The following is a 204,780-nucleotide window of genomic DNA, read 5'->3' as shown; positions in this document are numbered from 1 at the left end:
TTGTACTCAGAGCGGGACTTGAACCCGCACGAACATTGCTGTTCACTGGATTTTAAGTCCAGCGTGTCTACCAATTTCACCATCCGAGCATGATGTAGTGTTAGAGCGAAAAACGGGGCTCGAACCCGCGACCTCGACCTTGGCAAGGTCGCGCTCTACCAACTGAGCTATTTTCGCATTTCATATTCTTAAAGAACCACAACAATTGTTTGTCATTGCGGTTGCAAATGTAACACAAATATTCAATAATACAAGCCTTTTTTATAAAAAAATTTAAGCCGAAATGATAACTTTTTGATAACCCAGCGGTTATCAAAAAAATTATTTTCGACTGAGCATTCGTTTTATTTCATTGAGCTTCATCAAGGCTTCCATTGGTGTGATGGCATTAATATCCAATTGCAAAATTTCTTCTTTAATTTCTTCCAACAAGGGATCATCTAGATTAAAAAAACTCATTTGCATCTCATCTTTTGCCGCTTTGATTCCATTTAAAGCGTCACCTGAATGGTCTTTTTCTAATTTTTTTAATATTTTCTGTGCTTTCAAAATCACCAACTGCGGCATTCCAGCCATTTTGGCTACGTGAATCCCAAAACTATGTGCAGAACCTCCTTTTATTAGTTTTCGAATAAAAAGCACGTTATCTTTTAATTCTTTTACAGCGACATTATAATTTTGTATGCGCTTCAACGCATCGCTCATTTCATTCAATTCGTGATAATGCGTAGCAAAAAGGGTTTTGGGTTGCGATGGATGCTCATGTAAAAACTCCGCAATAGCCCACGCAATAGAAATTCCATCATAGGTACTTGTCCCACGGCCAATTTCATCCAACAACACCAAACTTCTGTCCGAAATATTATTCAAAATAGAAGCCGTCTCGTTCATTTCGACCATAAAAGTAGATTCACCCATCGAAATATTATCGGAAGCTCCTACCCTAGTAAAAATTTTATCCACGATACCCATTCTAACGCTATCTGCTGGAACAAAACTTCCCATTTGAGCCAAGAGCACAATCAAGGCCGTTTGTCTCAAAATAGCCGACTTACCCGACATATTTGGTCCAGTAATCATAATCAACTGCTGTGTATCTCTATCTAGGAAAACATCATTGGCGATGTAAGGCACACCAACAGGCAATTGTTTTTCAATTACTGGATGACGACCGTTTTTAATATCCAATTCAAAAGTTTCATCCAATTCAGGACAAACATATTGGTTTTCGATAGCCAATTGTGTAAACGAACACAAACAATCCAACTGCGCCACCAAATTGGCATTCATTTGAACTGGCTTGATATACGTTGAAATCCATTGCACTAATTGTTCAAAAATCTCTCCTTCAATTTTATGAATTTTCTCCTCGGCACCTAAAATTTTGGTTTCGTATTCTTTTAGCTCTTCGGTAATATAACGTTCCGCATTCACTAAAGTTTGCTTACGAATCCATTCGCTTGGCACTTTATCTTTATGCGTATTTCGAACTTCGATATAATATCCAAAAACATTATTAAAAGAAATTTTCAAAGAAGAAATTCCTGTACGCTCTGATTCTCGTTTCTCGATTCCTTCTAAAAATTCTTTTCCAGAAGTTGAAATCGCGCGTAACTCATCCAATTCTGAATGTACGCCAACTGCAATCGCATTTCCTTTGGCAATGGCAACTGGCGCATCTTGATTTAAGGTGGTTTTTATTTTTTCACGAAGTAAATCGCAACTATGTAAACTATCACCAATTACTTTTACGGCTTCTTGCGGACTTTGCAAAGCTATCGTTTTAATCGGCAGAATAGCATCTAAGGATTCTTTCAAATACACCACTTCACGAGGCGATACTTTGCCTGCAGCGATTTTCGAAATCAAACGTTCCAAATCAGAAATCTGCTTGATTTGATATTGTATTTGTTTTAAAACTTCTTGGTTTTCTTTTAAATACCCTACTACTTGATGACGACTCTGAATTTTGACCGCATCTTTCAAAGGCAAAGCCAACCAACGCTTCAATAATCGCCCACCCATAGGCGAAAGTGTTCGGTCGATTACATCTAGCAAGGTCACCGCATTAGGATTATAACTATGGTATAACTCTAGATTTCGAATGGTAAAACGATCCATCCAAACATAAGCATCTTCTGCGATACGTTGTATGGCCGTAATATGCTGTACCCTATTGTGCTGTGTTTCTGATAAATAATACAAAATAGCACCCGAAGCCACGATTCCTTCTTTCAATTCTTCAACACCAAAACCTTTTAAAGAAGTGGTTTGAAAATGCTTCGTTAAACTCTCAAAAGCATAATCTTCTTTGTAAATCCAATCTTCGAGATAAAAACTATGGTAATCGTCTCCGAATGTTTCTCGGAACGTATTTTTGTTGTTTTTTGGCACTAAGACCTCACTAGGATTGAAATTTTGCAACAGCTTATCGATGTATTCTGCATTTCCTTGTGCGGTTAGAAATTCTCCAGTAGAAACATCTAAAAATGAAATTCCAATACTTTTATTGGTAAAATATACCGAAGCCAAAAAATTATTGGTTTTGGACTGCAACACCTCATCGTTCATAGAAACCCCAGGAGTAACCAATTCAGTTACTCCACGTTTCACAATCGTTTTGGTCATTTTGGGATCTTCTAGCTGATCACAAATCGCCACACGAAGACCCGCTTTAACTAACTTGGGCAAATACGTATTAATGGAATGATGCGGAAAACCAGCCAAAGCCGTTTCAGTTTCTGAACCCGCCCCTCTTTTGGTTAACGTAATTCCGAGTATTTTGGAGGCACGAATGGCATCATCACCAAAGGTTTCATAAAAATCGCCTACTCGAAACAACAAACACGCATCTGGATATTTTCGCTTAATTTCATTATACTGTTTCATTAACGGCGTTTCCTTAACGCCTTTATCTTTTGCTGCCAAATTGGGTGAGTATTAAATTCAATAAAATATGTCAGCGAATTTATAGATTTATAGTGAATAAAGGCGGTTCAAAAAACAAAATTTTAAACTGTAATTGTGTTACATTTTCTAATTTTTACCTAGATTTGCGATACTTTAAATTAAATCTTATGAAAAAAATAATCACTCTTTTATTAGTTTTCGGTTTTGGAATTGCTACTACTTCAGCACAAGAAACTGCTAAAAAATTAAAAAAAGCCAAAACAACTACAGCAAAAGTTCAGGGTGCAGGTTTAGTATTTAAAACTGAAACGCTTGATTATGGCACTATTGCACGTGGTTCAGATGGAAAACGTGAATTTACTTTTACCAATAATGGAAACGCTCCATTAATTATCAGTAATGCACAAGGATCTTGCGGATGTACTGTTCCAAGTATTCCAAGAGAGCCTATTTTACCAGGAAAAAGCAGTAGTATTGGCGTAAGTTATGACACCAATCGTGTGGGTGCTTTTACAAAAACCGTAACCGTAACTTCTAACGCTGCAGGACAACCTTCAAAAGTTTTGACGATTAAAGGAACTGTAACTGCTGAGGGCGTAAAAAGCTAAAAAATAAAAAACACATTTAAAGAGCTTCCTTTGACTAGGAAGCTTTTTTTTTAAGATCTTGACTTATGAGAAAATTAGAGAATAGCGAACTGGACAGAAAATCAATAGAAGGATTTAAAAAATCCGAAAAAACCCCGCTAATTCTGGTTCTTGATGATGTGAGAAGCCTTCACAATATCGGTTCTGTATTTAGAACTGCCGATGCGTTTTTGGTAGAAAAAATTATACTCTGTGGCATTACTGCGACACCTCCCAACAAAGAAATACATAAAACTGCTTTGGGTGCAACAGAAACAGTAGCTTGGGAACATTACGACGATGTTTTAGAAGCCATTACCGCTTTAAAAAATGACAACGTGGTAACTCTGGCTATCGAACAAGTAGAAAGCGCTGTTTTTTTACAAGATTTCAAAGTAGATCCTTTACAAAAATATGCTTTAGTTTTTGGCAATGAAGTACATGGTGTAGCACAAGAAGCAGTAGCTCTTTGTGACGGATGCATCGAAATTCCGCAATTGGGCACTAAACATTCTTTAAATATTTCGGTGAGCGCAGGTATTGTCGTTTGGGATTTATTTAAAAAATTTAACTATTAGTAGCACATTTATAGCAAGTCTAGTTATTTCTTTGATTTAACTCCAAAAACTACCCTAAGACTAGTTATTCTAGAGAATTAACGATATTTTTATCTAATGAAAATATCAGTTATATATCGATCGCTTTTAATTCTTGCTCTTTTTTTTTCAAATTTAGCATTTGCGATTGATCCACCTAAAATAACAGCCTCAGGCAATCAAGTTTATTGCCCAGGAACTGCATTAAAAATCATCCAAACCATCTCCATCACACATGATGTTGCTGAACCAGATGCAGAGGCGATGTACGTTCAAATAGCAGCGGGATACAACCGAAACTTAGATCTATTACGACTGGAAAACCCTGCTGCTCACCCCAAAATAGTAAGTAGCTGGGATGCTGCTGCTGGAAAGCTAAAACTATATAGCCCAACCAGTGTACGAATTTTGTATACCGACTTTGTGGCCGCCCTAAAAGATATTAGCTATTCTAATGCTGATGCTTCTCCCTCTGGCAACCGAACATTTTCTATTACCCTTGGTCAAGCCAACTATCTCCCTTCTACCGGTCATTACTATCAATACGTATCCAACACAGGCATTACTTGGACAGCTGCAAAAGCACAAGCCGAAAGCCTGCGCTATTATGGCCTAAAAGGTTATTTAGCCACACTATTATCCTTAGAAGAAGCAAAGCTTTGTGGCGAACAAGCCAATGGCGCAGGATGGGTTGGCGGCACAGATGAAAACACAGAAGGCGTATGGAAGTGGGTCACTGGCCCAGAAGGACTAGCCAATAGTGGCAATGGTATTGTTTTTTGGAACGGACTAACCAACGGCTCGAGTCCTAACTTTGCCTATTGGAATATCAACGAACCAAACCAACTAGGCAACGAAGACTACGCACACATCACAGCGCCTGGAGTTGGTATCGCTGGCTCATGGAATGACTTGTCCAACACAGGTGAAGCTTCAGGAAATTATCAACCCAAAGGATTTATTGTAGAATATGGAGGAATGCCTGGAGATCCTATTTTAGAACTTTCGGCGAGTACCTCAATAACCATAGCACAATTAAACTTTACACCTCCAAATAGCATTTGTGCTGGACAATCCATGAGCATTGCAGTGTCTTCCTCCTCTAGCAATGTGAATTGGTTTGATGCCGCCAACGGTGGAAATTTATTGTATTCTGGAACCAGCTATACTACGCCCGCGTTAAACAATACGACGACCTATTATGTAGATTATGGCTGTAGCTCCCGAAAAGCAATCACGGTTCCTGTAGAACCTTTACCGGTTGCACATCCTGTTTCCATAGCCAGGCAATGCGATGACAATCAGGACGGTATTTATACCTTTGACACCAGCGCACTTGAAAGTACTTTACTGCAAGGACAACTCAACTGTAAAGTCACCTATTTTGATGCAAGCAATACTCCTCTAAAAGACGAAAACGGAATAGCAATAGTAAGCCCATTTCCTTCAAGATTTACTACAAAATCTCAAACTATACGAGCTATTGTAACCAATAACTCCTCTTTGCAATGCGCTAGTCAAACAAACATAATTTTTACGGTAGACAATTTACCACAAGCATTTGAAGTTCCTAAAACCTTAACAACTGCCTGCGATGACGAACCCATTTCATCTACTCAAGATGGAAACTATGCCTTTGACACGTCAAGCATCCAAGCCATTCTTTTAGGCGGTCAAACAGGCATGACGGTAAGTTACTCGGATGCCCTTGGTAATCTGTTACCGAGCCCATTACCCAATCCCTTTTTGACTAGCACCCAAAAGATAACTGTTAGGATCGAAAACATTACTAACCCCAGTTGTATAGCGACTACTACTTTGGATTTTGTAGTACATCCTCGTCCGGTGGTCAACGAAGTCAGTATAATTCAATGCGACACAGATTTGGTAGTCGATGGCAAAACTTTTTTCAACTTAACCGTTAACAACGCTACTATTTCAAGCAATTATACCAACGAAACTTTTACATATTACACTACTTTAAATGGTGCCAATACTGCAATAACGACCGACCTGATTACTAATCCGCTGATGTTTGAAAATAGCATTCCAACACTTATGCCGGTTTGGGCGAGAATTACCAACCCATTGACAACTTGTGCTAGTGTTGCTAAAATCACGTTAAAAGTACCCGCAACCAATATCCCGCCTACCTACAAAATTCCTTTCGCCCCCGTTTGTGACGATTTTTTTGATTCCAACGGCAACAATACTCCCAATAACAACAATCGAGATGGCATCAGCACTTTTGATTTATTGCCGACAAAAGCAACTATATTAGCACTCCTTCCCACAAACCAAACATACAGTATCAACTACTACCGAAACGAAGCTGATGCCTTGGCGGAATTGAATGCTATTTCTAATCTTTCTAATTACAGAAACATAGGCTACCCGAACACGCAAGATATTTGGATTCGAATTGATAGCGACTTGGACAATGCTTGTTACGGATTAGGCCCCTATTTAACCTTAACTGTAGAAAGCCCCCCTATTGCACATGCGGTGCAAATTCCAAGACAATGTGACGACACTTCGGATGGGATATTTCCATTTGACACCGCTGCACTCGAGACTACTTTGCTGCAGGGCCAAACCAATGTAAGTATTCGTTATTTCGACCAAGCTAATCAACCATTAATAGATGCCAATGGCAATACAATTACTAGTCCTTTTCCAGCGATTTTTGCCTCAACATCACAAACCATCAAGGCCGTTGTTACCAACACCACTGCGCAACAATGTTCGGATGAAACACTAATCACCTTTACTGTGGATGAAGCCCCAAGAGCCTTTACTGTTGCTTCGAGTTTAACCACAGCTTGCGATGACGAAATAGAACCAACACAGCAAGATGGCACATTTGCTTTCGACACTTCTGCTTTTGACAGTATTATTAGAGGAGGTCAAACCGGCATGGTGATTCAATATTATGATCAAAACAACACCCTTTTACCCAACCCTTTGCCGAACCCCTTTATAACGAGTTCACAAACAGTTACCGCAATAGTTAGCAACCCTATAAACACCATTTGTACGGCTAGCACCGCTTTGTGTTTTACGGTTCATCCTGTTCCGAACATTAGCTTAAATCTGGATGGTTCAGAAAATGAGTTGGTATGTTCGAACCTAGCTACTTTTTTTGTTACGCTAGATGCAGGGATTTTGGACACCACACCGACCACAGACTACGAGTATTCATGGAAGAAAGACGGCACTACTATTGGCACCAACGCGCCTACTTTGGACGTCAACACTGAGGGTGTATATACCGTTGACGTTACAAACGCTGCAGGCTGTAGTCGCACGAGAACCTTGACAGTAACCGCTTCTAATGTTGCAACCATTGAAGCTATAGACATTGTTGAATTAAGTGATGTTAATACAGTAACCGTTCAAGTAAGTGGGCCTGGTGACTACCAATACAGCTTGGACGAACCTAGTGGTTTTTGGCAGGATTCGAATGCTTTTTACAATGTATCCTCGGGAATACATACCGTATATGTGAACGACAAAAACGGATGCGGTAGTGTTAGCAAAGCGATTGCTGTAGTAGGCATTCCTAAATTTTTCACACCTAATGGTGATGGATTTAATGACGTTTGGAATATTAAAGGCATTTCAAAATACCCCAACACTACGGTGCATATTTTTGATCGTTTTGGCAAACTCATCACCATTCTTAATGCTACGAATACCAGTTGGAATGGTACTTTTAACGGAACGCCATTGGCGGCTAACGATTATTGGTATGTGATAAACTTTAGTAATGGAACACCCGAAATTAAAGGTCATTTTTCTTTGAAAAGATAACACCTTGTCCATTTTTAACTTTCAAGCCTATTGCTACTCTTTAGTCCCGATCGTAGTGGCATCCTTTGTGTATGCGGTAGCCTACACAAAGATATAGCGGAGAGCGGGAACCATTGTAGCTAAAAAAGCGTATTGACGGACTTCAAAAAAAAGAAAAAGAAAACTTATTTTTTCGACTGAATTTTCTTTTGAATTTCGTTTAAAACAAAAAGATAATCGGCTTGGTTTTTAACGAAATCTAAATCGGATACATCGATAATTAGAACATTCAAATCTTGCTGCGATTTGATGTAATCTAGATAACCGGTGTTGATTTTATCCAAGTAGTCTGCTTCGATGTTTTGCTCGTAACCACGTCCTCTTTTTTTGATGTTTTGCAACAAACGCTGGGTATTTTGATACAAATAAACGTACAAATCGGGCTTGGGCATTTCTTTGTAAATGATGGTAAACAGATTGCGATATAGGCGATACTCGTCTTCGGCCAAGGTGATTTTGGCAAAAATGAGCGATTTGAAAATATGATAATCGGCCACTACAAAATCTTTGAAGAGATCAAATTGTGCCAAATCATCGGATAATTGCTGGTACCGATCGGCCAAGAATGACATTTCGAGCGGAAAAGCATAACGGTTTTGATCTTTGTAAAACTTGGGCAAAAAGGGATTGTCAGCAAAACGTTCCAAAACCATTTTCGCATTAAAATCTTGTGCAATTTTATGTGTCAAGGTTGTTTTTCCGGCGCCAATATTGCCTTCAAAAGCAATATAATTGAACTGCTCCAGCGGAATTTTACTCAAAGGCGCAGCAATATTTGCAACAATGGTACAGTTACTTGTATCACTGCATTGGGCGATCAATTCGGAAACATTTTTTTTGAGAATTGGATGCTCCCAATCTGAAGTTAGCTCTTGAAAAGGCAACAAAACAAAGTTTCGCTCTTGCAATAAAGGATGCGGAATTTGGAGTCTGTCGGTGGCAACCACCTCTTCGTCATAGGCAATAATATCGATATCAATGGTGCGCGCTTGATAGCCAACAGCAGCATTTCGGGTGCGTCCGAGACTTTTTTCAATTTTCAAAATCTGATTGAGCACGCGAACAGGCGTAAAATCGGTATGCAACACCAAGGCACAATTATAAAAAGACTCGCTCTCAAAACCCCAAGCGGGTGTTTCGAAAACAGACGAAATTTTGATGACCGTTCCTACTTCTTGATGCAACAAATCAATGCAATGCTCCAAGATTTCCAGCCGATTGCCCTGATTACTTCCTAACGATAAAAAGACTTGATGTTGTGATTTCATATGGACTACAAAATAACTAAAAGAAAATTAGATTCGCTATTTATAGCGGTACGGATTGCTTTGAAAAACGAAAATTACGGCTACATTTGTAACATTCAAATGAGAAGTGAGACTTACTTATTTTAAACAATTAATTATGAGATTTTTAGACAATGTATTGGCTACCGTAATTGGTATTTTTGTATTTATGATGCTTTCTTTCTTCGGAATTATCTTGCTAGGAGTGATTTTTGGCGGTGATTCAGAAACAGTAGAAGTTAAAAAAGACTCAGTTATTGAGTTGAATTTAGAGAGCCTATCCCTTGATTATTCTGGGAAATTTACAGATCCCTGGGTCGCTGCGTTTTCAGAACGCAAGAAAACAGGTTTGATCGATGTGATCAATGCGCTTGAAATTGCAGCAACCGATCCTGACATCAAAGGAATTTCTATTTTGAATACCACCTCTAATTTAGGAATGGCGCAAAGTAAAGAATTGCGTGATGCCTTAGATCGTTTTAAAAAATCAGGAAAATTCATTTACTCGTATTCCAATAGTTATTCACAAAAAGAATATTATTTGAACTCTGTAGCCGATCAAATTTTCTTGAATCCGGTTGGGGAATTGGATTTTAAAGGATTGTCAACCGAAGTGATGTTTTTCAAAGATTTCCAAGACAAATCAGGATTAAAAATGGAAGTGATTCGTCACGGCAAATACAAAAGTGCCGTTGAACCATTTCTCGAAAATAAAATGAGCGATGCCAATAGAGAACAAACTACAGCATTACTCCAATCCGTTTGGGCCAACCTTGTGGAGGACATTTCAAAAAGCCGAAATATTCCTGTGGCTAAACTCAATGAAATTGCCAATGGATTATTGGCGCGCACTCCAGAAATGGCAAAAGCAGAAAAATTAATTGATAAAATAGCTTATGAAGATGTGTATCATGATGCCATTAGAAAAATTTTAAAAGTAGCCAAAGACGAAGATTACAATACCGTATCCATTACAGATTACACTCAGAAAACCGCCACCACTTCAATCAACATGGAAACCAATGATGCCATTGCCATTATTTATGCACAAGGCGAAATTGGAAGTGGCGAAGGCGATGTGAATGAAATTGGTGAAGGAGCTATGCGTCGTTCTCTTCAAGAAGCGAGAAAAAATGAAGACGTAAAGGCAATAGTCTTGCGCGTGAACAGTCCGGGTGGAAGCGCCTTAACCTCTGATTTAATTTGGAGAGAAATTGAATTGACCAAAAAAACAAAACCTATTGTGGTTTCTATGGGGAATTATGCAGCATCTGGTGGATATTATATTGCTTGTAATGCCAACACGATTTTTGCCGAAAAAAATACCATTACAGGCTCCATTGGAGTTTTTGGGGTTTTACCAAACTTTTCAATAGCTGCCAACCGTTATGGCATTCATTCTGAACAAGTACGCACACACGAAAATGCATCAAACTACAGTCCATTTGTACCTATTGACGACAAATTTAAAGCCGTTACATTGGAAGGCGTAGAGCAAGTGTACTCCACTTTTATCGGGCACGTTGCACAAGGTCGAAAAATGACACCCGCCCAAGTAGATGCTATTGCCCAAGGCCGAGTATGGTCCGGTAGCGAAGCCATAAAACTTGGTTTGGTGGATAAAATTGGCGGCATGCGCGAAGCATTGGCAGAAGCCGCACGATTAGCCAAAATCAAATCGTACAGCACTATAAACTATCCTGAATTCAAGAAAGACTTTGAAGAATTGTTTGCAAATTTCCCTTTTGCAAAATCAAAAGCAACATTTGTAAAAGAAGAAATTGGCGAAGAAAATTACCGCCTTTTACAAGAAGTAAAACGCTTTCAAAATCGCAAGGGAGTACAAGCCCTTATGCCTTTTGAGATTACCATTCAGTAGTCCAAAAACATCCTCCCTTTTGGAGCTAAATTTACAACCAGACACAAAATGCCACGGATACATTCGTGGCATTTGAGTTCATAAGATAAACTTTCGATTTATCGCCAAGAAGTAAGCCCATATCTAAAAAACAAAAAACTTAACCTACCTCAAAAAAATCATGGTAAAAAAAATAGCAAAAATTTCTGGAATCGTATTGCTCGTATTGATAATCGTTGCATTTAGTATTCCGTATTTATTCAAAGATCAAATTAAAACAAAAATAAGCCAAACCATTAACGAAGGTGTCAATGCCAACGTGAAATTCAACGATGCCGATTTGAGTTTGTTTAAAAATTTTCCAAATGCCAACATTACTATTCAAAAATTGGCCATCATCAACAAAGCACCCTTCGCAGGAGACACTTTGGTGGCAATGGAAGAATTGGATTTAAAAATGTCAATAATGGAGCTTTTTAACGGAGAAAACGAGCCGATGCAAATCAGCGAAATTGCTACAAAAAACGCTTTAATCCATGTGATCATCAACAAAGAAGGCATAGGTAATTATGACATTGCTTTGAAAAACAAAGAAACGAAGGAAGATAGTAAAAGTAAACCATTGGCGCTTCAACTAAAAGGATACGAGGTGGAGAATTTAAAATTTAAATTCACTGATGAAGGGGCAAAAATAAAAATGGTTCTCGACAGTATTTATCATAGGGGAACAGGAGATTTTACCAATGATCTACTAGATTTAGATACGAAAACGACCACTAAGGTTTCTTTAACTATGGACAAAATGAACTACATCAATAACGTAGTTCTTTCCTTGGATGCCGTACTAGCTATTGACTTAAAAAACAGCAAATACACCTTCAAAGAAAACAAAGCCAAAATCAACGATTTACCGCTTGAATTTGATGGTTTTATTCAATTAGTAAACGCAGGACAACAATTTGATTTAAAATTCAAAACACCTACTTCTTCGTTCAAAAACTTTTTAGGACTTATTCCTGCTGCTTACAGAAGCAGTATTGACAACGTAAAAACCTCAGGAGAATTTACGGTAAGTGGTTTTGCAAAAGGATTAAAATCGGCAACAAGTATTCCTAAATTCAACATTGCTATTGCTTCCAACAATGCTTCTTTTCAATATCCAGACTTACCGAAATCTGTCAAAAACATTATTATTGATACTAAAATAATTAATGAGACTGGGCTTCTTGACGATACTTTCGTGAATTTGGACCAACTTTCATTTACGATCGATCAAGATGTATTTAGTACCAAAGCCCATATCAAAAATGTAGCAACAAATGCATTGATTGATGCCTCATTGAAAGGGACCATCAATCTAGGTAATCTTTCGAAAGCGTATCCGATACAACTAGAAAAACCGCTTGCAGGTATTTTAAAAGCCGATGTCACTACAAAATTCGATATGGCTTCGGTAGAAAAAAGTCAATACCAAAACATTCAGAATGCCGGTAATGCGAGCCTTACTAGATTCAAATATACCGACGAGAATGGCAAAAGCATGAACATCAACAGTGCCAAAATTCAATTCAATCCTAGTCGTGTGAATCTACAAGAATTCAAAGCTACAACTGGAAAAAGTGACCTTAGCGTTACTGGTGTTTTGGATAATTTTTATGGCTTTGCTTTTAGAAACCAAGAACTAAAAGGGAACTTTGCCTTGAGTTCTAATCAAATTGCAGTGGCTGATTTCATGACCACTAGCGCACCAACCAAAACAGAAAGTAAGGCAACTCCCGAAGCGCTAAAAATACCAGCTTTTTTAAATTGTAGCCTTACTGCAAAAGCGAATACTGTACTTTATGACAACCTAACATTGAAAGATTGTTCTGGAAAATTAATCATTAAAGACCAAGCTGTTACTTTACAAAATGTTACAACAAATATTTTTGGAGGGCAAATCGGCTTGAATGGAATGGTGTCAACAAAAGAGAAAACTCCAAAATTCAACATGGATTTAGGTCTTAATAAAGTTGATATTGCCCAAACCTTTACGCAGCTCGATATGCTAAAGAAAATTGCCCCAATCGCAGGTGCAATAAGTGGCAAGCTCAATTCTACCATTAAATTATCTGGTAACCTTAATACCAATGAAATGACTCCTGATTTAAAAACAATATCAGGTGATCTACTAGGGCAATTACTTTCGACTACAGTCAATTCTGGCAACTCTACAGTATTGAATGCTTTAGACAACAATATCAAATTTATTGACCTTAAAAAAGTAAATCTAAACGACTTAAAAGCGGCATTAACCTTTAAAGATGGTAAAGTAACCGTTAAACCATTTGATATTAAATACCAAGATATCAAAGCCACTATTGGCGGTACTCACGGCTTTGACCAAGCCATGAATTACAACATTAAATTAGATGTTCCTGCAAAATATTTAGGATCAGAAGCCACTGCTTTACTTACTAAACTTTCCGCTGCTGATGCTTCAAAACTAGAAAACATACCAATCAACGCCTTACTTAGCGGAAGTTTTGCTGCTCCAAAAATCAGTACAGACATGAAAAGTGCAGTGGTCAATTTTACCCAACAATTAGCAAATCAACAAAAAGAAAAACTTAAAAAACAAGGCTCCGCTGCTTTGACCGATTTGATCAACAAAAACACAAAATCGTCGGATACCTCCAAAACGGAAACAACCAAAGATCAAAAAACAGAAGCCATAAAAGCACAAGCTGGCAAACTAATCAATGGCCTTTTTGGCAAAAAGAAAGAATAACAACCACACTATTTCCTAAAAGAACAAGCCTCAAAATGATTTTTTGAGGCTTGTTCTTTTTTATACTGTTATTTGAACAACATAACCTTCGTTGCTTCGTACATTAAAAACAGTGCCGTCAGCAAACAACAAATATTGTCCTTTGATTCCTATTAGCTGTCCTTTAAAATGTGGGGTTTTATCCAAATTCAAACTGTTTACTTTGGCTGGATAGTTGACTACAGGATAATTCATTTGGGTGATTTCATTTTTTTCTGGAGAAAAATACTCTTGCACTTCGTCGGGAAGCCAAGCTTGTACTTTTGCCTTCTCTTGTACCAAATCAACCGCTTCAAAATTGTTCGTCAACATTTTACGCCAATTGGTTTTATCCGCAAAATGATTTTTCAATGCTACCTCGGTAATTCCTGCCAAGTATCGATTGGGAACCTCAACCACTACAATGGCTTTTTCGGCGCCTTGATCAATCCAACGAGTAGGCATTTGCGTTTTGCGCGTTACTCCTACTTTGACTTCGCTGGACAAGGCCAAATACACAATATGCGGTTGTAACTGCACTTTTTGTTCATAAGCCAAATCACGATCTTCAATACCTAAATGAGCAGTACTCAATTCGGGTTTCATGATCCAATCGCCAACCGACGCGCTAGAATAAAAACAATCGTAACAAAACCCTTGACGAAATATTTTTTTCTTTTTCCCACAATTCAAGCATTGATACCCTACAAATTGGATACTTATTTCTTTATGTAACAACTGATTGAGATTTAGAAAACTGGATTCGAAAACCAAATAATATTGAATAGGATTTCCGAGTTCGGTGGGCATTTTAGAGAGTACTCCTTCGTATATCATTTTAGAGTGGTGGGATTATGTTATTGCTTACTTCCATTTAACCTAACTTTGGCAATAGAATATTCCAACAAATTGAACATTTTTTTACAAAAAACACTATTTTTGGGATTACTGCAAAGTTAGCATTTGTGCTGATACTTTCAAATCTAAAAACTGCAGTCTAATTCCTAAAACAAAGCACCTTCATGCCGCTATCTATAATTAACTCTATTGCTTCTTGGTTCTTAAAACAACGTATTCATCAAATTGAATTATTCATAAAATATCCCAATGAGGTTCAGGAAGAAGTACTAATGAATTTACTTCGTTCCTCAGAAAACACCCTTATAGGAAAAAAATATGAGTACAGTTCCATAAAATCCTATGCTGAATTTGCAGATCGTATTCCTGTTTCAAGTTATGAAGATTTAGAGCCTTTGATCGAAAAAACACGCCAAGGCGAGCAAAATATTCTTTGGGAAACTCCCATAAAATGGTTTGCCAAATCGAGTGGTACCACCAATGCCAAAAGTAAATTTATCCCCGTGAGTCCGGAATCGTTAGAAGATTGTCATTACAAAGGTGGTAAAGATTTATTGTGCTTGTACCTCAACAACAATGAGGATTCCGAAATGTTCGTAGGTAAAAGTCTTCGCTTAGGTGGAAGTTCACAGATTTACGAAAACAACAATACCTTTTTTGGAGATTTGTCGGCTATTTTGATTGAAAACATGCCAATTTGGGCGGAATTTAGCAGTACGCCCAGCAACAAAATATCATTAATGAGCGAGTGGGAAACCAAGATGAGCGCCATTGTCAAAGAAACCATACAAGAGAACGTTACAAGCTTTGCTGGTGTACCATCGTGGATGTTGGTGTTGATGAATAAAGTGCTGGAAGAAACAGGCAAATCTAATTTGGTCGAATTATGGCCCAACCTGGAAGTCTACTTTCATGGTGGCGTGAGTTTTGATCCATACCGTGAACAATACCATAAAATTTTACCAAAAAACGACTTTAAATATTATGAAATTTACAATGCCTCCGAAGGTTTTTTTGCCATACAAGACTTAAATTATTCGAGTGATTTGTTGTTGATGTTGGATTACGGAATTTTTTACGAATTCATCCCAATGGATACTTATGGTACGCCTAACCAAAAAGTAGTCCGTTTAGCCGAGGTGGAATTATTTAAAAACTATGCTATGGTTATCACCACCAATGGCGGGTTATGGCGTTATTTGATAGGCGATACCGTTCGATTTACCTCGCTAAGCCCTTATAGAATACGAGTTACCGGAAGAACCAAACATCATATTAATGTTTTTGGCGAAGAGTTAATGGTGGAAAACACCGATCAAGCACTAGCCAAAGCGTGCGCAGCGACCCAAGCAGAAATTGTAGACTATACTGTGGCCCCCATTTTTATGGAAGGCAAGCAAAAAGGCGCTCACGAATGGATGATTGAGTTCAAAACACCTCCCAAAGATTTGAATCATTTTCATCAAATGTTAGACACCACCCTGCAATCGCTAAATTCAGATTATGAGGCCAAACGCTACAACAACATGACCTTAAACCCTTTGATCATTAATGTTGCGCGAGAAAATCTATTTTATGACTGGCTCAAACAAAGAAATAAGGTAGGCGGGCAAAACAAAATTCCGCGTCTTTCTAATCAAAGAGAGTATTTAGAGCAATTGAAAGAATTGCAAAACTAATCCATTTAGACTAAAAAAAACCGTTTAAAAATTTTGCTGTTTTTACTATTAATAGTAATTTCGGCCCCTCTCGGGATGTAGCGCAGCCAGGTAGCGTACTAGCATGGGGTGCTAGGGGTCGCTGGTTCGAATCCAGTCATCCCGACTTCTTTTAAAACTAAAAATCCCATTTACACTTGGTAAATGGGATTTTGTTTTTCTATAAATAGATTAGAATTTACTGTAACCTTTTTTTATCGTTTTGTCAAATCGAGCGCAGTGGAGATTGATTGTTCTCGACCGCGCTACCATTGACGTTTTTGTTTAAGAAGGGTTTCGACTGCGCTCAACCTGACAATGCAAATGTCATTTTATATCGCTTTTTTTAGAATAAAAATTAAACCTCTAACTGACAAAAATAAGATTGTTTTGCAGACACTATTCTTGCATCATATCAATGTGTCGGTCGTGATAACCTAATAAATACAAGACACCATCCAATCCTAAACTCGAAATGGAAGTAGAAGCACTTTCTTTTACTTTTGGTTTAGCGTGAAAAGCTATTCCAAGTCCCGCTAAATTCAACATAGGTAAATCATTGGCACCGTCTCCTACTGCTATGGTTTGGTTAATATGAATGCCTTCTTTTTCAGCAATCGCTTTTAGATATTCGGCTTTCTTTTGACCATCAACGATTTCTCCTAAATAATTGCCCGTTAACTTTCCGTCTTTAATTTCTAATTGATTGGCATACACATAATCGATACCCAATTCTTTTTGCAAATATTCTCCAAAATAAGTAAACCCTCCCGATAGAATGGCTGTTTTGTATCCATAATACTTCAAGGCTTTCATCAAGCGATGAGCGCCTTTGGTAATTGGAAGATTGATGGCTACATTTTGCAAAACTTCTTCGCTCAAGCCTTCTAAAAGCGCCATACGTTTTTTGAAACTTTCACTAAAGTCAATTTCGCCATTCATTGCCGACTCGGTAATGGCTCTAACCTCTTCCCCTACTCCAGCCAACTCCGCCAATTCATCGATTACTTCGGTTTGAATTAATGTCGAATCCATATCAAAACAAACCAAACGACGATTACGACGGTACATATTATCTTCTTGAAAAGAAATATCCACATTCAAATCGCGAGACACGTCCATAAAACTTGACGTCATTGCGGTTTTGTCCAATAAACTTCCTGTTACGGATAATTGAATACAAGAACGAGGATATTCTTCTTTTTCGACCACGGAGGCTCTTCCTGTTAATCGTATGATTGAATCGATGTTTAGTTTATTATTGGATAAAATTTGAGTCACTGCAGATAATTGAACCGCAGTTAATTCTTCCCCTAAAACATTGATAATATAGCGTTGTTTACGTTGCGCTTTTACCCAATTTTCATAGTCTTCAATGGTAACAGGAGTAAACTTTACTTTGATGCCCAATTCGTAGGCTTTGAATAACAAATCCTTCAACACTGGACCAGAATTGGATCCCTTTTCAATTTCGAATAGAATACCTAAAGACAATGTATCATGTATATCGGCTTGACCAATATCTAAAATAGTAGCCCCATAAGTAGCCAAAATAGAAGTTAAGCCAGCGGTTACTCCTAATTTATCCTGACCTGAAACCTTTAACAAAATTATTTCTTTATCTTCTACTGTCATTTTTTGCAAAATTTAATGAGTGCCAAAAATCGGGATTCTTACGCTGAAAAGAAAGGACTTTCGTGTTTTTATCAAAAGTGGAAAGAATGTTTTAAACCATCTGCGTTTATGAATAAATCCGAAACAAATAACCTCTTTTAAGATCAAATCATTAACGAATAAAGCTCAAAAACATTCGTTTTTGAGCTTTATTTTACTTTTCATTGCGCTTGAAATTCCTTAAGAAGCAATCTCCAATCGTTTCAATAAGTTTTTATTCAAGGTTTCTTGAGCATAGTCTTTATCAATGGCTAAGACCTTATCATCTGAACTTGGTAATTCATACATCGCATCAGTTAACACGGCTTCGCATAAGGAACGTAATCCACGAGCTCCTAACTTGTATTCTAAAGCTTTATCCACAATAAAATCTAGTGCTTCATCAGTGATACTAAAAGCTACCTCGTCCATCAAGAATAACTTTTCATATTGTTTGATTAAGGCATTTTTAGGTTGCGTCAAAATCGCTCTCAATGTAGCTCTATCTAAAGGATCCATGTGTGTTAGCACTGGCAAACGTCCAATGATTTCAGGAATTAACCCAAAATCTTTGATGTCCTTTGGAATAATGTATTGTAACAAATTGTCTTTATCGATATTATCCTCGTTTTTAGAGGTAGAATACCCTACTGCCTGACGGTTTAAACGTTTTGAAATAATTCTTTCGATTCCGTCAAAAGCACCACCAGCAATAAACAAAATGTTTTGAGTATTCACTTCAACAAACTTTTGGTCAGGGTGTTTACGTCCACCTTTTGGCGGCACATTCACCACAGTTCCTTCTAACAATTTCAATAACGCTTGTTGCACTCCCTCACCAGAAACATCACGAGTGATGGAAGGGTTATCGCTTTTACGAGCAATTTTATCAATCTCGTCAATAAATACAATTCCACGTTCTGCTTTAGCAACATCATAATCTGCCGCTTGCAACAAACGCGTCAATATACTCTCCACATCTTCCCCAACATAACCTGCTTCTGTCAACACCGTAGCATCAACAATCGCAAGAGGCACATCTAGCATTTTGGCAATACTTTTGGCGACCAAAGTCTTTCCTGTACCTGTTTGCCCCACCATGATAATGTTACTTTTTTCAATTTCTACTTCATCGTCTAATTGCTGTTGCATCAAACGTTTGTAGTGATTGTATACGGCAACGGACATCACCTTTTTGGTTTGTTCTTGACCAATAACATATTGATCCAAAAACGCTCTAATTTCTTTTGGTTTTTTCAAAATCAAATCGCCCAACAATTTCGAGCTGCCATTTGATTTGATTTCTTCGAGAACAATGCCATGCGCTTGCTCGATACATTTGTCGCAAATATGCGCATCAATACCAGCAATCAGTAGACTTGTCTCCGATTTTTTCCTTCCGCAGAAAGAACATTGTAACTGTTGTTTTGCCATTATATAGTAATTAGTAAAAAGTGAATAGTAACTAGCTAATTACTATTCACTAATAACTTAAATTTATCTTCTTAAAACTTCATCAATCATTCCGTATTCTTTGGCTTCATCAGAGATCATCCAATAATCGCGCTCGCTATCTGCATATACTTTGTCAAAAGGTTGCCCTGAATGGTGTGAAATGATTTTATACAATTCATCTTTCAATTTCAACATTTCGCGTAAGTTGATTTCCATATCCGAAGCGACACCTTGTGCTCCTCCTGATGGCTGGTGAATCATTACACGTGAATGCGGTAAAGCCGAACGTTTTCCGGCAGCACCTGCACATAACAAAACCGCTCCCATAGAAGCAGCCATACCTGTACAAATAGTAGCTACATCCGGTTTGATATACTGCATCGTATCATAAATTCCTAAACCTGCATAAACACTTCCCCCTGGAGAATTCAAGTAAATTTGAATGTCTTTGGAAGCATCAGCACTTTCTAAAAACAACAATTGTGCTTGCACGATATTAGCAATTTGATCGTCGATTCCTGTTCCTAAAAAAATAATTCTGTCCATCATCAATCTAGAAAAAACGTCTAACTGCGAAATATTCAACTGACGCTCCTCGATAATATAAGGCGTCATGTTCGTAGGATTCATTGCTGCTACGATTTTATCATAATATAAAGCATTAACTCCTTGGTGCTTTGTAGCAAATTTTTTAAATTCTTTACCGTAGTTCATTTTTTTAAAGTTTAAAAGTTTAAAGTTTAAAAGTTTAAGGCATACTTATGAATCCTTACTATTTAAACAAAAGAGCGTCAAAAAAATATTCTTTTGACGCTCAAATATAACTATTTTTTATCGTTTAGGTTTTCAAATGAAATCATAAAGTTCTTATTTTCTTTTCAGCAATAAAAACTTCTAACTTCTACTTTCAAACCTCAAACTTTACTTTATTCTCCGTAAGAAGCAGCGATAAACTCTTCGTAAGTAACTTCTTTAGTTGTTGGATTCGCTTTTTCTTTGAACAATTCCAATAATTTAGCCGCTACCACTTGATCAGAAAGTCTTTTCACTTCTTCTTGATTAGACAATACTCTTGCTACAATTCCTTGTACTTCTTCGTCTGAAGCATTTGCTTGTCCAAATTGTGCCATTTGTTGTTTGATAGCGTTGGTTGTGAACGTTTTCAAATCTTCAAAAGTAATTTGAATATTGCTTTGCGCCATAGCACGACCTTCGATTAATTGAAAACGCAATCCTTTTTCTGAACGTGCATATTCAACTTCAGCTTCTTCAGGAGTTAATTTCTTTTCTCCAACAGTTTGCAACCATTTTTTCAAGAATTCAGCTGGCAAATCGAATTTAGTATTGTCAATCAAAAAGTTTTGAACATCAGCTAATAATTTTTGATCCGCTTGTTGAGCGAATTGCGCTTCAGCATCTTCTTTGATTTTTGCTTTCAAATCTTCTAAAGAAGCCACATTTCCTTCTCCGAATAATTTATCAAACAATTCTTGGTTCAATTCTGCTGGCTCAGAAGCATTGATTGCTTCGATTGTAAAGTCAACATCAACCGCTAAATCGTGTACATTATCATGACCTACTTTTAGGTAGTCCATCAATTGGTGATCGTCTTCAAATAAACCTTTAGTGTTTACTGTCACAACGTCTCCCACTTTTTTACCAATAAATAAGTCTTGAGTCGCTTTATCTTTGAAAGTATCCAAAGAAATAGATGTAGGATTGTTGATTCCGTTTGCTTCGCTAGCAAAAACTCCAGTTAAATCATTACCTGCAGCTACTACTTCTTGAGGAATTGCTTTTCCGAATTGTTTTTGAATACGAGCTACTTGACCGTCAATTAATTTATCATCAGCAGTAACGATGTATTTTACGATGTCGTTTTTAGCTTCTAAATCCAATTCGAAATTAGGCACTAAACCAATTTCGAACTCAAAAGTCAATTCTTCAGCAGACCAATCTCTGTTTTCATCTTCTTTTGCAAGAGGAGTACCTAATAAGTTTAATCTTTCAGACTGAATGTAACGCTCCAAAGCTAAGTCAATTACCTTCTTAACTTCTTCTATTTTTATTTGTTTTCCGTATTGTTTTTCAACCAAATCTTTAGGCACAGCCCCTTTTCTAAATCCTTTAACTTGTGCCAAAGGCATTTTCTCGTTGATTCTTTTGGCTACTTGACCTTTGTAATCCATGTGTACCACAGTCATCACAATCGTTTCAGTCACAGCATCTATAGCTACTCTTTTGATATCCATCTTCTTCTTTGATTTACATAATAAAATTGGGTGGCAAAATTATAAAATTTTCAGCACCCATACAAGCTTTTTATTCTCAACCTTTTGGATTGAAAAACAAGAACTTAATTTGTTTAAAATTATGTTATAATCTATCAAAAACAAGAACCAAAAGTTGATTTATGCTTAATTTTACTATCAAAACACAAAAAATCATGAACAAACAACTCATCGTTATTACAGGAGCTAGCTCGGGTTTTGGACTTGAAATGGCTAAGGAATTTTCAAAAAGCGGTTATCCGCTATTGCTTTTGGCCAGAAGAGTAGAAAAAATGGAAGCCCTTAACCTTCCTAATACAATTTGCAGAAAAGTTGATGTTACTGATAAAAATGGCTTTGAAAACGCAATTAGAGAAGCAGAAGCAGTGTACGGAAAAACCGATTTACTAATTAACAATGCTGGAATCATGCTTTTAGGCGATATTGCCACCCAAGATCCTGCAGAATGGAAAGCAATGCTAGACCTCAATATTATTGGAGTAATGAATGGAATGCAAATTGTAATGAACGATATGAAAGCCAGACAATGTGGCACGATTATCAACGTTTCTTCGATAGCTGGAATGCAACCTTTTGGCAATCACGCCGCGTATTGCGCTTCAAAATATGGTGTACGAGGCCTTACCCAAACGGCTAGAATGGAAATGAGCGCACACAACGTTCGTGTTATTGTAGTGGAGCCCGGAGCCGTAACCACTGAACTTTTAGGACACACCACCGACAAAAAAATCATTGAAGGGTACAACCAATGGAAAGAAACCGTTGGTGCGGTGAACATTACCGCAAAAGATGTAGCCACTACTATCAAATTTGCTTACGAATTGCCACAAGGCGTGCTACTAAGAGAAATTGTGATTACAGACACCAAACAAGATGCCTAAATAAAATGCGTTTAATACTACAATAAAACAGCATTTTTCACCTCTCAACAGTTGGGCGTTACCACAAGGGTCGGCTTTACGTTACAATCTTTTTGAGGCCGAAAAAGCCTCAAAAAGGATTTTCACTGCAAACGAAGTTCACTGAACTCTTATGAAAATAGTATAAGTGAAGTAATCCCTAACGCAAAAAGTAGTACAAAATAGAAGTAAGTCATAAAACAGCACTTAATCATTCGCTAGTGTTCAATGTTTTTATTTAAAGCAAGGAACACTAGCTTATTTTTGGGTTTGCCCCAATTCCTATTTACGAACCACAACAGTTACCGCATCTCCCAAAAAAAGGACTCCAGCCCCCGCACCAATGGCATTTTGACCAAAAATAACCGAATTACCTTGAAGGCGATATTTAGCAAGCGTCTTTAGTGGCTCTTTTCCAGAAACCACTCCTTTTGTTGGATCCACGGTAGTCATAACACAGCGCCCGCAGGGTTTTACGCCATAGAAAGTAACAGCACCTATCGTAAATTCAGACCATGTTTCTTCCTCATAAGGTTCACCTCCTGTAAACACAAAATTGGGGCGAAAGCGATTCATTGAGATCGGTTTTTTTAACCTATTATTTAAATCCTCAAGCGATGATTGTCCGATGATCAAAAATGGATACGCATCCGAAAATGAAGTGATGTCGTTCGGGCTGATGGCATACTTTGATTCTACTTTCCGATGGCTTTGGTCGGGCATGTACACCAAGCGAGCCGAAAAGCCCAACAACTGACTAAACCAAGTCGATACTGCCGGATCTACCTCAAAAGCTTGTACACTATCTTCCCAAACGGTGACCGTAAAAAGGCTTTGATGATCTTCATAACGCAAAGGTATTTCAACAGAAGTTGCTGTTTTTTGAAAACTAACAACCATGACATCTCCATCAAAACTAGGTTGAAACAGCGCCAACTTGGGATGCTCGCGTTGCGACAAAAACATACCGTTTTCATCCACCAACAACCACCTGCGATCGTGTGCTAATCCGCGGTCGGTGACTTGTGCTTGTGTTAATGAAATGCCTCCTAATGATTTGATGGGATAAATCCAGAGTTCTGAAAGTTGCAACATGGTTTTGAAGGATTGACGGTTAGTTAAGGCGTTCTTAGGACGAAAGAAATATACTACTACTCCCTTTTTTGTGAGTTAAAAAGCCCATTGTAACTCCCTAGCCCCGGTAGTAGCGGCATCCTTTAGGGTCGGGGTTCGACCCTAAAGATAGAGCGGATAACGGGACTTTTCTCCTAAAAATGCCAATTGTTTTTGCTCCAAAAAAAGCAAGAACTCCACCTCATTTCTATTATGATGATGAATAATGCTTCTTATTCTTTGATGATCAGTTTGTAAACCACAGATTGTGAAAAGGAAAGCACCAAACTAAAAATTAGCGCAGATAAAAAGGAATCGACTACAAAACCTCCGACAATTTTGGTGCATAAAATAATCACCAAACCATTGATTACTAATAGAAATAATCCAAAAGTAATAAGGGTAAATGGCAAAGTTAATACCACCATAATGGGCTTGATAAAGATATTGATGATACCCAAAACGAAAGCCACGATTAATGAAGTGGTGAAATTTTCAACATGAACACCTGAAATGAGGTGAGAAAGTAACAATACCAGACCTGCGGTAATAAAAAGACGCAATAACATGTTCATAGTGTATGGTTTTTTGGTGATTAGTTTTTATTGAAGGAAATCGATGCAAAATTGATAAAATAAGACGGGATTTTCGGCATGCAACCAATGGCCTGCATTGGGAATGGTTTGCAATTGCATGTTGGGAAAATGATGCTGAATTTTTTCTAGATCTTCATCTAAAATATAGCTAGAATTGCCTCCTCGAATGAAAAGCGTTGGTGCTGTAAAGACGTTTTGCTCTGGCAATGCTTTTCCGATTTCGGTTATTTTTTGGTTAAAAACAGCCAAGTTAAATCGGAACGCCAATTGCCCTGGCTCTTGCCAATACAAACTTTTGAGCAGAAATTGTCGAGTACCAAAATCTGGGATATGCGCAGTTAGAATAGCGTCGACTTCATTTCTACTGGGTTGGGTAGAAAAATCAACCGCATTTAAACCCGCCAAAATTTCTTGATGATGTGGTGCATAATATTTGGGTCCAATATCAGCTACAATTAATTTTTGTATCAAATCAGGATAGCTCGTAGCCAACAACATGGCTACTTTTCCGCCCATGGAATGTCCGATGGTATTGATTTTTTGCAAATGATTGGCTTGGCAGTATTCATACACGTCTTGCGCCATTAACTCGTAACTAAAATCATCTGAATGAAAACTGCGTCCGTGATTGCGCAAATCCAAAAGATGCACCTGATATCCATTGGCCGCAAATTGAGTAGCTAAGGTTTTCCAATTATCAGACATGCCCAGAAAACCATGAAGAATCACTAAAGGTTGACCTATACCTTCTATTTTTGAGTGTAACATTGTTTAAATTTAAATCGACACAAATATAAACAATCTCCCTCATTAAAATTATGTGCAAAATTGAGTCAATATCACTAAAAGTAGGTATTGTAAGAAATATAATAAACCCTACTTTTGTGCAAGATTTTTATAACAAAAATTACTCAAATCATTTATTAACCATTACAAATTATTACTATGATCAAAAAGATCTTTTTATTATCTGTTGTTGTTGCCCAACTTACAGTTTCGTGTACAAACGATGAACCAAAAACTCCAGAGTCTGAAAAAAGCCTTACAGAACAAATTGCAGAAATCGTTAAGCAACCTTATTCTAAATTAACACCAGAGCAACAAAAGGTTAAACTAGAAGCAGAAGCCAATGAAATGTTAGTTCAAATGGACAAATCAAAAAGCTCGGGTGCGATTGAAGCCTTACAAAACTTAGCTAGATTACTAGATGTTAGCTCGGTTGATGTTTTTAGCGGAAAAAATGACAATTCAGTAGAAGACATCATCAATACTGCAGGAGTTTACGGAATTTATACTTGGAATGCTTCAAAAAACACTTGGACAAAAACTTCTTCTACAAGTGAATTAAAATTTATTTTTCCTGCTAAAGAATCTTTAACTACCAACAATGCAACTTTTTCTACTAAAGGAACAGCTTCTGATGTGAAAGTAAAAATTCAAGACAGCTACAATTGGCAGACTGGTGTAGAGGTTAATGATTACATCTTTTTACCGACAGCCGCAGATGCTGTTTTAACCATTGACAATGTATCAGCAGCTACATTTACACAAACCGCCAAATATGCTAACGGAAAAGAAGTTCCGAATGAATTTGCATACAAAATGGCTCTTAACGATGGTTACGCTTGGGAAATGAGTGGAACAAAAGCAACAGAAAACACTTCAAAAGCTGCCTTTACTTTCAATGGGAAAAATTTAGTTTCTTTTAATGCTGGAAGTACTGCAAGTATTGACAAATTGATCGAGGATGACAATTTAACTCAATACAGAGGAAAAGCTAATGGATTGGTTCAAATCATGGATAATTTTGTGATTGTTGCTAACATGGATTTAGCGACTGAAGCGACTGATGAATTGGCCTTAGAAAAAAGCTTACCAACTGTTGATTTTCAAACAAAAACTTATTTTACAGATATAAATGCTTATCAAATAAAATTCGCTGAAGGTAATGCTACAAACTTTAACAAGAACTTCAAACTAACTTTAGTTTCTAAAAAAGATGGCACAAAAATAGCTGAATTAGTAAAACGTGCCGTTAAAGGATCTACTTATAAAATGATGGCTGATCTTTGGGTAGTTGACAAATCATATACCAATGGTGGATATTGGGACTACAATCCAAACGGTGGTACTATCATTCAATATTATGATGAAGAATTATACTTGAAATTCAATGACAATACCGAAGTAGCCATGAGCACTTATTTCTCAGAAGGATTTGAAAAATTAGAGACGAAATTTGAAGATTTCATCAAAGCTTTTGACAAATAAAAAGAAGTATTAAAACTGTAAAGCCGATTTGAATTGCTCAAATCGGCTTTATTTTTTTGGTGGCGTTTTCACTTCCAAAGTACTTTGACCATAACCTGCCCAAATTCCAATACCTCCTTTAATATTTGATTTTAAACTCGTATTAGAAGGATAAATTGGGTTTCTACTGTTTACAATTTCATTTTGCCAACTGTTCCAAAAATCAAGCGCTTCTTTGTTTTGAGTTCTTAACTTCACAAAAATAAGATCTCCGTCTGCAAAATAAGGAGTGAATTTAGTTTTAGGAAAAAGCAAAACACCTCTATTAATTTGTAGAGCGATAGCTGAAGTTTGAAAATTTTTATCATCTAAATTACCATAAAATGAAGGTACAAAAATGGGCTCTTCCATATCAATCCTTGTGGCAATTTGATAATAGTTTTTTTCATTTAAAGGATCTTCAAATTTCACAAAAACATAGCCTGTAGTATCAGTAATTTTATTCTTAATATACTCAGCCGAATTGAGCTTAACACTTTTGGGTATCGTTGTAACCGCCTCAACAATCCGGTTTAAATATTCAATTTTTAATGAGTATTCTTTACCAGCTTCTCCTTTTAAAGTTGTACCATAATACACAAATGGAGGCACTCTATCCTTATCATTCTTCACCCTCAAAACTTCTGAATTAACCCCGTCTGAAACCGTAATTTTAGCCGACCTTATAACATGATTCAAAACATTTGTAGAATCAATAACTTCAGAAACAGGAATGCTACTAGATAACAATACCTGAGCAAAATCTCCTTCCTCAATCCATCCTTCTACTACAATTTTTGATTCAGCTTTCACTGTCGCATTAAAATCATCTTTAGAACAATGAACTAATAGTAGAGCCAAAAGAAATAACAAACATTTTTTCATTGATTAAAATTTAAATCTCCAACTAATTGAGGGTAGGATTCGGTACAACACCTTTTTCTCTTGTTTCACAATTACACTTTTTCTATCATCATTCACCTGAATATTCAAAACCACATAAATGGGATTATCAATATTAAAAGTATTATATATTGAAAAATTCAATGCACTCTCTTTTGTATTAGTTTTCATAAAAAAGTAATTCACAGAAAGATCTGTTCTGATATAATTGGGCATCTGTGCATTATTATATGCTGAATATTCTTTGACTGGATTATTATTAATAAAATACCACGACGTTGGCATTGTAAAACGGTTTCCAGAACTAAAGACTTGCGTCAATCCAAAATTCCACTTTGGATTTAAATCATACATACCAACCAATGAAAGATTATGTCGCCTATCGTATTTTGCGAAATAAGTATTGCCGTTATTCAATTCATCAAAATTCCGATCTGACCAACTCAGTGTATAACTAAGCCAACCATTGAACTTGCCGTTATTTTTCCGAAGCATCAATTCAAAACCGTAGGCTTTTCCTTTTCCAACAAGTAAGTCGTTTTTAAGTGATGTCGTTTCATTAAACTGCGTGACACCATAGGGATATTCTAATAAATCTTTCATCGAGCGATAAAACCCTCCAAACGTTGAGACTAGGTTTTTTGCAACATTCAAACTAGAACCTACTGAAAATTCATCTGATGCCTGTGGCTTAATTCCATCAGAACTTGCTATCCAAAAATCAGTAGGAATACCAACACTTGAGGTCGTTATCATACTCAAATACTGATATTGTTTGTTATATGAAGCATAAAAAGATGTGCGGTTAGTAGCGTAATTCAACAAAATACGGGGCTGAAAATGAAGGTAGGAATCTGTGTTTGCTCCAGAAAAATAATAATTAATGCGAAGGCCTAGTTCTGCATTCAAATGATCTGTAATCTTTGGTTTAATTGTTGTAAAAACCGCAGCCTCACTTGAATTGATTTTACTGTCTTGAAAAGCATTACTGGAATCATTTAAATTTTTAATGCTAATTTTTTGTGGCTGCAAATTATGTATAACGCACTGAAAGCCAGATTCAATAGGTGTGTTTTTGATAAAATATTTTAAGAAGTTATTAAATCCAAAGTCTTTGACATAAGAAGAAACTCCAAACTGAATGGTAGCCTGATCCATACGCAAATCATTAGAATATTGGCTAAAATAAAAAGCATTTGACATAGATACTTTTGAGGAAAAGGTGGTCCACAAAGTTGGAGAAACAATAAAATTACTCCATTTTAGACTGGTTTTCAAAGCTAAATTACCATCTTTGACTTGCAATGCATCAGCACTTACAAAAGCATCAATAGTTAACAGATTTCTCTTTGATAGTTGAGATAAAAAAGTAAAATTACCGTCCGAAAACCCATAATTCATACCATTTACATCATTACTCTCTGAACCGTTTTTTAGCAACGGCCCCACCACTTCGTCAATGTATGTTTTTCTTCCCGAAATATAAAAACCGGTTTTACTGTTTATAGGAGCAGCTAACGTTACTTGAGAAGCCAAAATCCCAATATTTCCTTGAATAGAAAAATCGGATGGTAAGATTTTATTGGGCAACAATTGGGTTGTTGAACTTAATCTTCCACCATACTTTGAGTTCGAACTAGATTTGTCAAACTCAACTTCTTTGATATGATCTGTATTATAAAAAGGAAAAATGCCTAATAAATGTGACATTCCATATACGAGAGTTCCGCTGTATAAAATTGCATTGTGCCCAGGATCGCCGCCTCGCACATACAAATACCCATTAGCATCACCTGAATTTTGAACCCCTGGAGTAAGTTGTAAAATTTTAATTATATCTGTAGTACCCAAAACAGTTGGCACATTGACTAACTCCTTTAGACTAAAAGACAGCTTACCTCCTGACAAATTAGTAATTCCTGCTTTTTTAGTATTGGTAATTATAACTTCATTTAAAACCGAACGCTCCTTTTCTAAACTAATCGAAATCAATGTATCCTTCGATAAATCAAAATAAAAATGCTTTTCTACATAATCTTGATGTTTTACCGCAACGTTAATCTTTCCCAAAGGAATCTTCTTTGAAAAAAAACCAATACTATCAGTTAGTACATAATAATCGATATTGTTTACCGTAAAAGAAATTGCAGCACCAAATAAATTTTCATTTTCAGAAGACTTTATAGTACCTGATACCACAGCTTTTGTTTGAGCAAATACTCCGTAAAAACAAAACAAGAAAAAGAGAAGAATTGATTTCAATACTTAATTTTAATAAGAAAAATGCGAAATTAAGCAATTACACCCCAATTCTCTCTAATCATAATTATTTAATTTTCTAATTACTTTAACTTTTGCAAATACATATTCACCACATTGTCTAGCCCAAGATAAAGTGCTTCGGCAATTAAAGCATGACCAATAGAAACTTCTAGCAAACCAGGAATATTTTGTTTGAAAAATTGAATATTATCCAAACTTAAATCATGACCTGCGTTTATTCCAAGACCTAATTCGTTGGCCAATTCGGCTGCTTTTACATAAGGCTCGATACCTTTTTCGTCTCCTAAACTGTATTCGTGCGCAAAGGCTTCGGTATATAATTCTATTCTATCGGTTCCTGTTTTTTTTGCGCCTTCAATCATGGCCGAAATTGGATCGACAAAAATAGAAGTTCGAATGCCGTGACGCTGAAATTCTTGAATCACCTCGGTCAAATAAGATTGGTTAGCAACGGTATCCCAACCTGCGGAAGAGGTAATAGCACCAATAGCATCTGGAACCAAAGTCACTTGAGTTGGTTTACATTCTAATACCAAATCAATAAAATTATGTTGCGGATTCCCTTCGATATTATATTCTGTATATACGATTGGTTTTAAATCACGAGCATCTTGATAGCGAATATGACGCTCATCTGGGCGAGGATGAATGGTAATCCCTTGTCCTCCAAATTTTTGAATATCACTGGCTACCTGTAGTAAATTGGGAACATTTCCGCCTCTTGCATTACGTAAAGTAGCTATTTTATTGATGTTTACACTTAATTTTGTCATATTGAATCGAATACTATTTTCAAACATTGCATTAATGCCACAAAAATACAAAGTAAAACCTAGGACTTTTTGCCTTTTTTTGATTATTTTGCATAAAATATTTCGGAAAGAATAATGACAGAGATTTCAAACTATATCACCAACGACTACAAAGCCATTGATAGCCAAGAAACCATTGTAGCTACTCAAGAGGATTTATTTGAAATTCCATTTTCACATTTCCCTGTAGTTGAGGACGGCATTTATATTGGATGCCTCATTAAAGATGATCTTGAAACTTTTGATGGAGACAAAAAAGTAGCCGATTATCGCTTTGCACTAGAACCTTTTTTCGCAAGAACACAGATGATTTGGTTAGATGTTTTGGAAGTTTTTGCCAAAAACCACACCAATCTTGTCCCCGTCCTAGACGAAAACAACACCTACGTAGGTTATTACGAAATAGAAGATATCATCAAGTTTTTTCATGAAACCCCTTTTTTAAAAGAGCAAGGAGGCATTCTCGTGGTTCAGAAAGGAATACTAGAATACTCTATGAGTCAAATTACTCAGATTGTAGAAAGCAATAACGGTAAACTTCTAGGCCTTTTTGTTTCGGAAGCTAATACAGAATCTGTTCAAATTACCATTAAAATAAGTTTAGGCGCGATGAACGATATCATTCAAACCTTTCGTCGCTACAACTACGAAATCATTTCGGAACATCAAGAAGACAATTATATCAACAATCTGAAAGAACGATCCGATTATTTGGATAAATACCTTAACATCTAGTTTATCTCTCCATCGAACACTCAAAACTCATGAAAGTAGCTTTATACGGACAATATTATTTGGTTAGCACAGAACCCATCATCAAAGACATTTTTGTTTTTTTTAATAAAAACAATGTAGAAATGGTGATCGAAGCTACGTTTCTCAACATGCTCTACGAAAAAAAAATTGTCAGTAAAGAATACAAAACCTTTAGCTCACACACCGAACTCGACAGTAGTTTTGACATGCTAATCAGTATTGGTGGTGATGGTACAATGCTTAGAGCCGTTACTTTAGTTAGCAATTCTGGAGTACCGCTGTTAGGCATCAACGCAGGCAGACTGGGCTTTTTAGCTAATGTTCAAAAAGAAAATATTGCTGCTTTTATGCAATTGGTTTTAGATAAAAAATACACTTTATCACAGAGAACCCTTCTTAGCTTAACCTGCTCACCAGAAAACGAAACCATACTTGCCTTAGATTTTGCGTTAAATGAAGTTTCAGTTAGCCGAAAAGATTCCACTTCAATGATTACGATAGAAACCTACTTAAATGGCGAATTTTTAAACTCCTATTGGGCAGACGGCTTAATCATTGCCACACCAACAGGCACCACGGGATATTCATTGAGTTGTGGCGGCCCCATATTAACTCCAGATGTAAAGAGCTTAGTGATCACCCCAATTGCACCACACAATTTGAACGCTAGACCCTTGGTAATTTCAGACGATACCGAAATTGTACTTCGGGTAACGGGACGTGAGGATCAATACTTAGTCTCACTCGATTCACGAATTACCTCAATTCAAAACGAATCGGTATTGACCATTAAAAAAACACCTTTTAAAATCAACATGGTTGAAATACAAGAGGAAACATTCTTGAAAACACTTCGAAATAAATTACTTTGGGGTGAAGACCGAAGAAATTAAATTCTTTTTAGTAAAAGTATACTATACCTAACTTTTTTTTCGTTTTAAGAACTTTATCAACGCTTTTTTTTTGAAAAAGAATATCTTTTCAAAAAAAACACACATTTATGAGCAAGAATACTAATTGGTATTGAATATTATTATATTTGCATGCGATTTATTACCTATGAACAAATTCGTTTACTTACTTTTAATCCTCTTTTCCAGCAGCATTTCATACTCTCAAATCCACGAGATAGGAATTTTTGCAGGAGGAAGTAATTATGTAGGCGACATTGGGCCTACCACTTACATTGCACCCAACAAAATGGCGTATGGTATTTTGTACAAATGGAATAAGAGTCCTAGACACGCCTACCGCTTTTCTTACACACAGTCCCAACTCTACTCTAATGATGCTGACTCCAAAGAAAACAGTAGATTACAACGTGGCTACTCCTTTAAAAACAACATCAAAGAACTTTCTGGCGGTCTTGAATTCAACTTTTTTGATTTCAATTTACATGAATCAAAAGTAAAAGTAACACCTTATGTCTTTTCGGGTTTAAATTTCTTTTTTCATGATGAGTTGTATATTGACAGCATTGGCGACACCTACAAAGACAAAACAAGTAATTCAATAGCCATCCCGATGGCAATAGGCATTAAGTCTAATTTTAGTCGTCGCTTTGTTATTGGACTAGAAGTAGGAGCAAGATACACCTTTACAGACAATATAGACGGAAACAATCCGAGTGCTGAAAATTTACAAAATTTACGATTTGGAAACATCAACAACACGGACTGGTATGTGTTTTCTGGCATTACATTAACTTATACTTTTGGCGAGAAACCTTGTTATTGCGCCTACTAATATGGATTTACTACAAAAAATCGACCTTACAAGACTTCCCCAACACCTAGCTATTATTATGGATGGCAACGGACGATGGGCAAAAAAGCAAGGCTTCTTGAGAGCCATTGGTCACGAAAACGGAACAAAATCAGTCAAAAAAATCATTCAATCTTGTACTGAATTAGGCATAGACTACTTAACTTTATATGCTTTTTCAACCGAAAATTGGAAACGACCTAAATTAGAAGTAGATACTTTAATGAAAGTGCTCATCAATGCGCTCAAAAAAGAAGTAGACACCTTACAAAAAAACAACATCAGATTGAATGCTATTGGCAATTTAGAGTTGTTACCAAAAAATGCTCAAAAACAACTTTTGGAAGTAATTGAGCTCACCAAAGACAATACATTAATGACACTAACCCTAGCACTTAGCTACGGATCTAGAGAAGAATTAACAAATGCAGTAAGAATAATAAGCGAAAAAGTTAAAAATAATATAATTTCAATTGACAGTATTGACGATTCAATTATAAATCAGCATCTTTACACGCACAACTTACCTGATGTCGATTTAGTAATTCGAACAAGTGGAGAGCACAGAATAAGCAATTTTTTGCTTTGGCAAATCGCCTATGCTGAGCTATATTTTACAGCAGTTTTGTGGCCTGATTTTAAAGAAGATGATTTATATGAGGCCATCCTCAGTTATCAAAACAGAGAACGTAGATTTGGAAAAACAAGTGAACAAATTAAATAAAAGTTTAGTGTTACATAAAAGTATAAAAACAGCCCTTACCTTACTCCTTTTTGGAAGTTTTTCACAAATAATAGCGCAAGAGCGTATTCCGTTTGATCAAGGCAAAAAATACACTCTAGCTAAAGTAGATGTAACCGGAAAAATAAGTTTTAACGAACAAACAGTAATTACCTTTTCAGGGCTTGAAAAAGGTCAAGAAATTACTGTCCCTGGTGAAGAAATTAGTAGCGCTATCAAAAAACTAGGTAAACTAGGATTATTTGATGAAATCAATTTTTATGTAAACAAAATTGTTAACGATAGCGTATATTTAGAGTTGAATATTCAAGAATTACCCAAACTAAAAGAGGTAAAATTCAACGGTGTTAAGAAAAATAAAATCGAAGGATTAATCAAAGACAATAGCCTGCAAAAAGGGAAAATTGTTAATGAAAACCTTATCACTACAACGAAAAATTACATCGAAAACAAATATAAAAAAGAAGGCTATTACAATACAAAGGTTGTAATAAACAACACACCTGCTGATTCTGTAACTAGCAATCAAGTCAACATGCTCATCAATGTAGACACAGGTGACAAAGTCAAAATAGCATCGATCGATTTTATTGGAAATGAAAAAGTGTCCGACAAAACCTTAAAGGCAGCGATGAAGGACACCAAACAAAAGAAAATAACTCGCGTATTTAAAAAATCGAAATTCATAAAATCAAAATATAAAGAAGACTTAGACAAAGTAATTGCTTCCTATAAAGAAAAAGGGTATCGTGATGCCAGAATCGTTTCGGATTCTGTGTCGTATGACAAAGAAAAAAACGCACTTGCTATAAAAATCAATATAGAAGAAGGTAATAAATATTATTTTGGAAACATCAAATTTCTTGGAAACACAGTGTATCCAGACAACGGTCTTTTACAAGTTTTAGGTATTCAAAAAGGAGACACCTACAATGGTGTATTACTTGAAAAGCGTATTGCTGACAAAACAAAACCTGACGGAGAAGACATCACCAATTTGTACCAAAACAATGGTTATTTATTCTCAAACATTAATGCCGTTGAAGTAAAAACCGCCAATGACACAATTGATTTCGAGATAAGAGTAACCGAAGGTCCAATTGCTTATTTTAATAAAATAACCGTAGTTGGAAATGACAAAACGAACGACAGAGTTATTTATCGTGAACTTAGAACCAAACCAGGAGAAAAATACAGTAAAGACGAATTGGTTCGTACCATCCGTGAAATTGGTCAGTTAGGATTTTTTGATCCAGAAGCTATTGATCCAAAATTTAGAAATGTTGATGCTGCAGCTGGAACTGTAGACATTGAATACAATTTAGTTGAAAAAGGAGCAAGCCAAATCGAACTACAAGGTGGTTATGGCGGTGGAGGTTTCATCGGTACTTTGGGATTATCTTTCAACAACTTCTCGGCTAGAAACATGTTTAACAAGGAATCCTACAAACCTTTACCAATGGGTGATGGTCAAAAAGTTTCCTTACGTCTTCAAGCAAGTACCTTTTTTCAAACGTATAGTGTATCCTTCTCAGAACCATGGTTTGGTGGTAAAAAACCAGTTTCTTTTAGTAGCTCATTATCCTACAGTAAACAATTCTTAAATAATTTTACTACAGGTAGAGCAGATAGAAGCAAAAGCTTTAACATCCTTTCTCTTTCATTAGGAATATCCAAACGTTTGAGCGAACCAGATGATTTTACTTATTTATCACATGCTATAAGTTTTCAAAGCTATGACTTGAACAATTATTTTACAGGACTATTTAGTTTTGGAAATGGATTCTCAAACAACTTAGCGTACACCATCGGAATCACTCACTCTAACAAAGGGATTAATCCAATATTCCCAACCTATGGATCTGAGTTTACTTTTTCTGCTAAATTCTCACCTCCTTATTCTTTATTCAATAAAGTGGATTACAAAAACCTAGAGAATTTAAAGGAAAACAAATACAAATATGATGGTAGCCTTGGAGATTCTTATGTTGGAGATAATGGTATTATTGTAAACAAAGGCGACTATGTTGAAGCAATTCCAACACAAAATACAAGACCTAATAGTGTAACAGACTATAAAGATGCCGCAGCTGATCCTGCCAAAGTTGACCAACAAAAATTCAACTGGTTAGAATATTATAAAATTAAATTTAAAGCCGATTGGTATACTAAAGTATATGGAAAACTCGTTTTAAGAACATTGGGAGAATTTGGTTTCTTAGGAGCCTACAACCAAGACCGAGGTTTAATTCCATTCGAACGTTTCTTTTTAGGAGGTGACGGTATGCCTAACTTTGCAATGGACGGTAGAGAAACCATACAACTTAGAGGATATCCGAATAACTCTTTAACGCCATTAGTTAACGGTTCTCAAGACGGAGCTACAGTTTATAACAAATTCTCTATGGAGTTACGTTATCCAATAACCTTAAAAGCATCGGCTTCCATTTATGCACTAGCATTTTTAGAAGCAGGGTCATCGTATACCAACTTTAAAAACTACAATCCTTTTGACTTAAGTCGTTCCGCTGGATTTGGTTTGCGTGTATTTATGCCTGCCTTTGGTTTACTTGGAATCGACTTTGGACATGGTTTTGATGCCTTACCAGGACAAACCAAAGCCAACGGATGGGAAACACACTTTATCATAGGACAGCAATTCTAATTTTTTTGATTCAACTATAATCAAGTCTAAAAGTTATGAGAAAACATATTTTATTTATATTTTTATCCCTTTTTATAGTTGAAAACAACATTGCTCAATCTCGTGGCCCAAAAATAGGTTACATCGACATGGAATTCATTTTACAAAATGTAAACGGATACATCGAAGCAACCAATCAATTAGAGATAAAAGCTCAAAATTGGAAACAAGAAATTGAAGTTAAAAAAAGTGATATCAAGAAACTAAAAGAAACACTTTCAATTGAAAAAGCGTTACTCACTAGAGCACTGATAGACGAAAGAGAAACAGAAATCAATTTTTTAGAAGCAGAATTAGTTTCTTTTCAACAAAAACGATTTGGACCTAATGGAGATTATATGGTACAAAAAAGTTCTTTGTCAAAACCGGTACAAGATCAAGTTTTTACAGTAGTACAAGATATTGCCGAAAAACAAAAATTTGATTTTATTTTCGATAAAACGTCCGATTTTACTATGTTATTTGCCGCAAAGCGATATGACATCAGTGATCAAGTTTTAAGAAAACTAAACAATTCTGAAAAAAGAGAACAATTAAGCAAAAAGCAACTCGAAGCCCAATTAGTTAAAGAGAAAATCCAAGAAGCTTTGGATGAAAACCCAGAACTAAACGAGCGTCAATTAGAATTAGATGCTAAAAAAGCCGCAAAAGAAAAACTACTTCAAGATCGAATACAACTTCAAGAACAAAAAAGAAAAGAATTTGAAGAAAATAGACGAAAAATAAAAGAAGAAAGAGAAGCGAAAAGAAATGGCACAATTTCTGCAACAGTAGAAAAAGAAACTACTAATTCAACAACAGCAACTCAAGCAACTTCAACATCAAAAGAAGCAGCGCCTGCAACGAAAACAGCTACAGAAGTAGAACGAGAAAAAATAACCGCTGAAAGAACAGCAGCAGCAGAGGCTAAAAAGCAAGAGATTGCCAATCGTAAGAAAGAATTAGAAGAGAAAAGAAAGAAAATATTAGAAGAACGAGAAGCACAGCGAAAAGCAAAAGAAGAAGAATTAAAACTAAAAACAAAAGTAAATTAATATTAAATTTTTTAAAACAATGAAACAAATTAAAACTTTATTAATCGCAGCAATGGTAGTATTGGGAGCAAACACAATGACTGCTCAAGCAAAGGTAGCACATGTAAACATTGCTGAAATTATGACAAAAATGCCTGCTATGCTAGATGCTCAAAAACAACTAGAAAAGCTAAGCACTACATATGATGCTGAATACAAAAAAATGGTTACTGAATACCAAGACTTACTAAAAAAATACGAAGCAGAAGCAAAAACGGTTACAGATGCAGTAAATGAAACTCGTGGAAAAGAAGTTCAAGACATGCAACAACGTATTGTAGCTTACAGAGACAACGCACAAAAAGAATTACAACAAAAAGAGTCTGATATCACTAAACCATTATATGACAAAGTGAGAACTTCAATCCAAAAAATTGGAAAAGCAAAAGGAATGCAATACATTTTAGATGGTGCTTCTTTACTATTAGCTGATGGTCCAGATTTGACTGCTGATGTTAAAAAAGACTTAGGATTCTAAGAAAATTTTACACTAATATTAACTGCTCCTTCACTTGAATGGAGCAGTTTTTTTTTGAACAAAGTTGATAATTGAGTAATTTTGTTTTTATGAACAACAATCAACCCATCGGCATTTTTGATTCAGGTATTGGAGGAACTTCTATTTGGAAAGCCATCCATGAATTACTTCCTAATGAACAAACCATTTACTTGGCCGACAGTAAAAATGCGCCTTACGGCCAAAAAACCAAGGCTGAGATCATTGCCTTGAGTATGAAAAACACGGAATACTTGTTGACTTTAGGATGCAAACTAATTGTAGTAGCTTGCAACACCGCAACCACAAATGCGATCAAAGAATTAAGAGAAAAATACAAAATACCTTTTATTGGCATAGAACCTGCTATAAAACCTGCCGCCCTTCACTCCAAAACGCAAACCATCGGTATTTTGGCCACTCAAGGAACTTTAAATAGCGAGTTATTCAATAAAACGGTGGAAATGTACCATGATACCAAAATCATAGAACAAATTGGACATGGTTTGGTACAGTTAATTGAAAGTGGCAACATGAACTCACCCGAAATGACCCAATTGTTAAACGAATACCTACAACCCATGATCAATGCCAACATTGATTATTTGGTTTTAGGTTGCAGTCATTATCCGTATTTAATTCCACAAATAAAAAAAATACTACCTTCCCATATTCAAATCATTGATTCTGGAGAGGCAGTTGCGAAACAAACGCAAAATGTTTTAAATGAAAAAGTAGGCCTTTCGAATTTGGAGAAAAGCTTCCCTATTTTTTATACCAATACCGATCCAAAAGTGCTGGACGATATTTTAGAAAATCGCTATGGAATAATTCAGACAGCGTTTTAAATATTATTCCTCCTCTTTAAACCAACTTGAGTACATTACGTAGTTATTAGAAATACGCTCAATTTCGCCTGCAAAGTCAGATTGATCAATGTCTTTTACTTTTTTTGCAGGAACTCCTGCAAAAATTGTCCCTGAAGGAACAACGGTGTTTTGAGTAATTACAGATCCTGCCGCAACAATTGAGTTACTCTCAATTACGCAATTGTCCATCACAATGGCTCCCATACCAATTAAAACGTTGTCATGAATCGTACATCCGTGTACAATAGCATTGTGACCTATTGAAACATTATTCCCAATAACTGTGGGATGTTTTTGATAGGTACAATGTATCACTGCACCATCTTGAATGTTCACTTTATTGCCAATGGTTATTGAATTGACATCACCACGTAGTACTGCATTGAACCAAATACTACAATTTTCACCAATATACACTTCGCCAACTATAGTGGCATTCTCCGCTATATAACAATCCTCAGGGATTTGAGGAGATTTACCCTTTACCGATTTAATTAACATAAATAAAAATTATTACTACAATTAGTTAATTGCTGGACATTCGCAATCATACTTTTGAGGTTTACAAAACAAATTCAATCCCAACGTAATTTGATGATACCCTCCATTATCAAAACGAACAGCACCTGCCACTTGAGAATAGGTATAAGCCATCATAAAATTCTTGTAATTCACCCCAACAATTGGACTAAAAAACTGTAAATTTTGTTTTTCAACACTGTTATTATTAAGATATTCTGCTCCATCAAAACTTCTTCTATAAGACAAACCTGCCCATAGACTTCCAAAATCAAGATTTTTATAAGCTTTTAAGTTGATATCAATAGCTTTTTCTTTGGTTCGTTCTGTTAATTGAAACAATAACGAAGGCTCCCACAAGATCTTGTCTCTATTACCAAAAAGATAACCGGCACTCAATAAATATTTTCTCAAATTATCACTCTCGTACACTGTATAAATATCTCTTCTGGTTTCTACAACATTTTTGACCGTAGCATGTGCATAAAAATTCAGGAAATTATAAGAAGCTCCAATATCAAAATTAAAATAAGAATCGCGCTGTACTATTGTTCCATCAATAATCGGATCAAAATCACCAGACTGTATAAACTCGGTTTCATTCAATTGACTTTGAATAAATCCAGCGCTTAATCCAAAAGAAAGTTGATTCAAATCAACCTCATCACGAGAAAAAAGTAAATGATAAGCATAAGTAGCTTTCACACCTTTTTGAGAATGATATCCATTTTTATCATTAAAAACAATTACCCCAGCGCCTGCCCTATCACTCACTTTACCATTGTAACTTAATGTTTGTAATTGTGGAGCGTCATCTTGCCCAAACCACTGTTTTCTTGCGGTAAGTCTAACTTTTGCACAATTAGCAGCTCCTGCCATTGATGGGTGAATTAAGTAATAATTATCAGATAGATAATCCGAATAAACGGGCAGTCCCTCTTGAGCTTTGAGCAAAAAAGTTGAAAGAAAGGTAACTAACAAAAAGAAACAATTTTTAAGCATTAAATTTAAAATTAAGATCAATGAAATCAATCCTATAAAAGTACTATTTATTAGTCAATTATAATATAAATTATACAAATTAGGTTTAAGTAGAAAATAACTTTAGTAATTTTGCAAAAAATTAAAGTCATGACACAAGTAACAATAAAAGAAACACAAAATCCAACCATATTAAAATTTGAGTTCCCAGATTTCATCACACAAAATGAAAGTTATGAATTCAAAAACATAGACGAGACCAAGAGCTCGCCTTTAGCACAACAATTATTTTATTTACCATTTGTTAAAACGGTTTATATCTCAGGAAATTTTGTAGCTATTGAACGTTTTAGCATTGTTGAGTGGACTGACGTTCAAGAAGCAGTAGCTGAACAAATTGAAAAATTCGTGAACGATGGCGGTACCATTATCAACATTGAGGATAACAAAACCAAAAAGCAACCGGTTACCGTTTATGGTGAAACTACACCCAACCCAGCTGCGCTAAAATTTGTAGTGAGCAAAATGCTAACTAAAACTCCAATAGAGTATAAAAATATTGACCAAGCCAAATCATCGCCATTGGTACAGGAATTATTTAAATTTCCCTATGTAAAAGAAGTTTTCATCGACGAGAATTATGTCTCTGTAACCAAATACGAAATCAACGATTGGCAAGAAATCACCTTAGAATTGAGAACTTTTATCAAGCAATTTATTGAAAACGGAGGAACGGTTATCGATGAATCATTGTTGGATATTTCATTGAAAGATGAAAAAACAAAAGACGACAATTTTGACAGTCTAGATGAAACTTCTCAAAAAATCATCAACATCTTAGAGGAATATGTTAAACCAGCTGTAGCTGCGGATGGTGGGAATATTGTTTTCCACTCCTATGACAAACAAACAGATACTGTAAAAGTGATGATGCAAGGAGCCTGTAATGGTTGTCCATCTTCAACATTTACTTTAAAAAGTGGTATTGAAAACATGCTAAAAAGCATGTTGAATAACGAAAATATAAAAGTCGAAGCAGTATAATTTCTGCCCACATTAAATCAAGCGTCTCAAGTGAGGCGCTTTTTTCATTCCAAAAACACCTAAACAATTAATTTTCAGCTATTTTAAAATTAATAAAGAAAGATTTCCACGATAAATTGATTACTATTGTAGCCTAATCTTTAAACTATCAAATACCATGGGAGTAACATCATTTTTTAAAAATCTTTTTGGAACGGCAAAAGAAACTGCATCAGAATTAGCTAAAGAAGCAGAATCCACTTTTGAAGAAGTAAAAGAAGCGGCCGCCCCACACCTAGACCAAACGATCAAGCTTGCTGAAGATACCTTTGAAAAAGTAAAAGAAACAGCAACTCCTTATTTAGAGCAAGCGGAAAAAATGGCGGAAGAAACCTTAGAAAAGGTAACTGCAGCGGCAAGCCCTGTAATTGAAAAAACTAAGGAAACTATCAACGAATACGCAGATAAAGCAGAAACGGCACTTGGCGATTTGGTAGCACAAGTAAAAGAAAAAGCCAATGATACAACAACAAAAACAGTTGATACCGTTCAAGAAACTATAGAAGAGACAGGCAAAGACGTTAACGATCTAACAAAATAGCTTTTAAAATACAAAAATTAAGTATTTTTGTCTTGTAAACCTTCTCAAAAGAGAAGGTTTTTTAATTAAAAAAACAAATCAATGGAAATATCACCAAATCAGCTTTCTAATTATGCATCCTTATTGTGGAATGCCGTAATTGAATATTCGCCTAAAATAATTTCAGCGTTTATCATTTTAATCATTGGAATTTATGCCATTAGATTAATTTCTAGAATCATCAAAAAAATAATGGTAAAAAGAGAATTAGATCCTACGCTAACTAAATTCTTAGCAGATATCTTAATTTGGGCTTTGCGAATTCTGTTGTTTATTGCTTTTATCTCAAAACTAGGCATTGAAACATCCTCTTTTGTGGCTATTTTGGGTGCTATGGGTTTAGCTGTAGGTTTGTCATTACAGGGATCTTTATCCAACTTTGCGGGCGGCATGCTGATCATTTTATTCAAACCATTTAAAGTTGGTGACACGATCGAGGCACAGGGACAAATTGCTTCGGTGCTAGAAATTCAAATTTTTGTAACAAAATTACTAACGGCCAACAATCAAACTATTTTTATTCCCAACGGAATTCTTTCGAATGGTACGATTATCAATTATTCTATGCAGGGTCAAAGAAGAGCCGATTTGACCATTGCTATTTCCTATGCAACGGATATTAAAAAAGCTAAAGACATAATTACAGAAGTCCTTAGAAAAAATCCAAAAATACTACAGCAACCTGCAGCCGACGTAAGCGTAAAAAACCTAACCGATAATGCTATCCAACTAGCGGTTCGTCCGTGGGCGAAAAACGAAGATTTTTGGGCTGTTTATTCAGACACTCTTGAACAATGCAAAGAAGCTTTTGATGCAGCAGGAATTGTGATACAACCTTATGTTAGAGAATCTTCATTAAAAAATTAAAGCGCCTTTTTGGTTGTGATCATAAAATCTTTTAAATAAAAAGGCTCAAAATAAGCGACATCAACGGTGTCGCTTTTTTGGTATTTATCAAAACTCAAAGCACTCATTTCTTTGGCAGAAGGATATTGAATTCCTTCTAAAAAAACAAAATTAGGCGCTGAAAGTACCGTTTTGCATTTCTCGTTGCAATCCCCAATAAAATAAATGGTTTCTTTAATTGCTGCAAACGAATTTTCGGTAATCACTTCGGCTTGTGTTTCCCTAACAGCTTCATAATTTGATGTAAAAATAGCGCTATAGACTTCCATTCTTCTAGCATCTATCATGGGAACAATATAACCCTCAACTTGTTGTACTTGTTGTGCTAGTGTTTGCATTGTATCAATGGCTATCAACGGAATTCCCAAGGCATAGCATAATCCTTTGGCCGCTGAAACCCCAATTCGTAAACCGGTGTAAGAACCTGGGCCTTGACTAACGGCAATTGCCTTTAAATCGGCAAAAGCAATTCCCGCTTCCTTTATAATTGCTTCAATAAATACGTGCAAAAACTCAGCATGAGAATACCCTTCCTCAGCCAATTCTTTACAAATTAATGTACTTCCATTTTTTGCTAATGCTACAGAACAATTCTTAGTAGCAGTTTCGATGTTGAGTATGTAGGCCAAAACTTAAATGATATAAACTCGAAAATCACAATCTAAACTTTAGATTGTGATTTTCGAGTTGAATTTATACTAAACTATTTTTTTTCCTCTTTGTCTTTGTCTGTTTTTAACGAGACTTTATCTCCTGAATTTAAATCCTTGGAAACTGTGGTATAAGGACCTGTAATTACTACATCGCCTTTTTTAAGGCCAGATAACACTTCAATATTGGTATCATCTTGAATCCCTGTTTTGATCACTCTGATTTTGGCTTTGGTTCCGACTTTTACAAAAACACATTCGAATTTTTTATCGCTTTTCGGTTTTGGTTTGTCCTCATTCGGATCTTCCACTTTAATTTCTTGTACTGCTGCCGTATCCGATTTTACCACTACTGAACTAATTGGCACAGTCAAAATATTCGTTTTGGTATTCGTAATAATATCTACTGTAGCTGTCATTCCCGGTCTAAACGGAGAATAAGTTGCTGGCTTTCCTTGCAATAAATCTTGATAAGAATCTTTTAAAATTCTCACTTTTACTTTAAAATTCGTCACCTGATCCGCCGTTAGCGCAGAACTCGCTGAATTCGAAATACTGGTCACTACCCCTTTGAATTGCTTTTTCAAATAAGCGTCTACTTCTACGTTTGCTTCATCACCTACTTTAATTTTTACAATATCATTTTCATTCACATCTACTTCTACTTCCATATTGTTCAAATTAGCCACTCGTAAAATCTCAGTTCCAGCCATTTGTTGTGTTCCTAAAACGCGTTCACCAAGTTCAACATTTAGCACTGAGATCGTTCCGTCTGCTGGAGCATAAATCGTGGTTCTTCCCAAGTTATCTTTGGCCTCCAAAACAGTTGCAGAAGCACTTTGCACGTTGTAATACGCATTTTGCTTATTCGCTTTAGCAACTTCGAAAGAAGCAATCGCTTTGTCCCAATCGGCTCTAGATATAATGCCTTTATCGTACAAAGATTTGTTACGATCGTAATTGGCTTTGGCTTCTTTAAATGAAGCTTCTGATTGATTTAACACGGCTTTACTTCCTGATAAATTCGAGACCGTTCTGTTGTATCCAGAGGTATACAAATCGGGATTTATTTTTACCAACAAATCGCCTTTTTTTACCACTTGTCCTTCTTTGACATTCAAAGCGATGATTTCTCCAGACACTTCAGAAGATATTTTTACTTCAATTTCGGGTTGAATTTTTCCGGTGGCAGAAACAGTTTCAACGATGGTCGATGCGCTAACATTAGCAATTTCAACTTCGGTTCCTTGATCTTTATTTCCGAAAACACCTGATTTGGAAAGTCCTACTAAGGTTCCTATTAAGACAACGGCAACGGCTAAAAGTATATAAATGGTTTTCTTAGACATAATGAATTAGTTTTTTAAGATTGGAATTCCAAAATAGAATTCGAGTATTTTAATTTTAAAAATATAGTCGTATTTGGTTCGAATTACTTCAGATTGCGCGTTGGTCAACAAGGTTTGTGCTTGATTGAAATCGAAGGAATTCATCATGCCCACCGCATAACGTTCTTTAGCATAATTGAAAGCTTCTTGTCTGGATTCTAAAGCAACAATAGCTGATTCATGGGTTTTTAAAGCACCTTTGGCGTCCGTGAAAGCAGTATACACATTTCTTTGCAAGTCTAATTCTTGTTGTTCCAAAGCTATTTTAGATTTCTCCAAATTGACTTTGTTACGATCTACATTGTTTTTTACTGACCATCCGTTAAAAATTGGAACAGATAATTGTAAACCAAAAGCCTGTCCTTTATTATCACGAAATTGATCCCAAAAAGGCGGAGCCGATACCGTTACGGTTTGATCGTTCAGTTTAAATGTTTGATCCGCATAAGCAATTCTTGAATTGTAGCTATAAAATCCTTGTAACGTAGGTTGATAAGCACCTCTTGCAATAGCTACATCTTTCTCAGCAACTTCTAGATTCGTTTTTGCAATTTTCAACTCCGTTCTAGTTTCTTTCGCTTTGTCATAAATCGCAGTTACTTGTTGCCCTAAGATGTTGTTTTCATCTTTGAGAGAAGTATTGTCAATAACATCAAAGTCATAAAATTCTTTTAATTGCAACAATTGCGCTAAACTTAACTTCGAAATCAATAAAGCATTTTCTGCCGTTACTACGTTTTGTTTGTTAGTAGCTACATTTGCTTTAATATCCAATACATCACCTCTTGGAATAGATCCAGCTTTTACTAGTTCTTCGGAACGAAGCAATTGTTTTTCAATAATTGCTAACTGTTCGTTTTGAACTTTCAAATTTTCTTTATTAAACAAAACTTGTAAAAAAGCGTTGGCTACATTCAAGGCAATATCCTCTTGCATTTTGAGCAACTGATATTTTGAAGCTACAATCGCCAAATTGGATTTTCTGAGATTGTTTTGATTTTGCAAACCTTTATAAATATCCACTCCAACTGAGGCTCCAAACGAGGAGAACTGTGTAGTTTGGTTTCGCAATAAACCAGTCGTAATATCCTGATTCAAACCTATGTTCCAAGAATGAGAAGCGTTAGCATTAAATGAAGGAATAAAGCTCGCAATGGCGCCTCTTTTATTGATGTCGGCCGTTTTTAAATCCAGCTCCGTGTTTTTGATAGAGATATTGTTGTCTACCGCATATTTTACACACTCTTCTAAAGTCCAGCTCTTGGTTTGTGACGTTCCAACAATGGAAGCGAACAAAAAGAATACTAAACTTAAATAATTATTTTTTTTCATAAATCGGGAATGAAAGTGCAACAAATATACTGCACAAATTTAACATTTTTTCAAAATTAGCAACTAGTTTATGGGCCTTAATTACGGCTTAGGCTCTTCAGTTAGCAAGCCTTGATTCCAAACTTTTATCTTGTCTGTAGCCTTAATTCCGCTTTTTATCTGAACATAAATTCCATCGCTTACACCCAAAACTAGATCTTTACGAACAAACTTCTGCTGTCCAGTTTGAATTTCAACATAAGGTTTTTGTGTTTTTTTATCAAATTGGACTAAGGCTTCTTTGATAGCCAAAACTTTATCGGCTTTTTCTAAAATAATTGAAGCATTGGCGCTTAATCCTGCTCTAATAAAGGTGTTATCTCTATTGGTCATTTTCGCTTTAATTTCAAATTGAATCGCACCATTTTCGGTTTTTCCTTTTGGAGCAATGTAATTCAAAACCGCATCGAATTTTTTGTTTTCGATAGCACCAACCGTAATCTCAATTGGCAAATTTTCTTTGATTTTTCCCACTTCGGATTCGTCAATTTTTCCAACAAAAATCATTCTTCCTACATCGGCCACACTAGCAATAGTCGTTCCTTCATTGAAATTGTTACTTTCAATAACTTGATTTCCTACTTTTACTGGAACATCAAGTACCATTCCGTTTACCGTAGAACGAATCAAAGTATTAGCATAATTCCCCATTCCAGATGTAGTTCCAGTTTTTACGATATCGTTACTTTTTCTAGCCGCAGCATAATTCTGCTTGGCTTGTTTGTAAGCCACTTGAGCTGCATCAAAATCGTTAGCAGAAATTACTCCCTTGTCAAATAAGGTCTTTTGTCTTTGAAATAATTTTTCTTGATTGTCCAAATCAATTTTGGCCGTTTGCACTTGATTTTGAGTAGTATTCAAAGAAGAAACATTCGCCACTACTTTGATTTTAGCAATCAGATCTCCAGCTTTGATCGTTTCTCCAGCTTTGATATACACTTCTTCGATGATTCCAGAAATGTTCGGTTTGATTAAAACTTCTTCGTCTGGAACAATATTCCCTGTAGCAATAGTCGTTTTTACAATGGTTTTCGTTTCGGTTTTATCCGTTTGAAACACCACTGGCGACTCCTGATTTTTGGAATACAAATAGTATAAAGCACCAAAAAAGACCAGTGCGATTACAATTAAAATAGTTATGGTTACTCCTTTTTTCATTTTTTGATTGATTATCGTTTTACTTCTATATTTATTCTGTTCTTAAAGCGTCCACTGGCTTGATTTTAATAGCGATCTGAGCAGGAATTAATCCCGCTAACAATCCGGAACCCACTAAAATCATTAAAGCAAAAAACACTACAGTAAGGTCTACACTGGGGTTGGCAAACATCATATCTTCACTTGGCATGGAATCTAAAATCATATTCAAAATCCATAAAACGCCCGTTGCCATGGCGATACCAAACATTCCCGCTATAATGGTTAAAAATATAGCTTCGGTTAAAATTTGGGTCCTAATCGCTCCTGGAGTCGCACCCAAAGCCCTACGAATCCCTATTTCTTTGGTACGTTCTTTTACGACAATCAACATAATATTTGAAATTCCAATTACTCCAGAAAGCAATACAAGCGTTCCAACAAAATAGGCTATAAATCGCAAAATCGCGAATAATCCTTGTACTTTACTAAATTCCGCATATAAATCAAAATTCCCAATGGCACGATCATCGGCTGGATTTATGGAGTGCCTACCTTTCATAAACTCGATGATTTTGGGTTTCAATTCCGTAATAGATGCGCCATCATTCGCCGTAAGCGCCATCCATCCTACGGTATCGCCAAAATTGAAAGCTTGTTGAAAGGAGGTAAAAGGAACAAAAATTTCCTTTTGCCCTTCTTCACCACCACCTCTATTATTTGATTTAGATTTATAAATTCCTACCACCAAGAAGTTGACACCGTTTATTTTGATATAAGTACCAATTACTTCTTCGGCAGGTGCATACATTTCATTTATAATTCCACGACCAATTACGGCTACTTTACGTTTTAGATTGATATCTTGTTGGTTCAAAAACCGCCCTTTTAAAATATCCATTGGCTGTTGTTTGATTAACTCTGGATAATCACCATAAATGGAATATGCACCCGTTTTGGTCCCTCTCACCACATTATTAGCCCCTTCAAAACCACCCAACTGATTTCTTGGTGACACATACAACAAATCTGGAAAATTTTCTTTTAAACCCGAAACATCAGCATTTTTGAAATTAAATTTTCGATTGGCGGGTAGTCCTTTGTAAGCTTTTGAAGCCGTTTGAGACCACATAAACATAGTGTTGGTTGCAATTCCATCAAATCCTTTTTTAACGCCATTTTCTAAGCCATTACCTGCAGCTAGCAGAATAACCAAAATAAAAATACCCCAAAAAACACCAAAAGCCGTAAGAATCGTTCGAAAGGTATTGGCCGTCAAGGCCTCTAAAATTTCATTCCATTTATCTCTATCAAACATAATTATTCGTCTCTAAGTGCTACAATAGGTTTAATTTTGGCGGCATGATACGCTGGAAAAAAACCAGCCAAAGCCCCCGCAAAAACCAATAAAATTAAGGTCGTTATGGCTACTCCAAAATCTACTTCAGGATTCAAAAAATAATCGCTTTTCACATACGGCCCTACTAATTCTAACAACAACAAACTAGAAAGAAGCCCAACAAAACCGGCAATAGTTGTAATAAAAATAGACTCGTGCAAAATCATTCCAACGATAGAAACTGGTGATGCACCCAATGCTTTTCGGATTCCGATTTCTTTGGTACGCTCCTTTACAATAATCAACATGATATTACTCACCCCGACTACTCCCGCAATAATGGTACAAATTCCGACCCACCAAAAAAACAAACGGATGTAGAGATTTAGATCATAAAATTGTTTGGCATTTTCAATAGAATTATTAATTCCAATCGCACTTTCATCATCAGGAGCGACGGTATTTTTACTTCTCAACATTTGTCCTAATTCGGTAGTGAACTTGGTGGATTGTGCCAAAGCTTCTTCATAAGTAGCTTTTTTATTCAGCGTAAATTGCATGTTGCTAATTTTGTCGCCTACGCTAAAGGCTTTTTGAGTAGTGGTGATCGGTAGATAAATTCTCGACTCTTCGCGTTCTCCCGAAGGATCCGTAAAAACGCCAACTACTGTAAAATTCACATTGTTGATTACGATTTGTTCTCCAATAGAATTTTTATCTTTAAATAAATCCAGCTTCACTTTTTGACCAATAGCTGCGACTTTTTCGTTGCGCAACAAATCATTTTCGTTGATAAAACGTCCACTAACGATGGTTGCATTTTCTAAAGCTAAATAATCTGGATAGATTCCCCGGAACTGATAATTTCCTGTTTCTTTTCCATAAACGATAACACCATTCCAGTAAGAATAAACTGCCGATCTTCGATCTAATTTATCATCAAATTTGGTAACCGCCAAGTCATAATCACTATTTCTAAACTGTATTTCTCTTCCGGGATTCAACCCTTTGTATTCTTTGGTAGTGGTGCCCGTCCAAACTTCAATAATTCCCTCGGCATCGCGTTCAAATTGTTTGGCTATTCCGTTTTGCAGACCTTTGCCCGCTCCAAGCAAAATCACTAAAATAAAAATACCAGAAGCCACAGAAATACCCGTTAAGAAGGTTCTCAACTTGTTCTTGGCAATCGCCTCGAAAATTTCCTGCCAGCGTTCAGTATTAAACATAAGAAGAAGCTCTAACTTGTTCTACTAATTTATCATCTATGATCAATCCATCTTTTAACACCACGTTGCGTTTACACATAGCCGCAATATCCGGTTCGTGGGTCACAATCAAAATGGTTTTTCCTTCGTCATTGATCCCTTGAATCAATTCCATTACCTCATAAGAAGTTTTGGTATCCAAAGCACCCGTAGGTTCATCAGCCAACAACACTTTGGGATTAGAAGCTAACGCTCTAGCAATTGCGACTCTTTGTTTTTGCCCACCAGAAAGTTCATTGGGCAAGTGATGCGAATGGGTAGCTAAACCAACTTTTTCCAAATATTTCATGGCAATTTCGTTGCGTTCTTTTCTTTTGACACCTTGATAATACAAAGGCATGGCTACATTATCCAACGCTGTTTTGTAATTGATTAAGTTGAACGATTGAAATACGAATCCTAAAAACTGATTGCGGTATTTGGAAGCAATGGTTTCATTCAATTTCTTTATCGGAACAGTATCAAGTATATAACTTCCGGAATCCGCTTCGTCTAAAATTCCTAAAATATTGAGTAATGTTGATTTCCCCGAACCAGATGAACCCATGATAGCAACCAATTCCCCTTCTTTGATATTGAAATTAATTCCTTTTAAAACATGTAATTCCGAAGATCCCATTTTATAGGATTTGTGTAAATCTTTAATTTCAATCATCTTACAATATTTATGACAATACTACGTCTTTTACTACTAATCTGACTTTATAAAAAGTTAAATTATATCAATTCTAAAGCATAAGACTGCCATTGTTTGAAAATGTTACAAAAGATATGGAATAAAATTTGTTTTAGTATTTTTACCAAACCAAACACAACGTACATGTCAAATTTTTTTTCCTTTAGGGCATCATTATTCGTTTTTGCCTTGTTCGCAAGTTGTTCTACATCTACCAAAATAGCCACTTTAAAACCAGAACCCGACGACGCGGTCCCTTTAGTCTACGACAGTAGCCCATCATTTATAAACCTTCCCGTATCGATCAAACTCAAAGACATTGAAAACAAAACCAATGCAATGCTGAACGGCTTGATTTACGAAGACCTTTCCATAGAAGAGGACGATATTGAAATCAAGGTTTGGAAAGAAGCACCAATCACGATTAGCAATGCACACCAAGGTACCACTGAAAAAATCAAAACCGTTTTACCGCTAAAAGTTTGGGTAAAATACCGCATCGGAACCAAAAAACTAGGGGTAGCATTGTACACCTACAAAGAATTTAACTTGAATGGCGTGGTTACCCTTCATAGCGAAGTGAACTTAACCAACTGGCGTATGGATACCAAAACTGAGTTAAAATCTTTGGATTGGAAAGAGAGTCCTACTATGGTTCTCCTTGGAAAAAATGTTCCCATTACCTATATTATTAATCCAGCGATTAGTCTTTTCCGATCCAAAATTGAAAAGAAAATTGATGAGTCGATTACAAAAGCGATGGATTTTAAACCCAATGTTTTGGAGGCGCTTGAAAAAGTTTGCACGCCTTTTGAAATAAACAACACCTACTCTACTTGGCTAAGAATAAATCCCATTGAAATCTATACGACCAGTGCGAAACTAAAAAACGATTCTTTTGCACTAGAAATGGGAATGAAATGCAACATGGAAACCCTTATTGGCACAAAACCTACATCAAAATATGACAAGAATAAAATTGTACTGAAGCCTGTAACACAAATTCCGCAGCAAATCAACACCAATATTGCTGCCGTGTCTACATACTTAGAAGCCTCTAGAATTATGACTAAAAATTTTAGCGGTCAGGTTTTTGGGTCTGGAAGTAAAAAAGTAACAGTACAAAACGTGGCGCTATGGCACAAAAACGAGAAAATGGTCATTGCCTTGGATCTGTTGGGCAGTATCAACGGCACCATCTACCTAACTGGTGTACCGCAATACAATGAAAAAACGAAAGAAATTTATTTTGACAAACTAGATTATGTTCTAGATACAAAAGACAAATTGATAAAAACCGCCAATTGGCTGGCTCAAGGTTTGATTTTACGCAAAATGGAATCCAGTTGCAGGTACTCAATTCAGCCGAATTTGGAAGAAGGCAAGAAAAGCTTAATGAGCTACCTCAATAATTATTCCCCACTACCAGGTGTATTTGTCAATGGAAAAATGGAGGATATTCAGTTTCAAAAAATTCAGTTGACCAACCAAGCTATCATTGCATTCATAAACGTTAAGGGTACGGTTAAGATCACAATCGATGGATTAAAATAAAAGCTTTTCTATCCAGTATGCTTTATGGCTAGAGATTACTTCACTCATACTATTTTCATAGGAATTCAGTGAACTTCATTTGCAGTGGAAATCCTTTTTAAGGCTGTTTCTGCCTCAAAAAGAGTGTAACGTAAAGCCCGGCCTTTGTGGAAACGCCCAAATAGTGAGTGATAGATAAAAAAATGTATTTATTATCGAATTAAGCGAAATAAAAAAGAGGCTGTTTCTAACCCGAAACAGCCTCTTTTCATTTATGATTTTTTCTTCTTCATGCGATAGACATAATAACCGATGCCGGCCACTAGAATATATGGAATTATCATCAAATACACTATTCCGTCATTAACTGCCGCCGCTTTAGTTGCATTACCTTCGCTAGTCAAAGCCGCTCTACACATGGCACATTGAGCATACGAGGAAAATTCAAAAAGAAAAAAACAAATTCCAAAAAACAGGAATTGTGTCTTGCTACTTCTTATTTCTCTCTGCTGACTTCTATCTTTAATTCGCATAATAAGGCGCTATCATTAAATAAACGATCACTCCTGTAACCGCTACGTACAACCACAGTGGAAAGGTGATTTTGGCAATTTTTTTGTGTTTGTCAAATCGTTCTGCCAAAGCACGCACATACGTAATCAACACCAAAGGAATTACAGCAATAGACAACAAAATGTGCGACAAAAGAATGAAGAAATACACATAACGCAACACCCCTTGGCCACCATAACTTGTAGAATCTGAGGTCATATGGTAGGCAATATACATCACTAAAAACGCCAACGAACACCCGATGGCTGTTTTCATTAAATTTTCATGCAATTTCTTGTTGCCTTTTTTGATTGCCACAACGGCCCAAACCAACAAAACAGCAGTTAATCCATTGATAGAGGCATAAATTGGTGGTAAAAAACGTAAGGGCTCCACTTGGATACCAAAGTCTTTTAGTTTTACTTTAAACAAGATAGCTACTGCTACCGGAATGAATATGGATAACAAAACGATCCACTTATTGTATTTCTGTTCGACTGAATTTTGTGTCATGTTATTCTTTTAAAAGTAATTTAATATCTTCTTGTATTTCTTTCACCCCTTTTTGATCCAAACCGTCATAATATAAAATTGGATTTCCAAACTCGTCTTTTCTGCAGCGAATATGACCATTTTTGTCTACCAAAGCAAATAAACCAGAATGTTCAAAACCACCACTCACTTTTTTATTTGCAGCAGCATATAAGTTAAAACCTTTATTCGCTAAATCGAAAATGGCTGTTTTGTCTCCCGTTAGAAAATTCCAAGTAGAGGATTTTACACCCAAGAGTTTCGCATGCGCTTTCAACACTTCAGGAGTATCCGTTTCAGGATCGATGGTAATGGATACTATTCCGAAATTAGGGTTTCCAAAAAATGTTTTTTCTATTTGTAACATACTCAAATTCATCTTAGGACAAATGGTAGGACAAGTAGTAAAGAAAAATTCTAAAACATAGACTTTCCCATTGTAAAAGTCATTCGCAATCGCTTTATTATCCTGATTGGTCAATGCAAAAGAGGGTGCTTTGCCTACATCAATTAAGTCCTCGGCTTTTTCACCAGATCCATTTTTTTGATCCAATCGACTAGCGTTAACTACAGTATTTCCTTGGATTTTATCAATTATTTTAGGAATAGCATAAATACCAAAGATCAAAACAATGAATGAAATTCCGATATAGGATTTGTTTTTAAACATGTTACAATTGTTTAGTTGCGTTATTATTTTTTTTCAAGGCCGCTTTGTATTCGTACAAAAGGATTTTAAAATCATCGAGCATTTCGTTACTTAGCTCTGCAGGATGAAACGTATTATACCCTTCTTTATATTCTTCTTTTTCTTTTCGACCTCTAAGATTGCGTTCCTTATCTACAATAAAAACATTAGGAGTCCCAAGATTTTTATCCAAGGGTTCCCTCAATTGTAATTGAGTATAAAACTTAAGAATTTCATCTGGTGTGGCAAAAACAAAATGCCATTGTGTAACATCCGTAAATGCTTTTAAAGCATCGACAACCGCTTGTGCTTCTTTTTCGGTACCGATTGGACAAAGCATCACAAATTGCAAATCTTTGAAAGTATGGTAACGCTGATAAATCTTTTGATTAAGATTAAAGAGATTACCCCTATTGGCTAACAAATTGCTGCCCGAAAAACCAAGTACAGTAATTTTACCATCCAATCGAACGACATCACCACGTAAGGATTTCCAATTACCAAAATCAGCTACTTTGGGCGTAATGGTGGGCAATTTAGTAAAACTATTTACCCCCGAAGCAAAAAACAAATAAGCTACAATAGGTAAAATAAACAAAATAAAAAGGACGCTATTTTTTTTCATCAGAAATGGAGAAATTGAGTAGGTAAAAATAAAAAAAGCTCCGATAAATCGGAGCTCTTTTCTGAATTAATATTTAGTTAAAAATTCCATTTAATGATAGAATTTTTAAAAACCCCGAATACATAATCACCTTCAGTTAATAGAATAAAAAGTAAATATAAAATTAAAAATACGAGTGGGATTACCACTGCACTTTGTAAGGATTTCTTTTCTCCTTCCATGTGCATGAACGCCCAAACAATATAATAAGCTTTAAAAATTGTCAATATGTAAAATATCCAATTTAGCAAGTTCATTCCAAGAAAATTAGTAAAAAACAAAGATTCTGGTTTAATGATACCTAAAATTACTTCTACTGTAGTAACCACAGATAATAATCCGAAAACAAACCAAATTCTTTTGGTGTTAGAAACGTGTTCGTGTGACATAATAATAAGTTTCTTAAAAATTAAACAAGATAAAATACGGTAAATACAAATACCCAAACCAAATCCACAAAGTGCCAGTACAAACCAACCTTTTCTACCATTTCGTAACTTCTACGTTTTTCGTAAGTTCCTAACAAAACATTGAAGAAAATAATGATATTGATTACTACACCTGAAAACACGTGAAAACCGTGGAAACCAGTAATAAAGAAGAAGAAGTCAGCAAATAATTTGCTTCCGTATTCGTTATGATGAAGATTTGCCCCTTCAACTACAATTTTAGCATCGGCTAATCTAGCTTCTGACTCAGCTCTAGACAATACTTGTTTTTGTTTGTCTTTAGTAATTGTTTCTGTTCTTACTAACAATTCAGGATGTGCTTTAAAACCAGCTTGAATTTCTGCAACAGAATAAGTAGGCAAGGCAGGCTCACTCATAAACCACTTAGCTTGACTACGCGTTAATTGTTCACGTTCTTCGTGTAAATCGGTAGCAAAATCTGCCAAAGCCACACGTTTTCCGTCTTTGTCAACAAACTGAAGTAAACTTCCACCAGTAGTTTCTACTGCACCATACTCTCCTTTTATAAAGTTTTTCCACTCCCAAGCTTGAGAACCCACGAAGATCAAACCTCCAATAATAGTCAAAAACATGTAAAGTGCTACTTTATCTTTTTTCATTTGATGTCCTGCATCCACAGCTAACACCATGGTTACAGATGAGAAAATAAGGATAAAAGTCATTAAGGCTACATAATACATTGGAGCAGATACTCCGTGTAAAAATGGAAAGTGAGTAAACACTTCGTCGGCTAATGGCCAAGTTTCGATAAATTTAAATCTAGAAAATCCGTAAGCTGCAAGAAAACCAGAGAAAGTCAAGGCATCAGATACGATAAAAAACCACATCATTAATTTACCATAACTCGCTCCCATTGGCTCATTTGCGCCACCCCAAGTCTTTTCGTCGTTGTTTGCAGTAGTAACTGTCGCTCCCATAAAATTAATTTGTTAAAAAGTTCCCAAATTTATATTTTTTTTCTTATTTAAAGAAATATAAAAACAAAAATAAATATACCCATAATACATCCAAAAAATGCCAGTACATTACACCCAATTCAATTCCAAGGTATTGAGTTGCGCTGTACTTTTGTTTGTAATGATTATAAATAATAATCAAAAGAGAAACCAAGCCTCCAGCTAGGTGTAAAAGATGCATAACTGTCACAATATAAAGGAATGTTGTAGTTATTGAACTAGCTGGTCCGGTAAAATAAAAGCCATTAGCCACAATTTCTCCAAAACCTACAAACTGTAATACCACAAAAGAAATTCCTAAAATCATTGTTAATAACAACCATTGCATAGTTGTTTTTTGCTGGTCTTTTTGAATCGATTTTTTAGCCAAATGAAATGTTAAACTACACGCCACAATAACAAGTGTACTTGCAAAAAAAGCAACAGGTAATTCAAAGTTTTTTAACCAATCTACTCTTGATTTACTAACCACAAAAGCACTTGTCAATCCAGCAAACATCATGGTCATACTTACCATTGCGAATAACAAAATCAATTTATAGGATTTCCCTGTCCTAGATTGATATTCTTCTTTAGTCATCATTGTATCCATACTATCTCAAAAATTTATCTACTATATATATTAATTGCAACAAGGTAATATACGAAACGCTTACCAACATTAAAGTTCTTGCAGACTTGGTAGTTCGTAATTGATACACTTTCACTGCATAAAACAACATCCACAATCCTAACAAAAAGACCAACACTGCAGCAACAGGTGTTAAAAACAAAGAACCTGTATATCCGAACATCGGCAAAAGCGACGCGATGATTAACCAAACCGTATATAATATAATCTGCAATGCGGTTCCGTTATCTTTTTTTCCAGTAGGCAACATAAAGAAACCTGCTTTTTCATAATCTTCATATAAAAACCAACCGATAGCCCAGAAATGGGGAAATTGCCAAAAAAACTGAATCAAAAACAAGGTACCAGCTTCAATGCCAAATTCACCTGTCGCAGCCACCCAACCCAACATGAACGGTATGGCTCCTGGAAAAGCACCTACAAAAACTGACAAAGAAGTCATCGTCTTTAAAGGCGTATAAATACTTGTATATAAAAAAATCGAAATCGCACCAAACATGGCCGACTTTGGATTAATACTGTATAACAAAGTCAACCCTAAAATTGTCAATAAAGTAGCAACGATCAAAGCCAACTTTGGCTGCATTCGCCCTGAGGCCACTGGACGATTTTTAGTTCGATCCATTAAAGCATCTAAATTCTTTTCAATAACTTGATTGTAGGCATTTGAGGCGCCCACCATACAATAGCCTCCAACAGCTAACTTAAACAAGACCCACAAAGTGCTTGTTTCAAAATGATCAATCCCTAAAACAAAACCTGCAATGGATGAAAAAACAACACTAATGGCAAGACCAGCTTTGGTAATGGCTTTAAAATCTAAATAAATGGATTTGATCGAAATTGTATTTGTCAAAGCGTTTTAAAGTAATGTTAATTTTATAAAAAATTTTTGCAAAAGTAGGGTATCGCAAGGGATTAGACAAAAAACAAATCATAAATTATATCCGTAAGAAGACACCTATATTAATAATCAAAATAGAAGTTGAAAATATCAGATCTTACTCCGACACTAAACCAATTGGTACTCTGATTAAAAGTGGCTATTGTGTTTTGTGAAGGATCGAAACTTCTGTAAATGTAACTAGCAAAAAGCTTCAAATTAGTAGCTGGATTAACCAAATAACCTCCTTGAATGTCTGCTATAAAAACTTTTGTCTTGTTCCCCTGTCCTACTTTTACACCTGTATCAAAAGGACGTTTATCATCGTAGTCTTTATAAATATTGCCGCCATAATTAAAACTATCTTCGGTGGTATCAAAATCAAGACCACGTGTTCCAACGGTTACTTTAGCATCTGCAAAAAGTCTTCCTTTATGATAACGACCAATGGCAATTAACTCATTGAAATTCCCTCCCCATTGATGGCCCAAACTCTGATTATTGTGCGCGTAGTTCGTAACGGGATTACTGTGTGAATACACATAAGGACGCACATGATTGTATTCTAACTGCAATAAAAGATTATTTACCTTGAAAGCATTGTAATACTTCAAACCGAATTGATATCCGAATTTGTTTTTCCAACTATTATCACCTCCTTTTACGTCACCCAATGAAAATTCATCTACTAATAATTGTCCGTAGGCATTAATGGAAGCATCCCATTTGTATTTAAAGGTAAGCCCCAACAAAGCATTTCCGCTTCTGGAGGAAGACCCAAATTCTACTGCGCGATAAAAAATAATAGGATTCACAAAGCTCATATCAAAGCCTCTATTGTTGTCTTTTGTCCAAACTACTGATTCAAAAAAACCTAAATTCAAGCGATTCGAAACATTCCAACTCAAGTAATGATTCGCCATAAATTTGGTAGCATACGTTCGATCTACAGTCACTTCAGGACGCACATCTTTGAGCCACATATACGTATTAGTATATTTTATTTTCCAAAAATTAGTATTGATTTTAAAGTAAGGATAAGGACTTGCACCATCACTTTCTAATAAAGAACGATACCCATCTCCAATAAAGTTTCTACCATAACCCAACTGTAAATCAATAAATTTATTTGGAGTAAAAGTAATGTTGGCTTCCGCTAAAGGAAAATCATAGGCATCTTCTTTGAATCTTTTGGCAATTCCAACCCCAGGAATGATTGCGGGATTTCCACCCGAAGGCTTAATGGATTCTGCATATTGATTATAATAATCTGCAAAACGTCCTTGACTTTCAAAAACGGTGGTAGTGAAATTCAACTGTTTCCCCAATCCCCCTCTAAAATTGAGTGCACGAGTATTCACATACGTATAGGAATTATCAGTCTGAGAAGCTTTTCCCAATTGCAAATCGACTATAGGATCCAAGGTAAACCAATAGTCCTCGCCTTGAATCGCAACCATGTTTTCGTTCCACAACTTTCTAGACCACCAACCTGAAGCTTTCTTTTGTAACTTTTCAGCAGCTGCATTCATGTCATAATACTTCGCTACTTCGGCATATGTATAAGGTTTAGAAGCGGTATGATTGTTACTTCCCACTTGATTCATCTTGGCATCAAACTGTGCATAAAGACTGTGAGAAAAAGGCATATTTAAATGGCTTTCGTACTCAGGATTGCGGTATTTTTTGTATACAATACTATCTAATTCTGTTAGCTTTGGATTTTTAACATTGAGAATTTCTGCTTTTGCGAGAGCCTCCGCTTCGAACTGTTCTTTTGATTTTAAAGGAATAGCAATAGCAATCGTATATTTAGAATATGTGGGCTTTCCGTTATAGGTAGCAGGGCTTACTTTGGGCAAGACCGCAAAAACTCTTTTCACCTCGTTGCTATACGATTCAGAAATGGCATCGACATACAAAACCTTAAATTTTCCTTCTTCAGTTACCTCAAAAAGTACTTTTAATTTCCCACTAAAAGAATCATTTTGGGGCACTTTAAAATTGGAAAATACAAAATCTTGCACTTGGTCATAAAAACACTGCTCGGTTGCTTTGGCTTGAAGATTTTGACAAGAAGAGAACACTGGAAACCGCTCTACCTCTGAAAAGGGGGCTACGTTTGTGTTTTGCCCATAACACCAATTGAATCCAATACTAACAATAAACAACACAATCTTAATTCTATACATCATCTATAATTTGATTCTTTAGTATTCGCCTTCTGCCGAAGCTCCATCGATTATGGCTTTGGCTCCAGAAGTTCCAATGCGTTGTACACCAAGTTGTATCATTTGAATGGCATCTTGATAATTTCTAACACCTCCAGCAGCTTTTACAGGTAAGGGCGAAGCATTTTCAAGCATTAACTTTATCGTATCAACAGTTGCACCATTAGGCTCGTTATTGGCTGTTTGATAAAATCCTGTAGACGATTTCACAAAGATTGATGCGAAGTCTTCTTCTTCAAAATGCTGCAAAACAACATTTTTGATGAATGCAGAAAGTTGAATAATTTGGGTATGATTCAAAGCTGCCACTTCAATGATCCATTTTACAACCTTCTTATGTGCTAAACCTAACTTTGTTCCTTGTACAATCTCTTGCTTCACCAATTCAAACTCCCCTCTTTTAAAGGCTTCGTAATCACAAACAAAATCCAAATCGTCGGCTCCGTCTGCTATGGCTTGTTCAGCCTCTGCCAACTTAGCTTGCAGATTAGCATCCCCTTTTGGAAAAGCAATGACAGTACCAATTAGAACTTTGGAACCTACGGCTTCGATTAATTGTTTAGCCAAGGCCACTCGATCTGGACGAATCATAATCAATTTGAATTGTTCACGAATCGCTTCTTCAATGCATTCTGTAACCACTAGAACATTTTCAGCTTCAGAAATATTAGCTTGTTCATTGGTTTTTAAATAAGTTGAATCGAGGTAAGATCTAAGGTTCATAAGAATTTAGGTTTTAGAATTTTACAAATAATCGCTACAAAAGTACTGTATAAATAGAAAAAAAAGCAAAGAAGCTGTTATTTTTCATTTCGCCGAATTTGTTTTTAATCTCAAGGATATATTTAGAAAGAAGAAACCATATCACTAAAAAAAAATCCCATCGAAATGGGATTTTAATTATTCAATGTCTTTAGTGGCGTTACAATAAGCATTCAACATAGCGATTGCTAAAAGTGCCCCTAGAACGTTGGCTAAAATATCGGAAACATCGGCACTGCGAGTGGTTGTTAAAAAGCCTTGAGCAAATTCAATCAGCAATCCAAAAACAAAGGAGAGCAAAAAAGAAAAGACCAATACTTTGTTGACAGCATCAAAAAACTTGCTTTTGAAAAATGCCATACCCCAAAGTGAGGTAAACGACAAATGCATTACAAAATGCACTACTTTATCAATTCCAACGATATTAATAGTTGGAACATCAGATGATTTTATCAAGCAAACAAAAAGAATGAAACCTGTCCAAACGATAGCTAGGCCGAAAAAAAAATATTTATGCACCAATTAATTCTTTGTAAGCTGCATCAGATAACAACTCTTCTATTTCGCTTGGATTAGCAATTTTTACTTTCACCATCCATCCCGCTCCGTAAGGATCAGCATTCACCGTTTCAGGAGCTGCTTCTAAATCATCATTAAAGGCGATAATCTCTCCGCTAAGTGGTAAAAATAAATCAGAAACCGTTTTAACAGCTTCTACCGTTCCGAAAACTTCGTCTTTATCTAATGTTTGGTCTAAAGTCTCTACTTCTACATAGACAATATCTCCTAACTCTTTTTGTGCAAAATGAGTAATTCCTACGGTTGCAATATCGCCTTCGATACTAACCCATTCGTGATCTTTTGTGTACTTTAAATTTGATGGTACGCTCATAATATATAAATGTTGTGTTATTTACAATAAGAAGCAAAGGTAACTATCTTGTATTAATTTTTTACAAAGAATAAGTACAAATTAATTACCAAAATTATAACGCAAGGTAAACCCTGAACGTATATTAGTTAACGGAAAAGTAGTTGAAATTACCGCTTTCGAGAACGAATGGTCATAATAGAAAATAGCCGTCAAATTTTTACTAAACGAATAATCTGCAGCCACACGCAATTGCCAAATATTTTGTCCCGCCGCCAATTTATTATTATCATAATCCAAGTAACGAACTAGGGTTTGATTGTTACGATACGACACATCCGCTTTCAAATTAATATCACTTTTGATGATTCCAGTGGGGCTATCGGCCAAGCGCGAAGAAAAAATAACATCTTTAAATCGATAACCTAATCCAACAATGTATTCGATTCCTTTGACTTCGGTCAATAAATTATTATCAAAACTCATGGACAAAGCACGATCTTTTTTGATTTCAGTTAATACCTTAAAGGAGTTTTTCAATTCAAAATCTAAACGAATAAGCGGACTAAATTGTTCAACCAAGTTGATGTTAGACAATACAATTGGGTTAAAATAATTTCCTCCAACATCTGTTCCATTTGGTTTTTTGGTATACTCAAAATTAGAACGATAATCATTGATCGTATAGGATGAGCGATAGTGATGTAAGAGTGAAACTCTTTTGAATCGATTTTTAAAAAAATTGTACCTCATAAAACCGCTGTACTTAATAGACCAGTTCGGGATTGGAAAACTTCTAAATATACCTGTAGAAACGTCATTGGCATTCCCACCTGTATACGCCGCCAAAAACGAAGGTAACAATACCGCTTGATTGTTTTTGCCGTACCCTTTTGGAAATCCATCGGCATCAATATTGGCAGGATTGGAGAGATCAATACCACGTTGCGAAGCCAATCGATTCGCAATAATTAATCTGTTACTTCTAAAATCGTCGAAAGCATCCGAACCATTGACATCACTTTTAGAAAAAGCTGTTTTTATTAAAACGGTAGAGATCGAAAACATTCCGTAGCTATAAGGCGACAATGATCGATAATTGCCATCAATTACATTGTATTGCTCGGATGAATTTTCAGAATAAGAGCGGTCAGCAGTTAAGTCTATTTTAAAATCAGGAAACAAATCAACATTAGCAGTAGCCTTTAATATTTTATTGGTTACTTGGGTATAATTTTGATTAAAGTCTTGATAATTGGTCAACCAACCCCTTTTGGCCGATTCATATCTGATATCATCTTGACTTCCAAAAATAAATCCTATGGAAGGCTTAGTAGAACCTAAAAAGCCTAAACCTTGTGTAAAACCAGGCAACACCGTACCACTATTGTGCGTATAATTGACTTGAATGTTTTTTACACTAGTCAAAACACCCACTAATCCATCCATAAAAGGGCTTCTTTGCTGTATTGGTTTTATGGCAGTATTCACTACTTTTTCTCCAGGTTTTGGTGCCAGGGCTTTGGGTTTGGCTGACGACGCTCCTTTTTTAGTAAGCCCTAGATATTTGTACAAGGTTTCCATTGCGAAAGAAGTATTCAATATTTTGGAACTCGCATTTTGGATCGTATTCCCTAAATTATAATCAACCCCACCGATAGAAATATCGGACAAAGCATTCGATGCGCGCTGCCAACTATAATCGCCTTGGTAAGTAAAACTAGCCTTCACAAAGCTAAAGACCGGGATTTTATTTAAAGGAATTTCATAGTTAACAATCAGTTGCTGTGTATGCTGGTTCGGATCTCCGATATCAAAATAACTATCCCAAATGGTAAAGGTATCAATTGGCGTATTATCTTCATTCAAATAACTTTTAACAATATTATTTGAAGAAGCAGTATAATTTAATCGCAATGATTTTGTCAAATTATAATTGAACCCATACTGATAATTGAAAGCGAAATTTCGACGATATAAAGGATCTAACCCAATCCCCACTACATCTACTTGTCTAAATTGTTGACGGTTGTACTGACGAATAACGCTAGAGTTAAATGTAATATTAGTAGGTAAATAATTAAAATTAAAGTCTTGTAACCATTTCCAATACTCACTCTTTTTTACAAAAGTTTTTTTCTTAAATGGCTCTACTGGTTTAGGCTGAAAATTAAAAGCATAGTTTACCGTGGTATTACTCAATTGGTCCGTATAGCTTTCAATTTCATAATCATGACGTTCTACTTCATTGTAAGACTGAGAGAAGGTAAAGTTCTCCGGATCATAGACTCTTTGTTTTTGTTCTGGACTTCTCTCTTTTCTAACGCCAATAAAATTAATACTGGTACGTTTAGTATAATCCACAGCGCGACTTTCTATATTTTCTCTAGCCTCTTTGTCAGTAGTAAATTTCAATAATTCTTTTAACCTAATATCCTGATTGAAAGGATCGTACTCTGGGGTAATTACTTCCTCGCCAATACCGTAATTAAAAGGCAAATTGATCCCCCATTTTTTAGGTAATAATTGTCCCAAATTCAAATTTGTCACTATACCATATTGTTGTATATCCTCTCGACTACGCTCATTAGGCCCTTGCTCTAAAGCACCAAAACCAATGGTTGTTTTTCTACCCGTGAGCGATAGCGTTGCAAAGTCGGCCATATTAGTGTCAATGTTTAACAAAGCTGCCATTCCTCCTTTGTTGTCCATATCGGCTAGACGCAATTCATTAAACCACACTTCGCCTAGAATACGCCTTTGATCATCATTTTTTAGCCCCACCATCAAAGTTCTAACCAAACCAAAATTTGGATTTCCTTTGATTCCTATTCTCAATTTATTGTTTTTACCTGCTAAAGACCCGTCCAGTTCGTCTTCAAATTTATAAAAAATACCATCTGCAGGAAGCGTAGCTGGATCGATAGACATCGCTAAAATTTTTAACTGAGTCAATAAAGCCAATTTCAAATCTATTTCATTCGCTTCTGGCCAAACTAATTCTGGGCTCACTGGCGGACAATCCGAAGTTGATAAAGACACAGGCAAGGTTACTTTTAATGGAATCTCTATTTGATAAAAATTCTCAGTAAAGTCGTTTCCGAATCGAATAAATCCTACCATTTGATTGTCTCTCAAAGCTACTTCATTGGGTAAAGACTCGGCATGCAAGAACATTTTCAATTTATTGAATTGTCTCATGTCAATGCTTACATTTTTGAACACAGCACGAGCATCATTGGGTTCTAACCCACTTCCCGACACACGCAACGATAAAGATTGTTCATTTTGATTAATCACAGTGTTATTATTGAACAACTGCTCTCTGGTTACTCCCGGAGGCGTAACATAATTGATGGGGCAGCGTTCGTTGTTTTCCTGAATATTTACTGCTAAAACATCCAACTTCGTATCATCATCTGTGGTATTGGGATCATTCACTTCGAATGATTTATCATAACGTCTCCATTCGCCTCGTACCAAATCTAAGGCACCAAAACGAAGGGTTACAGGGGATTCAAAATTAGTCATGAACATTCTCATGAATCGGATAGAACGAAAATCCGAAATCCCACCAATGGTGTTTTGAGGCTGTGAAACCGGAATTTTAAATTGTATCCATCGCGCTTCAGTAGCCGAACCATCGGGCAAAGTTACCTGTGTATTTCTAATATCAGTAATATTGTTTTCACCAACACTCATACCCGGACGCATATCAATACTATATTCGTAATAAGCATTGATGGTATTCATTGTATTATCACGATTGATATCTTCTACATCTGGAAATGTAGTGGATCCTCTATTCGCATCCGAAATATTAACTGCAGAGTTTCCGTCGGTTCCGTTATATTTTTTGTAACGATCCACTACTCCTCCGGTCGTATTCGCAAAATAAGTATAATCGTCAGCAGCAGGATCGGGTTCAGAAGCATAATTAGTATATACTGAGGCTTCTTGAGCGTTTTTCATTCCATCTAAGCCCACGTCTTGATTGGCTCGGTTTTCAGCATTGCCATCAAAAGCATAGATCAAGGATTGCGAAGCAGGTACATCTCCCCAAATCGGTCTTGGGTTAACTAGTATTTGATCTGAACCTAAACCATTCTCGTATTGTTTTCTACCGTCTTTGAGGATATCCTCTGAAATTTCACCTAAATTAAAATACACCTTGCCTGAATTGGTCGGGCTAGCATTGCCTTTGCCTACATAAGGATCCAAAACCCAAAACTGTATATACTCTACATTACCTTGTTCAAAATTTGTGGTATTAATGGCACGCATAATTCCTCCAAAATTATCTTTAGGTGTGGCCGAAAAAGTGGGCGAATTATTATACGGGCCTCTTTCTTGAGGGAAAAAACTCAAATCTAGGGTATTGATCACTTGAGTTTGACCTTGAGCAATGTCGGTATTTGGATACAACTCTTGACTAAAAACACGCCTTGTAGTATTCAAAGAAATATCATTATTGGTGATACCCGCTGGTTTTTGTGTATAAAACAAAGGATCGATAGTGTACCAAGCCAATTTAGCTCTTTTGAAACCGTAACTTAAATCGGTGGCACTTTCGTTGAAATTGTACAAACTCTCAGCATCATTAACTGGAGTAGATGATAAAAACCAAGCAAATGGAGAACGCAAATCTATAGTAGACTGAGACCCTTCAAAATCATCAACATAAACAGTAGATTCTCCTTCGAATTGATCTGCTTTTGGCGTATCCGGTTTTAAAAAAGCTACTTCCCCTCGAATGGACAAATTGGAAGGTACATCGGTATCAATGTTAGGCAGTTTATTGACTAATCTTGTAAAAAAAGGAACCTCTGCAGCAAAGTTTCCATTAAATCCAAAAATAGTATTGTTCACGGATTCTTGTCCATAACTAGACTTTTGAGTAAACGGTCTTTCGGACATCTTTAAAAAAGTTCCTCCCAACACAAATTTTTCTGAGATTTTATGTTCTACATTCAATCCCATAAAACGTCGGGTTTGTTGTCCGAAAATCGAATTATTTTCTAAAGACACTTCGATTGGAGTATTAGAAGCTTGTAAGGAAGGATCCAAAATTTGTACTCTTCCTAATTGATAATTTACACTATAATCCACCCCTTCGACTAATCGTCGTCCCGCCGCAGTAACCACTACAGAGCCTTGCGGCACATTGAGTGCTCCAATTGGAATACCGTCTCCACTAGAGGATTTGAACTTTCCTCGAATCAAATATTTGTTTTTATCAATATCTTGCAAAGCACCCGCTTGCGTATTGCGGTACATACTTCTAAAAACATATTTTTTCTGATTCCCATTATAAGAATCTACATCATTATATTTTTCAAGCGAATTCGGATTTTTTAATTTTGAAAAGATCAGTTCCCCAAATGGTTCTTTGGTGGTAAACATGATTCTACCATTTTGGGTATCGATAGTGGTTCCCGGAAGAAAATCAAAAAAACCATCGCCACCCGATTGCGGATCGTTATTAAAATTCAATCGATCCAAATTAAATACTTTCAACAAAGGAGTTTCGGCTACTTTATTTTCTGGTGTTGGATTGGAAGGGAATGGACTTCCGTTTACCTCGGTAATATAATTAATCGGAGATGGATCGGCATACAAAATGTTTACTCGGAAATCTTCTTGCTTTAATTGATAACCACCGGGAACTTGATAAATGTTTTTCATCATCAAATTCCAAATAGGATCCTTGACATTGGTTAGGTTGCTTTTAAGCATTTTCAAAATCAAACTTTGGGTAATAATTGCCTGATTTGCATTATTATTTCCGCCTACAACTTCGGTAGCATCGACTCCATCATTTCCAAATTCCCCAACCTGATACACTTGATCACCAATGGTGTACTGATAGGCAACAGCCAAAATCTCATCGTTACTCAAACGCTGTTGCAACGAAATAAAACCTAATTTTGAATTATAAGTATACTCATTAGCGGTTAATTTTCGGGCATTTTCAAGTTTCGAATAATCTCTACCTTCCGTAACTGTGGTATTAAATCCAGAGCTTGAAGTGGCAATCTCTCTAATATTTGAATTCAATAATCCCGATCCTGCAGTAATTTGGCCCGGATCATAATCATTGTTGGTATTGTCTGAAGGTGAATTAGCAGGATTGTTAAAAATTCCAGTAGAGGGACTCAAAACCACCACTTCGTTATCCGCTAAATCCGATAACTGTGACTCCCCTAAATCCTGTAATGCGATAATATTTCGTAAATTATTGGAAGTAGCATTTACGCGATTTTGTCTGTTGGTCACCCAAACTTCGATACGTGTAATCTGTACTCTACTGTCAATGAATGGATAGCCCTCAAGTGCTTTATCGTATCGATTTCTAAAATATTGCGACAAGAAAAAGTGTCTATCATTGTCATAATCCAAAGCAAAAAGCTCATAATTCTGAACAGTTCCTCCGCCTTCAGCAACCAAGCTTTTAGTTTGCGATTTTTGTTCTGAAAAAACACCAGTAAAAGTTGTTCTACCAAATTGCAATTGAGCTTTTACCCCAAATAAACTTTGTGCGCCACGAATCAAGGAGCTATTTAAAGGCAAGCTCACGTTACCCACTTCTATTTTTTGAACAATATCATCCTCGGTTGGAGTAAATTCTAACTTGATTAAATTTTGAAAAGCAAAAGTAGATTGTGTATCATAATTAGCGTTCACCCCTAATCGGGTTCCTACTTTCCCCATCAAACTCATACTAATACGTTGATCAAAATCAAAAGAAGTATTGGCTCGGTTTCTTGGAGAAAAAGAAGGATTATCTTGTTTGGTGTAGCGAACACCGAGATCCATTTCTACAGAACCTGTTGGTTTTACATCAATAGTATTACTTCCAAAAACAGATTCAAAAAAGCTTGATTTTATATAATAGCGAGGCAATAAGTCCTTTTTAGCTTCTTCAGCACCGTTCTTTCTACCATCAATAGCGTCTGCTTTCTTCTTAAAATAAGTACGTCTTGATTCTTGCAAAACTAACTTTTCGTATTCCGCAGGCGTCAAAATAACAGGGAAATTGATTGTAATTCCTTCTAAATCGCTGGAATAAATATACCGATCTGTTATTGGGTCATAGGTATAAGAAGACACTATACTTTTGGGATCTTTAATTTGAAGCTTTCCAACTGTATATCCTTTTTTGACCGTGTCTTGAATGGCAGGAATTACTTGTCCATACGATACAACACTGGCACATACAACAAATAAAAAAATACAAATTTTATGCATGCAATGGGGCTCTCGTGTTTTTTTTACAAACTTTTTAAGGCTTTCTTAATTATAGTTTCGACTGTAGCTTCGGGTTCTGCTAAGACAATTTTTTCGATAATTTTCTCACAAGTTTTTCGAACAAAACCTAAAACTTCTAGAGCAGATAACGCTTCATCTTTATTTGTATTGCTTTGCGAAACGGAAAGTTCGTCTAAATCGTATAATTTTACTACTTTTTCTTTCAAATCCAAAATAACACGTTGTGCAGTTTTGTTGCCAATGCCTTTTATGGATTGAATGGTCGCTACATCTGCAGCAGCGATGGCATTTGTAATTTGTCTCGGATCTAATGAAGAAAGCATGGTTCTAGCAATACCAGCACCTATGCCTGAAACGGACAATAATAATCGAAATATTTCTCGTTCTGATTTTTCTATAAAACCGTATAAAGTATGGGCGTCTTCTTTAATTTGAAGATGCGTGTGTAGCTTCACAAAATCAGTAGCAGGAAGCAATGAATAAGTATGTAATGAAATATTAATATGATAACCTACACCAGCACAATCGATAACTACATGTGTGGGTGATTTTTCGACTAATTTTCCTTGTAAATGTGCAATCATTTAATCTATTTAAAGAACCAAATATAACAAAAAAAAGTCTAGCAGTTGACTGAAAATCATCCGCTAGACTTTTAAATAAAATGGAGTAATTTAGTTACCCCCTTTTTTCTTTGCTTTTTCTTGAGCATCGATAATGGCAATGGTAGCCATATTTACCATTTCTTCAACACTTGCTCCTAGTTGAAAAACGTGTACCGGCTTACCCATTCCTAGCATAATTGGCCCTATAGATTCCACTTTATCGAGTTCTTTTAATAACTTACTAGTAATATTGGCCGATTCCAAATTAGGGAAAATCAAGGTATTTACTTTCTTGTCGGCTAGTTTAGAAAACGGAAATTTAGCTTTTAGCATTTCTGGATTCAATGCAAAATCGGCTTGAATTTCGCCATCAATACAAAGGTCAGGATGGTTTTCGTGCAAATAACTAACGGCTTGTCGAACTTTCTCTGCATTTGGATTAGGAGATGAACCAAAATTAGAATAAGAAACCATGGCAATTACCGGGGTAACACCAAACATTTTAGCTGTTTTAGCTGTCATTAAAGCAATTTTTGCTAAATCATCAGCTGATGGATTAATATTAATTGATGTATCAGAGAAAAACATGGGACCTCTTTTGGTCATCATGATATTTGTGGTCGCTACAATTGACGCTCCTGGAGCTTTATCTACCAATTGCAACATTGGCTTTACCACTGAGGGATAACTTCTGGTATGTCCAGTCACCAAGGCATCGGCCTCACCGGTATTGACCATCATTGCGGCAAAATAATTACGCTCACGCATTAATTTTTGGGCATCTAGAAAAGAGATTCCTCTTCTTTTTCGGGTTTCCCAATAGCTTGTGGCAAATCGATTGCGTCTTTCTTCTTCTTCTTTTTCTTTAGGATCAATGATGGTAACGTTAGCATCAAAACCTATTTCTTGTTTTAATTCTAAAATAATTTCTTTGTTTCCTAACAAAATTGGAAAACCAATCCCTTCATCATGAACAATCTGAGCAGCTTTTAACACGTCCAAATGATCGGCTTCGGCAAAGATGATCGATTTAGGATCTGATTTGGCTCTAGTAGTAATCATTCGAACCAATTTATTATCGTTACCTAAACGCTCCAATAATTCATCTTTATATTTTTCCCAATCCAAAATAGGATGTTGAGCTACTCCTGAGTCCATTGCCGCTTTGGCTACTGCAGGCGCCACAACCGAAATCAAACGTGGATCAAATGGTTTTGGGATGATATAATCGCGTCCGAAGGTCAACTTGGTTGCTCCATACGCTACATTCACTTGTTCAGGCACCGATTCTTTAGCCAAAGAAGCCAATGCTCTAACAGCCGCCATTTTCATGGCTTCATTAATTTTGGTCGCACGAACATCCAAAGCCCCTCTAAAGATATAAGGGAATCCCAAAACATTATTTACTTGGTTTGGATAATCCGAACGCCCCGTAGCCATGATGATATCTTTTCGAGTAGCAATAGCTAAATTATATTCAATCTCTGGATCGGGATTAGCCATAGCAAATACTATTGGATTATCCGCCATACTCAAAAGCATTTCGGGTGTCAACACATCCTTAGTAGACAGTCCAAGGAACAAATCGCAACCTTTCATCGCCTCTACTAGACTGATTTTTTCTCCTTCGCGAGCATATCTTTTTTGCATTTCAGAAAGTGTAGGATTGTCTATAGTCAACAAACCTTTACTATTGAACATATACACATTCTCAGGTTTAACGCCTAAAAGCACATATAAATCTGCACAAGCTATTGCCGCTGAACCTGCACCAGAAACCACCATTTTAACTTCTTCGGCTTTTTTATCGGCTAATTCTAAGGCATTAATTAACGCTGCAGAAGAGATAATCGCCGTTCCGTGTTGATCGTCGTGCATGACCGGAATATTCAATTCTTCCACCAATCGTCTTTCAATTTCAAAAGATTCTGGTGCTTTGATATCTTCCAGATTGATTCCTCCGAAAGTAGGAGCTATATTTTTTACTGTCTCGATGAATTCGTCAACATTTTTAGTTCCGATTTCAATGTCAAACACATCAATATCCGAAAATATTTTGAACAAAAGTCCTTTTCCCTCCATTACGGGTTTTGAAGCTTCGGGGCCAATGTCACCAAGACCTAAAACAGCCGTTCCATTGGTAATTACAGCTACTAAGTTTCCTTTTGCCGTATATTTATAAACGTTATTAATATCTTTTGCAATTTCTAAACAAGGTTCAGCTACACCAGGCGAATAGGCTAATGACAAGTCTCTTTGAGTAGCGTATTTTTTAGTGGGTACTACTTGAATTTTTCCAGGAGTTGGCTTTGCGTGGTATAATAAAGCTTCCTTTCTTTTGTTGTTATTCTCCATTTTTTTAGATTTTATCTGACCCGCAAAGATAAGTTTCTAAAACAACAATTAAACTAAAAAATTAACTTTATGATTCTTTTAAGGACAAAAAAAAAGCTGCAAATGCAGCTTTTACTAAAAAATATTTTTTTTTATTTATCCTTGGGTGATATACGAATTTAAATGCGCAATGGTTTCTTTTTGCATTTCGATAATTGCTTTTACAACATCACTAATAGAAATGATACCAACAACTACATCATTTTCAACTACTGGTAAGTGACGGACTCTTTTGGTGCTCATCAATTCCATGCAGTACTCTAGTTTATCTGAGGGACTAACTGTAAAAACCTCGGTAACCATGATTTCATGAACGAATGCTTTCTTAGAAGATTTTGATTTTAAAACGATTTTTCTAGCATAATCTCTTTCCGATAAAATCCCTTTTAGAATACCTTCCTCAATGATAAGAATGGCGCCTATGTTTTTTTCGCTCATCACAGTTAACGCTTCGTAAACAGTGTTACTGGAAAGTATAGAATACACATCCTTCCCCTTGGCGCTTAATATTTGATTAACAGTCATATAAATTAATTTAAATAATTATAAAGTTAAAAAAATAAACATTCAAAAACACAAAAGAATACGATAATTAAAAAAAATAACAGAAACAAAAAAACATACAACTACTTCTCTTTCTGCGTTTACCATGAACCACATTATTAAAGCGTATTTCTGGGGCCAAAACTATTTTGAGTGGTCCACATTACGAATAAGCCCATTCCATTTGGTTCGTTTCAGAGGAGAATTTTTAAATACAGCATTAAAAGTTTCAGATGTGATTTCTTCCCAGTCTTTTTTTGACCACCCGAGCATTTCAGGATTGGGGTTAAACAAAGGTTCTTGATGGGGTTTCGAGAATCGATTCCAAGGACATACGTCTTGACAAACATCACAACCAAAAATCCAATCGTCAAATTTCCCTTTGAATTCTGTTGGAATATTATCCTTTAATTCAATCGTAAAATAAGAAATACATTTACTCCCGTCTACTACGTAAGGCGAAACAATAGCTTGAGTAGGACATGAGTCAAGACAAGCAGTACAAGTACCACAATGATCTGTTGTAGCATGGTCATATACTAAATCCAGATCAACAATCAACTCCGCAATAAAATAAAATGAGCCGACCTTTTGTGCGATTAAATTACTGTTTTTCCCAATCCATCCTAAACCACTTTTCGCAGCCCATGCTTTATCTAGAACAGGTGCCGAATCAACGAATGCTCTTCCTGAAACTTCACCAATTTCATTTTGAATGGAAAACAATAACTCCTTTAATTTGTCTTTAATTACAAAATGATAATCTTGCCCAAAAGCGTATTTTGAAATCTTATAAGAATCTGGATTTTGTACTTCAGAAGGATAATAGTTCAATAACAAAGAGATTACGCTCTTTGCACCATCAACTAAAAGGGTAGGATCGAGTCTTTTGTCAAAATGGTTCTCCATATAACTCATTTGACCATTCATCTGATGATTCAACCACTTCTCTAATCTTGGTGCTTCACTCTCAAGGAAACCAACTTTAGAAATACCACAAGATAAAAAGCCGAGTCTTTTGGATTCGGCTTTTATAAATTGAGTATATTTTTCTTTGTTATTAATCATTACTAAAACAATCCGCCTTGAACATTCATTCTAACTTTACCCAGATGTTGATAGGCTTTTTCAGTTACTTCTCTTCCACGTGGTGTTCTCATAATAAAACCTTCTTGAATCAAGAAAGGCTCATATACCTCTTCAATAGTTTCACTACTCTCGGATACAGCAGTTGCCAAAGTAGTTAAGCCTACAGGGCCGCCTTTGAATTTATCAATAATAGTGATTAGGATTTTATTATCCATTTCATCCAGCCCGTGTGCATCAACATTAAGAGCTTTAAGTGCAAAACGAGCAATTTCTATATCAATGGTACCATTACCTTTAATCTGAGCAAAATCACGAACTCTACGCAACAAAGCATTGGCAATTCGTGGTGTACCTCTACTTCTTCCAGCAATTTCTATCGCAGCTTCCATGGTAATTGGCATTTTAAAAATCGATGAACTGCGCTCAACAATAGTAGTAAGCAACTCAGTAGAATAATATTGTAAACGAGATGAAATACCAAAACGAGCACGCATTGGAGCCGTAAGTAAACCCGAACGAGTAGTAGCGCCAATCAATGTAAAAGGATTTAAATTGATTTGAACCGTTCTTGCATTAGGACCAGATTCAATCATAATATCAATTTTAAAGTCCTCCATGGCAGAATACAAATATTCCTCTACAATCGGACTTAATCGATGAATTTCATCAATAAAAAGGACATCTCTTTCTTCTAAATTAGTAAGCAAACCTGCTAAATCTCCGGGTTTATCAAGTACTGGTCCAGAAGTTATTTTAATCCCTACTTGCAATTCATTGGCCAAAATATTAGCTAACGTAGTTTTTCCTAAACCTGGAGGTCCATGAAAAAGGGTATGGTCTAACGCTTCATTTCGCTGATTAGCAGCTGCAACAAAGACTTTCAAATTTTCCAAGACTTGATCTTGACCAGCAAAGTCGTCAAAACTAAGTGGCCTTAATCTTTTTTCTATATCAAGCTCGTCCGAATTATAATTAGTATTCGTAGGGTCTAAATTCTCATTCATTCGATAAAGGTAAAAAAAGGGTTTGCAATAAAAAAGCCTTTCACAAGGAAAGGCTTTTTTAACTTATATTTAAAACTACTAGTGATGTAAAACTTCCTCACCTGGTTTCATTGGAATATTCTGAGGGACAAAATCAGTATCATGACCCGGTTTACTGTAATCATAAGGCCATCTGTGTACTTCTGGAAGTTCACCAGGCCAGTTACCGTGAATATGTTCTACAGGAGCTGTCCATTCAAGAGTATTTGATTTCCATGGGTTTTGTTCAGCTTTCTTACCATAAAATATACTTACAAAGAAGTTATACAAGAATACCAATTGAAAAGCACCTCCAACTAAAGCAAAAGTAGTAATCAATACATTCACATTTTGTAAATCATCAAAAAGAGGAAAGTTAGTATTTGTATAGTAACGTCTAGGTAAACCAGCTAATCCAATAAAGTGCATTGGGAAGAAAACACCATAAGCACATACTGCAGTTACCCAAAAGTGAATGTATCCTAAATTCTTATTTAACATTCTACCGAACATTCTTGGGAACCAATGGTAAACACCAGCAAACATTCCATAAAGTGCAGAAATACCCATTACCAAGTGGAAGTGAGCTACCACAAAGTAAGTATCGTGAACATTAATATCTAGTGTACTATCTCCAAGAATAATTCCAGTTAAACCACCAGTAATGAAAGTTGAAACCAAACCAATTGAGAACAACATCGCTGGGTTCAATTGTAAGTTACCTTTCCATAAAGTAGTGATATAATTAAATGCTTTTACGGCAGATGGAATTGCAATCAATAAAGTCGTAAATGTAAATACAGAACCTAAGAAAGGATTCATTCCTGAAATAAACATATGGTGACCCCAAACAATTGTTGACAAGAAAGCGATCGCCAAAATAGACATAATCATCGCTCTATATCCAAAAATTGGTTTACGAGAATTCGTAGCAATAATCTCAGAAGTAATTCCTAATGCTGGTAGTAATACGATGTAAACCTCTGGGTGACCTAAGAACCAAAATAAATGCTCAAAAAGAACTGGTGATCCACCTTGATAATGTAAAACCTCCCCTGCAATGTATATATCAGATAAGAAGAATGACGTACCAAAACTTCTATCAAAGATCAATAATAAAGCAGCTGAAAGCAAAACTGGAAAGGAAATAATACCAATAATTGCAGTTACAAAAAACGCCCAAATAGTTAATGGCATTCTAGTCATTGTCATTCCCTTAGTTCTTAAATTGATTACAGTAACTACGTAATTCAAAGAACCCATTAAAGAAGAAGCAATAAAAATAGCCATTGAAACTAACCAAAGCGTCATACCCGTTCCTGAACCAGGAATTGCTTGAGGTAAAGCACTTAATGGAGGATAAATTGTCCATCCAGAAGAAGCTGGACCTGCTTCTACAAAAAGAGAGCAAATCATAATTACACTTGACAAGAAAAATAACCAATATGATACCATATTCATGAACCCTGACGCCATATCTCTAGCACCAATTTGAAGCGGAATCAATAAGTTACTAAAAGTACCACTTAACCCTGCCGTCAAAACAAAGAAAACCATTATGGTTCCATGAATGGTAACCAAAGCTAAATAAATATCATTAGCCATAACTCCATCGGGAGCAAATTTATCGCCTAATAAAATATTGAATATTTTAAAAGACTCCTCTGGCCATGCCAATTGCATTCTAAAAAGCAAAGACATTCCAACACCAATAATCCCCATCACAATACCAGTAATTAAGTATTGTTTAGCAATCATTTTATGATCAATACTAAAAATATATTTAGTAATGAATGTATCCTTATGATGGTGTTCGTGCTCGTGATCGTGTCCGTGATCGTGACCTTCTGCTGACATATATATACTTTTAAATATTCTTAATTAATTATTTCATTGCTACTTTAACAGCAGCCGGCTCAATTGCAACACTTGAACTATCTTTAGCTGTTCCAGCATCAGTTGCAGGAGCTTCTTTGGATGCTTTGTATTCTTTAACTAAAGCCACTTTATCACTTAACCATTTTTTGTAATCCTCTGGAGTATCTACAACTACTTTCATTTGCATATTATAGTGTGAAGCTCCACAAATTTTGTTACACAACAAAAGATAGTCGAAAGTATAAGGATCTAAAGCAGTTCCGCCTTTTGCAACCAACTCAGTACTTTTCTTAGAACGCAAATCGTTAATGCGAGCTACCTTTTCAATCATAAAAGGCAAATCTCTGTATTCAGCTGTAGTATAAGTAGGCGTAAATCCAAACTCAGTAACCATACCAGGAACGCAGTTCATTTGAGCTCTAAAATGAGGCATATAAGCAGAATGTAATACATCTTGAGAGCGCATTTTGAAAAGTACTTTTTTACCTTTTGGGATGTGGATTTCAGTGGCTAGGAAATCATCAGCAGCATTTTTATCTGCAATATCAACACCAACAGAATTTACTCCATCAATCAAACGTACGTTAGCTTTCCCTAACACTTGATCAGCACCAGCATATCTAGCCGTCCATTTAAATTGTTGCGCATATAACTCAATTACAACAGTATCTTCATCTTCTTCGATAAACATGATGTTTGTCCAAGCATACAAACCATATAAAATCAAACCTGCTAAAACCACTGCCGGAATGACACTCCAAATAGCTTCTAACTTATTGTTATCAGCATAATACAAAGCTTTTCTGTCTTTATTACCTCTATACTTGAAAGAAAAGTAATGTAATAATACTTGAGTGATTGCTTGTACTGTGAAAATTAATACCCAAGTGATGTTCATTAAACTATCAACAGTAGCCCCATGTTCAGATGCAGGTGTATGCAAAGGCAAATCACCCCATTTAATCAAACCATAAATTGTAAAAATATAAATGAAGGCTAAAAAACCAAACATTAGATATCCTTGTACGTTATTATCATTATCAGTGGCTATCTGAGAATCATCAGATTTAGATCCAACTTGAGTTAGATCAAAAATCTTAGTCAATTGCCAAAGAGCAACAGCTAATAAAACTAAAACTATAATTACCAACAAACTTGTCATCTGTTTTTTCTGTTTAAATATTAATAATGAAAGTGTTTACTCTCCTCAATAAAAGGATTTCTTTTAGGCAACAATGGCGCTTTTGTAAGTGCTGTAAAAACAACATATATAAACAAACCAAGGAAAAACAAAACAGATGCAATCTCAGGAATACCAATGAACCATTGATCACCTACAGTACCTGGCATAATCATATTGAAGAAATCAACATAATGACCCAATAAAATCACTGTACCTGCCATTACTAACACCCAAGTAATTCTCTTAAAATCAGTATTAATTAAAATCAAGAGAGGAAATAAGAAATTCATAACCACCGCTCCAAAGAAAGGTAAATTGTACTGTTGAATTCTAGTAACAAAGTAAGTAACTTCTTCAGGGATATTAGCATACCAAATCAACATAAATTGAGAGAACCATAAATACGTCCAGAAAACACTAATACCAAACATAAACTTAGCTAAATCATGAATGTGACTTGTATTTACATGCTCTAAATATCCTTTAGATTTTAAGTACAAAGTTACCATACAAATAGTAGTGATACCACTTACAAAGAAGCTAGCAAAAACATACCATCCAAACAAAGTACTGAACCAGTGTGGATCAATAGACATAATCCAATCCCAAGACATAATAGACTCCGTAACAATAAAGAAAACTAAAAAGAGTGCTGACATCTTAAAATTCTTTTTGTAAAAAGAATTATCATCAGATTCGTCTTGTGCTAAACAATTTTTTCTAGAAAAATATCTGTAAGCATTCCATCCTAACAAAAAGATAGCAGCTCTAACAATCCAAAATGGAAAATTCAAATAACCAGATTTAGTTTGTATCAATTTATCATGAGCAACAACTTCAGGATCTAACCAGATAAACAAATGGTTAAAATGCAATCCACATAAAACTAAAATAATAAAGAATATTACAGAACCTACTGGCAAATAAGCCGTGATACCTTGCATTACTCTAAACAACACTGGTGACCAACCCGCTTGAGCAACCTGTTGAATAGCATAGAAAGCTAAAGTTCCTAATGACAACAACATGAAAAAGATACAAGCTACATAAACAGCAGCCCATGGCTTATTACTTAATTGATGTAAAACATGCTCTAAATGCTCTTTATGTTCCGCATCTGCGTGTGCATCATGAGCAACAGCATTTGCCTGTGCATCATGCGCAGCAACTGGCGCAGCATGAACTGAATCACCTGCAGTTTCATGGGAAACTTCGGCAGCTGCATGTGTTGTATCTTTATGAGCAGCTTCAGCTTTAACAGGAGTTGCATGGTCAGCAACAGCTGTAGCCGAATGTTCTTCGGCAGGAGTTGCATGAGTAGCTTCTCCATGACCTCCATGTGAATCCGCGGCAAGAAGAGCTTCCACTTCTTGAATATCTTTTGGTGCACTATAAAAACCATAACCAATACCTAATAAACCAACAGCCATTAGGATAAGAGAAAAAGTTTTTAATTTACTTGAAAATGTATACATATCTATTACGATCAGTTTGTTCAACAATTATAATTCGCTTTTTAGTTTAAGAACATAGTCTACCACTAACCAACGTTCTTGTGCACTCAATTGATTTGCATGTGATCCCATAGAATTCAATCCATAAGTAATTACATGGAATACACTTCCTTCCGTAATTGGACGGTCAGCATAACTAGGTACACCAAGAAACTTTTCTCTTTCAACTAATTTACCTTTACCATTTCCTGTTGCTCCATGACAACTCATACAGTAAATTTCAAAAAGTTCTTTACCTTTTTCAGGATTTTTACTTAAAGAATCCAATGGAGACTTCAAATTAGCTTTCGCTAATTCATAACCTGCAGTTGAATTTTCATACTCATAAACTTCAAATCCTCTTTTAAGAGAACCCTTAGCAGGCAATTGCCCTTCTTTACCATCTTTAAAAGCATCAGACTCTGCATAGGTCTCGTAACCTACAGATTCATACATGTTTGGAAAATACTGATAGTTCGGGGTCAATTTATCTTGACATGACGAAACTAACAAAGTAATACCAGCCAAAAGCGTCAATTTATATATACTTCTCATAGCTACAATTAATTCTTATCTATTACATTTACTTCTACTGCACCTGTACTTTTAAAGAAAGAAACTAATTCTTCTTCATTATTATTAACCGCTACTTCCATCAAAAAATGGTCATCAGTTGTTCTAACATCAGGATTTTCAGCTTGTTTAAATGGCCACAATTTACTTCTCATGTAAAATGTGATTACCATTAAGTGAGCAGCAAAGAAAACTGTTTCTTCAAACATAATTGGCACAAAAGCTGGCATGTTTTCGATGTAGCTAAAACTTGGTTTACCACCAATATCTTGAGGCCAATCTTGAATCATGATATAATTCATCATCCAAGTAGCGAATGAAATACCACACAAACCATAGATAAAAGCACAAATAGCTAATCTAGTTGGTGCCAATCCCATTGCTTTATCTAATCCGTGTACAGGAAAAGGGGTAAAAACTTCTTCAATATGATGATGTGCTGCACGTGTTTTTTTAACGGCATCCATTAATACATCATCGTCGTTGTATATAGCGTATATTACTTTATTACTCATGGTGTACATCTTTATTAGCTTCTCTTTCTCTTTTGTAGTTATCTCCACTTCCTTTTAAAATTGTTTTTACTTCAGCCTGAGCAATCACAGGGAAAGTTCTTGAATACAATAAAAACAACACAAAGAAGAATCCAATAGTTCCTATAAAAATACCAATATCAACAAAGGTTGGTGAAAACATCGTCCAAGAAGATGGTAAATAATCTCTGTGCAAAGAAGTAACAATAATTACGAAACGCTCAAACCACATTCCAATGTTTACAACAATAGAGATTACAAACGAAAACATGATACTTGTACGTAATTTTTTGAACCACATGAACTGAGGAGAGAAAACGTTACACGTCATCATTGCCCAATATGCCCACCAGTAAGGCCCAGTAGCTCTATTCAAGAATGCATATTGTTCGTATTCAACTCCTGAATACCAAGCGATGAATAATTCAGTGATGTAAGCAACACCTACAATAGAACCCGTAATCATAATTACGATATTCATTAACTCGATATGTTGAACAGTAATATAAGCCTCTAAGTTAGATACTTTTCTCATAATAATAAGCAAGGTGTTAACCATAGCAAACCCTGAGAAAACCGCACCAGCAACAAAGTAAGGAGGAAAAATGGTGGTATGCCATCCTGGAATTACAGAAGTAGCAAAGTCCATTGATACAATGGTGTGTACAGAAAGTACAAGTGGAGTTGCTAAACCTGCAAGTACAAGAGAAACCTCTTCAAAACGTTGCCAATCTTTAGCTCTACCACTCCATCCAAAACTTAGGATAGAATATACTCTTTTGTTAAAAGGCGTTACTGCTCTATCTCGCAACATGGCAAAATCAGGCAAAAGACCAGTCCACCAGAAAACTAATGAAACTGACAAATAAGTTGAAATTGCAAATACGTCCCATAATAATGGTGAGTTGAAGTTAACCCAAAGAGAACCAAATTGATTTGGAACTGGAAGTACCCAATACGCTAACCATGGACGACCCATGTGAATAATTGGAAACAAACCTGCTTGAATAACTGAGAAGATAGTCATGGCTTCCGCAGAACGGTTAATAGCCATTCTCCATCGTTGACGGAAAAGTAAAAGTACTGCTGAAATTAACGTTCCAGCGTGCCCGATACCTACCCACCAAACGAAGTTAGTGATATCCCAGGCCCATCCAACTGTTTTGTTTAATCCCCAAGTTCCGATACCGGTAGATACTGTGTAAATAATACAACCCAATCCCCAAAGGAAAGCGGTTAATGCGATTGTGAATACAATCCACCAATGCTTATTAGCTTTACCTTCAACAGGTGCTGCTACATCTACAGTTACATCGTGATAAGATTTATCACCTATAACTAAGGGTTTTCTAATGGCTGCTTCGTAGTGAGACGACATAATCCTTTATATTGATTCTTAATTAATTTTTTTTTACTAGATATTTCTAACTTTAACTTGATAAACCACGTTTGGTTTTGTACCAACATGCTCTAACAAATGGTATGATCTTTCATCTGCAGCTAACTTAGCAACCACAGCCTCTTTATCATTAACATCACCAAAAGTCATGGCGCCAGAAGAACAAGCATTAGAACAAGCAGTTTGGAATTCTCCATCTTTAATCGCTCTACCTTCTCTTTTCGCTTTAAGAATAGTTGCTTGTGTCATTTGAATACACATCGAACATTTCTCCATAACTCCACGAGAACGAACGTTAACATCTGGATTTAATACCATTCTACCCAAATCATCATTCATATGATAATCGAACTCGCTGTTTTTGTTGTACAAGAACCAGTTAAAACGACGTACTTTATATGGACAGTTGTTCGCACAGTAACGAGTACCAACGCAACGGTTATAAGCCATTTGGTTTTGACCTTGACGACCATGAGACGTTGCTGCAACTGGACAAACTGTTTCACATGGTGCGTGATTACAGTGCTGACACATAACAGGCTGGAAAGAAACTTGTGGATTATCCGCTGCTTTTTCCATTTCATTGAAAGTAGATAACGAACTAGACAAACCAGCTATATTCTCTTTTCTTTCAACATCACCAGCAAAAGTACTTTCAGAAGAATAATATCTGTCGATACGCAACCAATGCATATCTCTACTTCTTCTAATTTCATCTTTTCCAACAACTGGTACGTTATTTTCAGCATGACAAGCAATTACACATGCTCCACAACCAGTACAAGCATTTAAATCAATTGAAAGATTAAAATGATGACCAATCGAACGATCGAAAGAATCCCACAACCCAACAGAAGTAGCTTCTACTTCTTTGTGATCCAAAGAAACAACTGGTTGTTCATTCCAAACAGCAGCATCTTTAGTATTAAAGATCTCTAAAGTAGTTTCTTTAATAATATCTCCACGACCCATTAATGTTTTTTGACCTTGAACACAAGCAAACTCATGTTCTCCAGAAGCCAATTCAAGGGTTACGTTTTGTAAATCATTAAAATCTTTATATAATGAGTAAGCGTTAATACCTACTTGCATTTCTTCTTTAAGAGCAGCTTTACGTCCGTAACCTAGAGCCATACCAACAGTTCCAACCGCTTGACCAGGTTGCACGATAACAGGAACATTCTCTAAAGTAACACCATTAGCTGTTAACTTCACGTAAGAACCATTCAAACCACCATTAGCCACAATTTCGTTTGACAATCCAATTTTAGTTGCATCAGCATTAGAAACTGTAATATAGTTATCCCAAGAAACTCTCGTAATTGGATCTGGAAATTCTTGCAACCAAGGGTTATTGGCTTGTTGACCATCTCCCATACCAGTTTTAGTATACAACACTAATTCTAAACCTTTAACACTTGATGCACTGGCTAAGATATTTGCAGCAGCACCATAGTTAACTGTTCCTGCAGAAGCAGTACCAACTGTACCAACATAAATACCATCATGCAGCACTTTATTCCAGCTTGAACCTACAAAATTTGCAGCCGAAACCGCTTTCAAGTAATCATAATAAGCACCAGGAATACCATTTAGTGACAACAAAACATCTTGAAATTGTTTGGTATCAAATAAAGGGCGAATGGTTGGTTGAGTAATACTATAAGAACCTTCCGTTAATTGCAAATCACCCCAAGACTCTAAATAATGTGGAACTGGAGCAGCAATAGTAGCCAATAAGGCAGTTTCATCTTCTTTGATTGTTAAAGCAACAGAAGTAGTAACTTTTTTCAAACCATCAACAAATGATTTGCTATCAGCTAAAGTATACACTGGATTAACACCACTCATAATCAATGTATGAACAATTCCAGCATTCATGTCTTTTAATAATTGAGCAACAGCTGCATTTGAACCTTTTCTGATCAAACGTGCACCTGAAGTAACAAACGCTTCGCTTGATAAAGCTTGATTAATAGCCAAAACTAATAACTGCGCATTTACGTCTTGAATCCCACAAACCAAAACTCCTTTGGAACCTGCAGATTTCAATTGTTGAGCAGCTTTTGTAACTTCAGCTTTGAATTTATCATCTAATTTTACTGAAACATTATTTCCAGTAATAACATTATATATATGAACTAAAGCTTGTTTTTGATTAGCAACAGACATTGGCACACGCTTATCAGCAGCAGCACCAGATAATGTCATATTCGCTTCAAATTGAAAATGACGAGACATTTTTCCGGCTTTAGGAATTCTACCTTGTGCATATCCAGCATCAAAACCACCTCCTTGCCAATCTCCTAAGAAATCAGCTCCTACAGAAACAATCAAAGAAGCTTTTGAAAAATCATAATCAACTAAAGCTCTTTTGCCATAAACAGTTTGAAATGCATCTAGCGCTTCTGAAGAAGATACAGCATCATAAACTACATGTTTAGCATTTGGGTTTTTAGCTGTAAACTCAGCAATCAATTTTTCTGTTGAAGGGCTAGCTAAAGTATTGGTAAGCAAAACTACTTGACCGCCTTTTGCTTTAGCCTCAGCGACACTAGATTTCAACTTAGCATCTACTGAAGACCAAGAAGCAGCTTTTCCTGCTACTTTAGGCTCTTTCAAACGCATATTATCATACAATGACAATATAGACGCATGTATTCTAGCATTAGCAGAAAATTTAGCTCCTGCTATTGTATTATTATCGATTTTAATAGGTCGTCCTTCACGAGTTTTAACCAATAAATTAGCAAAATCAAAACCGTCAAAAACAGTTGTAGCATAATAATCTGCTACACCAGGAATGATTTCCTCAGGTTGCAACACATAAGGTATTGATTTGTTTACAGGTCCTTCGCACGCTGCTAAAGTTGCAGCAGCAGTACTAAAACCAACGTACTTTAAAAAATCACGACGTGAAGTAGAGGAAGATAATTTATCGCTATTCCCCAAAAATTCATCGGTAGGAATCTCTTCAACAAACTCGTTATTCTTAAGCGCCTCAACAATAGAACTATTTCCGTCTAGTTCTTCAACACTTTTCCAGTATTTTTTGTTTGATGACATATTATATATAAATATTAAATCTTAATAATTTCTTTTTAATAGTGGCATTTACCACACTCCAAACCTCCCATTTGAGCAGCTGTTAATTTCTCAACACCATACTTCTTAGAAAGTTCTTCGTGAATTTTGGTATAATACTCGTTTCCTTCCGTTTTAACATCTGTCTTTCTATGACAATCAATACACCAACCCATTGTTAATGGAGCAAATTGTTTTTGAATTTCATACGTTTCAACAGGCCCGTGACAAGTTTGACATTCAATTCCAGCAACGGTTACGTGCTGAGAGTGATTGAAATATACGAAGTCTGGTAAATTATGAATACGAACCCATTTAACCGGTTGCGTTTTACCAGTGTAAGATTGTGTAGTTTTATCCCAACCTACAGCAGCATATAATTTTTGAATTTGCTCATCATAGAAAGCTTTACTGTATTCAGGAGTAGCAGTTGTTTCAGCTACTTCAGAGATGTTTTTATGACAGTTCATACAAACATTTAAAGATGGAATACCAGCATTTTTACTTACTCTTGCGGCCGAGTGACAATATTTACAGTTAATTTCATTATCACCAGCATGGATTTTATGAGAATAATGAATAGGCTGAATTGGAGCATATTCTTGATCTACACCAATTTGCATTAAATACCCATAAACAAAGTAAGCACTACACAACAACAAAAGGATAGCAGAAACTAAAACTAAAAATTGATTTTTAGCAAAAGCTTTCCAAATAGGCATCGATGGTGATTTAGACTCCACTTCAATACCATTTGCTCTAGCAACTTTTCTCAATACATTGTTCACAAAAAACAAAAGAACTACCAACATAGCCATCACCAATGCCAATGCACCAAGAATAACATTGTTACTAATTCCACCTTCTTGGTTCTGAGCCCCAGCAGTAGGAGTTGCACCTGCAGCAGCAACAGGAGTTTCTGCTTTTGGCTCTGAAGTATACGCTATAATATTATCAATATCTTCATTTGACAACTGTGGAAAAGCAGTCATTACTGCTTTATTGTTTTCTTCAAAAACTTTTACTGCAGCAGCATCACCTGACTTAATTAAATCAGAGCTGTTTTTAACCCACTTGTAAAGCCAAGCCATTTCATACTTAGAAGCTACACCTCTTAATGCAGGCCCTGTAGCCTTTGCGTCTAATTTATGACATGCAGCACAATTGGCATTAAACAATTCCTTTCCTTTAGCTGTATCTCCCCCAGCACTAGGTGCTGGCGCAGCTGTATCTGTAGCAGCAGCGGCAGGATCTTGCGCAAATAAACTCAAGGACATCGTTAGCATTAATGCTAAACTAAAACATAATTTCCTTGTCATCGAACTATGGTTACCCATCTTTTTCATATAGTATAGTAATTATCCACAATATTGATATGTATTTTTTCAAAGTATACCCGAAAAAAAACACTTCTTTTTTTTAAATACGGGACAAAAATACACTTTAAGAACTATTCACAAAATCTTAAAATAGTCTTAAATACAATTTATATTAATTCTAAATAAAGTTTGCTTTTCATTTTTTCCACTAAAGCATTACTTTTGCATAAAAATCAATCAGTTATGAAGTTTCCTCACTTAAAAAAGCGAATAATTTTCTTTGCGCTCGCAACTATAACGATAGCGAAAATGGATGCCCAAAAGAAAAAAACAGAAATTAATCAGGATCCAATCGTGGATCAGCTATTAAATGAAAAAAGAAAAATAAATAATACCTTATCAATTACTGATCAATACAAAATACAAGTATTTAACGGCACGAGCGATCTTGCTAAAAAAACGTTAACAGAATTCAAATCATCTAACAAAAATTTAGATGCAACTATCATTTTCCAAACACCAAATTACAAAGTTTGGGTTGGAAATTTTAGAAACAGAATGGACGCAGAGAGAAATTTAATTGACATCAGAAAAAGATATAAAACAGCTTTTTTAATTAAGCCCGGAAAATAGTCCGTTACCTTTCTACCCTTTTTAAATCGCTATATATAGCCAGCTTTTACACATTGTATGAACTACAAAAAACCTAAGCCAAACACGCCTATTTTAGCTTTAAACCTACTTCTTCTTATTTTAGAACGAAATGGATTAAATTAAATTCCCGTCTCTATCATAAATTAGATTTCAACTAGAAACACGTTAATGCCACAAAAAAAGCCTCGATAAACGAGGCTTTTTTTTGTGAAAAACATATTACTATTTCAATTTTTTCTTAATAGCAACTTCATGGTAACATTCAATAACATCACGCTCTTCAATATCATTAAATCCTTTGATTTGAATACCGCAATCATATCCTTTAGCTACTTCTCTAACATCGTCTTTGAATCGTTTCAATGCTATAAGCTCGCCATCAAAAATTACAACGCCTTCTCTAACTACACGGATTTTTGCATTTTTAAGGATTTTACCGTCCATAACCATACTACCTGCAATAGAACCAACTTTTGAAATCTTGAAGATCTCTCTAATTTCAGCCGTTCCTAATACTTCTTCTTTCATTTCTGGAGCTAACATTCCTTCCATCGCATCTTTCAAGTCGTCAATTGCGGCATAAATGATAGAATAGTAACGGATATCTATTTCTTCCTTATCTGCTAACTGTCTTGCATTTCCAGCAGGACGTACGTTAAATCCAATAATAATAGCATCAGAAGCTGAAGCTAACATTACATCCGTTTCGGTAATCGCACCTACTCCTTTATGAATAATATTGATTTGAATTTCGTCAGTTGATAATTTAGAGAACGAATCAGATAAAGCTTCAACAGAACCATCAACGTCTCCTTTAAGAATAATATTCAATTCTTTAAATTGACCCAAAGCAATTCTTCGACCAATTTCATCTAAAGTAATATGACGTTGCGTTCTAACAGATTGTTCACGCATCAATTGAGAACGTTTAGCTGCAATTTGTTTTGCCTCTTTTTCGTCTTCAAAAACATTAAACTTATCACCTGCTGTTGCAGCACCATCTAAACCTAAAACCGAAACCGGTGTTGAAGGACCTGCTTCTTTAACCACATGTCCACGTTCATCATGCATCGCTTTAATTTTTCCGTGATGCTTACCTGCTAACATATAATCTCCTACCCTTAAAGTACCATGTTGTACTAAAATAGTAGACACATAACCTTTTCCTTTATCCAAGAAAGCTTCTACAACTGTTCCTTGAGCTGCTTTATTAGGATTCGATTTTAAATCTAAAATCTCAGCCTCTAACAACACTTTTTCTAACAATTCTTTTACACCCGTACCAACCTTTGCAGATATATCATGAGATTGAATTTTTCCTCCCCAGTCCTCTACCAATAAGTTCATACCAGCCAATCTTTCTTTAACTTTTTCAGGATTAGCATTTGGTTTATCAATTTTGTTTATCGCAAAAATAATTGGCACTCCAGCAGCTTGTGCGTGAGAAATAGCCTCTTTAGTTTGCGGCATAATATCATCATCTGCTGCAATCACAATAATTGCAATATCCGTAACTTGAGCACCACGTGCACGCATCGCGGTAAAAGCTTCGTGACCTGGTGTATCTAAAAATGCAATTTTTTGACCATTATCCAAAGTTACTCCGTAGGCACCAATATGTTGTGTAATTCCTCCTGACTCTCCAGCAATTACATTTTCCTTACGAATATAATCCAGTAAAGATGTTTTACCGTGATCGACGTGACCCATTACCGTAACAATAGGAGCACGTGTTACCAAATCTTCTTCTTTATCTTCAACTACTTGAATGGCTTCTTCAATGTCAACAGTGATAAATTCAACTTCATATCCAAATTCATCACAAACAATAGTCAAAGTCTCAGCATCCAAACGTTGATTCATCGTAACCATGATTCCAAGCGACATACAAGTACCAATAACTTTAGTAATCGGCACATCCATCATGATCGCAATTTCACCAACAGTAACAAACTCAGTTACCTTGATTGTCTTGCTACCTTCGTCTAATGCTCTTTGCTCGTCATCCGTTTTTTGACGGTGCGTTTCTCTTTTTTCTCTACGATATTTTGCTGCTTTAGATTTTCCACCTTTACCTTGTAGTTTCTCTAAAGTTTCACGAATTTGATTTTTTACTTCTTCCTCTGTAGGCTCCACTTTGGCTACTATAGCAGGACGATTTCCTTTCACAAATCCAGGTCTTGAATTTCTATTCGCATTAAATCCGCCACCACCCGTGTTTGGGGTAATTTTATTTGGATTTGGAGTCCCTGGAGTTGCAGGTGGTCTTGGAGCACCTGGTTTTGGAGCAATACGCTTACGCTTATTTTTATTGGCATTATTAGCTCCTACTGCACCAGGCGCACCAGGTTTGTTTGGAGTAATTTTAGGCTCTTCTTTTTTCTTTTTTGGCTTATTGAATTGTGACAAATCAATAATCTGTCCGGTAAGCGTTGTCCCTGAAAGTTTTTGATACTGAGTAGTAATCGTTTCCTCAACTGGCTCTTGTGATGTTGGTTCCGAAGGAGTCTCTTTCGGCTTATCACTTTTAGGCTTTTCTGCTTGTGGTTTCACTTCCTTTGACACTTCTTTCACCACTTCTTTTTCAACACTAACCTCAATTGGCTTAATAACAACAGGTGCTACTTTAGTTTCCTCAGGAGCTATAGATTTAGTTTCAGTGGGAGTTTCTTTTGCTGGTTCAACGGCTTTCACTACTGGAGTAGCCTTTTTCTCTTCAATTGCAGCTGGAGCAGGTACAGAAGTTGCTTTTTTAGGATTCAAATCAATTTTACCAACTTGAACTGGACCAGTTACTACTGCCCTAGCTTTGATAATTTCTTGTTGCTTTAATCGCTCTTCATCCGCTTTGCGTTTCGTTTCGATTTCTTTTTCTCTTTCGATCCGTAAGGCTTCTTTCTCTTTTCTTTTCTCTTCCCCTACTTCTTTTGATGCCTCTTTATTCCCTTTGTCACCAGCAAACTGACCGCACAAGACATTGTACACCTCTTCAGAAATTTTTGTGTTTGGGTTAGATTCAATACCAATCCCTTTATCCTTAAGATAATCCACAGCTCTTTCTAAAGAAATATTCAATTCCCTTAAAACTTTGTTTATTCTAATTATTCTCTCTTCAGACATAAAACCTTTTTATTATTATCTTTTTTTGTTGTGTTGTTAGAAGAACATAGCTTAACTATCGAATTCTTCTTTCAAAATTCTCATTACATCTAGAATTGTTTCCTCTTCTAGGTCTGTTCTTCTAACTAAATCCTCTACTTCTTGACTTAGTATACTTTTTGCTGTATCTAAACCAATTTTCGCGAATTCTTCTATAACCCATTCTTCAATTTCATCTGAAAACTCAGTCAATTCAACATCGTCTTCATCTGCTGTTGCACCAGCGATGTCACCTTCACGAATTACATCTAATTCATATCCGGTTAACAAACCAGCTAGTTTAATATTATGTCCACCACGACCGATAGCTTTAGAAACTTCTTCTAATTTCAAAAACACTTCTGCACGTTTTGTTTCTTCATTTATTTTAATGGAAGATACTTTCGCTGGGCTCAATGCTCTTGTAATAAACAACTGTATGTTATTCGTGTAATTAATAACATCAATATTCTCATTCCCCAACTCTCTTACAATACCATGAATTCTGGATCCTTTCATCCCAACACAGGCTCCTACTGGATCAATTCTATCATCATAGGTTTCTACAGCTACTTTAGCTTTCTCTCCCGGTATTCTCACTACGTTTTTAACCATAATTAAACCATCAAAAACCTCAGGAATTTCTTGTTCAAACAATTTTTCTAAAAACTTCTCAGAAGTTCTAGACATAATAATTTGAGGTTTATTCCCTTTTAGCTCAACACTTTCAATGATACCACGAACATTATCGCCTTTTCTAAAGAAATCAGAAGGGATTTGCTTTTCTTTTGGTAAAACAATTTCATTTCCTTCATCATCCACCAAAATTACAACTCTTGGACGAACGTGATGCACTTCGGCAGTATAAATATCCCCAATAATATCTTTAAATTGTTTGTATAAATTGGTATTATCGTGTTCGTGTATTTTTGAGATTAAGTTTTGACGTAATGCTAAAATAGCTCTACGACCTAAATCAATCAATTTTACTTCTTCAGAAACTTCTTCTCCAATTTCGAAATCCGCTTCAATCTTACGAGCTTCTGTTAAAGTAATTTCTTCGTTTTCAAAATCCAAATCCTCATCTGCAACAATGACTCTTCTTCTCCAAATTTCCATATCCCCTTTATCAGGATTAATGATAATATCGAAGTTTTCATCTGAACCATATTTCTTTTTCAATGCATTTCTAAATACATCTTCTAAAATTGCCATAAGCGTTACACGATCAATAAGTTTATCATCTTTAAACTCTGAAAATGAATCGATTAATGCTAAATTTTCCATGCGAATTCTTTAATTAAAATGTTACTGTAACAATTGCTTCTTTAATATCTGCGTAAGGCAACTGAAGTTCTTTTTGAACCGTTTCCTTTCCTTTTCCTATTTTTTTTGGCTCTCTAGCTTCCCAAGACAAAATTATAAAAACATCTGTAGCTTCAACTAATTCTGCTTCAATAATTTCTGATGCTGTTTTAACAATTAATGTTCTCCCAACATTTTTTTTATATTGACGAACCATTTTTAACGGAGAACCTACTCCAACTGAGGCTACTTCCAACGAAAAATCTTGTTCTTCTCGATCAAGGTTATTTTCAATCGCTCTGCTAATATCGATGCAATCCTGCAAAGCCACACCATTATCCCCATCAAGAGATACCATTATTTTAAATGCGTCTGATATACTCAAATCAATTAGAAAAACTGAGAGCTTCTCTAACAGCGCCTCCTCAATCAATGCATTTACTTTTTCTTTAAATGTCATATTTTTATAACTATTTTATAAAAAGAGGGGACAATTGTCCCCTCATTACTTAACTTTTAATAAATAACTTTGCAAATATAGTGTTTTTTTACAAATCATTTTATTGGATTGCAGTAAAAAAAAATCTTATCTTTACTTCTTAGAATAATAGAACACATTTTCTTACAACCAAAACCCCAAACCCATCATGAAAAGGATTTTAGTACCTACAGATTTCTCAATTTATGCGGAAAACGCTTTAAAAGTAGCTGCACAACTAGCCAAAACGCATAATGCTGAAATCTTATTACTTCACATGTTAGAGCTCCCTAATCAAATGAGCGACGCTATCTCAAGCGGCAAAAGCATTCCTGAAGTAATGTTTTTTATCCAAAAAGCAAAAGAAACATTTGCTGAAATTTTTGAGCGTCCTTATCTTGACGGCATCGAGGTAACCGAATTTATTCAATTCGAAAAAGCTTTTGATGGCGTACTTAATTTTACCAAAAAGAACAATGTTGACCTAATTGTTATGGGATCACATGGCGCTTCTGGAGCAGAAGAAATCTTTATAGGATCCAATACAGAAAAAGTGGTGCGTCTTTCCGAAATTCCTGTCATTGTTATTAAAAAAGAAGAAACCGCATTCAATCCAAAACAAATTGTATTTGCTTCAGATTTTACAGAAACCGCCAAAGCACCTTTTAAGAAAATAAAAGAATTAGCCAACAAATGGGAAGCAAAAATCAACTTAGTAACCATCTGCACACCGAACAGCTTTAAAACAACTGACACAACAACCGCAACCATGGAGTCTTTTGCAAAAGAATTCGAGTTAACCAATTTCGCTATTCACATTTACAACGAATCCAATATAGAAAAAGGTGTTTTGAATTTTGCCAATTCCATACAAGCCGATTTAATAAGCATTAGCACACACGGAAGAACCGGCCTTAGCCATTTCTTCAATGGAAGCATCACAGAAGACTTAGTCAACCACACTCAACTTCCAGTACTCACTATTAAGGCATAAAAAAACCAATAATAACTCCATAAAAAAAGGAACCCTCCTGTGATATACAAGAGGGTTCCTTTTTTTATTATTTGAAGCACAACTTTGATCTCAGCAAGATTGAATCCTCAGCAAGAAAAACTACAACATATCCATCGTCGGTTAAGTCGCAAACAAGTCTCAGTCAATACTTAAAAAAAACAACTATCAACTGTCATACGAAAGGATTTTTGAACAATAAAACTTGTCAAATTTTCAACAACAAATCCGTTGTATCTCCCGATCCTAAATTTAAAAAACGCTCATATTGCCTCAAAACATCCGCTATAATCTCATCTTTACTGAGATATTGAATATCGTATCCTCTTCTATTATCATCAAAATAAGTTACGGGAACAAAAACAGTTTCATGATCAATATCAGGTGCATTATCTTCCCTTCTTAATGCTGTAGATACTGTTAAAACTTGGGATTTTACTCCGTATTTAAAATTCTTTAATTTCTCGTACTCAATGACCAACTCAATGGCATGTATTGGAGATTTTTCTTCGGTTATAGTCGCTACAATATCGTTTTTTTGCAATTCGAGAACCATCTCTTCAAAAGCCTCTCGCACAGTTTGATTCAAAAAAGTTTTAATATCTTTTTTCTTTGAATAACTTAGAATTTTACGCAATCTTAGCTTCCAATGAACATCATTCCAATTATTACTGGCATGTGAATATTTTACCGATGAATACTGATCGTCAGCAAGCAAAGCTTTCCATAAACTAAAACACAACAAGAGCATTATTATTCCAAAAGGTAGCGCCATAACCAAAGTCATAGTCTGCAATGATGCAAGTCCTCCTGAACGCAACAGGCTAAGTGAAACAATTATCAGCAAAACACCCCAAAATACATTTTGCCATTTAGGCGCCACACCAACCCCACGAGAAGCAATACTATTCATTATATAAATTCCAGAATCAGCAGAGGTGATAAAAAAAACACAGATAATAACAATTGCCAAGACATTCAAAAAACCGCTTAAAGGGAAATAAGCAAAAAAATTAAACAAAAGAGTATTAGGATCCTTAGCAAATTCACTTATTGCACCATGAGCCACAAACTCATCTATCCAAACTGCACTGCTACCAAAAACAGTCATCCAAACAAAATTAAAAAGAGACGGTATAAGTAAAACAGCTATAATAAATTCACGAATGGATCGTCCTTTAGAAATTTTAGCAATAAAAAGACCAACATAAGGAGCCCAAGAAATCCACCAAGCCCAATACAAAATGGTCCAGTTAGAAAACCACGCTTGACTTTCTTTTTCATAAGCATATGTATTGAAAGTAAGCGAGGCAAAATGACTCACATAATGCCCTAGCCCTTCAGTAAAAGTGCTTAAAATATAGATCGTAGGCCCAAATATCAAAACAAATAACATTAATAAAGTAGCCAATATAATATTGATTTCGCTCATTATCTTCACGCCTTTTCCCAAACCTGAAAGCGCAGAAACAACCGCAACACCCATCACTAAAACCACAATTAACGCTTGATAACCAAAAGAAGTATCAGATATCACCCCTAAACAATGAAGCCCTGCACAAAGTTGCACCACTCCAAAACCAAGTGTTGTAGTAATCCCAAAAAAAGTACTACAAAGCCCAAATACATCTACAATGTTACCCAATCTGCCATTGATTTTGTCTTTTAGCACAGGATAAAAACCACTTCTAATCGCTAAAGGAAGACTGTATCGGTATGCAAAATAGGCCAAAGACAGCCCAACAACCCCGTAAATAGCCCAAGCATGAATACCCCAGTGAAAAAAAGTATACAATTGCGCCTCTTTAGCACGAAGATGAACATCCAAATCACCAATTGCTGGATTGGCATAATGCGCCATGGTTTCTGAAACCCCAAAATACATTAATCCAATTCCCATCCCAGCTGCAAAAAGCATCGATACCCAAGAAAAATAGGAATATTCAGGCTCACAATCGTCTGCACCGAGTTTTATTTTTCCAAATTTACTAATGGCCACAAATAAAAGAAACAACACAAAAACAGTTACCAACAAAACATAAAACCAACTTAGATTATCAAAAATAACTCCTTTAAAAACACCCAACATTGTTGCAGCTTGCTCTGAGAAAAAACCACAAAAAAGCGACAATAAAACAATCAAAAAAATACTTGGCAAAGCTACAGAGGCAGTGAAATTTGTCTTAATTTTCTCCAACAAATATAATAAGGTCATAGATTTATCCATAATTAAACAGTTTTATAGGCGTTTTTAAAATCAAACTAAACAATACTAAAGACAACTTCAACAATAGTATCTAATTAGGGTAGTTTATTGAAGACTTTTTTTAGAGAAAAGAAATATTATTCTTTACAACAAGAGGGATTATGATATTGTTCAACTAAAGCAAAACAAAATATTTAACAAGTTAAAACAAAAGTAAACGACTAAACAACAAGAAGTTGCAAAACAAGCTGATTCAAAAAAAAAAAAAAAAAAAAAACAATTTAACACAAAAAAACAAACCCCGTAAACATTATGTTTGCGGGGTTCTCAAAAAACTAGTTGGTCTACAAGGACTCGAACCTTGAAAGACTGCACCAAAAACAGTTGTGTTACCATTACACCATAGACCAGTTTTGTTGTTGTTTTGCGAGTGCAAATGTAACACTAATTTTAAGTTCTGCAAACTTTTTAAACGATTTTCTTCAAAAAAAATGATTTTTTTCTTCAAAAAAAAGACCGAATCACCCCTAATTACTAGTTTTCAAAAGGTTACATTTTACAAATACTTTTATAGAAAATACTGTTAATGCTTGTCGCTTTACACAAAAAAACATTTTCTTTGTATTTGAAATCAAAATCTTTAAAAATTCATGGATAAGACCTCATTTAACTTTAATAAATGGAATACAATCATAGGTTGGTTAACATTTGGAATTGCTTTAATTACCTACACACTTACCGTAGAGCCCACAATGAGTTTTTGGGATTGTGGAGAATACATTGCAACAGCCGCTAAACTAGAAGTTGGCCACCCTCCTGGAGCACCTTTGTATCAAATGATGGGTGCTTTTTTTGCCATGTTCGCTGCTGGTAATGAAAACATTGCTTATATGGTTAATATGATGTCGGTTTTTTCAAGCGCTTTTACCATTCTATTCATGTTTTGGTCTAGCTCCATGATTTTGCGAAAAATTATTGGTCGTGTAGCCGAAATCACTACTAATAATGATATAGTTATTCTTGGAAGTTCATTTGTTGGCGCCCTTGCCTATACTTTTTCTGATAGTTTTTGGTACAATGCTGTAGAAGCCGAAGTTTATGCCATGGCCTCATTATTAATTGCATTACTCTTTTGGCTTGGTCTACGTTGGGAACAAGAAATGGATACGCCAAAGGGCAACAAATGGCTGTTGATTATTTCCTTAGTAACCGGACTCTCTTTTGGAGTACACTTCATGGCTTTATTAACTATTCCAGCCATTGGTTTTTTATACTTCTTTAAACATTACGAAAAAGTGACTATAAAAAACTTCATCATTGCTAATGTTGTAGTAATATCAATACTCCTTTTTATTTTCAAATTATTGCTACCGCTTACCATGGCTTTCTTTGGAAAAACAGAAGTGTTTATGGTGAATTCTTTGGGACTTCCCTTTGATTCGGGAACCATTTTTGTGGCTTTATTATTTGGTCTCTTCTTTTATTTCGGATTGCAATACACTCACAAAAAAGGGCTGGTTTTTTACAACACCATAATTCTTTGCATTTTATTTATTTTAATTGGCTTTTCAACTTGGATGATGTTACCCATTAGAGCCAATGCCAATGTTGTTATTAACGAAAATAAGCCCTCGGATGCTAGAGAGGTTTTGGCTTATTACAACAGAGAACAATATGGTGCTAGTCCATTATTCTACGGAGCACAATATACCGAAGCTTTTGCAGGATTAGACCCAAACAATCCTTATTTGGACAAAGCGCCAAATTTTGAGAGAGATTACAAAACAGGTAAATACGTTATTGTTAACAACTATAAAAATGCAGAACAAAATAGTGACGATGCTCATAAAACTATTTTGCCTCGTATGAGAAGTACCGATCACATCGAGAATTACATCAATTTCACCAACCCACCAGCTTTTCGTTTAAATCCTAACTATCCTTACGAAGAAGACCTGATGCAATATGGCATTGACCCAAGCCAACTCAGTGAGGAAGATTTAAATAAAGCAACCGCTCAAGTTCGAAACGAAATTGAAAAAATTGTCTCAGAATTCAAAATGGCTTATGCTCAAAAACAAATTGACAATAGTGGTTACATTAAATTCTTAAAAAGCTACGGCGATTATTTAATCATTGAAAAACCAACTACATTTGACAATATTTCCTTCATGTTTGAGTACCAATTTGGCTATATGTATTGGAGATACTTGATGTGGAATTTTGTAGGCAGACAAAACGACATTCAAGGAAAATACGATAATCTCGACGGAAATTGGATTAGCGGTATTCCGTTTATGGATTCATTCCGTTTGGCATCACAAGAAAATTTGCCCGCCGATGTTTTAAACAACAAAGGTAGAAACACCTATTACTTTTTACCTTTTATCCTAGGCTTAATTGGACTAATGTTCCACGCCTCTAGAGACCGAAAAAGTTTTTACGTCTTGCTAGTATTGTTTTTATTTACTGGTTTAGCCCTTAAAATATACCTGAATGAACGACCATTTGAACCAAGAGAGCGTGATTACGCATTAGTAGGATCCTTTTATGTTTTTGCCATTTGGATTGGATTTGGTGTTTATGCCCTATACGAAAGCCTACAAAAATATTTGGCACCAAAAATAGCAGGCCCTGTTTTAATTGCCGGTAGTTTATTAGCGGCTCCAATATTGATGGCTTCTCAAAATTGGGATGATCATGATCGCTCTAACAAATACACCGCTGTTGCCATGGCCAAAGCGTATTTGAATTCTTGTGACAAAAATGCCATTCTATTTACCATTGGCGACAACGACACCTTTCCCCTTTGGTATGCTCAAGAAATAGAAAAAGTACGTACTGATATCCGAATAGTAAACACAAGTTTGTTCATGACCGATTGGTATATTGACCAAATGAAACGTAAAGCATACGAATCTGAGCCATTACCTATTTCCTTTAATCACGATGATTACGTGGGAGACAAATTGGATTACACCGCCCATATTCCAAAAACCGAAACTAGATGGGATGTAAAAGACATGATTACCTTCATCAAACACCCAAAATCTCTGGTTGAAATGCAAAATGGACAATCCATACATTTTTACCCTACCAACAAAATTCGATTGACAGTAAACAAGGAAAACATCATCAAAAACAAAGTCGTTTCTCCTAAGCAATACGACTCTATCGTTCCGTATATCGACATCGACATGAAAGCCCGTGCTTTATACAAAAATCGTCTGATGATGCTCGACTTAATTGCCAACAACAATTGGAAAAGACCAATTTACTTTAGCGGTGGCGCCTACGACGATGAAGATTTTCTTTGGATGAAAGATTATCTACAACTTGACGGAATGACTTACAAGCTAGTTCCTATTCGCACCAAAACCGAAAAAGACGGCAGCCCTCTAGACATGGGAGGTATTGATAGCGACAAAATGTATGGTAACGTCATGAAATGGGACTGGGGGAATAGCGAAAGTCTTTCCATTTACCACGATCCAGAAACCAGAAAAAACAGTATCACCTACCGCTCTTACTTGTCCAGATTGATGAACCAGTTAATTGCAGAAGGCAAGAATAACAAGGCTAAAAACATTATTGAATTAGCTTTAACTAAAATGCCTTTGGATCAATTTGGCTATTACTCCTTGGTAGAGCCATTTGCAAAAGGATACTATGACCTTAATGAAAAAACAAAAGCTCAAGATTTGTTATCAAAATTAATCTTGAAATACCAAGACAACCTAAAGTATTATGCCTCGTTGAGCCCATCAGATCAATCTAGCATAGCCATTGACATCATTACTGATATTGAGCGCTACAGAAGCTTATTGACTGTAATGCAAGAAAGTGGAGACCTCGCATTTTACAACAAAAACAAAGTAGCTTTCAATACGTATATCAACATATTTGAACGATTTGGAAGAGACAAAGAATAACATAAATACATAACAATTTTATCAATGTAGCATAATCCAATTATGCTACATTTTTTTTATTTTTAGTTGAAATAAAAACCAAAGCCCATGTCATTCTACTGGATCAAAACCAATAGTATTATCAAAAAATACTTTTCTAACTATATTTGGGATCTACCCAACAAAAAGAATACGATCTACCTTACATTTGATGACGGTCCAACATCCGAAGTAACAGAATGGGTAGTACAACTATTGAAAGAAGAAAAGATCAAAGCCACTTTTTTTTGTATTGGTAAAAACATAGTGACACAACCCGAAATTTTCAAAAAAATACTTTCAGAAGGACATCATATAGGAAATCACACGCACAATCATTTGAATGGGTGGAAAAATGATATTGAATCGTATTTAGAAAATTGTAGCCTTTGTGAAAGTACCATTGCAGCTACCTCTAATTTAAAACCTAAACTATTCAGGCCTCCCTACGGAAGAATAAAAAAAGAGCAAGCCAAAAAAATAAAAGAACTAGGATACAAAATCATTATGTGGGACGTTTTGAGTGCCGATTTTGACACTGCTATTTCTCCACAAAAATGCTTAGACAATGTTATTTCCAATACAAAATCAGGAAGTATTATTGTATTTCACGACAGTCAAAAAGCTGCCCTTAATTTAAAATTTGCCTTACCAAAAGCTATCAAACATCTTAAGCAAAAAGGATTTGTGTTTGAAACTATTCCAAGTTAGTTTCAAACACAAATCCTTTTCATTAACGCTATAAAAGTTGACTATAAAATCTAAATTTGCTCTTGAACTAATCCTATAATTGTGTTTGCATCAAGTTCCCCTGATTGCCTCCACATCATAACTCCATCTTTGTAAATCATCAAAGTGGGTAATCCTTTTATTCTTAGTACTTCAGCCAATTCTTGGTTTTTGTCAACATCAATCCGAATTACCTTGGCCTTATCACCAAGAGCTGCAGCCACGTCTTTAATTACTGGATGCATCGAAACTGAAGATTCGTTCCAATCTGTGTAAAAATCTATTAACACAGGAACTTGAGCATTTATAAGTTCTCCAAATTTTGACATAAACCAAAATGTTTAATTTATAATATTTTAAAAGAGATATTACACTGCAAATATAGCATTTTAAACTAATTACGCTCTATTTGCCCCTTTTTTTAGTTGAATAACAGTTATTTCAGGCATAATTCCAACTCTTCCCGGATAGGCATGAAAGCCAAAACCGCGGTTAACATAAACATATCGCCCTAGGTTTTCATATAAGCCAGCCCATTGTTTATAAACGTATTGCGCCAAACTCCATTTAAAATAGCCTGGAATTTCAATACCAAACTGCATACCATGTGTATGCCCTGATAAGGTAAGTTGATAATGTTTTTCATCATGCTGTACTACATGCTCCCAATGACTTGGATCGTGACTCATCAAAATTTTAAAATCTTCTTTGATTAAACCCGCAGCCGCTTTGTTCAAATCCCCAGCTTGCTTGAAATTATGGCCCCAATTTTCTACTCCCACCAAAGCTATTTTTTGGCCTTCTTTTTCAATAAACGTATGTTCATTTAGTAAAAGAGTAAAACCTATTTGTCCGTACAATTGTTTGATAGCTTCAAAATTAGCAGCTTTTTCTTCCTTGGTTTTCCAAGTAACATACTCACCATAATCGTGATTGCCAAGTACCGCATATTTCCCAAAAGGATGTTTTTCGATTTTGTTAAAAGTAGCAATCCAAGGATGCATCTCCTTGGCATGTGTATTCACGATATCACCAGTAAACAATATCAAATCCGTTTTTTGTTGATTGATCAAATCGATTGCGTAATCAATTTTATCTGGATTATCAAAACTACCACTATGCACATCCGAAATTTGTGTAATAGTAAATCCGTCAAAAACATCAGGTAAATCAGGAAAAAAAATAGCCTGTTTGATAACTTTATAGTTGTATCGTCCTTCAAAAATACCATAAATCAAAGAAAGGAAAGGAATAGCGGCTAATCCTAACCCCATTTGACTTACAAATTTTCTTCGAGAAGGCAAAAAAGCAGATTCTTTATTATAGTCAACAAAAAAGTTGATTGCCCCCATCAAAACCCGATACACGTCTTCCCCTAACAAAATAAGGGTAATTACAATTTTGGGCACATACACCAACAATAACAATCCCATTGTACGAAGACTCGCTTGAGTTTGCCCTACGGAACGATCAAATTGAGTCAATCCGTAAACAATATACAGCAGTAACACCAAGCTTAACAGGGCATAAATCCAAAGAAAGGTTTTGTTTTTTACTATTGTTTTGAAAGCTTGAAAAGCATAAGTTTCGAAAAGCGCTATAACCAATAAAAAAATCAGTAAACGAAAAATCATGTGTTTTTTAATTTACCACAAATTAACAAATAAAGGTAGCGCAATGCATCGCTATTTATTTTTTTTAACTTATGTTTTTGAAAAATGCCATACATATTACTTTTAGTCTGCACTTAGCATACAATTGAATCTCTATTTTCAAGCAGAAAGTAGAGATTGAAGTACTGCAATGAACAAAATCAAATTGCTTTGTTTATTTTTACCCTTTCAAATTTTAGATTAAAAATATGTCAACTCAAAAACGCCTTTTCCTCCTAGATGCTTATGCCTTGATTTTTCGTGGCTACTATGCTTTTATCAAAAATCCTAGAATCAACTCCAAAGGCATGGACACCTCGGCCATTATGGGATTTATGAACTCCTTGATGGACGTTATCCGAAGAGAAAAACCCGATCACTTGGCAGTAGCATTCGACAAAGGTGGTAGTGATTATCGCTATGAAATGTATCAAGAATATAAAGCCCATCGTGACGAAACTCCCGAAGCGATAAAAATTGCAGTTCCCTATATTCAGGAGTTATTGAAGGCAATGCATATTCCAATTATTGAAAAAGCAGGTTTTGAGGCCGATGACCTTATTGGAACTTTAGCCAAACAAGCTGAAAAAGAAGGCTACCAAGTATTTATGGTTACACCTGATAAGGATTTTGCACAATTGGTCTCTGAAAATATTTTCATGTACAAACCCGCTCGAATGGGGAATGACATTGAAATTTGGGGGATTCCAGAGGTCTTGGCTAAATTTGAAATTGAACGACCAGAACAAGTAATAGACTTTTTGGGAATGATGGGAGATGCTGCGGATAATATTCCAGGACTACCTGGAGTTGGCGAAAAAACAGCTAAGAAATTTTTAGCCGAATATGGCACCTTAGAAAACTTGTTGGCCAATACGCATCAACTTAAAGGCGCCATGAAAACCAAAATTGAAGCCAACAAGGAATTAGGTATTTTGTCTAAAAAACTAGCCACTATCCTACTCGATTGTCCTGTTACTTTTGACGCAGAGGATTATGAATTATCTAAACCAGATGTAGAGAAAACAGATGCTTTGTTTCAAGAATTGGAATTCCGTCAAATGAAAACACAATTCGATAAACTCTTTGGCACAGGAAAAGAATATGACGAAATAGATGGTAATGGAGATGGAAATGAAACGAGTTCAGTCGCTTCAAAAAAAACAGCATCAAAAAAGACCGCTAAAAACCAAATGGATTTGTTTGGATTCTCTGATGATGAGAATAGCAACGAAAATGGTTTAAATAAGTTTTACCAAACACTCGAAGACACTCCTCATTTCTACCAAATCATTCAAGGAGATTTTCCAGTAAAATTATTACTTCAAAATTTATTACAACAAACTTCCGTATGCTTTGACACTGAAACGACAGGAATCGATGCTTTGAATGCCGAGCTTGTTGGTTTGTCTTTTTCATGGGAGAAAGGCAAAGGATTTTACGTTCCTTTTCCCGAAAATCAAGAAGAAGCTCAAGAATTAATTGAAAAATTTAGTCCTTTTTTCGAAAATGAAACCATCGAGAAGATTGGTCAAAATATGAAATATGATTTAAAAATTCTATCCAATTATAACATTCAAGTCAAAGGAAAGCTGTTTGATACCATGATTGCGCATTATTTGATTAATCCAGATATGCGACACAACATGGATATTTTATCTGAAACCTATCTAAAATACAGTCCAAAATCTATCGAAACTTTAATTGGCAAAAAAGGAAAGAACCAGTTATCGATGCGTCAAGTAGAATTGGAGGCGATTAAAGAATACGCCACCGAAGATGCTGACATCACTTTTCAATTAAAAGAACATTTCCAACCAATTTTAGAAAAGGTTGGCACCAAAAAATTATTTGATGAAATTGAAATTCCATTAGTACAAGTATTGGCCGATATGGAAAAAGAAGGTATCAATTTGGATGTTGATTTCCTAAAAAAGATGTCGATTGATATGCAAAAAGAGATTGATACTTTCGAACAACAAATTTACGAAACGGCTGGAGAGAAATTTAATTTGGCATCCCCAAAACAGCTAGGCGATATATTATTCGATAAGCTAAAAATTGGAGGAGCTAAGCAAAAGAAAACCAAAACAGGACAATATGCTACTGGTGAAGAAGTTTTATCTTACTTAGCCAATGAACACCAAATTGTTCGCGATATACTTGAATGGCGCCAAATGGTAAAACTGCAAAGTACGTACATTGATGCCTTACCCAACCAAGTAGATAAAAAAACAGGACGAGTGCATACCGATTATATGCAAACTGTGGCAGCAACTGGTCGCTTGAGTTCTAATAATCCTAATCTTCAAAACATTCCTATTCGTACTGAAAGAGGACGACAAATAAGAAAAGCATTTATCGCACGTGATGAAAATTACACGCTACTTTCTGCGGATTATTCTCAGATTGAATTACGCATTATCGCCGCTTTGTGTGGGGAAGAAAATATGATTAAAGCCTTTCAAAACAAAGAAGACATCCATAAAAGTACGGCCGCCAAAGTATTCAATGTTCCTTTAGAAGAAGTAACCAAAGAACAACGTAGTCATGCTAAAACGGTGAACTTCGGAATTATCTATGGTGTATCGGCTTTTGGATTAAGCAATCAAACCAATTTATCTAGAAAAGAAAGTGCCGATTTGATTGAAGCCTATTACAAAACCTATCCAAGATTAAAATCATTCATACAAGAACAGGTTGATTTTGCCAGAGAAAACGGCTATGTAGAAACCATTTCAGGCAGAAGACGTTATTTAAAAGACATCAATTCTGCCAACGCCATTGTTCGTGGAGGAGCAGAACGAAACGCAGTCAATGCACCTATACAAGGTTCCGCAGCCGATATCATCAAAATTGCTATGATTAATATTCATAAAAAACTCACTGATGAAAATTGGCAATCCAAAATGTTATTACAAGTTCATGATGAATTGGTTTTTGATGTTCACCACTCTGAACTCGAAAAAATAGAACCCATGATCAAACACGAAATGGAAAACGCCTTCAAAATGGCAGTTCCATTGGATGTTGAAATCGGATTAGGTAAAAATTGGCTGGAAGCGCATTAGAATAAAAAAGGCTCGCAACAAAATAGTTACGAGCCTTTTTTCTATGTTTTTAAAATTTATTTTAAACGAGTAGATTCTCTTTCTTTCAATTTAGTATTAATTACTTTGGTTTGATATGGTAAATGCTCTTCTTTAGATTCTAGACGATCAATTAATAATTGAGCAGCTACTTCACCAATTTCAACACCATGCTGACTTACTGTGGTCAAGCTTGGAGACAAACGTCTTGAAGCCAAAATTCCATCAGCAAAACCAATAATTTTAAGATCTTCTGGAATGCGTAATCCTTTCTTTAAACCAAATTTCAAGGCCGCTACCGAATCATCTTCTGCCAAAGCAAAAACACCATCAATAGTATTATTAGCATATAAAGATTCTACTTTTTCATTCAAACCTTTACTTGTATCTGTTCTGATGATAATCTTATCATTCACAACAATATTATTATTTTTAAGGGCTTGCAAATACCCTTCGTAGCGTAATTTACCGATACTTAAATTATCGATAGTAGAAATCAAGGCTATATTTTTACAACCAGAATTGATCAAGAACTGTGTAGAATCAACACCTGCTTCAAAGTCATCTACAATAACCTTATCACAATCAAATTCATCAGTAGTTCTGTCAAATAAAACTATAGGCGTACCTTCACTAATAATTTCTTTAAAATGATTGTATTCGTGTTTCTTTTGTGCTTCTTCCGAAATAGATAATACAAAACCATCAATAGTTCCGTTACTTAACATCTCAAGCGTGTGCGCTTCTTTATCAAGAGATTCGTTAGAGATACACATAATGACATTGTATCCTTTTTTATCTGCTACTTTTTCAATACCACTGAATACTTTAGCAAAAAAAGAATTTAAAATATTGGGAATAATCACTCCAATTGTTTTTGTTTTTCTGTTTTTAAGATTTAAGCCAATAACATTAGGCTTATAATTTTTCAATTTAGCGTATTCTTTGATTTTGATCTTAGTTTGCTCACTAATTTCTGGACTATCGTTAAGTGCTTTTGAAACAGTAGAAACAGAAACATTTAATTCTTTTGCAATTTGTTTTAGCGTTGCTTTAGCTTTCATAGAATGAGAAATTAATTGAATAAATTACCAATAACTGGAATTGACACGAAAATATTAAATAAAAACATTAAAAAGCGAAGATAATCATAATTTCTAAAATTTCTACTACATAAAAGCAAGAGTTATGCTAAATTTACATTTTTACTACTATGATTTAAATTCATAATCTTCAAACTCAAAAGTAATTATACTTACAAAAAAAACACTGAATTGATAATCAGCACGAAACACAGTGAAAAATAATCATTTAACCTATTTGCATTTAAAATAATTAATTGTACTTTTGCACTCCCTTTATTGGGGATGGAATGTTTAATTAAAAATTATTATTGTGAACGCATTAAGCTACAAGACAATTTCAGCAACAAAAGCCAATTCTACAAAAGAATGGATTGTTGTGGATGCTGACGGTCATAACTTAGGACGTCTTGCTTCTAAAGTCGCTATGATTTTAAGAGGAAAGTACAAACCAAGTTACACACCACACGTGGACTGTGGAGATAACGTAATTGTTATCAACGCAGAAAAAATTAACCTTACAGGAAACAAAATGGATGACAAAATTTACATGCGTCATACAGGTTACCCAGGAGGACAAAGAACTTTAACTGCTAAAGTATTACAATCTAAAAACCCAGCGTTATTAGTTGAGAAAGCAGTAAAAGGGATGTTACCTAAAAACAAATTAGGAGCAGAACTTTTCAGAAATTTAAATGTTGTTGTAGGAGCTGAGCACAAACAAGGCGCTCAAAAACCTAGAACTGTTAACCTAAACGATCTTAAGTAATGGGAGTTATTCACAAAATCGGTAGAAGAAAAACGGCTGTTGCACGTGTTTATGTTTCAGAAGGAACAGGAGTAATCACTGTAAACAAAAAAGAATTCGCAACTTACTTCCCAACTGCTACTTTACAGTACAAAGTAATGCAACCAATGTCTATGACAGAAAATGCATCTAACTTTGACGTAAAAGTAAACGTTTATGGAGGTGGTGTAACTGGTCAAGCAGAAGCTGTAAGAATGGCAATCGCTCGTGCAATGTGCGAAGTAAATGCTGAAAACAGAGGTGTATTGAAACCAGAAGGTTTATTAACAAGAGACCCAAGAATGGTTGAACGTAAGAAATTCGGTCAGAAGAAAGCTCGTAAGAGATTCCAATTCTCTAAACGTTAATATTGCCTGTCTTGTTTTATTCAAACAAGACTTAATAGAATTATTTATTCAATTAAAAACAATGTTGTTATTGTCCCGATGCGTCGGGAGATTAGTTTAGCATCTAAATGTATGAAGCCGATTCATCGCCATTCCTACATTGCTATAATCAACAGAACGTAAACTAGTACAAAAATGTCAAACAAAGTAGAAGTAAAAGAATTACTAGAAGCAGGTGTTCATTTCGGACACATGACTAGAAAATGGGATCCAAATATGGCTCCTTACATTTATATGGAGCGTAATGGAATCCACATTATCAATCTATATAAAACTGCAGCTAAAATTGAAGAAGCTAACGAAGCTTTGAAAAAAATTGCTGCATCAGGTAGAAAAATATTATTTGTTGCTACCAAAAAACAAGCAAAAGATATCGTAGCTGAAAAAGCAAAAGCTGCAAACATGCCTTACATCACTGAAAGATGGCCTGGTGGAATGCTAACAAACTTTGTTACCATCCGTAAAGCGGTTAAAAAAATGTCTTCTATCGACAAGATGAAAAAAGACGGAACTTTTAACACACTTTCTAAAAAAGAGCGTTTGCAAGTTGATCGTCTTCGTGCTAAATTAGAGAAAAACTTAGGTTCAATCGCTGATATGTCTAGACTACCTGCAGCATTGTTCGTAGTAGATATCAAAGCGGAACACATCGCAATAAAAGAAGCTCAAAAATTAAACATTCCAGTTTTTGCAATGGTTGATACTAACTCTGATCCACGTGAAGTAGATTATGTTATCCCTGCAAATGATGACGCTTCTAAATCAATTGACAAAATTTTATCTTTAGTTTCTGCAGCTGTAATCGAAGGCCTTTCTGATAGAGGTACTGAGAAAGAAGTAGAAGTTGCTCCTGCTACCGAAGAAGTAGCTCCTGAAGCTCCAGCAACTGAAGAATAAATCTAATTTTAAATTCCAAATTTTAAATTCCAAATTCCAAAATCAGCTATTTAACAATCTGATAAAGTTGGAATTTGGGATTTGAAGGTTGGAATTTTTACTTTTAACATTAAAACACCTTATATTATGGCAACAATTACTGCTGCAGACGTAAATAAATTAAGAACAATCACAGGTGCAGGTATGATGGACTGCAAAAAAGCCTTGGTTGAAGCAGAAGGAGATTTTGATTTAGCAATCGAAAACCTACGTAAAAAAGGACAAAAAGTAGCCGCTAACCGTTCTGATAGAGAATCTACAGAAGGTGCTGTTATCGCTGTTGTAAATGCTGAAAAAACTGCTGGAGTTGTAGTTTCATTAAACTGTGAAACTGACTTCGTGGGTAAAAACGAATCTTTCGTAAAATTAGCACAAGATTTAGCTGCTTTAGGTTTGAACTTCAACACTAAAGAAGAATTATTGGCTGCTGACTACAACGGAATTACTGTTGCTGAAAAATTAATTGAGCAAACAGGAGTTATTGGAGAAAAAATCGAAATTGGTGCTTTCGAAAGATTAGAAGGTGCTTTTATCGGTTCTTACATCCACGCTGGTAACAAAATTGCTACTTTAACTGCATTATCTAAAAACATTGAAGGTGCTGATGAAGTTGCTAAAAACATTTCTATGCAAGCTGCTGCAATGGCGCCAATCGCTCTTAATGAAGATGGTGTTGATGCTGATACTATCGCTAAAGAAATTGAAATCGCTAAAGACCTTTTGCGTCAAGAAGGTAAACCAGAAGCTATGTTAGACAATATCGCTAAAGGTAAATTAGCTCGTTTCTTCAAAGACAACACTTTAGTAAACCAAGACTACATTAAAGACAACAAATTAAGCGTTGCTGCTTATGCTAAATCTTTAGACAAAGATCTTATCGTAACTGGTTTCAAAAGAGCTGCTCTAGGATAATTAAAATATTGATTTTACTTCTTGTAATTTCAAACAAAAGTCCCAACTTCAATTGAAGTTGGGACTTTTTTAATTGATGGCTTGCGCAAAATTGCAAAGTTGTACAACGCAACATAACATTAATGACGTAAAATAGACACTTGTTTTTGACCAGAACTAAAAGACTGATGCAAGCCAAAAGAAATATTATCATAAAAAAACAGCAGTAAACTAAATTACTACTGTTTTAATTAAAATTTAGTAAAGTACTCTATTACTTATTTCTGAATATGACTATCATTCTCTACAGGAATCATCGTCGCTTTACTTAACGCTTCTTTCTCCACCATAGCAAACAATTTGAAAACCAACAAAGAACCTACAACTCCAAGAATCGACATTACGATCCAGTTGGTTTCATAACCAGAATTTTGTATGATTTGCATTCCTGTTTTGGCACTCAAAATATGTGCAAAACTATAACTCATAGTAAAAGCAGCCATGTATTTACCTTCTCTCTGCTCATATGCTCTATCCATAGCAAATGAATTAGCGAATGGAAACGTCAACATTACACCACAAGTCATGAAAAGCATCATTGGGATCAACATTCCTTCCCATTGGTAAAGCAAGAATAAGAAACTGGTAGCCATCAACACCAAACCAATAAATATCACCCTATGATTGTTTATTTTATTTCTACTAACATAATTTACAATTGGCAGCTCAAACAACAGAATCAACAATCCATTTAAGCTTAACAGCAATCCACTATCAAACTCTGACATATTAAATTGCTCTTTGTGATACAAAGGCAAAGTAGTAAATATTTGAAAAAACAAAATTCCCGTGATCAAACAAATCACCAAATGAAGCATAAACGGCTTGTCCTTCATCACTGAAATATTCTGAGGTTTCAAACCGTCAGCGACTGTTCTTACTGGCAATTGTCTTTCTTTGACAAATAAAACAAAAACGATAATTGCCAAGATACAAGTAGCACCATCGGCATAAAAAATAAATTCGTAACCCGATTGCATAATAATTAAACCTCCCAAAACTGGACCAAAAAGAAACCCAAGATTTACAGCTGCTCTAGTCAAGGAATAAGCACTAGCACGATTTTCTTTTGTAGTGAACGTTTTGAGACAAACCAACATAGCAGGGCGAAACATATCAGCAATTGTAGTCAGTACTAAAATCCCGACACACATTTCTTCGAATGTTTTAGCATAATGCAGTAAAATGAAAATAATCCCACTGGCAAACAAACTAAAAACCATTACTTTGTAAAAACCAATCTTATCGGAAAGCTTTCCGCTTAACCATGTTCCAATAATAGAACCTATTCCGAAAAAAACCATAACCCAACCAATTTGGCTGTATGAAAACTCAAGGTTTTCTTTCATGTACTTCGACAAAAACGGAATAACCATTGTACCCGCTCTATTGATAAATGTTATTAATGTAAGAATCCAAATTTCTTTTGGAAAATTTTTAAAATTGTTTAGGTAGTTCTTTATCATAATTTATTTTTTTTGGGGCAAAAAATTAATTTTAGTGAAGCAAAAATAGATTTTTTTTCGACCATGACAATAAAGAAATGTTAAATAAACTTAACAATAGTAAAAAACATTTAATTTTTTTTAATAGATAAAAAACGGCAAAAAAAATATTGTCTTTTTTATTTTTTAGTATAGATTTGCATCGAACCCCAAATCAAAAAAACAATGAAAGAAAAATTCTACTTAGCTTTAGCTCTTTTATCCTTTTCTTTTTCGTCATACTCCCAACTGTACGGAGGTATCGAAATTGGAAGTAAAGGTGTTAAAATGACGGTCCTAGAGGTTGAAAACCTAAAGAAAAATTACTATGATGTAAAAGAATTTTGGACTGAAAACGTGGGTATTGCAACTGGAATTTCCATTGACGGAACGCTATTCAAAGAAGACATTGACAGGGCTGTCGCTGTGGTTTTAACCAACTATAACAAAATGCTGTCTGAATATAAAATTGAAGACAAGAATATTTTTATTGTAGCTTCTTCAGGTGTAGGTTTAGCAACAAATACTGCCGAACTAACCGACAAAATTAAAGCTTTAACAAAGAAAAATACAGAAGTTATTTCTTCATCTATCGAAGCTAGACTTTTATTAAAGGGATGTATTCCTCCAAAAAACTACTTAAATTCAGTAATTGTAGATATTGGTGGTGGTAATTCCAAAGGTGGTTATGCTAAAGAAATCAATGGTTCTGGAGTTTTCTTTCCTATTTCATCAGATATAGGTACGGTAACTTTAACAGAGCTTATTAACAAAAAATGTAAGCAAAAAACAGTTTTTGAATTTAACGAGCAAATGTTTGAATACCTGCCAACATTGAGAGAAACATTCAAAAAAATGTACACAAACCGTCCTGAATCTCAACAAAAAAACAACGTTTACATTTCTGGTGGTGCAGCTTGGGCATTTTACACTTTACTTACTGGACAAAAAGCAGAAGAAAACTTTACACCAGTGACGTATGATGACATTCTTTCTTTAAAAGCAATAGCTGAAAATAATTACCAAAGATTTTCTATTGATGCAGAAAATAATGTTGAAAAGAAAAAAGTATTGAATACTTACCAACAAAAAAACTTAATCGCCGCATTTAATCTTTTAGAAACTTGTCTTGAAGTTATTCCAGACATGAAAAGCAAAAAGATTTATTTTGCAAAGCAAGGTCAAATTGCTTGGTTAGTAAGTTATGTATTCGACAATGCTAGAGGAGTAAAACAGATTTACTAATAAGATCATTATAACCATTTAGAAAATCCCATTCGTGTTACAACGTTTGGGATTTTTTATTTAACAACTGTTCCAATTCCAATACTTAAAATAAAATACTATTTTTGACAAACTCAAAACTATGTTTCAAACTCGTAAAGATTTTGTTTTTGTCATTCTAGCTGGTATTTTCATTACCAATGCTATAACCGCCGAACTAATTGGGGGAAAATTAATCCAAATAGGGCCTTTTGTAATGAGTATTGGTATTTTGCCTTGGCCCATTGTCTTTTTGACCACTGATTTAATCAATGAATATTTTGGAGAAAAAGGCGTTCGTAAACTTTCTTTTATCACGGCCTGCCTTATAGCCTATTCGTTTGTCATTTTACTATTAGCCATGACAATTCCAGCAGCCAAAGGAATAAGTCCGGTTACTGACGACCAATTTCAAGCAGTTTTTGGACAAAGTATGTGGATTATTGTGGGAAGTATTGTTGCTTTTTTGGTGTCACAACTCATTGATGTTACTGTGTTTTGGTTCTTTAAAAACCGAACTGGAGATACGAAAATTTGGCTCAGAACCACTGGTTCCACTTTGGTTTCCCAACTGTTTGATTCTTTTATTGTTTTAGGGATTGCCTTTTGGCTCCCCGGAAAAATAGATTTTGAAACTTTTTTAAGTTCAGCACTTACTGGCTATACCTTTAAACTTTCCATTGCTATACTATTGACTCCGGCTATTTATGTGGGACATAACCTCATCAAAAAATACCTATCCAAAGAAAGCGTTTAAAACTTTGATTTTAGATTAATTTGGCAAATTTTATTTTGAATATCATTATTTTTACACCCAATACATCAACTGATTTCAATAGTAAAAGTTCCCTAAATTACCCAAAATGAACAAAGTAATATCCTTTATTTTTCTTTTAGCACTATTCATCCTGATAGGTTGTAATGGTAATGATTCCGAAAAAGAGGACACTACTTCACAAGAACAAAACTCCAACTCTGTAGTTATTACAGAAAATGAATCCTCTACCAAATCAGGCAATACAATAGTCTCAAAGAAAGAAAACCGTACTTCATCAAGTAAAAATCAAAGCAAAACACTTATTGAAAACGACAAATCAATAATTGAAGCTCCAGGTATAATTCTCGAAAAAAAAATTAATTCCCCTCTAAAAGATTTGTTTGAACAGGGGCAAATTGGAAAAACATATACCAAAAAAGAACTCATAGAAATCTTTAATTTTCCTAAAGAATCATTAAGCCTTGTAAAAAAGGTAACTTACACAGGGCACAATACATTGTACTTTTATTGGGGCTCTACATGGTTTGTAGAAAAAATCTCGGATGCAAAGTTTAAGAATGGAATAATAACCTTCGATATTAAAGAAAACCAAACGATCTTAAAAGGGGGCGCCATCGGAATAAAGCACAATAAAAAAATCCATACCGAATTAATTATCAAAAACGGAAATGCCTACATCCCTTCTGTCAAAGGGTTTTACTGGGAAATCAAAAAATAATGAAAAAAGAATTGCAACGTTGCGGCTGGTGCAACTCCAGCACACTATACCAAAACTACCACGATGAAGAATGGGGAAAGCCAGTATATGACGATGCTACCTTATTTGAATTTTTACTATTAGAAACTTTTCAAGCTGGCCTAAGTTGGATTACCATCTTAAATAAAAGAGACAATTTCCGTAAAGCATTTGACGATTTTGATTATAAAAAAATTGCCAAATATTCTGATGATAAAATCCAAGAACTATTACAAGACGCAGGTATCATTCGCAACAAACTGAAAGTGTATTCCGCTGTAACCAACGCAAAAAATTTCATTAAAATACAAGAAGAATTTGGAAGTTTCTCTACTTACATTTGGGCATTTGTAGACCATACACCCATTGATAATTTTCCTAAAACCTTGAAAGAAGTTCCAGCTACTTCAACTCTTTCGGATGCAATTAGTAAGGACTTAAAAAAAAGAGGATTCAAGTTTGTAGGCTCAACAGTTATCTACGCACATATGCAAGCCACAGGCATAGTCAATGATCATGTAGAAAATTGTTGGACTAGGAATTAAGCTTCGGCATTCTCTTTTTGTAAAATTCAACAATTAAACCTACAAACTTTAAACTTTAAACAAAAAGTATAAACTAAAATCTTTATATTTGCTTCACACTTTAGGGGTGTCTACAACTGTAGGCTGAGATTTTACCCTCTGAACCTGATCTAGTTCATACTAGCGTAGGGAAAAGTAAGATGACTTCCTTGCACCATAATTGGGTGCAATCGTAGCCATTCCTAAAGTATACCTATATACTAAATTCAAAAGGAATGGAACTAAAAATCAACAACCAAACAAAACAATTCGATGCCGAAAGCCTAACGGCTCAAGCGCTCATTGACTTGGAAATTCCAGAAAACCAAAACGGAATTGCCCTTGCCATCAACCTTACCGTAATTCCAAAATCCAATTGGAATACCCATCTCATCAAAGCAACCGACGAAATTCTCATCATTACAGCCACACAAGGCGGATGATTTGGGCGTGACCCCATTTGCAAAAGGCGCTATTCAACACACCGTTTAGAGCGCGCCTTTTACAAATGCGGTCGGGCTATACGCGCTACTTCGGTAGCCAGCTTCTATCCCTCACGCAAAAAAACACTAAGCCCTTTTCAAACAGCTAAACAATAAAAAGTAAAAAAACTAAAGCTATGAGCAACCAAGACAAGATCTCAAGAACTCCGTTTCCAAACTCCAAAAAAACATACATCGATGGAGAAATTCATTCCATAAAAATAGCTATGCGAGAAATTTCATTAGCGGACACTAAACTATCTAATGGCAGAATAGAAAAAAATCCAGCCGTAACCGTTTACGACACTTCAGGCCCTTACACAGACCCAAACATTCAAATTGATGTTCGCAAAGGATTGCCTCGAATCCGCGAACAATGGATTCTGAACCGTAATGATGTAGAAGAACTAACCGAAATCTCCTCCGATTACGGAAAATCCCGTTTGAATGACCAAAAGCTAGATCACTTGCGCTTCGAATATTTACACAAACCCTTGCGTGCCAAGAAAGGAGCCAATGTTACTCAATTACATTATGCCAAACAAGGCATCATCACCCCAGAAATGGAATACATCGCCATTCGTGAAAATCAAAAATATGAACAAATTGAATCTCAAACAAAAGCAATGCAATGCCAACATAAAGGAGATAGTTGGGGCGCAAACACTCCCTCTCCTTCAGGGAGGGCTGGGGTGGGGCCAATCACTGCGGAATTTGTTCGTAGCGAAGTAGCAAAAGGACGAGCTATTATCCCCAACAACATCAACCATCCCGAAAGCGAACCGATGATTGTAGGACGTAATTTTTTAGTAAAAATTAACGCCAATATTGGCAACAGCGCAGTTACCTCATCAATCGAAGAAGAGGTGGAAAAAGCCGTTTGGGCTTGCCGTTGGGGTGCTGATACCATTATGGATTTATCTACAGGAAAAAACATTCACGAAACCAGAGAATGGATTATCCGTAATTCCCCAGTTCCCATCGGCACGGTACCGATTTACCAAGCCTTAGAAAAAGTAAACGGAATCGCAGAAGATTTAACCTGGGAAATTTTTCGTGATACCTTAATCGAACAAGCAGAACAAGGCGTTTCTTATTTCACCATTCACGCTGGTGTTTTATTACGTTACATTCATTTGACCGCTAATCGTGTTACCGGAATTGTCTCTCGTGGCGGTTCGATTATGGCCAAATGGTGCCTATTCCACCATAAAGAAAACTTCCTTTACACTCATTTCGAAGAGATTTGCGAAATCATGAAACAATATGACGTTGCCTTTTCATTAGGTGACGGATTACGTCCAGGTTCAATAGCCGACGCCAACGATGCCGCACAATTCGCCGAATTAGAAACATTAGGCGAACTGACAAAAATTGCATGGAAACACGATGTCCAGGTATTCATTGAAGGCCCAGGTCACGTACCGATGCATATGATTAAAGAAAATATGGACAAGCAATTAGAACATTGTAACGAAGCGCCATTTTACACTTTAGGGCCATTAACGACTGATATTGCTCCAGGTTATGACCATATCACCTCTGCTATTGGAGCTGCTATGATTGGCTGGTACGGCTGTGCTATGCTGTGTTATGTAACGCCAAAAGAACACCTTGGTTTACCCAACAAAAAAGACGTAAAAGACGGTGTGATTACATATAAAATTGCCGCTCACGCTGCGGATTTAGCCAAAGGTCACCCGGGAGCACAATACCGTGACAATGCTTTAAGCAAAGCCCGTTTCGAATTCCGCTGGGAAGACCAATTCAACTTGTCATTAGATCCAGATACTGCTCGTGAATTTCACGATGAAACCTTGCCTGCAGACGGTGCAAAAGTCGCCCATTTTTGCTCAATGTGTGGTCCAAAATTCTGCTCAATGAAAATTTCTCAGGAAATTCGTGATGTTGCCGAAGCCGAAAAAGGAATGGCGGCAAAATCTGAAGAATTTATCGAGCACGGAAAAGAAATTTATATTTAGAATTATTGAAAAATTAAATGATTTAAAAATTTAAAATTCTTGAATCTAAACCATTTTAAATCTTTCAATTCTTCAATCTTTAAATCTAAAAATGATTTTAATCACAAGTCCAATTCAAATAGCAAACGAAATCCACACCATACACACTCTCTTTGAGAACGGATTGGAATTACTTCATATTCGGAAACCTGATTATTCAGAAACAGAAATGAAAACATTTGTATCAAAAATAAAAACAACTTTCAGACACCGATTGGTTTTGCATAGTCATCATCAATTAGCGCAAGAATTTGGAATTAATCGCATTCATTTCGCAGAAAAAAACAGAGTCGCAACATCCGAAGAGCATTTAAAAAAGTGGAAAGAAAAAAAATTCAGCCTCTCCACCTCTATTCATCAAATGTCCGATTTTGAAGAGCTGTCAAGTGTTTTTGATTACGCATTTTTTGGCCCTGTTTTCGAAAGTATTTCAAAACCCAATTATGTTTCAAATCTGGATTTCAAAAAAGAATTAGAACAAAGAAAAAATAACAAAACCGCATTGATTGCTCTTGGAGGAATCACATCCGAAAATATCAAAACTGCATTAGCATTTGGTTTTGATGATGTAGCACTTTTAGGTAGTATTTGGAACAACAACCATTCAATAGAAAATTTTAAACTATGTCACGACCTTTTGTAGTAAGCATTGCAGGCTTCGATCCTTCAGCAGGCGCGGGAGTTTTGGCAGATGTAAAGACGTTCGAACAACATCAAGTGTATGGCTTTGCTATTAGTACTGCAAATACCATTCAAACCGAAAATGAATTTGTAGCCATACAATGGACGGATTTGGATTTTGTTTTGCAATCTGTTCAAACAATATTTAATTCTTACGATATAAAAGCCGTAAAAATTGGAATTGTACCTTCATTAGAGTACTTGAGAGAAATAATTTTTTCGATAAAAAAACATTCGCCACAAACCAAAATAGTTTGGGATACCGTTTTAAAATCCACTACAGAATTTGATTTTTTAACTATTGAAAACCAAACTACTTTGATTGAAATACTGAAAGAAATTCATTTAATTACCCCCAATTACGATGAGATTTTACAATTATCTTCTAAAGGAATTAATGCAGAAACTACAGCAATGCTACTTTCCAAATACTGTCCCGTTTTACTAAAAGGTGGTCATAAGCCCGATGAAATTGGCTTTGATTATTTATACCTAGAAAATGAATTTTTTCGTTTTCATCCAAAAACTAAAAAAGAAATTTTCGAAAAACATGGTTCGGGCTGTGTTTTGTCATCAGCGATTACAGCAAATCTTGCCATAGGACAAAACCTAAAAACGGCTTGCGAAAATGCAAAAACCTACACAGAGAACTATTTATTGTCAACTCCCTCTAAATTAGGACATCATTATGTATAACAAACTACAATACATCTCTCAAGGAGACACGGTTAAAGAACAATTGTACAATATTCATCAAGCCTTAGATCATGGATGTGATTGGATTCAGTTGCGATTTAAGAATCAAAAAACAAACAAATCTTTTGCATTGGCCGAAGCCGTACATTTTTTGTGTGAAGAATACTTAGCAAACTTTATCATTAACGATGATGTCCATTTAGCCGAACATATCGCTGCAGATGGTGTTCATCTTGGACTTACTGATATGAGTATTATTGAAGCCAGAGCTGTTTTGGGGAATACAAAAATTATTGGCGCCACTGCCAATACACTAGAAGACGTGCTTAGCCATATCAATAATGGCTGTGACTACATTGGTTTAGGCCCTTATCAATTTACCAAAACCAAAGCTAATTTAAGCCCCATTTTAGGATTGCGAGGTTATCAATCGATACTAAATCAATTGAATCCAAAACAAAAAGAAACCCCCATTTATGCTATTGGAGGTATAACGCTAGAAAATGTAGATGAGCTAGTAGCTACTGGCATTCACGGTATCGCAGTATCAGGAATCATTACCCATAGCGATCACAAAAGCAAAATAATAACTGAACTTAACGAAAAATTATATAGCCATGTCATTATTTAAAATAGGAGATAAAACCTTCGAATCCCGCTTGTTTTTAGGAACAGGAAAATTTGGTTCAAACACCGAAATGGAAGCGGCAATTTTAGCATCAGAAAGCGAATTGGTTACAGTCGCTCTAAAACGTATCGATTTAGCAACCGAAACCGATGCTATTTTAGCCCATCTTAAACATCCACGAATTAATTTATTACCCAACACTTCTGGTGCACGCAATGCAAAAGAAGCCATTTTTGCAGCGCAATTAGCCAGAGAAGCTCTGGAAACCAATTGGCTCAAACTCGAAATCCATCCAGATCCAAGATATCTTTTACCTGATCCCATCGAAACTTTAAAAGCAACAGAAGAACTAGCTAAATTAGGATTCATTGTTTTGCCATACATTCATGCCGATCCAGTTTTGTGTAAACATTTGGAAGATGCTGGAACCTCAGCTGTAATGCCTTTAGGATCTCCCATTGGAAGCAACAAAGGCTTGAAAACAATCGATTTTTTAGAGATTATTATCGAACAAAGTAAGGTTCCCGTAATTATTGACGCAGGAATTGGCGCCCCTTCTGATGCCGCAAAAGCAATGGAAATAGGTGCCGATGCCGTATTAGTCAATACTGCCATAGCTGTAGCGGGAAATCCCAAATTGATGGCCGAAGCTTTTAAGGAAGCTGTTATTTCAGGGAGAAAAGCCTATGAAGCAAAACTGGCTCAACAATACAAACAAGCGGTGGCTTCAAGTCCTTTGACAGCGTTTTTGTATGAATAACTCTCTTAAACACAAAGACACGAAGAAGACACAAAGTTCAAGAAGTCTTTATGGAATTACTGTGAAACTTAATGAACTCTATCATTAAGTCTTCTAAATAAAAAACAATGAACACATTCAAATCAATTTTCGAACAATACAGTTGGGACAAGATTCAAACTAAAATCTATCAGACAACTTCCAAAGAAGTCGAACAAGCTTTAACCAAAACCAAACGCAATCTCGATGATTTTCTAGCTTTGATTTCGCCTGCGGCCCAGCCTTATTTGGAACAAATGGCGCAAATAAGTCACGAGCTAACCAAAAAACGTTTTGGCAAAACCATACAAATGTATGCCCCTTTGTATTTGAGCAACGAATGCCAAAACATTTGTACCTATTGCGGCTTTAGTTTGGACAATAAAATTAAACGAAAAACATTAACCGATAGTGAAATAAAACTAGAAGTTGATGCCCTAAAAAAACTAGGTTTTGACCATGTATTATTGGTAACAGGAGAAGCCAATTATACCGTAAACATCAACTATTTTCTCAATGCAATTGACCAAATCAAAAACACTTTTTCAAACATTTCTGTAGAAGTACAGCCCCTTTCGCAAGAAGAATATGAGCGTTTGCATCAAGCAGGAGTCTATTCCGTTTTAGTCTATCAGGAGACGTATCACCAAGAAGTCTACAAAAAATACCACACCAAGGGTAAGAAATCCAATTTTGATTTCAGGCTAGACACGCCAGATCGTATTGGCAAAGCAGGCATTCACAAAATTGGTCTAGGTGTTTTGTTAGGCCTTGAAGATTGGCGTACCGATAGTTTTTTCAACGCCTTACATTTAGACTATTTGCAAAGAACCTATTGGCGTACCAAATACTCTGTTTCTTTCCCGCGCTTACGACCAGCCGAGGGCATCATCGAACCCAATTTTATTATGGACGACAAAGATTTGACTCAACTCATCTGCGCCTATCGTTTATGGAATGAAGATTTAGAAATCTCCATTTCGACCCGAGAAAACGAAAAATTCAGAAACAATAGTATTCCTCTTGGCGTGACGAGTATGAGTGCAGGTTCTAAAACCAACCCCGGAGGCTATGTCGTAGACCCGCAATCTTTGGAACAATTCGAAATTAGCGATGAACGTACTGTAAATGAAATTGCACAAATAATCAGTAACAAAGGCTATGAACCCGTTTGGAAAGACGACCCCTATTTCGTTCATCAAAAAACATAGTCATAATTTGGACGTGACCCTACGTAAAAACTTCGGGTCGGGCTATCCGCTATATCTCTTGGGGCGAACCCCGCCCCAAGAGGATGCCGCTCCTATCCCTCACGTACAATTGCTAACAACACCATTTTTAAACCAAAACACATGAGTATCATACAAGAATTTCTTCGATATAACCGACAAACTATGCTGCCTGAAATAGGCGATTCAGGACAAGAAAAACTCAAAAAAGCCAAAGTATTGGTGATAGGTGCCGGAGGCTTAGGTTGTCCAATTTTGCAATACATCGCTACCGCAGGAGTAGGAACCATAGGAATTATTGATTTTGACAAAATCGAAATCCACAACCTTCATCGGCAAATTTTATACACCGGAAACCAAGTAGGGTTATCAAAAGCGTTGATGGCCAAAGAAAAATTAGAGGAGTTGAATCCTTTGATTACAGTAGAAGCTTTTGAATCCAAACTCAGCTCAGAAAACGCCTCTGAAATCATTCAAAAATTCGATGTCGTAGTGGATGGATGCGATAATTTTACCACAAGATATTTAGTCAACGATACTTGCGTCGCTTTAGGAAAATCTTTAGTTTACGGTAGCATCCTACAATTCGAAGGGCAAATGGCGGTTTTCAATCATAAAGGAAGCAAGAACCTTCGGGATTTATTTCCGGAACCACCCGATCCAAAAAAAGTACCTAATTGCAATGTAAATGGAGTATTGGGGACTCTTCCAGGAATGATTGGAACGATGATGGCACACGAAACGCTAAAATTGATTATGGATTTGCCTACTTTAGAAAATGAATTACTGCTATTTTCTACCCTAAATTGGGGATTTACCAAACTGCGGTTTTAATGAAGTTTAGCTTTTTAAAACAATAGGGTATCACGGCCAGGGCATTCGCATTTAAAAAAAGTTAGCCACAAATTACACCAATTGACACTAATTGTCATCGAAACTGAAATTGAATGTCACGAATTCCAGCAACATTAATAATTCGTGTCATTAAAACACATTTTAATTCGTGATTCATTAGTGAATTCGTGGTGGATATTTTTAAAAGCGAATGCTCTATATCACGGCAAACAAAAGCGTGATGCCTTTCTTTATTTTGATTTCAAAATACTCATAAAATCGGCTCGTTCTATTTCTACGCAACCCAAACTGGCTAAATGATCATTATACACTTGACAATCCAAAAGACGGTAATTTTTCGCCTTGAGATGGTTGACCAAGGTAATGAACGCCACTTTTGATGCATTAGAAACCAACGAAAACATACTCTCCCCACAAAAAACATGGCCTAAATCTACACCATACAACCCACCTACCAATTGATCGTCTTGCCAAACCTCTACTGATGTTGCTTTCCCTAATTCGTGTAATTTACAATAAGCCTCGATCATGTCGTTAGTAATCCAAGTCCCCGATTGCCCATCGCGTTTTACTTGTTGGCAATAAGAAATAACAGATCTAAAATCTTGATTAAAAGTAACCTTAAAAAGATTTCGATTCAAAATGTTTCGCATACTTTTTGACACCACCAAATCCTCTAAAAAAAGCACCATTCTAGGATCGGGTGACCACCAAATAATAGGTTGATCGTCTTCAAACCAAGGGAAAATTCCACTTGAATAAGCCAACTGTAAACGCTCTGGAGATAAATCACCTCCAATAGCCAATATCCCATCAGCATTTGCCTCAGAAACAGGTGGAAAAAATAAGTTTTTAGATAAATGATACATCTTTTACGTTCAATAATTTAATTAAAAATGCCATCAAAAAAAATTCCAAATCCCAACACAACTTACTGCTTTGGAATTTGGAATTTATAATTTGATATTTAACCTATTAGAAAGGTAAATCGTCAGCCTCTTCTTCATTAAAACTAGTAGCAGGAGCAAAAGTTTCTGGTGTTGGCATTGGAGGAGCTTGCGTAGGAGCTGCTGCCGCAACTGGAGCTTGTTTCTCAATTCTCCATCCCACGATAGTATTAAAATGTCTCACTTCTCCTTGTGGGCTTACCCATTCTCTACCTCTTAAATTGATAGAAACTTTAACTGGCTCACCTACAGCATAACTGTTTAACAAATCCGTTTTGTCTTGCTGAAACTCAATCGAAATATGTTGAGGATATTGCTCATCTGTAATCACTACTACTTCTCTCTTTTTAAAAGAGGCACTAACTTGTTGAACAGGGTTGATTACTTTTACTTTTCCTAAAACTTCCATGATATATATATTTATTTCTTTGCTAATAATAACTTCCAGGCCTCAATGGCGCGGTCTTTTGCCAAGTATTCTTTGGCTTTCTGAAACTTTTTGTCTAAATCGTCGGCACTTAATACAGCTTTGACTTCAAAATTTTCTTTTACAAATATAGCAATTTCTTCTTGCGTTGGAATTTTTTCTACATTCCCCAATTTACCTAAATCATTCCCATCAAAAAAATCGCTTTCTTTGATAAAATCCGGAATGGCGTCTACTCCAATCCCTAAAGTATTTAATGGTTTTTCAACTTCAAAAAGTCCTGCATTTGCTCGAGAATACCAATTGCCTCCCAATCTAGAGACCAAATCAATTTTATATTGATCTATGGCGCCGTTAGCATCCAAAACAGCCTCACTAATATGCAATTTCACGACTTCGCACACCACCAAATTACCCGCACCACCTTCGGTACCTAAGGCAATAATCTGCGTTACTTTGCATTCAAATTGCACCGGAGATTCTTTTACTCGAAAAGGCTTCACAAGATCTGAAGCAATCGGAGTAAAACCTGACTTCAAAAACTCATTGACCCCTTCTGGATATTCAGTACTAGACAATGATGTTTGCTGTACCATATCATAGTTCACCACATTAATCACCACTTCTCCGGTACTTTCCGCATTTTTCAGGGTATGTTTGGTGGTATTGTCTCGAACTCTTCGCGCAGGCGAAAAAACCAAAATAGGCGGATTAGCACTAAAGACATTAAAAAAGCTAAAAGGTGACAAATTAGGCGTGCCATTACCATCTACAGTACTTGCGAAGGCAATAGGCCTTGGTCCCACACTACTTTGTAAATACCCCTGTAACTGGGCAGTGGAAATGCTTTTTGGATCAATACTTACCATAAACGAAGATTTAAGAGCGATTTTGCAGCCACAAAAGTAAACAAAACCAAGGGTATTTATCGGCCAAACCTAAGGATAATGATCAAAAAAATAGTTAAAAAATCCTCAGTTTTCTTTAACTATTACCAAAATACATTTTAGTTAATTGCGTTATCTTTATCGTTTCAATTGCATCGGTCATTTAAAATTTTGGCAGAAACAAAAAGTATTCACACTAAATCAAGAGATTAATTAAGGCATATGGTATAAAAAAAGCACCATTCATTTTGGTTTTTATTACATTCAACCTTTATTTGACAATGATTCAACAGTTTGGCATCCATTAAAAAAATTCATATGCACTTTTCTAACCAAAGCAACACCACCCGCTGGATTATTGTCACCTTCTGTTTTTTATTGGTGGCTTTAATTCTTTGGAATACGTTTACTTTTTTTCAAATTTTTAAAAATGAAGAGCGCATCAAAATGAATCTTTGGGCCAACGCCCAAAAAACATTAATCAATGCCGACGAAAATACCGATGTGGATTTACCGCTGCTGATTTTTAGCAACAACAACTCCATACCCATTATCTTAACTGAAAACGAGCACATTATTAATACAGTTAATATTGATACCTCCATCGTCAATAACGCCCAAAAATCGCATCTTTTTTTACAACAATTAAAAAGAGAAAACGATCCAATCACCATTACATATGCGCCAGGGAAAATTCAAAAATTATACTATGGCAATTCTGCTTTACTGAATCAATTAAAATACTATCCAGTTGCCTTGCTACTCATTATCGTTTTATTTGCCGGATTGGTTTTCAATTATTACAAAAGCACTAAAATGGCTACTCAAAATAAACTTTGGGCTGGTATGGCCAAAGAAACTGCTCATCAAATTGGCACACCATTGTCGTCCTTAATTGGCTGGGTCGAACTTTTAAAAGCCGAAGAAGTTGCTGAGTCCACTACCCAAGAAATAGAAAAAGATATTGAACGTCTGCAAACCATTACTGATCGTTTTTCAAAAATTGGTTCAGAACCCAAACTCGAAACTAAAGATATAGTTTCAGAAACTTTACTTTCTTATGACTATTTACAATCTAGATTTTCTAAGCAGATTGAATTTTCAATTTCGACACCTCAAAAAAACATTTTAGTACAATTGAATCCTACTTTGCATAGCTGGACCATAGAAAATATGGTTAAAAATGCCATTGATGCGATGAAAGGGAAAGGTAAATTACATTTAGCCATTGAAGAAGAAAACGACATTGTGAAAATTACCATTTCAGATACCGGAAGCGGTATTCCAAAAAATCAATTTAAAAAAATCTTTGAGCCTGGCTATACGACCAAAAAAAGAGGATGGGGATTAGGCTTGTCCTTAACCAAACGCATTGTTGAAGATTATCACAAAGGAACAATAAAAGTATTGCAGTCAGAAGTAGGAAAAGGAACAGTAATGCAGTTAATTTTTGTAAAATTCTGATTTTATTGGCTTTAAGATTCTTTTTCGATTAATTTTAAGGGATAACTTAAAAAATAGACTTATGGAATTTTTGTATTTTCTTTTGATCGGTGCCATTTCAGGATGGCTAGGTGGACAACTTTGGAAGGGTAGCGGCTTTGGTTTATTTGGTAATATCATTGTGGGTATTGTTGGTAGTATTATTGGAGGTTGGCTTGCTGGGAAATTAGGAATTGGTGGTGGTGGTCTACTTTGGCAAATTATAATAGCTGCTGGAGGTGCTTGGGTACTACTTTTCGTCATCAGTTTATTTAAAAAATAATTTCATAGTTCATATAAAAAAGGGGATTTCAATTTGAAATCCCCTTTTTTGTTTCTGACATCCAAAGATTAATTTACAGGCAAACCGAACCAAGTTACTTTGTTAAACATCGATTTTCGAGCCAGTTTACCTTTACTCAAATACTCGTTTACAAACTTTTCTTGTTCTTCTATTTGCAATAATAATTCGGATAAGTTTTTTCGAAAAGCTGTCAATGTCGCTCTATTGCTATCGTTAAGAGTGCCAATACCATCCAAATCTTTTTGACATTTTACTACTTTTGCTTTGGGTGCAGCAATCATTTCTCTAATTGTATCATCAGACAAAGTTGGTTTAAACTTTTTATTTCTATAAAAAATAAAATCATTGAACATAGCTGTTGCAGCATTACTTTCTTCTACAATCAAATTCAATTTTTCAACCGCTTGATTGTTTCTCTTTCCTGATAATTCGTTCTTTTTATTTTCGAAATAGTCTTTTATTAACTTTGTAGACAAGCCATTATCTTCAATTCTAGTGATACATTCAAATAACTTAATCTCATCAGTCTTTTGTTTTAACTTCTCTATTTCATCAGCGAAATTAAAAACAGGCTTAGCTGGATTAACTACTACTTTTCCAGAAATAAATTCAGCATTACTAATAGGGTATCGGGACAATTGCCATAAATAATCAAAAGGCATATGGGTTTCCAACATTGCTTTTGGTGATGTTTTAAAATAAAAATTATTGAGCTTTTTGGTAAAAACACCATTGTTTACGGAGCCTGCACCCCAAGTTGGGTCAAACAACCACCACTTGCCCTCACTCTTAACCGCACACCAAGCGTGAGATAATGCCGCCACTTTACCAAATTGTTTGGTATATCCTTCAATGATTACGCTTTCAAAGCCTAACTGACTCACAATCGCATTAAACAATTCGGCATAATGAATACACACTCCTTTTCTGGTGTTAAGCGTTTTATCAATTTTCTGTTCCGAAGTGTCGCTAAATTCGATATTCTCCATATTGGCCACATCATAACTAATGTTGGATGCCACCCAAAAAAAACTAGCTCTTAGCTTCTCATTTTCTGACTTAAAATTAGTAGCAATATAATCGGCAATACTTTTTGAGTTTTTGGTAGACGATTTCGGAATCTTTGCCATTTTTGCGTCTATTAAAACAAAATTATCTTTCGTTTGTCCAAAGATTAGTAAGGCACAAAAAAAGAGGCAATAAGAAAAAAAGATTTTCATAATTGAGAATTGGTATAAAAAAAACACGAACAGCATTCAAAGATTGCTATTCGTGTTTAAATATATGAATAAAAGATTTTATAAATTCTGTTGAATCTTTGTTGCCAAAGTTTCGAATTCCTCTTTTGTCAAAGCAACTTTATTTTGAAAACGCATCTCGTTCATTTCATGAATCGGAATTAAATGTACGTGCGCATGAGGCACTTCTAGTCCAATTACAGCCATTCCAATACGTTCACAAGGCACCGTTTTTTCGAGTGCAGCAGCAACTTTCTTTGAGAAACGCATCAACCCGAGGTACAATTCCTCATCCATATCAAAAAGCTTATCAATTTCTTGCTTAGGAATACAAAGCGTATGACCAACTGCATTCGGATTAACATCCAAAAAAGCTAAAAATTGCTCCTCTTCTGCTACTTTATAGCAAGGAATTTCGCCATTTACAATTTTGGTAAAAATACTACTCATCACTATTGTTTTTAGTCGCGAGAAATTTCAATGATTTCAAATTTCAATACTCCGTTAGGCACCGTAATTTCAGCAACTTCGCCTACTTTTTTACCCAACAAACCTTTCCCGATAGGAGAAGTTACAGATATTTTTCCGGTTTTCAAATCCGCTTCACTTTCGGCCACCAAGGTATATTTCATTTCCATTCCGTTCCCTTGATTCTTAATCTTCACATTCGAATGCACCAAAACTTTAGACACATCCAATTGGGATTCGTCAATCAATCTAGCATTAGCATAAACCTCCTCTAGTTTAGAGATGCGCATTTCCAATAAACCTTGAGCTTCTTTAGCCGCATCATATTCTGCATTTTCAGACAAATCACCTTTATCTCTTGCATCAGCAATATCCTGCGAAGCTTTAGGACGCATCACCCCTTTTAAGTGATCCAATTCGTCTTTTAATTTTTTTAGCCCTTCAGCGGTATAATAAGATACTTTACTCATAACTTTTGTATTAAATAATTTAAGCGGTTTTCTGTTTTCACACACATCAACCATTTCCATGTCCTTGGTTTTCTCACCTATTACAGTTCACAACCTGAATGATATAAATAGAAAAAATCCCATCGGGACGGGATTTCTTTCCGCAAATATACTACATTTTTTTTTATGCTATAATTAATTGTTAACCTTAACCAATCCAAAGTTAAATAAATTAAATTTGTTTCACTAATCTTTAATACTATTTTAAAAATGATAAAAAATTGGCTAATTCTATGCATAGTTGCGCTGATTTCAAGCTGTAGCGACAATGCGCCATCCAATAAAAACCCCTTTGTTCCCAACTATTCCTTTACTATAGACATCAACACCAGTTTACCCGCCTATTCAAATCTCAAATTCCCTAGCAATGCGGTTTACATCCCTAGTGTAGGCGCCCGCGGGATACTAGTTTTTAATACCGGAAGTGGCTTCAACGCGTTCGATGCCGCTTGCCCGAATCAAGCACTAAGCAATTGCTCTACCCTAACTATCAAAGGCATCAACGCCATTTGTCCCTGCGACAGCAAAGAATACAGCTTATTTACTGGCTTAAGCGACCTACAATATCCCCTAAAACAATACCGAGTAACAATCATCGGAGACGTAATTCGGGTATACAATTAAAATTTGGGCGTGCCACCTCACCACAAAGGGGGCCACTCATCATGCTGGTGAGTCGCCCCCTTTGTGGTGAGCTGTCGAGCTATCCGCGCTACTTCGGTAGCCAGCTCCAAATGAAATTCACTGAACTCCTATGAAAATAAATGCATAGTGAAGTAATCTCTCACGCGGGCAAAAACTTCACATATTCTTTAAACAAAAAATCCAGTGCCATAACAACACTGGATTCTAAGAAAATAAGTAAACTAAAAATTAAAATTTCAAATTCAATCCTGCTAAGAAATTAATTCCTGCTTGTGGGTAATAAGAAGGATAAATGTCATACATATAACCGTTGGACACATACTTTTTATCCAAAAAATTATTTACTAATCCACTTAACACAATTTCTTTGAAGATTGTTTTGGGCTTGAACGTGTAACTCACATTAAAGTCATTTACAAAATAATCAGCCAGTTTTGCAGCAGGCAACTCGATATTGTTCATAAATTGCTCACCTACAAATTTTTGCAACAAAGACAAATGCAAGGCTTTAATAGGCGAAAACACCAATACATTCCCCACAATTACCGAAGGAGAATAAGCAATATCTGTTGTTCCAAAATTTGTGCCTGTGATATTCAAATCCACATTTTTATTGGCACTTAAAGTAAAGTTAGGACGCATCATCCATTGTTCAGACAGCGCAATAGTAGCGTCTACCTCAAGACCTAATCGGTAACTTTTATCACTATTCGAACGAATAGGATTTCCCACATCATCTAATTTTCCGGTCAAAATCAACTGATCTTTGTATGCCATATAATAAATGTTGGTGTTCAATTGTATTTTTTCGGTATTCAACCTCCAACCCAACTCAAAATCGTTTAATTTTTCTGATTTTGGATTACCATTCTCATAATCTGTACGGTTAGGCTCTCTATTAGCTCTTGCATACGAAAAATACAAAGTATTCGCCTCATTAACCTTAAAATTTAAACCAGCTTTTGGGTTGAAAAAACGAAAGGTGTCATTGACCAAACCTGTTTCTGGACTATCAGCTTTGTACTGTACGTGACGGTATTGCAAATCTCCAAACAAACTCAATTGTTCTGTTACTTGATAATTGGCTTTGGCAAAAAAGTTCCCATCAGTTTTCGTAGCAAAATCTTCATAATATCGGTCTCCCAATTCACTTTGAGAAGCGTAACGCGCCCAAATCACTTTTCCAAAATGAAGGCCTTCATACTTATTATAACCTCCACCCAAAATTAATTGCAAGGCATCGGTAGTATAATTAGTAGAAAAAGTAGCACCATAAAAATCATTGTCTAACCATTTTTGGCGTACCAAATCAGTTTTGTTAATTGTTGTTCCGTTAATAACAATCGGATTCAAACCATAACTAGAAAACTTAGCGTCTTCTTTGTAATTTTCGTAATAGCCTTTCCCTTTGGTATAATGCAAAGCGAAATTAGAACTCCAGTTATCCGACCATCTTTCGTTCCAATGCAATTGCGAATGGTCTTGTTGGTAATTATCGGTTTCATTATCATAAAAACGAGTATTTCCTGCTTCATCTGTATAGATTCCTGCCGAATTGAAGGTACGATCATTGTTTAAGGTTTCTCCATCAATCCCATTCCAAGCTTGGTATGTTTTTTCTTTTCCACCAAAAACCAAGGCTTTTAGCAAAGTAGTTTTCCCCACATAAGTTCCTTGTAAGAAATACGATTTTAAATCCGTACTCGCTCGGTCAATGTATCCGTCAGATTGTAAAACAGATAAACGTCCTGCGATTTCAAAATGGTCGTTTAGTAAACCGGTACTGAATTTAACCGTATTTTTAAACGTATTAAAACTCCCTGCCGAACTAGCAATTTCAGCACTTGCTTCTTTGGTATAAGAATCGGTTAGCATATTCAAGCTCGCTCCAAAGGCTCCTGAACCATTGGTAGAAGTCCCCACACCACGTTGTAACTGAATACTTTCTACCGAAGAAACAAAATCAGGCATGTTCACCCAAAACGTACCGTGACTTTCAGAATCGTTGTACGGAATTCCGTTGATGGTAACGTTTACGCGAGTAGCATCGCTACCACGCACGCGTATTCCTGAGTAGCCAATACCGTTACCAGCATCAGAAGTAGTAACTACAGAAGGCATATAATTCATAAGCGTTGGGATGTCCTGACCCAAATTGCGGAACTGGATTTGTTTTTTAGTCAAATTGCTAAAAGAAACTGGAGTTTTAGAAGTCACACGCACTGCCGAAACCAAAACATCATCCAATTGATTGACTTTGGTGGTGTCTTGTACTTGAGCAAAGGTAAAAAGTGAAAAGTGAAAAGTGAAAAGTAAAAAAAATATTCTACTGGAATGGTTTTGGCTTTTGCCTTTTGGCTTTTGCCTTTTTGATGTAATGATAGTGTTCATCCGTAAATAGTTTTACGAATAAAAGGGGGAATTATTCTTTTGTTTTTAAATTAATAAATGATTTGTTTCTATGACAAGACAATAGCGTAGACTCTATAATTTTGTCATTTTTTCCCTTGGCAGCATTACCCGCCCAGGTTCTTTGGGTATGATCTCAGCTCGTTATTTAGAGCACCCCTTTGAGACGGGGCAAATATAAATCATTTGTTTGAAGTTCCAAGTCTAAAGTTTAAAGTTTTTGAAACTACTAAAAATCGGGCTTTCGTCTAGATTGTTTTATATCTGACAAACTCTTTTTATCCTTAATGCGTTTTCTTATGGCCGATTTTGGGATTTTAGTGGCTTTTCTTTCTTTGGGAACAAACAATCCATTGCGGATTATCGCTAGGAAACGTTTGATCACAATAGCTTTGTTTTTAAGCTGACTTCGGTCTTCATCACAATGCAAAATCAAGAGTTGTTCTGACGTTAATCTACTGGCTAATTTGCTTTCTAATACTATTTTCTCTACCTCGGTTAAGGCTTGAGATTGTTTCAAATCAAAAGTTAAAACCACTTTAGAAGCAACTTTGTTTACATTTTGCCCTCCTGCCCCGCTGCTTCTAACGGCCTTAAATTGCAATTCTTTGACGATTTGATTTATTTCCATACTATAAATTTTGATGGAACTGGTGCGCTGGCTTAAGTAAGTCGTTTACATTTTTTACTGGATTAAAAGTCACCATTGGAACCTCAACAAAAACGGTAATCCACTTGGCCATAGCTCCATTCCACAACCCAGGCAATTCATAGGATTTTATGGTGTCGCTTCCTAACTTTCTTTCTACTATAAATCCGCTATTATGATCTACAAACTGACTTAAATCAAACTTTTGGTTTTTGTAATTTTTAATGCCACAAACTAAATCTACTGGATTAAAATGAGTGGCATTATCCAAAATTCTCTGCTGTTCTTCATTTTTTAGATCCATCTGAGAAGATTCAACAATTTGCAAACTCATCTTTCCTTTACCATCAATTACCCAAAACGGCCCGCCACCAGGCTCTCCTTCATTTTTTACCATCCCACAAACCCGAATAGGACGATCTAAAACACGTATTAATTCTTTTATTTTATTTTCAAATGTAAATTCTGGAAACCCTTTGACAAACTCAATACTTAATTCATTTTGAACAAAAGTCACGATTTCATCAACTTCGGATTCTCTGACTTGTTGTTGATAAATGGCTTCTACATATTTAAAAACACGAATTTGCAACTCTAATAAAATCCCAGCTAATCCTTTTTTGTATAAGGCAATAGCGTCACTATGATTTTGAATCACATTATCAATGTTCTTGATAAAAACAATATCAGCATCCAAAGCATTAAGGTTTTCAATTAAAGCACCATGCCCTCCTGGACGAAATAAAAGTTGATTGTTTTGGTTCTTTACCAAATGATTGTTGGCATCTACTGTTACAGAATCGGTAGATTTATCTTGATACGAATACCCAATTTCAACAGTTACATTAGATTGCGCTTCGATGTTACTTTTTAATTCTTGTTCTAATTTTTCAAATAACGCTTGATGTGCCTGAGTGATCGTAAAATGCAAGTAACTTTTTTGTTGCACAGCAGCATAGGCCACACTTTCGTTTAGATGCTCTTCAAAAGGTGTGGCTACATGATCAATATAGTCATGAAAAGGCAAAACACCTTTGGGCTTGCTGGCAAAATCAAAATAATCCGAATGCAATAAATAAGTAACAAAATAATAATTCTTCTGATCCGCTGACCAAAACTCAAAATCGGAAAAATCAGCTCGAAGTCGTTTATCAATAGCTTTAAAAAACGGGAACTTATCCATTCCGACAATAAAAAGGGACAGCTCTAAATCGCGCTTTCTATTGACATAAGCGTTGATACTTTCGGTGTCGTGATCATAATCCTTTAAAAATTCGTTCAAAAACTTGAACATACGTGTTGCTGCTCCTGAAGCTGGCACTAATTTTTTCAACTTTAAAGAGGCTTTGTTAGCATTAAAAAAAGTAGCTTTTTCAACAAACTCCTCCGTAGACAAATGCATAATTCCATCACCGATAGTTGCTGGTCTGTCTAAAATGGTTTTGGCAATTCCATTTTTGTAAATGGTCAGTTGTTCTTGCACTTTCGCTATCGGAATACCATGCTCATAAATTTGCACAAAATCCAAAGAGTCGATTCCCATTTTTTTAGCCTTTCGTAATTCTTCTATAATAGCGATGGCTTTATTCAGTCGGGTTTCTTTATCTCCAGTTAGAGTAATAAATGGTTTTTTGTTATCAATAAGTGATTGTTTGAAAACTGAAAAAACAGACTCTCTTCCTTCAGGACTATCACGCAAACCGTCATCCTCCCAAGGCACATCAATGTCTGTTAGAAAAAACAAATCGTATTGATGAGTACGCGCTGCTTTGTCTAGGAGTGAATCACAAAAATTGTAATACAGCTCCGAAAACACTTTGGTCACCATTAAATTGGTATCACAAAACAAATATCCATTAGCGATAGCCGCACTTTCATTTTCTAATTTGGTTTGACCGTAAGCTATGGGCAACATATCATCAATGTCGCAAATTCCAAGACCACTATCTAATTTTTCTTGTAAGTAGTCACGAGCAAATTCAGGGACCCAAACGGTTTGGTAATGATCCGCCAATTGTTTTGCCAAAGTAGTTTTACCTGTAGACTCAGGCCCAAAAATGGCAATTCGTATTATTTCTGAAGCTCCAGCTTCATTGAACTGTTTAAGATTTTTTTCCATTCTAAATAACCATAAAAGGCGATAATAGTAAAAATAACGTATTGTAATGAAGTAAAGGTGTACCCTTTAGCAAAATAAAGCGGAATAGAGATACAATCACCTATGATCCAAAAGATCCAATTTTCAATTTTCCGTTTGGCCATTAACCACATGCCAACGAAAAAAATAGCCGTCAATAAAGTATCTACATAGGAATACCAGCTTGTAAATTTACCAAAATAAAGATAAACTAGTACTACAAATACTACAGTCATTACAAAAATTAAAATAGCATATATCTTTTCTTTGGAATTGATATAAGAAATCGGAAATTCTACTTCATCCCCTTTTTTGCGAGTCCAGTGATACCAACCATAAAGACTCATCACAAAATAATACACATTGATCATCGAATCGCCTAATAACTCCCATTGCCAAAGCAAATAGGCATAAATTGAAGTACTAACCAAACCCGTTGGAAATACCAAAATATTATCTTTTTTTGCAAACCAAACACTGGCTAAACCAAAAAAAATGGCAATGAGTTCCATACTAACCATCAGTGTGGAATAGTCTTTATATTGTGCAAAAAAATAATCAATCATTGTTTATAGTGTAGTGTTTGTTTTCAAAAAAAGAAGGATTTTTTTCAAAAGCCGTTCCGATTACTACCAAATCAGCTCCTGCTTCATACGCATTTTGTATCCCTAACAAAGAGGTAATACCTCCGCCAACAACTAGTGGAATAGTGGTGTTTTTAGCAACTTCTCGAATCATTTCTAATGGAACCGATTGTTTTGCCCCGCTTCCTGCTTCGAGGTAAATGAGCTGATGCCCTAGCATTTCGCCTGCCATCGCGGTATTACATACGGCCTCGACATCGATTCGTGATATGGGTGTAGTTTTACTCACGCGAGCCACTGCCGTTTCGTTGCCACTTTCTATCAAAAGATAACTGGTAGGAATAATTTCTAAGTCGGTTTTTTTGAGCATTGGCGCTGCTTTTACCTGATGTTCGATTAAAAAATCGGGATTGCGACCCGATAGTAAGGACAAAAATAAAATGCCATCAGCATGAATAGAAATTTGAGATGGATTGCCAGGGAAAAGCACAATAGGTAACTCACAACTGCTTTTAATCTTTAGAATTAACTCGTCTATAATATTATGAGTTACGTGGCTTCCACCAATAAAAACGTGTGTGGCTGGAGAGTTTATCACTTTTTGAATTAACGCAGGAACCGTATTCAAATCAATTTTATCGGGGTCGAGAAGAATGGCAAGGAGCTTGCGTCTTTCTTTTTTTGCCGACAGAATATCTTGATAAATTGTAGTCATTATTTCTTTTGGGATATTTATTAATGACGATTATTTATCTTCATTGCTTAGTGAAGCAAGCAGACTAAATCCATCAATTATTTCTGAAAAATAAGGATTATTTCTTTGAATAATTAAAGAAATAGGGTAATAAATTCCTTTAGAATCACGGATATGTTCGTCTATTTTGACCAATCCAAATTGATTATGCGTATAAAACCAATTATCAAATTTTCGTCTACGAAGTTCTTGTTTTCCATCAGATGAATCGCATATATATATACAGATAGATTGCTCTTTTTTTAAATAAAAATCTTTTAAAATATCAGAAATCGTGGTTGAAACTAATTTGTCTAAAGGAGGATTCTTTCCCAGAGGATTATGTACAATTTCAATAATAAATTCAAAAATTAAGTGAGCGTAAGGCGCCTTTGGATTTCCCAACAAGTAATCTGAAGGACGAAATTTTATTTCATAAACAACTTCCAATTCCGTTTCAAAAAAATAACTATTATTAGTTCCACCATCAAATAAAAAAGGATAACTCATTTTTTTTCTTTTTTCAACTGGCGTAACTTTTTCAAAATCTCTTGAAACTCTTCGGTATTATAGCGTTCTTGACTTTCGATTTTAGATTGCTTTTTGCTTTCCAACATCAATTCAATAACCTCATCATTAGATTTAAAAACAGTCTTTTTAACTAGAGTTTTCATGTGTTAGTTTTTTGTTGTTTTTTAGTTCAGATGGAATTTCGTATTCTTTTTGGGTTTTTAAGACCAAATAAACTGATTTTATTTTATACAAATATAATTATTTTCAAAAGCATAAACTAGAGTAAAAGAATCGAACTCATCAAAGCAAATAGTAAAACATTGCTGCTTTTTTTCGAAATCCAAAATGGCAGTAGTTTCCTTTTTGTCTAACTCAAATGGACTGACTTTGATGTGGTTTTTAAAACTAATACCTTTCTCGTTGCATATTTTGAAAATGGCCTCTTTGGCACCCCATTTAACGGTTAATATTCGAACAAAATCATCAATAGAAAAGCTTTTTAATCTACTTAACTCTTCGGTATCCACAAATTTATCTGCTATTCTAATAATTTTTTCTCGTTGCAATTCAATGTCAATGCCCACAGCTTGATCACTTACAATAATAGCCGCAAATTCGTGTGAATGGGTGATAGAAATATATTTTGCATCCTTTAAATGTGGTTTTCCCGTAGCATCATAAAACAAATCAAAATCTGTATAACCTGCCACGGCAAGTAATTTCCGGACACTCAAAAAGGCGCGCTGATGCAGTTGTGACTTCATTCTATCGAGCCTTTGGAGACTTATTGGGTTTAAAGTTACTTGTTCCTCTAATGCTGAAAAAGGCTCAGTTATATGCCAAACATAAAGCGAGGTTGTTCCGGAAAGCACTATAGTTTTGTATAAAGGCATGGAATAAAATTCTTTTGAAAAAGGAGAAAAGTAACAATTTTAGACCTCAAAAATAGTCAAATTAAAAAAACAAAAACTAGTTAAACTTGTTTTAAATAGCCGCAAATTATATTCTACTAAATCCATAGGATTATTATAAATTTATTTATATTTGCCAAAAAAAAATAAATTAATGGATTTTCAAATAGGTTTTGTAATTGCTGGTTTAGTAGTTGGCTTTGTAGTAGGAATGACAGGTGTTGGTGGGGGTTCATTGATGACTCCTATATTGCTTTGGTTTGGTATTCCTCCAACAACTGCTGTAGGAACTGATTTATTGTATGCAGCTTTTACCAAAATGGGAGGGATATTTGTTCACAATAAAAAAAGCAATATCAATTGGACCATTGTGGGATGGCTTTCGCTAGGAAGTTTACCTGCTGCTACTGTAACCTTATGGATTTTAGAAAGTTTTAAGGCTGATATTTCGGGACTGAATAGCATCATCAAATACAGTCTAGGCTGGGCGTTATTGATCACCTCTATTGCGATAATTTTCAAAAAGAAATTATTGGTATTTTCTCAAAAACACGCAGGAGATAAATTTCATAGTGAAAGTAAGACTCAAAATTTTCTAACTGTAGCTATTGGAGTGATGCTAGGTGCAACAGTGACATTGACGTCTATTGGTGCTGGTGCCCTGGGAACTGTAACGCTGTTTTTTTTGTATCCACTTTTACCTACCCCAAAATTAGTAGGTACCGAAATTGCACACGCCGTTCCTTTAACGCTTGTGGCTGGCTTTGGTCACGCATCTATGGGCAATATGGACTATGGACTATTAGTGCAATTATTAATGGGGTCTCTACCAGGAATTTACATAGGAAGCATGCTCAGTGGAAAAGTTCCAGATTTATTCCTAAGAAATGCCATAGCAATGATGCTGTTTTTTGTTGGGTATAAATTGATTTTTTAGCCCCCCAACCCCCGAAGGGGGAGTTTGCAAGACTTGACAGAATTAAGATTCCTTTTTTAAAAAGCAATGTCTGCCAAGGTGTTGTTCTCTAAAATCATCAAAGTATTGTCTCTGACTTCCATCATCAGTTTTCGGACGGCACATGTGGCTTCGTCATTACAGTCATCGCAGGGTTCATAAAAATTATGGCTAGCGCAAGGCAATAAGGCAATAGGTCCTTCGAGTATGCGATAAACCTTAGCCATATTAATGTCTTTAGGTTCTTTAATTAAATAGTATCCGCCACCTTTTCCTTTTTTGGCACCCAAAAAACCCGAATGCCGTAATAGCAATAAAATACTTTCCAAAAACTTCAAAGAAATATGCTCTGCTTTAGCAATTTCGGCAATTTGAACGGGCGTGTTATCTTCTCGACGAGCTAAGAAAGTAAGGGCTTTAATTCCGTATTTCGTTTTTTTTGAAAGCATAATTAATTGGGGTTGACGATTACCGATTGCTGATTCTACATAAAGCAATCTTTACCTTATTATGTAACAAAAGTATACTTTTTAATAATATAAACACAAAACCCACAGTTTCAACCGTGGGTTATTGTATGTGAATCAATAATTAAAACTTTTTATGACAACGCCTGATTTAAATCAGCAATCACATCTTCTACGGTTTCTAATCCCACGGAAACACGTACCAAACCATCAGTAATGCTAACCGCCAAACGCTCATCAACAGATAATTTACTATGCGTAGTAGAAGCTGGATGGGTTACAATAGTTCTAGTATCTCCCAAATTAGGTGATAACGAACATAATTTTATTTTATCCAAAAAGGCTCTTCCTGCTTCTAGTCCACCTTTGATTTCGAAGGCCACGATGTTACCACCCAATTTCATTTGCTTTTTGGCAATTTCGTATTGCGGATGCGATTTCAAGAAAGGATATTTCACTTTATTGACTTCAGGATGATTTTCCAAAAACTCCGCCACTTTCAAAGCATTTTCACAATGTCTATCAACACGAACCGCCAAAGTTTCTAGACTTTTAGACAATACCCAAGCGTTAAATGGCGACAAAGAAGGTCCTGTCAAACGAGAAAAAAGATAAATATCTTTAATCAAATCCGACCTTCCAACGGTAATTCCTCCTAACACTCTTCCTTGTCCATCAATTAATTTAGTAGCCGAATGAATCACCAAATCCGCTCCCCATTTGATAGGTTGTTGAATGTATGGCGTAGCAAAACAGTTATCGATAATCAAAATCAAATTATGTTTTTTGGCAATGGCACCCAATAATTCCAAATCGATGATATCAATAGCTGGGTTCGTTGGAGATTCGGCATAAAGAATCTTGGTGTTGGGTTGAATACAACTCTCAATCGTCTCTGGTTGATTAATATCGAAATAAGTCGTTTGTATATTCCACTTTGGGAAATAATTCATAAACAAAGAATGCGAAGCTCCGAAAACACTGCTCGACGAAACGATATGATCGCCTGACTTCAGCAAAGCCGCAAACGTAGAATAGATAGCAGCCATTCCTGAGGCAAAAGCATAACCAGCTTCAGCGCCTTCCATTTTGCAAATTTTATCAATAAACTCAATAGTGTTTGGGTTGCTGTAGCGGCTGTATACATTGCGCTCTTTTTCTTCTGCAAATGAGGCTCTCATATCTTCGGCATCCTCAAACACAAAACTTGACGTTAAATATAAAGGCACCGAATGTTCTAAATATTGTGTTCGTTCTATCTGACCGCGAATGGCTTGGGTTTCAAAACCAAAATCTTGTTCGTTCATTTATTTTTTTGTTTTTAACACGAATTGCACGAATTTGCACAAATTCTTATTGTTTTAAATTTTAAAAACAAACTGACAAATCTGTGTAAATCTGTGCAATCTGTGTTTTTTTTGCTTGAATAATTTATAATTCCTCTCCGTTCAAAACCACTTTGTAATGAATAGTTGCGGTTGGTTCTAATGTTTTGGAAACAGAACAATATTTCTCAAAAGAAAGTTGTGCTGCACGAGCCGCTTTTTCGGGGATAATCTCACCTTCCAAATAAAACACTACGTGGATGTCTTTGAATGGTTTGGCTTCGCCCACTTGCACGCGTTCTCCTTCTACCTCAGCTTTGAAAGAGGTGATTTGCTGACGTTGTTTTTTCAAAATTGAAATCATATCGATGCCGCTGCAACCTGCAACCCCCATCAATACTATTTCCATTGGACTCGGTCCCATATCATTTCCACCGAATTCAGGACGCGCATCTACATTTACTAGATGACCTCTGTCATTTTTCAACTCGAAATGGAAATTTTCGTTTACTCTGTTTAATGTTACTTTCATTATTGGCTTTTTTGAACGCTGATGTCGCGGATTTTAAACGCGAATTCAACGGATTTTATTAAAAAACTGATTACTAAAAACTGACTACTGATGACTGATTTTACCCTTTATCCGACAACCTCAAAACATCTCCAAACACACCTCTCGCTGTCACTGCCGAACCTGCTCCTGCTCCTTGAATCACAATAGGTCGATCGCCATAAGATTCGGTGTAAATTTCGAAGAAGGAATCCGAACCTTTCAAACCTCCCAAAGCGGTATCCGAAGGTACGGAAACTAATTTCACTTCTAGATTTCCTTTGTCGTTTTGCAAATCGCCAGACAGTTCCCCAATATAGCGCAGAACGTGGTTGGGTTGCTGTTCCGCTTTTATTTTGGCATAAATAGGGTCGAACTCTTTTAATTTATTCAAGAAAGTCGACACATCGCCTTCGCGCAAATGTTCTGGAATCAGATTCTGAATAGCAATCTCATCAAATTCGTTTTGCAAATCCAACTCTCTGGCTAAAATCAATAGTTTTCTACCTACGTCGTTACCACATAAATCCTCTCTTGGGTCGGGTTCCGTGTAACCGTTGTCGATAGCTTCTTTCAAAATTTCGCTAAACGGAACATCTTTGGCAGAAAAATTATTGAACAAATAACTTAACGTACCTGAAAATACCCCTTTAATTTTGGTGATATTTTCACCTGACAAATGCAACAATTTGATGGTGTCAATCAAAGGCAAACCTGCACCAACATTGGTTTCGTACAAATAACTTTTTTGATTTTCATCCAAAACCTTTCTCAATTTCTTATAAAAACTATAGCTCAATGTATTGGCCACTTTATTAGAAGAAATCAAGTCGAAACTGCTTTCAATTAATGGAATATAATTTTCAATAAAAGTTGCACTAGCCGTATTATCGATGGCAATTAAATTCTCTAAATGATGTTCATTGGCATAAGCAATTACCTCATCAATAGTATAGGAATGCCCGTGCGTTTGAATCTCGTTTCTCCAATTCGGTGATACTCCATTTTTATTCAACAACACATTTTTAGAATTGGCTATCGCAAAAACATTCAATCGGATGTCCTTGCGTTTTTCAATCGCATCTGCCGATTCCAAAATTTGGTTAATCAACGTTCCTCCTACCAATCCGTGTCCGAAAATTGCAATATTAATTTTCTTCGAAACCCCAAAAATTTCCCCGTGGATTACGTTCAACGCTCGGTTCAATTCAGATTTATGCACCACCAAACTCACGTTTTTCCCAGTCACAGTGTTATTGAACAAAATCGGAACAATCTTGTTTTTGATTAAAGCCGTGTAAGGTTTGTGAAACGTACTCAAATCCTGCCCGATAATCGAGATTACAGAAACTTCATCGGTAACAGAAATTTTATTTACGTCTTTGGAATAAAAGTCATTTTCGAATTCTTTTTCCAATTCTATCATCGCTTTACTCGCTTTGTCTGCGGCAACAACCAAGCCAATACCACGTTCAGATGACCCTTGCGAAATAATACTTACACTAATATCATTATCGCCCATCACTCTAAAAATACGCGCGTCAACACCCGTTTTTCCAAGCAAACCTCGACCTTCTAAATTGACCAAAGCCACATTCTCCAAAACCGAAAGCGTTTTAATTCCTTCCTTTCCAGCATTCGAAGTAATCAAAGTCCCTTTGTTTTCGTGATTGAACGTATTTAAAATTCGCAGCGGAATATTTTTTTCCAAAAGTGGAATAATAGTTTTCGCGTGCAAAATAGTAGCGCCAAAATTGGCTAGCTCATTGGCTTCGTTAAACGACAAAAAGTCAATTTTTTTAGCATCTTCTACTAATTCTGGATTGGCAGTATAAATTCCATCCACGTGCGTAAAATTCTGCAATTCGGATGCATTCAAATAATTCGCAAAAAGTGATGCCGTGTAGTTACTTCCGTTTCTTCCCAAAGTAGTCGCCTCGTTTTTGTTATTTGAACCAATAAAACCAGTAATTATGTTGACTTTATCGCTGTGTTGTTTAAAAAACTGCACCACATTTTTCTTAGAAATTTGCTCAATAGGTTGCGCATCACCAAATTTTCCATCGGTTTTTATCAATGCTCTAGCGTCAGCAAAATTGGCATTGACTCCTTTTTGCTTCAAAATAGCCGTAATCAATTTGGCCGATAGCAATTCGCCTTGCGACAAGACTTGGTCTTTGATTTTTTCGCTATAATCGCCAATCAAACTTACTCCTTCGAACAATTTTTCGAGCACGGTAAATTCCTCCGACAAATCCACCGTTGAGAAATCCGCTTGTTGATAAGCTTTAAATTTCTCGAACAAAGGTTTGTAGTTTTCATTCTTAGACGCAATCGCTAACAAATCTTCCAACTCATCCGTTGCATTCCCTCTTGCCGAAACTACAACGGCAAATTCTTCACCCTTCAACACTTTATCAGTAAGGATTGCCAAAACTTTTTGAAGTCCTTCTCCATTGGCCAATGATTTTCCTCCGAATTTTAATATCTTCATTTTATTATATTTTACGAGTCATTCAACTCCTTTTATTTACTTCATTTTTATATTTCCCCTCATTTTAATTTGGGCGTGACCCTGTTACAAAAAGGGGCTTATTTATAGCACCGTTTACAAAGCCCCTTTTTGTAACAGCGTCGGGCTATACGCGCTACTTTGGTAGCCAGCTGCTATCCCTCACGCAAAATTCCAAAAGAACTTTTAGTGGAATCTCATTTCTTCAACTATTCAAAAACCGTTGCAAGCAAACGATTCAACTGTTGGAATTCTATTAAAAAAGCATCGTGTCCGTGAATAGAATCAATTTCCTGATACGATACTTGGTGCTGTAATTGTTGCAATTCTAGATTTGTTTTTCGATTTTCCGTTGGGGTAAAAAACAAGTCGGTATTGATTCCGATGATATGAATGTTTGCCGTTATGGGCGCTACCACACTTTCAAAAGAACCTCTTCCGCGAGTGATATCAATGGTTTTCAACAACTGATTCATCAATTTATAAGAAGCCAATTGAAACCGTTGTTGCAATTTCTCTCCGTGATGCGCCAACCAACTTTCGATATTAAAAACACCCAATTCGCTATTAATCGTTCGGTTGAATTTAGCTTCAAACGATGCTGGAGTGCGGTAACACAACATAGCGTGTATTCTTGCGTCTTCAATAGGGCGAGAGGAGTGATTAAGAATTTGTTCTTGCAAATAGCAATTGGCCATCAACCAATCGGTCGCCTTCCAATCCGTTGCAATTGGAATTAAATGCTGAGCGAGTTGTGGCGATAAAGCAGCCATTTCCCAAGCAATTCCTCCACCAACAGAACCTCCAACAATGGCATAAACACGATTAATCTCGAGTTGTTGCAAACCTAAATTAAAAAGCTGTGCCACATCGCGAGCGGTAAAATCCAAATAGGATTCAATTACACTCCCATCAAAACCATTGCCTGGAACATTAAAGGCGAGAACCGTATATTTTTGAGTGTCGATAGTTTTTGCAGGTCCAATTAAATCGTTCCACCAGCCTGTTGCGCCAATCACTTGTGAGTTTCCTGTCAACGCGTGATTTACTACCACAATTGGAGCGGTATGCAAAGCGGGTCCAAAAACTTGATAACTTAAGTTTAGGGTAGCATAAAAAGCACCACTTTCGGTGGTAAAATTAGTAAGGGTAAGTATGTTGGGTTTATTTTCCAATCTCAAATCTTTGATGTTGTTGATTTGTATTTGGAATATTAGAAAGAAAAACTAGTGGAGACTAGAGGTATTTTGTTGCGTTATCTTTTTCGCTAGGCGAATAGAATGTAGCACCTTCTTCGATTTCCGAAGGGTTGCTAAGGCTTCATTGGGTCTAATCCCTCCGCCTTTCTTTATAACATTTCAATACGTTTGTGAACTTAAAGCTGCAAAGTAACTATTTATTTTTTTAACACGCAAATTTTTAAAACAACAACCAAGTTACAAATCAATTGTGAACTTGGTTGTTGTTAGCTTATTGAATGGTATATTCTTTAAATGAAAAGCGTATCGTTTTCGTTAGAATACATATGAAACAACATTGATTTTTTGGCATCTTTGTTTACTGTTTCTTCTGATTTATCCATGATAAAACGTGGATGAATCAACTCGTGTACGGTTTGGTCTACTTTTTCTATTTTGTTTTTGATGTTTTTTCTACTAAAGAAAGAAACTATTGTGCGGAAGGTTATATTTGTTATCATGATGATTGTTTTTTATATGTTTATCTTTTTTTAATCTGAAAAGCTATCGAACACAGCTTTTAAATCGGCTTTTAAATCTTCTATGTCTTCTAATCCGACCGAGAGTCGAATCAAATCTTTGGTCACTCCTGTTGTTACTTGGTCTTCATCGGACAATTGTTGATGTGTGGTACTCGCTGGATGAATGATTAACGACTTCGTATCTCCAATGTTGGCCAAGAGTGAAAAAAGCTTCGTTTCATCGGCTACTTTTTTCGCTGCTTCGAATCCTCCTTTGAGTCCGAAAGTTACGATACCACTCTGACCATTAGGTAAATAGCGCGTTACCAAATCGTAATATTTACTCGAGGACAAACCTGGATAATTGACCCAAGCAACGGCATCTTCTTGCTCTAACCATTGGGCCAAGGCCAAGGCGTTTTCGCTGTGCTTCTGGACTCGGATGGGCAAAGTTTCTAGGCCTTGAATGATTTGAAAAGCATTGAACGGACTCAGTGCTGCTCCGTAATCTCGTAATCCTTCGATACGAACTTTGGCGATAAAAGCAGCATTCCCTAACGCTTCGTGATACACTAAACCGTGATAGCCTGCAGAAGGTTCTGTAAACTCAGGAAACTTTCCGCTGCTCCAGTCAAAAGTTCCAGCATCTATAATTACACCTCCCAACGAAGTTCCATTTCCAGAAATGTATTTCGTTAAAGAGTGAATTACAATATTCGCGCCAAACTCAATCGGATTGAGCAAATAAGGAGAAGGAACAGTGTTATCCACGATGAAAGGAATTTTAAGCGATTGAGCCTCAACTACAATAGCTTTTAGATCCAAAACATCTAATTTTGGATTCCCTAACGATTCGGCAAAAAAGACTTTCGTATTTTCTGTAGCGGCTTTAGTAAAATTCACCGCTTCCGATGGATCAACGAAAGTCGTAGTAATTCCAAGTCTTGGCAAAGTCACACTCAAAAGATTATATGTCCCTCCATACAAACTGTTGGAAGCTACAATATGATCCCCAGCTTTTAAGAGTACCAATAAAGTTGTAGCTATTGCAGCTGTACCCGATGCGGTAACTACAGCTCCAATACCTCCTTCCAACGCTGCTAAACGTTGTTCTAAAATATCATTTGTTGGGTTATTCAATCGAGTGTAAATAAACCCCGCTTCTGACAAACTGAATAAATTAGAAGCGTGTTCAGAATTATTAAAAACATAAGAACTGGTTTGAAAAATAGGAACCGCACGTGTTCCAGCAGTCTTAGTCGTATCGTGTCCTGTATGTAGTGCCTTGGTGGCGAATTTAGTAGTACTCATTTTTTAATTTTTTTTAATTGTATTTTTAATCGTTTTGGTAACAAAAAACCCTTTTAGAAATAGTTCCAAAAGGGTTTAAAAAAATTATTTATAAACTTACTTTCAGAATCAGCACATCTCAATCATACACATAACCATTGCCTTGGCATTCTTAATAGACTTGACATTTAGAGATTTGGACTGTTGTTGGATGATCTGTTTCATAAGATTCAAATTTTAATTATTATTTTTTTTGTATAAATAAAAAAGCCTCCCGTTTTTGGCGGGAGGCTTTTGCTATATTTTGAATGAGTTTAAATACGTGCAATAGGCAACCCGCAGGAATGATCCTGAATGGCTTTCATCATTTTACAAGAGACTAAATTCATTTTATTTGTTTTTTGTTTTCACAAATGTGCAATGTTTTTTTCAAACCGCAAAACATTTTACAAAGTTTTAAGAAGCGTTTACTGCAAAACTAACAAATTGACCTCCAGAGCAACACAAACCTAACAAGTTTTAAAAAAAAGTAAAGATTAATTTGAAATTAAAAATGGTTTCATACCTTTGCGCCCGAATACAGAGGAAAAATTTGAACTGATTGCAACCTCTTCATAATGAACCATTCATTATGAATACTGATACTTATTTCGGTATAAAAAAAATGCTAAAGCAGGAACACTCCCCCTTTAGTTTTTTCAAGCAATCTCACTTTTCTCGCTTAATTTATTAAAATACAAATTATTATGGCTTATTTATTTACGTCAGAGTCTGTAAGTGAAGGACATCCAGACAAAGTTGCTGATCAAATTTCAGACGCATTAATTGATAACTTTTTAGCTTTTGATGCAGACTCCAAAGTAGCATGTGAAACTTTAGTAACTACAGGTCAAGTAATTTTGGCTGGTGAAGTAAAATCAAATACGTACTTAGATGTACAACAAATTGCTCGTGAAGTAATTCGTAAGATTGGATACACTAAAAGCGAATACATGTTTGAAGCCAATTCTTGTGGTATTCTTTCGGCTATTCACGAACAATCAGCTGATATTAATCAAGGAGTTGATAGAGCTAGCAAGGAAGAGCAAGGAGCGGGTGACCAAGGAATGATGTTTGGTTACGCTACCAATGAAACCGAAAACTACATGCCATTGGCACTAGATTTATCGCACAAATTGCTACAAGAATTAGCAATATTGAGACGCGAAAATAATGAAATCACCTATTTGCGTCCTGATGCTAAGTCTCAAGTAACTTTAGAATACAGCGATGATAACAAACCAACTCGTATCGATGCGATTGTGATCTCTACACAACATGACGATTTCGATGAAGAAACTGCTATGTTAGCTAAAATCAAAAAAGATATAGTTGATATTTTGATTCCTAGAATTATCGTTAAAAATCCAGAGCACGCTCATTTGTTCAATGATAAAATCCAATACCACATCAACCCAACAGGAAAATTCGTTATTGGAGGACCTCACGGCGATACTGGTTTAACTGGAAGAAAAATCATTGTAGACACTTACGGTGGAAAAGGCGCTCACGGTGGTGGTGCTTTCTCAGGAAAAGACCCAAGTAAAGTAGACCGTAGTGCGGCTTATGCAACTCGTCATATTGCTAAAAATTTAGTAGCTGCTGGTGTAGCTGACGAAATTTTAGTACAAGTCTCTTACGCGATTGGTGTAGCTAAACCAATGGGGATTTTCATCGAAACTTACGGAACTTCAAAAGTGAATTTGACTAACGGTGAAATCGCTAAGAAAGTTGAAGAAATTTTTGATATGCGTCCATACTTCATCGAACAACGATTGAAATTAAGAAACCCTATTTATAGCGAAACAGCGGCTTACGGACATATGGGACGTACTCCAGAAACCGTAACCAAAACGTTCTCTGCTCCAGGCGGATTAACAAAAACCGTTACTGTAGATTTGTTTACTTGGGAAAAATTAGATTTTGTAGACCAAGTAAAAGCTGCTTTCGGATTGTAAGATCAAAGCATTTCAATAAAATCAAATCAAAAGCCTTCTTGTTGTAGTAAAAACGAGAAGGCTTTTTTTTATCTCCTCTTTATTTGTAAATTAGACAAAATCACTTTTAATCTAAATCAAATTTTAAAAAAGAAAAAAAATCGATATAATTATTAAAAACCACTTAATATTGTTAATTTAAAATTAATAACAACCACGGGTTTCGGTATTTTATTACATTTGTCAAATATTTAACAATAGAAGTCTAATACTTAAACAATAAAATGAAAAAATATTTTAAACTAGCGGTAATCACATTAGGATTAGCTCTTTTTGCACCATCCGTAGAAGCTCAAGGCAACAGAGACAAAAACAAAAATTGGGGATCATCCAATAAAATCGGCCAATGGGAAAAAATCGGAACACAAACCGTACAAAAAACAGGTGAAAAAGATGATTTTAGACCATCAAGCAGAAGTAGTTATTCTGCACTTAAAGTCATGGTTAGAAAAAATACCGTCAACTTTAATAAAATGACGATCTATTTTGAAAATGGACAAAAGCAAGATGTAGAATTGCGAAACAACATTAAAGATGGCGGAGAATCTAGAGTTATCAACCTATCTTTCAAAAGAAGAATAGACAAAATTCGTTTTGAATACAGAACTAGAAACTTAATAGGTAGCCGAGCAGAAGTAGATGTTTGGGCCAGAAGATAAATTTCTTATCGAAAACATTACAGCTGCTATTGATTTAGCATTCCTAAAAAACACCCGTTTCTAACTACTAGAAACGGGTGTGTGTTTTTATAAAATCATTTTTTTATATGGAATAACAGTATCAAATCCTCGCTCAACAAAATAGTTCGTTGGATTATCTTCTGAAGCAACTAAAACAAAATCGCCTCCCCAAGCCCCTAGACTTTTAATGACACCTTCAAAATCAGCAAAAAGAGCTTCTTGAACCGTCAACATCTCTAAAATAGTACTCAATTCGTTTTCATGCACTTGTAAGGCTCGAGAAAAAGAAAGCAGATCTTGAGCTGTAGCAACAGCCAAAGTTAACTGGTTTATTTTTTTGATATTATCATTCAGATTTTGATGCTTCTTATTAAAGTAAGCCGCAATAGCCTCTTTGCTGCTTTGTTTTTGATTGAGATACACAAAATACAAATTAGAAGTAAATTTCGGCGCAAATGTTATAGGTGTTACGCTTGGCAAGCCTTCTTCTAAACGATAAAAAATAGGCGTGTCATTTTGAGCACAAGCAATATCATAACCACTACCGCCAAAACTATTCTTGAGTAATTCAAAAGCATCAACTTGAAACCATTGTGCTATATTATTAATCAAGGTTGAAGACGTTCCTAAACCCCATTTTCTAGGAAAAGTGAGTCGCGTCTCGATTTGAAAACCTGAGTTAAACGAAAAATCTTTCCCCTTTAAAAGCGTCGCATGATGAAGAATGTGCAACAAGGTGTTTTTAACTGAATCCTCAGCATCAGGTTTGAAATTTAAAAAATCGGCAATTTCAAACTTTTCTTCTAACCAAAGGCTTCCATCAGCATCAAAACTTTTCCAATGTATGCTTTTGTTCTCTTGTGGTATTAGCTGTAAACTTTGTCCCATTTTTGTAGGCAAAGCCAAAGCGCTGGCGCCATCCAAGACCAGATATTCGCCTGTTAACAATAATTTCCCGTTACTATAAAAAGAGTGCTTCATGACGTTATTGCTTATTTCGTAAATCTTCGATAAAACGAACTACTGCACTATGAGAAATGGTTTCATTTTTAAAATGTTGTTTGATGCTATTACGCTCATCAGAAGTTACTTGAAACTGATTCAATATGTTATTCAAATGCATTTTCATATGTCCTTCTTGGATACCAGTTGTAGTCAAAGAGCGCAAGGCTGCGAAATTCTGTGCCAAACCTGCTACTGCTACAACTTCCATCAACTCTTGGGCCGATGGTTTTTCAAGCATTTCCAAACAAAATTTTACCAAAGGATGCAAACCGGTTAGTCCGCCAACGGTGCCCAATGCTAAAGGAATTTCCAACCAAAATCGAAAATGCCCATTTTCTATGGTTGCGTGTGATAAGCTTGAATACCCTCCATTTTTGGCGGCATACGCATGAACACCCGCTTCAACGGCTCTAAAATCATTACCGGTGGCGATCACCACAGCATCGATGCCGTTCATGATTCCTTTGTTGTGGGTTACGGCGCGATACGGCTCCACTTCAGCAATACGAACGGCCTGAACAAATCGTTGCGCAAATACTTCGGGATTTTCAATATGTTTTTCTTTCAAATCTTCAACCGGGCAAGACACTTCAGCTCGCACTAAACAATTGGGAACAAAATTCGAAAGTATACTCATAATCACTTCGATTTCTTTTTCCTCGGTAGAAAACAAATCATAGGAGTTTGCTTGATTCTTCAAGGTTTTAGCCAATTGTTCCAAGCAGGAATTAATAAAATTAGCTCCCATACTATCCTTGGTTTCAAAAGTGACATGCAATTGATAATAATTTGGAATCAAATCAGTTTTGTTTCTCAATTCAATATTCAAAATACCACCTCCTCGTTGTCGCATGTTTTGGGTCAACGTCACTGTATCTGAAAAGAAAGAGGATTTAATGTTAGTAAAAAAGGAAGTCAATTTCGATTCATCTCCCGAAAATAAAAAATGTACTTGTCCAATTTTTTCGGTAGCAACAACTGTTGTTGTAAAACCACCGCGAGTAGCCCAAAATTTAGCTGATTTTGAAGCAGCTGCCACTACAGAACTTTCTTCAATAGCCATAGGAATGGTATAGTTCCTTCCATTAATTAAAAAATTTGGCGCAACCCCAAGAGGTACATAAAAATTAGATATCGTGTTTTCAATAAATTCATCATGCAATTGCTGCAACACTTTGTCTGAATTCCAATATTTCTTAACCGTTTCAATCGCTTCGTCAGGAGTGGCAAAATAATGATTAGCAATCCAGTTTATTTTTTCATCCTTAGACAATTTAGAAAATCCAGCGATAGTATTATTCATTTTCAAGCAATTAAAATTAATTTTCGCAAATATACGGTTTTGGTTTTTTTTTAAGAGTTCAGAAAGACACATTATTCAATAAGTTACTTTATATTTATTACTAAGTTTTAACACACCAAATGACCATTTATTGCTTTTTTTTTATTAAAATTGGCGTCGTTTTAAATATAACTCAAAAGTACAGTCGGTTTTGTAGTAAAAACCAACAACAGTAATTAGCACAAATAATCTCTGAAATTTTATGAAATTAAAACTATTGTCTCTCTTATTTTTCGTTAGTGTGTTCACCGTTTTAGGACAACAAAAAATAACAGTAGAATCCATTTATTCAGGGGCGTTTAGAGCCAAAGGAATGGACGCTTTACAGGCTATGAAAAACACAAACCAATACACGGTTTTGAATAGCAACAGAGAAAACAGAAGCAAGCAAATCGATTTGTACAACTATGCTTCTCTTCAAAAAGTTCGCACTTTATTAGACACCAAAGATTTTCCTCTACTAAATGACGGCATTGATAGCTACAGTTTTAGCCAAGACGAAAAATCAATCCTAATTGCCAACGGCACTACACCTATTTTCCGCCATTCTTTTACCGCTACGTGTTTTTTATTCAATATCGAAACCAATCAACTGGTGCGATTATTTGATTTTCCTGTGCAAGAGCCTACTTTTTCACCAGACGGAAAAAAAATTGCTTATGCAAAAGACAATAATTTGTTTGTTTACGACATCGCTTCAAAAACGACAACATCAATTACTTCAGATGGAAAAAAGAATAGCATCATCAACGGAATTACCGACTGGGTTTACGAGGAAGAATTTGCCTTTGTAAAAGCCTTTGATTGGAGTGCCGATAGCAAAAAAATAGCCTTTATTCGATTCGACGAATCGGAAGTTCCAGAATTCTCGATGAGCATTTTTGAGAAAAATTTATATCCTACAACACAAACCTTCAAATACCCAAAAGCGGGAGAAAAAAATGCCGTTGTTTCCTTGCACCTTTATGATGTAAACACGCAAGCAAAGAAAAAAGTTGACCTAAGCACTTACTCTGATTTTTACATTGCGCGATTACAGTGGACAAACGACGCTAACGTATTATCGGCGCAAGTCTTGAACCGTCATCAAAACAACTTAGATTTATTGTTTATCGATGGTAATTCAGGAGTTTCTAAAGTAGTTTTGAACGAAAAAGACAACGCATATATTGATGTTACAGACAACCTAACCTTTCTAAAAGACAACAGTTTTATCTGGACCAGCGAAAAAGATGGTTTCAATCATATTTATGTTTACGATGCTGCTGGCAAGTTAAAAAACCAAGTCACCAAAGGCAATTGGGAAGTAACTAATTACTATGGCTTCGACGAAAAAACCAAAACTATTTTTTACCAATCTGTTGAAAATGGCTCAATCAACCGCGACGTGTATCGCATAGGTTTAGATGGCAAAAACAAAGTTCGATTAACCTCAAATACGGGAACAAGCTCAGCTACTTTTAGTCCAAATTTTCAATATTTTATCCATAGTTTTTCAAGCGCAACGCAACCTCCTGTTTATTCTTTAAACGAAAGCAAATCGGGAAAACTAGTACAAGTGATAGAAAATAACGAAGCATTATCTAATAAATTAAAAGCCTACCAATTACCTACTAAAGAATTTTCGGTGTTAAAAACAGAAAAAGGTGTAGAGCTAAACATGTGGCTTTTTAAACCCAAAGATTTTGATCCGAACAAAAAGTACCCAGTATTTATGTTTCAATATTCAGGACCAGGCTCACAACAAGTAGCCAATGATTGGTTAGATGCTAATGATTATTGGTTTTTATCCTTGACTCAAAAAGGATACATCGTAGCTTGTGTGGATGGCAGAGGAACTGGTTTTAAAGGAGCTGAATTTAAAAAAGTAACCCAAAAAGAATTAGGAAAATACGAAGTTATCGATCAAATTGATGCTGCCAAAACCATTGGCAAGTATGCTTTTGTAGATCCATCCAGAATTGGTATTTTTGGCTGGTCGTATGGAGGATTCATGGCTTCCAATTGTATTTTGAAAGGAAATGATGTGTTCAAAATGGCGATTGCCGTGGCTCCGGTAACCAATTGGCGTTTTTACGACAGTATCTATACCGAACGCTACATGCAAACCCCACAAGAAAATCCGACAGGATATGATAACAACTCTCCTATTAATCATGTTCAAAAGTTAAAAGGGAAATATTTATTAATTCATGGATCAGCAGATGATAATGTTCACGTTCAAAACACCATGCAAATGATGGAAGCGTTGATTCAAGCCAACAAACAATTCGATTCGCAAATTTACCCTGATAAAAATCACGGCATTTTTGGAGGTGCAACTCGAATTCAACTGTATAACAAAATGACTAATTTTATACTTGAAAATTTATAACATAAACCTAACAAACTTAATATAAAAACAAAAATGACAGAAACACAAGTAAAAACAGCACATCCAAAAGGACTTTGGGTATTGTTTGGAACAGAAATGTGGGAACGATTCAACTTCTATGGAATGCGTGCCATTTTAACGCTATTTATGGTGAATGCCTTATTGATGAAAGAAGCCGATGCTTCCTTAATTTATGGTGGTTTCCTTGGATTGTGTTACTTAACTCCTATGTTGGGTGGTTTTATTGCGGATCGTTTTTTTGGCAACAGGAACTGTATTATGTTAGGCGGTTTAATGATGGCCATTGGACAATTGCTTTTGTTTTTTAGTGCTAGTATATTTGAACCTAATCGATCTTTGGCTAATACTTTATTATGGGTAGCATTAGGAATTATCATTTTCGGAAACGGATTCTTTAAGCCAAACATTTCAAGTATGGTGGGGAGTTTGTATCCAAAACAAGAAAAAAGCAAATTGGATACCGCTTTTACTATTTTCTATATGGGAATTAACTTAGGGGCCTTTTTAGGTCAATTGATTTGCCCACTTATTGGTGATGTTAAAGATGTTGATGGATTGCGAGATATTCATGCGTTCAAATGGGGATTTTTAGCCGCTTCGATTGCGATGATTTTAGGTACAGCCGTATTTTATTTCTTGAAAGATAAATATGTAGTGACACCAGAAGGAAGACCTATTGGAGGCTTACCTTCTAAAAATGAAGCAGGCGATTTTGAAGAAGGAGAATCTCAAGTTGCTGTATTCTCATCAAAAGCGCTACTTTTAGCTATCCTAGGATTTGTAGGTTTAGGATTGGCTTTCCATTTTTATTTAGGTCAAAATATTATTTATTCTATCATTTATGCTAGTGGATTGGCTTTGGCTGGTCTAATCATCTCAGATACTTCTTTGACCAAGGTGGAACGTGATCGTATTTTGGTTATTTATATTGTTGCCTTTTTCGTGATTTTCTTCTGGGCTGCTTTTGAACAAGCCGGTTCTTCCTTAACTTTTATTGCTGATAACCAAACCGACAGGAACTTTTTTGGTTGGAATATGCCTCCTTCGATGGTTCAAATTTTTAATGGATTATTTGTGGTGATGTTTGCCGTTCCGTTTAGTTTACTTTGGGATAAATTAAGAGAAAAAGGAAGAGAACCTATTTCTCCAATGAAACAAGCTTTTGGTTTAGGATTAATCGCTATCAGTTATTTTATTATTGCTCACAATGTAAAAGATTTAGGTAACAATGGTTTATTAGCCATCTATTGGTTGATTTTATTGTACTTGATTCAAACTTGTGCTGAGTTGTGTTTATCACCAATTGGATTATCATTGGTTGGAAAATTATCTCCAAAACGTTTCTCTTCATTACTGTACGGGGTATTCTTTTTATCGAATGCTGCAGGTTATGCTTTGGCTGGAACACTAGGTTCTATCTTGCCAGCTACAGGAGACAAATTTAATAAAGCAAAAGAATTAGGTATCGATTTGCAAGCTGTTTTGGACAAAAAAGTAGTACCAACAGCAGAACAATTACAGTTATTAGACACTAATCAAATCAGTCCAAATAATCCTGTTTTTGCAGGTTTTGAAATTCATAACCTTTTCGAATTCTTTATGGTATTTGTGGTTTTAACTGGAATCGCTTCCTTGATTCTATTTGCCTTGACTCCATTTTTGAAAAAGATGATGCACGGTATTCGTTAAGTATTGTTACCCATTAAAAACACCTGCTTAGAGACTAAGTAGGTGTTTTTAATATATATGAGCCTCAGTAGCTATTGGTGTTCTAAAAAAAATGGTTTAACATTAGCCCCAATCGCAGCGGCATCCTTTGCTTTTTTTAGACAAAGATATAGCGAAGACCGGGACGGTATTTTCTTTAAAACCATATACTACTGCTTCTAAAAAGAGGAATTTACAATGGTTTTGAGGAAACACAAATGTATTTTTGATATTGAATTTTAATGATTTTGTTATGAATAATAAACACCCCAAAGGATTAGCCTTTTTGTTTTTTACCGAAATGTGGGAACGTTTTGGGTACTATCTAATTATCGGAATTTTTGTACTTTATATGATCGATCCTGCCTCGACTGGAGGTTTGGCTTTTTCGGACAAAAATGCAGATGATATTTTTGGTACTTATATTGCCTTAACCTATTTGACACCGTTTTTGGGAGGCTATTTAGCCGACCGCTTTTTGGGTTATTTCAAAGCGATTTATTTGGGTGGTTTTTTGATGGCCATTGGATATATTGGCCTTGGCTTTCATGATGTGACGATTTTTTACATTTCGATGGCTTTGATTATTATTGGTAACGGATTTTTCAAACCTAGTATTTCGACTTTGGTTGGGAATTTATATTCGACTGAAGAATACAAAGCCAACAAGGATGCTGGATACAACATTTTCTATATGGGGATCAATTTGGGGGCATTCATCTGTAATATTATTGCTGCTTTTATGCGCAATCAATACGGTTGGGGCGCGGCCTTTTTTACTGCTGGTGTAGGAATGTTGCTGGGATTAATCATCTTTTCGTTTGGTCGCAAACATCTCGAAAGTGCCAATGTAATGAAACCTGTCCAGGAAGGCGATATTTCATTAAGCCGTATATTAGGAGTGGTTTTCTTACCTGCTATTATTTGTGGTGCTATTGGTTGGATGATTCCTGGTACTATTTTCAAGAGCGATTCGACCGATGCGTTTATTTTTGCATGTGTGCCTGTGATCATTTTTTATATTAGTTTGTATGCGAAAGCCAACAAAGAAGACAAACGTCCTTTGGGCGCCTTACTGGCTATTTTTGCAGTGGGTATGTTGTTTTGGGCTGTGTTCAAACAAAACGGAACGGCACTAACGCGTTGGGCCAATTATTATACCGATAGACAAGTTACAGGATCCACTGAAAAGGCCTTATCAGCAATTTATTTGGTTGAAGAAAAAGATTATGCTACGAAAGAAGTGCAGCAATACGATGCACAATTTCAAGCTGTAAAAGACGCCAATAACAATCCAGTAAAAGTACAAGGTAAGGAAGTATACTTTTCGAACATCTCTGAGGCTCAAAAAGCTAGTTTAGACGCACAGCCTGACGCGAAAGTTTCGTTAATCAATACCGAATTATTTCAATCTATTAATCCGGGTTGGATTATAATTTTGACGCCATTTGTCGTTGGCTTTTTTGCCTTCATGCGAAGAAAAGGCAGAGAACCAAGTACACCATCCAAAATTGTATTGGGATTATTTATTTCCTCTTTGTCGTGTTTGGTAATGGCTTTGGCCGTCTATTTTGGCAGCAACGGAGCGGTTAAAGTGTCGCCTTGGTGGTTGGTTGGTACCTATGGAGTAATTACAATAGGCGAATTATGTTTGTCTCCTATGGGACTTTCTATCGTTTCAAAATTAAGCCCACCTCGCCTTACGGCCTTAATGATGGGTGGTTTCTTTTTATCAATTTCAATTGGAAACAAACTCTCGGGAGTATTGGCAAGTATGTGGTATGATTATGAAAACAAGGCTAATTTTTTCCTTGTAAATGCTTTATTATTACTTTTTGCTACAGCTTTGGGATTACTAATCTTAAAGCGTCTTAATGCGGTAATGAAAGAGAAAGGAATAAATTAATAATACGGAAAAGAATTACATGAAATCGAATATAACGTTAGAAGAAATACAAAATTTTAAAGGAAAATACCCGAAACAATTGTGGTATTTATTCTTCAGCGAAATGTGGGAGCGCTTTTGTTTCTATGGTATGCGAGGCATGTTGGTCGTCTTTATGGTTGGCCATTTAGGAATGAATGAACGTGTGGCCAATTTACAATATGGTGCTACGCAAGCTTGGGTATATGCCTTTACTTTTATCGGCGGATTGTTTGCTGATAAAATTTTAGGCCTTCGAAAATCACTCTTTTGGGGCGGGATTCTAATGATAATTGGCAGTGTTATTTTGGCACTAGATCCGAAGAATTTTTTCTTTACTGGCCTAGGTTTTACCATAGTAGGTACCGGTTTTTTTAAGCCTAATATTTCTTCAATGGTAGGGCAATTATACCCCGAAAATGATCCACGACGTGATGCAGGATTCTCGTTTTTTTACATGGGCGTAAATTTAGGCGCCTTAATTGGTGGATATATTTGTATCGCCGTGGCCGAAGGATCTATGTGGCAAGCTATTGTTCCAGAACACTTGCGTTGGAACGTAGGTTTTGGTTTTGCAGCCATCGTAATGATTATTAGTTTATTGACTTTTACCCAAACCCAAAAAAGTTTAGGCCCTATCGGACTTTCACCTTTAAAAGAAATACTTGTTGCCAAAAGAAAAAAATTAGAATGGATAACGTATGCTGGCTCATTACTTATCATCCCTTTGATTATTGTGATGGTCGCCAATACGACCTATACCGATTATTTTATGATTTTCATTGGCCCTGCCTCGATAATGTATTTGTTTTACGAAATGAAAAATTTCTCAGTAGCCGAAAACAAGAAATTATGGGCTGCTTTGATTTTCATTCTTTTCTCAGTCTTCTTTTGGGCTTTTTTCGAACAAAGTGGTGGTTCACTGAGCTTGTTTGCCGTGAATAATTTGAACAACACTATCGGAGGTGTTGTATTAAGTCCAAATGGCGTGAACAACTCTGCCAATTCTTTCTTCGTAATTGGCTTTGCCGCCTTAGTAGGACTTGTTTGGCTATGGCTCAACAAAAGAAAAATTGAACCCAATACAGTGGTGAAATTTGGACTCGCCTTTTTGTTCTTAGCTGGAGGGTTCTGGGTGTTTTATTACACCAAGTTTTTTGCAGATGGTTTTGGAAGAACTTCTTTAGGGATTTTTACTTTTGGATGGTTTGTGATTACGTTGGGTGAATTATGTTTATCACCCATTGGTATGTCTGCTATGACCAAATTATCTCCGGCCAAAACACAAGCAGTCATTATGGGTATGTGGTTTTTGGCCAGTGCTTATGGACAGTACTTCGCTGGAATTTTAGGCGCAAATATTGCCGAAGCTTCTGAAAACGCATCAAATATTGATAAACTGAATGTGTATGCTAATGGCTATTTGCAATTGGCCATTTATGCCTTAATTGCTGGTGTTTTATTAATTTTGCTCTCGCCCTTGGTTAGAAAATTAATGCAAGAAGTAAAATAGCCGACATTTACACCTCAAAAATATTTTTACATTTGTACAAAACTAAATCACTATGAAAAAAATAATTCTCATTTTATTGGTTACTTTTTGCACCTTAGAAGGTCACTCACAAAGTAAAGGCAATAAAAATCAATCAAATGAATTAAAATGGCACACTGATATGAAAGAAGCCATTACAGAGAGCCACAAAAAAAATAAACCCTTGTTACTTTTCTTTACAGGAAGTGATTGGTGTGGATGGTGTATTCGTTTACAAAAAGAGGTCTTAAAAACACCTGAATTTACTACTTGGGCTAAAGAAAATGTTGTATTAGTTGAATTAGATTATCCAAGAAAACAGTACCAAACCGCGGAAATCAAAAAACAAAACGCGGAATTAGAACAAGCGTTTGGCATACAAGGTTATCCAACCCTTCACTTTGCAAAAGCGACCACAAAAAACGGTAAAACAAATTTTGAGGGTCTTGGTAGTACTGGCTATGTTGCAGGAGGTCCTTCGGCATGGTTAGCTGTAGCCAATGGTTTCTTAGGAAAGAAAAAAGCGTAAGTACATACCATTCTAGTTAATTATTTTTTCAACGCAAAGTATCCCTTTTCACTAGTCACGTGAATAGGGATATTTTTTTGTTTACACGATTTTTTCCACATTGTCACTAGCGACTTATAATTGGAAGCGTCGACCACTACTTTTTTGGGATTACAACTTTGCAACAAGCGATCAAAATTGACTTTTGGCGAATGAGTAATGAGTACAATATCAACAGGCATCAAGGGGATTTTTACCACTGTACTATCCAGTATAAGAATACGATTCCCTAGAAAGTAAGCCACATTACCTAAGGGAGTGATTTTTGAAACAGCACTGAATGTGGCGGTTACATAATTCCGAACTGCCGTATTTTTGAGGATATTTTCTCTGTCTTTTTGATTCGCAAACACTGCCACTTTTTGCCCCACGCGTTCGCAAACAATCGTTTGTTTAGTGGTGTTTAATACTATCCATTCTTGGGTTGACTCGTACTTCAATTTGATAATAAAAAAGGAAATCTGAAAAAGGATTATGGCAAATAAAATTGCTACTGTTCGGTAAAACGTAATCCTTTTGACCCAGAACACAAAGGCAAAAATCAACATAAAACTTGTCCAGAACAACCAAGCATTAAAGGGAATATCTACAAAAATAAAACTTTCAAAAGAAGCCACCTGATGAATGATGGCATTCATAAACGAAATCCCCATTTCTAGTGGTTTGAAAATCCAAAAAGGTACAGTACTAAAATAAGCGATAATTACTACCACAACACCCAGAAACATGATTACTCCTATAAGTGGAAGCACGAGTAAATTAGTCACAAAAAACAAACCTGGAAATTGATGAAAATAATACACGCTCAATGGAAATGTTCCAATCTGTGCCGCAAATGAAACCGTCAATAAGTCCCAAAAAAATTGAAGTATCTTATGTTTAGGAGACCACAACAAGGTAAGCATGGGTTGCAACCAAACAATAAAAAAAAGAGCCACATAACTCAATTGAAATCCCACATCGAAAAGAAAATAGGGCTGAAATAGTAAAATCAATACCATGGAAACCATTAAAGTATGAAAAATAGAAGTACTTCTGTTCAAATACTGTCCAATCGCAAGAATCGCAAACATAGTGATCGAACGCACTACCGACGCTGCTAAACCTGCCAAAATACCAAAGAGAGTCAACAGTGATAAGGAAATTATCAACTTTAACAAACGTCCATTTTTGGTATTAGGAATCGGCCCTAGCAAAAAGTGGATAAAAAAAACTAGACTTCCGATATGCAATCCAGAAACCGACAATATATGTACCGCTCCAGCATATTGATAATCTTTGGCAATATTAGGGTCAATATCTTGCTGCTGCCCCAAAATTAAGGCCATGGCAACAGGCAAAGCTTTAGGATCAAAACCACTTTTATGAAGATTATCTACGATTTTGTCCCTTATACTAGAGGCAAAATACCACACGGATTTCTCTGGGGTAGACAGATAGCTGATCTCCTCGGGAACCAAGTAGATTTGGGCATAGATTTGTTTGTTTTTTAAATAAGTAGCATAGTCAAATTGGTTGGGATTTTTATTCAATGCATGATGAACTATCACCGAATTAAAGCGAAGTCGTGTCCCAACTATAGGCTGTTTTGCATTATTGTTTTTTTGTAAGTACAGCAGTAATAACCCCGTTTGATGGCGTTCATTGATACTTTCAACCGAAACAATAAAACGATCGCTGAACGTGTTACTCTTTAGTTTTTCTTTGATCACCACCTTAATCTCGTGGGGACTTTTATAAATAGATGGATCTTGATTGTAATGAAAAGGGGAATTACTTTGGGTATGTAAAGTTAAAACATTAATGCCTATCACAATAGAAAGCCAAAGTGCCGATCCATCAAAAACCCAATGGTACACGTCATTTTTGGTAACCAAAAAATAGGCAATACAAAAAAGAAGGACAGCAACAACTGTCAAGCCCATCAAAAAAAAGAAAGTAAACGACACATGATAGGCCGATACTAGACCTATTAGAAAGCCAATACTGAATTTGAAAAGCGGGAAACGTAGTAAGTTCATCCTACTAAAATACAAATTTTAGTAAGAATTTAAAGAATTAAATTATTTTAACTCCTTTACAATCAAGCGTGCGGTAGTACTACTTGCGCCTTTGCCTCCTAATTTTTCTTCTAGAATGGCATAATTGTCCAGCACTTTTTTACGATGGTCGGCTTGCAAAATCTTGTCTAATTCCTGCTTAATTCTTGAGGAAGTACAATCTTCTTGAATCAATTCAGTAACCACTTCAGCATCCATGATTAAGTTGACTAACGAAATATATTTGAGTGTAATGATTCTTTTGGCAATTTGGTACGAAATCCAATTGCCTTTATAACACACCACTTCAGGCACTTTAAACAAGGCCGTTTCTAGAGTAGCTGTCCCAGAAGTAACCAATGCAGCGGTGGCGTGCTGCAACAAATCATAGGTTTTATTAGACAAGAATTTAATATTATCCGAGGTAATAAACTGTTGATAAAAAGAAAAATCCTGACTAGGTGCACCAGCTATGACAAATTGATACCCTTTAAAATCATCAACCACACTTAACATAACACTAAGCATTTTGGTGATTTCTTGTTTTCGACTACCGGGTAAAATAGCAATAATGGGCAAATCATTTAGCTCGTTTGCTTTTCTAAAGGTAACATCATCTACCAAAGGATGTGCTTGAATCGCATCGATTAATGGGTGCCCTACAAAAGCCACTGGGAAATGATGCTTGTCTTCGTAAAATGTCTTTTCAAACGGAAGAATCACGTACATTTTATCAATATCTCGTTTGATTTCCTTAATTCTACTTTCCTTCCAAGCCCAAATTTGAGGAGAAATATAATAATGATTTTTAAAACCTAAGGCTTTTGACCATTTGGCTATTCTCAAATTGAACCCAGGGTAATCAATAAAAACAAGCACATCTGGCTGGAATGCCAAGATATCGCTTTTACAAAGTTTAATATTATTCAGAATGGTTTTTAAATTAAAAAGCACTTCGGCGAACCCCATAAAGGCTAAATCTCGGTAATGCTTTACCAAAGTACCTCCAACATTTTGCATCAAATCACCTCCCCAAAAACGAATATTGGCCGCTGGATCTTCTTGATAAATGGATTTCATCAAATTTGAACCGTGCAAATCTCCCGAAGCTTCTCCTGCAATAATGTAATATTTCATAAATAAATAATTGAAAGGTATGGTACTAAAAGAATGTCCAAACGAATCTACCATGATAAATGATCAGAGTGCATTCAAGAACACTGTTTGGGTCGCTAAAAATAATAAAAAACTACTCTAAACAACAAGAGGCAAAGGTAATAAAAACCCTTGCCTCTTGCTAATGATATGAAGTAAAACGAGTCTATTCTCGCATTTTGTACTCGATTTAATTTAACGAATATCTGAAAAATAACATGGCACTAAACCAAGATTTGGCATCGCCTCCTAAGGCTTCTTTTACACCAGCTCCAGGAAAAGTTTGTGCAAAATGTCCATGAAAATACCATTTTCTAGAATGAAAATATTTCCAAGTTAAGTTGACTTCCTGACCGTATTCTTTTTTAGGCATATAACTCAAAGCAGGGTTTCCTCCTACATTGTTGTTGTTAGCGGCTTGAAAATAAAAATACTGCGGCACCAATTCTACTTTTTTACTTACTCGCAAACTGGCTTGCACTTTATGAGCGATTAAATTACTGTTTTGCACAATTTTAAAATGATTAGCCCCCAATACCCAATCTTCTCCATTTCCTCCTGTCAATAATGGATCCCACCTTTCGAATGTTTTGGTAGTAGGATCGTCTCCAGAAAAATAGGAAAAACGATACATGAAAGTAGGAGACGCTTTGGCTTTGGCAAAACTCCAACCTACTTCAGCATAACCCGCAAAGGCCGACATATCAAAATTTGCATTCGTTTCGTGAGCCAACTCGGTTTTAATTAAAAGACCTGGCCTTCCTTGCGTTAAATTTTTGAAATACCTTATGTTATACACATTAAGTCCGTTACGTCTAAACACATCACCCGTAGGTGTGTAGTAGCCAAAGTCTGATCGAGAAACATTCAAATAGGTAAACCCTAATTTATGCCCAAGATTATTACCGTATTCGGTATTGAATCCATTGATCACGGTTCGAGAATCGATAACAGGTAATTCATCCGGATTGATTTGAAAAACTTGCAACATCCAATTGTTGTACTTGATGGTAGCCAATCCTAAATAATCGGCTGCCCATCTTGGATTGAGTTGTAACCCGGCTCTATCTCCTCCGTTAGAAGCAGTATTTCTGATAATAAAACCATTACCAATAGTAAACTGCTGTCTCCCCACCGAAAAGTTATAACTAAATAAATTCCCGTTTTTTAAGGATTTTGTCCCAAAAAAACCAACATAAGCATCATCAAAAGCAGTATAAATTCGGGACACATCAGTAAACAATTCCCTACCCGCTGTTCCACTCATTATGACACTTGCGCCACCATACAAATAAATATTGCGTTTATTAGACAATGTAGTGATACCGTACAAGCCTGCCGAAGCCCACGCTTCTCCCCAACCCGTGTACCCTTTACCAGCAGGTCCATTTACAAGTGGATTACCCTGTAACATAGCATCATCCCTACCGTACCAAGAATTGTTATTGGAATACAACATTTCGGCCAAGGCAAATCGAGTAGTGAGCAACGATTTATTATCCATATACAGCATTGGAAAGTCATTACCTCCCACTAAAACTCCACTCTTGGCAGGTTTGTCTTTTAGGTCGCTACTCAACTTCACTTTCAAAGTAACGATAATATCACCTGTAAGAGAAGGTCTAACTTCATAAAAAGCGTTTTCAACCTCCGGCAATTGTCTCACTTTGGCCGCATAAGCATCCAGTAAAATGGTTCGCACGGTACTTTGTGGGTACACTGGAAAAAGCATGTCAATTTTAGCTTTTAAATTTTTTTGACTTTGTTCGTCCTCCAAGGGATTTTCAAATTCAATAAAAACCGATTGAATATTTTCTCCTTCCAAAAAGTTACCGCTTTCTTGAGCAAAGGCCATATTGGCTCCAAAAAGAACCAATAATAGCAATAAGCTATATTTTTTTAGCATGTTATCTCAGATTAATAGGCGGTCCATCCACCATCAGTGGCGTAAGTCCCTCCTGTTAAATTTGAGGCCTCATCAGACAAAAGGAATAAAATAACTGAGGCTTGTTCCCAAGGAGTAGACATTCTATGTTTGCTATCATTGAGCATTAATAAACTTTCTGTTTTGGCTCCACCCATTCCGGTAATCCCTCTTTTTTTCACTTCTTTTACAAATTCGAAGGCTTTATCAGTCATTGGAGTTTTGGTTGCTGCCATGTTTACGGAGTTCACGCGAATTCCAAATGGAGCATAATCAATAGCAGCACTTTTGGTCAATCCATTTACTGCATATTTACTAGCAACATAAGCTGGATTTCCTGCTAAACCTGTTAGTCCGGCTATAGAACCAACGGTAACTAAGGCACCTCCTTTACCTTCTTTTAACAATTGCTTTAATACAGAACGCATAGATTTAAATGTCCCAGTAGTATTAACATCAATAACAAAATCCCAATATTCGTCAGTAGCTGCATCAACCGCTGCTGGAAGTAGAGCCGTTTGTTTGTCATAATTTAAAGGATCTCCAGAATGTATTCCATCCATAACGCCAGCATTCAATACTGCTCCGTCTAATTTTCCGAATTTTTTAATCGTTTCGGCTACCAATTTATTACAATCTTCGGTGCTTCTAATATCTGTTTTTACAAATAAAACTTTCCCACCATTGGCTTCGATTGTTTTGGCTGTAGCCATTCCTTCTTTTTCTAACCAATCTGCAATCACTACAGATGCGCCTTCTTTGGATGCCCTAATTGCTGTTGCTCGACCAATACCTCGGGCTGCTCCAGTTATAATAACTACCTTTCCTTTCAGTCGGTCTTTGGCAAAATAAGTAGAATCAATTGGGATGATGTCATTCTTTTTTGGAGTAGTTTGAGCATAAATCAAAGAAATCGTAAAAAAGAGAGAAAATACGAACAAAGTTTTAATTAAACTTTTAGATAAATATAGATTTTTCATATTTTAAATATTAAGTGAAACATAAATTATTACAAAGTATAAAATTAAAATAAATAATTAACTTATTCTTTAACAAATACTTAAATAATCTACAATCTTTTCTTATTAAGAATTTACACAAAAAGCTAAAACCCCTCTTTTTTCACCATCCTAAAATTCTAACTCACTTCGCATCAAACCTATGACAAACAAAAAAGAAATCTTTTGACTACAAAAAAAACAAGGTAGCTAACGCTAAGATAAAAACAGAAAAAACAACCCCTCGAGCCATCAATTCTTTATTCAACTTGAGTAAAATACCAAAAAGCGCTAAATCTAGCAACGATCCTATCGCTATTAATTTCCCTAAAAAACCTTGCGCTTTTAAAAATGCAACTCCGGTTGTAAATTCATAATCAGTAAAAAAAGTAACAAACAGAAAACAACCAACAAAAGCCACTAATAAACCTAGGGCTAAACCATAAAAAAAAGTTACTTTATTCATTCCAATTCCAGGTATTAAGAGGTTGTATAGCATGATGTGCAGTCAAATCAAATTGAACAGGAACCACTGAAATATAGCCTTGCCCCAAAGCCCATTCATCGGTATCCTCTCCTTTATCTTGATTCACAAATTCACCGCTAAGCCAATAGTAATCTTTTCCAAAAGGGTTGGTTCTTTTGTCAAATTTCTCCACCCATTGGGCTTTAGCTTGTCGGCATACTTTAATTCCTTTGATTTCTTCTTGAGCTAATTTAGGGAAATTCACATTTAAAATTACGCCACAAGGAAGTCCTTTTTCCAAGGTTTCCAGGGCAATTTTTTTTACAAAAGGTAAAATAGGGCTAAAATCAGCCTCCCAATTATAATCTAATAACGAAAATCCAATGGCTGGAATTCCTTCAATTCCGGCCTCAACGGCAGCACTCATAGTACCTGAATAAATCACATTGATAGACGAATTGGATCCATGATTGATCCCCGAAACACACAAATCCGGTTTTTGTTTCAATATTTCATTGGTTGCCAATTTCACACAATCTACTGGCGTACCCGAACAACTGTATTGCGTAACTGAATCCCCTTCTTTCGAAAGTTTATTTAAATATAAGGTGCTATTGATGGTAATAGCATGTCCCATGGCACTTTGTGGCTTATCAGGCGCCACAACTATAACATCTCCGATTTCGGCCATCACACTGATTAAGGCTTTAATTCCTGGCGCGGTTACCCCATCATCATTAGTGACAAGTATAAGTGGTTTTTTTCGATTCATTGCAGTTGTTTTAGAACAACAAATATAGCATCCAGCTTCTTAAAAAAACTTCAAATCTTCTTTTTGTTAACTTTTATCATAAAAAATAAATCCAATCAACATTTTTATATCTTTAACAAAAATTTATAGTGAGCCAATGTTTCTTGGTTTTATCTTTACATTAATTAGACTTTCATGTCATGAATGCAATTATTACCTATATGAAAAAGAATTTTAAAATTATTCTGGCTGTATTATTCTTGTCAGGTGCGCTGTTTGCGTTTAAAATAAATGGTTCAAGAATGAACGCAGACGATCCAGAAAAGGATCGCCTTTTACTAGAATTACTGACCTTTGTAATTGAAAAAGGGCATTATGATCCCGCAACTATGGACGATGAATTCTCCAAAGGAATATACAAGGACTACATACAAGCCTTAGATCCTTCAAAACGCTTCTTTTTGCAAAGCGATATCGACGAATTTGCTAAATATGAATTGGATTTAGACGACCAGATCAATAACAAAGAATTGACATTTTTTGAATTGACCTACTCCCGCTTGATGACAAGAATGGAAGAAAGCAAAAAAATCTACAAAACATTATTGGCTACACCCAATAACTTTACCATAGAAGAAAGTTTTGATACGGACTACGAGAAAATGCCGTATGCTACCAACCAAAAAGAATTGGTGGAAAGATGGCGCAAACAGATGAAATTATCTGCTTTATCCTCCATAACTGAGCGTTTACGTGTGCAAGAAAGCAAAACAAAACCTTCCGATACACCAGCAACAACATCAAGTGAGCAAGCTACAGAAAAAACGAAACCTAGCGAACTAAGTTCAGAATTGGGGATGGATGCAAGCTCAAAAGCTGAGAAAAATGTAAAAATCAAAACTTTTGCAGAATTAGAGGTTGAAAGCAGAAGCAACATCGAAAAATCACTAGACGAATCCTTTGGATTTATAAAAGATTTGACTCGAGATGATTGGTTTACAGTATACATCAACGCCATCATGTCTCGTTTTGACCCGCACACTAGTTATTTTGCTCCTGAAGAAAAAGAACGTTTTGATGTTAGTATGAGCGGAAAATTAGAAGGAATTGGAGCACGTTTGCAAAAGAAAAATGATTTTACTGAAATCAGCGAATTGATTTCAGGAGGTCCAGCTTGGAGAGGCCGCCAATTAGAAGCAGGAGATCTTATCCTAAAAGTTGGACAAGCAAGTGCTGAACCTGTTGACGTAGTCGGCATGCGTTTGGATGATGTTGTCAAAAAAATCAAAGGGCCAAAGGGAACTATTGTACGCTTAACCGTAAAAAAAGTAGACGGTACCATCAAAAACATTTCTATTGTTCGAGATGTAGTAGAAATTGAAGAAACCTATGCCAAATCAAGTATAGTAGAAAAAAACGGACTAAAATATGGTGTAATTTACTTGCCTAAATTCTACATTGATTTTGAAAATCGTGACGGCCGCGATGCTGGAAAAGACATTGCCCTAGAAGTAGAACGTTTAAAACAAGCCAAAGTAAACGGAATTGTTTTGGATGTAAGAGATGACGGTGGAGGATCGCTTTCAACCGTGGTGGATATTGCTGGATTATTTATTCACGAAGGTCCAATTGTTCAAGTAAAATCTGCTGGAAAGAAAAAAGAAGTATTGTACGATACCGATCCTAAAATAGAATGGGATGGACCGTTGGTAATTATGGTCAATGGTTTTTCAGCTTCAGCCTCTGAAATTTTAGCAGCAGCTATTCAAGATTACAAACGTGGTATTATCATTGGTAGCAAACAAACCTATGGCAAAGGCACAGTTCAAAATGTACATGATTTGAATCAATTTGTAAGAAATAGCTCGGTTGGTGATTTGGGAGCTTTAAAAATTACGACTCAAAAATTCTACAGAATCAACGGAGGATCTACACAACGCGAAGGTGTAAGTAGCGATGTAGTAATGCCCGATCGTTATGCCTATCTTAAAATGGGAGAACGTGATTTAGAAAACGCCATGCCATGGGATAAAATTGACGCAGCTCCTTATACGCCATGGAAAATGACGCAACATTTCGAAAAAGCCATTGCCAACAGTAAAGCAAGAATTGCGGCCAATCCTCAATTTAAATTAATTGAAGAAAATGCCAAATGGATTGACAGTAAAAGTAATGACAATACTTACAGTTTAAACATTGACACTTTCAAATCGGAGCAAAATAAAGTGGAGGAAACCGCTAAAAAATACAAACCGATTTACGACTATAAAAGTCAATTAAAATTCAGCTCATTACCACATGAATTGGAAGAATACCAAAAAGATCCTACGCTAAAAGAAAAAAGAGAAAGATGGCATGAAAGTCTTTCTAAAGATATTTATGTTGAAGAGGCTTTGAATGTTTTAGATGATTTACAACCCAAAAACCTTGTAAAAACAATTCCTGCCAAAACATTGAAAAACAAATTAGCAAAATCCTAACAGAATATTCACCAAACAAACGACTCAAAGCAAACTACTTTTGAGTCGTTTTTTTTTATAACACTATGGTAGCTTTTAAAACAACAATACTCCAGTTGGCACTCCTCTTTCTATCTTGTATCGATAAGACAGAACCCATGCTAACAATTGATGAAGTCAATAAATACAGCAATCCATCATCACCTATACCATCGCCTCCACAAAAGAAAAAAAACATCATATATCCCCCTACTTCGACTACTAATGTTATCATTAATCATGACTATTATACATTATCGTATCATGAAAAATACGAACAAGCCGAATGGGTGGCTTATGAATTAACAAAAGAGCAAATCGTTAATTACAATTACAAACGCCCCTATTTTATTCAAGATAAAAAAGTAACAACCGGATCTGCAGATTGGCGGAACTATAAAAACTCAGGATACGATAAAGGTCATTTATGTCCAGCAGCCGATCGAGAATACAATAAACAAGCTTATGAAAGTACTTTTTTGACCTCGAACGTTTCTCCTCAAAACCATGAGTTCAATAGTGGTATATGGAATCGTCTGGAAGAAAAAATACGATATTGGGCCGTAAAACACGATCGCCTTTATGTAGTTACAGGTGGCGTTTTGGCTCCCAACTTAAAAACCATTGGCACTGAAAAAGTAGCAGTTCCTAACTATTTTTACAAAATTATTTTAGAAGAAAACAAAGGTAAGTTTCGAATGATAGCCTTCTTGCTACCTAATGCCGAAAGTAAAAAACCACTGTATGATTTTGTAGTCTCCGTAGATAAAATCGAACAAATGACAGGCATCGATTTCTTCCCTAAATTACCTGATGAAATCGAGCAATCACTCGAAAAACAAACTAGCTACAAAGTTTGGAGTTTTAACTAACTACCGCATACTTATTACAAACAGCACTTTTTTAATCTCACTATTTTGCCGTTCCCCAATCAGGTCGGGCATTACGTTACAATCTTTTTGAGGCAGAAAAAAAGCCTCATAAAGGATTTTCACTGCAAACGAAGTTCACTGAACTCCTATGAAAATAGCATGAGTGAAGTAATCTCTAACCTAAATACCGCAATCAAGAACATTAGGTTTAAACTACCATTCATTTACTTTATTGGCATCCATTTTGATAAAAATAAACAGCAAAATAGTAAAAGCCCAAAGTCCTGAACCACCATAAGAAAAGAAAGGCAAGGGAATCCCAATGGTTGGAAAAATCCCGGCTACCATGGCAATATTGACAAAAAAGTGTAGAAAAATAATAGCCGCAACCGAGTAGCCATACACACGACTAAACTTGGTTTTTTGTCTTTCGGCCAAATATATAATGCGTAATAAAAGAATCACAAATAACCCAATAACTACAGTAGCACCTAAAAATCCCCATTCCTCGCCAACAGTAGTAAAAATATAATCGGTGTGCTGTTCAGGAACAAAGCCACCTTTAGTTTGAGTACCTTCTAAAAAGCCCTTTCCGAGCCATCCACCAGAGCCAATAGCAATTTCAGACTGATTGGTATTGTATCCAATCCCTTTCATATCTACTGTTTTTCCCAATAATATATTGAATCGATCTCTATGATGTTGTTTAAAAACATGATCAAATACATAACTCACTGAAAACACGAAACCCGTAATAAGCGCCAATAAAATAACACTTCTCAGTACATTTCTTTCAGCCAAACGGGATTTGAAATGAACTCCAACCAAGACCAAGGCCGAAAGAATCACCACCATATAAGATTCTAAAACAAGCGTTAATACAAATAGAAAAATCAAAGAAAATCCTGTCCAAATATACCATCCTGGCAATCCTTCACGATACAGCACAATAAAGAATATACAAAAAACAAGCGCACTTCCTGGATCTGGCTGAGGCAGTATCAAAAGAATGGGTAAAAAAACAATTGCTAATGCTTGAAACTGCCTATTCAAGTCTTTTAGATTGATTAAAGGATCACTTAAATATTTGGCCAATGCCAATCCTGTAGCTGCTTTTGCAAATTCAGAAGGTTGCAAAGTAAATCCACCAATCGCGTACCAACAACGTTGGCCTGCTATAGTTTTTCCAAAGGCAAACAACCCTAGCAAAGCAACTAAAGCTACGACAAATATAATTGAGGCATATTTTTCATAAAACTTACCATCAACAGACAGTACAGTAAAAATCAACGGAATAGCAAATAAAATAAAAAACAATTGTTTATCGGAAGTTCCGTCTTCAGATGACAAAGAAGACGAATAAATATTGAGCCATCCTAAAACAACTAATAGTATATAGATGATGACACAAATCCAATCGATATTACTGGTTACACTTTGGTTTTTCATTGTATGCCCGATGCTTTAGTTTTTCTTAGTACTGTCTTTTTTGACTACGGTCAAAGGTGCTGGATCTAGCTTTTTCAACTTCAATTGTGCGATAGAATCTTTGCGTCTCAATTCTTTTTTAACCTCATCATTCAAACCACCTAATTTTGCATATTGCCCTTGAAGGCTAATATTAAGAACTCTAGTTTCTAAATCGGTTCTAGATATTTTTTTCTTCAAATATTTTTCAATCATTAAACTCGCGATTGGCCCAGCTATAGTAGAACCAAAGCCACCATTCTCAATCATTACTGCTATGGCAATTTTAGGATTATCTTTAGGAGCAAAAGCCACAAAAATAGAGTGATCTTTCAATTGAGTACGAACTCCATTGATTTTTGCAAAATTTTCGGCAGTTCCCGTTTTACCGCAAATATCAATGCCCTCCACTCTAAGGCTTGACGCTGTTCCCATATTGTACACATCAAACAAGCCGCTGATAATAGGCTTGAAATACTTCTTATCAATAGTAGTAATATGCTTTGTGGTAAACTTTTTATCAATAGGGGTGTCCGCAATTTTCTTAATGATATGAGGCGTGTAATAATATCCTTCATTGGCTACCGTTGCCATCATATTGGCCAACTGAATGGGTGTCATCAAAACTTCTCCTTGTCCGATGGCATTAGAAACAATAGCTGTACTTCTCCAGCCACCATTAGGATACATTCGTTTGTAAGTGGCAGATGTGGGGATCTTACCTCTTCTACCCGTTGGCAAATCATATCCCATAAACTGACCTAATCCAAAACTTTTAACATGATTACTCCAAACATCTACTGCATAACTTGGCTTAGCATACTTATTGATGGTTCGCATATAAGCTGTACCAAAATAAGCGTTGCACGATTCATAAATCCCACGATGCAATTGTAGCATACCACCTCGACAATGGCAACGCATGAAACGACCTCTAGCATAACTAAAACCATGATTACAAGCTACTGCGGTATTTTCGTCAACCACTTGCTCTTGTAAAGCTACCAATCCGGTCATTATTTTAAAAGGAGAACCGGGAGGATATTCTGCTAATAAGCCTCTATCATACAAAGGTTTTGCAATTGAATCTCGGTACAACTTTGTATAATTTTTGGAACGCTGTCTTCCTACCAAAATCCCTGGATCATAAGATGGCGCAGTAATTAGTGCTAAAATCTCACCTGAACCAGGTTCTATAGCCACTATTCCTCCTCTTTTGTTGACCATCAATTGTTCGCCATATTTTTGAATCGCAGCATCTATGGTAAGAGTAATGTCTTTTCCAGGCTCAGCAACTGTATCAAATCGACCATCTTTGTAAGAACCAATTTCTCGATTGTATTTGTCTTTTTGAATATAGGTAACTCCTTTTACTCCTCTAAGAATTTCTTCATAACTCTCTTCAACTCCTTGTTTTCCGATTAAATCTCCACTTTTATAATATGGATTTTTCTTTATAATATTTTCATTTACCTGAGTAATAAAACCGAAAATATTAGCTCCATAATCTACTTCGTAATCCCTAAGTGATCGTTTTTGAAAATAAAACCCCTCATAATTTCGAATTTTCTCTTGGAAAGCTGCAAATTCAGATTTATTTAATTGTGCCAAAAACACTGATGGAAGTCTTGGACTATAAATAATAGCTTTTTCTATACTTTTTATAAAATCCGCTTTTTCAATATTCAAGAGTCTACAAAACTCAAGCGTATCCATTTTCTTTACTTCACGAGGAATAACCATGATGTCATACGAAGCTTGATTGGCTACCATGAGTTTTCCAAATCTATCGTAAATATAACCTCGTTCCGGATAATCGTACTTTATTTTAATCGCATTATTTTCTGACTTCAATTTGAAAGTATCATCAATAATTTGAAGATAGAAAATTCGAACTAAAAGCAAAATTGCTCCAATTATTATAAGGGTCGGCAATAAAATTTTTCTCATCGTTTATTTGGCTTAACAAGATATATGATGATAATCGATAACAATAAAGTAAAAGTGGAACTTAATAAGGTGCGCAATAATACATCTAAAATAAAACTAAACTCAAACGCTTCTAAGGTAAACAATACTAAATGATGCGTAATTGTAGCTATTAATAAAAAGGAAAAACGTTCGGGCGTTAGCACATCGTTCAATTTTACAGTTTGATATTCATAACTCAACCCAAAGGAGAATTTGAAAATCAAAGGTCGCATATAAGCCAAAACCAAACAAGAAGTAGCATGTACACCTCCTGAATTAGAAAACATATCTAACAGTAATCCCAGAAAAAAACTGGACACTAACAAAGCGGCCTTGTTCCCATTAACAGGATACAAAATAATGAAAAGTATATAAGGAAACGGGCTGATATACCCATAGAAATTCATATTATTAAAAACAATAATTTGTATTGCCAATAATAATAAAAAGCGGAAGATATTTACGAACAATGTACTACTCATCCTTTTTTCTTTGGTTTTCTAAGGCCTTCATCTCTTCGGTACCTTTGTTTTTTAGGATATAAACATGACCTAGATTAGTCATGTCATTGAATAATTTTATTTCTAAAGTATAGAAATTGGTTTGGTTATCTTTATCACGGAAAACTCTGTGAATCGTTCCAATATTAATATTTTCAGGAAAAATGACCGATTGTCCTCCAGTAACTACAGTATCTCCTTTTTTAATATCGGCAAGTCTAGGCACATCGATCAATTGCACAAAACCCGTACTTTTTCCATTCCAAATTAAGGAACCAAAGTGATTGGATTTCTTGATTTTTGCATTGATTCTTGATTTTTTATTCAAGATACTGGCCACTGTAGCGTAATTTTGAGAAGTATCATCAATAATACCAACAATTCCTTGGCTATTGATAACTCCCATATCCGGTTTTATACCGTCTTTTTGTCCTGCATCCAAGGTAAGATAGTTTTCGTAAACGCTGTACGAATTTTTTATGACTTTGGCCACTACAATATCCGAAGGCTTAACACCTTTGATACTGTCCATTTTAGTCATAAATGAAGAATCTTTAACCTGAAAAAGAGCACTTCGTAATCTTGCGTTTTCTAAAGCAAGTTCATCATTTTCCTTTTTCAGGTTAAGATATTCCTTGGCATTATTCACTTCTTGATAGACACTACCACTAATTACATTGGCCGAACTAATAATTTTACTCCTGTGAAAAGAATGAAATTGAATAGTAAGCGCTAATGAAATACCTAAAAGCAGCAAGAACAGTAATCTATAACTATTTCTTGTAATAAAATTAAATATTTGCTGCATTTTGAAATAAAAAGGTTAAGTAATTAGAAGCGAAAAAATAATTATAATGAAGTATAAAAACTTATTTGATTAAAATACTTTTAAACTTGGTAATGTTTTTTAATGCCATCCCTGTTCCACGAACTACTGCTCGTAAAGGATCTTCGGCGATGTATACTGGCAAATCTGTTTTTTGAGAAATTCTTTTGTCTAATCCTCTCAACATGGATCCTCCACCGGCTAAATAAATTCCAGTGTTGTAGATATCAGCTGCCAATTCAGGAGGCGTTTGTGAAAGAGTTTCCATCACAGCGTCCTCAATACGTTGAATGGATTTATCCAAAGCTTTAGCAATTTCACGGTACGAAACTTCTACTTGTTTTGGTTTACCTGTCAACAAATCACGACCTTGTACAGACATATCCTCTGGAGGTGTTTCTAAATCTTCAACAGCAGCTCCAATTTGAATTTTTATTTTTTCTGCTGTACTTTCTCCAACAAATAAATTGTGTTGTGTACGCATGTAATACACGATATCATTGGTAAACACATCACCCGCAATTTTTACCGATTTGTCGCAAACAATACCTCCTAAGGCAATCACTGCTATTTCAGTAGTACCTCCACCGATATCGACAATCATGTTTCCTTTTGGCTGCATAATATCAATACCGATACCTATGGCTGCAGCCATTGGTTCGTGAATTAAGTATACTTCTTTTCCGTTCACACGCTCACAAGATTCTTTTACCGCACGCATTTCTACTTCGGTAATTCCAGAAGGGATACATACGATCATGCGCAGTGCAGGCGTAAACATTTTTTTATTAAGTGCAGGTATACTTTTGATGAACATACTGATCATTTTCTCTGAAGCATCAAAATCCGCAATTACACCATCTTTCAAAGGTCTAATTGTTTTTATGTTTTCATGCGTTTTCCCTTGCATCATATTGGCCTCTTTTCCCACAGCAATAATTTTGCCTGATATCCTATCTCGAGCCACAATAGAAGGACTATCAATCACTACTTTGTCATTATGAATGATCAAAGTGTTTGCGGTACCAAGGTCTATCGCGATATCCTCAGTCATGAAATCAAAAAATCCCATACGTTTTTATGTATTGTAAAAATTAAATAACAAAGTTAAACAAATTAATGTTTGAAATGACGGGTTCCAGTAAATACCATTGCAAGATTGTTCTCATTGCAGTAGTTAATACTTAACTCATCTTTAATTGATCCTCCTGGTTGAATCACTGCTGTAATTCCAGCATTTTTCGCCAATTCTACACAATCAGGAAAAGGAAAGAAAGCATCACTTGCCATTGAAGCCCCTTCTAAACTAAAACCGAATGCTTTGGCCTTTTCAACCGCTTGCATCAAGGCGTCTACTCTAGACGTTTGACCAGTGCCAGAAGCAATAAGTGTGCCGTTTTTAGCAAAAACAATCGTGTTTGATTTGGTGTTTTTACACACTTTAGATGCAAAAATCAAATCTTTTACTTCTTGCTCAGTTGGTGCTGTAGTTGTTACTGTTTTCAAATCTGATGCTTGATCTGTAACATTGTTTCGATCTTGAATCAATAACCCGTTCAAACAAGTACGTACTTGTCTTGAAGGTAGCTCCACGTCGTTTTGAACTAAAATGATTCTGTTTTTCTTTTCTTGTAAAATAGTCAAAGCTTCTGGCTCATAAGCTGGCGCGATCACTACCTCACAAAATAATTTTGTAATTTCTGAAGCTGTAGCCACATCTATTGGTGTATTTGAAATCAAAACCCCGCCAAATGCAGAAGTAGGATCACAAGCCAAAGCCGCATCATACGCCTCGCTAATAGTAGCTCTAGTAGCCAAACCACAAGCGTTATTGTGTTTTAAAATCGCAAAAGTAGGCCCATCCGTTTTAAACTCATTGATTAAGTTTACTGCAGCATCTACGTCTAATAAATTATTATAGGACAACTCTTTTCCATGAACTTTGGTAAACATGGCGTCAAAATCTCCGAAGAAAAATCCTTTTTGATGTGGATTTTCACCATAACGCAATACTTGACCGTCTGCAATACTTTCTTTATAAATCGTTTCGTCTGTATTGAAATAATTAAAAATAGCTCCATCATAATGCGAAGAAACATGAAATGCTTTGGTCGCCAATACCTTTCTATCTTCTAATGTTGTAGTTCCATTTTGATTCGTAATCATATCTAAAAACAAACCATATTGATCCATTGAAGATACAATTACTGTGTCTTTAAAGTTTTTGGCTCCAGCACGAATCAATGAAATACCACCGATATCAATTTTCTCAATAATATCGGCCTCACTTGCACCAGACGCCACTGTTTTTTCAAAAGGATACAAATCAACAATTACTAAATCTATTTGAGGAATATCATATTCTTGCATTTGTTGCACATCACCTTCATGATCTTGACGATTCAAAATCCCTCCAAACACTTTAGGATGCAAAGTTTTTACTCTTCCACCAAGTATAGAAGGATAGGAAGTAACGTCTTCCACTGGAATTACTGGAATTCCAAGATTTTTGATAAAATCCTCCGTTCCTCCGGTAGAATAAAAAACAACATTTTGTTCGTGTAATTTTCTAACAATTGGCTCCAATCCTTCTTTAGAAAATACTGAAATTAAGGCCGATTGTATTTTTTTAGTAGTGTTCATGTGTAGTAGTTTTTTGAAAGCGCAAAAATAGTTAATTTTTACAAATAAAATCTACGGAATTTATGTAACATTTTTAATTAAATTCGTACCTATCAAAATAGCAGTTTGAACCAAAATTTAAACTCAATTTACACTAATTCAATTCTAAAAATATGCTGGTTTATTTACGATTGTTGAAAGAAAGTTTTCGCTTTGCCATGAATGCCTTATTGGCCAATAAATTGAGGACTTTACTTTCCTTGTTAGGCGTAACCATTGGTATATTTTCAATTATAGCCGTTTTGGCTGCAGTGGATTCTTTGGACCGAAAAATATCAAAAGATTTGAGCAGTTTGGACAAAAACACCATTTATTTGATGAAATTTTCATTTGGACCCACTGACATCCCACAATGGAAACGAGAACAATTCCCCAATGTAAAATACGACGAATACATCTACATGAAGGGAGCCATGACCCAAACCGAGCAAATGGGGTATCAAATTTTTACCAAAAGAGAATCCATCAAACATGAATCTAAAACTGTCAGCGATGTGAATATCGTACCCGTTTCGCATGAATTTATTGACATACAAGGATTAGAATTTGAACAAGGTCGTTTTTATAATGAATCCGAAGCTAATTCAGGCGCTGCTGTAATTGTTCTAGGCCACGAAGTAGCCAGTTCGTTGTTTGAAAATAGCGATCCTATAGGCAAAACCATTCGTTTGTACGGCAAACGCTTCTCAGTTATTGGTGTATTAAAGAAAAAAGGGTCTGGTATTTTTGACGAAGACGACACTTCGGCATTTATTCCGGTTAATTTTGTACGTCAATTGTTTGGCGATAATAATGATGGCTTGACCAATGTCATCATTTTTAAACCTGAAAGCGGTGTAGACATGGAGGCTTACAAAGGTGAAATTACCCAAAAACTTAGAACTTTACGCGGTTTAAAAGCAAGTGAAATTGATAATTTCTTCATCAATGTATTTTCTGGTTTTACCGATTTTATTGACGGAATCATTGGCCAAATGAATGTAGTAGGTTGGATTATTAGTGGCTTTTCATTATTGGTAGGAGGGTTTGGCATTGCCAATATTATGTTTGTTTCTGTAAAAGAAAGAACCAACCTTATCGGTATCCAAAAATCGTTAGGCGCCAAAAACCGCTTTATTTTGTTTCAATTTTTATTCGAAGCGATCATCCTTTCTTTATTTGGCGGACTAATTGGATTACTCTTTGTTTGGATTATTTCAATAGTACTAACCAACGCCTTAGATTTTGAGTTTGTTTTGGGATTCGGGAACATTGCATTGGGAACAGGTCTAGCGGCTTTTATTGGTTTGCTTTCTGGAATTTTGCCTGCAATTTCAGCAGCCAATTTAGATCCTGTGGAAGCCATTCGCACCGGAATGTAAGAAACAGTAAAGATTCTATCTCAACAATCAGATTCACACACCCATAAAAAAAGCCGTTCTATTTGTACAGAACGGCTTTAATTTTTATAAAAGATAATTTATCGTACTTCGTTATTTTGAATCAAATCGATATACAAATTAATCTTGTCTTTTAGCTCTTTTCTTGGAGAAATAAAATCTAAGAAACCATGCTCCAACAAAAATTCAGCCGTTTGAAATCCTTCTGGCAAATCTTTACCTGTAGTATCTCTTACCACACGCGGTCCTGCGAACCCAATCAAAGCGCCTGGTTCAGAGATATTGATATCTCCTAACATGGCATAGGAAGCAGTAGTTCCTCCTGTGGTTGGATCTGTACAAAGTGAAATATAAGGCAAACCAGCTTCGGCTAATTGTGCTAATTTTACTGAAGTTTTAGCCAATTGCATTAATGAAAAAGCAGCCTCCATCATTCGCGCACCCCCAGATTTTGAAATCATAACGAATGGCAATTTGTTTTGGATGGCGTGATCAATTCCTCTAGCAATTTTTTCACCCACAACAGCTCCCATAGAACCTCCGATAAAGGCAAAATCCATAGCACAAACCACAAGGTCTTTCCCTTTAGATTTTCCAACTCCTGTTCGAACAGCGTCTTTAAGTTGTGTTTTAGACATCACTTCTTTCAATCGATCCGCATACTTTTTCGTATCTTCAAAATGTAATGGATCTTTCGAGGTCATGTTGGCATCCAACTCAACAAATTCGTTATTGTCAAATAAAATTTCAAAATAGGTAGCGCTACCAATTCGTACATGAAAATCATCCTCTGGACTCACAAACAAATTACGTGCTAACTCATCAGCATCAATTATTTTTCCGGTCGGTGATTTATACCAAAGCCCCTTTGGAACGTCCATTTTGTCCTCGGTAGCAGTAGTTATCCCTTTTTCTTTTCTTTTAAACCAAGCCATTTATTAAGTATTCAGTGTTGAGCGTACAAAACTATAAAAAAAATGCAATAAAAAAAGTTGCAATATTCCTTAGTACAATTACCAGAAACATTACAACTTTTAATTAATCTAAAATTAAAGTGTATTTACGTTGTTCAGATCCGCAAATGACTGCTCTAATCTTGCATTGAACGTTACTTCACTTTCTCTAACCCATCTTCTTGGATCGTAGAATTTTTTGTTTGGAACATCAGCACCTTCTGGGTTACCAATTTGAGTTTTCAAGTACTCGATGTTTTTTACCATATAATCACGGATTCCTTCAGTATAAGCAAATTGTAAATCTGTATCAATATTCATTTTCACTACACCGTACCCAATTGCTTCTCTAATTTCTTCTAATGTAGAACCTGATCCACCGTGGAATACAAAATCAACTGGATTTGCTTCAGTTTTGAATTTTTCTTGAACGTATTCTTGAGAGTTTTTCAAGATTTTTGGAGTCAATTTTACGTTTCCTGGTTTGTAAACTCCGTGAACGTTTCCAAATGAAGCTGCAATGGTAAAACGTGGACTTACTTTCGATAATTCTTCGTAAGAATAAGCTACTTCAGAAGGCTGAGTGTATAATTTAGAACTGTCAACATCTGAGTTATCTACACCATCTTCTTCACCACCTGTAATTCCAAGTTCAATTTCTAAAGTCATTCCAATTTTACTCATACGAGCTAAATATTCTTTACAAATTTCGATGTTTTCTTCGATTGGCTCTTCAGATAAATCGATCATGTGAGATGAAAACAATGATTTTCCAGTTGCAGCAAAATGTTCTTCTGAAGCATCTAATAAACCATCAATCCAAGGTAATAATTTTTTAGCGCAGTGATCCGTGTGAAGAATAACTGTTGCTCCGTAAGCTTCTGCTAAAGTATGAATGTGTTTTGCTCCTGCAATAGCTCCTGCAATAGCAGCTTTTTCACCAGCGTTAGACAACCCTTTACCTGCATTAAACTGCGCTCCACCATTAGAAAATTGAATAATTACTGGAGCATTTAATTTTGCTGCAGTTTCCAAAACTCCATTAATTGTGCTAGAACCAGTTACGTTTACTGCTGGAAGTGCAAATCCTTTTTCTTTTGCATATCTAAAAATTTCTTGTACTTGATCTCCAGTAGCAACTCCTGGTTTTATGTTGTGTGCCATTTTGTTAAATTTTAAGTTATTTTATTTTTTTAAAGGTTCACAAAAATAAGCATTTCTATTTTTAGAAAGGGTAATTTATCCCAAAATTTAAGACAGATTTGGTAAAATTAAAGTCTTTAAACCAACGACTTCCTTCGGCATATCCCGGATTATAGGTTTTGAAGCCTAAATCAAAACGAACAACAAAAAAATTCAAATCATAGCGCAAACCAAAACCAGTACCTAAAGCAATTTCAGTAAGATCTTTTATACCCGAAAATCGCGCCGACTCAACATTCATACCATCGAGCACGTTCCAAATATTTCCAGCATCGGCAAAAACAGCCCCTTTTACGCTTCCTAATATTTTAAAACGAAACTCGGCACTTATGGCGATTTTCATATTAGCTTCATTAAAATCCAATACCGATCCCGTACTCCCAGGACCTAAACTATAAGGTTGCCAAGCTCTATTATCATTTGTTCCACCTGAAAAATAACTTCTTGAAAACGGCACGTAATCGGCATTACCAAACGGCACTGCAATACCGAAAAAGCTCCTAAAAGCCACCACGTTTTCCTTGGAAAAATCCCAGTGCTTAATATAATCCAATTCTAATTTCAAATATTCCGAATAGGGCAAATTGAAAAGTTCATATTGTCCTGTAGCATTTTTAGGCAACTTACTGGCTTTTGCTATCAAACTTAATAAGGTTCCCGCTGATTCGATTTTAGTTTTAAATTGATAAAAATCATTATCCTGAATGTCTTTCTTGGTAGATTGAGTAAAGGTGTAGCTCGTCCCCAGAATAAAATCATTTTCCGTCAATCGCAACCTTCGTTCTTCAATCCCTAACACCTCCTTATACTCACTATCCTCATACCCAATAGCCGTTTTTAAGTTTAAAACATCATCCGTAAATCCCGTTGTTCCAGAATTAATGATCAAATTTTTATTGTCATCAAAATATTTAGCTTCGGTATTATAGGTTTTAGCAATAGCATTTAAAGCATTGTAAGAAGAACCATAAACATTAAAATAATTGGCTGGATTTAAATTGCGAACAAATTGCACATTGACCAAATCAACTCTAGCGGTATTGTTTTTTATAGGATTCCAATTATAGGTAATCAATGTGGTGAAATTTTCTTTATCTAGACCAATATTCCTTTGCTTATTAAACCCTGAAGAAATCTGCGTATACGGAATCATTCGTTTGGGAATAATTTTATCGGTATTAAAGGGCAAGAAAATCCTAGGAAAATTCAACTTCAAATTGATTCCGAATTCCGTAACATTAAAAAACGCATCATTAGGATTAGCAAAATCTTTGGAAGATCCAATATTTCCACGAAAACCAATCTCTAATGTTTCGGCTCTATTGAATACGTTCCGAATGGTTTCGGTGATGCTTCCTCCTATACCAAAATCTTGAATATTAGAATGGGTAAAATCCAAAGTAGTGCCAAAACTAAACTTTTTCTTGGGCGACAAATACACTTTGGCAATCAAGGATTGGGCCGTAGTATCTCTTTTATCCACTTCATACTGTATACTAGGATAACCAAAAATTTTCAAGTTATTCAACGATCTGTTGGTCAAAACGGTCTTAGTATCCGCAAAAGAAGTTCCTTTGGTAATAAACACTGCATCTGTTATTGCTGCAGGCCTGTATCGCAATTTACCATGACTGTACAATTTAAAGCCATGGTACTCTAAACTATCGGTAACCGTCTCAGGTGAGTTCTTAGCTGAAAAATCAGTAAAAATTTTCACATCACTAATGGAAAACAATTTAAAAGGAGCCGTATAGGTCGAATCATTCTTCTGATAGGAATAATTATTTATTATCAAATCTACATTGGCTTTGTTCTTTTTACCTATTGTATCGATATCGAAAAGCACATAGTTAGGTTGAAACAAGTAAGCGCCACTGTTTCGAAAATAGGTACTGATTCTATTTTTTTCTTCTTCAAAATCACTGGTCTTATATTGTTTTCCGGGCTGAATTAAACGATTCCCTTTTGCTACATTGAACAAAGAATCCAATGCTGGAGAAGCAATTGACTGGGTAATAGAATCCAAAATAAAAGGTTCCGATAAATTAACTTTGTATTGTACCCTAGCCTTTTTAGCACTTAAAGTATCTATTGAATAGGTTGTTTTTGCCTTAAAATATCCTTGGTTAAAATAATAATTATTCAACCTATTTACCGTTTTCTGCGTTTTAATGGTATCAATAATCACAGGTGGCTCACCTACTTTCTTTAAAAACTGATGAATTCCTTTATAATAGAACGACTCCCCCAAACGATCTACTTGCTTTGCTGACAACCATTTTGCGCTTCGTTCATATTTCCCGGGTTTGTTGACAAATTTAGCTTGGTACGTAGAATCGGGATTTAAATTGGCCATGTTATATAAGGCCAGTCGTAACCTAAACCCTCCAAATGTTCCGTTAGGTACTTGATACATTTGATCGAAGGCCGTTGACTCCTTGATCGGCTTATCATTTACTATAATTTGGTTTTTAGTTAGTAAAAATTTGCCCTCAGGAACCCGTTTTACAGCATTACATGCCGAAATAAATATTGCAATTAGAAGAAATGCAACTACTTTTGTGGAATTCTTTTTCAAGTGTTCATATAAATTTAATTCAAAAGTACATTTTTTTATGGTTAGTAAAAACCAAATAAAACTTATCTCAAGTTTGCATCAAAAAAAGTTTAGAAACGCCCATCAATTATTTATTGCCGAAGGCGTAAAAGGGATTCAAGAATTATTGCATTCTAATTTTGAATTAGAGCATTTGTATGTTACAGTGGATCATTTTGAAACTGTTTTACCTTCTAAAAAAAGCCTAATTACTGAAAGTGAACTAAAAAAAATCAGCGCTTTAACCACTCCTAATACCTGCTTGGCTGTATTTAAAATCCCAAAAGAAAAAGCAGTCATCAATACAGGACTCATTGTCGCTTTAGACACGATTCGTGATCCTGGAAACATGGGAACCATTTTGAGACTTTGCGACTGGTTTGGCATTACCCAAGTAGTCTGCTCCGCAGAAACTGTCGATTTATACAACCCGAAAGTTGTACAAGCAACTATGGGATCTATAGCCCGCGTAGCCGTAAATTATTTAAATCTAACGGACTATCTCAAGACCACTTCACTGCCAATTTTCGGAACCTTTATGGAAGGTGACAACCTTTATACTTCAACACTTCCTACCGAAGGCATTATTGTTTTAGGTAACGAAGCGAATGGAATTTCTGCAGAAATTGAAGCCCTAGTAACACAACGCATTACAATCCCTAGATTTGGTGATTTACAACAAACCGAAAGTTTAAATGTAGCCACTGCCACTGCCATTGTTTTGAGCGAATTTAAGCGCGGCTGTACTTCTTAATGAAACGTAAAGTTGATAAAAACGGCTCTACTCTTAATGGATTCGATGTTATTGGTCCAAGGACTATTAGGGTCTTTATCTCTAATTAACTCGTCACTAATTCCAAAAACGCCTCGAATGGAGGGTGAAAAGATAAAATATTCTGAAAAAATATCAATCCCAAAACCCAGTTCATAGTTGGGTGTCCATGCTTTTACCCTAAACTTACCTTCTGCATTATCATCAATTGACTTGGCATTACTAGATAAATTTAAAGTTAACGAGCCTCCACCAAGTAAATATGGCCTAACATTACCTGTTCGTAAAGACGAAAATTTAACCAACAACGGAAAATGAATATACGTGCTATTCACTTCACGTAATTGATCAGATGCCGTGGGCGTAAACGGAAAGTAATCACTTGGATAATACAAATCACGCTTGGTGTAATACAATCCCGGTTCGAAGCGCAAATTAATGTATTCTTGTAAACGCAAGTCAGAAACTAAGCCAACGTTAAAACCTGTACTTCTTTTTACCAAAACATCTGGTAAATTATTCTTGTAATCCATTTTGAAATCATAGGCATTAAAACCCATATAAAATCCAAAATGCAATTTTTGCTTTTGAAAATTTTCTAAATTGATGATGGGGTCTTTGCTAAAGAGGCGTTTATTCCACTGAGCGGAGGCAAGAGCAAAAGACATCAAAAAAAGGAATACAGTTATTTTCTTCATAGGGAAACAGCGGGTGTCTAATTATTTTTTGGTGGCATAATAGATTGTTGCCACACCTAAAGTTTGCGGCATATCTTTTACCTCTATAAACCCCGTTTTTCGCAAAATATTGTTTAGTCTTTCACCATAAGGAAAAGCAGCAGAGGATTCAGACAGATAACCATACGCTGTATTGTCTTTAGAAAACAATTTACCAATGAGTGGCAAGATATTTTTACTGTAAAAATGATACCCTTGCTTGAACGGTGTTTTTTCCGGAACAGAGGTTTCCAAAATCACAAAAGTTCCGCCGGGTTTCAACACTCGCAGAATTTCAGTCAATCCTTTTTCTAAATTTTCAAAATTTCGAACGCCAAAAGCTACGGTTATGGCATCAAAATAGTTGTCTTCAAAAGGCATGTTTTCTGAATCACCTAAGAGCATTTCAATACGATCAGACAATTGTTTTGCGGCAATTTTTTCAACACCAACAGCCAACATTCCTTCAGAGATATCCAATCCAATAATTTTACTTTCAGGGGTTTGTGCCATTAAAATAGCCAAATCACCTGTACCTGTAGCAATGTCAAGTATGGTTTTAGGATTCGATTTGGCAACCAAATCCAATACTTTTTTGCGCCATTTTATATCGATACCAAAAGAAATTACTCGATTTAAATTATCATAATTTCCTGAAATGGTATTGAACATAGTAGCAACTTGTTCTTTTTTGCTAAGTTGCGAATCTTTATAGGGAGTTATTTTTTCGGACATCATTTTTTAATTTGCACAAATATACTATAAACTGTATTAACAGCGAATTGCTTTTCAAGGCAATCCAAAATGGCTATGAATTTAATGACAATTAAAAAAATCAAATTTTAACAAAAAAAACGCAAATATCACTAAAAGTGGGTATTGTATGGCACTGAAATTATAGTCAAATTTGCCAAGTAAAGAAAAATAAATGATAAGTATTCGTTTAATGGCACAACTCAAATGGTTTATACTTGCGCTAATAATCGCATTTGTTCTTGTTAGCAGTTTTGAAACTATTTCCTTCGGGAATGGTTCTTTTTTTGAAGCGCAAACTACGTTCTTAGGATTAAATTTGTTTTTGGAAATTTTAATTTTTTTGGCCTTTAGTATCTTTGTGGTATTTGGTATTAAAGGCTACTTTGAGTTTTACTCAAAAAAAATATCTAACATTATCATTACTGTAACGGGATCGATATTGTTTATTGGTATTTTATTATTGTTGTCACAAATACTGTTGCAAGAGTAAGCCCACTTTTACAAGTCATTTTTTACAAATAAAAAACATCCTTTGCGGGATGTTTTTTTGTTTTTGATGCCAGCTTCACAGTAGAGATTAAGTATTTATTTAACTCCTACTTTTTTTTTAAAAAAAATAGCTCTTCTAAAAAACAAAAAGTCCTTTATGAGCCCTGATCGCAGCGGCATCCTTTGCTTTTTTTTTCAAAAAGCAAAGATATAGCGGAGAGCAGGACGAGGCGTTGTGATGAAAAGGAAACGTTATGCTCCTTATCAATTACCTAAAGCTGTAAGTAAGCCCAATCGCCCCATAATAATAGGGGATGTTTACCGGATGGTTGACCTCTTTGGAGCGGTAAAAAAAAGTATACTGACAATTGAAATGGTTGTAGCGATACTTGATGCCCACGGCAGTGTGCCAGCGCCAACGAATTAGGTCTAATTCTACGGGGCTTTGTGTCCCAAAAAAGCCGCCTTGAACCGTTGCGTCATAGGCTTGGTACTGCAAACTAGGGTGGATAAAAAAATACAATTCCTCTGTATTGGTAATGCCTAAAACTCCGCCACTATAAAAATTAGAATGGGCTATGGGTTGCAAATTTTTCAAACCTATTCTTGCAAAAAAACCAGAATTAAGACCAGTTTGCACAGTTCCTAAAGTCGCTTGTCCTTGAAAATGAACATCAAAATGAGTCGCAGTGGCGTTTGGAAAAAGCTTTTGGGAAAAGCGAAATTGAGTCTGCAACGCAAAGGTATTTTTGATTTGGTTTTGCCAACCTTGCACATGGCGCAACGAAAAGGCATCGTGCAATCCGTTTTGCATTTCTTCGGCATAGGAGTTGGGGCCTACATAACCTATTTGCACCGCTCCTTGATAAACGGTATGGTTGGCCATAAAAAAGGTTTGATTGACCTCTCCAAACAAATACCCTGCAAAAGGGCGATCGTTGTCTTTAATGGCGTTGGCCAATCGGGTTCTGGGAGTATAAATGTATTGCCCTAATCGGAATTCCGTAGTCTTTTTTAATAAAGTTGAGGATTGTTTTTGATTTAAATACGCATAAAACAGTGTAATTCCATTGGTGTAATAGCGGTCATTCTTTAAAGAAGCATACAAATCATTGTCTAACTCTATTCCCACTTGCTGCCTATCGAAAGTTTGGGCAAAACCCAAAAAAGGCATCACAAAGAGCAGTAAAAACAAGAGTTTTAACTGTCTCATTTGTAGTTTATAGTTCCTACATGCCCCATTACACGAACAATTTTGGCTTTTCGATTGTTGATGTAAGAAGAGGAACTTGTCGCTTTGTATTTGCGCGGGTTGGGTAAAATAGCGGCAATTCCTGCGGCTTGCATTTTGGTCAAACTCGAGGCGTCTTTTCGGTACCAATATTGGGTCGCAGCATGGGCGCCATACACGCCATCGCCCATTTCGATGCTGTTCAAATAGACTTCCATAATGCGCTTTTTACCCCAAATCATTTCGATTAGTACGGTAAAATAAGCTTCTAAGCCTTTGCGCAAGTAACTTCTACCTTGCCACAAAAAGACATTTTTGGCGGTTTGCTGCGAAATGGTGCTTCCGCCTTTTATTTTTCGTCCTCTTTCGTTGCTTTTATAGGCTTTTTGCATCGCCAAAAAATCAAAACCATTGTGGGTCAAAAAGGTACCGTCTTCGCTAGCGATTACGGCTTTTTGCAAATTCATAGAAATATTTTCGATGGGTTCCCAATCGTGACTAAAATGATTCTCTTTTCCGTCAGCAACATTTTCAAAATAACGAATCACCATAAGCGGTGTAAAAGGAACAGGAACGAATTTAAACAGCACCACAAAAAAAACAGAAAGCCCAAAGAACCATATTAGCGCCTTGAAAAGAAAGCGTTTTATTGTACTTCCAAAACTAGATTCTTGTTTCTTCACCGGTTTTTTTGAAGTTGTCTTTTTTGGGGTAATTTTGGTTGCCATTATACTAAATCTGCTAATTCGGTTCCTATTAAACTGCCAATTGCCACACCCATTCCGCCCATTCGGACGCCACAATATACATTTTGGGACAGGTTGGTTACTATCGGATTCTTGCTTGCGCCTATACCCATAATACCGCTCCAACTGTGTGCAATTTCAAATTCTTGATTCGGCAAAATTACTTCTTTTAACAACTGTTCCAATTTTTTTTGAATAATTTCGGTTTGCCCCATTTCGGTGGTGGTTTCTTCTTCAAAAGCTAAGTTTCGTCCACCGCCTAATAAAATTCGGTCACCAATATTTCTAAAATAATAATAACCGCGATCCAAATGAAAAGTTCCTTTAATGTCCAAATTCGGAATAGGTTCTGTAATCAGCACCTGAGCTCGTGCGGGTTTTACTTGACCTTGCGTGAGTTCGGCAGCAAAACCGTTGGTAGCAAACAATAACTTTTGGGTCGTAAAACTAAAATCCCCTAAGGCTACTTCAACACCTGAACCCTTATCCCCAAACCCCGTAACCGTTTGCTGGTTCAGAATCAAAATATTGGCCGCTACAGCTTGACGCAACAATTCTTGCATCATATTTCCGGTATCAATTTGTCCTTCAAAAGGATTAAAAATCAGGTATTCTTTTGTCCCTTTAAATCCAAAACGATCCACTTCTTTCGTAAAAACGCCACCTCTAAAAATGGGATTCAAAATTTCATTGACAAAAGGCATTTTGTTGACACACTCAGTGTACAAACTCTCTTCGTCTTCCAAAAACAATTCATAGCCGCCAAAAGGTTTGTAATCCAAAACCGCATCAGGAATCCGTTTGCGCAACAATTGCAAACCCGACCAACGCTTTTGCACCAAAGCAATTACCTCCTCTTCGGAATGCGTTTTCAAATCTTCGACAATCTCCGAAAGACTTCCAAAACAAGCAAATCCAGCGTTTTTGGTACTGGCACCTTGTGGCAACATTCCTTTCTCTAACACCAAGATTTTAGCGGTAGGAAATCGCTCTCTCAATCGCAACGCGGCATGCAAACCAACAATGCCACTGCCGACAATCGTGTAATCTACGTCGGTAAACCAATTTTTTATTTCCCAATAACTCAAATGCATCTTTCGAAAATTTTTATAAAAATACTATTTTTTAGGAGCTATTTCCAGCTGTCCACTGTATCTTTTCTATTTTAAAGAAAAATAGAAAAGGATGCCGTTCCCATCTGGGCTAAAACTAAGTGCACCACAAGATATTTGCTTTTGAAAAAATTCACCCCTCCAACTAAAGTTGGAGGCAATTAATGTCCAAAAAAATACCTGAATAGTTACATTTTCACGAATCTATTAATATTATATGTACTTCGATTAGTGTCATTCATATCTACCTTCTTTTTTAAAGCGAACGCTCAGCAATCCAAAACAAGTCGATTTAAATGATTATTTTTACGTTTTTAAAATTGAAAACAATGAAAAAGATTCTTTTATTAACCCTATCCCTGATGAGTTTGACAACAATGGCTCAAAACACACTGACTCCCGAGCTGCTCTGGAAACTAGGTCGCATAACACCTCTAGGCCTTTCAAAAGACGGAAAAAACGTCATTTATAAAGTTAGCACACCCTCTGTGGCTGAAAACAAATCCAGCTCTAAGTTGTATTCGCTTCCCATCGAAGGCGGCAATGCCATCGAAATTAAAGACACCAAAGGGCTGCTAAACGACAAAAACAGCTCGCCCGACGGAAAATATCTTGTCTATAACGAAGAAGTAAAAATCGACAAAGTACACGGAAAAGATTTCTATCCCGAACTGGAAAAATCGAATGTACAAATCTACAACGGTCTAGATTACCGCCACTGGGACACTTGGAATGAAGGTAAATTCAACCACGTGTTTTATAAAGAAAACAAAGAAGGCGCCACAGGAATCGATATCCTAAAAGGTGAAAATTTCGATAGCCCACAAAAACCTTTTGGTGGAGACGAAGATTATACTTGGTCACCAGATAGCAAAAGCATTTTGTATGTATGCAAGAAAAAAGCAGGCACACAATATGCTATTTCTACGAATACAGATATTTACGAATACCAACTCGAAACTGGTAAAACCATCAACCGAACCGAAGGCAATTTAGGGTACGACACGGCGCCTCAATTCTCGCCAGCGGGTCACTTGACTTGGTTGCAAATGAAACGTGATGGTTATGAAGCCGATAAAAATGACATCATTGTAGATTTCAAAGGCATGAAAATGAACCTTACCGCCAATTGGGACGAAAGTGTAGACCAATTTATGTGGAGTCAAGACGGAAAGAACGTCTATTTTGTAGCTGCAGTAGACGGTACCAAGCAATTATTTGTGGTAAACTTCCCGGGAATGACTAGAATAGCGGTAACAGTACGCCAAATTACCAAAGGTGATTTCGACGTAAGTGATATTATTGGCTTTTCCGGCGACCAAGTTTTGGTAACGAGAACCGATATGAATCACGCTGCAGAAATTTTTTCTTATAATTTAAAGAAAAACACTTGGAAACAATTGTCTGATATCAACACCGCAACCTACAACACTTTAGCGTTAAGCAAAACCGAACGTCGCTATGTCACAACAACCGATGGCAAAAAAATGTTGGTTTGGGTGATTTTACCTCCGAATTTCGATGCAACTAAAAAATACCCGACATTGTTATACTGCCAAGGTGGACCACAATCTCCTTTAACACAAAGTTATTCCTTCCGTTGGAATTTCTCTTTGATGGCAGCACAAGGCTATGTAGTAGTAGCTCCAAACCGTAGAGGAATGTACGGCCACGGACAAGAATGGAACGAAAAAATATCAGGTGACTGGGGCGGACAAGTGATGGACGATTATTTATCAGCCATTGATGATGTTGCCAAAGAATCGTATGTAGACAAATCCCGTTTGGGATGTGTAGGCGCTAGCTATGGTGGCTATTCTGTGTTTTATTTGGCTGGAATTCACAACAATCGTTTCAAGACTTTTATAGCTCACGATGGTGTTTTCAATACGCAGAGTATGTTTGGCACCACCGAAGAAGTCTTCTTTAACAACTGGGATTTTGGAGGTGCATATTGGGAAAAAGACAATAAAGTGGCGCAAAAATCATACACTACTTTTAACCCAATTACTTTAGTAGACAAATGGAATACTCCAATATTAATTATACAAGGAGGAACTGATTTTAGAGTGCCAATTGGGCAATCACAAGAAGCCTTTCAGGCGGCACAATTAAGAGGTGTCAAAAGCCGCTTTTTATACTTCCCGGAAGAAAACCACTGGGTGTTGAAACCACAAAATGCCCAAGTTTGGCAAAAAGAATTCTATAAATGGTTGAAAGAAACCTTATAAATTAAAATCGTTGCTTCTTTATTTTGAGTAACGAAACATCATTTAATCTCATTCTAAATTTAAAAATAACAGAAAAAAATGTCCCTATTTTCAATTAAAAATTTATTGGTAGCCTCAGCTGTTTCATTGAGCATAAATACGGTTACCGCACAAGACGGTCTAGTCAATTCATTAAAAATAAATGCTAGCGAGAAAAGCAAAGAGAGTTTCAAATTCAAAGATGTTATCAACTTAGCGACTACCTCGGTAAAAAACCAAGGTTCTTCAGGAACTTGTTGGAGTTATTCTACCAATTCGTACTTAGAATCTGAAATGATTCGTTTAGGGAAGCAACCCGTAGAGTTGGCTCAAATATTCTCGGCTCGTAATGCCTACATCGAAAAAGGAAAAAATTATGTACGCATGCACGGAGCTGTAGCACTTGGCGATGGCGGCGCCTGTCATGATGTAATCAATATGTACCGAAAATATGGTGCGGTACCTCAAGAAGTTTATACTGGTTTAAACTATGGAACTACCAAAAATAAGTTTGCTGAAATGGCAGCCATCATAGAAGGTGTTTTAGCAGCAGTAGTAAAAAATCCAAACGGAGAATTGACTCCAAATTGGGAAAAAGCATATACCGCAGTAATTGACTCTTATCTAGGTGAAGCTCCTAAAAATTTTAATTACAAAGGCAAAAATTACACGCCTCAATCCTTCGCCAAAGAAGTGGTAGGAATTAATCCAGATGAATATATTGAAATTTCCTCTTTTACAGACGCACCTTACTATACCAAAACCATGTTGATGGTTCCAGACAACTGGTCTTTTGATCAAGTATACAACGTAAAAATGGACGAAATGACCGACATCATCGATCATGCTTTGAAAAACGGATACACAGTAGCTTGGGCTTCTGATGTTAGTGAAAAAAGCTTTAGTTGGAAAAATGGCATTGCTTTCGTTCCTACCAAAAAAATGGACGAAATGAGCAATGAAGAAAAAGAAAACCTTTTTAATGGTCCAAAACCTGAGCTAGAAATCACTCCAGAATTACGTCAAAAAGCCTTTGATAATTATCAAACTACTGACGATCATGCCATGCATATTGTTGGACTTGCAAAAGATCAAACTGGTAAAGAATATTATATCGTAAAAAATTCTTGGGGAGCCACCAATGATTACAAAGGTTTTTTATATGTGACTAAAAATTACGTGAAATATAAAACAACGGCTTTTATGGTAAACAAAACAGCACTTTCTGCTGATCTTGCCAAGAAACTTGGAGTATAATACTTTTTAAATACCAAAAAAAAAGGAGTCTGAATTTAACCTCAGACTCCTTTTTCATTTATAAACAAGTACTAAATTAGGATATCTCAAGCATTACGATGCAGAAATGCAAATGTCAAGCCATGACGAAAAACTACATTACACTAGAATACTCTTATCCAAAAAATTCTATCTTGGGTTATTAAAAAATGAACACTGGGCTAAAAGTCATCCTTTTTACAATGAAGTAATACAAAACAGGCCTGTTGAATTAGGTACTTATAAAATCCACGTTAATTATGAAATGATCTCCATTTTAGAAGAAATAGTAACCAATTCACACGAAGGAGCTTTAGTCCATTATTATTTACTGTCAAAACTTAAAGCCCTGTTTTTGACGACTCAAATTTGCGAAAGTGAAAAGAAAGTTGGTCTTCACAACATAATGAAGAAATAGAAAAACTAAGTGATGCTAAATTATTTTGGAAAAAAATTATCTTCAAAATCCCTCCATCAAACAATTGTCAAGAGCGGTATTATTGAATGAATGCAAACTAAAAAAAGGATTCTAACAACGCTATAATAGCACCATTCATTCCTTTATCACCCAATTGAGAATGCAACGAGCGCGCAAATTGCCTTTAGATAAAAAAACAATCAGCGAGGTTTCAGGATATCTTGGTTACAAAAGTGTTTCTCATTTTATAACTACCTTCAAAAAACATTTTGGTAGTACCCCAAAGCAATTGTTACTAGCGCTACCCGAAGATCTAAACTAAAAAAAGCGACTGTAATAAGTACAATCGCTTTTTTTAAAATAGTTCGCCTTTGGCTATTCTGGATCATTCATTTTAAAAGTATCCATAAATGCAGTAGTGTAATCTCCTGCGATATAACGAGGATCATCCATTAACTGTCTGTGGAAAGGAATGGTAGTTTTGATCCCTTCAATTACGAATTCATCCAAAGCTCTACGCATTTTGCTAATCGCTTCTTCACGAGTTTGTGCCGTAGTAATCAACTTTGCAATCATCGAATCGTAATTTGGTGGAATAGTATATCCAGAATACACGTGTGTATCTAAACGCACGCCGTGTCCGCCTGGCATATGTAAGGTTGTAATTTTCCCTGGAGAAGGACGGAAATCATTAAATGGATCTTCCGCATTGATACGACACTCAATCGCGTGTAAATTTGGATAATAGTTTTTTCCAGAAATTGGCACGCCTGCCGCTACTAAGATTTGTTCGCGGATTAAGTCGTAATCCACTACTTGTTCTGTAATTGGGTGTTCTACTTGGATACGAGTATTCATCTCCATAAAGTAGAAATTACGGTGCTTGTCTACTAAAAACTCTACCGTACCAGCACCTTCATATTTAATGTATTCTGCTGCTTTAACTGCTGCATCTCCCATTTTTTCTCTCAATTCATCGGTCATAAATGGAGAAGGTGTTTCTTCTGTCAATTTTTGGTGACGACGTTGTACAGAACAATCTCTTTCAGAAAGGTGACACGCTTTACCGTAAGCATCTCCCACTACTTGAATTTCGATATGACGAGGTTCTTCGATTAATTTCTCTAAGTACATCCCGTCATTTCCGAAAGCAGCGGCTGATTCTTGACGAGCGCCTTCCCAAGCTTTCAATAGATCTTCTTGCTTCCAAACCGCACGCATTCCTTTTCCACCACCACCGGCTGTTGCTTTCAACATTACAGGGTATCCGAATTGGTCCGCTAATTCTGCCGCTTGCTCATACGATTCAAGAATTCCAACAGAACCTGGTACACAAGGTACTCCTGCTTCGATCATAGTCGCTTTTGCAGAAGCTTTATCTCCCATACGATCAATCATTTCTGGTGCAGCACCAATAAATTTAATACCGTGTTCTTGACATATTTTAGAAAACTTAGCGTTTTCAGAAAGAAAACCGTAACCAGGGTGAATGGCATCTGCGTTGGTAATTTCGGCAGCTGCAATTATATTTGGCATTTTCAAATACGATAAGTTACTTGGAGCTGGTCCGATACAAACGGCTTCATCAGCAAACTTAACATGTAAACTATCCGCATCAGCAGTAGAGTAAACCGCTACTGTTTTAATGCCCATTTCTTTACACGTTCTAATAACCCTAAGAGCAATTTCGCCTCTATTTGCTATTAATATTTTTTTAAACATCTTCTTTTTTTTAAAATTACAAATTCCAATCTTCAAATTCCAATTCCTTGGATTTTGTGATTTGTCTATTGGAATTTTTAAAAATTATGATGGATCAACTAGGAATAAAGGTTGGTCAAACTCTACAGGAGACATATCGTCTACTAAGATTTTTACTATTTTTCCAGAAATTTCAGATTCAATTTCATTGAAAAGTTTCATCGCTTCGATAACACAAAGCACATCTCCTTTGGCAATAGTACTTCCTACCTCAGCAAAAACGGGTTTGTCTGGTGATGGTTTTCTGTAGAACGTTCCAATAATAGGAGACTTAATGATAACATATTTCGACTCTTCTGATGGAGCTGGTGCTTCTACTGGAACAGCTACTGGAACAGCCTGTGGTATAACTGCTTGTGCTGGCTGAAGCGCTCCTTGAGTAGGTAACTGTTGCACATAAGTAGTTTCAGTTACGTTACCTTCAAGTGTAGTTCTAATCGTGATTTTTACATCATCCATTTCTAATTTAACTTCAGCAACTCCAGAATTTGCTACAAATTTGATTAGGTTTTGAATTTCTTTTAAATCCATAATTGTTTTGTTTTAGTTTTAATTTATTTTGTGTCGTAGGCCCATTTTAAATAAATAGATCCCCACGTAAATCCTCCTCCGAAAGCAGCAAATATAATATTATCTCCTTTTTTTAGTTTCTTTTCAAAATCATGAAGCACTAAAGGTAAAGTAGCCGATGTGGTATTTCCGTAGCGTTCAATATTTACCAATACTTTTTCTTCTTCAAGATTCATTCTGTTGGCTGTAGCATCAATAATTCTTCTGTTGGCTTGGTGAGGTACCAACCAATCTACATTTTCATTCGTCAAATTATTTCTTTGCAAGATCAAATCACTTGCATCAGCCATGTTAGTTACAGCATATTTAAACACCGTTTTTCCGTCTTGAATGATATTGTGCATGTTTTCTTCTACCGTTTGAGCAGAAGTTCTAAGAATTGAACCCCCTGCTGGAATTTTCAAGAAATCACGACCCACGCCGTCGCTTCTTAAATATTCATCTTTCAAACCATATCCTTCATAATTGGGCTCGAATAAAACCGCGCCAGCACCATCACCAAAAATAATACATGTGGCTCTGTCGGTATAGTCGATTATCGAAGACATTTTATCAGCACCTATTAATAAAACTTTTTTATACCTACCAGATTGAATGTAGGCTGCTGCGGTAGACATTCCATACAAAAAGCTAGAGCAAGCGGCTTGTAAATCGTATGCAAAAGCGTTAGTGGCTCCAATTTCTGTAGCTACATATACTCCTGTAGACGCCACTGGCATATCAGGTGTTGCTGTGGCCATTATGATCATATCAATTTCGAGCGGATCAATATTGGCTTTTGTTATTAAATCTTGAGCGGCTTTTACAGCCAAGAAAGAAGTTCCTTTTCCTTCTTCTTTTAATATTCTTCTTTCTTTAATTCCTGTACGAGTAGTGATCCATTCATCGTTAGTATCCACCATAGTTTCCAACACTTTATTGGAAAGTACAAAGTCAGGAACATACCCTCCTACTGCGGTAATTGCTGCGGTAATTGTATTCATTATATAGACTATTTCAACCAAATATCACTATTTGATTTTTTTATTTAAAAGACCCGAAAATTACAAAATTTATTCTAAACCTATTGTTTTGAAATTTCTTATTTACAAAAATTATAAACAATAAAAAAAACTCCCACAAAGTGAGAGTTCTATCATTTCTTTTTTTAAAACATATTAAGCAACAGCTACAGACTTATCTATAACAACTTGCCCTCTGTAATACATTTTACCTTCGTGCCAGTAAGCTCTGTGGTATAAATGTGCTTCTCCTGTAATAGGACAAGTAGCGATTTGAGCTACAGTTGCTTTGTAATGTGTTCTTCTCTTATCTCTTCTTGTTTTCGAGATTTTTCTTTTAGGATGTGCCATTTTACTATATTATTTATCCGTTAATAGTTGCTTTAATTTGTCCCATCTTGGGTCAATATTGTCTTTATTCTGTTGTTCTGTATTCTTGTTGTTCTTTTCTTTCACTTCTTTTTTCACCGACAATTCACTTAGCTTCTCTAAAGCTTCTGATTGTAAAGTACCTTCTTTTACTCCTGGATGTACTCGTCTTAAAGGAACTGACAACACAATCATTTCATAAATATATTGTGCAATATCAATTTCAAATTCCCCGAATGGAAGAATTAATAATTCCTCATTATCATTGTTAAACGTTTCTCCAAAACGTACAATAAGCTTAATCTTGCCTTTAACTGGCAAATCAAACTCTTCTCCAGTTAAATCACAGGCTACCTCAATGGTGCCTTTGTGTTTAAAATCTAACTCTAATAAATTGGCTTTTTTTTCTAAAACCACCTTTACTTTGATGTTTGATTTTTCAAATTCATTAAAGTCAAAGATCTCAAAGAACGCTCGATTGATTTGGTATTCAAATTGATGTTTTCCCAGTTTCAATCCCACAAATGGAATTACGAATTCTTTTCTCTTGTTCATGGCATCAATAATTTTCCCAATTAAGTAATTACCTGAATCGGGGTGCAAAGATATAAAATTATTATAAATCTAATAATGTTATTTACCTTTTTTTGTTTATAACTATTTTTCTTTTGTTTTCAAAGGATTTAAAACCACCTCTTGATGTTGTATTCTTGATTTATAGATATCTAAAGCCAAATAAACCGCCTCTTTAAACGATGTAAAATCCGCCTGATTTTTTCCAGCTATATCATACGCTGTTCCATGATCTGGTGAAGTTCGGATTTTATCAAGTCCAGCGGTATAATTCACACCACGTCCAAAAGACAAGGTCTTGAACGGAATCAATCCTTGATCGTGATAGGCCGCAATAATCGCATCATATTTTTCATATTGATTGCTCCCAAAAAAACTATCTGCTGAAAACGGACCAAAAACCATGGTCCCTTTATCAAATAACTTTTTTATGGTAGGCTTAAGCAGGGTTTCATCCTCAGAACCAATAACACCTCCATCACCACAATGCGGATTCAAACCAAGAACTGCAATTTTTGGCGTATTTATACTAAAATCTTTAATCAGCGATTGCTTAATAGTCTCTATTTTTTTTACAATCAAGGCTTCGGTCAAGTGTTTTGCCACCTCATTTATCGGCACATGATCCGTAAGCAATCCCACTCTCAAACTATCATTCACCATCAACATCAAGGCATCTCCCTCTAATTCCTGAGCCAAATAATCGGTATGTCCTGGAAACTTAAAGTCCTCCGACTGTATATTATATTTATTAATAGGCGCCGTTACAAGCACATCTACAATCCCTTCTTTGAGTGCTTTGGTCGCCGCTACAAAAGACTTTACAGCATACTCGCCTACTTTATCATCATTGGCACCTAAATTCAAATCAACTCCTTCGCGCCATAGGTTATAAACATTAATCTTACCTAAAACTATCTGATCTAATTTATCAATTCCTTGAATACTTGAAGTAGATTCAAAACTTTTTTTCAAAAAGGATACAATTCTTACATTCGCAAAAATCACAGGCGTACAAAACTCTAACATTCTTGAATCTTCAAAAGTTTTTAAGACCACTTCGCTTCCAATACCGTTCAGATCTCCAATTGAAATTCCAACTATTATATTTTCTGCACTTTTATTCATGAGCTCCCGTTTTTTATTGCTAATTTTGAAGTGCAAATTTAGTAAAATAAAATAAGAATGTTTACAGGAATTATCGAAACCCTTGGCATTGTCCAAGAAATAAAAAAAGAACAAAACAACCTGCACCTTACCCTTGCATCGAGCATAACTTCAGCACTTAAAATCGACCAAAGCATTGCCCACAATGGCATTTGCCTAACAGTAGTAGCCATACAAAACAATGAATACACAGTCACAGCAATACACGAAACCGTTCTAAAAACCAATATTTCGTCATGGAAAATCAATGATGAAGTTAATTTAGAAAGAGCCATGAAGCTAGGCGATCGCTTAGACGGACACATTGTACAAGGACACGTTGACCAAGTAGCAACTTGTATCGAAGCCTACGAAACCAACGGCAGCTGGTACTACACTTTTGAATACGACACTACTTTAAACAACATCACAATCGAAAAAGGATCAATAACAGTAAACGGAGTAAGCCTAACTGTAGTGAATTCAGAAAAAAACAAATTTAGTGTCGCCATCATTCCGTACACCTATAAACATACTAATTTTCACAATTTCGAAATTGGCACCGTTGTCAATTTAGAATTTGACGTTATTGGCAAGTACGTAACACGTTTGCATTCGCTACATTAAAAAACATTATCCTCAATAAAAACAAAAACTCCAAGCTATCTTGGAGTTTTTGTTTTTATTTTATCATTAATGGTGTACAAACCATAAAAAATCGACAGTATCAGCATTGAAACTATAAAATCGTCAACAGGCAAGCTCGGCGGCGGCGGCGGCATACCTCCTCCAGAAGGAGTAGGAACAGACGCTGGCTGACCAAAAAAAATACCTCCATTACACAAAACAAGTAAGAGAGCCAAAATATAAGATGATTTTCTATATGTACTTTTCAAGTAAACTATTAGTTTGGAAATTGTTGCGCAAAATAACTACTATTTTGTTGTATAAAAAAATATTATTTATGTTTTTTTTATGAAAAAAAGCCCCTACTGTAAACTACAGCAGAGGCTTGATTCAAAATGTGGTCCCACCTGGGCTCGAACCAGGGACCACCTGATTATGAGTCAGGTGCTCTAACCAGCTGAGCTATAGGACCGGTTAAGAGTTTGCAATATTACTATTTTTTTTGGTTTAGACCAAATATTTTGGTCGTGGATTTTAAATTTTATCACCATTTATAAAATCAAAAAACGGAATCTACTGATAATGAAGTCCTCAAAAAAAATAAAAAAATCATTTAATTTCTTGGCATAATTCTATTAAAACGCCATTTGTAGTTTTAGGATGCAAAAACGCGACTAATTTATTGTCGGCACCTTTCTTTGGTATTGGATTTAAAACCACAAATCCTTCTTTTTCCAATCTCGCTATTTCTGCAACAATATCGGTTACATCAAAGGCAATATGATGAATGCCTTCTCCCTTCTTTTCAATAAATTTAGCAATGGGACTTTCTGGATTAGTAGCTTCTAATAATTCTATTTTATTAGGCCCATTTTGAAAAAAAGCCGTTTTCACTCCTTCAGAAACCACTTCTTCTTCTTTGTAAGCGGGAACTCCGAATAATTTTTCAAAAAGTAAATTGGATGCTTGCAAATCTTTGACCGCAATTCCTATGTGTTCAATTTTATTCATTTTTCTCACTTTTAAAGCCGCAAATATACCAACTATTGATTGACATACGTTCTGAAATATCCGCATTCTCCAATGACCTCTTGATAGTATTTGGTATCTGAATAATTTGTTTTCAACTTTACAAAACCATCAAATGCGATAAAATTCACTTCTTCCTCTGGAATTTCCCAAACACTCTCAATCGCGCTATACTTCTTGTTGTAGTATTCATTTCGCTCACATTTGGCCATCATGTATAAGCATTTGGCTTTTTGTTCTTTATTTTTTGCTGCCTCAAACGCTTTTTGATAATACATTTTGGCTAAGCTACAATCCGTAATCATTTTTTTGATTGGCGCTCTAAAACTATAGGGAGTAGAACCATATCCTGCAATTTGAGACTCATAAAACATTCTGGCATTCCCAAAATGAGTGATGTTATAAAAGGCATTTCCTAACAACAAACTATTGGTATACACCTCTTCTTTAGCCAAAATCTTATCTTGCATCGTTTTGATAGTGGTCAGAAAATCTAATTGTGAATATTTTCTTTTTTGATAGGCCACATGATCACAATCGTGACAATCTTTGATCCCACCATTAAAAGGATTCCCATAAAAAACGATATTTTGAAGCGAATCGGATTGCTTCATGAACTCAATAGCTGCGGGAATATCATTTTTGAAAGTAGCTTTGACTGCCTGAAAATTATTTATTTCAGCCAATTTCACACCATAAATACTTTCCCCTACTTGCTCTAAATCAGTCTTATTTGTTTTTGTCAAAAAGTTTTTCATAGCTAGCAAATTCAAACTTGAGTCATAAAATGAATTCCCCGTACTCCAACTCCAATAATCATTGGTATAATCAAACAATTCAGCCATCACTCTGTTGCCGCTAGCATTATAAAGTGAAGCCAAATATTTTTTACTCCATTTGGTAGCATTCCAAAATCTGAATTCTGGAATTCCTTTTTCTTTAGGCAGTTCGTGATACAACCAATTCAAATCTTTAATAATCGTCTTTTCGTTTTGAGCCGTTAACTTTTCTATTTTGCTCAAATTATTTACAAAACGAAGCAAACGCAACTGATAATGGGCTAGTTTTTTGGCAGGCATTTTTTGTTCCACTTTCGTATAAAAAGCCTCTGCCTTAGAGAAATCTTCTGTTAAAGTATACAAGTACCCCAAAGCCATATCCCACAAATAGGGTTGAACCGTGGTTCCAGCACCAGCGATTTTGGTCACTAATCCTAAAACTTCAGCATCAATCTTCTTTTTATTATCGGATTTGTTTTCAGAAACGGTTTGTTTTTTTACATCATTACTTTCTACTGTTTTAGAAAAAGAATGATTCATATTACGTTCTGTTTTGTTAATCAAACGCGTCAAGAGATAATCCAAATGGGCAGATTTTGGATCTAATTCAAAAATTTTCTCCACAGCACGAACCTCGTCTTTGTAATACCCTTGAATCGCCCAAAGCGCTGCTTTCTCCTGATTATCTTTGGCCATAGCCAAGGAAGCGTTCCAATCATTCTCCTCTTGAGGATGAAAATTGTAAGCCGAAACGATTCGCATTTCAGGGCATTTATCAAAAACTATCGCATAAAGATAATTAGACTTGGCATACTCTTTTTCTTTGTAATAAAATCCAGCCAAATAAGACAAAGCGCGATAATACAATTCATTTTTAGGAACAGTTGCTTCTGTTTTTTGAAAAAAATCAAAAGCTTCTTTGCGATTATCACTATAAAAATAAGCCTTCATGGTTTGAAACCAATACCTGTTTTTTAGAAAAGCATTTTTAGTGTTTTTATAATTAGCTTCGATGGTTTTGACTGTCTCTTCTTTTTTAAACGTTTTTACCGGAACGGGATCATAGCTCCAATAATCAGTGTTTACGGAAACGGTTTCTATTTGTTTTGCTAGATACAAGAAATCGATAAAGTTTTTAATTTTTGTGTCTTTTAACTTTAATTTGGAATCCCATATCTCCACGTTTTTAGTACTTTTTTTGGTTTTATAAAAAGCATAAATGTCTTGAACCGCTACTGCACTACTGTCAAACAAAAAGTAATGCACCGTGGCTGAATCGGCTTTCCCTTTTAGATACGTTTCCCAATCGGTTCTAATCGATGCATTGAACCTCGTGTTATAATTATCTTCAAAGCCAATGGAATAAAAAACATCCCCAGATAAAAAAAGTGGTTCGTAAGAAGCATCGACAAAGGTTTCGGGAGTAAAATTAGAATCAAATGAAAAATCATTAAAATCCCAACCACCACCACAAGCGTAAATTATACCATACACAAATAGAAAAATGGCGCTAAAAAACAGCAATAACTTGCTCAAAAATTGATTTTTCATAGTTATTAAAATTGAATTGATCTAAATCGTAAAATAGTATTTCGTTGGGAGATTTTTTAGTGTTTTCTTGTAAATCTGAGGCCATTTCTAACAAATCTGAAGCAGCAATCGCTTCTAATTTCAAGACATCATTTTCTTGATAAAAAACTCCATTTTTGTAATTTGATTGTATGACTCTAAAATATTTTTCGCTTTCACGTTTAAAATTTTCATCCTTTACTAAATCAGCTACGCTCAGTTTAGCACGAACACCTATTACTTTTTGGTTTTGAATATGAATAAACCAAGAATAAATAGGCAATGCAAAATTGAGTTGCAGCGGATACTTCTTTAAACTTGCCAAATACTTCTCGGCAATTTTTTGGTCATAAATTGAATTGAGCGAATCAGGGGCAATTTTCCCCATATTGTAATACATCAAAACCCCCGAATCAACATTGGGTATTTTAGTCTTTTTGAAATATTTTACTTGATGCAATCGAATGGTTGCTGAAATTCTTTTTTTTGAAATTCTTTTAAAAACCTCAACAAACTCCAAGTAGCGTTCTTTCGTGCTCAATGTCCAATCGCAATCCAGCTGAATCTCTTGACAAGCTATCCCATTAGCAGCATTAATTCTTGTGATTAAATCGAATGTTTTTTGAGCTACATCAGGTATTGCAATTGTGGTGTCTAAAAAAATTTGGTTCTTAATGTACACCACAGGAACTACGGTAAATTGCTGAATAGATGCTGTAAAATGAATCGGACTTGCGGGATAAACTTGATGAGCAGCAACATCTAGAGTAAGATCAAAATAACGCACATAGAGTTTTTGGACGTTGTTTAGCGCCAATACTTCTTGTTCTTTTGGAGTTAATTCAAAAATGGTTTTCCAATAATAAAAGGATATAGCCGGTTTTTTGCTAGGTTGGCAAGCCAAAAGCAAAAGTAATAAAAGCATAAAACCCAATTTATTTTTCAAAAGGCATAAGAATTAATAGTCTTAACAAATATATTAATAACCAACACGCAAAAACATCCAAAGCCTAAATTTTACTACAAAAGACATACCAATAAATCGCTAAATTATTTCGATTACAGTAAATATAATTGTTATTTTGTAGTTCCTAATTCAAAACTGCTATGTCGCAATCCCAATATCGTCTAATTTCAATTTTACTTCTATTCCTTTGTATTGGTTGTGCCAAAAAAGGAAGTATCACAGGCGGCCTGAAAGATACTATTGCTCCAACACTAAAGATGAGTTTCCCAGAAAACTTTAGTACTAATTTTAAAGGCAACGAAATCAAACTCACTTTTGATGAGTATGTAAAATTAAAAGGCATAGAAAAGCAACTCATCGTTTCGCCACCCATGAAAAATGAACCGCTGATTATTCCATCAACTGTAACGAAATACCTTACCATTAAAATTAAAGACACCCTACAACCCAATACAACCTATAGTTTTAATTTCGGTCAAAGTATTACCGATAACAACGAAGGCAATCCTTTGAACCAATTTAAATATGTTTTCTCGACGGGTCCTTACATTGATTCGCTTGCCTTGGGCGGAAAAGTAAAAGACGCTTATGAAAAAGAAGTCGAATCCTTTGTTTCTGTGATGTTGTATGAGGTGAACGAAAAATTCAAAGATTCAGTTGTCTACACCAGCTCACCAAGATACATTACCAACACATTGGACAGCTTAAAAACCTTTCGTTTAGAAAATCTTAAAGCAGGTAAATATCTTTTGGTTGCCATGAAAGACCGCAACAACAATAATAAATTCAACCCAAAGTCGGAAAAAATCGGATTCCATAAACAATATGTTACCATTCCAAACGACACCGTGTATGAAATTGAATTATTCAAAGAAGTACTCCCCTTTAAAGCCTACAAACCTTACCAAGCTTCAGGGAATAGATTAGTAATAGGCTATGATGGTAAGCAAGATTTTGAGCTGTCAAAACCTAAAATTATCTTGAAAAACAATAGCGAAACGCTCGAAAGTATTGTTACCCAATTCCCCAAAAAAGATTCCCTTCAAGTTTGGTTCAAGCCAATAAAAATAGATTCTTTACAATTGAATATTAAAAAAGAAGTATATCAAAATGACTTTAGCTTAAAAATCAAAAATCAAAAAAAGGACACTCTGAGCATTAGCGCTGTTCAAAGCGGTATTTTGCACATGAGAGATCATTTTACTTTAGAATCCAACACCCCTTTGGTTAAGATGGACAAAAGCAAAATTTTCATAACGGACAGCAAAACAAAAATCACAGATTTCACGCCTGTTTATGATGATTTTAATCAGAAATTAGCAATAAACTTTCCGAAAAAGACCTCAGAGAAATATCAAATTCAATTGTTACCCGGCGCATTAACAGATTTCTTTGAAAAATCAAATGACACTTTAACCTACAAATTGGAAACCCGAAATGAAAGTGACTATGGGAATTTGACCGTAAGCTTAGCTAACGCAAAAAGTTTTCCTGTCATTGTTGAATTAACAAATGAAAAAGGAGAAGTACTTGCTTACGATTACTCCGAAAAAAACACAAAAGTTGAATTCAATTTCCTAGAACCTAAAGATTACATCCTAAGAGTTATCTATGATGACAACAAAAACAGAAAATGGGATAGTGGAAATTATTTAGAAAAACGGCAAGCAGAAGAAGTAATCTATTATTCGAAAATTATAAAAGATGTCAGAGCAAATTGGAACGTCAACGAAACTTTTGACCTCAGCATCCCTTACACTCCTGAACCTAAAAAGAAAGAGGACAAGGATAAGAAGAAGAAAAAATAGAAGCGATGAACAATGATGTAATTGATAACGATTCTTGGACGAAACGAAATTGGAAATGGCTACTTCCAGCTACAATTGCAATCCTATTTTTGACTTTTTATACCATTATTCCAGTTTTAAATAACGAAGCTCCTCAGTTTATCAAAGCCTATTCTGATACTAAAGTTTTTGAAAAAGCGATTGCTATAGCCAATGCGAATTCGGATGTTAAAACTACAATCGGTACCATTGAAGCAATCGACAAATTAACTATTTTGGAAGGCAATATTGTTTATTCTAATAACGATACCTCTATAGCTTCGACCATTAGAATCAAAGGAAATCTTAATCAGGGAAAAATGGATTTTACAGCCAACAAAAAAGGAAACGAATGGATTTTTCAAAAGATTACCATACGCTGTAAAAATCCAAAAAAAGAAATCCATGTGCCTGAATAAAAGGTATTAAACTCACTTTACTTGATTTCAAAATCATCTTTATCCTTCAAGAAACCTAGTTTTTGTCTGGTTTCTACTAGTGCATTTTTATCCAAAGTAGCTACAAAAACACCTTCGGATTCTTGTGGTTTTTTATGACTTTTTCTTTGCCTGCAGTATACTTTTTATCTTCTCCCGCCAAAGTAAACAAGTGTCTTTTGTCATACAACTTTACTTCTCCCAAAGGGAAAACAAAGACCAATCGATTATAGAAATTTCCGTATTCGGCAATCACTAAACTTCCAGTGATAGCGGCATTTTTGGCTTTTGCCAATTGTCGCAACCATTCTATCGTTTCCCCTTGCATCGTTTCGGCAACCAATTCTGGACGCATGGTAAAACCTGAGGTAAACATTTCAGGCAATACAATTAGATCAACTTTTTCATCAATCGCATGGATTTTTTCTTCGAACTGAATGCGATTTTCAGCTGGATTTTCCCA

Annotated in this window: 172 protein-coding genes, 5 tRNA genes, 1 pseudogene and 2 riboswitches; of the genes and pseudogenes, 64 read left to right on the top strand and 114 right to left on the bottom strand. The window is 35.8% G+C overall.

Translation table 11 applies throughout. From position 1 onward, the window contains the following. Positions 1 to 3 precede the first annotated feature (3 nt). The 3 genes from AO58_RS0103955 to mutS all read right to left on the bottom strand — a co-directional run bounded on the left by AO58_RS0103955 (position 4) and on the right by mutS (position 2,928). Positions 4 to 89: transfer RNA gene (locus AO58_RS0103955), tRNA-Leu, on the bottom strand. 15 nt (positions 90 to 104) lie between these two features. Next, a tRNA-Gly gene (locus AO58_RS0103950) sits at positions 105 to 177 on the bottom strand. 144 nt (positions 178 to 321) lie between these two features. Further along, entirely contained in the window at positions 322 to 2,928 is a 2,607-nt protein-coding gene (mutS, locus tag AO58_RS0103945; RefSeq protein ID WP_024980455.1) for a DNA mismatch repair protein MutS, read from the bottom strand. A 149-nt stretch (positions 2,929 to 3,077) separates the two neighbouring features. Between mutS and AO58_RS0103940 the strand changes: the two genes are divergently transcribed. The 3 genes from AO58_RS0103940 (at position 3,078) to AO58_RS17525 (ending at position 7,945) form a co-directional block, all read left to right on the top strand. After that, on the top strand, positions 3,078 to 3,518 hold the full coding sequence (locus AO58_RS0103940; protein ID WP_024980454.1) for a DUF1573 domain-containing protein: 441 nt from the start codon (positions 3,078 to 3,080) through the stop codon (positions 3,516 to 3,518). A gap of 65 nt (positions 3,519 to 3,583) precedes the next feature. Then, the gene (locus tag AO58_RS0103935; protein WP_024980453.1) at positions 3,584 to 4,114 is read left to right on the top strand and encodes an RNA methyltransferase; all 531 of its coding nucleotides are present in this window, start codon (positions 3,584 to 3,586) and stop codon (positions 4,112 to 4,114) included. Positions 4,115 to 4,210: 96 nt separating this feature from the next. Continuing rightward, positions 4,211 to 7,945 carry an FIDD domain-containing protein gene (locus AO58_RS17525; RefSeq protein ID WP_024980452.1) on the top strand — a complete coding sequence of 1,245 codons (3,735 nt, stop codon included), beginning with the start codon at positions 4,211 to 4,213 and terminating at the stop codon, positions 7,943 to 7,945. 164 nt (positions 7,946 to 8,109) lie between these two features. Here the strand turns inward: AO58_RS17525 and folK are convergent, their stop codons facing one another. After that, positions 8,110 to 9,252, bottom strand: a complete 1,143-nt coding sequence (gene folK / locus AO58_RS0103925; RefSeq protein WP_024980451.1) for a 2-amino-4-hydroxy-6-hydroxymethyldihydropteridine diphosphokinase — start codon at positions 9,250 to 9,252, stop codon at positions 8,110 to 8,112. Between the two features lie 136 nt (positions 9,253 to 9,388). Between folK and sppA the strand changes: the two genes are divergently transcribed. Together sppA and AO58_RS0103915 are read left to right on the top strand one after the other, a co-directional pair. Further along, on the top strand, positions 9,389 to 11,149 hold the full coding sequence (gene sppA / locus AO58_RS0103920; RefSeq protein ID WP_024980450.1) for a signal peptide peptidase SppA: 1,761 nt from the start codon (positions 9,389 to 9,391) through the stop codon (positions 11,147 to 11,149). Between the two features lie 160 nt (positions 11,150 to 11,309). Then, on the top strand, positions 11,310 to 13,898 hold the full coding sequence (locus tag AO58_RS0103915) for an AsmA-like C-terminal region-containing protein (RefSeq protein ID WP_024980449.1): 2,589 nt from the start codon (positions 11,310 to 11,312) through the stop codon (positions 13,896 to 13,898). Between the two features lie 60 nt (positions 13,899 to 13,958). Here AO58_RS0103915 and AO58_RS0103910 read toward each other — a convergent pair whose 3' ends face one another. Further along, on the bottom strand, positions 13,959 to 14,753 hold the full coding sequence (locus AO58_RS0103910) for a DUF2797 domain-containing protein (protein ID WP_024980448.1): 795 nt from the start codon (positions 14,751 to 14,753) through the stop codon (positions 13,959 to 13,961). A gap of 185 nt (positions 14,754 to 14,938) precedes the next feature. On the opposite strand from AO58_RS0103910, the gene AO58_RS0103905 reads away from it, so the two are divergent. Further along, entirely contained in the window at positions 14,939 to 16,453 is a 1,515-nt protein-coding gene (locus tag AO58_RS0103905) for a GH3 auxin-responsive promoter family protein (protein ID WP_024980447.1), read from the top strand. Positions 16,454 to 16,524: 71 nt separating this feature from the next. Next, positions 16,525 to 16,598 (top strand) — tRNA-Pro (locus AO58_RS0103900). A gap of 272 nt (positions 16,599 to 16,870) precedes the next feature. On the opposite strand, the gene serB is transcribed toward AO58_RS0103900, so the two are convergent. The 4 genes from serB to AO58_RS0103880 form a co-directional block, all read right to left on the bottom strand. Continuing rightward, complete coding sequence (gene serB / locus AO58_RS0103895; protein WP_024980446.1) at positions 16,871 to 18,106, bottom strand: phosphoserine phosphatase SerB; 1,236 nt, start codon at positions 18,104 to 18,106, stop codon at positions 16,871 to 16,873. Positions 18,107 to 18,325: 219 nt separating this feature from the next. Beyond that, positions 18,326 to 19,558, bottom strand: coding sequence for an ATP-dependent Clp protease ATP-binding subunit ClpX (gene clpX / locus AO58_RS0103890; protein WP_024980445.1), 1,233 nt, complete (start codon positions 19,556 to 19,558; stop codon positions 18,326 to 18,328). 63 nt (positions 19,559 to 19,621) lie between these two features. After that, positions 19,622 to 20,293, bottom strand: coding sequence for an ATP-dependent Clp endopeptidase proteolytic subunit ClpP (gene clpP, locus AO58_RS0103885; protein WP_024980444.1), 672 nt, complete (start codon positions 20,291 to 20,293; stop codon positions 19,622 to 19,624). Positions 20,294 to 20,505: 212 nt separating this feature from the next. Continuing rightward, a complete protein-coding gene (locus AO58_RS0103880) occupies positions 20,506 to 21,831 on the bottom strand; it encodes a trigger factor (protein ID WP_024980443.1) in 1,326 nt (441 codons plus the stop codon). A gap of 161 nt (positions 21,832 to 21,992) precedes the next feature. Here AO58_RS0103880 and AO58_RS0103875 point away from each other — a divergent pair, with 161 nt between their 5' ends. After that, positions 21,993 to 22,751, top strand: coding sequence for an SDR family oxidoreductase (locus tag AO58_RS0103875; protein ID WP_223253663.1), 759 nt, complete (start codon positions 21,993 to 21,995; stop codon positions 22,749 to 22,751). 300 nt (positions 22,752 to 23,051) lie between these two features. Here the strand turns inward: AO58_RS0103875 and AO58_RS0103870 are convergent, their stop codons facing one another. The 3 genes from AO58_RS0103870 to AO58_RS0103860 form a co-directional block, all read right to left on the bottom strand. Next, positions 23,052 to 23,864 (bottom strand): MOSC domain-containing protein, encoded by an 813-nt coding sequence (locus AO58_RS0103870; protein WP_024980441.1) that lies wholly within the window; start codon positions 23,862 to 23,864, stop codon positions 23,052 to 23,054. A gap of 251 nt (positions 23,865 to 24,115) precedes the next feature. After that, on the bottom strand, positions 24,116 to 24,457 hold the full coding sequence (locus tag AO58_RS0103865) for a phage holin family protein (RefSeq protein ID WP_024980440.1): 342 nt from the start codon (positions 24,455 to 24,457) through the stop codon (positions 24,116 to 24,118). A gap of 27 nt (positions 24,458 to 24,484) precedes the next feature. Then, positions 24,485 to 25,246: an alpha/beta fold hydrolase gene (locus AO58_RS0103860; protein ID WP_024980439.1), complete on the bottom strand. Its 762-nt coding sequence runs from the start codon at positions 25,244 to 25,246 to the stop codon at positions 24,485 to 24,487. A 177-nt stretch (positions 25,247 to 25,423) separates the two neighbouring features. On the opposite strand from AO58_RS0103860, the gene AO58_RS0103855 reads away from it, so the two are divergent. After that, a complete protein-coding gene (locus tag AO58_RS0103855; RefSeq protein ID WP_024980438.1) occupies positions 25,424 to 26,749 on the top strand; it encodes a hypothetical protein in 1,326 nt (441 codons plus the stop codon). A gap of 48 nt (positions 26,750 to 26,797) precedes the next feature. On the opposite strand, the gene AO58_RS0103850 is transcribed toward AO58_RS0103855, so the two are convergent. From AO58_RS0103850 to AO58_RS0103840, 3 genes are all read right to left on the bottom strand, one after another. After that, positions 26,798 to 27,652, bottom strand: coding sequence for a DUF4249 domain-containing protein (locus AO58_RS0103850; protein ID WP_024980437.1), 855 nt, complete (start codon positions 27,650 to 27,652; stop codon positions 26,798 to 26,800). Positions 27,653 to 27,655: 3 nt separating this feature from the next. Further along, entirely contained in the window at positions 27,656 to 29,932 is a 2,277-nt protein-coding gene (locus AO58_RS0103845; RefSeq protein ID WP_024980436.1) for a TonB-dependent receptor plug domain-containing protein, read from the bottom strand. Between the two features lie 80 nt (positions 29,933 to 30,012). Continuing rightward, complete coding sequence (locus AO58_RS0103840; protein WP_024980435.1) at positions 30,013 to 30,726, bottom strand: pyridoxine 5'-phosphate synthase; 714 nt, start codon at positions 30,724 to 30,726, stop codon at positions 30,013 to 30,015. Between the two features lie 114 nt (positions 30,727 to 30,840). Between AO58_RS0103840 and AO58_RS0103835 the strand changes: the two genes are divergently transcribed. The 8 genes from AO58_RS0103835 to murI all read left to right on the top strand — a co-directional run bounded on the left by AO58_RS0103835 (position 30,841) and on the right by murI (position 39,148). Further along, positions 30,841 to 31,500, top strand: coding sequence for a CBS domain-containing protein (locus AO58_RS0103835; RefSeq protein WP_024980434.1), 660 nt, complete (start codon positions 30,841 to 30,843; stop codon positions 31,498 to 31,500). Between the two features lie 29 nt (positions 31,501 to 31,529). Then, positions 31,530 to 32,414 (top strand): NAD kinase, encoded by an 885-nt coding sequence (locus tag AO58_RS0103830; RefSeq protein ID WP_024980433.1) that lies wholly within the window; start codon positions 31,530 to 31,532, stop codon positions 32,412 to 32,414. Positions 32,415 to 32,580: 166 nt separating this feature from the next. Beyond that, positions 32,581 to 33,267 carry a type IX secretion system protein PorG gene (gene porG / locus AO58_RS0103825; protein ID WP_024980432.1) on the top strand — a complete coding sequence of 229 codons (687 nt, stop codon included), beginning with the start codon at positions 32,581 to 32,583 and terminating at the stop codon, positions 33,265 to 33,267. Between the two features lies 1 nt (position 33,268). Continuing rightward, complete coding sequence (gene uppS, locus AO58_RS0103820) at positions 33,269 to 34,009, top strand: undecaprenyl pyrophosphate synthase (RefSeq protein ID WP_024980431.1); 741 nt, start codon at positions 33,269 to 33,271, stop codon at positions 34,007 to 34,009. After that, positions 33,942 to 36,692: a BamA/OMP85 family outer membrane protein gene (locus AO58_RS0103815; protein WP_035717360.1), complete on the top strand. Its 2,751-nt coding sequence runs from the start codon at positions 33,942 to 33,944 to the stop codon at positions 36,690 to 36,692. The genes uppS and AO58_RS0103815 overlap by 68 nt, the downstream gene beginning before the upstream one ends. 35 nt (positions 36,693 to 36,727) lie before the next feature. Next, positions 36,728 to 37,765, top strand: coding sequence for an OmpH/Skp family outer membrane protein (locus AO58_RS0103810; RefSeq protein WP_024980429.1), 1,038 nt, complete (start codon positions 36,728 to 36,730; stop codon positions 37,763 to 37,765). A gap of 19 nt (positions 37,766 to 37,784) precedes the next feature. Beyond that, positions 37,785 to 38,282 carry an OmpH/Skp family outer membrane protein gene (locus tag AO58_RS0103805; RefSeq protein ID WP_024980428.1) on the top strand — a complete coding sequence of 166 codons (498 nt, stop codon included), beginning with the start codon at positions 37,785 to 37,787 and terminating at the stop codon, positions 38,280 to 38,282. A gap of 89 nt (positions 38,283 to 38,371) precedes the next feature. Continuing rightward, a complete protein-coding gene (gene murI / locus AO58_RS0103800) occupies positions 38,372 to 39,148 on the top strand; it encodes a glutamate racemase (protein WP_024980427.1) in 777 nt (258 codons plus the stop codon). A 3-nt stretch (positions 39,149 to 39,151) separates the two neighbouring features. Here the strand turns inward: murI and AO58_RS0103795 are convergent, their stop codons facing one another. Then, the gene (locus AO58_RS0103795) at positions 39,152 to 39,670 is read right to left on the bottom strand and encodes a gamma carbonic anhydrase family protein (RefSeq protein WP_024980426.1); all 519 of its coding nucleotides are present in this window, start codon (positions 39,668 to 39,670) and stop codon (positions 39,152 to 39,154) included. A gap of 21 nt (positions 39,671 to 39,691) precedes the next feature. Next, a complete protein-coding gene (locus AO58_RS0103790) occupies positions 39,692 to 40,690 on the bottom strand; it encodes a PorP/SprF family type IX secretion system membrane protein (protein WP_024980425.1) in 999 nt (332 codons plus the stop codon). Between the two features lie 129 nt (positions 40,691 to 40,819). Between AO58_RS0103790 and AO58_RS0103785 the strand changes: the two genes are divergently transcribed. From AO58_RS0103785 to AO58_RS0103775, 3 genes are all read left to right on the top strand, one after another. Continuing rightward, positions 40,820 to 41,713, top strand: coding sequence for a NifU family protein (locus tag AO58_RS0103785; protein ID WP_024980424.1), 894 nt, complete (start codon positions 40,820 to 40,822; stop codon positions 41,711 to 41,713). A 157-nt stretch (positions 41,714 to 41,870) separates the two neighbouring features. Next, a complete protein-coding gene (locus AO58_RS0103780; RefSeq protein WP_024980423.1) occupies positions 41,871 to 42,293 on the top strand; it encodes a hypothetical protein in 423 nt (140 codons plus the stop codon). Between the two features lie 81 nt (positions 42,294 to 42,374). Then, complete coding sequence (locus AO58_RS0103775) at positions 42,375 to 43,199, top strand: mechanosensitive ion channel family protein (RefSeq protein ID WP_024980422.1); 825 nt, start codon at positions 42,375 to 42,377, stop codon at positions 43,197 to 43,199. Here AO58_RS0103775 and tsaB read toward each other — a convergent pair. From tsaB to AO58_RS0103740, 7 genes are all read right to left on the bottom strand, one after another. After that, positions 43,196 to 43,867 (bottom strand): tRNA (adenosine(37)-N6)-threonylcarbamoyltransferase complex dimerization subunit type 1 TsaB, encoded by a 672-nt coding sequence (gene tsaB / locus AO58_RS0103770; RefSeq protein WP_024980421.1) that lies wholly within the window; start codon positions 43,865 to 43,867, stop codon positions 43,196 to 43,198. The genes AO58_RS0103775 and tsaB overlap by 4 nt on opposite strands. A gap of 74 nt (positions 43,868 to 43,941) precedes the next feature. Next, positions 43,942 to 45,237, bottom strand: a complete 1,296-nt coding sequence (locus AO58_RS0103765) for an efflux RND transporter periplasmic adaptor subunit (protein WP_024980420.1) — start codon at positions 45,235 to 45,237, stop codon at positions 43,942 to 43,944. Between the two features lie 6 nt (positions 45,238 to 45,243). Next, positions 45,244 to 46,608, bottom strand: coding sequence for a TolC family protein (locus tag AO58_RS0103760; protein ID WP_024980419.1), 1,365 nt, complete (start codon positions 46,606 to 46,608; stop codon positions 45,244 to 45,246). An 81-nt stretch (positions 46,609 to 46,689) separates the two neighbouring features. After that, entirely contained in the window at positions 46,690 to 47,805 is a 1,116-nt protein-coding gene (locus AO58_RS0103755; protein WP_024980418.1) for an efflux RND transporter periplasmic adaptor subunit, read from the bottom strand. Positions 47,806 to 47,836: 31 nt separating this feature from the next. Then, entirely contained in the window at positions 47,837 to 49,102 is a 1,266-nt protein-coding gene (locus AO58_RS0103750) for an ABC transporter permease (protein ID WP_024980417.1), read from the bottom strand. A 2-nt stretch (positions 49,103 to 49,104) separates the two neighbouring features. Further along, positions 49,105 to 50,349 (bottom strand): ABC transporter permease, encoded by a 1,245-nt coding sequence (locus tag AO58_RS0103745; protein ID WP_024980416.1) that lies wholly within the window; start codon positions 50,347 to 50,349, stop codon positions 49,105 to 49,107. After that, a complete protein-coding gene (locus AO58_RS0103740; protein ID WP_024980415.1) occupies positions 50,342 to 51,043 on the bottom strand; it encodes an ABC transporter ATP-binding protein in 702 nt (233 codons plus the stop codon). The genes AO58_RS0103745 and AO58_RS0103740 overlap by 8 nt, the downstream gene beginning before the upstream one ends. Before the next feature lie 165 nt (positions 51,044 to 51,208). Between AO58_RS0103740 and AO58_RS0103735 the strand changes: the two genes are divergently transcribed. After that, positions 51,209 to 52,618, top strand: a complete 1,410-nt coding sequence (locus tag AO58_RS0103735) for a DUF4403 family protein (RefSeq protein WP_024980414.1) — start codon at positions 51,209 to 51,211, stop codon at positions 52,616 to 52,618. 251 nt (positions 52,619 to 52,869) lie between these two features. Here the strand turns inward: AO58_RS0103735 and AO58_RS18440 are convergent, their stop codons facing one another. The 26 genes from AO58_RS18440 to AO58_RS0103605 all read right to left on the bottom strand — a co-directional run bounded on the left by AO58_RS18440 (position 52,870) and on the right by AO58_RS0103605 (position 86,247). Further along, the gene (locus tag AO58_RS18440; protein WP_035717350.1) at positions 52,870 to 53,130 is read right to left on the bottom strand and encodes a CAMCR motif-containing small membrane protein; all 261 of its coding nucleotides are present in this window, start codon (positions 53,128 to 53,130) and stop codon (positions 52,870 to 52,872) included. After that, entirely contained in the window at positions 53,120 to 53,662 is a 543-nt protein-coding gene (locus AO58_RS0103725; RefSeq protein ID WP_024980412.1) for a DUF420 domain-containing protein, read from the bottom strand. The genes AO58_RS18440 and AO58_RS0103725 overlap by 11 nt, the downstream gene beginning before the upstream one ends. A 1-nt stretch (position 53,663) precedes the next feature. Beyond that, complete coding sequence (locus tag AO58_RS0103720; RefSeq protein WP_024980411.1) at positions 53,664 to 54,350, bottom strand: SCO family protein; 687 nt, start codon at positions 54,348 to 54,350, stop codon at positions 53,664 to 53,666. A gap of 1 nt (position 54,351) precedes the next feature. Beyond that, the gene (locus tag AO58_RS0103715; protein ID WP_024980410.1) at positions 54,352 to 54,993 is read right to left on the bottom strand and encodes a hypothetical protein; all 642 of its coding nucleotides are present in this window, start codon (positions 54,991 to 54,993) and stop codon (positions 54,352 to 54,354) included. 77 nt (positions 54,994 to 55,070) lie between these two features. Further along, a complete protein-coding gene (locus AO58_RS0103710) occupies positions 55,071 to 55,421 on the bottom strand; it encodes a cytochrome C oxidase subunit IV family protein (RefSeq protein WP_024980409.1) in 351 nt (116 codons plus the stop codon). 20 nt (positions 55,422 to 55,441) lie between these two features. Beyond that, on the bottom strand, positions 55,442 to 56,419 hold the full coding sequence (locus AO58_RS0103705) for a cytochrome c oxidase subunit 3 (RefSeq protein ID WP_024980408.1): 978 nt from the start codon (positions 56,417 to 56,419) through the stop codon (positions 55,442 to 55,444). Positions 56,420 to 56,462: 43 nt separating this feature from the next. Then, complete coding sequence (locus tag AO58_RS0103700; RefSeq protein ID WP_024980407.1) at positions 56,463 to 57,050, bottom strand: cytochrome c oxidase subunit 3; 588 nt, start codon at positions 57,048 to 57,050, stop codon at positions 56,463 to 56,465. Position 57,051: 1 nt separating this feature from the next. Further along, complete coding sequence (gene cyoE / locus AO58_RS16915) at positions 57,052 to 57,945, bottom strand: heme o synthase (protein WP_035717349.1); 894 nt, start codon at positions 57,943 to 57,945, stop codon at positions 57,052 to 57,054. Between the two features lie 110 nt (positions 57,946 to 58,055). Then, positions 58,056 to 60,164, bottom strand: coding sequence for a gliding motility outer membrane protein RemB (remB, locus tag AO58_RS0103690; protein WP_024980406.1), 2,109 nt, complete (start codon positions 60,162 to 60,164; stop codon positions 58,056 to 58,058). Between the two features lie 18 nt (positions 60,165 to 60,182). Beyond that, a complete protein-coding gene (gene deoC / locus AO58_RS0103685) occupies positions 60,183 to 60,926 on the bottom strand; it encodes a deoxyribose-phosphate aldolase (RefSeq protein ID WP_024980405.1) in 744 nt (247 codons plus the stop codon). A 177-nt stretch (positions 60,927 to 61,103) separates the two neighbouring features. After that, positions 61,104 to 61,484 (bottom strand): VanZ family protein, encoded by a 381-nt coding sequence (locus tag AO58_RS0103680; protein WP_074917560.1) that lies wholly within the window; start codon positions 61,482 to 61,484, stop codon positions 61,104 to 61,106. Then, positions 61,477 to 61,857: a glycine cleavage system protein GcvH gene (gcvH, locus tag AO58_RS0103675; protein WP_024980403.1), complete on the bottom strand. Its 381-nt coding sequence runs from the start codon at positions 61,855 to 61,857 to the stop codon at positions 61,477 to 61,479. The genes AO58_RS0103680 and gcvH overlap by 8 nt, the downstream gene beginning before the upstream one ends. Before the next feature lie 81 nt (positions 61,858 to 61,938). Next, a complete protein-coding gene (gene sov / locus AO58_RS0103670) occupies positions 61,939 to 69,084 on the bottom strand; it encodes a T9SS outer membrane translocon Sov/SprA (protein WP_024980402.1) in 7,146 nt (2,381 codons plus the stop codon). Positions 69,085 to 69,107: 23 nt separating this feature from the next. Next, positions 69,108 to 69,689: a Holliday junction branch migration protein RuvA gene (gene ruvA, locus AO58_RS0103665; protein WP_024980401.1), complete on the bottom strand. Its 582-nt coding sequence runs from the start codon at positions 69,687 to 69,689 to the stop codon at positions 69,108 to 69,110. Between the two features lie 90 nt (positions 69,690 to 69,779). Beyond that, a complete protein-coding gene (locus tag AO58_RS0103660; RefSeq protein ID WP_024980400.1) occupies positions 69,780 to 72,065 on the bottom strand; it encodes an NADP-dependent malic enzyme in 2,286 nt (761 codons plus the stop codon). 135 nt (positions 72,066 to 72,200) lie between these two features. Beyond that, positions 72,201 to 72,629 (bottom strand): CBS domain-containing protein, encoded by a 429-nt coding sequence (locus AO58_RS0103655; RefSeq protein ID WP_024980399.1) that lies wholly within the window; start codon positions 72,627 to 72,629, stop codon positions 72,201 to 72,203. 162 nt (positions 72,630 to 72,791) lie between these two features. Then, complete coding sequence (gene queG / locus AO58_RS0103650) at positions 72,792 to 73,715, bottom strand: tRNA epoxyqueuosine(34) reductase QueG (RefSeq protein WP_024980398.1); 924 nt, start codon at positions 73,713 to 73,715, stop codon at positions 72,792 to 72,794. Positions 73,716 to 73,717: 2 nt separating this feature from the next. Further along, complete coding sequence (ruvB, locus tag AO58_RS0103645) at positions 73,718 to 74,740, bottom strand: Holliday junction branch migration DNA helicase RuvB (RefSeq protein ID WP_024980397.1); 1,023 nt, start codon at positions 74,738 to 74,740, stop codon at positions 73,718 to 73,720. A gap of 78 nt (positions 74,741 to 74,818) precedes the next feature. Next, positions 74,819 to 76,615 carry a cytochrome c oxidase subunit I gene (locus AO58_RS0103640; RefSeq protein WP_024980396.1) on the bottom strand — a complete coding sequence of 599 codons (1,797 nt, stop codon included), beginning with the start codon at positions 76,613 to 76,615 and terminating at the stop codon, positions 74,819 to 74,821. A gap of 28 nt (positions 76,616 to 76,643) precedes the next feature. Beyond that, complete coding sequence (locus AO58_RS0103635; RefSeq protein WP_024980395.1) at positions 76,644 to 77,798, bottom strand: cytochrome c oxidase subunit II; 1,155 nt, start codon at positions 77,796 to 77,798, stop codon at positions 76,644 to 76,646. A 20-nt stretch (positions 77,799 to 77,818) separates the two neighbouring features. Beyond that, positions 77,819 to 79,294 (bottom strand): hypothetical protein, encoded by a 1,476-nt coding sequence (locus AO58_RS0103630; protein ID WP_024980394.1) that lies wholly within the window; start codon positions 79,292 to 79,294, stop codon positions 77,819 to 77,821. 27 nt (positions 79,295 to 79,321) lie between these two features. Beyond that, positions 79,322 to 79,867, bottom strand: coding sequence for a c-type cytochrome (locus tag AO58_RS0103625; protein ID WP_024980393.1), 546 nt, complete (start codon positions 79,865 to 79,867; stop codon positions 79,322 to 79,324). Between the two features lie 8 nt (positions 79,868 to 79,875). Continuing rightward, the gene (locus tag AO58_RS0103620; protein WP_024980392.1) at positions 79,876 to 80,400 is read right to left on the bottom strand and encodes a DUF3341 domain-containing protein; all 525 of its coding nucleotides are present in this window, start codon (positions 80,398 to 80,400) and stop codon (positions 79,876 to 79,878) included. After that, on the bottom strand, positions 80,393 to 81,796 hold the full coding sequence (gene nrfD, locus AO58_RS0103615) for an NrfD/PsrC family molybdoenzyme membrane anchor subunit (protein WP_024980391.1): 1,404 nt from the start codon (positions 81,794 to 81,796) through the stop codon (positions 80,393 to 80,395). The genes AO58_RS0103620 and nrfD overlap by 8 nt, the downstream gene beginning before the upstream one ends. Positions 81,797 to 81,832: 36 nt before the next feature. Beyond that, entirely contained in the window at positions 81,833 to 84,883 is a 3,051-nt protein-coding gene (locus tag AO58_RS0103610; protein WP_024980390.1) for a TAT-variant-translocated molybdopterin oxidoreductase, read from the bottom strand. 35 nt (positions 84,884 to 84,918) lie between these two features. Next, positions 84,919 to 86,247 (bottom strand): c-type cytochrome, encoded by a 1,329-nt coding sequence (locus AO58_RS0103605; protein ID WP_024980389.1) that lies wholly within the window; start codon positions 86,245 to 86,247, stop codon positions 84,919 to 84,921. Between the two features lie 282 nt (positions 86,248 to 86,529). On the opposite strand from AO58_RS0103605, the gene AO58_RS0103600 reads away from it, so the two are divergent. Next, positions 86,530 to 86,853, top strand: a complete 324-nt coding sequence (locus AO58_RS0103600) for an SPOR domain-containing protein (RefSeq protein WP_244530673.1) — start codon at positions 86,530 to 86,532, stop codon at positions 86,851 to 86,853. Between the two features lie 243 nt (positions 86,854 to 87,096). On the opposite strand, the gene infB is transcribed toward AO58_RS0103600, so the two are convergent. The 3 genes from infB to rimP are packed head-to-tail and all read right to left on the bottom strand — an operon-like array spanning position 87,097 to position 91,777. Beyond that, positions 87,097 to 89,994 (bottom strand): translation initiation factor IF-2, encoded by a 2,898-nt coding sequence (gene infB / locus AO58_RS0103595; protein ID WP_024980387.1) that lies wholly within the window; start codon positions 89,992 to 89,994, stop codon positions 87,097 to 87,099. 51 nt (positions 89,995 to 90,045) lie between these two features. After that, positions 90,046 to 91,299, bottom strand: a complete 1,254-nt coding sequence (gene nusA / locus AO58_RS0103590) for a transcription termination factor NusA (RefSeq protein WP_024980386.1) — start codon at positions 91,297 to 91,299, stop codon at positions 90,046 to 90,048. Positions 91,300 to 91,312: 13 nt separating this feature from the next. Then, positions 91,313 to 91,777 (bottom strand): ribosome assembly cofactor RimP, encoded by a 465-nt coding sequence (gene rimP, locus AO58_RS0103585; RefSeq protein WP_024980385.1) that lies wholly within the window; start codon positions 91,775 to 91,777, stop codon positions 91,313 to 91,315. 187 nt (positions 91,778 to 91,964) lie between these two features. Between rimP and AO58_RS0103580 the strand changes: the two genes are divergently transcribed. Beyond that, the gene (locus tag AO58_RS0103580; RefSeq protein WP_024980384.1) at positions 91,965 to 92,789 is read left to right on the top strand and encodes a universal stress protein; all 825 of its coding nucleotides are present in this window, start codon (positions 91,965 to 91,967) and stop codon (positions 92,787 to 92,789) included. Positions 92,790 to 93,015: 226 nt separating this feature from the next. Here AO58_RS0103580 and AO58_RS0103575 read toward each other — a convergent pair whose 3' ends face one another. Together AO58_RS0103575 and AO58_RS0103565 are read right to left on the bottom strand one after the other, a co-directional pair. Beyond that, on the bottom strand, positions 93,016 to 95,034 hold the full coding sequence (locus AO58_RS0103575; protein ID WP_244530672.1) for a BCCT family transporter: 2,019 nt from the start codon (positions 95,032 to 95,034) through the stop codon (positions 93,016 to 93,018). 318 nt (positions 95,035 to 95,352) lie between these two features. Continuing rightward, a tRNA-Gln gene (locus AO58_RS0103565) sits at positions 95,353 to 95,423 on the bottom strand. A gap of 240 nt (positions 95,424 to 95,663) precedes the next feature. Between AO58_RS0103565 and AO58_RS0103560 the strand changes: the two genes are divergently transcribed. Together AO58_RS0103560 and AO58_RS0103555 are read left to right on the top strand one after the other, a co-directional pair. After that, positions 95,664 to 98,945 (top strand): glycosyltransferase family 117 protein, encoded by a 3,282-nt coding sequence (locus AO58_RS0103560; protein WP_024980382.1) that lies wholly within the window; start codon positions 95,664 to 95,666, stop codon positions 98,943 to 98,945. An 87-nt stretch (positions 98,946 to 99,032) separates the two neighbouring features. After that, entirely contained in the window at positions 99,033 to 99,674 is a 642-nt protein-coding gene (locus tag AO58_RS0103555; protein ID WP_024980381.1) for a polysaccharide deacetylase family protein, read from the top strand. Positions 99,675 to 99,724: 50 nt separating this feature from the next. On the opposite strand, the gene AO58_RS0103550 is transcribed toward AO58_RS0103555, so the two are convergent. Next, positions 99,725 to 100,021 (bottom strand): thioredoxin family protein, encoded by a 297-nt coding sequence (locus AO58_RS0103550; RefSeq protein WP_024980380.1) that lies wholly within the window; start codon positions 100,019 to 100,021, stop codon positions 99,725 to 99,727. 69 nt (positions 100,022 to 100,090) lie between these two features. Further along, positions 100,091 to 101,326, bottom strand: a complete 1,236-nt coding sequence (locus AO58_RS0103545; protein ID WP_024980379.1) for a metallophosphoesterase — start codon at positions 101,324 to 101,326, stop codon at positions 100,091 to 100,093. 227 nt (positions 101,327 to 101,553) lie between these two features. Between AO58_RS0103545 and polA the strand changes: the two genes are divergently transcribed. Continuing rightward, positions 101,554 to 104,415, top strand: a complete 2,862-nt coding sequence (gene polA / locus AO58_RS16910; protein WP_035717345.1) for a DNA polymerase I — start codon at positions 101,554 to 101,556, stop codon at positions 104,413 to 104,415. Between the two features lie 56 nt (positions 104,416 to 104,471). Here the strand turns inward: polA and AO58_RS0103525 are convergent, their stop codons facing one another. Next, a complete protein-coding gene (locus tag AO58_RS0103525; protein WP_024980378.1) occupies positions 104,472 to 105,497 on the bottom strand; it encodes a LacI family DNA-binding transcriptional regulator in 1,026 nt (341 codons plus the stop codon). Between the two features lie 331 nt (positions 105,498 to 105,828). On the opposite strand from AO58_RS0103525, the gene rplM reads away from it, so the two are divergent. The 4 genes from rplM to tsf all read left to right on the top strand — a co-directional run bounded on the left by rplM (position 105,829) and on the right by tsf (position 108,557). After that, positions 105,829 to 106,284, top strand: coding sequence for a 50S ribosomal protein L13 (gene rplM / locus AO58_RS0103520; RefSeq protein ID WP_024980377.1), 456 nt, complete (start codon positions 105,829 to 105,831; stop codon positions 106,282 to 106,284). Continuing rightward, positions 106,284 to 106,670 carry a 30S ribosomal protein S9 gene (gene rpsI / locus AO58_RS0103515; protein ID WP_024980376.1) on the top strand — a complete coding sequence of 129 codons (387 nt, stop codon included), beginning with the start codon at positions 106,284 to 106,286 and terminating at the stop codon, positions 106,668 to 106,670. The genes rplM and rpsI overlap by 1 nt, the downstream gene beginning before the upstream one ends. Before the next feature lie 174 nt (positions 106,671 to 106,844). Continuing rightward, positions 106,845 to 107,606: a 30S ribosomal protein S2 gene (rpsB, locus tag AO58_RS0103510; protein ID WP_024980375.1), complete on the top strand. Its 762-nt coding sequence runs from the start codon at positions 106,845 to 106,847 to the stop codon at positions 107,604 to 107,606. A gap of 126 nt (positions 107,607 to 107,732) precedes the next feature. After that, the gene (tsf, locus tag AO58_RS0103505) at positions 107,733 to 108,557 is read left to right on the top strand and encodes a translation elongation factor Ts (protein ID WP_024980374.1); all 825 of its coding nucleotides are present in this window, start codon (positions 107,733 to 107,735) and stop codon (positions 108,555 to 108,557) included. 257 nt (positions 108,558 to 108,814) lie between these two features. On the opposite strand, the gene AO58_RS0103500 is transcribed toward tsf, so the two are convergent. After that, on the bottom strand, positions 108,815 to 110,062 hold the full coding sequence (locus AO58_RS0103500; protein ID WP_024980373.1) for an MFS transporter: 1,248 nt from the start codon (positions 110,060 to 110,062) through the stop codon (positions 108,815 to 108,817). A gap of 204 nt (positions 110,063 to 110,266) precedes the next feature. On the opposite strand from AO58_RS0103500, the gene AO58_RS0103495 reads away from it, so the two are divergent. The 12 genes from AO58_RS0103495 to AO58_RS0103440 all read left to right on the top strand — a co-directional run bounded on the left by AO58_RS0103495 (position 110,267) and on the right by AO58_RS0103440 (position 120,769). After that, positions 110,267 to 111,325 (top strand): Ppx/GppA phosphatase family protein, encoded by a 1,059-nt coding sequence (locus tag AO58_RS0103495; protein ID WP_035717341.1) that lies wholly within the window; start codon positions 110,267 to 110,269, stop codon positions 111,323 to 111,325. A 121-nt stretch (positions 111,326 to 111,446) separates the two neighbouring features. Beyond that, entirely contained in the window at positions 111,447 to 112,100 is a 654-nt protein-coding gene (locus AO58_RS0103490) for a queuosine precursor transporter (protein ID WP_024980371.1), read from the top strand. Between the two features lie 106 nt (positions 112,101 to 112,206). After that, positions 112,207 to 112,839, top strand: coding sequence for a hypothetical protein (locus AO58_RS0103485; protein WP_024980370.1), 633 nt, complete (start codon positions 112,207 to 112,209; stop codon positions 112,837 to 112,839). Further along, positions 112,839 to 113,402 carry a DNA-3-methyladenine glycosylase I gene (locus AO58_RS0103480; RefSeq protein ID WP_024980369.1) on the top strand — a complete coding sequence of 188 codons (564 nt, stop codon included), beginning with the start codon at positions 112,839 to 112,841 and terminating at the stop codon, positions 113,400 to 113,402. Before AO58_RS0103485 ends, AO58_RS0103480 begins: the two co-directional genes overlap by 1 nt. Positions 113,403 to 113,494: 92 nt before the next feature. Then, positions 113,495 to 113,590, top strand: a riboswitch (TPP riboswitch). Between the two features lie 66 nt (positions 113,591 to 113,656). Next, the gene (gene thiS, locus AO58_RS0103475; protein WP_024980368.1) at positions 113,657 to 113,863 is read left to right on the top strand and encodes a sulfur carrier protein ThiS; all 207 of its coding nucleotides are present in this window, start codon (positions 113,657 to 113,659) and stop codon (positions 113,861 to 113,863) included. A gap of 176 nt (positions 113,864 to 114,039) precedes the next feature. Then, complete coding sequence (gene thiC / locus AO58_RS0103470; RefSeq protein ID WP_024980367.1) at positions 114,040 to 115,884, top strand: phosphomethylpyrimidine synthase ThiC; 1,845 nt, start codon at positions 114,040 to 114,042, stop codon at positions 115,882 to 115,884. Positions 115,885 to 115,975: 91 nt separating this feature from the next. Continuing rightward, a complete protein-coding gene (locus tag AO58_RS0103465) occupies positions 115,976 to 116,566 on the top strand; it encodes a thiamine phosphate synthase (RefSeq protein ID WP_024980366.1) in 591 nt (196 codons plus the stop codon). Beyond that, on the top strand, positions 116,548 to 117,300 hold the full coding sequence (locus AO58_RS0103460; protein ID WP_024980365.1) for a hydroxymethylpyrimidine/phosphomethylpyrimidine kinase: 753 nt from the start codon (positions 116,548 to 116,550) through the stop codon (positions 117,298 to 117,300). The genes AO58_RS0103465 and AO58_RS0103460 overlap by 19 nt, the downstream gene beginning before the upstream one ends. Beyond that, positions 117,293 to 117,931: a thiamine phosphate synthase gene (locus AO58_RS0103455; protein WP_024980364.1), complete on the top strand. Its 639-nt coding sequence runs from the start codon at positions 117,293 to 117,295 to the stop codon at positions 117,929 to 117,931. The genes AO58_RS0103460 and AO58_RS0103455 overlap by 8 nt, the downstream gene beginning before the upstream one ends. Continuing rightward, the gene (locus tag AO58_RS0103450) at positions 117,918 to 118,688 is read left to right on the top strand and encodes a thiazole synthase (RefSeq protein ID WP_024980363.1); all 771 of its coding nucleotides are present in this window, start codon (positions 117,918 to 117,920) and stop codon (positions 118,686 to 118,688) included. Before AO58_RS0103455 ends, AO58_RS0103450 begins: the two co-directional genes overlap by 14 nt. A gap of 107 nt (positions 118,689 to 118,795) precedes the next feature. After that, complete coding sequence (gene thiH / locus AO58_RS0103445) at positions 118,796 to 119,917, top strand: 2-iminoacetate synthase ThiH (protein ID WP_024980362.1); 1,122 nt, start codon at positions 118,796 to 118,798, stop codon at positions 119,915 to 119,917. 141 nt (positions 119,918 to 120,058) lie between these two features. After that, positions 120,059 to 120,769, top strand: coding sequence for a HesA/MoeB/ThiF family protein (locus tag AO58_RS0103440; RefSeq protein ID WP_024980361.1), 711 nt, complete (start codon positions 120,059 to 120,061; stop codon positions 120,767 to 120,769). A 251-nt stretch (positions 120,770 to 121,020) separates the two neighbouring features. Here AO58_RS0103440 and aat read toward each other — a convergent pair whose 3' ends face one another. From aat to AO58_RS0103425, 3 genes are all read right to left on the bottom strand, one after another. Beyond that, complete coding sequence (gene aat / locus AO58_RS0103435) at positions 121,021 to 121,659, bottom strand: leucyl/phenylalanyl-tRNA--protein transferase (RefSeq protein ID WP_024980360.1); 639 nt, start codon at positions 121,657 to 121,659, stop codon at positions 121,021 to 121,023. A gap of 106 nt (positions 121,660 to 121,765) precedes the next feature. After that, a complete protein-coding gene (locus AO58_RS0103430; protein ID WP_024980359.1) occupies positions 121,766 to 122,146 on the bottom strand; it encodes a DUF3127 domain-containing protein in 381 nt (126 codons plus the stop codon). A gap of 11 nt (positions 122,147 to 122,157) precedes the next feature. Continuing rightward, the gene (locus AO58_RS0103425; protein WP_024980358.1) at positions 122,158 to 123,033 is read right to left on the bottom strand and encodes a flavin reductase family protein; all 876 of its coding nucleotides are present in this window, start codon (positions 123,031 to 123,033) and stop codon (positions 122,158 to 122,160) included. Between the two features lie 336 nt (positions 123,034 to 123,369). Between AO58_RS0103425 and AO58_RS0103420 the strand changes: the two genes are divergently transcribed. Continuing rightward, complete coding sequence (locus AO58_RS0103420; protein ID WP_024980357.1) at positions 123,370 to 124,515, top strand: sensor histidine kinase; 1,146 nt, start codon at positions 123,370 to 123,372, stop codon at positions 124,513 to 124,515. Between the two features lie 61 nt (positions 124,516 to 124,576). Further along, positions 124,577 to 124,816: a GlsB/YeaQ/YmgE family stress response membrane protein gene (locus tag AO58_RS0103415; protein ID WP_024980356.1), complete on the top strand. Its 240-nt coding sequence runs from the start codon at positions 124,577 to 124,579 to the stop codon at positions 124,814 to 124,816. A 68-nt stretch (positions 124,817 to 124,884) separates the two neighbouring features. Here AO58_RS0103415 and AO58_RS0103410 read toward each other — a convergent pair whose 3' ends face one another. The 3 genes from AO58_RS0103410 to greA all read right to left on the bottom strand — a co-directional run bounded on the left by AO58_RS0103410 (position 124,885) and on the right by greA (position 127,013). Continuing rightward, complete coding sequence (locus AO58_RS0103410; protein ID WP_162150393.1) at positions 124,885 to 125,967, bottom strand: transglutaminase domain-containing protein; 1,083 nt, start codon at positions 125,965 to 125,967, stop codon at positions 124,885 to 124,887. 168 nt (positions 125,968 to 126,135) lie between these two features. Then, positions 126,136 to 126,525, bottom strand: a complete 390-nt coding sequence (locus AO58_RS0103405) for an HIT family protein (RefSeq protein WP_024980354.1) — start codon at positions 126,523 to 126,525, stop codon at positions 126,136 to 126,138. A gap of 11 nt (positions 126,526 to 126,536) precedes the next feature. Continuing rightward, on the bottom strand, positions 126,537 to 127,013 hold the full coding sequence (greA, locus tag AO58_RS0103400; RefSeq protein WP_024980353.1) for a transcription elongation factor GreA: 477 nt from the start codon (positions 127,011 to 127,013) through the stop codon (positions 126,537 to 126,539). Positions 127,014 to 127,262: 249 nt separating this feature from the next. Between greA and AO58_RS0103395 the strand changes: the two genes are divergently transcribed. Further along, the gene (locus AO58_RS0103395) at positions 127,263 to 127,676 is read left to right on the top strand and encodes a Rieske (2Fe-2S) protein (RefSeq protein ID WP_024980352.1); all 414 of its coding nucleotides are present in this window, start codon (positions 127,263 to 127,265) and stop codon (positions 127,674 to 127,676) included. A 249-nt stretch (positions 127,677 to 127,925) separates the two neighbouring features. Here the strand turns inward: AO58_RS0103395 and AO58_RS0103390 are convergent, their stop codons facing one another. From AO58_RS0103390 to AO58_RS0103350, 8 genes are all read right to left on the bottom strand, one after another. Next, positions 127,926 to 130,088: a TonB-dependent receptor gene (locus AO58_RS0103390; protein WP_024980351.1), complete on the bottom strand. Its 2,163-nt coding sequence runs from the start codon at positions 130,086 to 130,088 to the stop codon at positions 127,926 to 127,928. 247 nt (positions 130,089 to 130,335) lie between these two features. Then, positions 130,336 to 130,737 (bottom strand): alternative ribosome rescue aminoacyl-tRNA hydrolase ArfB, encoded by a 402-nt coding sequence (arfB, locus tag AO58_RS0103385; RefSeq protein WP_024980350.1) that lies wholly within the window; start codon positions 130,735 to 130,737, stop codon positions 130,336 to 130,338. A 1-nt stretch (position 130,738) separates the two neighbouring features. Next, positions 130,739 to 132,874, bottom strand: a complete 2,136-nt coding sequence (locus AO58_RS0103380) for a DUF4301 family protein (RefSeq protein ID WP_024980349.1) — start codon at positions 132,872 to 132,874, stop codon at positions 130,739 to 130,741. After that, positions 132,826 to 133,458 carry a nicotinamide riboside transporter PnuC gene (gene pnuC / locus AO58_RS0103375; RefSeq protein WP_024980348.1) on the bottom strand — a complete coding sequence of 211 codons (633 nt, stop codon included), beginning with the start codon at positions 133,456 to 133,458 and terminating at the stop codon, positions 132,826 to 132,828. Before pnuC ends, AO58_RS0103380 begins: the two co-directional genes overlap by 49 nt. Further along, a complete protein-coding gene (locus tag AO58_RS0103370) occupies positions 133,451 to 134,191 on the bottom strand; it encodes a phosphoglycerol geranylgeranyltransferase (protein WP_024980347.1) in 741 nt (246 codons plus the stop codon). Before AO58_RS0103370 ends, pnuC begins: the two co-directional genes overlap by 8 nt. 30 nt (positions 134,192 to 134,221) lie before the next feature. After that, the gene (locus tag AO58_RS0103365) at positions 134,222 to 134,719 is read right to left on the bottom strand and encodes a DUF6169 family protein (RefSeq protein ID WP_024980346.1); all 498 of its coding nucleotides are present in this window, start codon (positions 134,717 to 134,719) and stop codon (positions 134,222 to 134,224) included. Further along, complete coding sequence (locus AO58_RS17935; protein ID WP_155959406.1) at positions 134,716 to 134,883, bottom strand: hypothetical protein; 168 nt, start codon at positions 134,881 to 134,883, stop codon at positions 134,716 to 134,718. Before AO58_RS17935 ends, AO58_RS0103365 begins: the two co-directional genes overlap by 4 nt. 78 nt (positions 134,884 to 134,961) lie before the next feature. Beyond that, positions 134,962 to 135,615 carry a 4'-phosphopantetheinyl transferase family protein gene (locus AO58_RS0103350; RefSeq protein WP_024980345.1) on the bottom strand — a complete coding sequence of 218 codons (654 nt, stop codon included), beginning with the start codon at positions 135,613 to 135,615 and terminating at the stop codon, positions 134,962 to 134,964. Between the two features lie 172 nt (positions 135,616 to 135,787). On the opposite strand from AO58_RS0103350, the gene AO58_RS0103345 reads away from it, so the two are divergent. Further along, positions 135,788 to 136,570, top strand: coding sequence for a sulfite exporter TauE/SafE family protein (locus AO58_RS0103345; protein WP_024980344.1), 783 nt, complete (start codon positions 135,788 to 135,790; stop codon positions 136,568 to 136,570). Between the two features lie 56 nt (positions 136,571 to 136,626). Here AO58_RS0103345 and AO58_RS0103340 read toward each other — a convergent pair whose 3' ends face one another. The 7 genes from AO58_RS0103340 to AO58_RS0103310 all read right to left on the bottom strand — a co-directional run bounded on the left by AO58_RS0103340 (position 136,627) and on the right by AO58_RS0103310 (position 144,452). Then, complete coding sequence (locus tag AO58_RS0103340; protein WP_024980343.1) at positions 136,627 to 137,037, bottom strand: RrF2 family transcriptional regulator; 411 nt, start codon at positions 137,035 to 137,037, stop codon at positions 136,627 to 136,629. A 152-nt stretch (positions 137,038 to 137,189) separates the two neighbouring features. Beyond that, entirely contained in the window at positions 137,190 to 138,362 is a 1,173-nt protein-coding gene (locus AO58_RS0103335) for a trans-sulfuration enzyme family protein (RefSeq protein ID WP_024980342.1), read from the bottom strand. Positions 138,363 to 138,486: 124 nt separating this feature from the next. Continuing rightward, positions 138,487 to 138,912, bottom strand: coding sequence for an OsmC family protein (locus tag AO58_RS0103330; RefSeq protein ID WP_024980341.1), 426 nt, complete (start codon positions 138,910 to 138,912; stop codon positions 138,487 to 138,489). Between the two features lie 100 nt (positions 138,913 to 139,012). Then, complete coding sequence (gene thrA, locus AO58_RS0103325; RefSeq protein ID WP_024980340.1) at positions 139,013 to 141,424, bottom strand: bifunctional aspartate kinase/homoserine dehydrogenase I; 2,412 nt, start codon at positions 141,422 to 141,424, stop codon at positions 139,013 to 139,015. Positions 141,425 to 141,651: 227 nt separating this feature from the next. Further along, a complete protein-coding gene (locus AO58_RS16905) occupies positions 141,652 to 142,617 on the bottom strand; it encodes an alpha/beta fold hydrolase (protein ID WP_139225523.1) in 966 nt (321 codons plus the stop codon). 77 nt (positions 142,618 to 142,694) lie between these two features. Next, positions 142,695 to 142,799: riboswitch (SAM riboswitch) on the bottom strand. A 132-nt stretch (positions 142,800 to 142,931) separates the two neighbouring features. Then, positions 142,932 to 143,141 carry a hypothetical protein gene (locus tag AO58_RS0103315; RefSeq protein ID WP_024980339.1) on the bottom strand — a complete coding sequence of 70 codons (210 nt, stop codon included), beginning with the start codon at positions 143,139 to 143,141 and terminating at the stop codon, positions 142,932 to 142,934. 30 nt (positions 143,142 to 143,171) lie between these two features. Beyond that, positions 143,172 to 144,452, bottom strand: coding sequence for an O-acetylhomoserine aminocarboxypropyltransferase/cysteine synthase family protein (locus AO58_RS0103310; protein WP_024980338.1), 1,281 nt, complete (start codon positions 144,450 to 144,452; stop codon positions 143,172 to 143,174). 725 nt (positions 144,453 to 145,177) lie between these two features. Between AO58_RS0103310 and metK the strand changes: the two genes are divergently transcribed. Together metK and AO58_RS0103300 are read left to right on the top strand one after the other, a co-directional pair. Next, positions 145,178 to 146,428, top strand: a complete 1,251-nt coding sequence (metK, locus tag AO58_RS0103305; RefSeq protein WP_024980337.1) for a methionine adenosyltransferase — start codon at positions 145,178 to 145,180, stop codon at positions 146,426 to 146,428. Positions 146,429 to 146,691: 263 nt separating this feature from the next. Continuing rightward, positions 146,692 to 147,126: a DUF2541 family protein gene (locus tag AO58_RS0103300; RefSeq protein ID WP_024980336.1), complete on the top strand. Its 435-nt coding sequence runs from the start codon at positions 146,692 to 146,694 to the stop codon at positions 147,124 to 147,126. Between the two features lie 87 nt (positions 147,127 to 147,213). Here AO58_RS0103300 and AO58_RS0103295 read toward each other — a convergent pair whose 3' ends face one another. Together AO58_RS0103295 and AO58_RS0103290 are read right to left on the bottom strand one after the other, a co-directional pair. After that, positions 147,214 to 148,128 (bottom strand): GYDIA family GHMP kinase, encoded by a 915-nt coding sequence (locus AO58_RS0103295; RefSeq protein WP_024980335.1) that lies wholly within the window; start codon positions 148,126 to 148,128, stop codon positions 147,214 to 147,216. Between the two features lie 4 nt (positions 148,129 to 148,132). Next, the gene (locus AO58_RS0103290; RefSeq protein ID WP_024980334.1) at positions 148,133 to 149,455 is read right to left on the bottom strand and encodes a hydroxymethylglutaryl-CoA reductase, degradative; all 1,323 of its coding nucleotides are present in this window, start codon (positions 149,453 to 149,455) and stop codon (positions 148,133 to 148,135) included. A 241-nt stretch (positions 149,456 to 149,696) separates the two neighbouring features. Between AO58_RS0103290 and AO58_RS0103285 the strand changes: the two genes are divergently transcribed. From AO58_RS0103285 to AO58_RS0103265, 5 genes are all read left to right on the top strand, one after another. After that, on the top strand, positions 149,697 to 151,868 hold the full coding sequence (locus AO58_RS0103285) for a S9 family peptidase (protein ID WP_024980333.1): 2,172 nt from the start codon (positions 149,697 to 149,699) through the stop codon (positions 151,866 to 151,868). Between the two features lie 33 nt (positions 151,869 to 151,901). Further along, positions 151,902 to 153,578 (top strand): peptide MFS transporter, encoded by a 1,677-nt coding sequence (locus tag AO58_RS0103280; protein WP_024980332.1) that lies wholly within the window; start codon positions 151,902 to 151,904, stop codon positions 153,576 to 153,578. Between the two features lie 271 nt (positions 153,579 to 153,849). Continuing rightward, positions 153,850 to 155,502 (top strand): peptide MFS transporter, encoded by a 1,653-nt coding sequence (locus tag AO58_RS0103275; RefSeq protein ID WP_024980331.1) that lies wholly within the window; start codon positions 153,850 to 153,852, stop codon positions 155,500 to 155,502. Positions 155,503 to 155,521: 19 nt separating this feature from the next. Further along, a complete protein-coding gene (locus AO58_RS0103270; protein ID WP_024980330.1) occupies positions 155,522 to 157,033 on the top strand; it encodes a peptide MFS transporter in 1,512 nt (503 codons plus the stop codon). 52 nt (positions 157,034 to 157,085) lie between these two features. Continuing rightward, a complete protein-coding gene (locus AO58_RS0103265) occupies positions 157,086 to 157,580 on the top strand; it encodes a thioredoxin family protein (RefSeq protein ID WP_024980329.1) in 495 nt (164 codons plus the stop codon). Positions 157,581 to 157,600: 20 nt separating this feature from the next. On the opposite strand, the gene AO58_RS0103260 is transcribed toward AO58_RS0103265, so the two are convergent. The 6 genes from AO58_RS0103260 to surE all read right to left on the bottom strand — a co-directional run bounded on the left by AO58_RS0103260 (position 157,601) and on the right by surE (position 164,973). After that, entirely contained in the window at positions 157,601 to 159,640 is a 2,040-nt protein-coding gene (locus AO58_RS0103260) for a ComEC/Rec2 family competence protein (RefSeq protein ID WP_024980328.1), read from the bottom strand. Between the two features lie 42 nt (positions 159,641 to 159,682). Continuing rightward, positions 159,683 to 160,795 (bottom strand): lipid-A-disaccharide synthase, encoded by a 1,113-nt coding sequence (gene lpxB, locus AO58_RS0103255; protein ID WP_024980327.1) that lies wholly within the window; start codon positions 160,793 to 160,795, stop codon positions 159,683 to 159,685. Between the two features lie 208 nt (positions 160,796 to 161,003). Beyond that, the gene (locus tag AO58_RS0103250; RefSeq protein WP_024980326.1) at positions 161,004 to 162,719 is read right to left on the bottom strand and encodes an alginate export family protein; all 1,716 of its coding nucleotides are present in this window, start codon (positions 162,717 to 162,719) and stop codon (positions 161,004 to 161,006) included. A gap of 11 nt (positions 162,720 to 162,730) precedes the next feature. After that, positions 162,731 to 163,717 (bottom strand): SDR family NAD(P)-dependent oxidoreductase, encoded by a 987-nt coding sequence (locus AO58_RS0103245; RefSeq protein ID WP_024980325.1) that lies wholly within the window; start codon positions 163,715 to 163,717, stop codon positions 162,731 to 162,733. Between the two features lie 208 nt (positions 163,718 to 163,925). Then, positions 163,926 to 164,201: a hypothetical protein gene (locus AO58_RS0103240; RefSeq protein ID WP_024980324.1), complete on the bottom strand. Its 276-nt coding sequence runs from the start codon at positions 164,199 to 164,201 to the stop codon at positions 163,926 to 163,928. Continuing rightward, positions 164,194 to 164,973: a 5'/3'-nucleotidase SurE gene (gene surE, locus AO58_RS0103235; protein ID WP_024980323.1), complete on the bottom strand. Its 780-nt coding sequence runs from the start codon at positions 164,971 to 164,973 to the stop codon at positions 164,194 to 164,196. Before surE ends, AO58_RS0103240 begins: the two co-directional genes overlap by 8 nt. A gap of 179 nt (positions 164,974 to 165,152) precedes the next feature. Between surE and AO58_RS0103230 the strand changes: the two genes are divergently transcribed. Together AO58_RS0103230 and AO58_RS0103225 are read left to right on the top strand one after the other, a co-directional pair. Continuing rightward, positions 165,153 to 167,432, top strand: a complete 2,280-nt coding sequence (locus AO58_RS0103230) for a carboxy terminal-processing peptidase (protein WP_024980322.1) — start codon at positions 165,153 to 165,155, stop codon at positions 167,430 to 167,432. Between the two features lie 137 nt (positions 167,433 to 167,569). Further along, on the top strand, positions 167,570 to 168,322 hold the full coding sequence (locus AO58_RS0103225; RefSeq protein ID WP_139225528.1) for a DNA/RNA non-specific endonuclease: 753 nt from the start codon (positions 167,570 to 167,572) through the stop codon (positions 168,320 to 168,322). Positions 168,323 to 168,535: 213 nt separating this feature from the next. On the opposite strand, the gene rodA is transcribed toward AO58_RS0103225, so the two are convergent. The 6 genes from rodA to purH all read right to left on the bottom strand — a co-directional run bounded on the left by rodA (position 168,536) and on the right by purH (position 175,729). Beyond that, positions 168,536 to 169,771, bottom strand: a complete 1,236-nt coding sequence (rodA, locus tag AO58_RS0103220) for a rod shape-determining protein RodA (RefSeq protein WP_024980320.1) — start codon at positions 169,769 to 169,771, stop codon at positions 168,536 to 168,538. Between the two features lie 15 nt (positions 169,772 to 169,786). Continuing rightward, entirely contained in the window at positions 169,787 to 171,739 is a 1,953-nt protein-coding gene (gene mrdA / locus AO58_RS0103215; RefSeq protein WP_024980319.1) for a penicillin-binding protein 2, read from the bottom strand. After that, positions 171,736 to 172,242, bottom strand: coding sequence for a rod shape-determining protein MreD (gene mreD / locus AO58_RS0103210; protein ID WP_024980318.1), 507 nt, complete (start codon positions 172,240 to 172,242; stop codon positions 171,736 to 171,738). The genes mrdA and mreD overlap by 4 nt, the downstream gene beginning before the upstream one ends. Next, positions 172,235 to 173,068: a rod shape-determining protein MreC gene (gene mreC / locus AO58_RS0103205; RefSeq protein WP_024980317.1), complete on the bottom strand. Its 834-nt coding sequence runs from the start codon at positions 173,066 to 173,068 to the stop codon at positions 172,235 to 172,237. The genes mreD and mreC overlap by 8 nt, the downstream gene beginning before the upstream one ends. Positions 173,069 to 173,129: 61 nt before the next feature. Beyond that, positions 173,130 to 174,158 carry a rod shape-determining protein gene (locus AO58_RS0103200; RefSeq protein ID WP_024980316.1) on the bottom strand — a complete coding sequence of 343 codons (1,029 nt, stop codon included), beginning with the start codon at positions 174,156 to 174,158 and terminating at the stop codon, positions 173,130 to 173,132. Between the two features lie 44 nt (positions 174,159 to 174,202). Next, positions 174,203 to 175,729, bottom strand: coding sequence for a bifunctional phosphoribosylaminoimidazolecarboxamide formyltransferase/IMP cyclohydrolase (purH, locus tag AO58_RS0103195; RefSeq protein ID WP_024980315.1), 1,527 nt, complete (start codon positions 175,727 to 175,729; stop codon positions 174,203 to 174,205). 152 nt (positions 175,730 to 175,881) lie between these two features. Between purH and AO58_RS0103190 the strand changes: the two genes are divergently transcribed. After that, positions 175,882 to 177,129: an ABC transporter permease gene (locus tag AO58_RS0103190; RefSeq protein WP_024980314.1), complete on the top strand. Its 1,248-nt coding sequence runs from the start codon at positions 175,882 to 175,884 to the stop codon at positions 177,127 to 177,129. Positions 177,130 to 177,227: 98 nt separating this feature from the next. On the opposite strand, the gene accD is transcribed toward AO58_RS0103190, so the two are convergent. The 3 genes from accD to tamL all read right to left on the bottom strand — a co-directional run bounded on the left by accD (position 177,228) and on the right by tamL (position 181,881). Beyond that, the gene (gene accD, locus AO58_RS0103185; protein WP_024980313.1) at positions 177,228 to 178,082 is read right to left on the bottom strand and encodes an acetyl-CoA carboxylase, carboxyltransferase subunit beta; all 855 of its coding nucleotides are present in this window, start codon (positions 178,080 to 178,082) and stop codon (positions 177,228 to 177,230) included. Between the two features lie 114 nt (positions 178,083 to 178,196). Further along, entirely contained in the window at positions 178,197 to 179,264 is a 1,068-nt protein-coding gene (fbaA, locus tag AO58_RS0103180) for a class II fructose-bisphosphate aldolase (RefSeq protein WP_024980312.1), read from the bottom strand. Between the two features lie 61 nt (positions 179,265 to 179,325). Then, complete coding sequence (gene tamL / locus AO58_RS0103175; protein ID WP_024980311.1) at positions 179,326 to 181,881, bottom strand: translocation and assembly module lipoprotein TamL; 2,556 nt, start codon at positions 181,879 to 181,881, stop codon at positions 179,326 to 179,328. Between the two features lie 37 nt (positions 181,882 to 181,918). Here tamL and AO58_RS0103170 point away from each other — a divergent pair, with 37 nt between their 5' ends. Beyond that, the gene (locus AO58_RS0103170) at positions 181,919 to 182,653 is read left to right on the top strand and encodes a TrmH family RNA methyltransferase (protein ID WP_024980310.1); all 735 of its coding nucleotides are present in this window, start codon (positions 181,919 to 181,921) and stop codon (positions 182,651 to 182,653) included. Here the strand turns inward: AO58_RS0103170 and porT are convergent. The 5 genes from porT to AO58_RS0103140 form a co-directional block, all read right to left on the bottom strand. Continuing rightward, on the bottom strand, positions 182,650 to 183,369 hold the full coding sequence (porT, locus tag AO58_RS0103165) for a type IX secretion/gliding motility protein PorT/SprT (protein WP_024980309.1): 720 nt from the start codon (positions 183,367 to 183,369) through the stop codon (positions 182,650 to 182,652). The genes AO58_RS0103170 and porT overlap by 4 nt on opposite strands. Before the next feature lie 21 nt (positions 183,370 to 183,390). After that, positions 183,391 to 184,122, bottom strand: coding sequence for a bifunctional demethylmenaquinone methyltransferase/2-methoxy-6-polyprenyl-1,4-benzoquinol methylase UbiE (ubiE, locus tag AO58_RS0103160; RefSeq protein WP_024980308.1), 732 nt, complete (start codon positions 184,120 to 184,122; stop codon positions 183,391 to 183,393). A gap of 778 nt (positions 184,123 to 184,900) precedes the next feature. Beyond that, positions 184,901 to 185,845: a lipid A deacylase LpxR family protein gene (locus AO58_RS0103150; RefSeq protein WP_024980306.1), complete on the bottom strand. Its 945-nt coding sequence runs from the start codon at positions 185,843 to 185,845 to the stop codon at positions 184,901 to 184,903. After that, positions 185,842 to 186,591 carry a monofunctional biosynthetic peptidoglycan transglycosylase gene (gene mtgA, locus AO58_RS0103145; protein WP_024980305.1) on the bottom strand — a complete coding sequence of 250 codons (750 nt, stop codon included), beginning with the start codon at positions 186,589 to 186,591 and terminating at the stop codon, positions 185,842 to 185,844. The genes AO58_RS0103150 and mtgA overlap by 4 nt, the downstream gene beginning before the upstream one ends. After that, entirely contained in the window at positions 186,591 to 187,703 is a 1,113-nt protein-coding gene (locus AO58_RS0103140) for an NAD(P)/FAD-dependent oxidoreductase (protein ID WP_024980304.1), read from the bottom strand. Before AO58_RS0103140 ends, mtgA begins: the two co-directional genes overlap by 1 nt. A gap of 347 nt (positions 187,704 to 188,050) precedes the next feature. On the opposite strand from AO58_RS0103140, the gene AO58_RS0103135 reads away from it, so the two are divergent. From AO58_RS0103135 to AO58_RS18410, 4 genes and pseudogenes are all read left to right on the top strand, one after another. Further along, positions 188,051 to 189,952, top strand: coding sequence for a S9 family peptidase (locus AO58_RS0103135; RefSeq protein WP_024980303.1), 1,902 nt, complete (start codon positions 188,051 to 188,053; stop codon positions 189,950 to 189,952). Positions 189,953 to 190,030: 78 nt separating this feature from the next. Then, a complete protein-coding gene (locus AO58_RS0103130; RefSeq protein WP_024980302.1) occupies positions 190,031 to 191,227 on the top strand; it encodes a C1 family peptidase in 1,197 nt (398 codons plus the stop codon). Between the two features lie 106 nt (positions 191,228 to 191,333). Continuing rightward, positions 191,334 to 191,663, top strand: a complete 330-nt coding sequence (locus tag AO58_RS0103125) for a hypothetical protein (RefSeq protein ID WP_024980301.1) — start codon at positions 191,334 to 191,336, stop codon at positions 191,661 to 191,663. A 130-nt stretch (positions 191,664 to 191,793) separates the two neighbouring features. Then, positions 191,794 to 191,985 (top strand): annotated as a pseudogene (locus AO58_RS18410) (helix-turn-helix domain-containing protein); the annotation flags it as partial. Positions 191,986 to 192,038: 53 nt separating this feature from the next. Here AO58_RS18410 and accC read toward each other — a convergent pair. The 6 genes from accC to pdxA form a co-directional block, all read right to left on the bottom strand. Further along, positions 192,039 to 193,385: an acetyl-CoA carboxylase biotin carboxylase subunit gene (accC, locus tag AO58_RS0103115; protein WP_024980300.1), complete on the bottom strand. Its 1,347-nt coding sequence runs from the start codon at positions 193,383 to 193,385 to the stop codon at positions 192,039 to 192,041. 84 nt (positions 193,386 to 193,469) lie between these two features. Continuing rightward, complete coding sequence (gene accB / locus AO58_RS0103110; protein ID WP_024980299.1) at positions 193,470 to 193,955, bottom strand: acetyl-CoA carboxylase biotin carboxyl carrier protein; 486 nt, start codon at positions 193,953 to 193,955, stop codon at positions 193,470 to 193,472. Between the two features lie 23 nt (positions 193,956 to 193,978). Continuing rightward, the gene (locus AO58_RS0103105) at positions 193,979 to 194,977 is read right to left on the bottom strand and encodes a beta-ketoacyl-ACP synthase III (RefSeq protein WP_024980298.1); all 999 of its coding nucleotides are present in this window, start codon (positions 194,975 to 194,977) and stop codon (positions 193,979 to 193,981) included. A gap of 174 nt (positions 194,978 to 195,151) precedes the next feature. Next, a complete protein-coding gene (gene rpmF / locus AO58_RS0103100) occupies positions 195,152 to 195,346 on the bottom strand; it encodes a 50S ribosomal protein L32 (protein WP_007137315.1) in 195 nt (64 codons plus the stop codon). A gap of 9 nt (positions 195,347 to 195,355) precedes the next feature. Further along, a complete protein-coding gene (locus AO58_RS0103095) occupies positions 195,356 to 195,919 on the bottom strand; it encodes a YceD family protein (protein ID WP_024980297.1) in 564 nt (187 codons plus the stop codon). Between the two features lie 102 nt (positions 195,920 to 196,021). Continuing rightward, on the bottom strand, positions 196,022 to 197,065 hold the full coding sequence (gene pdxA, locus AO58_RS16900) for a 4-hydroxythreonine-4-phosphate dehydrogenase PdxA (RefSeq protein WP_035717323.1): 1,044 nt from the start codon (positions 197,063 to 197,065) through the stop codon (positions 196,022 to 196,024). Between the two features lie 57 nt (positions 197,066 to 197,122). Between pdxA and AO58_RS0103085 the strand changes: the two genes are divergently transcribed. Continuing rightward, a complete protein-coding gene (locus AO58_RS0103085) occupies positions 197,123 to 197,710 on the top strand; it encodes a riboflavin synthase (protein WP_024980296.1) in 588 nt (195 codons plus the stop codon). A 35-nt stretch (positions 197,711 to 197,745) separates the two neighbouring features. Here AO58_RS0103085 and AO58_RS0103080 read toward each other — a convergent pair whose 3' ends face one another. From AO58_RS0103080 to AO58_RS0103060, 5 genes are all read right to left on the bottom strand, one after another. Next, positions 197,746 to 197,979: an Fjoh_0651 family PID-CTERM protein gene (locus AO58_RS0103080; RefSeq protein WP_024980295.1), complete on the bottom strand. Its 234-nt coding sequence runs from the start codon at positions 197,977 to 197,979 to the stop codon at positions 197,746 to 197,748. 129 nt (positions 197,980 to 198,108) lie between these two features. Beyond that, positions 198,109 to 198,182: transfer RNA gene (locus AO58_RS0103075), tRNA-Ile, on the bottom strand. A 137-nt stretch (positions 198,183 to 198,319) separates the two neighbouring features. Then, positions 198,320 to 198,721, bottom strand: coding sequence for a methylmalonyl-CoA epimerase (mce, locus tag AO58_RS0103070; protein WP_024980294.1), 402 nt, complete (start codon positions 198,719 to 198,721; stop codon positions 198,320 to 198,322). A gap of 32 nt (positions 198,722 to 198,753) precedes the next feature. Continuing rightward, a complete protein-coding gene (locus tag AO58_RS0103065) occupies positions 198,754 to 201,069 on the bottom strand; it encodes a hypothetical protein (RefSeq protein ID WP_024980293.1) in 2,316 nt (771 codons plus the stop codon). Beyond that, complete coding sequence (locus AO58_RS0103060; protein ID WP_035717320.1) at positions 201,029 to 202,012, bottom strand: hypothetical protein; 984 nt, start codon at positions 202,010 to 202,012, stop codon at positions 201,029 to 201,031. The genes AO58_RS0103065 and AO58_RS0103060 overlap by 41 nt, the downstream gene beginning before the upstream one ends. Before the next feature lie 182 nt (positions 202,013 to 202,194). Here AO58_RS0103060 and AO58_RS0103055 point away from each other — a divergent pair, with 182 nt between their 5' ends. Both AO58_RS0103055 and AO58_RS0103050 read left to right on the top strand, forming a co-directional pair. Beyond that, positions 202,195 to 203,862: an Ig-like domain-containing domain gene (locus tag AO58_RS0103055; protein ID WP_024980291.1), complete on the top strand. Its 1,668-nt coding sequence runs from the start codon at positions 202,195 to 202,197 to the stop codon at positions 203,860 to 203,862. Positions 203,863 to 203,867: 5 nt separating this feature from the next. Beyond that, positions 203,868 to 204,299, top strand: a complete 432-nt coding sequence (locus tag AO58_RS0103050) for a cytochrome c oxidase assembly factor Coa1 family protein (RefSeq protein WP_024980290.1) — start codon at positions 203,868 to 203,870, stop codon at positions 204,297 to 204,299. Positions 204,300 to 204,399: 100 nt separating this feature from the next. On the opposite strand, the gene AO58_RS16895 is transcribed toward AO58_RS0103050, so the two are convergent. Then, positions 204,400 to 204,780: nitrilase-related carbon-nitrogen hydrolase (locus AO58_RS16895; protein WP_306372105.1), on the bottom strand; the 381-nt coding region annotated here is incomplete at its 5' end.

Source organism: Flavobacterium succinicans LMG 10402 (assembly GCF_000611675.1).
In the GTDB taxonomy this organism is placed as follows: Bacteria; Bacteroidota; Bacteroidia; order Flavobacteriales; family Flavobacteriaceae; genus Flavobacterium; species Flavobacterium succinicans.
The sequence above is the reverse complement of the archived record's forward strand: the minus strand, read 5'-3'. Positions and strand labels throughout refer to the sequence as shown.

Bases quoted from the DNA above. Each gene is read 5' to 3' on its own strand.
- AO58_RS0103940 (WP_024980454.1), top strand. From the start codon at position 3,078: ATGAAAAAAATAATCACTCTTTTATTAGTTTTCGGTTTTGGAATTGCT.
- AO58_RS0103935 (WP_024980453.1), top strand. From the start codon at position 3,584: ATGAGAAAATTAGAGAATAGCGAACTGGACAGAAAATCAATAGAAGGA.
- AO58_RS17525 (WP_024980452.1), top strand. From the start codon at position 4,211: ATGAAAATATCAGTTATATATCGATCGCTTTTAATTCTTGCTCTTTTT.
- folK (WP_024980451.1), bottom strand. From the start codon at position 9,252: ATGAAATCACAACATCAAGTCTTTTTATCGTTAGGAAGTAATCAGGGC.
- sppA (WP_024980450.1), top strand. From the start codon at position 9,389: ATGAGATTTTTAGACAATGTATTGGCTACCGTAATTGGTATTTTTGTA.
- AO58_RS0103915 (WP_024980449.1), top strand. From the start codon at position 11,310: ATGGTAAAAAAAATAGCAAAAATTTCTGGAATCGTATTGCTCGTATTG.
- AO58_RS0103910 (WP_024980448.1), bottom strand. From the start codon at position 14,753: ATGATATACGAAGGAGTACTCTCTAAAATGCCCACCGAACTCGGAAAT.
- AO58_RS0103905 (WP_024980447.1), top strand. From the start codon at position 14,939: ATGCCGCTATCTATAATTAACTCTATTGCTTCTTGGTTCTTAAAACAA.
- serB (WP_024980446.1), bottom strand. From the start codon at position 18,106: ATGACAGTAGAAGATAAAGAAATAATTTTGTTAAAGGTTTCAGGTCAG.
- clpX (WP_024980445.1), bottom strand. From the start codon at position 19,558: ATGGCAAAACAACAGTTACAATGTTCTTTCTGCGGAAGGAAAAAATCG.
- clpP (WP_024980444.1), bottom strand. From the start codon at position 20,293: ATGAACTACGGTAAAGAATTTAAAAAATTTGCTACAAAGCACCAAGGA.
- AO58_RS0103880 (WP_024980443.1), bottom strand. From the start codon at position 21,831: ATGGATATCAAAAGAGTAGCTATAGATGCTGTGACTGAAACGATTGTG.
- AO58_RS0103875 (WP_223253663.1), top strand. From the start codon at position 21,993: ATGCTTAATTTTACTATCAAAACACAAAAAATCATGAACAAACAACTC.
- AO58_RS0103870 (WP_024980441.1), bottom strand. From the start codon at position 23,864: ATGTTGCAACTTTCAGAACTCTGGATTTATCCCATCAAATCATTAGGA.
- AO58_RS0103865 (WP_024980440.1), bottom strand. From the start codon at position 24,457: ATGAACATGTTATTGCGTCTTTTTATTACCGCAGGTCTGGTATTGTTA.
- AO58_RS0103860 (WP_024980439.1), bottom strand. From the start codon at position 25,246: ATGTTACACTCAAAAATAGAAGGTATAGGTCAACCTTTAGTGATTCTT.
- AO58_RS0103855 (WP_024980438.1), top strand. From the start codon at position 25,424: ATGATCAAAAAGATCTTTTTATTATCTGTTGTTGTTGCCCAACTTACA.
- AO58_RS0103850 (WP_024980437.1), bottom strand. From the start codon at position 27,652: ATGAAAAAATGTTTGTTATTTCTTTTGGCTCTACTATTAGTTCATTGT.
- AO58_RS0103840 (WP_024980435.1), bottom strand. From the start codon at position 30,726: ATGACAAAATTAAGTGTAAACATCAATAAAATAGCTACTTTACGTAAT.
- AO58_RS0103835 (WP_024980434.1), top strand. From the start codon at position 30,841: ATGACAGAGATTTCAAACTATATCACCAACGACTACAAAGCCATTGAT.
- AO58_RS0103830 (WP_024980433.1), top strand. From the start codon at position 31,530: ATGAAAGTAGCTTTATACGGACAATATTATTTGGTTAGCACAGAACCC.
- porG (WP_024980432.1), top strand. From the start codon at position 32,581: ATGAACAAATTCGTTTACTTACTTTTAATCCTCTTTTCCAGCAGCATT.
- uppS (WP_024980431.1), top strand. From the start codon at position 33,269: ATGGATTTACTACAAAAAATCGACCTTACAAGACTTCCCCAACACCTA.
- AO58_RS0103815 (WP_035717360.1), top strand. From the start codon at position 33,942: ATGAGGCCATCCTCAGTTATCAAAACAGAGAACGTAGATTTGGAAAAA.
- AO58_RS0103810 (WP_024980429.1), top strand. From the start codon at position 36,728: ATGAGAAAACATATTTTATTTATATTTTTATCCCTTTTTATAGTTGAA.
- AO58_RS0103805 (WP_024980428.1), top strand. From the start codon at position 37,785: ATGAAACAAATTAAAACTTTATTAATCGCAGCAATGGTAGTATTGGGA.
- murI (WP_024980427.1), top strand. From the start codon at position 38,372: ATGAACAACAATCAACCCATCGGCATTTTTGATTCAGGTATTGGAGGA.
- AO58_RS0103795 (WP_024980426.1), bottom strand. From the start codon at position 39,670: ATGTTAATTAAATCGGTAAAGGGTAAATCTCCTCAAATCCCTGAGGAT.
- AO58_RS0103790 (WP_024980425.1), bottom strand. From the start codon at position 40,690: ATGCTTAAAAATTGTTTCTTTTTGTTAGTTACCTTTCTTTCAACTTTT.
- AO58_RS0103785 (WP_024980424.1), top strand. From the start codon at position 40,820: ATGACACAAGTAACAATAAAAGAAACACAAAATCCAACCATATTAAAA.
- AO58_RS0103780 (WP_024980423.1), top strand. From the start codon at position 41,871: ATGGGAGTAACATCATTTTTTAAAAATCTTTTTGGAACGGCAAAAGAA.
- AO58_RS0103775 (WP_024980422.1), top strand. From the start codon at position 42,375: ATGGAAATATCACCAAATCAGCTTTCTAATTATGCATCCTTATTGTGG.
- AO58_RS0103765 (WP_024980420.1), bottom strand. From the start codon at position 45,237: ATGTCTAAGAAAACCATTTATATACTTTTAGCCGTTGCCGTTGTCTTA.
- AO58_RS0103760 (WP_024980419.1), bottom strand. From the start codon at position 46,608: ATGAAAAAAAATAATTATTTAAGTTTAGTATTCTTTTTGTTCGCTTCC.
- AO58_RS0103755 (WP_024980418.1), bottom strand. From the start codon at position 47,805: ATGAAAAAAGGAGTAACCATAACTATTTTAATTGTAATCGCACTGGTC.
- AO58_RS0103750 (WP_024980417.1), bottom strand. From the start codon at position 49,102: ATGTTTGATAGAGATAAATGGAATGAAATTTTAGAGGCCTTGACGGCC.
- AO58_RS0103745 (WP_024980416.1), bottom strand. From the start codon at position 50,349: ATGTTTAATACTGAACGCTGGCAGGAAATTTTCGAGGCGATTGCCAAG.
- AO58_RS0103740 (WP_024980415.1), bottom strand. From the start codon at position 51,043: ATGATTGAAATTAAAGATTTACACAAATCCTATAAAATGGGATCTTCG.
- AO58_RS0103735 (WP_024980414.1), top strand. From the start codon at position 51,209: ATGTCAAATTTTTTTTCCTTTAGGGCATCATTATTCGTTTTTGCCTTG.
- AO58_RS18440 (WP_035717350.1), bottom strand. From the start codon at position 53,130: ATGCGAATTAAAGATAGAAGTCAGCAGAGAGAAATAAGAAGTAGCAAG.
- AO58_RS0103725 (WP_024980412.1), bottom strand. From the start codon at position 53,662: ATGACACAAAATTCAGTCGAACAGAAATACAATAAGTGGATCGTTTTG.
- AO58_RS0103720 (WP_024980411.1), bottom strand. From the start codon at position 54,350: ATGTTTAAAAACAAATCCTATATCGGAATTTCATTCATTGTTTTGATC.
- AO58_RS0103715 (WP_024980410.1), bottom strand. From the start codon at position 54,993: ATGAAAAAAAATAGCGTCCTTTTTATTTTGTTTATTTTACCTATTGTA.
- AO58_RS0103710 (WP_024980409.1), bottom strand. From the start codon at position 55,421: ATGTCACACGAACACGTTTCTAACACCAAAAGAATTTGGTTTGTTTTC.
- AO58_RS0103705 (WP_024980408.1), bottom strand. From the start codon at position 56,419: ATGGGAGCGACAGTTACTACTGCAAACAACGACGAAAAGACTTGGGGT.
- AO58_RS0103700 (WP_024980407.1), bottom strand. From the start codon at position 57,050: ATGGATACAATGATGACTAAAGAAGAATATCAATCTAGGACAGGGAAA.
- remB (WP_024980406.1), bottom strand. From the start codon at position 60,164: ATGTATAGAATTAAGATTGTGTTGTTTATTGTTAGTATTGGATTCAAT.
- deoC (WP_024980405.1), bottom strand. From the start codon at position 60,926: ATGAACCTTAGATCTTACCTCGATTCAACTTATTTAAAAACCAATGAA.
- gcvH (WP_024980403.1), bottom strand. From the start codon at position 61,857: ATGAGCGTACCATCAAATTTAAAGTACACAAAAGATCACGAATGGGTT.
- sov (WP_024980402.1), bottom strand. From the start codon at position 69,084: ATGCATAAAATTTGTATTTTTTTATTTGTTGTATGTGCCAGTGTTGTA.
- ruvA (WP_024980401.1), bottom strand. From the start codon at position 69,689: ATGATTGCACATTTACAAGGAAAATTAGTCGAAAAATCACCCACACAT.
- AO58_RS0103660 (WP_024980400.1), bottom strand. From the start codon at position 72,065: ATGGAGAATAACAACAAAAGAAAGGAAGCTTTATTATACCACGCAAAG.
- AO58_RS0103655 (WP_024980399.1), bottom strand. From the start codon at position 72,629: ATGACTGTTAATCAAATATTAAGCGCCAAGGGGAAGGATGTGTATTCT.
- queG (WP_024980398.1), bottom strand. From the start codon at position 73,715: ATGATTAATAACAAAGAAAAATATACTCAATTTATAAAAGCCGAATCC.
- ruvB (WP_024980397.1), bottom strand. From the start codon at position 74,740: ATGAATGAGAATTTAGACCCTACGAATACTAATTATAATTCGGACGAG.
- AO58_RS0103640 (WP_024980396.1), bottom strand. From the start codon at position 76,615: ATGTCAGCAGAAGGTCACGATCACGGACACGATCACGAGCACGAACAC.
- AO58_RS0103635 (WP_024980395.1), bottom strand. From the start codon at position 77,798: ATGACAAGTTTGTTGGTAATTATAGTTTTAGTTTTATTAGCTGTTGCT.
- AO58_RS0103630 (WP_024980394.1), bottom strand. From the start codon at position 79,294: ATGTATACATTTTCAAGTAAATTAAAAACTTTTTCTCTTATCCTAATG.
- AO58_RS0103625 (WP_024980393.1), bottom strand. From the start codon at position 79,867: ATGAGAAGTATATATAAATTGACGCTTTTGGCTGGTATTACTTTGTTA.
- AO58_RS0103620 (WP_024980392.1), bottom strand. From the start codon at position 80,400: ATGAGTAATAAAGTAATATACGCTATATACAACGACGATGATGTATTA.
- nrfD (WP_024980391.1), bottom strand. From the start codon at position 81,796: ATGTCGTCTCACTACGAAGCAGCCATTAGAAAACCCTTAGTTATAGGT.
- AO58_RS0103610 (WP_024980390.1), bottom strand. From the start codon at position 84,883: ATGTCATCAAACAAAAAATACTGGAAAAGTGTTGAAGAACTAGACGGA.
- AO58_RS0103605 (WP_024980389.1), bottom strand. From the start codon at position 86,247: ATGAAAAAGATGGGTAACCATAGTTCGATGACAAGGAAATTATGTTTT.
- AO58_RS0103600 (WP_244530673.1), top strand. From the start codon at position 86,530: ATGGATGCCCAAAAGAAAAAAACAGAAATTAATCAGGATCCAATCGTG.
- infB (WP_024980387.1), bottom strand. From the start codon at position 89,994: ATGTCTGAAGAGAGAATAATTAGAATAAACAAAGTTTTAAGGGAATTG.
- nusA (WP_024980386.1), bottom strand. From the start codon at position 91,299: ATGGAAAATTTAGCATTAATCGATTCATTTTCAGAGTTTAAAGATGAT.
- rimP (WP_024980385.1), bottom strand. From the start codon at position 91,777: ATGACATTTAAAGAAAAAGTAAATGCATTGATTGAGGAGGCGCTGTTA.
- AO58_RS0103580 (WP_024980384.1), top strand. From the start codon at position 91,965: ATGAAAAGGATTTTAGTACCTACAGATTTCTCAATTTATGCGGAAAAC.
- AO58_RS0103575 (WP_244530672.1), bottom strand. From the start codon at position 95,034: ATGGATAAATCTATGACCTTATTATATTTGTTGGAGAAAATTAAGACA.
- AO58_RS0103560 (WP_024980382.1), top strand. From the start codon at position 95,664: ATGGATAAGACCTCATTTAACTTTAATAAATGGAATACAATCATAGGT.
- AO58_RS0103555 (WP_024980381.1), top strand. From the start codon at position 99,033: ATGTCATTCTACTGGATCAAAACCAATAGTATTATCAAAAAATACTTT.
- AO58_RS0103550 (WP_024980380.1), bottom strand. From the start codon at position 100,021: ATGTCAAAATTTGGAGAACTTATAAATGCTCAAGTTCCTGTGTTAATA.
- AO58_RS0103545 (WP_024980379.1), bottom strand. From the start codon at position 101,326: ATGATTTTTCGTTTACTGATTTTTTTATTGGTTATAGCGCTTTTCGAA.
- polA (WP_035717345.1), top strand. From the start codon at position 101,554: ATGTCAACTCAAAAACGCCTTTTCCTCCTAGATGCTTATGCCTTGATT.
- AO58_RS0103525 (WP_024980378.1), bottom strand. From the start codon at position 105,497: ATGAAAGCTAAAGCAACGCTAAAACAAATTGCAAAAGAATTAAATGTT.
- rpsI (WP_024980376.1), top strand. From the start codon at position 106,284: ATGGGAGTTATTCACAAAATCGGTAGAAGAAAAACGGCTGTTGCACGT.
- rpsB (WP_024980375.1), top strand. From the start codon at position 106,845: ATGTCAAACAAAGTAGAAGTAAAAGAATTACTAGAAGCAGGTGTTCAT.
- tsf (WP_024980374.1), top strand. From the start codon at position 107,733: ATGGCAACAATTACTGCTGCAGACGTAAATAAATTAAGAACAATCACA.
- AO58_RS0103500 (WP_024980373.1), bottom strand. From the start codon at position 110,062: ATGATAAAGAACTACCTAAACAATTTTAAAAATTTTCCAAAAGAAATT.
- AO58_RS0103495 (WP_035717341.1), top strand. From the start codon at position 110,267: ATGAAAGAAAAATTCTACTTAGCTTTAGCTCTTTTATCCTTTTCTTTT.
- AO58_RS0103490 (WP_024980371.1), top strand. From the start codon at position 111,447: ATGTTTCAAACTCGTAAAGATTTTGTTTTTGTCATTCTAGCTGGTATT.
- AO58_RS0103485 (WP_024980370.1), top strand. From the start codon at position 112,207: ATGAACAAAGTAATATCCTTTATTTTTCTTTTAGCACTATTCATCCTG.
- AO58_RS0103480 (WP_024980369.1), top strand. From the start codon at position 112,839: ATGAAAAAAGAATTGCAACGTTGCGGCTGGTGCAACTCCAGCACACTA.
- thiS (WP_024980368.1), top strand. From the start codon at position 113,657: ATGGAACTAAAAATCAACAACCAAACAAAACAATTCGATGCCGAAAGC.
- thiC (WP_024980367.1), top strand. From the start codon at position 114,040: ATGAGCAACCAAGACAAGATCTCAAGAACTCCGTTTCCAAACTCCAAA.
- AO58_RS0103465 (WP_024980366.1), top strand. From the start codon at position 115,976: ATGATTTTAATCACAAGTCCAATTCAAATAGCAAACGAAATCCACACC.
- AO58_RS0103460 (WP_024980365.1), top strand. From the start codon at position 116,548: ATGTCACGACCTTTTGTAGTAAGCATTGCAGGCTTCGATCCTTCAGCA.
- AO58_RS0103455 (WP_024980364.1), top strand. From the start codon at position 117,293: ATGTATAACAAACTACAATACATCTCTCAAGGAGACACGGTTAAAGAA.
- AO58_RS0103450 (WP_024980363.1), top strand. From the start codon at position 117,918: ATGTCATTATTTAAAATAGGAGATAAAACCTTCGAATCCCGCTTGTTT.
- thiH (WP_024980362.1), top strand. From the start codon at position 118,796: ATGAACACATTCAAATCAATTTTCGAACAATACAGTTGGGACAAGATT.
- AO58_RS0103440 (WP_024980361.1), top strand. From the start codon at position 120,059: ATGAGTATCATACAAGAATTTCTTCGATATAACCGACAAACTATGCTG.
- aat (WP_024980360.1), bottom strand. From the start codon at position 121,659: ATGTATCATTTATCTAAAAACTTATTTTTTCCACCTGTTTCTGAGGCA.
- AO58_RS0103430 (WP_024980359.1), bottom strand. From the start codon at position 122,146: ATGGAAGTTTTAGGAAAAGTAAAAGTAATCAACCCTGTTCAACAAGTT.
- AO58_RS0103425 (WP_024980358.1), bottom strand. From the start codon at position 123,033: ATGGTAAGTATTGATCCAAAAAGCATTTCCACTGCCCAGTTACAGGGG.
- AO58_RS0103420 (WP_024980357.1), top strand. From the start codon at position 123,370: ATGCACTTTTCTAACCAAAGCAACACCACCCGCTGGATTATTGTCACC.
- AO58_RS0103415 (WP_024980356.1), top strand. From the start codon at position 124,577: ATGGAATTTTTGTATTTTCTTTTGATCGGTGCCATTTCAGGATGGCTA.
- AO58_RS0103410 (WP_162150393.1), bottom strand. From the start codon at position 125,967: ATGGCAAAGATTCCGAAATCGTCTACCAAAAACTCAAAAAGTATTGCC.
- AO58_RS0103405 (WP_024980354.1), bottom strand. From the start codon at position 126,525: ATGAGTAGTATTTTTACCAAAATTGTAAATGGCGAAATTCCTTGCTAT.
- greA (WP_024980353.1), bottom strand. From the start codon at position 127,013: ATGAGTAAAGTATCTTATTATACCGCTGAAGGGCTAAAAAAATTAAAA.
- AO58_RS0103395 (WP_024980352.1), top strand. From the start codon at position 127,263: ATGATAAAAAATTGGCTAATTCTATGCATAGTTGCGCTGATTTCAAGC.
- AO58_RS0103390 (WP_024980351.1), bottom strand. From the start codon at position 130,088: ATGAACACTATCATTACATCAAAAAGGCAAAAGCCAAAAGGCAAAAGC.
- arfB (WP_024980350.1), bottom strand. From the start codon at position 130,737: ATGGAAATAAATCAAATCGTCAAAGAATTGCAATTTAAGGCCGTTAGA.
- AO58_RS0103380 (WP_024980349.1), bottom strand. From the start codon at position 132,874: ATGGAAAAAAATCTTAAACAGTTCAATGAAGCTGGAGCTTCAGAAATA.
- pnuC (WP_024980348.1), bottom strand. From the start codon at position 133,458: ATGATTGATTATTTTTTTGCACAATATAAAGACTATTCCACACTGATG.
- AO58_RS0103370 (WP_024980347.1), bottom strand. From the start codon at position 134,191: ATGACTACAATTTATCAAGATATTCTGTCGGCAAAAAAAGAAAGACGC.
- AO58_RS0103365 (WP_024980346.1), bottom strand. From the start codon at position 134,719: ATGAGTTATCCTTTTTTATTTGATGGTGGAACTAATAATAGTTATTTT.
- AO58_RS17935 (WP_155959406.1), bottom strand. From the start codon at position 134,883: ATGAAAACTCTAGTTAAAAAGACTGTTTTTAAATCTAATGATGAGGTT.
- AO58_RS0103350 (WP_024980345.1), bottom strand. From the start codon at position 135,615: ATGCCTTTATACAAAACTATAGTGCTTTCCGGAACAACCTCGCTTTAT.
- AO58_RS0103345 (WP_024980344.1), top strand. From the start codon at position 135,788: ATGGATTTTCAAATAGGTTTTGTAATTGCTGGTTTAGTAGTTGGCTTT.
- AO58_RS0103340 (WP_024980343.1), bottom strand. From the start codon at position 137,037: ATGCTTTCAAAAAAAACGAAATACGGAATTAAAGCCCTTACTTTCTTA.
- AO58_RS0103335 (WP_024980342.1), bottom strand. From the start codon at position 138,362: ATGAACGAACAAGATTTTGGTTTTGAAACCCAAGCCATTCGCGGTCAG.
- AO58_RS0103330 (WP_024980341.1), bottom strand. From the start codon at position 138,912: ATGAAAGTAACATTAAACAGAGTAAACGAAAATTTCCATTTCGAGTTG.
- thrA (WP_024980340.1), bottom strand. From the start codon at position 141,424: ATGAAGATATTAAAATTCGGAGGAAAATCATTGGCCAATGGAGAAGGA.
- AO58_RS0103315 (WP_024980339.1), bottom strand. From the start codon at position 143,141: ATGATAACAAATATAACCTTCCGCACAATAGTTTCTTTCTTTAGTAGA.
- AO58_RS0103310 (WP_024980338.1), bottom strand. From the start codon at position 144,452: ATGAGTACTACTAAATTCGCCACCAAGGCACTACATACAGGACACGAT.
- metK (WP_024980337.1), top strand. From the start codon at position 145,178: ATGGCTTATTTATTTACGTCAGAGTCTGTAAGTGAAGGACATCCAGAC.
- AO58_RS0103300 (WP_024980336.1), top strand. From the start codon at position 146,692: ATGAAAAAATATTTTAAACTAGCGGTAATCACATTAGGATTAGCTCTT.
- AO58_RS0103295 (WP_024980335.1), bottom strand. From the start codon at position 148,128: ATGAAGCACTCTTTTTATAGTAACGGGAAATTATTGTTAACAGGCGAA.
- AO58_RS0103290 (WP_024980334.1), bottom strand. From the start codon at position 149,455: ATGAATAATACTATCGCTGGATTTTCTAAATTGTCTAAGGATGAAAAA.
- AO58_RS0103285 (WP_024980333.1), top strand. From the start codon at position 149,697: ATGAAATTAAAACTATTGTCTCTCTTATTTTTCGTTAGTGTGTTCACC.
- AO58_RS0103280 (WP_024980332.1), top strand. From the start codon at position 151,902: ATGACAGAAACACAAGTAAAAACAGCACATCCAAAAGGACTTTGGGTA.
- AO58_RS0103275 (WP_024980331.1), top strand. From the start codon at position 153,850: ATGAATAATAAACACCCCAAAGGATTAGCCTTTTTGTTTTTTACCGAA.
- AO58_RS0103270 (WP_024980330.1), top strand. From the start codon at position 155,522: ATGAAATCGAATATAACGTTAGAAGAAATACAAAATTTTAAAGGAAAA.
- AO58_RS0103265 (WP_024980329.1), top strand. From the start codon at position 157,086: ATGAAAAAAATAATTCTCATTTTATTGGTTACTTTTTGCACCTTAGAA.
- AO58_RS0103260 (WP_024980328.1), bottom strand. From the start codon at position 159,640: ATGAACTTACTACGTTTCCCGCTTTTCAAATTCAGTATTGGCTTTCTA.
- lpxB (WP_024980327.1), bottom strand. From the start codon at position 160,795: ATGAAATATTACATTATTGCAGGAGAAGCTTCGGGAGATTTGCACGGT.
- AO58_RS0103250 (WP_024980326.1), bottom strand. From the start codon at position 162,719: ATGCTAAAAAAATATAGCTTATTGCTATTATTGGTTCTTTTTGGAGCC.
- AO58_RS0103245 (WP_024980325.1), bottom strand. From the start codon at position 163,717: ATGAAAAATCTATATTTATCTAAAAGTTTAATTAAAACTTTGTTCGTA.
- AO58_RS0103240 (WP_024980324.1), bottom strand. From the start codon at position 164,201: ATGAATAAAGTAACTTTTTTTTATGGTTTAGCCCTAGGTTTATTAGTG.
- surE (WP_024980323.1), bottom strand. From the start codon at position 164,973: ATGAATCGAAAAAAACCACTTATACTTGTCACTAATGATGATGGGGTA.
- AO58_RS0103230 (WP_024980322.1), top strand. From the start codon at position 165,153: ATGAATGCAATTATTACCTATATGAAAAAGAATTTTAAAATTATTCTG.
- AO58_RS0103225 (WP_139225528.1), top strand. From the start codon at position 167,570: ATGCTAACAATTGATGAAGTCAATAAATACAGCAATCCATCATCACCT.
- rodA (WP_024980320.1), bottom strand. From the start codon at position 169,771: ATGAAAAACCAAAGTGTAACCAGTAATATCGATTGGATTTGTGTCATC.
- mrdA (WP_024980319.1), bottom strand. From the start codon at position 171,739: ATGAGAAAAATTTTATTGCCGACCCTTATAATAATTGGAGCAATTTTG.
- mreD (WP_024980318.1), bottom strand. From the start codon at position 172,242: ATGAGTAGTACATTGTTCGTAAATATCTTCCGCTTTTTATTATTATTG.
- mreC (WP_024980317.1), bottom strand. From the start codon at position 173,068: ATGCAGCAAATATTTAATTTTATTACAAGAAATAGTTATAGATTACTG.
- AO58_RS0103200 (WP_024980316.1), bottom strand. From the start codon at position 174,158: ATGGGATTTTTTGATTTCATGACTGAGGATATCGCGATAGACCTTGGT.
- purH (WP_024980315.1), bottom strand. From the start codon at position 175,729: ATGAACACTACTAAAAAAATACAATCGGCCTTAATTTCAGTATTTTCT.
- AO58_RS0103190 (WP_024980314.1), top strand. From the start codon at position 175,882: ATGCTGGTTTATTTACGATTGTTGAAAGAAAGTTTTCGCTTTGCCATG.
- accD (WP_024980313.1), bottom strand. From the start codon at position 178,082: ATGGCTTGGTTTAAAAGAAAAGAAAAAGGGATAACTACTGCTACCGAG.
- fbaA (WP_024980312.1), bottom strand. From the start codon at position 179,264: ATGGCACACAACATAAAACCAGGAGTTGCTACTGGAGATCAAGTACAA.
- AO58_RS0103170 (WP_024980310.1), top strand. From the start codon at position 181,919: ATGGTTAGTAAAAACCAAATAAAACTTATCTCAAGTTTGCATCAAAAA.
- porT (WP_024980309.1), bottom strand. From the start codon at position 183,369: ATGAAGAAAATAACTGTATTCCTTTTTTTGATGTCTTTTGCTCTTGCC.
- ubiE (WP_024980308.1), bottom strand. From the start codon at position 184,122: ATGTCCGAAAAAATAACTCCCTATAAAGATTCGCAACTTAGCAAAAAA.
- AO58_RS0103150 (WP_024980306.1), bottom strand. From the start codon at position 185,845: ATGAGACAGTTAAAACTCTTGTTTTTACTGCTCTTTGTGATGCCTTTT.
- mtgA (WP_024980305.1), bottom strand. From the start codon at position 186,591: ATGGCAACCAAAATTACCCCAAAAAAGACAACTTCAAAAAAACCGGTG.
- AO58_RS0103140 (WP_024980304.1), bottom strand. From the start codon at position 187,703: ATGCATTTGAGTTATTGGGAAATAAAAAATTGGTTTACCGACGTAGAT.
- AO58_RS0103135 (WP_024980303.1), top strand. From the start codon at position 188,051: ATGAAAAAGATTCTTTTATTAACCCTATCCCTGATGAGTTTGACAACA.
- AO58_RS0103130 (WP_024980302.1), top strand. From the start codon at position 190,031: ATGTCCCTATTTTCAATTAAAAATTTATTGGTAGCCTCAGCTGTTTCA.
- AO58_RS0103125 (WP_024980301.1), top strand. From the start codon at position 191,334: ATGCAAATGTCAAGCCATGACGAAAAACTACATTACACTAGAATACTC.
- accC (WP_024980300.1), bottom strand. From the start codon at position 193,385: ATGTTTAAAAAAATATTAATAGCAAATAGAGGCGAAATTGCTCTTAGG.
- accB (WP_024980299.1), bottom strand. From the start codon at position 193,955: ATGGATTTAAAAGAAATTCAAAACCTAATCAAATTTGTAGCAAATTCT.
- AO58_RS0103105 (WP_024980298.1), bottom strand. From the start codon at position 194,977: ATGAATACAATTACCGCAGCAATTACCGCAGTAGGAGGGTATGTTCCT.
- rpmF (WP_007137315.1), bottom strand. From the start codon at position 195,346: ATGGCACATCCTAAAAGAAAAATCTCGAAAACAAGAAGAGATAAGAGA.
- AO58_RS0103095 (WP_024980297.1), bottom strand. From the start codon at position 195,919: ATGAACAAGAGAAAAGAATTCGTAATTCCATTTGTGGGATTGAAACTG.
- pdxA (WP_035717323.1), bottom strand. From the start codon at position 197,065: ATGAATAAAAGTGCAGAAAATATAATAGTTGGAATTTCAATTGGAGAT.
- AO58_RS0103085 (WP_024980296.1), top strand. From the start codon at position 197,123: ATGTTTACAGGAATTATCGAAACCCTTGGCATTGTCCAAGAAATAAAA.
- mce (WP_024980294.1), bottom strand. From the start codon at position 198,721: ATGAATAAAATTGAACACATAGGAATTGCGGTCAAAGATTTGCAAGCA.
- AO58_RS0103065 (WP_024980293.1), bottom strand. From the start codon at position 201,069: ATGAAAAATCAATTTTTGAGCAAGTTATTGCTGTTTTTTAGCGCCATT.
- AO58_RS0103060 (WP_035717320.1), bottom strand. From the start codon at position 202,012: ATGCTTTTATTACTTTTGCTTTTGGCTTGCCAACCTAGCAAAAAACCG.
- AO58_RS0103055 (WP_024980291.1), top strand. From the start codon at position 202,195: ATGTCGCAATCCCAATATCGTCTAATTTCAATTTTACTTCTATTCCTT.
- AO58_RS0103050 (WP_024980290.1), top strand. From the start codon at position 203,868: ATGAACAATGATGTAATTGATAACGATTCTTGGACGAAACGAAATTGG.